General features: G+C 68.5%; 222 protein-coding genes, 1 tRNA gene and 1 riboswitch (2 of these 224 cut by a window edge). Of the genes, 90 read left to right on the top strand and 133 right to left on the bottom strand.

The genetic code is table 11. The features are described from left to right. Positions 1-636: the 3' portion of an SDR family oxidoreductase gene (locus IU452_RS24905; protein WP_324192803.1), read on the top strand. The gene continues 105 nt to the left of window position 1, outside the view; only the last 636 of its 741 coding nucleotides appear in the window; its start codon lies off the left edge, out of view; it ends in the stop codon at positions 634-636. Here the strand turns inward: IU452_RS24905 and IU452_RS24900 are convergent. From IU452_RS24900 to IU452_RS24890, 3 genes are all read right to left on the bottom strand, one after another. Then, on the bottom strand, positions 615-1,475 hold the full coding sequence (locus IU452_RS24900) for an alpha/beta fold hydrolase (protein ID WP_195111560.1): 861 nt from the start codon (positions 1,473-1,475) through the stop codon (positions 615-617). The genes IU452_RS24905 and IU452_RS24900 overlap by 22 nt on opposite strands. Next, positions 1,472-1,903 (bottom strand): helix-turn-helix domain-containing protein, encoded by a 432-nt coding sequence (locus IU452_RS24895; RefSeq protein WP_195111559.1) that lies wholly within the window; start codon positions 1,901-1,903, stop codon positions 1,472-1,474. The genes IU452_RS24900 and IU452_RS24895 overlap by 4 nt, the downstream gene beginning before the upstream one ends. Before the next feature lie 64 nt (positions 1,904-1,967). After that, positions 1,968-2,747, bottom strand: coding sequence for an enoyl-CoA hydratase-related protein (locus IU452_RS24890; RefSeq protein ID WP_195111558.1), 780 nt, complete (start codon positions 2,745-2,747; stop codon positions 1,968-1,970). Between the two features lie 101 nt (positions 2,748-2,848). Between IU452_RS24890 and IU452_RS24885 the strand changes: the two genes are divergently transcribed. Then, complete coding sequence (locus IU452_RS24885) at positions 2,849-3,982, top strand: hypothetical protein (protein WP_195111557.1); 1,134 nt, start codon at positions 2,849-2,851, stop codon at positions 3,980-3,982. 6 nt (positions 3,983-3,988) lie between these two features. Here IU452_RS24885 and IU452_RS24880 read toward each other — a convergent pair whose 3' ends face one another. Continuing rightward, entirely contained in the window at positions 3,989-4,594 is a 606-nt protein-coding gene (locus IU452_RS24880; RefSeq protein WP_195111556.1) for a hypothetical protein, read from the bottom strand. Between the two features lie 137 nt (positions 4,595-4,731). On the opposite strand from IU452_RS24880, the gene IU452_RS24875 reads away from it, so the two are divergent. Continuing rightward, entirely contained in the window at positions 4,732-5,703 is a 972-nt protein-coding gene (locus IU452_RS24875; RefSeq protein ID WP_228818670.1) for an LLM class flavin-dependent oxidoreductase, read from the top strand. Between the two features lie 3 nt (positions 5,704-5,706). Here the strand turns inward: IU452_RS24875 and IU452_RS24870 are convergent, their stop codons facing one another. From IU452_RS24870 to IU452_RS24860, 3 genes are all read right to left on the bottom strand, one after another. Further along, entirely contained in the window at positions 5,707-7,140 is a 1,434-nt protein-coding gene (locus IU452_RS24870; RefSeq protein ID WP_195111555.1) for an NCS2 family permease, read from the bottom strand. A 416-nt stretch (positions 7,141-7,556) separates the two neighbouring features. Then, positions 7,557-7,904, bottom strand: a complete 348-nt coding sequence (locus tag IU452_RS24865) for a hypothetical protein (RefSeq protein ID WP_195111554.1) — start codon at positions 7,902-7,904, stop codon at positions 7,557-7,559. Then, positions 7,885-9,240, bottom strand: coding sequence for an 8-oxoguanine deaminase (locus IU452_RS24860; RefSeq protein ID WP_195111553.1), 1,356 nt, complete (start codon positions 9,238-9,240; stop codon positions 7,885-7,887). The genes IU452_RS24865 and IU452_RS24860 overlap by 20 nt, the downstream gene beginning before the upstream one ends. A gap of 256 nt (positions 9,241-9,496) precedes the next feature. Here IU452_RS24860 and IU452_RS24855 point away from each other — a divergent pair, with 256 nt between their 5' ends. Both IU452_RS24855 and IU452_RS24850 read left to right on the top strand, forming a co-directional pair. Further along, positions 9,497-10,996, top strand: coding sequence for a PucR family transcriptional regulator (locus IU452_RS24855; RefSeq protein WP_195111552.1), 1,500 nt, complete (start codon positions 9,497-9,499; stop codon positions 10,994-10,996). 75 nt (positions 10,997-11,071) lie between these two features. Continuing rightward, the gene (locus IU452_RS24850; protein ID WP_228818669.1) at positions 11,072-12,334 is read left to right on the top strand and encodes a glycosyltransferase 87 family protein; all 1,263 of its coding nucleotides are present in this window, start codon (positions 11,072-11,074) and stop codon (positions 12,332-12,334) included. A gap of 9 nt (positions 12,335-12,343) precedes the next feature. Here IU452_RS24850 and msrA read toward each other — a convergent pair whose 3' ends face one another. Next, the gene (gene msrA / locus IU452_RS24845) at positions 12,344-12,811 is read right to left on the bottom strand and encodes a peptide-methionine (S)-S-oxide reductase MsrA (RefSeq protein ID WP_228818745.1); all 468 of its coding nucleotides are present in this window, start codon (positions 12,809-12,811) and stop codon (positions 12,344-12,346) included. Positions 12,812-13,295: 484 nt separating this feature from the next. Between msrA and IU452_RS24840 the strand changes: the two genes are divergently transcribed. Genes IU452_RS24840 through IU452_RS24830 form a run of 3 tightly spaced genes read left to right on the top strand, consistent with a single transcriptional unit; the run spans position 13,296 to position 14,326 of the window. Then, positions 13,296-13,793, top strand: a complete 498-nt coding sequence (locus tag IU452_RS24840; protein WP_195111550.1) for a hypothetical protein — start codon at positions 13,296-13,298, stop codon at positions 13,791-13,793. A 59-nt stretch (positions 13,794-13,852) separates the two neighbouring features. After that, a complete protein-coding gene (locus tag IU452_RS24835; protein ID WP_195111549.1) occupies positions 13,853-14,158 on the top strand; it encodes a DUF3467 domain-containing protein in 306 nt (101 codons plus the stop codon). 9 nt (positions 14,159-14,167) lie between these two features. Next, entirely contained in the window at positions 14,168-14,326 is a 159-nt protein-coding gene (locus IU452_RS24830) for a hypothetical protein (protein WP_195111548.1), read from the top strand. Here IU452_RS24830 and add read toward each other — a convergent pair whose 3' ends face one another. Next, positions 14,327-15,343 (bottom strand): adenosine deaminase, encoded by a 1,017-nt coding sequence (gene add / locus IU452_RS24825; protein ID WP_195111547.1) that lies wholly within the window; start codon positions 15,341-15,343, stop codon positions 14,327-14,329. 149 nt (positions 15,344-15,492) lie between these two features. On the opposite strand from add, the gene IU452_RS24820 reads away from it, so the two are divergent. Then, positions 15,493-15,948 carry a GNAT family N-acetyltransferase gene (locus IU452_RS24820; protein WP_195111546.1) on the top strand — a complete coding sequence of 152 codons (456 nt, stop codon included), beginning with the start codon at positions 15,493-15,495 and terminating at the stop codon, positions 15,946-15,948. Between the two features lie 43 nt (positions 15,949-15,991). Here IU452_RS24820 and IU452_RS24815 read toward each other — a convergent pair whose 3' ends face one another. Next, the gene (locus IU452_RS24815) at positions 15,992-16,603 is read right to left on the bottom strand and encodes a hypothetical protein (protein ID WP_195111545.1); all 612 of its coding nucleotides are present in this window, start codon (positions 16,601-16,603) and stop codon (positions 15,992-15,994) included. Further along, complete coding sequence (locus tag IU452_RS24810) at positions 16,590-17,201, bottom strand: TetR/AcrR family transcriptional regulator (RefSeq protein WP_195111544.1); 612 nt, start codon at positions 17,199-17,201, stop codon at positions 16,590-16,592. Before IU452_RS24810 ends, IU452_RS24815 begins: the two co-directional genes overlap by 14 nt. A gap of 100 nt (positions 17,202-17,301) precedes the next feature. Here IU452_RS24810 and IU452_RS24805 point away from each other — a divergent pair, with 100 nt between their 5' ends. The 5 genes from IU452_RS24805 (at position 17,302) to IU452_RS24785 (ending at position 23,669) form a co-directional block, all read left to right on the top strand. After that, a complete protein-coding gene (locus IU452_RS24805; protein WP_195111543.1) occupies positions 17,302-18,591 on the top strand; it encodes a PucR family transcriptional regulator in 1,290 nt (429 codons plus the stop codon). 155 nt (positions 18,592-18,746) lie between these two features. Next, positions 18,747-20,195 carry a dihydrolipoyl dehydrogenase gene (lpdA, locus tag IU452_RS24800; protein ID WP_195111542.1) on the top strand — a complete coding sequence of 483 codons (1,449 nt, stop codon included), beginning with the start codon at positions 18,747-18,749 and terminating at the stop codon, positions 20,193-20,195. 11 nt (positions 20,196-20,206) lie between these two features. Further along, entirely contained in the window at positions 20,207-21,364 is a 1,158-nt protein-coding gene (gene pdhA, locus IU452_RS24795) for a pyruvate dehydrogenase (acetyl-transferring) E1 component subunit alpha (RefSeq protein WP_195111541.1), read from the top strand. Between the two features lie 23 nt (positions 21,365-21,387). Next, positions 21,388-22,371 carry an alpha-ketoacid dehydrogenase subunit beta gene (locus IU452_RS24790; protein ID WP_228818668.1) on the top strand — a complete coding sequence of 328 codons (984 nt, stop codon included), beginning with the start codon at positions 21,388-21,390 and terminating at the stop codon, positions 22,369-22,371. 14 nt (positions 22,372-22,385) lie between these two features. Beyond that, positions 22,386-23,669, top strand: coding sequence for a dihydrolipoamide acetyltransferase family protein (locus tag IU452_RS24785; protein ID WP_195111539.1), 1,284 nt, complete (start codon positions 22,386-22,388; stop codon positions 23,667-23,669). 92 nt (positions 23,670-23,761) lie between these two features. Here IU452_RS24785 and IU452_RS24780 read toward each other — a convergent pair whose 3' ends face one another. Continuing rightward, on the bottom strand, positions 23,762-24,223 hold the full coding sequence (locus IU452_RS24780; protein WP_195111538.1) for an SRPBCC family protein: 462 nt from the start codon (positions 24,221-24,223) through the stop codon (positions 23,762-23,764). 89 nt (positions 24,224-24,312) lie between these two features. Then, positions 24,313-24,443: riboswitch (FMN riboswitch) on the top strand. 60 nt (positions 24,444-24,503) lie between these two features. On the opposite strand from IU452_RS24780, the gene pnuC reads away from it, so the two are divergent. Further along, a complete protein-coding gene (pnuC, locus tag IU452_RS24775) occupies positions 24,504-25,136 on the top strand; it encodes a nicotinamide riboside transporter PnuC (RefSeq protein ID WP_195111537.1) in 633 nt (210 codons plus the stop codon). Between the two features lie 61 nt (positions 25,137-25,197). On the opposite strand, the gene car is transcribed toward pnuC, so the two are convergent. Next, positions 25,198-28,698 (bottom strand): carboxylic acid reductase, encoded by a 3,501-nt coding sequence (gene car / locus IU452_RS24770; protein WP_195111536.1) that lies wholly within the window; start codon positions 28,696-28,698, stop codon positions 25,198-25,200. Positions 28,699-29,242: 544 nt separating this feature from the next. Between car and IU452_RS24765 the strand changes: the two genes are divergently transcribed. Further along, positions 29,243-30,643, top strand: a complete 1,401-nt coding sequence (locus IU452_RS24765) for a metallophosphoesterase (RefSeq protein WP_195111535.1) — start codon at positions 29,243-29,245, stop codon at positions 30,641-30,643. 194 nt (positions 30,644-30,837) lie between these two features. Here IU452_RS24765 and IU452_RS24760 read toward each other — a convergent pair whose 3' ends face one another. Both IU452_RS24760 and IU452_RS24755 read right to left on the bottom strand, forming a co-directional pair. Beyond that, positions 30,838-31,377, bottom strand: a complete 540-nt coding sequence (locus IU452_RS24760; protein WP_195111534.1) for a hypothetical protein — start codon at positions 31,375-31,377, stop codon at positions 30,838-30,840. A gap of 81 nt (positions 31,378-31,458) precedes the next feature. Continuing rightward, a complete protein-coding gene (locus IU452_RS24755; protein ID WP_324192802.1) occupies positions 31,459-33,648 on the bottom strand; it encodes a GH92 family glycosyl hydrolase in 2,190 nt (729 codons plus the stop codon). A 266-nt stretch (positions 33,649-33,914) separates the two neighbouring features. On the opposite strand from IU452_RS24755, the gene IU452_RS24750 reads away from it, so the two are divergent. Then, the gene (locus tag IU452_RS24750; RefSeq protein ID WP_195111532.1) at positions 33,915-34,451 is read left to right on the top strand and encodes a GNAT family N-acetyltransferase; all 537 of its coding nucleotides are present in this window, start codon (positions 33,915-33,917) and stop codon (positions 34,449-34,451) included. 211 nt (positions 34,452-34,662) lie between these two features. Then, positions 34,663-36,078 carry a M14 family zinc carboxypeptidase gene (locus tag IU452_RS24745; protein ID WP_228818667.1) on the top strand — a complete coding sequence of 472 codons (1,416 nt, stop codon included), beginning with the start codon at positions 34,663-34,665 and terminating at the stop codon, positions 36,076-36,078. Between the two features lie 124 nt (positions 36,079-36,202). Here IU452_RS24745 and IU452_RS24740 read toward each other — a convergent pair whose 3' ends face one another. From IU452_RS24740 to IU452_RS24725, 4 genes are all read right to left on the bottom strand, one after another. Beyond that, positions 36,203-36,856, bottom strand: coding sequence for a hypothetical protein (locus IU452_RS24740; protein ID WP_195111531.1), 654 nt, complete (start codon positions 36,854-36,856; stop codon positions 36,203-36,205). A 30-nt stretch (positions 36,857-36,886) separates the two neighbouring features. After that, complete coding sequence (locus tag IU452_RS24735) at positions 36,887-37,096, bottom strand: S26 family signal peptidase (RefSeq protein ID WP_195111744.1); 210 nt, start codon at positions 37,094-37,096, stop codon at positions 36,887-36,889. Then, positions 36,999-37,298 (bottom strand): S24 family peptidase, encoded by a 300-nt coding sequence (locus IU452_RS39610; RefSeq protein ID WP_416382368.1) that lies wholly within the window; start codon positions 37,296-37,298, stop codon positions 36,999-37,001. Before IU452_RS39610 ends, IU452_RS24735 begins: the two co-directional genes overlap by 98 nt. Before the next feature lie 184 nt (positions 37,299-37,482). Then, a tRNA-Asn gene (locus IU452_RS24725) sits at positions 37,483-37,558 on the bottom strand. Between the two features lie 85 nt (positions 37,559-37,643). Between IU452_RS24725 and IU452_RS24720 the strand changes: the two genes are divergently transcribed. Next, a complete protein-coding gene (locus tag IU452_RS24720) occupies positions 37,644-38,072 on the top strand; it encodes an acyl-CoA thioesterase (protein ID WP_267467638.1) in 429 nt (142 codons plus the stop codon). A gap of 7 nt (positions 38,073-38,079) precedes the next feature. Here IU452_RS24720 and IU452_RS24715 read toward each other — a convergent pair whose 3' ends face one another. After that, complete coding sequence (locus tag IU452_RS24715) at positions 38,080-38,982, bottom strand: SMP-30/gluconolactonase/LRE family protein (protein ID WP_195111528.1); 903 nt, start codon at positions 38,980-38,982, stop codon at positions 38,080-38,082. Positions 38,983-39,007: 25 nt separating this feature from the next. Then, the gene (locus IU452_RS24710; RefSeq protein WP_195111527.1) at positions 39,008-41,089 is read right to left on the bottom strand and encodes a CocE/NonD family hydrolase; all 2,082 of its coding nucleotides are present in this window, start codon (positions 41,087-41,089) and stop codon (positions 39,008-39,010) included. A gap of 279 nt (positions 41,090-41,368) precedes the next feature. Between IU452_RS24710 and IU452_RS24705 the strand changes: the two genes are divergently transcribed. Beyond that, positions 41,369-41,614, top strand: coding sequence for a hypothetical protein (locus IU452_RS24705; protein ID WP_195111526.1), 246 nt, complete (start codon positions 41,369-41,371; stop codon positions 41,612-41,614). Between the two features lie 6 nt (positions 41,615-41,620). Here the strand turns inward: IU452_RS24705 and dnaG are convergent, their stop codons facing one another. From dnaG to IU452_RS24680, 5 genes are all read right to left on the bottom strand, one after another. Beyond that, positions 41,621-43,531, bottom strand: a complete 1,911-nt coding sequence (gene dnaG, locus IU452_RS24700; protein ID WP_195111525.1) for a DNA primase — start codon at positions 43,529-43,531, stop codon at positions 41,621-41,623. Between the two features lie 19 nt (positions 43,532-43,550). Then, positions 43,551-45,611 (bottom strand): hypothetical protein, encoded by a 2,061-nt coding sequence (locus tag IU452_RS24695; protein ID WP_324192801.1) that lies wholly within the window; start codon positions 45,609-45,611, stop codon positions 43,551-43,553. Between the two features lie 141 nt (positions 45,612-45,752). Further along, positions 45,753-47,012: a deoxyguanosinetriphosphate triphosphohydrolase gene (locus tag IU452_RS24690; protein WP_195111524.1), complete on the bottom strand. Its 1,260-nt coding sequence runs from the start codon at positions 47,010-47,012 to the stop codon at positions 45,753-45,755. 15 nt (positions 47,013-47,027) lie between these two features. Then, on the bottom strand, positions 47,028-47,708 hold the full coding sequence (locus tag IU452_RS24685; protein WP_195111724.1) for a YdcF family protein: 681 nt from the start codon (positions 47,706-47,708) through the stop codon (positions 47,028-47,030). A gap of 152 nt (positions 47,709-47,860) precedes the next feature. After that, positions 47,861-48,556 carry an MBL fold metallo-hydrolase gene (locus tag IU452_RS24680; RefSeq protein WP_195111523.1) on the bottom strand — a complete coding sequence of 232 codons (696 nt, stop codon included), beginning with the start codon at positions 48,554-48,556 and terminating at the stop codon, positions 47,861-47,863. Positions 48,557-48,621: 65 nt separating this feature from the next. Here IU452_RS24680 and IU452_RS24675 point away from each other — a divergent pair, with 65 nt between their 5' ends. Next, the gene (locus IU452_RS24675; protein ID WP_195111522.1) at positions 48,622-50,616 is read left to right on the top strand and encodes a TPM domain-containing protein; all 1,995 of its coding nucleotides are present in this window, start codon (positions 48,622-48,624) and stop codon (positions 50,614-50,616) included. 6 nt (positions 50,617-50,622) lie between these two features. On the opposite strand, the gene IU452_RS24670 is transcribed toward IU452_RS24675, so the two are convergent. The 5 genes from IU452_RS24670 to IU452_RS24645 all read right to left on the bottom strand — a co-directional run bounded on the left by IU452_RS24670 (position 50,623) and on the right by IU452_RS24645 (position 54,879). Then, a complete protein-coding gene (locus IU452_RS24670) occupies positions 50,623-51,816 on the bottom strand; it encodes a zinc-dependent alcohol dehydrogenase (RefSeq protein ID WP_195111521.1) in 1,194 nt (397 codons plus the stop codon). Between the two features lie 71 nt (positions 51,817-51,887). Further along, positions 51,888-52,307: a VOC family protein gene (locus IU452_RS24665; RefSeq protein WP_195111520.1), complete on the bottom strand. Its 420-nt coding sequence runs from the start codon at positions 52,305-52,307 to the stop codon at positions 51,888-51,890. 102 nt (positions 52,308-52,409) lie between these two features. Further along, positions 52,410-52,799, bottom strand: a complete 390-nt coding sequence (locus IU452_RS24655) for a hypothetical protein (protein WP_195111519.1) — start codon at positions 52,797-52,799, stop codon at positions 52,410-52,412. A gap of 97 nt (positions 52,800-52,896) precedes the next feature. Then, positions 52,897-53,817, bottom strand: coding sequence for an NADP-dependent oxidoreductase (locus IU452_RS24650; RefSeq protein ID WP_195111518.1), 921 nt, complete (start codon positions 53,815-53,817; stop codon positions 52,897-52,899). A gap of 96 nt (positions 53,818-53,913) precedes the next feature. Beyond that, positions 53,914-54,879: an MBL fold metallo-hydrolase gene (locus tag IU452_RS24645; RefSeq protein WP_195111517.1), complete on the bottom strand. Its 966-nt coding sequence runs from the start codon at positions 54,877-54,879 to the stop codon at positions 53,914-53,916. Between the two features lie 127 nt (positions 54,880-55,006). Here IU452_RS24645 and IU452_RS24640 point away from each other — a divergent pair, with 127 nt between their 5' ends. Beyond that, entirely contained in the window at positions 55,007-55,957 is a 951-nt protein-coding gene (locus IU452_RS24640) for a LysR family transcriptional regulator (RefSeq protein WP_195111516.1), read from the top strand. On the opposite strand, the gene IU452_RS24635 is transcribed toward IU452_RS24640, so the two are convergent. Continuing rightward, positions 55,912-56,811 (bottom strand): serine hydrolase, encoded by a 900-nt coding sequence (locus IU452_RS24635; protein WP_195111515.1) that lies wholly within the window; start codon positions 56,809-56,811, stop codon positions 55,912-55,914. The two genes, IU452_RS24640 and IU452_RS24635, sit on opposite strands and share 46 nt — an antisense overlap. A gap of 172 nt (positions 56,812-56,983) precedes the next feature. Then, the gene (locus IU452_RS24630; protein ID WP_195111514.1) at positions 56,984-58,375 is read right to left on the bottom strand and encodes a glycine--tRNA ligase; all 1,392 of its coding nucleotides are present in this window, start codon (positions 58,373-58,375) and stop codon (positions 56,984-56,986) included. A 237-nt stretch (positions 58,376-58,612) separates the two neighbouring features. On the opposite strand from IU452_RS24630, the gene IU452_RS24625 reads away from it, so the two are divergent. Together IU452_RS24625 and IU452_RS24620 are read left to right on the top strand one after the other, a co-directional pair. Next, positions 58,613-59,008, top strand: coding sequence for an ArsR/SmtB family transcription factor (locus IU452_RS24625; RefSeq protein ID WP_228818665.1), 396 nt, complete (start codon positions 58,613-58,615; stop codon positions 59,006-59,008). A gap of 3 nt (positions 59,009-59,011) precedes the next feature. Continuing rightward, positions 59,012-59,461, top strand: a complete 450-nt coding sequence (locus IU452_RS24620; RefSeq protein WP_195111513.1) for a Fur family transcriptional regulator — start codon at positions 59,012-59,014, stop codon at positions 59,459-59,461. Here the strand turns inward: IU452_RS24620 and IU452_RS24615 are convergent. Continuing rightward, entirely contained in the window at positions 59,458-59,829 is a 372-nt protein-coding gene (locus IU452_RS24615) for a winged helix-turn-helix transcriptional regulator (RefSeq protein WP_195111512.1), read from the bottom strand. The two genes, IU452_RS24620 and IU452_RS24615, sit on opposite strands and share 4 nt — an antisense overlap. 120 nt (positions 59,830-59,949) lie before the next feature. Here IU452_RS24615 and IU452_RS24610 point away from each other — a divergent pair, with 120 nt between their 5' ends. Both IU452_RS24610 and IU452_RS24605 read left to right on the top strand, forming a co-directional pair. Beyond that, positions 59,950-60,879 (top strand): SMP-30/gluconolactonase/LRE family protein, encoded by a 930-nt coding sequence (locus IU452_RS24610; RefSeq protein ID WP_195111511.1) that lies wholly within the window; start codon positions 59,950-59,952, stop codon positions 60,877-60,879. A gap of 7 nt (positions 60,880-60,886) precedes the next feature. Further along, on the top strand, positions 60,887-61,651 hold the full coding sequence (locus IU452_RS24605; RefSeq protein WP_195111510.1) for a glucose 1-dehydrogenase: 765 nt from the start codon (positions 60,887-60,889) through the stop codon (positions 61,649-61,651). A 209-nt stretch (positions 61,652-61,860) separates the two neighbouring features. On the opposite strand, the gene IU452_RS24600 is transcribed toward IU452_RS24605, so the two are convergent. Then, complete coding sequence (locus IU452_RS24600; protein ID WP_195111509.1) at positions 61,861-62,814, bottom strand: hypothetical protein; 954 nt, start codon at positions 62,812-62,814, stop codon at positions 61,861-61,863. A 102-nt stretch (positions 62,815-62,916) separates the two neighbouring features. On the opposite strand from IU452_RS24600, the gene IU452_RS24595 reads away from it, so the two are divergent. Further along, positions 62,917-63,516 (top strand): TetR/AcrR family transcriptional regulator, encoded by a 600-nt coding sequence (locus IU452_RS24595; protein WP_195111508.1) that lies wholly within the window; start codon positions 62,917-62,919, stop codon positions 63,514-63,516. Between the two features lies 1 nt (position 63,517). Here IU452_RS24595 and IU452_RS24590 read toward each other — a convergent pair whose 3' ends face one another. The 5 genes from IU452_RS24590 to IU452_RS24570 form a co-directional block, all read right to left on the bottom strand. After that, complete coding sequence (locus tag IU452_RS24590) at positions 63,518-63,922, bottom strand: hypothetical protein (RefSeq protein ID WP_195111507.1); 405 nt, start codon at positions 63,920-63,922, stop codon at positions 63,518-63,520. Next, the gene (locus tag IU452_RS24585; protein WP_416382360.1) at positions 63,919-64,716 is read right to left on the bottom strand and encodes an isoprenyl transferase; all 798 of its coding nucleotides are present in this window, start codon (positions 64,714-64,716) and stop codon (positions 63,919-63,921) included. Before IU452_RS24585 ends, IU452_RS24590 begins: the two co-directional genes overlap by 4 nt. Positions 64,717-64,805: 89 nt before the next feature. Continuing rightward, a complete protein-coding gene (locus IU452_RS24580) occupies positions 64,806-65,531 on the bottom strand; it encodes an arginase family protein (protein ID WP_267467637.1) in 726 nt (241 codons plus the stop codon). 130 nt (positions 65,532-65,661) lie between these two features. After that, a complete protein-coding gene (gene recO, locus IU452_RS24575; protein WP_195111506.1) occupies positions 65,662-66,435 on the bottom strand; it encodes a DNA repair protein RecO in 774 nt (257 codons plus the stop codon). 39 nt (positions 66,436-66,474) lie between these two features. After that, positions 66,475-66,888, bottom strand: coding sequence for a hypothetical protein (locus IU452_RS24570; protein WP_195111505.1), 414 nt, complete (start codon positions 66,886-66,888; stop codon positions 66,475-66,477). Positions 66,889-67,055: 167 nt separating this feature from the next. On the opposite strand from IU452_RS24570, the gene IU452_RS24565 reads away from it, so the two are divergent. Together IU452_RS24565 and IU452_RS24560 are read left to right on the top strand one after the other, a co-directional pair. Further along, on the top strand, positions 67,056-68,477 hold the full coding sequence (locus tag IU452_RS24565) for an amidase (RefSeq protein ID WP_195111504.1): 1,422 nt from the start codon (positions 67,056-67,058) through the stop codon (positions 68,475-68,477). 118 nt (positions 68,478-68,595) lie between these two features. Next, the gene (locus IU452_RS24560) at positions 68,596-69,060 is read left to right on the top strand and encodes a GNAT family N-acetyltransferase (protein ID WP_195111503.1); all 465 of its coding nucleotides are present in this window, start codon (positions 68,596-68,598) and stop codon (positions 69,058-69,060) included. 4 nt (positions 69,061-69,064) lie between these two features. Here IU452_RS24560 and IU452_RS24555 read toward each other — a convergent pair whose 3' ends face one another. The 7 genes from IU452_RS24555 to IU452_RS24525 all read right to left on the bottom strand — a co-directional run bounded on the left by IU452_RS24555 (position 69,065) and on the right by IU452_RS24525 (position 76,291). After that, positions 69,065-70,636 carry an NCS1 family nucleobase:cation symporter-1 gene (locus IU452_RS24555; protein ID WP_195111502.1) on the bottom strand — a complete coding sequence of 524 codons (1,572 nt, stop codon included), beginning with the start codon at positions 70,634-70,636 and terminating at the stop codon, positions 69,065-69,067. Between the two features lie 196 nt (positions 70,637-70,832). Then, positions 70,833-71,744 (bottom strand): GTPase Era, encoded by a 912-nt coding sequence (gene era, locus IU452_RS24550; RefSeq protein ID WP_195111501.1) that lies wholly within the window; start codon positions 71,742-71,744, stop codon positions 70,833-70,835. Then, positions 71,741-72,100 carry a cytidine deaminase gene (locus tag IU452_RS24545; protein ID WP_195111500.1) on the bottom strand — a complete coding sequence of 120 codons (360 nt, stop codon included), beginning with the start codon at positions 72,098-72,100 and terminating at the stop codon, positions 71,741-71,743. The genes era and IU452_RS24545 overlap by 4 nt, the downstream gene beginning before the upstream one ends. Beyond that, positions 72,093-73,433, bottom strand: a complete 1,341-nt coding sequence (locus tag IU452_RS24540; protein WP_195111499.1) for a hemolysin family protein — start codon at positions 73,431-73,433, stop codon at positions 72,093-72,095. The genes IU452_RS24545 and IU452_RS24540 overlap by 8 nt, the downstream gene beginning before the upstream one ends. Further along, a complete protein-coding gene (ybeY, locus tag IU452_RS24535; protein WP_195111498.1) occupies positions 73,430-73,984 on the bottom strand; it encodes an rRNA maturation RNase YbeY in 555 nt (184 codons plus the stop codon). The genes IU452_RS24540 and ybeY overlap by 4 nt, the downstream gene beginning before the upstream one ends. 203 nt (positions 73,985-74,187) lie before the next feature. Continuing rightward, positions 74,188-75,252 carry a PhoH family protein gene (locus IU452_RS24530; RefSeq protein ID WP_195111721.1) on the bottom strand — a complete coding sequence of 355 codons (1,065 nt, stop codon included), beginning with the start codon at positions 75,250-75,252 and terminating at the stop codon, positions 74,188-74,190. A 151-nt stretch (positions 75,253-75,403) separates the two neighbouring features. Then, complete coding sequence (locus IU452_RS24525; RefSeq protein ID WP_195111497.1) at positions 75,404-76,291, bottom strand: LysR family transcriptional regulator; 888 nt, start codon at positions 76,289-76,291, stop codon at positions 75,404-75,406. 102 nt (positions 76,292-76,393) lie between these two features. On the opposite strand from IU452_RS24525, the gene IU452_RS24520 reads away from it, so the two are divergent. Further along, positions 76,394-77,614, top strand: a complete 1,221-nt coding sequence (locus IU452_RS24520; RefSeq protein ID WP_195111496.1) for an MFS transporter — start codon at positions 76,394-76,396, stop codon at positions 77,612-77,614. On the opposite strand, the gene IU452_RS24515 is transcribed toward IU452_RS24520, so the two are convergent. Together IU452_RS24515 and IU452_RS39285 are read right to left on the bottom strand one after the other, a co-directional pair. Beyond that, positions 77,598-78,545: an enoyl-CoA hydratase/isomerase family protein gene (locus IU452_RS24515; RefSeq protein ID WP_195111495.1), complete on the bottom strand. Its 948-nt coding sequence runs from the start codon at positions 78,543-78,545 to the stop codon at positions 77,598-77,600. The two genes, IU452_RS24520 and IU452_RS24515, sit on opposite strands and share 17 nt — an antisense overlap. After that, positions 78,545-79,723, bottom strand: a complete 1,179-nt coding sequence (locus IU452_RS39285) for a M28 family peptidase (protein ID WP_195111494.1) — start codon at positions 79,721-79,723, stop codon at positions 78,545-78,547. Before IU452_RS39285 ends, IU452_RS24515 begins: the two co-directional genes overlap by 1 nt. 107 nt (positions 79,724-79,830) lie before the next feature. On the opposite strand from IU452_RS39285, the gene IU452_RS24505 reads away from it, so the two are divergent. Next, positions 79,831-80,547 (top strand): helix-turn-helix domain-containing protein, encoded by a 717-nt coding sequence (locus IU452_RS24505; protein ID WP_195111493.1) that lies wholly within the window; start codon positions 79,831-79,833, stop codon positions 80,545-80,547. 5 nt (positions 80,548-80,552) lie between these two features. On the opposite strand, the gene IU452_RS24500 is transcribed toward IU452_RS24505, so the two are convergent. Next, a complete protein-coding gene (locus IU452_RS24500; protein WP_195111492.1) occupies positions 80,553-81,200 on the bottom strand; it encodes an LppP/LprE family lipoprotein in 648 nt (215 codons plus the stop codon). Between the two features lie 217 nt (positions 81,201-81,417). Here IU452_RS24500 and mraY point away from each other — a divergent pair, with 217 nt between their 5' ends. Both mraY and IU452_RS24490 read left to right on the top strand, forming a co-directional pair. Then, positions 81,418-82,491, top strand: coding sequence for a phospho-N-acetylmuramoyl-pentapeptide-transferase (mraY, locus tag IU452_RS24495; RefSeq protein ID WP_195111491.1), 1,074 nt, complete (start codon positions 81,418-81,420; stop codon positions 82,489-82,491). 102 nt (positions 82,492-82,593) lie between these two features. After that, complete coding sequence (locus IU452_RS24490; RefSeq protein ID WP_195111490.1) at positions 82,594-82,761, top strand: hypothetical protein; 168 nt, start codon at positions 82,594-82,596, stop codon at positions 82,759-82,761. A 17-nt stretch (positions 82,762-82,778) separates the two neighbouring features. Here IU452_RS24490 and IU452_RS24485 read toward each other — a convergent pair whose 3' ends face one another. Continuing rightward, complete coding sequence (locus IU452_RS24485; RefSeq protein ID WP_228818663.1) at positions 82,779-83,783, bottom strand: PQQ-dependent sugar dehydrogenase; 1,005 nt, start codon at positions 83,781-83,783, stop codon at positions 82,779-82,781. On the opposite strand from IU452_RS24485, the gene IU452_RS38375 reads away from it, so the two are divergent. Continuing rightward, positions 83,782-83,961 (top strand): hypothetical protein, encoded by a 180-nt coding sequence (locus IU452_RS38375; protein ID WP_228818662.1) that lies wholly within the window; start codon positions 83,782-83,784, stop codon positions 83,959-83,961. The two genes, IU452_RS24485 and IU452_RS38375, sit on opposite strands and share 2 nt — an antisense overlap. Before the next feature lie 130 nt (positions 83,962-84,091). On the opposite strand, the gene IU452_RS24480 is transcribed toward IU452_RS38375, so the two are convergent. Continuing rightward, the gene (locus IU452_RS24480; protein ID WP_228818661.1) at positions 84,092-85,642 is read right to left on the bottom strand and encodes a DEAD/DEAH box helicase; all 1,551 of its coding nucleotides are present in this window, start codon (positions 85,640-85,642) and stop codon (positions 84,092-84,094) included. Between the two features lie 247 nt (positions 85,643-85,889). Continuing rightward, a complete protein-coding gene (locus IU452_RS24475; protein ID WP_324192800.1) occupies positions 85,890-86,327 on the bottom strand; it encodes an NYN domain-containing protein in 438 nt (145 codons plus the stop codon). 115 nt (positions 86,328-86,442) lie between these two features. Here IU452_RS24475 and IU452_RS24470 point away from each other — a divergent pair, with 115 nt between their 5' ends. Next, positions 86,443-86,736 (top strand): hypothetical protein, encoded by a 294-nt coding sequence (locus tag IU452_RS24470; protein WP_228818660.1) that lies wholly within the window; start codon positions 86,443-86,445, stop codon positions 86,734-86,736. A 9-nt stretch (positions 86,737-86,745) separates the two neighbouring features. Here the strand turns inward: IU452_RS24470 and IU452_RS24465 are convergent, their stop codons facing one another. Both IU452_RS24465 and IU452_RS24460 read right to left on the bottom strand, forming a co-directional pair. Then, positions 86,746-88,272, bottom strand: a complete 1,527-nt coding sequence (locus IU452_RS24465) for a bifunctional phosphatase PAP2/diacylglycerol kinase family protein (protein ID WP_195111488.1) — start codon at positions 88,270-88,272, stop codon at positions 86,746-86,748. 65 nt (positions 88,273-88,337) lie between these two features. Continuing rightward, positions 88,338-90,020, bottom strand: a complete 1,683-nt coding sequence (locus IU452_RS24460) for an ABC-F family ATP-binding cassette domain-containing protein (RefSeq protein WP_195111487.1) — start codon at positions 90,018-90,020, stop codon at positions 88,338-88,340. 142 nt (positions 90,021-90,162) lie between these two features. On the opposite strand from IU452_RS24460, the gene IU452_RS24455 reads away from it, so the two are divergent. The 3 genes from IU452_RS24455 to IU452_RS24445 are packed head-to-tail and all read left to right on the top strand — an operon-like array spanning position 90,163 to position 92,162. After that, the gene (locus IU452_RS24455) at positions 90,163-91,290 is read left to right on the top strand and encodes an AAA family ATPase (protein WP_195111486.1); all 1,128 of its coding nucleotides are present in this window, start codon (positions 90,163-90,165) and stop codon (positions 91,288-91,290) included. Between the two features lie 21 nt (positions 91,291-91,311). Continuing rightward, on the top strand, positions 91,312-91,674 hold the full coding sequence (locus IU452_RS24450; RefSeq protein WP_195111485.1) for a metalloregulator ArsR/SmtB family transcription factor: 363 nt from the start codon (positions 91,312-91,314) through the stop codon (positions 91,672-91,674). Then, positions 91,671-92,162 carry an SRPBCC family protein gene (locus IU452_RS24445; RefSeq protein ID WP_195111484.1) on the top strand — a complete coding sequence of 164 codons (492 nt, stop codon included), beginning with the start codon at positions 91,671-91,673 and terminating at the stop codon, positions 92,160-92,162. Before IU452_RS24450 ends, IU452_RS24445 begins: the two co-directional genes overlap by 4 nt. Before the next feature lie 19 nt (positions 92,163-92,181). Here IU452_RS24445 and IU452_RS24440 read toward each other — a convergent pair whose 3' ends face one another. Continuing rightward, positions 92,182-93,834: an LCP family protein gene (locus IU452_RS24440; RefSeq protein ID WP_195111483.1), complete on the bottom strand. Its 1,653-nt coding sequence runs from the start codon at positions 93,832-93,834 to the stop codon at positions 92,182-92,184. Between the two features lie 147 nt (positions 93,835-93,981). Between IU452_RS24440 and IU452_RS24435 the strand changes: the two genes are divergently transcribed. Together IU452_RS24435 and IU452_RS24430 are read left to right on the top strand one after the other, a co-directional pair. Further along, positions 93,982-94,587: a TetR/AcrR family transcriptional regulator gene (locus tag IU452_RS24435; RefSeq protein WP_195111482.1), complete on the top strand. Its 606-nt coding sequence runs from the start codon at positions 93,982-93,984 to the stop codon at positions 94,585-94,587. Next, entirely contained in the window at positions 94,584-95,276 is a 693-nt protein-coding gene (locus IU452_RS24430) for a hypothetical protein (protein ID WP_195111481.1), read from the top strand. The genes IU452_RS24435 and IU452_RS24430 overlap by 4 nt, the downstream gene beginning before the upstream one ends. Before the next feature lie 4 nt (positions 95,277-95,280). Here the strand turns inward: IU452_RS24430 and IU452_RS24425 are convergent, their stop codons facing one another. From IU452_RS24425 to hemW, 5 genes are all read right to left on the bottom strand, one after another. Beyond that, a complete protein-coding gene (locus tag IU452_RS24425) occupies positions 95,281-96,021 on the bottom strand; it encodes a 16S rRNA (uracil(1498)-N(3))-methyltransferase (protein ID WP_195111480.1) in 741 nt (246 codons plus the stop codon). Positions 96,022-96,027: 6 nt separating this feature from the next. After that, complete coding sequence (dnaJ, locus tag IU452_RS24420; protein WP_195111479.1) at positions 96,028-97,176, bottom strand: molecular chaperone DnaJ; 1,149 nt, start codon at positions 97,174-97,176, stop codon at positions 96,028-96,030. A 71-nt stretch (positions 97,177-97,247) separates the two neighbouring features. Further along, positions 97,248-98,282 carry a heat-inducible transcriptional repressor HrcA gene (gene hrcA, locus IU452_RS24415; protein ID WP_195111478.1) on the bottom strand — a complete coding sequence of 345 codons (1,035 nt, stop codon included), beginning with the start codon at positions 98,280-98,282 and terminating at the stop codon, positions 97,248-97,250. A 205-nt stretch (positions 98,283-98,487) separates the two neighbouring features. Then, complete coding sequence (locus IU452_RS24410; RefSeq protein ID WP_195111477.1) at positions 98,488-98,694, bottom strand: hypothetical protein; 207 nt, start codon at positions 98,692-98,694, stop codon at positions 98,488-98,490. Between the two features lie 204 nt (positions 98,695-98,898). Beyond that, entirely contained in the window at positions 98,899-100,128 is a 1,230-nt protein-coding gene (hemW, locus tag IU452_RS24405; RefSeq protein WP_195111476.1) for a radical SAM family heme chaperone HemW, read from the bottom strand. Between the two features lie 161 nt (positions 100,129-100,289). Here hemW and IU452_RS39605 point away from each other — a divergent pair, with 161 nt between their 5' ends. The 6 genes from IU452_RS39605 to IU452_RS24380 all read left to right on the top strand — a co-directional run bounded on the left by IU452_RS39605 (position 100,290) and on the right by IU452_RS24380 (position 106,030). Continuing rightward, positions 100,290-100,382, top strand: coding sequence for an Ms4527A family Cys-rich leader peptide (locus IU452_RS39605; RefSeq protein ID WP_373281383.1), 93 nt, complete (start codon positions 100,290-100,292; stop codon positions 100,380-100,382). A gap of 132 nt (positions 100,383-100,514) precedes the next feature. Then, positions 100,515-102,305, top strand: a complete 1,791-nt coding sequence (locus tag IU452_RS24400; protein ID WP_195111475.1) for a nitrite/sulfite reductase — start codon at positions 100,515-100,517, stop codon at positions 102,303-102,305. Positions 102,306-102,320: 15 nt separating this feature from the next. Then, positions 102,321-103,037: a phosphoadenylyl-sulfate reductase gene (locus IU452_RS24395; protein WP_195111474.1), complete on the top strand. Its 717-nt coding sequence runs from the start codon at positions 102,321-102,323 to the stop codon at positions 103,035-103,037. Further along, positions 103,034-103,975 (top strand): sulfate adenylyltransferase subunit CysD, encoded by a 942-nt coding sequence (gene cysD / locus IU452_RS24390; RefSeq protein WP_195111473.1) that lies wholly within the window; start codon positions 103,034-103,036, stop codon positions 103,973-103,975. The genes IU452_RS24395 and cysD overlap by 4 nt, the downstream gene beginning before the upstream one ends. Then, the gene (locus IU452_RS24385) at positions 103,975-105,276 is read left to right on the top strand and encodes a sulfate adenylyltransferase subunit 1 (protein WP_195111472.1); all 1,302 of its coding nucleotides are present in this window, start codon (positions 103,975-103,977) and stop codon (positions 105,274-105,276) included. The genes cysD and IU452_RS24385 overlap by 1 nt, the downstream gene beginning before the upstream one ends. A gap of 1 nt (position 105,277) precedes the next feature. Continuing rightward, positions 105,278-106,030, top strand: a complete 753-nt coding sequence (locus IU452_RS24380) for a sirohydrochlorin chelatase (protein ID WP_195111471.1) — start codon at positions 105,278-105,280, stop codon at positions 106,028-106,030. A gap of 3 nt (positions 106,031-106,033) precedes the next feature. Here the strand turns inward: IU452_RS24380 and IU452_RS24375 are convergent, their stop codons facing one another. The 3 genes from IU452_RS24375 to IU452_RS24365 form a co-directional block, all read right to left on the bottom strand. Beyond that, positions 106,034-106,519, bottom strand: a complete 486-nt coding sequence (locus IU452_RS24375) for an SRPBCC family protein (RefSeq protein ID WP_195111470.1) — start codon at positions 106,517-106,519, stop codon at positions 106,034-106,036. 68 nt (positions 106,520-106,587) lie between these two features. After that, positions 106,588-107,385 carry an HAD family hydrolase gene (locus IU452_RS24370; RefSeq protein ID WP_324192798.1) on the bottom strand — a complete coding sequence of 266 codons (798 nt, stop codon included), beginning with the start codon at positions 107,383-107,385 and terminating at the stop codon, positions 106,588-106,590. A 36-nt stretch (positions 107,386-107,421) separates the two neighbouring features. After that, positions 107,422-108,123, bottom strand: a complete 702-nt coding sequence (locus IU452_RS24365; protein WP_195111469.1) for a TIGR00266 family protein — start codon at positions 108,121-108,123, stop codon at positions 107,422-107,424. A 145-nt stretch (positions 108,124-108,268) separates the two neighbouring features. Between IU452_RS24365 and IU452_RS24360 the strand changes: the two genes are divergently transcribed. Continuing rightward, entirely contained in the window at positions 108,269-109,030 is a 762-nt protein-coding gene (locus IU452_RS24360; protein WP_195111468.1) for an SDR family NAD(P)-dependent oxidoreductase, read from the top strand. A 43-nt stretch (positions 109,031-109,073) separates the two neighbouring features. On the opposite strand, the gene IU452_RS24355 is transcribed toward IU452_RS24360, so the two are convergent. After that, positions 109,074-110,009 carry a helix-turn-helix transcriptional regulator gene (locus IU452_RS24355; RefSeq protein WP_195111467.1) on the bottom strand — a complete coding sequence of 312 codons (936 nt, stop codon included), beginning with the start codon at positions 110,007-110,009 and terminating at the stop codon, positions 109,074-109,076. Between the two features lie 87 nt (positions 110,010-110,096). Between IU452_RS24355 and IU452_RS24350 the strand changes: the two genes are divergently transcribed. Further along, positions 110,097-110,498, top strand: a complete 402-nt coding sequence (locus IU452_RS24350; RefSeq protein ID WP_195111466.1) for a VOC family protein — start codon at positions 110,097-110,099, stop codon at positions 110,496-110,498. A 24-nt stretch (positions 110,499-110,522) separates the two neighbouring features. Here the strand turns inward: IU452_RS24350 and IU452_RS24345 are convergent, their stop codons facing one another. From IU452_RS24345 to IU452_RS39275, 9 genes are all read right to left on the bottom strand, one after another. Beyond that, complete coding sequence (locus IU452_RS24345) at positions 110,523-112,499, bottom strand: Hsp70 family protein (RefSeq protein ID WP_195111465.1); 1,977 nt, start codon at positions 112,497-112,499, stop codon at positions 110,523-110,525. Between the two features lie 461 nt (positions 112,500-112,960). After that, a complete protein-coding gene (locus tag IU452_RS24340) occupies positions 112,961-114,526 on the bottom strand; it encodes an FAD-dependent oxidoreductase (protein ID WP_195111464.1) in 1,566 nt (521 codons plus the stop codon). 13 nt (positions 114,527-114,539) lie between these two features. After that, a complete protein-coding gene (locus tag IU452_RS24335; RefSeq protein ID WP_195111716.1) occupies positions 114,540-115,544 on the bottom strand; it encodes an AurF N-oxygenase family protein in 1,005 nt (334 codons plus the stop codon). Positions 115,545-115,745: 201 nt separating this feature from the next. Beyond that, entirely contained in the window at positions 115,746-116,885 is a 1,140-nt protein-coding gene (locus IU452_RS24330; RefSeq protein WP_195111463.1) for an Hsp70 family protein, read from the bottom strand. Positions 116,886-117,267: 382 nt separating this feature from the next. Continuing rightward, positions 117,268-118,263, bottom strand: coding sequence for a sulfate/molybdate ABC transporter ATP-binding protein (locus IU452_RS24325; RefSeq protein ID WP_195111462.1), 996 nt, complete (start codon positions 118,261-118,263; stop codon positions 117,268-117,270). Beyond that, positions 118,260-119,069, bottom strand: coding sequence for a sulfate ABC transporter permease subunit CysW (gene cysW, locus IU452_RS24320; RefSeq protein WP_195111461.1), 810 nt, complete (start codon positions 119,067-119,069; stop codon positions 118,260-118,262). The genes IU452_RS24325 and cysW overlap by 4 nt, the downstream gene beginning before the upstream one ends. After that, positions 119,066-119,908 carry a sulfate ABC transporter permease subunit CysT gene (gene cysT / locus IU452_RS24315; RefSeq protein ID WP_195111460.1) on the bottom strand — a complete coding sequence of 281 codons (843 nt, stop codon included), beginning with the start codon at positions 119,906-119,908 and terminating at the stop codon, positions 119,066-119,068. Before cysT ends, cysW begins: the two co-directional genes overlap by 4 nt. Positions 119,909-119,930: 22 nt before the next feature. Continuing rightward, complete coding sequence (locus IU452_RS24310) at positions 119,931-120,974, bottom strand: sulfate ABC transporter substrate-binding protein (RefSeq protein WP_195111459.1); 1,044 nt, start codon at positions 120,972-120,974, stop codon at positions 119,931-119,933. 198 nt (positions 120,975-121,172) lie between these two features. Further along, positions 121,173-121,262 (bottom strand): Ms4533A family Cys-rich leader peptide, encoded by a 90-nt coding sequence (locus IU452_RS39275; RefSeq protein ID WP_324192512.1) that lies wholly within the window; start codon positions 121,260-121,262, stop codon positions 121,173-121,175. Positions 121,263-121,324: 62 nt separating this feature from the next. Here IU452_RS39275 and IU452_RS24305 point away from each other — a divergent pair, with 62 nt between their 5' ends. Continuing rightward, entirely contained in the window at positions 121,325-122,362 is a 1,038-nt protein-coding gene (locus IU452_RS24305) for a M48 family metallopeptidase (protein WP_195111715.1), read from the top strand. 17 nt (positions 122,363-122,379) lie between these two features. On the opposite strand, the gene IU452_RS24300 is transcribed toward IU452_RS24305, so the two are convergent. Both IU452_RS24300 and IU452_RS24295 read right to left on the bottom strand, forming a co-directional pair. Then, a complete protein-coding gene (locus IU452_RS24300; RefSeq protein ID WP_195111458.1) occupies positions 122,380-122,643 on the bottom strand; it encodes a hypothetical protein in 264 nt (87 codons plus the stop codon). Positions 122,644-122,806: 163 nt separating this feature from the next. Then, entirely contained in the window at positions 122,807-123,040 is a 234-nt protein-coding gene (locus IU452_RS24295; protein ID WP_195111457.1) for a hypothetical protein, read from the bottom strand. Between the two features lie 95 nt (positions 123,041-123,135). Here IU452_RS24295 and IU452_RS24290 point away from each other — a divergent pair, with 95 nt between their 5' ends. After that, positions 123,136-125,175 carry a glycoside hydrolase family 15 protein gene (locus tag IU452_RS24290; protein WP_195111456.1) on the top strand — a complete coding sequence of 680 codons (2,040 nt, stop codon included), beginning with the start codon at positions 123,136-123,138 and terminating at the stop codon, positions 125,173-125,175. 17 nt (positions 125,176-125,192) lie between these two features. Here IU452_RS24290 and IU452_RS24285 read toward each other — a convergent pair whose 3' ends face one another. From IU452_RS24285 to lepA, 4 genes are all read right to left on the bottom strand, one after another. Further along, the gene (locus IU452_RS24285; RefSeq protein ID WP_195111455.1) at positions 125,193-125,444 is read right to left on the bottom strand and encodes a hypothetical protein; all 252 of its coding nucleotides are present in this window, start codon (positions 125,442-125,444) and stop codon (positions 125,193-125,195) included. A 140-nt stretch (positions 125,445-125,584) separates the two neighbouring features. Then, on the bottom strand, positions 125,585-127,378 hold the full coding sequence (locus IU452_RS24280) for a hypothetical protein (RefSeq protein ID WP_195111454.1): 1,794 nt from the start codon (positions 127,376-127,378) through the stop codon (positions 125,585-125,587). Next, complete coding sequence (locus IU452_RS24275; RefSeq protein WP_195111453.1) at positions 127,375-129,984, bottom strand: hypothetical protein; 2,610 nt, start codon at positions 129,982-129,984, stop codon at positions 127,375-127,377. The genes IU452_RS24280 and IU452_RS24275 overlap by 4 nt, the downstream gene beginning before the upstream one ends. A 239-nt stretch (positions 129,985-130,223) precedes the next feature. Then, positions 130,224-132,071: a translation elongation factor 4 gene (gene lepA / locus IU452_RS24270; protein ID WP_195111452.1), complete on the bottom strand. Its 1,848-nt coding sequence runs from the start codon at positions 132,069-132,071 to the stop codon at positions 130,224-130,226. Positions 132,072-132,294: 223 nt separating this feature from the next. On the opposite strand from lepA, the gene IU452_RS24265 reads away from it, so the two are divergent. The 3 genes from IU452_RS24265 to IU452_RS24255 all read left to right on the top strand — a co-directional run bounded on the left by IU452_RS24265 (position 132,295) and on the right by IU452_RS24255 (position 134,494). After that, positions 132,295-132,837 carry a type II toxin-antitoxin system PemK/MazF family toxin gene (locus IU452_RS24265; RefSeq protein ID WP_195111451.1) on the top strand — a complete coding sequence of 181 codons (543 nt, stop codon included), beginning with the start codon at positions 132,295-132,297 and terminating at the stop codon, positions 132,835-132,837. A 240-nt stretch (positions 132,838-133,077) separates the two neighbouring features. Continuing rightward, the gene (gene rpsT, locus IU452_RS24260) at positions 133,078-133,341 is read left to right on the top strand and encodes a 30S ribosomal protein S20 (protein WP_195111450.1); all 264 of its coding nucleotides are present in this window, start codon (positions 133,078-133,080) and stop codon (positions 133,339-133,341) included. 124 nt (positions 133,342-133,465) lie between these two features. After that, positions 133,466-134,494, top strand: coding sequence for a phosphatidylinositol-specific phospholipase C (locus IU452_RS24255; RefSeq protein WP_195111449.1), 1,029 nt, complete (start codon positions 133,466-133,468; stop codon positions 134,492-134,494). A gap of 258 nt (positions 134,495-134,752) precedes the next feature. Here IU452_RS24255 and holA read toward each other — a convergent pair whose 3' ends face one another. The 11 genes from holA to nadD all read right to left on the bottom strand — a co-directional run bounded on the left by holA (position 134,753) and on the right by nadD (position 144,689). Further along, entirely contained in the window at positions 134,753-135,727 is a 975-nt protein-coding gene (gene holA / locus IU452_RS24250; protein ID WP_324192797.1) for a DNA polymerase III subunit delta, read from the bottom strand. A 400-nt stretch (positions 135,728-136,127) separates the two neighbouring features. Continuing rightward, positions 136,128-137,798 (bottom strand): ComEC/Rec2 family competence protein, encoded by a 1,671-nt coding sequence (locus IU452_RS24245; protein WP_324192796.1) that lies wholly within the window; start codon positions 137,796-137,798, stop codon positions 136,128-136,130. A gap of 281 nt (positions 137,799-138,079) precedes the next feature. Beyond that, positions 138,080-138,262: a hypothetical protein gene (locus tag IU452_RS24240; protein WP_195111446.1), complete on the bottom strand. Its 183-nt coding sequence runs from the start codon at positions 138,260-138,262 to the stop codon at positions 138,080-138,082. Next, positions 138,259-139,233: a ComEA family DNA-binding protein gene (locus IU452_RS24235; RefSeq protein WP_195111445.1), complete on the bottom strand. Its 975-nt coding sequence runs from the start codon at positions 139,231-139,233 to the stop codon at positions 138,259-138,261. The genes IU452_RS24240 and IU452_RS24235 overlap by 4 nt, the downstream gene beginning before the upstream one ends. A 169-nt stretch (positions 139,234-139,402) precedes the next feature. Continuing rightward, the gene (locus IU452_RS24230) at positions 139,403-139,729 is read right to left on the bottom strand and encodes a maleylpyruvate isomerase N-terminal domain-containing protein (protein WP_195111444.1); all 327 of its coding nucleotides are present in this window, start codon (positions 139,727-139,729) and stop codon (positions 139,403-139,405) included. 237 nt (positions 139,730-139,966) lie between these two features. After that, positions 139,967-140,473, bottom strand: a complete 507-nt coding sequence (locus tag IU452_RS24225) for a DUF4383 domain-containing protein (RefSeq protein WP_195111443.1) — start codon at positions 140,471-140,473, stop codon at positions 139,967-139,969. 96 nt (positions 140,474-140,569) lie between these two features. Beyond that, positions 140,570-141,412, bottom strand: coding sequence for a DegV family protein (locus tag IU452_RS24220; protein WP_195111442.1), 843 nt, complete (start codon positions 141,410-141,412; stop codon positions 140,570-140,572). A 20-nt stretch (positions 141,413-141,432) separates the two neighbouring features. Continuing rightward, complete coding sequence (gene octT, locus IU452_RS24215; RefSeq protein ID WP_416382367.1) at positions 141,433-142,278, bottom strand: diglucosylglycerate octanoyltransferase; 846 nt, start codon at positions 142,276-142,278, stop codon at positions 141,433-141,435. A gap of 721 nt (positions 142,279-142,999) precedes the next feature. Further along, positions 143,000-143,659: a histidine phosphatase family protein gene (locus IU452_RS24210; RefSeq protein WP_195111441.1), complete on the bottom strand. Its 660-nt coding sequence runs from the start codon at positions 143,657-143,659 to the stop codon at positions 143,000-143,002. Further along, the gene (gene rsfS / locus IU452_RS24205) at positions 143,656-144,051 is read right to left on the bottom strand and encodes a ribosome silencing factor (protein WP_195111440.1); all 396 of its coding nucleotides are present in this window, start codon (positions 144,049-144,051) and stop codon (positions 143,656-143,658) included. Before rsfS ends, IU452_RS24210 begins: the two co-directional genes overlap by 4 nt. Beyond that, positions 144,048-144,689, bottom strand: a complete 642-nt coding sequence (gene nadD / locus IU452_RS24200) for a nicotinate-nucleotide adenylyltransferase (protein WP_195111439.1) — start codon at positions 144,687-144,689, stop codon at positions 144,048-144,050. Before nadD ends, rsfS begins: the two co-directional genes overlap by 4 nt. A 220-nt stretch (positions 144,690-144,909) precedes the next feature. Between nadD and IU452_RS24195 the strand changes: the two genes are divergently transcribed. Further along, on the top strand, positions 144,910-146,451 hold the full coding sequence (locus IU452_RS24195) for an alkaline phosphatase D family protein (protein WP_195111438.1): 1,542 nt from the start codon (positions 144,910-144,912) through the stop codon (positions 146,449-146,451). A gap of 180 nt (positions 146,452-146,631) precedes the next feature. On the opposite strand, the gene IU452_RS24190 is transcribed toward IU452_RS24195, so the two are convergent. From IU452_RS24190 to IU452_RS24170, 5 genes are all read right to left on the bottom strand, one after another. Next, the gene (locus tag IU452_RS24190; protein ID WP_195111437.1) at positions 146,632-147,252 is read right to left on the bottom strand and encodes a hypothetical protein; all 621 of its coding nucleotides are present in this window, start codon (positions 147,250-147,252) and stop codon (positions 146,632-146,634) included. A 51-nt stretch (positions 147,253-147,303) separates the two neighbouring features. Next, the gene (locus IU452_RS24185; RefSeq protein ID WP_195111713.1) at positions 147,304-147,627 is read right to left on the bottom strand and encodes an MmcQ/YjbR family DNA-binding protein; all 324 of its coding nucleotides are present in this window, start codon (positions 147,625-147,627) and stop codon (positions 147,304-147,306) included. A gap of 19 nt (positions 147,628-147,646) precedes the next feature. Beyond that, on the bottom strand, positions 147,647-149,131 hold the full coding sequence (locus IU452_RS24180) for a vWA domain-containing protein (protein ID WP_195111436.1): 1,485 nt from the start codon (positions 149,129-149,131) through the stop codon (positions 147,647-147,649). 3 nt (positions 149,132-149,134) lie between these two features. Further along, complete coding sequence (locus IU452_RS24175; protein ID WP_195111712.1) at positions 149,135-150,013, bottom strand: AAA family ATPase; 879 nt, start codon at positions 150,011-150,013, stop codon at positions 149,135-149,137. A 70-nt stretch (positions 150,014-150,083) separates the two neighbouring features. Further along, positions 150,084-151,352 carry a glutamate-5-semialdehyde dehydrogenase gene (locus IU452_RS24170; protein WP_195111435.1) on the bottom strand — a complete coding sequence of 423 codons (1,269 nt, stop codon included), beginning with the start codon at positions 151,350-151,352 and terminating at the stop codon, positions 150,084-150,086. Between the two features lie 37 nt (positions 151,353-151,389). Between IU452_RS24170 and IU452_RS24165 the strand changes: the two genes are divergently transcribed. The 3 genes from IU452_RS24165 to IU452_RS24155 all read left to right on the top strand — a co-directional run bounded on the left by IU452_RS24165 (position 151,390) and on the right by IU452_RS24155 (position 153,786). Beyond that, a complete protein-coding gene (locus IU452_RS24165) occupies positions 151,390-151,743 on the top strand; it encodes a metalloregulator ArsR/SmtB family transcription factor (protein ID WP_324192795.1) in 354 nt (117 codons plus the stop codon). Positions 151,744-151,752: 9 nt separating this feature from the next. Next, positions 151,753-152,745 (top strand): threonine/serine dehydratase, encoded by a 993-nt coding sequence (locus IU452_RS24160; RefSeq protein ID WP_195111433.1) that lies wholly within the window; start codon positions 151,753-151,755, stop codon positions 152,743-152,745. Between the two features lie 180 nt (positions 152,746-152,925). After that, positions 152,926-153,786: a ribokinase gene (locus tag IU452_RS24155; RefSeq protein ID WP_195111711.1), complete on the top strand. Its 861-nt coding sequence runs from the start codon at positions 152,926-152,928 to the stop codon at positions 153,784-153,786. A 9-nt stretch (positions 153,787-153,795) separates the two neighbouring features. Here the strand turns inward: IU452_RS24155 and IU452_RS24150 are convergent, their stop codons facing one another. Next, positions 153,796-154,599: an NAD(P)H-binding protein gene (locus tag IU452_RS24150; protein WP_195111432.1), complete on the bottom strand. Its 804-nt coding sequence runs from the start codon at positions 154,597-154,599 to the stop codon at positions 153,796-153,798. A gap of 107 nt (positions 154,600-154,706) precedes the next feature. Next, on the bottom strand, positions 154,707-155,273 hold the full coding sequence (locus tag IU452_RS24145) for a TetR/AcrR family transcriptional regulator (protein WP_195111431.1): 567 nt from the start codon (positions 155,271-155,273) through the stop codon (positions 154,707-154,709). A gap of 131 nt (positions 155,274-155,404) precedes the next feature. Here IU452_RS24145 and IU452_RS24140 point away from each other — a divergent pair, with 131 nt between their 5' ends. The 3 genes from IU452_RS24140 to IU452_RS24130 all read left to right on the top strand — a co-directional run bounded on the left by IU452_RS24140 (position 155,405) and on the right by IU452_RS24130 (position 158,917). Then, positions 155,405-157,180, top strand: a complete 1,776-nt coding sequence (locus IU452_RS24140; RefSeq protein WP_195111430.1) for a nitroreductase family deazaflavin-dependent oxidoreductase — start codon at positions 155,405-155,407, stop codon at positions 157,178-157,180. A 283-nt stretch (positions 157,181-157,463) separates the two neighbouring features. After that, the gene (locus IU452_RS24135) at positions 157,464-158,282 is read left to right on the top strand and encodes an IclR family transcriptional regulator (RefSeq protein WP_195111429.1); all 819 of its coding nucleotides are present in this window, start codon (positions 157,464-157,466) and stop codon (positions 158,280-158,282) included. Positions 158,283-158,320: 38 nt separating this feature from the next. Further along, on the top strand, positions 158,321-158,917 hold the full coding sequence (locus IU452_RS24130; protein WP_195111428.1) for a helix-turn-helix transcriptional regulator: 597 nt from the start codon (positions 158,321-158,323) through the stop codon (positions 158,915-158,917). Here IU452_RS24130 and IU452_RS24125 read toward each other — a convergent pair. From IU452_RS24125 to IU452_RS24115, 3 genes are read right to left on the bottom strand one after another with little or no spacing between them, the layout of a single operon-like run. Next, complete coding sequence (locus IU452_RS24125; protein WP_195111427.1) at positions 158,914-159,567, bottom strand: class I SAM-dependent methyltransferase; 654 nt, start codon at positions 159,565-159,567, stop codon at positions 158,914-158,916. The two genes, IU452_RS24130 and IU452_RS24125, sit on opposite strands and share 4 nt — an antisense overlap. A 33-nt stretch (positions 159,568-159,600) precedes the next feature. After that, positions 159,601-159,981, bottom strand: coding sequence for an MmcQ/YjbR family DNA-binding protein (locus tag IU452_RS24120; protein WP_195111710.1), 381 nt, complete (start codon positions 159,979-159,981; stop codon positions 159,601-159,603). A 49-nt stretch (positions 159,982-160,030) separates the two neighbouring features. After that, positions 160,031-160,942: an LLM class F420-dependent oxidoreductase gene (locus IU452_RS24115; RefSeq protein WP_195111426.1), complete on the bottom strand. Its 912-nt coding sequence runs from the start codon at positions 160,940-160,942 to the stop codon at positions 160,031-160,033. 153 nt (positions 160,943-161,095) lie between these two features. Between IU452_RS24115 and IU452_RS24110 the strand changes: the two genes are divergently transcribed. From IU452_RS24110 to IU452_RS24095, 4 genes are all read left to right on the top strand, one after another. Continuing rightward, complete coding sequence (locus IU452_RS24110; protein ID WP_195111425.1) at positions 161,096-163,369, top strand: ATP-binding protein; 2,274 nt, start codon at positions 161,096-161,098, stop codon at positions 163,367-163,369. Between the two features lie 326 nt (positions 163,370-163,695). Beyond that, complete coding sequence (locus IU452_RS39270; RefSeq protein WP_195111424.1) at positions 163,696-164,949, top strand: amidase domain-containing protein; 1,254 nt, start codon at positions 163,696-163,698, stop codon at positions 164,947-164,949. Next, on the top strand, positions 164,943-165,341 hold the full coding sequence (locus tag IU452_RS24100) for a hypothetical protein (RefSeq protein WP_195111423.1): 399 nt from the start codon (positions 164,943-164,945) through the stop codon (positions 165,339-165,341). Before IU452_RS39270 ends, IU452_RS24100 begins: the two co-directional genes overlap by 7 nt. Positions 165,342-165,354: 13 nt before the next feature. Further along, positions 165,355-165,678 (top strand): hypothetical protein, encoded by a 324-nt coding sequence (locus tag IU452_RS24095; protein ID WP_195111422.1) that lies wholly within the window; start codon positions 165,355-165,357, stop codon positions 165,676-165,678. Positions 165,679-165,789: 111 nt separating this feature from the next. Here IU452_RS24095 and IU452_RS24090 read toward each other — a convergent pair whose 3' ends face one another. Genes IU452_RS24090 through IU452_RS24075 form a run of 4 tightly spaced genes read right to left on the bottom strand, consistent with a single transcriptional unit; the run spans position 165,790 to position 169,887 of the window. Then, positions 165,790-166,311: a DinB family protein gene (locus IU452_RS24090; protein WP_195111421.1), complete on the bottom strand. Its 522-nt coding sequence runs from the start codon at positions 166,309-166,311 to the stop codon at positions 165,790-165,792. Positions 166,312-166,351: 40 nt separating this feature from the next. Beyond that, positions 166,352-167,752 (bottom strand): xylulokinase, encoded by a 1,401-nt coding sequence (gene xylB, locus IU452_RS24085; protein WP_228818708.1) that lies wholly within the window; start codon positions 167,750-167,752, stop codon positions 166,352-166,354. Continuing rightward, the gene (locus tag IU452_RS24080) at positions 167,749-168,759 is read right to left on the bottom strand and encodes a zinc-dependent alcohol dehydrogenase family protein (RefSeq protein WP_195111419.1); all 1,011 of its coding nucleotides are present in this window, start codon (positions 168,757-168,759) and stop codon (positions 167,749-167,751) included. Before IU452_RS24080 ends, xylB begins: the two co-directional genes overlap by 4 nt. A gap of 39 nt (positions 168,760-168,798) precedes the next feature. Next, the gene (locus IU452_RS24075) at positions 168,799-169,887 is read right to left on the bottom strand and encodes a glycoside hydrolase family 172 protein (protein ID WP_228818658.1); all 1,089 of its coding nucleotides are present in this window, start codon (positions 169,885-169,887) and stop codon (positions 168,799-168,801) included. 9 nt (positions 169,888-169,896) lie between these two features. On the opposite strand from IU452_RS24075, the gene IU452_RS38365 reads away from it, so the two are divergent. Both IU452_RS38365 and IU452_RS24070 read left to right on the top strand, forming a co-directional pair. Further along, complete coding sequence (locus IU452_RS38365; RefSeq protein ID WP_324192794.1) at positions 169,897-170,628, top strand: nucleotidyltransferase domain-containing protein; 732 nt, start codon at positions 169,897-169,899, stop codon at positions 170,626-170,628. Between the two features lie 10 nt (positions 170,629-170,638). Next, positions 170,639-171,397, top strand: a complete 759-nt coding sequence (locus IU452_RS24070; RefSeq protein WP_324192793.1) for a maleylpyruvate isomerase family mycothiol-dependent enzyme — start codon at positions 170,639-170,641, stop codon at positions 171,395-171,397. A gap of 24 nt (positions 171,398-171,421) precedes the next feature. On the opposite strand, the gene IU452_RS24065 is transcribed toward IU452_RS24070, so the two are convergent. Continuing rightward, complete coding sequence (locus tag IU452_RS24065) at positions 171,422-172,414, bottom strand: GlxA family transcriptional regulator (protein ID WP_195111417.1); 993 nt, start codon at positions 172,412-172,414, stop codon at positions 171,422-171,424. Positions 172,415-172,485: 71 nt separating this feature from the next. Here IU452_RS24065 and IU452_RS24060 point away from each other — a divergent pair, with 71 nt between their 5' ends. Continuing rightward, positions 172,486-173,883, top strand: a complete 1,398-nt coding sequence (locus IU452_RS24060) for an MFS transporter (RefSeq protein WP_195111416.1) — start codon at positions 172,486-172,488, stop codon at positions 173,881-173,883. Between the two features lie 8 nt (positions 173,884-173,891). Here the strand turns inward: IU452_RS24060 and IU452_RS24055 are convergent, their stop codons facing one another. From IU452_RS24055 to IU452_RS24045, 3 genes are all read right to left on the bottom strand, one after another. Beyond that, positions 173,892-174,359 (bottom strand): thioredoxin family protein, encoded by a 468-nt coding sequence (locus IU452_RS24055; protein WP_195111415.1) that lies wholly within the window; start codon positions 174,357-174,359, stop codon positions 173,892-173,894. A gap of 65 nt (positions 174,360-174,424) precedes the next feature. Further along, positions 174,425-175,906 carry an FGGY-family carbohydrate kinase gene (locus tag IU452_RS24050; protein WP_195111414.1) on the bottom strand — a complete coding sequence of 494 codons (1,482 nt, stop codon included), beginning with the start codon at positions 175,904-175,906 and terminating at the stop codon, positions 174,425-174,427. A gap of 76 nt (positions 175,907-175,982) precedes the next feature. Continuing rightward, positions 175,983-176,819: a glycosyl hydrolase family 32 gene (locus IU452_RS24045; RefSeq protein ID WP_195111413.1), complete on the bottom strand. Its 837-nt coding sequence runs from the start codon at positions 176,817-176,819 to the stop codon at positions 175,983-175,985. Positions 176,820-176,916: 97 nt separating this feature from the next. On the opposite strand from IU452_RS24045, the gene IU452_RS24040 reads away from it, so the two are divergent. After that, positions 176,917-177,093: a hypothetical protein gene (locus IU452_RS24040; RefSeq protein ID WP_195111412.1), complete on the top strand. Its 177-nt coding sequence runs from the start codon at positions 176,917-176,919 to the stop codon at positions 177,091-177,093. Between the two features lie 55 nt (positions 177,094-177,148). Here the strand turns inward: IU452_RS24040 and IU452_RS24035 are convergent, their stop codons facing one another. Beyond that, complete coding sequence (locus IU452_RS24035) at positions 177,149-178,324, bottom strand: MFS transporter (RefSeq protein WP_324192792.1); 1,176 nt, start codon at positions 178,322-178,324, stop codon at positions 177,149-177,151. A gap of 183 nt (positions 178,325-178,507) precedes the next feature. Here IU452_RS24035 and IU452_RS24030 point away from each other — a divergent pair, with 183 nt between their 5' ends. Then, a complete protein-coding gene (locus IU452_RS24030; RefSeq protein ID WP_195111707.1) occupies positions 178,508-179,698 on the top strand; it encodes an RtcB family protein in 1,191 nt (396 codons plus the stop codon). Positions 179,699-179,701: 3 nt separating this feature from the next. Here the strand turns inward: IU452_RS24030 and IU452_RS24025 are convergent, their stop codons facing one another. Continuing rightward, on the bottom strand, positions 179,702-180,184 hold the full coding sequence (locus IU452_RS24025; RefSeq protein ID WP_195111411.1) for a hypothetical protein: 483 nt from the start codon (positions 180,182-180,184) through the stop codon (positions 179,702-179,704). Positions 180,185-180,325: 141 nt separating this feature from the next. Between IU452_RS24025 and IU452_RS24020 the strand changes: the two genes are divergently transcribed. The 5 genes from IU452_RS24020 (at position 180,326) to IU452_RS24000 (ending at position 186,633) form a co-directional block, all read left to right on the top strand. Beyond that, the gene (locus IU452_RS24020; protein ID WP_228818657.1) at positions 180,326-181,225 is read left to right on the top strand and encodes an alpha/beta fold hydrolase; all 900 of its coding nucleotides are present in this window, start codon (positions 180,326-180,328) and stop codon (positions 181,223-181,225) included. Positions 181,226-181,502: 277 nt separating this feature from the next. Next, positions 181,503-183,599: a RecQ family ATP-dependent DNA helicase gene (locus tag IU452_RS24015; RefSeq protein WP_195111410.1), complete on the top strand. Its 2,097-nt coding sequence runs from the start codon at positions 181,503-181,505 to the stop codon at positions 183,597-183,599. Positions 183,600-183,647: 48 nt separating this feature from the next. Then, positions 183,648-184,610, top strand: a complete 963-nt coding sequence (gene ligD, locus IU452_RS24010; RefSeq protein ID WP_195111409.1) for a non-homologous end-joining DNA ligase — start codon at positions 183,648-183,650, stop codon at positions 184,608-184,610. 20 nt (positions 184,611-184,630) lie between these two features. After that, a complete protein-coding gene (locus IU452_RS24005; protein ID WP_195111705.1) occupies positions 184,631-185,560 on the top strand; it encodes a D-isomer specific 2-hydroxyacid dehydrogenase family protein in 930 nt (309 codons plus the stop codon). Next, positions 185,560-186,633: a methyltransferase gene (locus IU452_RS24000; RefSeq protein ID WP_195111408.1), complete on the top strand. Its 1,074-nt coding sequence runs from the start codon at positions 185,560-185,562 to the stop codon at positions 186,631-186,633. Before IU452_RS24005 ends, IU452_RS24000 begins: the two co-directional genes overlap by 1 nt. Positions 186,634-186,637: 4 nt before the next feature. Here IU452_RS24000 and IU452_RS23995 read toward each other — a convergent pair whose 3' ends face one another. Next, a complete protein-coding gene (locus tag IU452_RS23995; protein ID WP_195111407.1) occupies positions 186,638-187,162 on the bottom strand; it encodes a pyridoxamine 5'-phosphate oxidase family protein in 525 nt (174 codons plus the stop codon). A 174-nt stretch (positions 187,163-187,336) separates the two neighbouring features. On the opposite strand from IU452_RS23995, the gene IU452_RS23990 reads away from it, so the two are divergent. The 3 genes from IU452_RS23990 to IU452_RS23980 all read left to right on the top strand — a co-directional run bounded on the left by IU452_RS23990 (position 187,337) and on the right by IU452_RS23980 (position 188,604). After that, positions 187,337-187,744: a GAF domain-containing protein gene (locus IU452_RS23990; protein WP_195111406.1), complete on the top strand. Its 408-nt coding sequence runs from the start codon at positions 187,337-187,339 to the stop codon at positions 187,742-187,744. Continuing rightward, entirely contained in the window at positions 187,696-188,112 is a 417-nt protein-coding gene (locus IU452_RS39000) for an ANTAR domain-containing protein (RefSeq protein ID WP_195111405.1), read from the top strand. Before IU452_RS23990 ends, IU452_RS39000 begins: the two co-directional genes overlap by 49 nt. A 114-nt stretch (positions 188,113-188,226) precedes the next feature. After that, the gene (locus IU452_RS23980; RefSeq protein WP_195111404.1) at positions 188,227-188,604 is read left to right on the top strand and encodes a hypothetical protein; all 378 of its coding nucleotides are present in this window, start codon (positions 188,227-188,229) and stop codon (positions 188,602-188,604) included. A gap of 12 nt (positions 188,605-188,616) precedes the next feature. Here IU452_RS23980 and IU452_RS23975 read toward each other — a convergent pair whose 3' ends face one another. After that, positions 188,617-189,114: a DUF4254 domain-containing protein gene (locus tag IU452_RS23975; RefSeq protein ID WP_228818656.1), complete on the bottom strand. Its 498-nt coding sequence runs from the start codon at positions 189,112-189,114 to the stop codon at positions 188,617-188,619. A gap of 303 nt (positions 189,115-189,417) precedes the next feature. Between IU452_RS23975 and IU452_RS23970 the strand changes: the two genes are divergently transcribed. The 3 genes from IU452_RS23970 (at position 189,418) to IU452_RS23960 (ending at position 191,808) form a co-directional block, all read left to right on the top strand. Next, positions 189,418-190,122, top strand: a complete 705-nt coding sequence (locus IU452_RS23970; RefSeq protein WP_195111403.1) for an ESX secretion-associated protein EspG — start codon at positions 189,418-189,420, stop codon at positions 190,120-190,122. A gap of 94 nt (positions 190,123-190,216) precedes the next feature. Further along, positions 190,217-190,591, top strand: coding sequence for a hypothetical protein (locus tag IU452_RS23965; RefSeq protein WP_195111402.1), 375 nt, complete (start codon positions 190,217-190,219; stop codon positions 190,589-190,591). Then, on the top strand, positions 190,588-191,808 hold the full coding sequence (locus tag IU452_RS23960; RefSeq protein WP_195111401.1) for a hypothetical protein: 1,221 nt from the start codon (positions 190,588-190,590) through the stop codon (positions 191,806-191,808). Before IU452_RS23965 ends, IU452_RS23960 begins: the two co-directional genes overlap by 4 nt. A gap of 437 nt (positions 191,809-192,245) precedes the next feature. Here IU452_RS23960 and proB read toward each other — a convergent pair whose 3' ends face one another. The 10 genes from proB to IU452_RS23910 all read right to left on the bottom strand — a co-directional run bounded on the left by proB (position 192,246) and on the right by IU452_RS23910 (position 206,185). Next, complete coding sequence (gene proB / locus IU452_RS23955; RefSeq protein WP_195111400.1) at positions 192,246-193,373, bottom strand: glutamate 5-kinase; 1,128 nt, start codon at positions 193,371-193,373, stop codon at positions 192,246-192,248. A 217-nt stretch (positions 193,374-193,590) separates the two neighbouring features. After that, the gene (gene obgE, locus IU452_RS23950) at positions 193,591-195,051 is read right to left on the bottom strand and encodes a GTPase ObgE (RefSeq protein WP_195111399.1); all 1,461 of its coding nucleotides are present in this window, start codon (positions 195,049-195,051) and stop codon (positions 193,591-193,593) included. 116 nt (positions 195,052-195,167) lie between these two features. Next, entirely contained in the window at positions 195,168-195,434 is a 267-nt protein-coding gene (gene rpmA / locus IU452_RS23945) for a 50S ribosomal protein L27 (RefSeq protein WP_195111398.1), read from the bottom strand. Positions 195,435-195,478: 44 nt separating this feature from the next. Then, positions 195,479-195,790, bottom strand: a complete 312-nt coding sequence (rplU, locus tag IU452_RS23940; protein WP_195111397.1) for a 50S ribosomal protein L21 — start codon at positions 195,788-195,790, stop codon at positions 195,479-195,481. A 321-nt stretch (positions 195,791-196,111) separates the two neighbouring features. Further along, the gene (locus IU452_RS23935; RefSeq protein ID WP_195111396.1) at positions 196,112-199,492 is read right to left on the bottom strand and encodes a translation initiation factor IF-2 N-terminal domain-containing protein; all 3,381 of its coding nucleotides are present in this window, start codon (positions 199,490-199,492) and stop codon (positions 196,112-196,114) included. A gap of 401 nt (positions 199,493-199,893) precedes the next feature. Continuing rightward, positions 199,894-200,310 (bottom strand): nucleoside-diphosphate kinase, encoded by a 417-nt coding sequence (ndk, locus tag IU452_RS23930; RefSeq protein ID WP_195111395.1) that lies wholly within the window; start codon positions 200,308-200,310, stop codon positions 199,894-199,896. A gap of 48 nt (positions 200,311-200,358) precedes the next feature. Then, positions 200,359-200,700, bottom strand: a complete 342-nt coding sequence (locus IU452_RS23925) for a DUF4233 domain-containing protein (RefSeq protein WP_195111703.1) — start codon at positions 200,698-200,700, stop codon at positions 200,359-200,361. A gap of 56 nt (positions 200,701-200,756) precedes the next feature. Continuing rightward, positions 200,757-202,130, bottom strand: a complete 1,374-nt coding sequence (gene folC, locus IU452_RS23920) for a bifunctional tetrahydrofolate synthase/dihydrofolate synthase (protein ID WP_195111702.1) — start codon at positions 202,128-202,130, stop codon at positions 200,757-200,759. 71 nt (positions 202,131-202,201) lie between these two features. Then, positions 202,202-204,997, bottom strand: a complete 2,796-nt coding sequence (locus IU452_RS23915; RefSeq protein WP_195111394.1) for a valine--tRNA ligase — start codon at positions 204,995-204,997, stop codon at positions 202,202-202,204. Between the two features lie 258 nt (positions 204,998-205,255). Then, positions 205,256-206,185 carry an NAD(P)/FAD-dependent oxidoreductase gene (locus IU452_RS23910; RefSeq protein ID WP_195111393.1) on the bottom strand — a complete coding sequence of 310 codons (930 nt, stop codon included), beginning with the start codon at positions 206,183-206,185 and terminating at the stop codon, positions 205,256-205,258. Between the two features lie 77 nt (positions 206,186-206,262). Here IU452_RS23910 and IU452_RS23905 point away from each other — a divergent pair, with 77 nt between their 5' ends. After that, positions 206,263-206,847: a helix-turn-helix domain-containing protein gene (locus tag IU452_RS23905; protein WP_195111392.1), complete on the top strand. Its 585-nt coding sequence runs from the start codon at positions 206,263-206,265 to the stop codon at positions 206,845-206,847. 138 nt (positions 206,848-206,985) lie between these two features. After that, complete coding sequence (locus IU452_RS23900; protein ID WP_195111391.1) at positions 206,986-207,360, top strand: hypothetical protein; 375 nt, start codon at positions 206,986-206,988, stop codon at positions 207,358-207,360. A 3-nt stretch (positions 207,361-207,363) separates the two neighbouring features. Here the strand turns inward: IU452_RS23900 and IU452_RS23895 are convergent, their stop codons facing one another. Together IU452_RS23895 and IU452_RS23890 are read right to left on the bottom strand one after the other, a co-directional pair. Then, entirely contained in the window at positions 207,364-208,305 is a 942-nt protein-coding gene (locus IU452_RS23895; RefSeq protein WP_324192791.1) for a YegS/Rv2252/BmrU family lipid kinase, read from the bottom strand. Next, positions 208,302-209,945, bottom strand: coding sequence for an FAD-binding oxidoreductase (locus IU452_RS23890; protein ID WP_416382359.1), 1,644 nt, complete (start codon positions 209,943-209,945; stop codon positions 208,302-208,304). Before IU452_RS23890 ends, IU452_RS23895 begins: the two co-directional genes overlap by 4 nt. Positions 209,946-210,004: 59 nt before the next feature. Between IU452_RS23890 and IU452_RS23885 the strand changes: the two genes are divergently transcribed. Both IU452_RS23885 and IU452_RS23880 read left to right on the top strand, forming a co-directional pair. Next, positions 210,005-210,619, top strand: a complete 615-nt coding sequence (locus IU452_RS23885; RefSeq protein ID WP_195111699.1) for a TetR/AcrR family transcriptional regulator — start codon at positions 210,005-210,007, stop codon at positions 210,617-210,619. Between the two features lie 145 nt (positions 210,620-210,764). Beyond that, positions 210,765-212,315: a glycerol-3-phosphate dehydrogenase/oxidase gene (locus IU452_RS23880; protein WP_195111390.1), complete on the top strand. Its 1,551-nt coding sequence runs from the start codon at positions 210,765-210,767 to the stop codon at positions 212,313-212,315. A gap of 8 nt (positions 212,316-212,323) precedes the next feature. Here IU452_RS23880 and IU452_RS23875 read toward each other — a convergent pair whose 3' ends face one another. Then, positions 212,324-213,121: a VOC family protein gene (locus IU452_RS23875; protein WP_195111389.1), complete on the bottom strand. Its 798-nt coding sequence runs from the start codon at positions 213,119-213,121 to the stop codon at positions 212,324-212,326. 120 nt (positions 213,122-213,241) lie between these two features. Between IU452_RS23875 and IU452_RS23870 the strand changes: the two genes are divergently transcribed. Then, positions 213,242-215,491 carry a molybdopterin-dependent oxidoreductase gene (locus tag IU452_RS23870; RefSeq protein ID WP_195111388.1) on the top strand — a complete coding sequence of 750 codons (2,250 nt, stop codon included), beginning with the start codon at positions 213,242-213,244 and terminating at the stop codon, positions 215,489-215,491. After that, positions 215,488-215,988 carry a winged helix-turn-helix transcriptional regulator gene (locus IU452_RS23865; RefSeq protein ID WP_195111387.1) on the top strand — a complete coding sequence of 167 codons (501 nt, stop codon included), beginning with the start codon at positions 215,488-215,490 and terminating at the stop codon, positions 215,986-215,988. Before IU452_RS23870 ends, IU452_RS23865 begins: the two co-directional genes overlap by 4 nt. A gap of 55 nt (positions 215,989-216,043) precedes the next feature. Here the strand turns inward: IU452_RS23865 and IU452_RS23860 are convergent, their stop codons facing one another. Then, on the bottom strand, positions 216,044-216,484 hold the full coding sequence (locus tag IU452_RS23860; protein WP_195111386.1) for a MarR family winged helix-turn-helix transcriptional regulator: 441 nt from the start codon (positions 216,482-216,484) through the stop codon (positions 216,044-216,046). 99 nt (positions 216,485-216,583) lie between these two features. Here IU452_RS23860 and IU452_RS23855 point away from each other — a divergent pair, with 99 nt between their 5' ends. After that, positions 216,584-218,020: an MFS transporter gene (locus IU452_RS23855; protein WP_324192790.1), complete on the top strand. Its 1,437-nt coding sequence runs from the start codon at positions 216,584-216,586 to the stop codon at positions 218,018-218,020. A gap of 89 nt (positions 218,021-218,109) precedes the next feature. Here IU452_RS23855 and IU452_RS23850 read toward each other — a convergent pair whose 3' ends face one another. Continuing rightward, positions 218,110-218,508, bottom strand: a complete 399-nt coding sequence (locus tag IU452_RS23850; RefSeq protein ID WP_195111385.1) for a hypothetical protein — start codon at positions 218,506-218,508, stop codon at positions 218,110-218,112. A gap of 137 nt (positions 218,509-218,645) precedes the next feature. Between IU452_RS23850 and IU452_RS23845 the strand changes: the two genes are divergently transcribed. The 3 genes from IU452_RS23845 (at position 218,646) to IU452_RS23835 (ending at position 222,491) form a co-directional block, all read left to right on the top strand. Continuing rightward, entirely contained in the window at positions 218,646-220,940 is a 2,295-nt protein-coding gene (locus tag IU452_RS23845) for an FdhF/YdeP family oxidoreductase (protein WP_195111384.1), read from the top strand. Positions 220,941-221,013: 73 nt separating this feature from the next. Continuing rightward, positions 221,014-221,862, top strand: coding sequence for a formate dehydrogenase accessory sulfurtransferase FdhD (fdhD, locus tag IU452_RS23840; RefSeq protein WP_195111383.1), 849 nt, complete (start codon positions 221,014-221,016; stop codon positions 221,860-221,862). 95 nt (positions 221,863-221,957) lie between these two features. After that, complete coding sequence (locus tag IU452_RS23835; RefSeq protein ID WP_195111382.1) at positions 221,958-222,491, top strand: hypothetical protein; 534 nt, start codon at positions 221,958-221,960, stop codon at positions 222,489-222,491. A 134-nt stretch (positions 222,492-222,625) separates the two neighbouring features. Here IU452_RS23835 and IU452_RS23830 read toward each other — a convergent pair whose 3' ends face one another. The 5 genes from IU452_RS23830 to tig form a co-directional block, all read right to left on the bottom strand. Next, positions 222,626-223,084: a MarR family winged helix-turn-helix transcriptional regulator gene (locus IU452_RS23830; protein WP_195111381.1), complete on the bottom strand. Its 459-nt coding sequence runs from the start codon at positions 223,082-223,084 to the stop codon at positions 222,626-222,628. Between the two features lie 128 nt (positions 223,085-223,212). Further along, positions 223,213-223,806 carry a TIGR03086 family metal-binding protein gene (locus tag IU452_RS23825; protein WP_195111380.1) on the bottom strand — a complete coding sequence of 198 codons (594 nt, stop codon included), beginning with the start codon at positions 223,804-223,806 and terminating at the stop codon, positions 223,213-223,215. 331 nt (positions 223,807-224,137) lie between these two features. Next, positions 224,138-225,421 (bottom strand): ATP-dependent Clp protease ATP-binding subunit ClpX, encoded by a 1,284-nt coding sequence (clpX, locus tag IU452_RS23820; RefSeq protein ID WP_195111379.1) that lies wholly within the window; start codon positions 225,419-225,421, stop codon positions 224,138-224,140. 291 nt (positions 225,422-225,712) lie between these two features. After that, complete coding sequence (locus IU452_RS23815; RefSeq protein WP_195111378.1) at positions 225,713-226,348, bottom strand: ATP-dependent Clp protease proteolytic subunit; 636 nt, start codon at positions 226,346-226,348, stop codon at positions 225,713-225,715. Positions 226,349-226,546: 198 nt separating this feature from the next. Continuing rightward, positions 226,547-227,661, bottom strand: partial view of a trigger factor gene (tig, locus tag IU452_RS23810; RefSeq protein WP_416382358.1) — the 3' portion only. Its footprint extends 259 nt past the window's final position; only the last 1,115 of its 1,374 coding nucleotides appear in the window; its start codon lies beyond the right edge, outside the window; it ends in the stop codon at positions 226,547-226,549.

Genomic DNA, 227,661 nt, shown 5'->3' with positions numbered 1-227,661 from the left:
CGCGAGAAGCGCAGGCGGGCACAGGATCTCGCCGATACCATCACCGCCGCCGGTGGGAGCGCATCGATCGCCGGGGCCGACCTGTCCGACGAGGCGGCGGCGCGGGCGCTGATCGAGAACATCGCCGCGGAGTTCGGCCGCCTCGATGTGCTCGTGCTCAATGCGTCGGGCGGGCTGGAACACGGCGCACCCGCGGGCTACGCCATGGCCATCAACCGCGACGCCCAGCTGCGGCTGGTGCGATCGGCGTTGCCGCACATGCCTTCCGGGGGCCGGATCGTCTTCGTCACCAGTCATCAGGCCCATTTCCACGGCAGGAAGCCGGTGCCCGCCGTCTACGAACCGATCGCCGCCAGCAAGCGCGCCGGTGAGGACGCGCTGCGGGAGCTGATACCCGAATTCGCCGGTCGCGGCCTCGGTTTCACCGTGGTGTCGGGCGACATGATCGACGGCACCATCATCGTGCGGCTGCTCGAGCGCCGCGATCCGGATGCCGTGGCCGCCCGCACCGAACACGGCCCGCTGCCGACGGTGGAGGAATTCGCGACCGCGGTCGCCGATGCCACCACCGCCGACGCCGAGCCCGGCCACACCGTCTATATCGGCGGCGCCGACTACTTGGCCGTCACGGAGTAACCGCGAGACAGGAACTCCAGCAGGGTGTCGGTCTGCCCGAGAATGGCATGCCCGACCTCCGGCAGGAACCGCACCGTCGCCTCCGGCACGCATTCGCCGATCCGGCGGGCGGTTTCGGCGGAGTCGAACATGACATCGCGTCCACCCACGATGACCAGCACCGGCATGCTCAGGCCGCGCAGCTGCTCATCGGTGAACAGGGGCAGGCGTTCGGTGCGCGGCCGGAAGTGGACGAAGGTGGAGACCACGTCGTCGAGCAACGGTTCGGTCTGCGGCGTGTCCAGTCCCGTCACGATCCGTGCCGACCGACGCAGCCCGCGGCGGCCCAGCAGCCGCAGGGGTGCCAGTTTCAGCATCCAGCCGTACCGCTGACGGCCGACCCCGCCCGGGCACGCCAGGGCCAGCCTGTTCACCCGATCGGGCCGGCGGATCGCGTAGTCCAATGCGGTCCAACCGCCGAGCGACATCCCGGCCATCGCCGTGCGCGTAATCCCCAGTCCGGCAAGCACATCGTCGAGCCACAGCGCCACGGCCTCGGAATTCAACGCCGGGCGCGACGGGGCGCTGAGGCCCGGCTCGCCGACCAGATCGACGGCATAGGTGCGGAAACGCTGTGCCAGAGCGGCGATATCGCCGCGCCAGGTCGTCGTATTCGCGCCGGAACCGTGCAGCAGCACCAGCGGCGGCGCGTCCGCCGGACCGGAGACCAGCACGAAGGTCTCCCCCTCGCGCGTCGGCACCCGTAGCTGTTCGGCGGGAACGGGCCACTCGCGCAACAGCTCCCGGTATCTGCCGAGGACTTCCTGCTCACCGGCCTCGGATTTGTAGATCGCACTCACGACGTGAGCACTCCTTCCATGTAATCGAACAGCCGGGCGGTGTCCGCCAGGCCACCCACGACGATGACCTTCATCCGGGCCCGCTGTTCGTCGTAGATCGTCTGGACCCGCAGTGGCTGGTCGTCCGGATCTCGGTTGGCCGCCGCGCTCATCACGAGAGTGCTGAGCCGGGAAGCCGTGTGCGGGTCGACGGCATCGATCTCGACGATGCTCGAGGCCTCGCTGTGCCGTTGCCGCGCGACCGTCTCCCGCATCGGCGCGGGCACCGGTCGCCCGGTGAACGCCTCCAGATCCGCATGGGCGATCCGGTACTGCTTGCCGATGCGCACCGCCGGGAGCCGCCCGTCGCGCACGTAGCCGCGCACGGTGCGCACATGTAGGCCCAGCCGCTCGGCGACCTCCTCCACCGAGTACAGACGATCTGTCACAGAAGTACTCTAAACTTCCCTATCAAAGGGCGCAATAGGTAATTTTAGGGAAGGATGGGGAGGATTAGTCGGGCCATACCGGCTGCCTCTTCTCCAGGAACGCCGCCATTCCCTCGCGGGCGCCGGGCAGCTGGGAGGCGGCGGCCATGACCTCCAGGGCGATCGCATAGGCATCGGATTCGGGGCGATCGAGCTGGGCGTAGAGGGTGCGTTTGCCCAGGGCCTTCCCGGCGCGGCTGCCACGCGTGGCACGGGCCAGCAGCTCGGTGACGGCCGCATCCAGGTCGGCCTCGGGCACCGCGCGGTTGATCAGTCCCCACTCGGCGGCGGTGCGGGCATCGATGGGGTCACCGGTCAGTGCCATCTCCATCAGCCGCTTGCGCCCGATGGCACGGGCCACCGGCACCGCCGGGGTGTGACAGAACCACCCGCTCTTACCGCCGGGCAGCGCGAATCCGGCCGACTCGGCGGCCACGGCCAGGTCGCAGGAGGCCACCAGCTGGCATCCGGCCGCGGTGGCCAAGCCGTGCACCCGCGCGATCACGACCTGGGGCACCGATTCCACGGTCGACATCAGCTCGGTGCACAACGTCAGCAGTTCACGCACTCCGAGCAGGTCGCGGGCGGCGACGTCGGCGAAGTCGTGCCCGGCGGAGAACACCGGCCCGGCCGCCGCGAGCACAATGCCGGTGGCGTCGGTCTCGCCCGCGGCCCGGAATGCCGCCAGCAACTCGGCCAGATGGTCACCCGAGAGCGCATTGCGCCGATCGGGCCGGTTCATGGTGATGCGAATGGTGTCGCCGTCCCGGGCGACGAGCAGATGCTGATATTCCAAGGCGGTCATAGTGTCACGGTAGATCCGAACAACACCCCCTGCCCGGAGGTGCGGGCGAACAGTCCTGAATTCCGCACGCGCGGGCGGGTTCCCGATGCGATCATGGGCGGGTGGATCGGGAGACCGCCGATCGGATCGTCGCGGCCGAGGACGAGACGGCCGCCGCGCGCTTGCGTGCCTACGCGGCGGACTGGTCGCGCGAGGCGGCGCGGCGAGCCGGATATCTGCGGCACCTGCCCGCATTCGACCCGTCGTCGGCGACCGGTGCCGCCCAGGCGTGTGAGGCGTTCACGCCCGTCTTGCGGTGGGAGTACGAGACCGGTTTCCAGTTCGCGGAAATCACCCGCGGCTGCCACGACTCGATCCGGCGCGCATGGGTGTACTCCGGCTATCCGCCCGATCCCGGCGAGACGGGCTGGTCGACCGTCACTCGGCTCGAGGAGCTGGCGTATCGTCTGGAAGAGATGTCCTGCGCCACAACGGTTCTGCAGGTGCCTACCAGAGTGCACCCGCCTCGGCATGCCCACCTGCGCAGGGGTGTGAACGCCCGCGTGCTGGAGGAGCAGCTCGCCGCACACCGCACGCACGCGGAGCAGCTGGCCGCGTCGATGCGCTCAGCGGCGCCGTCGCTGCCCGCCATCCGGCTGTGGGCGGGCGAAGTGCGCGATCTGCTCGAAGGCCTGGAATTACCGGCCGACCGAAGGCCTTTGCTCGCCATACAATTTCAGGACATCGTCAAGGGTATCGACGCGGCCGAGGGTCCGCTCGTCGCCGATCCCGCGGCCCTGCTCCGGGCATACCTGGCGCTGGGGCAGCACTATCTCTCGGAAGTGGGCGAGAACATGAGCGACTACGCGGAGGCGTCCGGACAGTCCGCCCGGGGCGGGATCACCATCTCCATCAGCGGCGGCACGGTCTACAACCCGCAGTTCGCCGAGACCATCACCAATATCGACTCCAATATCGTCACCATCGCCCAGCACGGCGACAGCGATATCGCCAAGGCGCTGCAGAATATCGGCAGCGCGGTGCTGGGCGATCCGGGCCTGGACGACGAGCGCCGGCAGGAACTGCTCGACAATGTCGAGTATCTGGCGCAGAACGCGCAGCAACCGCCGGAGAAACGCAACCGCGGCATGATCAAATCCGCTCTCGCCGCATTGAACACCGCAGCAACCGCCGGAACGGAACTCGGCAAGGCGGTGACCACCTGGGGTGAGGTGCTCAACGGGATTCTGACATAGCGAGATTCACCGCGGCACGCTCCGGTACACCGTGGGCAATTCGCCGTACCCTCCCGAGTCCGCGACGATCGAGCGGAACTCCTCCGCCGAGACGACGGTATCGACCGGAGTATGGGCGGACACGGGATCCGGCCAGAAACATCCTGCGCACCAATGGCAGTAGTAGGCGTACTGCCACGTCTCGGCGGCGGCCTCGCGCGACCTCCGGTACGCCGATATTGCCGCAGACCACCGTCCCGCCGCCTGACTACGCCGGTAGTACCGCGAGACGGGGATACCGAGCGGCATCGCCAACAGCAGGAAGAAATACATCCATCCGGTCAGCCAGTCATCGTCGGGGTCGATCCTCATTCGGTCGAGGCCGTATTGCACTACCACCAGAAATGCGAGCACGGCGACCATGCCGATGATCGCCCATTCCACCATCACGCGCCCCAGCGCCCTCGGGACGTGCCGCGGCTCGGTCTGCAGAGCGCTCGGCGCACCCGGCGGCGACGGCGGCTGCGGTAGTTCGGTCGCGGTGGCCACCAGTACGGCGTAGGGCACCATTCGCCATTCCATGCCCGCGTCCGACGGCGCGAAATGCGCACCGACGGTAGGGATGTCCTGCACGAATGCCGTGCTACCACAGCGCGGGCACGAAACGGACATCATCGGTCCATGATCGCGCCCCGCCGCGGCGCACACCCTCGTTTTCGGCGATGCGCTCATACCCTGAAGGGAATTGTTCCGCCGCCGGATCGCGGCGAATGTTGGTCGCTGTGGACGACATTCGTTATGGACTATTGCTTCCCACCGGTATCGCGCAGTTGGCGCACGCGGACCCACCCCGCAGGCTGATCGAGACGGTGGTGCGGGCCGAACGCCTCGGATTCGATTCCGTCTGGGTGGGTGATTCGCTGCTGCGGGCACGGATCGAGCCGTTGACCCTGCTGGCCGCGGCGGCGGCGGTCACCGAGCGCATCAGTCTGGGTACCGCGGTCCTGATGCCCGCCTATCGCAATCCGGTGCAGACCGCGCTGACGCTGACGTCCATGGATCTGCTGTCGGGCGGGCGGGTGATCCTCGGGGTGGGCGCGGGATTCCCGAGGATCAGCGAGCCGGAGTTCGAGCTGTCCGGGATCCGATTCAAGACCCGGTTCTCCCATCTCGACGACACCGTGCGGCTGTGGCGGCACCTGTGGTCGGGTAATCGCGAGCCGTTCCACGGCAAGGTGCTGCACTACGAATGGCTGCCGGAGGTGCCGCGACCATACCGAGCCGGTGGGCCGCCGATCTGGCTGGGCGGCATCACGCCGTCGGCGCTGGAGCGCGCCGGGCGACTCTACGACGGCTGGCTGCCCTACCCACCCGATGTCGACGACTACGCCGCCGGGCTCGCCGCGATCGGCACGGCGAGCACCGCGGCCGGGCGACCCGGCGACGCCGTGACACCGGCGCTTTTCGCCACGGTCTTCGTCGACGACGATCCCGAGCGGGGTCGCGCCGCGCTGCGGCACTACTGCGAGACCGTCTACCGGATGCCGTTCGAGGAGGTCGAGAAGATCCAGCTCATGCTCAACGGATCGCCCGAACATATTGCCGCGCAGTTGGATCGCTACGCCCGGGCGGGTGCACGGCATCTGCTGATCCGCATTGCCGCCACCGAACCGGGGGTCTTCGCCGAACAGCTCGAATGCGTCACGGCGTTGCTCCCGACTTCGGTGGCGGCTCGGGCGTGAGCGTCACCTCTGGAACAGCAGTTCGATACCCGAGATGCCGAAGTAGCAGACGAACACCGCGCTCACCACCCAGACCAGCCAATGGATTTCACGGAATTTGCCGCGCGCGGCCTTGATCACCGTGTAGGCGATCAGGCCCGCACCCACGCCGTTGGTGATGGAGTAGGTGAACGGCATCGCCACGATGGTCAGGAACGCAGGCACCGCCACCTCGAGATCGCTCCAGTCGATCTTGCGGGCCTGCGTCATCATCAGCGCGCCGACCAGTACCAGCGCCGGAGCCGCCGCCTGGATCGGCACCACACCCGCGATCGGGGTGAAAAATACCGCCAGGCAGAACAATCCGCCGGTCACCACGCTGGTCAACCCGGTACGGGCGCCCTCACCGACACCCGTCGCCGATTCGACGTACACCGTGGCTCCCGCACCGCCGCTGGCGCCGCCGATGACCTGGGCGACGCCGTCCATCGTCAGCACCCGCCCGAGGCCCGGCATATTGCCCTGCTTGTCGAGCAGTCCGGCCTCGTCGCAGACCCCGAAAACCGTTCCCATGGCGTCGAAGAAGCCGGTCAGCACGAGCGTGAACAGCACGACCCCGGCGGTCAGGGCACCGGCGCGGGCGAATCCGCCGACCGGGTCGAGATTCAGCATCAGGCCGAAATCCGGTGCGGCGAACAGCTTCTCGGGCATCTCGGGAACCACCGTCCCCCATGCCTTCGGATCGATCGTCGCGACCGCGTTGATGACGATCGCCAGCGCGGTCGAGATCGCGATGCTGATCAGGATCGCCCCGGGGATCTTGCGGATGTACAGGGCCAGCATCAGCAGCAGACCGAATGCGAACACCACGACCGGCCAGCCCTGCAGATGCCCGTCGGGGCCGAGCCCGACCGGCGGCCCGGTCGGCGAACCGTGCCCGACCACCCCGGACGACACCAGGCCGATCATCGCGATGAACATGCCGATCCCGACGCCGATGGCGTTCTTCAACGCCAGCGGGATGGCGTTGATGATCATCGTCCGCAGGCCGGTGGCGGCCAGGATCACGATGATCACGCCCATCAGCGCCACCAGGCCCATGGTCTGCGGCCAGGTCATATGCGGTGCGGCCTGGTAGGCCACCACCGGCACCACCCCGAGCCCGGCGGCCAGCGCCAGCGGTACGTTGCCGACCAGGCCCATGAGAACGGTGGACAGTCCCGCGGAAAATGCGGTGGCCGTGGTGAGTTGCGCGATGCTGAGATGATTGCCGTCGACATCGGTGGCCCCGCCCAGGATCAGCGGAACCAACAGGATGACATAGGCCATCGCAACGAAAGTGGTGATACCACCCCGTATTTCGCGAGAAACGGTGCTGCGGCGTTCACCGATCCGGAAGATCCGGTCGAGAGCGGACCTACCGGTCGCGGGGGTGGTACGGGTCTGTACTTGGGTCATCGGCGTGCCCTCCTCGGGGCATACCCGACCTGCGGTCCGTGCCGTCAACGGACCTGGGGTTCGGTATTGCGGTTGTGGTCCCTCGCTTCGCTCGGGAAATGAGGAAGAGAGCTCGGGAAATGAGGAAGGGAGCTCGGGGAAATCAAGAGGAAGCGCGGGGGATGAAGAGGATTCGGGATGACGATTCCTTCAATTCCCGAGCCACTTCCTTGGCTCCAGGGACATCTCCTTGGTTCCAGAGACATCTCCTTGGTTCCCGAGACGTTTCCTTGATTCCCGAGTGTTTCCTCGGTTCCCGAGTGTTTCCTTGATTCCCGAGTGTTTCCTCGGTTCCCGAGTGTTTCCTCGGTTCCCGAGTGTTTCCTCGGTTCCCGAGCGTTTCCTTCATTCCCCGAGCGAAGCGAGGGGCCCGTTGATCAACAGCTCGAAATGACTTCCTCCGGACGGATCGGTACCCGGGTGAGGGTGCCGGTTCCGCCGGTGGCCCGGCAGGCGTTTCGAATCGCCGCGATGGTGGCCGGGGTGGCGGAGAGCGTGGGTGGCTCTCCGGTGCCGCACGGCCCGTCGGGGGCGTGCGGGTCGAGATGGTTCGTGAACGAGGGGTTGTGCACCTTTCCGTCGGTTATCCGAATTTCCTCCATGACCGGCAGGCCCGGGCACTCGTCGACGGTCCCCTCATCGAGCCCGTCGACGAGCGCCGCGGCGTGGCCGACCCCGACCTCAGCGGGGAGTCGCGGGTCGCTGTCATCGAGTCTCCTGTCCACGCATCAGCCGTCGCCGGGCGCGGGCACCGGCGACGGCGATCTGGTCCTGGGCGACGGTGCGCAATTCGTCGTTCTCCACCACCGTGCGGCCGCCGACCAGCAGCCGCGCCAACGGCGGGGTGGGCCCGAACACCAAGGCGCACACCGGATCAGTGATCGCGGCGCGGAAGCCGTCGATGCGCCACACGGCGATATCGGCCAGCTTGCCGGGTTCGAGGCTGCCGATTTCGTTCTGGCGGCCCAGGTTTCGCGCGCCGCCCAGGGTGCCGATCTCCAGGGCCTGGCGGGCGGTGAGGGCGGTGGGTCCGTGCACCGCGCGCTGCAACAGCAGGGCCTGGCGCATCTCCCCCGCCAACGAGGTCAGTTCGCTCGAGGCCGCGCCGTCCACGCCGAGGCCGACGGGCGCACCGGCGGCCAGCAGGTCGACCACGCGGGCGATACCCGCGCCCAGGCGGGCATTGGAGGTGGGGCAGTGCGCGGTTCCGGTGCCGGTGTCGGCGAAGCGCTGAATATCCTTGTCGTGCAGGTGAACCGCGTGGGCGAACCAGACGTCGTCACCGAGCCAGCCGATCTTCTCCATGTATTCGACCGGGGTGCAACCCATCTGCTCGCGACAGTGCTCCTCCTCGTCGAGGGTTTCGGCGAGGTGGGTGTGCAGCCGTACACCCTTGTCGCGTGCCAAGGCCGCCGATTCCCGCATGAGGGTTTCGGTCACCGAGAACGGTGAACAGGGCGCGACGGCCACCCGCAGCATCGAATCGAACGACGGGTCGTGATACCGGTCGATGGTTTCGACGGTGCCCGCAAGGATGTCGTCGGTCTTCTCCACCAGCTCGTCGGGCGGCAGCCCACCGTCGGATCGGCCGCGGTCCATCGATCCGCGGCACGGGTGGAACCGCAGCCCCACCTCGGCGGCGGCACGGACCTCGGCGTCGAACAGATCGCCGCGGCCCTGCGGGAAGATGTAGTGGTGGTCGCTGGCGGTGGTGCAGCCGGTCAACGCCAGCCAGCCCAGCCCGGCCGCGGCGGCGCCGTAGACCACCTCGGCGTCCATCCGCGCCCAGGTCCGGTACAGGCCGGTCAGCCATTCGAACAGGGTCGAATCCTGATACAGGCCCTGGCTCGCCCACTGGTACAGGTGGTGATGGGTGTTGATCAGGCCCGGGGTGACGAGGCAGCCGGAGGCGTCGATGCGTTCGGCGCCTCCGATTTCCGGCGCGGGGCCCGCGCCGACGGCTGAAATGCGCCCGTTCTCGAGAACGAGATGGCCGGAGGCGGTCTCGTCGCCGACTACGGGCGCGAGGTATCCGTTCTCGATGACGACCCTACGGACCATCTCACCTCCATCGGCGTAAAACGTGTTCCACGAGTACACCCGCCGACCCGTCGTCGCGGCCACGGACCGGAGCTCCGAACTGTGGGCTGGTTCACACCGATGTGTTTGTGCTTATCTCCAAAAGCCGTGACGGCGGTGTAACCGGGGCCGTGCGAGGTGACGGGCGTGTTACCCGCCGCCGTGGTCATCGACACAGTGCCCGGTATCCGGGTGATCCGGGGACAGTCGCGACGACGGGCTGTTAGCGTCGGAAATCATGCGTCTTCGTTCCCTGCTCACCATGGCGGATCTGGGTTTGGAGCTCGTCACGGGGGAAGAGGAGCTCGATCGTTTCGTGCGCTGGGTGGTCACCCAGGATCTGCCGGATCCCAGCCGCTATCTGTCCGGCGGGGAGCTGGTGCTCACCGGCATGCAGTGGCATTCGACGCCCGAGGACAGCGAGATCTTCGTCGGCGCGCTCGCCCGGGCCCGGGTGGCGGCGCTGGCCACCGGCGACGCCCGCTACGGCGCGCCGCCGGAGGATGTGATCGAGGCGTGCAAGCGCTATCGCGTCCCGCTGTTCCGGGTGCACGAGCACGTCGCCTTCGCGACCGTCACCGAGCGCATCACCCGCATGCTGTCGACCGGCCGGGCGGCGGATCTGACCGCGATCCTGGACCGGCACCGCCAACTGGTGTCCGGGACCGGGCTCGGGTCGGTGCTGGAGCTGCTCGACCGCGATCTGGGGCTGCGCTGCTGGGTGATGTCGTCGGTGGGTCGGGTGGTAGCCGGGCCGCCACAGGAACCGCCCGCACGGGCCGTGACCGCCTTCCTCGAGGCCCGGCGGTTGCCGTGCGTGATCACCTCCGAGGACCGGCCCTATTCGCTGTTCGCGGTCGACGAGGACGGCACCTCCCGGGTCGCCGACTGGCTGCTGGTGTTCGAGAGCGACTGCACCGACTGGCCCGAGGAGCGGCGCGCGCTGACCGGTGAGCTGGCCGCGGTGGTATCGCTGGAACGGGCCCGCCAGGACGATCGCCAGAGCGCCGAGGGACGACTGGCCGAGGAGCTCATCCAGTTGATCGTCTCCGATGCCAAACCGGCGGAGATCATTTCGCGCCTGGAGCTGACCGGCCTCGGTGCCGCCGACAGCTATGTCGCGGTCGCCGCTGCGGCCGCGGACGGTTTGCGGCCCAGGGAATTACGCGCGTTGTTGCGCGAAACCCTGTACGGCCGAAGACCGGCCGCCGGAGTCGTCGACGGCGAGGCCATCGCATTGATTCCCACCGATCGGTCGGTGCTCGACGTCATCCATGCCGCCCTGGACACCCTCGCGCCGGGACTGGGCGCGACCCAGTTGTCGATCGGCGTCAGCGGCGTGGTGGACGGCGAGGGGCTGCGCGGCGCGGTCGAGGAGGCCCGCTATGCCCGGCGCATGGCCGCCGGTCGTGGCGGCCCCGCCAGCGTCGTCGGCCACGACGAGCTGGCCACCCACATGCTGCTGCTGGCCAGCGTCCCCGACGAGGTCCGCCGCATGTTCCGCCTGCGCCTGCTGGACCCGCTGACCAGCTACGACCAGGACAACGGCGCCGATCTGGTGCACACCCTGGAGACCTTCCTGCAGACCTCCGGCTCCTGGGCCCGCAGCGCCGAACTCCTGCATGTCCATGTGAACACCCTGCGCTACCGCATCGCCCGGATCGAGGAACTGACCGGCCGCGACCTGTCCCGGCTGGAGGACCGCGTGGACTTCTTCCTCGCCCTCGCCCTGCGCTGACCCTCTCCCCCGCCCGCGCGAGCCACTACCGTGGGGCGGGTCAGCGGAGGCTCGAGGTTGTTGAGGTGAGCGGGTTTGTCATTGACGGTCGAGGACACGGCTGTTGTTCCATCGGCTGCGCGGAGTCTGCCGGAACGCCGGACGATCGGGCCGATCGTGTTCTGGACGGTCGCCGTGCTGGGCGCGGTCGCCGGCGGGCATTACGCCGATCAAGTCCTCCGCATGCCGGAGCTCTTCATGCATCTGAAGGACCTCGGTGTGTATCAGATCGCCGGGGACCGTGTGGCCCACGGCATTTCCGTCTACGACACACCCTTGCTGGGCAACACGCGTGGCGTGTGGGAGTTCGTCTACACGCCCTTCGCCGCACTGTTGTTCGTGCCGCTGGCGAAGATTCACGGTGAGCTGTTCACCGTGGTCGGGGCGTTCGGCAACTTCGCCCTGCTGACCGCGTCGGCCTGGGTGGCGTTGTCGATGCTCGGCTACCGGCGGGACCTGCGGCTGGCAGTCTTCAGCCTGCCGGTCGCCGGGCTGCTGCTGTGGTGCGAGCCGATCCGCGAGACGATGGCATTCGGACAGATCAATATCGCGCTGCTGCTGATCGTGCTGGCGGATATGGCGCTACCCGACTCCTCGCGGTGGAAGGGCGTGCTCACCGGAATCGCGGCCGGGATCAAGCTGACGCCCGCCTTCTTCGTCGTCTATCTGGTCGTCACCCGCCGATACCGGGCCGCGGCGACGGCGGTCGGCGCGTTCGCCGCGACGGTGCTCGCCGGATTCGCTGTGCTGCCGAAGGATTCGGCCACCTTCTGGAGCGGAGCCTTCGCCGACCCCACCCGCGTCGGAGTTCCGGAGAACCCGCAGAACGAGTCGCTGCGGGGCATGGTCGCCAGAACCATCGGCGTCGCAGGTGCACACCAATTGCTCTGGCTGGCAGGCGCTGTCGTCCTCACCGGATGCTGCCTGGTGCTGGCCCGCCGACTGTCGCTGACCGGCCGCGAGCTCCCGGCCGTCGTCCTGTGCGGCCTGACCACCACCGTGGTGTCCCCCTATAGCTGGATCCACCACTGGGTTTGGCTCGCACCGCTGCTGATCTACCTGGCCCACTTGGCGATTCACCGCCGCACGATAGGCACGGCCGCCGGGCTGCTGGTGGCACTCGCCGTGGCGTCCGGCGGCGTGCTGAGCCTGTTCGGCTCCCCCACCAGCAGCATCATCGGCTACCCGTCGTGGGGCCACCTGGGCCCCCTCTACCACAACGCCTACATCTGGCTCACCATCGCGCTTTTCGCGGCGGCCGCGGTGGCCGGGCGGCGGGCGGCAGTCTGCCGGTGGTAGCCGTTCGGCCTATTGCGTGGTGGCCTGTCGCTTCGGCAGTTTCCAGCCGGGGCGCGGGTAGTGGCAGGTGTAGCCCTCGGGGTAGCGCTGCAGGTAGTCCTGGTGTTCGGGTTCGGCCTCCCAGAACTCGCTCGCCGGGGTCACCTCGGTGACCACCGCGCCGGGCCACAGGCCCGAGGCGTCGACGTCGGCGATGGTGTCCAGGGCGACGCGCTTCTGGTCCTCGTCGAGGTAGAAGATCGCCGAGCGGTAGCTCGTGCCGATGTCGTTGCCCTGGCGATCCTTGGTCGTGGGATCGTGGATCTGGAAGAAGAATTCCAGCAGGGCACGGTAGTCCGTCCGGTCCGGGTCGTAGACGATCTCCACGGCCTCCGCGTGGCCGGGGTGGTTGCGGTAGGTCGGGTGGTCGTTGTGGCCACCGGTGTAGCCGACCCGCGTCGACAGCACGCCGGGCTGCTTACGAATCAGATCCTGCATCCCCCAGAAGCATCCTCCGGCCAGAATCGCCCTTCGCGTCTCGGTCACGCCTGCTCCTTCACGCAGAGAGTTCGGTTACTGCCCGTACAACCCGCGGCACTCCTGGAAAAGTTCCCCCGGGCGGAGCCGTCACCCTTCCGTCACCGGGCACGGTAGGCGGCATGACAGGCGGCGCCGGAATATTTCCGGTGAAGAGCACAGGGTGCAATGTGATTTACATCGCAACGGCGGATATCCGTGCATTCGCTGCCGGAACCGAATGCGATCCGACAGCCGCCGAGGCGGGGCTGCGACGGTCTGCCGATCATGTGCTGAGCGCGCGAAGTCCAAGTGCACCAGAGGTTTTGGGGGCTGGACCCCTATTGAAATGTTTCCATCATGTTCCCGATGCGTTGCCATCGGTTGAACCGCGGGGCGACGATTTATTCGTCCCACTCCACCGATGCAGGGGACGTCCGACCCTAACGGATGCACGGGAGTTGTGATGGCACAGGAAGCCACCGAAATCAAGCGCGAGGACGTTCCGACCTTACGGGATATCGATGCACTAGAGATGCGTGTCAACGAGGCACGCCAGGAAGCACAGAGCGCGCGTCAATACGCCCAGCAGGCACAGAACCTCGCTCGGCAGGCGCAGCAACAGGCGCGTCAGGTCCAGCACCAGGCGCACATGGCCCAGAGCGAGGCCAGCCAGGCCAATCAGCAGGCTCAGCAGGCTCGTCAGCAGGCCATTCAGGCGCAGAACCAAGCCCAGCAGGCCCAGAACGAGGCCGACCGGGCGCAGAACCAGGCGCAGCAGGCCCAGGGCGAAGCCGGCCACTCGCAGCAGCGGGCGCACTCGGCTCAGGATCAGGCCGATCAGGCCAGCCAGCTGGCACAGCAGGCCGAGGACCAGGCCACGCGCGCCCAGGATCGGTCCATGCAATGGGAGATGCAGTTGCATCAGCTACGGCAGCAGACGCGCCAAATGCAGTCTCGCTGAGGGCGAAACGAAAGGGTCACCTCCGCGGTGGCCCTTTCGGGCGTCGGTGGAAGGTTCCGATGAGCGATGTGACTCCGCCCGTGAATGTCGAGGTGATCGTGCCCGAGGCATTGAGCGCCGGGGTATACGCGAACGGATTCACCTGCTGGTACAACCGCACGGATTTCACCCTCGATTTCATCGTGCACCTGCCGACCGAACCGGGCGTGGACGACAACGGGCTGCCGGTGACACGCCAGCCGGTTCAGGTGGTCTCCCGGGTGAAATTCCCGCCGGCCATGATCTTTCGCCTGATGCAGACCCTGAACGACAGCATGAGCAACTACGAGCACCAATTCGGCGCGATCGTCCACTTGGGTGAATAGGAGTATCCGATGCTCATTTCCAGCGAGATCACCATGGTAGAGGCCCCCGACGACCGAACCATCGTGATCGACCCCGCCATCCGCTACCGTCCCGAACGAATCAAGGGCCGCCGCTACCACATCACGACCTCGGCGCCGAGGTCCGGAAACGGCTTGCGCCGCAGCTGATTACCGGTTTCTTTCGAGGTAGGCGTCGATCTCGCGCAGGTAGGCATCCTGGCGGGCAGGGGTGATCCAGGATGCGCGGAACGAGTTGCGGGCCAATTCGGCCAGCCGGTCACGGTCGAGGCCGGACCGCTCGGCCAGGGCTACGTAGTTCTCGGCGGCGTACGCACCGAAGTAGGCGGGGTCGTCGCTGTTGACGGTGACGGTGACGCCGCGGTCCAGCAGGCCCACGATCTCGGCGGCCTTCATCTGTTCGGTGACAAAGGAATTCGAGACCGGACAGCAGGTCAAGCCGATGCCTTTACCCGCGACCAGGTCGACCAGGCGGTCGTCCTCGACGATATTGGTGCCGTGGTCGAGGCGGTCGACGCCGATCTCCTCCACCGCCTGGCGGATGTGTTCGATGGAGTCGGGCTGGTCGATGTCACAGTGCATCGTCAGCAGAAAGCCCTCGCGGCGGGCGCGTTCGAAGACGGCGGCGAATTTGCGGGGCGGGTTGCCGCGTTCATCGGAGTCCAGGCCGACGCCGAGAATCCAATCCCGGTAGGGCAGCGCCTCGAGCAGGGTCGCCATCGCGTAGTCGGCGGACCGGTCGCGCAGGAAACACATGATCAGCTCGGCGGAGACGCCGAATTCACGGCGGGCGCGCACGATCGCCGAACGGTATCCGCTCACCACCGACGCGAACGGCACGCCGCGCGAGGTGTGGGCCTGCGGATCGAAGAACATCTCGGCGTGCCGGACGCCGTCGCTGTGGGCGCGGCGCAGGTATTCGTAGGCCAGATCGTGGAAGTCCACCGCATGCTGCAGCACATGCATGGCCGGGTAGTAGACCTGCAGGAACGAGGTCAGATCGTGGAATCGGTAGGTTCGGGTCACCTCGTCGACGGTCTGCTCGGCCAGCTGGATTCCGTTGCGGCGGGCGAGGCGGAACTTCAATTCCGGCTCGAGCGTGCCTTCCAGATGCAGATGCAACTCGGCCTTCGGCAACCCGCGCACGTACGCGGCGAGATCGGACATGAGGTCATCATCCCCCAGCCGCCCGGCGATGCCATCGGTTATCGTGGCGGCATGCCAGGTTGACGTTAGAGACTGTGGGCCACGCCGTGGCCTCGTGCTCCGCCTTCCTCCGTTCCAGCACAGTCGGCAGTCGAACGGAAGGGAAGGCAATGGAGATCAGACGAATTCGCGACAGCGAGGGTGAGATCGTCGGCGGTCTGTGGGACCGCATGTGCCGCGAGACCGAAGACGGGGGACCACTCACCGCATGGGGACGCCGGAACCTGTCGCGAATGCTCGCCATGTCGGCGTGGCACCGTGACGCGTTCTGCCTGGTGGCGGCGGACGGTGACCGGATCATCGGGTTCGTCAACGGACGGATCAGCATTGGGGATGGGCTGCTGCCCGGGCTGCTCGGGGAGATCGATTCCCTCTATGTGCTGCCCGAGGAGCGAGACAAAGGTAACAGCAAGGCGCTCGCCGACGCCGCGGTCGCATGGCTGCAGGAGCGAGGCGCCACCACGATACGGTATCTGTCCTGCGTCGACGCCGTCGACGACCACAGGTTCTGGCAGGGACTGGGCTTCGAGCCCGACATGATGTGCCTGTCGCTGTATCGGGAATAGCAGCCGAGGCCCGGAAAGCTCCCGCTTTCCGGGCCCTGGCCCCTCAGCTCCCGGCCGCGGGGCGGTAGGGCTCTTCCCGGACCGCGCCGAGTACCAGCTTGGCCGCCAATATCGATGGGAGCCAGGCGAATCCCTGCGGGTTGTCCATCGACGCGGCGAGCACCGGCGCCACCGCGACGGTCGCCATTGCGGCCGGACGGCGCAGATACAGCGGTGTGTGGCCCACGATCAGCACCGACGCCAGCGTGATCGCGTACCACAGCAGGCCCCAGGCGAGCCCCGGTCCCGGAAACAGCAGCGCGATGACGATCGGGTGGATGTGGACGGCGGTGAACAACGGGTGGTTGCGGACCAGGGCGGCGGTAGGGCGTCGCACCGCAATGTGATCCGCGTTCTGGAACCGCTTCGCGGAGTTGAGCGCGTTGGCGACGACCCCGCCGACCAGATCGGCGGCGAGGATCGCGGCGACCGAGTAGCGCCACCACGACCAGTCGAAACCCGCCGCCATCGCATGGCCTACCACGAGCGCCGTGCCGATCAGACCGATCACGGTAGGCAGTATCTTCTCCGCGCGGGTCGCGCCGTCGCCGAAGAGGGCGTCGAGGCCGGTGCCGGGAACGGCCCAGTCGATGTGCACCGTGTCAGTGCGATTCATCTGCCCTCCTTGCCGAGTCGGTACCGGTCAGCTGCCGCAGGGCGGTGACGGCGGCGGTGATGTCGTCCGCCGGTATCGACGGATCGATCAGCCGGTGCAGGACCAGGCCGTCGATTGCGGCGACCAGCAGCGTGGCTTTCCCCGAAAAGTGTTGTCCCCGTGCCGGATTCTGGCGGCTCAGCCACTGTTCGACACGGGCGCGGCCATCGGCCAGCGCCGCACCGACGAGTGCGCCGATCATCGGATCCTCGTAGGCCGCACTGACCACCGCGGCCGTCACCCGGGCCGCGCGATCATCGCCCTGCACCTCGACCAGGCGCCGCGCGAGCCCGTCGAACAGGGCGCCCGGATCGTCGACCGTGACGAGGTCGTCGAACATGGCCGTAATCGACTCCCGCACAATGCGTTCGGCTACGGCCGAGCGCAGTCCGGCGGACCCCTTGAAGTAGTAGTGCACCAGCCCGGGATTGGCCTCGGCGCGCGCCGCGACCGCCCGATGGGTGAGCCCGGCCCACCCCTGCTCCGCCAGCACCGCGATGCCCGCGTCGATCAGCTCGGCCCGGCGGCGTTCCCCTCGCGCCGCCCGCGAATTCGTCATATCCCGCCCTCGGACAATTCTTAGTCAAACGCCTAACTTAGGCATATGCCTAAGATAGCAGTCGTCGCCCGCCCCGGCAATGCCGGTACGGTAGGTTCCCATGGCGTCGCCACATTCCGTTCTGTCGACGCCCGGCACCCGCAAACTGGCCGAGGCATGCCGGGCGGGCATCCCGGCACTGACCAGGCGGTTGATCTCGGCCATCTTCACCGACAACCCGGAGTGGACCGACTACACCTCGGTACCGCGGGCCGACCTGCGCGACGGGTGCCGGCGATATCTGACGCGGATCCTGGATCTGCTGGGTGGGGAGACCAGCGATCCGGAGCACGACGATGTCGCGGCCTCGATCGGGCGGCATCGCGCCGAACAGGGGGTGCCACTGGAGGCCATGCTGCGCACCTTCCGGCTCGGCGGCGGCATCGTCTGGGAGGCGCTGCTGGACAAGGCCGACGATGCCGGGCCGCAGGAGATCCGGGAGGCGGGAACGGCCATGTGGACGGTGATCGACGGGCTGTCCTCGGCGCTGGTCACCGCCTACCGCAATACCGAACTGGAACAGGTGCGCCGCGACGAGCGCCGCCGCCACGCGCTGATCGAGGATCTGCTGGCCGGGCGGGCCCACGACGCGACCTTCGCCGCTCGCGCGGCCCGGGAGTTGAATCTTCCTGCCCAAGGGGCATATCTGGTGGTGGCCGCGCGCGGCGACGGGCGGCCGCTGCACGCGGGAACCGAAACGGCCTTGGCGGCGTTGGGAATTCGCTCGGTGTGGCACGACCGGGTGGACACCACGATCGGCCTGGTGTCGCTGGATCCCGGCCAAAAGCATGCCGGGACGGGGGATAACAGGAAGCATGCCGGGACGGGGGATAAGCAGAAACCCTCCGGGATGACGGATAAGGCGGTGCTGCAACAGCTTCGGCCCCTGGTGCGCGGGAGGGCCGGGGCCTCGCCCGCCGTTCCCGGTCTGGCCGAGGTCGATTCCGCGCACGCCCTCGCCCTGATCGCGTTGGAGACATTGCCCGGTGACGCAACGGGTTTGGTGTCGCTGGACGAGCGTTACCCGGAGGCTCTGCTGGTCCGCTCCCCCGACCTCACCGACCTGCTGCTGACCCACACCCTCGGCCCGGTCCTCGAACTTCCCGGTAAGGAGCGCGACATTTTGCTCCGCACCTTGGCCGCCTGGCTGGCCGAGAACTGTTCGGCCGCCAACGCCGCCCCCCGCCTGCACTGCCACCGCAACACGGTCATCAATCGCCTGCACCGCATTTCGACCCTGCTCGACCGCCCCCTCGAGGGCCAGCGCTCCTACATGGAACTGTCCCTGGCTCTGTCGGCGCTGTCCCTCGTGGATTCCGGCCGAAAGCACGCCGGAATCGCGCGCGGTTAGACAACCCCACTGGGCGCAGCGCCCAATCAGGCGTCCACATTCCTGGGCTTTGGGGTCATTGTTTGTGCACTGGGTGGCGGCGAGACTCGATGGTGATGACCCACGCCACAACCGGGGCGGGGGTCTTTCATCGTTCGAGACGAGGAGCACCACGAGTGCCGGAATTCGATCTTTTGGTGGTCGGCGGCGGACCAGGCGGGTATGTGGCCGCCATCCGGGCGGCCCAGCGCGGGCTGTCGGTGGGGCTGGTGGAGAAGGAGCGGCCCGGTGGGGTGTGCCTGAACTGGGGCTGCATTCCCACCAAGGCCATGCTCCGTTCCGCGGAGGTCTTCCAGACCGTGTCGGCCGCAGCCGATTTCGGTGTCCACGCCGACAATGTCCGCTTCGACTTCGCCGCCGTGCGCCAGCGCAAGGACGGCATCGTCAAGGAACTGACCGACGGTGTCGTGGGGCTGTTGAAGGCCAACGGGGTCACGGTGATCGAGGGCCACGCCCGCTTCACGGGCCCGACCACCGTCGAGGTGTGCGAGGTCGGCCCGTCCCCGATCGGCCCCGACGGCCCGCGCTACGCCGCCGCTCCCACGGCCGCGATCCGGCAGGTCAGCGCCCGCGACGTCATCATCGCGACGGGTTCGGTGCCCGCGCGGCTGCCGACTCCGGGCGCGGAGCTGCCGGGCGTGATCACCTCCGACGGGGCGTTCGGGCTGACCGAGGTGCCGAAGCGGATCGTCGTCATCGGCGGTAGCGCCGTCGGCGCCGAATGGGCGAGCCTGTTCGCCACCTTCGGCAGCGAGGTGACCGTCGTCGAGATGCAGGAGCGTCTGGTCCCGCTGGAGGACAAGGACATCGGCGTAGCACTCGGCCGCTCCTTCACCAAGCGCGGCATCACCGTGCTCACCGGCTCGACGGTCACGGCCATCGCCGAGGGCGGCCCGTTGCGCGTCACCGTCGACGGCCCGAAACCGCGCGAGATCGACGCCGACGTGGTGCTGGTCGGGGTGGGCCGCCGCCCGAATACCGCCGACCTCGGCCTGGACGCCGCCGGAATCGGCACGGACACACGGGGCTTCATCCCCGTCGATGATCGGCTGCGCACCGGCGTCGAGCACGTCTACGCCATCGGCGACGTCACCGGCCGTGCCCTGCTCGCCCACGTCGCCTCCCATCAGGGCCTCACCGCGGCCGATGTGATCGCCGGACACCGCGCCCACATCGATTACACGGTCATCCCCGCGGCCACCTTCACCCATCCCGAAATCGCCAGTGTCGGACTCACCGAGGAGCAGGCGCGCGCCGCGGGCCACGAGGTGATCACCGCCAAATTCCCGTTCGCGGCGCTGGGCCGGGCCAAAACCTTCGGCGATACCGAGGGCTTCGTGAAAATCGTTGCCGGGCACAAACATCAGGAGGTGCTCGGCGTGCACATCATCGGCCCGTCGGCCAGCGACCTGATCACCGAAGGCGCCCTGGCGATCTCGCTGGAGGCGACGTTGGACGAACTCGCCGACACCATCCACGCCCACCCCACCCTCGGCGAAATCGGCATGGAGACGGCGCTGGCCGGGCTCGGGCTGCCGGTACACATCGCCCCGCGCAAGCGTTGAGGAGTCCCACGATGACCACGACCACCGCACCGCGCAAGACCGCCAAGTCCACCGGCAGGTCCAAGCCCAAGGCCGACAACCGATTCGCCGCCGAGGATCCGGCGGCCCTGCGCGGCCTGTTCCGCGACATGCTGTTCGTCCGCCGCTTCGAGGAGCGCACCGCACAGAGCTACCAGCAGGCCAGGATCGGCGGCTACTGCCACCTCAACCTCGGCGAGGAGGCGACCGTGGTGGGCCTGGCCGCGGCCATGCGCCCCACCGACTACCTGTTCACCAACTACCGCGAACACGGCTACGCCCTGGCCAAGGGCATCGAGCCCGGCCGCGTTATGGCCGAGCTGTACGGGCGCTCCACCGGTACCTCGAGGGGCTGGGGCGGTTCGATGCACATGTACGACACCGCCACCCGGCTGTTGGGCGGCTATGCCATTGTGGGCGGCCAGATTCCGCTCGCCGTGGGCGCCGCCCTGGCCGTCGACTATCGCGGCGGCGACGACGTGGTGGTGTGCCAGATGGGCGAGGGCACCACGAATATCGGCGCCTTCCACGAATCGCTGAACATCGCGGCGCTGTGGCGGCTGCCGGTGGTGTTCGTGGTGATCAACAATCAGCTCGGCATGGGCACCACCGTCGAACGCTCCTCGGCCGAACCCGACCTGTACAAGCGGGCGGCCGCCTACCGGATGCGCGGCGAGCGGGTGGACGGCACCGATGTGTTGGCCGTCCGCGATGCCGCGCGCGAGCTGCTGGAAGGTGCTCGGCGCGAAGGGAAACCGGCGCTGCTGGAGGCGGTGAGCTACCGGCTCAAGGGCCATTCGGTGGTGGATCCGGCGAAATACCGCAGTAGCGACGATGTTTCGACCGCCCGCGACCACGATCCGATCGCCCGGTTCCAGGCCGAACTGGTCGCCGCCGGTGTGCTGTCGGACAAGGACGTGGCCGACCTCGAGGCCGAGGTGCGCGACGGTGTCGCCGCCGCGGTGGAATTCGCCGAAACCAGCCCGCATCCGGAACCGTCGAGCCTGTTCGACTACACCTACGCCACCCCGGTCGCCGGTGACTCCCGCCGCCTGCCCGCCGACCCGCTCTTCCCTGTGCCCGATGCGGCGTCCGCGGGTCCCTCCGTGGTTACGCAGGCTGCCGCCTCCGGGCCCGTCGCTCCCGCCTGAGAAGGACAACGACCGTGCCTGTAATGACCTACCGTGAGGCGCTGCGCGAAACCCTGCGCGAGGAGATGCGCCGCGACGACGATGTCTTCCTGATCGGGGAGGAGATCGGCGTCTTCGAAGGCTCCTACAAGATCACCGCCGGGCTGCTGGCCGAATTCGGCGAGAAGCGGGTGCGCGACACCCCGATCGCCGAGGAGGGTTTCGTCGGCGCGGCCATCGGCGCCGCGATGCTCGGGCTGCGCCCGGTCGTGGAGATCATGACGATCAACTTTTCGCTGCTGGCGCTGGATCAGATCGTCAACCACGCCGCCAAGATCTACGGCATGTTCGGCGGCCAGACCAGCGTGCCGATGGTGATCCGCACGCCGGGGGGCGGCGGCCAGCAGCTGGGGGCGACCCATTCGCAGAACATCGAGCTGTACTACGCGTTCGTGCCGGGCCTGAAGGTGGTCGCGCCGAGCACCCCGGCCGATGCCCGCGCGCTGCTGAAGGCGGCGATCGAGGACGACGATCCGGTGCTGTTCCTGGAGAACCTGGCCCTCTACAACACCAAAGGCGAAGTGCCCGAGGATCTCCCGCCCGCCGAGATCGGTAAGGCGGCGATCCTCCGGGAGGGCACCGACATCACGCTCATCGGCTATTCGCGGATGGCGACAGTGGCCGCCCAGGTCGCGGAAAGGCTTGCCGAAGACGGCATTTCGGCGGAGGTGATCGACCTGCGCAGCCTGCGGCCGCTGGATCGCGACACCGTCGTCGCATCGGTACGCAAGACCGGATGCGCCGTAGTGGGAGAGGACGACTGGCTCACCTACGGCATCGGCGCGGAAGTGGCCGCCTCCATCTCCGACGGCGCCTTCGACTATCTGGACGCGCCGGTGCGACGGGTGGCGATGGCCGAGGTGCCGCTGCCCTACGCCAAGCCGCTGGAGCGGATCGCGCTGCCTTCCGCCGATTCCCTGTACACCGCCGCGGTGGAAACGCTTGCGGCCGTTGGCCGCCGGCCCTGAGAGGACCCTTCGCCATGCCCGAAATCACCATGCCTCGCCTCTCCGACACCATGGAGGAGGGTGTCGTCGTCTCCTGGCTCAAGCAGGTGGGCGATCCGGTCAGCCGCGGCGAGGTGCTCGCCGAGATCGAGACCGACAAGGCGCTCATGGAGCTCGAGGCCTACGACGACGGCGTCCTCGAACGGATTGTCGCTGCGGCGGGTGCGCGGGTGCCGATCGGTGAGACGATCGCCGTCGTCGGCGACGGAAGCGGGACATCGTCCGCCCCAAGCCCTTCCGGCGAGACCGAGAAAGCGAACAACGACGCCGAGGCAGCGCAGACCAGCGTCCCCGAGGTCACTTCTGCTGCCACCACGGCTGTCGATGAGGGCACGTCGCCCGCCCGGCGCCCGAAGTCATCTCCGCTGGCTCGCAAGATCGCCGACGAGTTGGGCGTGGACCTCGCGACGGTGACGGGTACCGGCCCGGGTGGCCGGATCACGCGCCAGGATGTCGAATCCGCCCATCGGGCAATCGAACCCACCGGTACGGGCGGACACAGTTCCGCCACGACCGATCCGACGTCCGCTGCCCAGCCGGTCGTCACCGCAGTGCCCGCGGTCGACGCCGACTACGACGAGATACCGCTGAGCACCATCCAGCGCGTGTCGGCCAAGCGACTCACCGAGAGTAAGCAGCAGGCCCCCCACATCTATCTGACCAGCGCGATCGATGTGACCGACCTGCTGGCCTTCCGGGTGCAGATCAACGAGACCCTGCAGGCGGCGGGCAAGGCCAAGGTCAGTGTCAACGATCTGCTCGTGAAGGCGGTGGCGGCCACGCTGCGCACCGATCCCGCCGTGAACGTCTCCTTCGCCGACGACAAATTGCTGCGGCACAACGGCATTCACCTCGGTGTCGCCGTCGCCACCCCCGCCGGCCTGCTGGTGCCGGTGATCCGCGACGCCGACCGCAAGAGCGTCTCCGAGATCGCCGCCGAGAGCCGCGACAAGGCCGAGCGCGCCCGCGACCGCAAGCTGCGCGCCGACGAGATGACCGGTGGCACCTTCACCATCTCCAACCTGGGCATGTTCGGCATCGAACAGTTCACCGCGGTCATCAATCCACCCGAGTCGGCCATTCTCGCCGTCGGCGCCGCCCAGGACGAGCTGCGCCTGGCCGACGACACGGCGGTGTCGCGAAAGATCCTGCGCGTCACCCTCTCCGCCGATCACCGGGCCATCGACGGCGCGGTCGCAGCCAAGTTCCTCCAGCAACTGAAGGCTCTGCTCGAGCACCCCTTGCGCATCGTGACCTGACCACGATTCTGACGACGGGGATGTGAGATGGGCCCTCCACGACGGTTGGGCGTTGTGATCGTGCCGTTGGGCGCGAACGAGAGTCGGACCGGTCAGGAGCGCTCGGCGATTTCGGCCAGGCGGTCGAGGGAGGCGCGGAGTTTGTCCGGAGTGGTGGAACGGGCGCGGGGAAGGCGTTTTTCGTCGGTGAGCTGGGACCAGTCGTAGGTGTGGGTGACGCGGGTGCGGCTCGGGTCGATCGGCTCGAGCTCCCAGCGCCACAGGTGGCCGGGCGGTGTGCTGCCCGGCTCGGCGGGGCGCCAGGCGATGCGGCGGCCCTCGTCGAACTCGACCACGTGGTTCTCGCGCACCTGGCCGTCCTTGGTAAGCGTCATCGTGAACACGTCGCCGACGCCTTTCACCCGCTGTCCCTGCGGCGCCTCGGCCAGATTGTCGTTGCCGTCCCAGCGCGGCTGCTGGGAAGGGTCGGCGATCAATTCGAAGATCTTCGCCGCCGCGGCGGCGATATCGCGGGTGGCCGAGACGATGTGAGCGTCGGTGGTGTTGTCGGTCATGATCCGATCGAAACATGGTCCGGCCGCGCGCACCAGCGGGTCGGCAGCCGCGGGAATACGCACCAGGGCCCGCTGGTTGCCCGTAGCGAACGCGTGCTCCGGGGTCGGTGTAAGTCCGAACCGGCGGTGACAGTCCGCGAGCCGGTCGCAGCCAGCGGCCGGTCGATCCGGTGGAATTCCGGGACCGACGGTGAAAGTCCGGATGGGAGGCAGTACGCGGCCACGGCCGCCCGTGGCTATGTCCTGGCTTTCCCGGAGCCTGATATCGAGGAGGTCCGGGATGGTCGGTGGTGGTGTCGAGTGGTTCGGCGAGCACATCCTGTGGACCGATCTGGTCGGCAACCTGCTGTCACTGGCCGTCGTCTGGCTGGCGATGCGCAAAACGGTGTGGACCTGGCCCGTGCAGCTCGTCGGCGCCCTGCTGTTGCTGGCCGCCTCGCTGGAGGCCCACGTTCCCGGTAATGCGCTCAAGCAGGTGCTGTTCTGCGTGCTCGCGGCCTACGGCTGGGTCTCCTGGACCCGCGGTCCCCGCGACGACCACGGCCTGCTGGTGCGGCCGGCGACCGCCCGCGAGCGCCTGTTCCTGCTCGCCGCGATCGTCCTGGGGACCGTCGCGGTGGCCGAGCTGTTCCTGCATCTGCCCTGGTTACATATCGCCTGGTCACCGTGGGTCAATGCCTATATCTTCGTCGGCAGCGCGGCCGCGACGTTCGCACAGAGCCGCGCCCTGGTCGACTTCTGGATCATCTGGATGCTGGTCGACCTGGCCGGGGTACCGCTGGCTCTGAAGTCCGGGCTGTACGTATCCGGCACGGTCTACGGCGTGTTCTTCCTGCTGGTGTTGCTCGGCTTCGTCCGCTGGCGCCGCGAATACCGCAACCGCCTCGCGGCCCCGGCCACGGTCGCGGCCTGACCGTCGGCAACGGACAACGACGCCCCGGTCGTGGACCGGGGCGCCGTCGAATTTCGCAGTCCTACAGCAGTTGCCGCAGTTTCAGGTCGCTGACGTACTTCTCGATGAGCGACTTGGTCAGGTGCGGGATGTCCCGGTCGGGGCCGATCTGGGCAGCCTGCACGGCCGCCTGGAACTTCTTCGCGGGCAGCACCGCACCCCGAATCGGTTCCGCCGGTTGCCGATAGGCGTGCAGCAGCGGCAGGACCGAATGCTGACGCTGCCGTTCCGGCAGAGCCCGCAGCGCCGTCTCGAAGCGCCCCAGCCACTCGGCATAGTCGTCGATCCGCTCGAGCGGATGACCCGCCTCGACGAGCCAATCGACGAATTCGTCCAGGCCGATGCCGTCGTCGTGCGGATTCAGCACGTCGTAAGTCTCGAATCCCGACGTGACCTGGGCACCGAGGGTGGTGATGGCCTCGGCGGTGAAATCGGCGGGCAGGCCGTCGTAGTGGCCGCGCTGCCGCTGCCCCGCCTCGTCGAGCCGATAGAACGACTTCGGCACGATCCCGGTGGCGAGCACGCTGAACAGCCAGCGGGTGAACATATCCGGCAGGTTGAACTGACCCGCATACCGCGAGTGCGCCAGAATCATGTCCGACCGGAACACCGCCGTCGGCAGGCCGCACAGGTCGTGCGCCTCCCGCAGCAGCACCTCACCGGCCCACTTGCTGTTGCCGTACCCATTGGCGTAGCTGTCCTTCAGCGAACGCACCGCACTGATCTCGCGGATGTCGCCGTCCTCGCTGAACACCGCCGGGTCGATCTGATCGGCCACGCCGACCGTCGACAGATAGGTGACCGGCTTGAGCTGCGTGGTGAGGGCCAGCCGGATGATCTCGGCGGTGCCGACCACGTTGGGGCCGAACATCTGTCCGTAGGGCAGCACGTGATTGACCAGGGCGGCCGGATGCACGATCAGATCCACCGTATCGGCCAGCCGACGCCAATCCTGTTCGTCCAGGCCCAGATCCGGATCACCGATATCGCCGGCCAGCACCTCGAGGGTGCCCTCGGCCAGCTGCCTGTAGTGGGTCAGCAGGTCGGGATCGCCGCTGTCGAACGCGTCGTCGAGGCGCGCGCGGGCCGCGGCGGCGTCGCTGCCGCGCACGATGCAGACGAGCGTGCCGCCCGAATCATGCAGCCGCTGCAGCCATTCCAGGCACAGGAACCTCCCCAGGTACCCGTTGGCACCGGTCAGCAGCACCGTGCGCGGGGTCTCGGGGGCGTGCGGCAGCGTCGTGGCGGCGGCCAGCGTCTTGGCGTCGATGAACTTGCCGAGCGTCAGATCCGCGGCGCGAATCTCGCTGCCGGTCCCGTGCACCGAGGTGGCGGTGGGACGCCGGCTTCCCGAACTGCGTTCGCTCTCGATGTAATTCGCCAGCCCGCGCAGATCGTTGGCGGCACTGACGATGACACCGACCGGCACCTCGACGCCGTAGAGGTCCTGCAGCAGTCCCGAATACGTCAGCGCCGACAGCGAATCGCCACCCAGATCGGTGAAATGCGCGTCGGGAGACAGGTCGGAGTCCGCACAGCCGAGCAGGGCGCGCGCCGACCGCTGCACGACCTCGAGCACCGGCAGCGAGCCGACCTCGCGGCGCAGCGCGGACATCTCGTTCGCCTGCTCCTGCGCCAGCTCGGCGTACAACTGCTCTAGCCGTTCGGCGTAGCGGGCCTTGAGCTTGGGCCGCAACAGTTTTCCGATGCCCGACAGCAGTCCGTTGTCGATGCTGAACGGCTCGGTCTCGAGCAGGAAGTCGCGCGGAATCTCGTAGGAGTTCAGCTCGGCTTCCTTGGCGACGCGCTGCAGCGACTCACTGATCGCGGCCTTGAGTCCGGGCACGTCCGGGTACGCGGCCACCGCGTCCGGGGTCGGCACGATCACCGCCAGCAGATACGACCGTTCGCTGCTGCCATAGACGAAGATCTGCCGGACCAGCGGACTGGTCGAGTACACCGCCTCCAGCTTGGCCACCGCGACGAATTCGCCCTGCGACAGCTTCAGCACATTGTTGCGGCGATCCACATACACCAGATGGTCGGGACCGATCTCGGCCATGACGTCGCCGGTGCGGTAGTAGCCGTCCGCGTCGAAGATCTCCGCATTCAGCTCGGGACGCTTGAAATAGCCCGGGATCAGCGTCTCGGCCTTGACCAGCAATTCACCGCGGGGATACGGCTTGTCGGTGCCGAAGTAGCCCAGATCCGGCACGTCGATCAGCTTGTAGTCGAGCACCGGCGGGCGCTGGACCAGCCCGTCCTGCAGGATGCCGCCGCCGGTCTCGGTCGCGCCGTAGCCGTCGACCAGCTCACCCTGGAGCACCGATTCCATGAACGTGCGCATCTCCGCCGACAGCGGCGCGCTGCCCACCAGCGCGTAGAGGAAGCGGCCGCCCAGCCAGTGCTCCCGCAGTTCCGCGGCCACCTCGGACTCGACCAGTTCGGGGTCGCCGCCGGCGGCCACCCGCCGGTCCACCTGGTGGCGGTAGCGCTGGAACACCATGTCGCAGACGCGGGGCACGAGGAACAGCAGTGTCGGGCGCACCGACTCGATGTCGTCGAACAAGGTCGACATGTCGCTGCTCGCGGCGAAGTACATGGTGCCGCCGCGGGCCAGGCAGCTGACCAGCATCCCGCGCCCGGCGATGTGGCTCATCGGCAGATAGCTCAGGGCTATCGAGGGGACAGGGATCTCGCCGAAGGCGTGCCACATCCGCCGCACCAGCCACTCCGGGTACATGGCGCCCTTGGGGGTGCCGGTGCTGCCGGAGGTGTAGATGAGCAGGGCCAAGCCCTGGTCGTCGCCCGTGGTGTGCAGCGGTGCCTCGGGCAGGGTCTCCCCGCGAGCGATCACCTCGTCGAGGGTCTCGACCCGAATGGGGGTGTCGGCCAGGCGGCGGCGGGCGGACTCGACCGCGGCCCGGTGGTCGTCGTCCTGCTCGTAGTAGTCGAAGACGATCAGCGACCGCACGGAGTCGGCGCTCAGCACCAGCTCGACGGCCCGATCCAGCTGTTCGACGTCGGAGGCGAACACCCGTGGCTCGGTCTCGGTGACGATCGGGGTCAACTGGGCCAGCGCGGCACTGGCCTGCAGCGGGACCGCGACGGTGCCCAGGTAGGTGCAGGCCAGGTCGACCACGGTGTAGTCGACACTGGTGAAGCCCAGGATCGCGACGAAATCCCCCGCGCGGGTGGGCTGATCGGGATCGTGGTGCCACGCCGCGGCGACCGCGCCCACACGCCGCCACAGCTCGCCGTAGGTGACGGTGTCGAATCGGGGCAGCAGCCGCGATCGGCGACGGCCGGACTCGTCTGTCACGAACTCGACCGCACGCTGACCGACCGCCGGGCGGTCCGCATAGCCCTCCATGACCGTGGCTATGGCCTGGGCCACCCGCAGGTCCTCCTGCGCCATGGCGGCAGTGACCGCAGCGATCGGCTCGGCATTGCGGACCTGTTCGTCGTGAGCTACCAGATCGCCGATCTTGCGCTCCAGTTCCGCTTGCCGTTCCTCATCCATCCCCGACCTCCTAGCTTCACACCTGGTTCTCGGTGGTTCGATACGCGCACGTGGACGTGCATCCGCCGGATTAATTTACTTACGCTAAGTATCTCCACTGTTCACCCTGCTCGGCCCCACTGTCAAGGGCCTGCACCGCCCCTCGGGACATCCGCCGAGATCATCCGCGTGTGTCTGATTTATCACTGCGGGGATTGTGGGGCTTTTGTCCGATTTATTGCCCCCAGAAAAGGCGACGCGCCCGTTTTCGAAATGGGTGAACAATGGCTCTCCGGACGCTGCGGAGCAGTTCTAGGTGGAAGTACCGGGCCTCTCGCGGCCATTCCCGCGAGGAGCTCACCGAGGCGATGCGAACGATCGACGAGCGCATCCTCACCCGCCCGGGATCGGCCGCACCCGCGCCAGGCAGGTGACCCGGGCGGCGTTCGCACCCTGCTCACCTGGAGCTTCGAACTATTCAGCGCGGCGCGCCGTAATGTCATATGCGCGCACCTGCGTGTTCAACACGCGCCCGTACCGTGCGGGTGACGGGATGGAGGTTCCCATGCTGAATGCGCGGCTGCGGACCGTGTGGCTGGCGAACGTGGCGACGGGAGCGGCGGCGGTCGCCGTGGGAACGCCCCTGCGGGTGCGGCCGGAAGTTGTGGTTCACGATGTGAACCCGGTGCGGGCACAGCGCGATTCGATCGTGGCCTCGGACCTGGAAGTGGTCACCGTGACCGACACCTCGGTGATCCTCACCTGGACCACCCGCGCCCGCGACCGGGCCGGGCGACTGCGCCCCGTACCCGCCGACACCGAGGTGCGAATCGCCCCGGCCGACGCACGCACCGCGGCCCGGCCGCACTACCTCGATACCCGGCCCACGCCCTACCACTACGCCGAGATCGACGGCCTGGAGCCGGGCCGCACCTACCGCTTCGCCGCGTACTCCGACGGCCGCCGCGCCGTACCCGCCCGTACCCGGGTGACCCGCCGCGCCGGAACCCCCGAAACCACGGGCGTTTTCACCACCCTCACCCCGCCGCCGGGCCGGTTGCTGCGGACCGTCGCCCTCGCCAACGACCTCCACTACGGCGAGCACACCAGCGGTCTGCTGCTGACCGGGCTCCCCACCGGACTGCGCCACGACACCCAGGACCATCCGGAGGTCATGCTCGACGCATTGGTGACCGATCTGCGCCGTCCCGATCGCGGCGCCGATCACCTGGTCGTCGCGGGCGATCTCACCGACAGCGGCACCCTCGACCAGGCCCGGGGGGTGCGCTCGCGGCTGGACGCCTGGGGAACGCTCGGACGCGACTATTTCGTCTGCCGCGGTAACCACGACGCCCCGCGGCTCCACGATCATTGGGGCGCGGTGTTCCACCCTCGCCAGCAACTCACCGAGGACGAGGTGGGTGGGCTGCGCATCATCGGGCTCGACACCACCCGCCTGCGCGGATCCGGCGGCACGATCGTGGACCCGCAGCTGGCGCATCTGCGCGAGCGCTTGGCGGCCGATCCGGACCGTCCGACCCTGGTCTTCGGACATCATCCGGTGACATCGTCGGCGGCGGTCAGCAATCCGGGCGGGCCCGGCTTCGTGCTGGACCGCTCCACCGCCGCGCGCCTGCACGGCCTCTACCGCGCCGCGCCGGGCGTATTCCTGCACCACAGCGGACATACTCACCGCAACCGCCTGGGCCGTCCCGATGCCGGGATCGCTGTGGAGTTTCTGGAGGTGGCCGCGGTGAAGGAGTATCCGGGCGGCTATATGCTGCTGCGCATTTACGAGGGTGGCTATCTGGTCAACTTCTACAAGACCCGCACCGATTCCGCCCGCCGCTGGAGCACCCGCACCCGCCGCCAGTACTTCGGCCTGCACCCCGATCATTCGCTGGGCACCTGCGCCGACCGCAATCACGTGATGCTGCGCGACTTCTCCGGGCTCACCGCCGCCTGATTGCCCGCGGTCCGCCGCTCCGGATGGGAGCTGTCGGGGATTGCAGCCCCCATCCGGCCAGTACAGCGATGGCGGTCACGTGGGCAGCGCGGCCGCCCTGCAAGTCCCGAGCGAATCGGGACCTGCTCAGCGTATGCCAGCAGGTAACTGGAGCAAGTGGTTTCGGAGAAATTCACGAATTCGTGACCCGCGGCTCAGCTGCCGAGTGTCTGGCACAGATCCTCGTAGGGGCCCGCCAGGGCGAGGAGTTCGCGAGAGGTCTGGCCGTCGTGAGAGGTGATCCGGACCGACATGAATCCGCGCGAGATGTACCAGTGGTTTCGGGCCTGCGCGGGCTGGTCGGTCGCGTAAATACCCGCGGCCCAATCCCGCCCGCTCAGTACGTAATCGGCGGGGTCCAGGGTCGGGTACAGCAGTGTGCCGTCGCCGGAGACGTCGCGTTCCACCGTCTTTCCCGTATCGACATTGGTGGCGCGCAGCACCAGCGCGCCGGTTTCGGTACCGTGCACCGGGCGCCCTTGCGGGTCGTGCCACACCCGCCGGGTCAGATCGCTGACCGGAAACTCCACGTGCACACCGAAAGCGCAGACATCGCCCGGTCGATAGTCGAACGGTTTCGATTCCGGATGGGTGACGACCCATTCGCCGGTCGGCTCGGCACCGGCCGGGACGACCCCGGCGGTGCAGACGGCGGCGGCAATTGCCGCCGCGGACAGGATGACTCGCCCACGCATCGCGCACCCCTTCCTGCGGTGCGATTCATTCTGCCCGAAATAGACACTGCGCGAGTCTGTTTCGGTGTCGAGTGACCGCGATCAGGACGGGGATGCGTCGGTGAACGAGGGCGGAGCGTCGGCGGGGTCGGTTCCCCAGACGGTATCGGGAGTGCCCGACAGCGCGAAATCCACTGTGCCGCCGGTTGTTACGAAGGATTCTGGCAGCCACGTCTTGGTCCAGGGCTCGCCGTTCACCCGCAATGCCGTGACATAGGGGGTATTCGGTGCGGCCTCCGGCGCGTTGACGGTGATGGTCTGCCCGCCCGGCCGGGTGATCGTGGCGCTGGTGAAGATCGGGCTGTTCAGGACCAGTTCGGCGCGCCCGGGGTACATCGGGTACATGCCGAGCGCGGCCCACACGTACCAGGACGACATCTGGCCGAGGTCGTCGTTGCCGGTCAGATGCTCCGGGGCCGCCTTGAACAGCTCGCGCCGGACCCGGTCGACGAGGGCCTGGGTCTTGTGGGGAGCGCCGGTGTACAGGTAGATCCACGGGGTCTGCAGCGTCGGCTCGTTGCTCAGAAATGCGTGCGGCGAACGGGTTCCGGCGTTGAGTTTGGTGAAAAACCTGTCCAGGCGGTCGTTCACGGCGTCGGGACCACCGAGTGCGGCGATCAGCTCCCGATAGTTGTACGGCACCATCCACGTGTATTGGGCCCCGTTGCCTTCGACGTAACCGTCCGGATCGCCCGGGTCGAAGCATGCGGCGAAGGAACCGTCGGCGCGGCGGGGTTGCAGATATCGGGTGGCCGGATTGAACAGGTTGCGCCAGTACTGCGCGCGTTTCAGGAAGGCGTCGCAGGTGGAGGGCACCTCGAGCCGCGCGGCGAACTGGGCGATGGCGAAGTCGGCGCTGGTGTACTCCAGGGTGTCGGCGGCGCGGTCGGGCACATAACCCAGGCGCAGGTAGTCGGCCAGGCCCGGTCGCTCCTCGTAGTTCTGCCGGTTGCGGCCGGGCATGGTGGCACCCTCGACCATCAGCGACAGCGCCTCGTCGGCATCGAAATCCGTTGCGCCGAAGGCGTATACGGATGCCACGATGATGTGGTACGGGTCGCCGTTCATCACGCCGGTGTAATCGTTGGCCACCGTCCACCGGTCCCAGGCTCCCCCTTCGCGCGCGAAAATCACCATGCTGCGGGCGATATCGGAGGTCTCCTTCGGCGCCAGCAACGCCAGCAACTGCACCTCCGAGCGGTAGACGTCCCAGCCGGAGAAGTTCGTGTAGATCGGGTGCGCCGGGTCGGTGACGTGGATCTGCTTGTCGAATCCGGCGTAACGGCCGTCGACGTCGGAGAACACATTCGGTTGCAGCAGTGCGTGATACAGCGCGGTGTAGAAGTTGCGCCGCTGGTCGTTCGTGCCGCCGGTGACCTGGATCTGGTTCAGCCGCGCATTCCACGCCGCCCGCGCCTCCGCGGCCACCTGCTCGAAGCTCTTGGACTCGTTCTCCGCCGCCAGATTCGCCTTGGCACCGTCCACGGATACGAACGACAACCCCACTCGGACGGTGACCGTGCTCGACTCGCTGGTATCGAAGGTGACATACCCGCCGCTACGGGGGCCGGAGGAGGTGGTTCCACCCGGCGTCAGCGTATCGCCGTGCCAGATGCCGGTGGCCTGGAAGGGCCGATCGAACCGGGCATGGAAGTAGACGGTGTAGGTGCTGTCCGTACTGCAGAACTTGCCGCTGGTAGCGGACCCTTCGACGAAATCCTGCCCGATCGTCACGTGTGCGGCCTCGACCCCCATGATCGAGCCGGAGGTGTTGATCAGCAATGTCGCCGGGCGTCCGGCCGGATAGGTGAACCGCCCCGTCCCGGTGCGCTGAGTGACGGTCAACTCGACCCGCACCCCGGTGTCCAGGAGCACGCCGTACCGGCCGGGAGAGGCCTCCTCGTTCGTGTGCGAGAAGGTCGCCACATATTTCGCGGGAGCCCGCGCGGGCGACACGGTGACCTCACCGGCCACCGGCATGAACGGAAGGTCCTGATAGGTATCGCATCCCGCCCCCGACAGATGCGTGAGACTGAACCCCTTGATCCGGTTGTCGTCGTAGAAATACCCCCCGTGCTGCAGCGTCACCGTATCCGGACTCCACTGCACCATGCCGAACGGCACATCCGCCCCCGGAAAGGTATTCCCCGCCCCACCCCCGGTCCCCATATCCACGTCCCCCGGCCGCGTCCCGAAAAATGGATTCACCCACTGCACAAGATCCTCGGCCACCCCTTCATTATCCGCCCCACCGGGCGCGCCCGGTCCGGTTCGCACCATTCGAAACAATCTCCTGGCACGATCGTTGCGCTGCCGTTGCAGGATTCGACCTCCTGCCGCAGGCCCTCCTCGGCGCGGGGCGTGGCCGAGTGCCGAGGCCCTGCCCGCGCGCCGGATGATCGTGCACGGCTGGGCGGAGGCATGTAATCGCGCGCGCCGCAAGGACGTCGGCGATAAATCCCGATGCGGTCCGCCCGGGTCTGTGAAAGGTTTGCCGCATGCCTCTGTACAGGGTCGACGCCACTCCGGCCGTTCGCATCGTGCATCTGAACGGTCCGACGTTCCAGGCGCTCGCCCAGGGTGATCTGGCAACGGCGAACGCCGTCAGCCCGATCCAACTGCCCGAGACCTTCGCCGCCGCGGAGTGGCGCACGCTGTGGCAACGGCGCAGCCGGCAGGTCGAGGAGGATCCGGCCAGCGCGGAATGGGTCACCGGCGCCATTTGCGATGAGCGACAACATCTTGTGGTCGGCAGAGCCGGTTACCACGGACCGCCCGACTCCGCGGGAATGGTGGAGATCGGCTATGCCGTCGACGCGGCGTACAGACGACGCGGCTACGCCCGTGCAGCCTTGGAGTCCCTGCTGGAGCGCGCCGTCCACGAGCCGCGCGTGCGCACGGTCCGAGTCAGCATCAGTCCCGCCAACCTGCCCTCCTATCGGCTGGCATCGCAGTACGGCTTCGTCGAGGTCGGCGAGCAATGGGACGAGGAGGATGGCCGGGAGATCATTTACGAGGTAGCAGCCGAACCGTAGGCGACGGAGGACTCGCGCTGATCGATTTGTCCTTCAAGATCTGCCGGTCCACCGAGGTGATCCATCAATTCTGCAATACCCCTAAGTCAGGTAAACGGCAGGTGAACGGTTCGCAAACAATTGATGGCTGGAAAATTTGATCACATTTCCCTGACCGTACGATAAACAGTGCTACTACATCTGCAAGTGGCGCGAGTGAAAAGGGAAGTCCATGAGCAGTTTTCGCACGCTTATTGCATCTATTTCCGCGGTGGTTATCGGTGGTTTTTCCACGCTTGCTTTCAATCCGATAATGGCGCACGCCCAGGACGATGGCCCCTACTACTGGGACGTTCCGGTGCCGTCGCAGGCCCAGGTGGACATCATCGCCGCCGCGGGGATCGAGATGGTTCCCGCAGGTCCGGGCGTGGTGACGATTGCGGTCGACGAGGCGGTTGCCCAGGAGCTGAGGGATAAGGGGCTGGAGCCCAGGAAGAAAGCGCCGGTATACAAGGCGTTACCAGAGGAGCGGCGGGCCCCCGGCGATACGTACTACGGCGGTTATCACACCGCAGCGGCCATGCTCGGCCATGCCCGCGATGTCGCCACCAAGTATCCCGGCATCGCCCGGGTGCACGATATCGGCAAAACCTGGCTGGCCGAAAAGGGCTCCGGCGGCCACACCATGAACGTCATCTGCTTGACCGGAATGGATCCATCGAAGAAGGCGACCGACGAGGAAAAAGCGGCGGCGAAATTGGTGGCCCAGCCGGCCGGCTGCGCGATGTCGCCCTCGTCGACCAAGCCTCGCTTTCTGCTGACCGCGCAGATCCACGCCCGCGAGCTGGCGACCGGTGAACTGGCGTGGAAATGGATCGACTACCTCGCCCAGGGCTATGGCACCGACAGCACGGCAACCTCGATCCTCGACACCACCGAGGTCTGGGTCGTGCCGGTCACCAACCCGGACGGTGTCGACGTGACGGCCAGCGGCGGGAACAGGCCCAAAATGCAACGCAAGAACGTCAATAACAGCATGACACCGTCGTCCTGCGCCGTCGTCGACGCATCGGGCCGAGGCCCCGGGGTGGATCTGAACCGCAACTTCCCCGTCCGCTGGGGCGGAGACTCGAGAAACCCCTGTGCTCAGACCTACCAGGGCCCACGGGCAGGCTCCGAACCGGAAACCCAGGCAGTACAAAAGCTGTACGCGAACCTGTTCACCAATCAACGCCCCAGCGGAGGCGGTGACGTCCCGGACACCGCGACCGGGATAGTGATCGACCTGCACGCTTTCGGCAATTACGGGATCATTCCGAGCAACGCCACCCCGAGGAACGCGACCCAGCTGAGAGCCTTGGCCACGAAGATCGTCCCCGGCTTCAAAGTCGGCACCTCCGAACAAACCGTCGGATACTCGACTTGGGGAACAACCAACGACCAGTCCCACGGAGCCCTCGGCCTAGCATCCCTCACCATCGAAATCGGCCCGAACAACACATCGGAGTGCGGCGGCTTCATGCCCCGCTACTCCTGCGTGAACAACACCTTCTGGCCCCAGATCAAGAGAGCCTTCACCACCGCAGCCCAATCCGCCGGCGCCCCGTACAAACAAGGATCTCCATCCGACGTCGCCGCACCACGCTGAACCACGTAGCCAACTCGTGAATGAGCGCGACACCGGCCCGGTCCACATCGACCGGGCCGGTGCCAAGCCGCACACCAAAAGTGTTGCCACTCACGCTCTTCCATGACCTCAGCCCCATCGGGGGTTAAGCCGAGGCTGGGGGCGATGTGCGTGGGGTTGAATCTCTGGCGCCACTGCCCTCAGCCATATCGAAGTTGTGCTCACCATAGATTTGGTTCGCGGGCCCAGGATTCGAGGCTCTGTACTTCGGTGGTAGCCAAGCACCCACTGCCGCCGGCACGGGGCCGCTCGTGACACCGAGATCGGCCCTCGCACAGTCATAGAACTCATTCCGCCGATGACCCATGGCCTCGAAGAGCCGCAGATACTCCTGGTGATCAACGCCCTCCCCCAGGACGCCGAGACTGAAGTGCCAGGCGGCCTTGTGCCACCGGCGAGCAGCTTCGATAGCTTCCGGAGACCCCAGCAGGAGTACCGCCTCCCACTTGACGGTCCGATCGGCGTCGGCGTCGGCCAAAGCTTCGAGGCCCCCGCCACGGTCGACCGGTTGCATACCTGCCGGATAGCCCTTGGCCGCCGCGATCCGCAATAACACGTCTACAAACTTCTTCAATGCGTTCGCGTACTCGCTGTAAGCCGCCAGACGCTTATCATCCCAGCGTGTATCGAGGCTCCGTCGCCATTTCGTGCGCTCGATCGACGTAGTCACCGTGAACGTCGCACCCGCACCGAGAACGACTCCCGCAAGCGTGAAGAGCTGTTGAACCACTGGGCTCATAGTTGGGATTCTGCCTGCAGCACAACAAGATCAGGCACCATACGGGCCGACATGGCTCGGCAGGGTGTGTATTACCGCGCCCAACACCCGCTCGATCGGAAAATAGCCGACATGCCGGGAACCAAAGCTGGCGTTCAGGTTGTCACCCAGCAGAAAGAGGCTGCGCGGTGGTACCCGCTCCCCCTTCCGTCCTGAGACGGGCGGGCGCAGGATCACCGGGGAGTGCGGCGATTCGCTCAATGAACCACCTCCGGCCGCATACCGAGCTGGTTTGCCGCACCGGTAGTCCGGTCCACCCTCCTTCGACGCTCGGTCTCTCCACCACGCTCACCTGGCCTATGACCAGGGATCGGTGGCGGTGTACGAGCACCCGGTCACCATCGCGAAAGGCCGGCTTCATACTCGTCCCCCGCACGGTCACAGCGACCAGCCTCCGCCGCATCAGCGCAGAGAGGAGCACAGTGCCGTCACGGTGGCGAATCCATGCGCCCTCGCCGCCATCAGAGGTCGCGATGCCACCGCCCGGACCGGCAACTGGCCCGCACATCTCACGGTCGCCCAACGCACGAGACGGCAACCAGGTACGATGCCCTGGCTACCGCTTGTTTCGAGGTGTTGGAAGAAGTTGGCTCCCCCATCTGGACTCGAACCAGAAACCTGCCGATTAACAGTCGGCTGCTCTGCCAATTGAGCTATAGGGGATTGCTTCGGTGCCGTTTCCGGCGGCCGAGGAGAAACTTTAGCGTATCTGGGGGCGGGGGCCCAAATCGGGGGTCTACCTGGGGGGATGGTGGGGAGGAGGGTGGTGGGGTGGGGGTGGGGATACGATCATGTGGTGGGGTTCACGCATCGGGTTCGGGTTCGGTATGGGGATTGCGATATGCAGGGGGTGGTGTTCAATGCGAACTACTTCGCGTTTGTGGATGACACGGTGGATGTGTGGCTGCAGGACGCGCTCGGGGAGGACTATCTGAGTGGGTTCGACTACTCGGTGAAGAAGGCGGGGATGGAGTGGGTGGGGCCGGCGCGGCGGGGGGATGTGATCGAGTTGACGCCCGAGGTGACGCGGTGGGGGCGGACCTCGTTCGATGTGGGGGTGCGGCTGGAGGTCGGGGATCGGGCGATCGGGCGGGCCGAATTGACGTTGATCAGCATCGACCATGACACCTATCGGCCGACGCCGGTGCCCGAGGACGTGCGTAGAGCTTTGAGCTGACCCGGGGTCACGCGGGGCGCAGGCGCGTGATGGTGCCCGGGTAGCCGACCACGTAGAGGGAGTCGGGATCCCATCCGGGGCCCGAACCGAAGGCGACGTCCGTGCTGAGCGGCAGGTTGTCGGCGATCGTGCACCACTGCCGGGTGCCCGGGTCGACACGAATCACCTTGCCCCTGAGGCTGTATGCCACATAGAGGTGGCCGTCGGGACCGACGGTGATGCCGTCGGCGGCGTTGAGCGGGCCGAGCCCGGGTAGCTCGATCACCTCCGGTGCGTCGGGGTGGGCGAGATCGATCGCGCTGATCGTCGTGACCGGATTGAATGTGCTCGTCACGTAGAGCCGCCGTCGAGCCGGGTCGTAGGCGATGCCGTTGGTGGAGGTCACGGTCGGGGCGAGGGTTCCGGCTGCGGAACCGTTGTGCACCAGCGTTATCCGGGTATCGGCACCCAAATCGCTGGTGACCGCGAAATCCCCACCGGGCAGTGCAGCAACACCGTCGGGCATCGACAGGCCCTGCGCGACGGGCGACACCGCGCCGGTCGACAGATCGACGGCCTGCAGGGAACCCGGCCGTCCGGAAGCCTTGGCCTGCAGGCTGAGCCCCGTCGTGAAGTACGCGAGATCTCCCGAGACGGCCAGTCCCCCAGGCCCGTCCACATCGGCGACGACGGTGCTGCGGCCTCCGTCGGGCAGCAGACGACGGATGCCGCCTCCGGATCCGGTGGCCGCCTGTTCGGACAGCAGCATGCCGCCGCGTCCGTCGAAGGCCACGCTTTCGAGCATGCCGTAGCCCGCGGCGACCGGCGACGCGGACCACGCCCCGCACTCCGGCGCGGCCGCGGCCGAATCGGCGAACGGGACGAGTGCGCACACCGACGCCACGACGACTGCAACGGCTCGGGCTTTCATTCCGGACCCCCTGTCGCAGAACCGGTTACGGATGCAATGCCGACGCGGGCGCGAGCGGCACCGTCAGACTGCTCGGATGCTCGGCGTCGTGCAGGATGTCGACGCTGGATCCCAGCAACTTCGGGATCTCCGGCAGCGGCGCCAAGGTGGACGGGAAATTACCGGTGGTCACTCGCACGCGCAAGCGGTGGCCCGCCTCGAGCCGGTAGTAGGTGGGCCGCAGCCGAATGTGCAGTTCCACCACTTCACCCGGTCGCATGGGGGTGATATCCGCGGAGGACAGGTTGTGTTCGGGCGAGTACACGGTGCCGTCGGCGGTCCGCCAGGTCTTGGCCTCGTCCAGGGTGCGCAGTGTCCCCAGTTGGGCGCCACCGGTGATCTCGGCGGCACTGCCGTCGGGGGCGACGTCGTCCAGATGCACCTGCAGGGCGGCCTCGTCGACGGTGGAGCTGATGTAGGTGTGCAGAGAGCCGGGTCCGGCCACCATGGTCGGCTCGGCGACCGGGTCGCCGGTGTAGGCGATTCCGGACTGCGGGCCGAGCTCGCCCGCCGCACACGGATCGTTCACATGCAACAGATTCAGCGCCAACTGCAGCAGCCCGGCGGTCCACTGCTCGAAATTGTCTCGGTTGCACGGGTTTTGGACCGGTGAGTAGGCGAGGCGATCGGGCCCGCCCGTCGGCTCACCCCCGAGGGTTCCCGCACCGAGGCGGTAGGTGGTGGGCCGCGCCGGTGCGAACGGGTAGGCGGTGGTGTTGGCACCGGCACCGGTCTGGTCGATCAGGTGCAGTGTGTCGGGCGTCTTGTCGACGCCGTTGTCGATTCCCTTGAGCCAGTGGTCGAACCACGCGATCGTCACCGGGTCGGTGTCCATCCGCGCATACGGGCCGGCACCCATTCCCACGTGGTACCAGGGGCCCATCAACAGCTGGAAACGCGGATCGGTGGGCGCATCGGGGTCCATCGGACCGTATTGCGGCCGCCCGGCGGCCAGGTTCTGCAGCTGCGCGTAGTTCTGAAATGCGCCGTCCTGGTAGAGATCCCAGATGCCGTCGACGAAATAGGTGGCAATGCCGTTGTCCACCAGGGTGCGCATGTTCGGCCCGAAATCACGGGCCGACCACCACTGGTCCTTGTGGCCGTAGGTGCCGTTGCCGTAGCCCTCGACCAGTTTCGCCAGCGGCGTGTCCGGCGAGGCCAGCGCCCCCTGCAGATGGTCGATGAGGGCCTGCACGGCGACCTGCGGGGTGAGCGGAAGGTTCAGAATCGGCCCGATCACGCCCATCACCTGGATCATGGGAATGATTGCGGTCAGCAGAATCGGGCTGAACATGCCGTCGTGGCTGGCCACATGCTTGAACACGTCGTTGGGGATGGTGTACATCATCATCGCCTTCAGCGGCGTGTCCGGGCGGCTGTGCTGGGCGGTCAGCATGCCCGACACTCCCGGGAAGGAGTAACCGAACATGCCGACCTTGCCGTTGGAGCCGGGCAGTTTCGCCGCCCAGTCCACCAGCTGATTACCGTCCTGGCCGTCGCGCGGCGAGGCCGGATCCCATTGCCCCGTCGAGGATCCCGTGCCGCGCACATCCGCGATCACCTCGATGTAGCCGCGCCGCACCAGCTCGTCCTGGGTGCTCATGGCTTGTTGGACGATGCGGTCGAGATCGGCCACGTTGTCCGGAAGCTGCACGTGCAGCGCGTCCAGCGCCCCCCGCACCGCACCGGTCACCACCGAGGTGATCACGCCGTTCAGCCCGATATAGGTGGTGTAGTCGACGATGACCGGGAACGGGCCGGGCGCGCGCTGTCCGGTCACCGGGTCGGTGGGATAGCGCACGGTGGCGGTGAGCTGGGTGCCGTCGGCCAGCGGCACCACCTGGCCGACGTCGAGTCCGATCCCGTAGGTCGGCGGTGGAGGGGTGTATCCGGCCGGGATGCCGATCCCCGGCGGAGCGGTCGGCGCCGCCCCGAACAACGGCGCCGCAGCCACATCGGTGGCCGGTACCGCCGTGGCCACGATCAGCCCCATCGCGACCAGCGCGCTAACCACGGTCAGCCCCATCTCGGCCAGGCCGACGAGTCCCCATCTCCTGCCGTGAATCACGTTGTCCTCCAGCCGGTGTCATCGACGTCACCGTGACATCGTGATTCAGCACACAGCACAAACCCCTGCGGCGTCCATTGCCAAACTCATGAATCCGCGAACGGAATTCCGTGCAGGGTGCACAGATCGGACGCTACGATCGCGCGGCGGCCCGGCGACTCTGTCGGACCCTTCTGCCATGGTGGGTGCCGATGCGCACACCGGGACCTGGATCGACAGCCGATTCGGTCGTCGGGCAGGATGTACGGCGCGGACAGTGACTGGGAGGAGCCCAAGGATATGCTGCGGTTGATCATCGGCGTCGCAGCCGGTTACGTGCTCGGGGCGAAGGCCGGGCGAGCCCGCTACGAGCAGATCAGCAAGACCACCCGCGCCATCACCGCCAGCCCGGTCACCCGCAAGCTCGTCCTGGTCGGCCGCCAGAAGCTGTCGGACAGGTTGAGCACCCAGCCGAAGCTGGAACCGATGGAGCCGCTCGACGAGCGCACCACCATCCTGGTGCCGCAGGATCAGCTGCGCCGCTGAGCGGGCCTAGCCGACGGCGAAGTCGTCGGAATTGCCCATCGCCTGGGTGAGCAGGCTCTTGCGGTACTGCTCGAGGGCCACCAGATCGCCGAACAGCGCCATATACGCCTCCGGCTGTTCGGTCGAGGACACCCGCTGCAGTTTGGATTTCAACTCCGCGATCTGCCGGCCCACCCACGCCTCCTGGGTACGGGCGAGCACGCCGGTGATGAAGCGCGGGATGTCGTCGGCGGTTTTCACCGGCAGCGGTTCGGCGGCCAGTTCGGACACCAGCGCGCGCAGCGTCAGATCGTCGGTGTGGTCGGCGACCCGCGTCACCCATTCCGACCCGCCGAGTCCGGCCGCGGTGCCGCCCGCTTCGGCGATCGCGGCGCGCACCGCGATATAGCCGGGGTGGGTGAACGCCTCCGGCTCCAGCGCATCGAACATCGGACCGGCCATCGCGGGGTACTGCAGAGCGGCGGCCAGCACCTGACGCTGCGGCAGCAGCACCGGATCGTTCGGATTGGGCCGGGCGGCGGGGTGTTCGGAAACCGTTGCCGTGGGGGCAGTCTCGCGCATCGGAGCTCCGCCCTTGCGGGCGCCGCGGCGCGCCTCCTCCCCCACCCGGCGCACCACCAGCTGGATATCGTCCCAGCCGACCCAGCCCGCCAGCTTCGTCGCGTACGCCTTGCGCAGGGCGTAGTCCTTGATCTTGGCCACCACCGGCACCGCCCGGCGCAGCGCCTCCACCTGGCCCTCGGGGGTGTCCAGGTTGTGCTCGGCGAGCATGCCGCGGATGACGAACTCGTACAACGGGACCCGCCGCGCCACCAGATCGCGGACGGCGCCGTCACCGCTGCGCTGGCGCAGTTCGCACGGGTCCTGCCCGTCGGGGGCGACGGCGATGAAGGTCTGCCCGGCCAGCTTCTGGTCTCCGGCAAAGGCTTTCAGCGCGGCGGCCTGTCCCGCCTCGTCACCGTCGAAGGTGTAGATGATCTCGCCGCGCCAGAAGTTGTCGTCCATCAGCAGCCGGCGCAGCACCGCCAGATGCTCCTCGCCGAAGGCCGTGCCGCAGGAGGCCACGGCCGTCTTCACACCGGCCAGATGCATGGCCATCACATCGGTGTAGCCCTCCACCACCACGGCCTGATGGCTCTTGGCGATCTCCCGCTTGGCATAGTCGAGGCCGAACAGCACCTGAGACTTCTTGTACAGCACCGTTTCCGGTGTGTTGATGTATTTGGCGGTCATCTGATCGTCGTCGAACAGCCGCCGCGCGCCGAAGCCGATGATGTCACCGCTGAGATTGCGGATCGGCCACAGCAGCCGCCGGTGGAACCGGTCGATGGGACCGTGGCGGCCCGGCTTGGACAGGCCCGCCGCCTCCAGTTCCTTGATGTCGAATCCCTTGCGCAGCAGGTGTTTGGTGAGCGTGTCCCAGCCGGCGGGGGCGAAGCCGCAGCCGAACTGCCGGGCCGCGGCCGCGTCGAAGTTCCGCTCGGTGAGATACTTGCGCGCCGCCTCGGCCTCCGGCTCGTTCAGCTGCGCCATGTAGAACTCGTGCGCGGCGGCGTTGGCGGCGACCAGGCGCGACCGGGTGCCCCGGTCGCGCTGCACCGACGTGCCGCCGCCCTCATAGTTGATCCGGTATCCGATGCGGTCGGCGAGCTGCTCGACCGCCTCGACGAATCCGACGTGCTCGATCTTCTGCAGGAACGCAAACACGTCCCCGCTCTCACCGCATCCGAAGCAGTGGAAGTGGCTGTGGTTGGGCCGGACATGGAACGAGGGCGACTTCTCGTCGTGGAACGGGCACAGGCCCTTCAGGGAGTCGGCCCCGGCGCGCTTGAGCGAGACATATTCTCCGACGACGTCCTCGATGCGTACGCGTTCTCGAATTGCCGCGATATCGCGATCAGGGAGTCGTCCGGCCACGGTGATGGAGTCTAACCGCTCACCGCGTCGGCGGATGGATCGCCAGGTAGACGCTGCTCCACAGCTGCGCCGCATTGGATTCGGTCACATCCCGGGCGCTGGCTCCGAACGGCGCGATGTGGTAGCGGCCGCCCTCGAAGCGCCAGCTCCACAGTTCCGAGCTCTGCATCGACCGCGCCGCGTCGATCGCCTGCCACAGGGTGCGCTGGGCTTGCTGCAGCCGCTCGCGCACCGGTTGCGGCAGATCGGCGCGCTCGAGTTGGCGCTGCAGACCGCGGGCGAAGCCGGCCTGCATCCAGGACCACACCACGGTCCCGTGATAGTCGTGGGTGGTGAACTGCGCTTGCCGTTGCGGGTCCGCGAAGACCGGAGTGGCGACCACCAGCCCCGCCCCGGTCATGAGGCCGAGCGGGAACGGGCGGATCATCGTGGTGACCTCGGTATCGAGTACCTCGGGCGGCGGGGTGCCGAACAGCAGGTCGAAGGCGTTGTCGGAATGGAGGATGGGGACGGGCCCGCCCTCGGCGCTCAGCGCGACCGCGGGGAACGCGACGGGGCCCGAGCCCAGCGCCGCCACCGCGTCCGCGGCCGGAACACCGACCTGTTGGGAGTAGGTGTCGATCGCCGTCCGCGCCTGCGCGTTGTCGACGGTCACCGTGAACAGCCGAGGTGCCTCGGCACGCCAGATCTTGGCGTCGGCGGCGGCCCGGGACAGGTCCATCCGATCGTCGTCGTTCAGGTACGGGTCGATCAGGCGGCTGTCGAGCAGTCGTGCCGTCGCCTCCAGGGCGGCGGGCACCAGGATGGCATTGACGTCGTAGGGGTAGCGGCCGCCGCCGAGGCCGGTGTTGCTGTCGCGCCAATTCCCCGCGTCGCGGCCAGGCTTCAGGCCGATCAGATTCTCATAGCGTGAATCCTGGGCGAACGCCTTGGCGGAGGCGGCGACCAGGCGCAGATTGCGGACCAGGGCCTGACCGACCGTGTCCTTGGTGGCGCCCGACGAGGCGGCGTCGGCACGCAGGTAGTCGGCGGCGCGGGGCGCTCCGGCGGGGTCGTCGAGCAGGTAGGCGGCGGCGACCGGAGCCAGCAGATAGTTCTGATCGATCATGTTGTAGTCGAAGATCGGCGCGTCGCTGAGCGTGCCGTCCTGCTGTTTGTGGGTGAGGATGGCGAACTCGGAGATGGATTCCTCGTGCGCGACCGTCCCGTCGGGAGCCAGCCGCGACAGCACCGAGCGCACCCCCGACTCGATCGCCTCGGGCGCCAGGACCGGCATCAGCATCATGACCGAGAGCAGGGTGTCGCGGCCGAAGTAGGTGTCGAAGCGCCAGGAACCGGCGAGGAATTTCTCCCGGTAGCTGAGGAAGGTGAGGGTGTTCTTCGCGTTCTCGTTGTTCTCCTCCGAGCCGTTGAGCAGGTCGGCGCCGGACAGCGGCGTCAGCGGAGTCTCCCCGGTCAGAGCCGTCACGCGGAGGGCGATTCGCCCATCGGTCCCCGCGTTGATCGCCCCTCCCGTCCCCACCGATCCGGCGATGACATCGAGGCCGAGTCGGTAGCCGGGCGCGCCGTCGAGACGGTCCCGGGCCCAGGTCACCGTCTGTCCCGACAGGGTGGGCTGTACCACGACCTCGGGCGGTACGGGTTTCCCGTCCTCGCCATAGGTGCGCAGCACCCGGACGTTGGACAGCACCGTCTGCTTCGGCGTCAGCGCGGCGGCGGAGGTCGACACCTCGAACTCGATCCCGTGCAGCGTCCGGCCGCGAGAATCCTTGTCCGACTTCGCCTTCGGCGCGGCGTCGAGGGACCACTGCGCGGCGACGGCCAGCGGCTCGAACCACAGCCCGGTGCCGCTGTTGCCGGCGGGAAATGCCACCAGGATGCGCGGGTCGGTGCCCGAACGCAGAACCAGATGTGCGGCGCTCCGACCGTCGCGCAGGAAGTAATTGAGATTCGGGCCTTCGGTCACCTGATAATGGAACGACTGGTCGTCCGGCGATCGCGAGCAGCCGGAGACGATTGCCAGCATCAGCGCAAAAACCAGCGCCACGACACTCTGACCGAGGAAACGCCCGCGCCGCACGATCGGCCCCCTCTTTCGTGATCCGACAACCGGAAACACCACATCGCGGCCTAGATGCTCGCTGAACACCGCCCCTGCGCCGCAACACAGTTCACTCTACGGCCGGGCACCGACATGTTCGGCCGATTCGGCGGCGGCCGCTCATCCGATCGCGGCGGCGACTCGCTCGAGGCGGCTTTCGGTGTAGGAGGCGATCTGATCGACGATCACCCGCACCCGGGCGGTGTCGTCGGCGGCCTCCTCCCACCAGGGCAGCATCACCGGATCCAGGGCGTGCGGAGCGCGGTCCAGCAGATGGTCGGCGACGAGCAGAATGCGGGCACGCTGGTCGGCCTGGCGTTCGAGGTGCTCCGGATCCGACATCACCCACCGCAATGCCACCGTCTTCAACACCGCGACCTCGGCGGCGACGATGCGGGGGACCTCGAGATCCGCGCGGTAGCGGCACAATCGACGACCACCCCACGCCTGCCGGGTGGCCTCGACCGCCGCGGTGGCGAAGCGGCCGACGAGATCGCTGGTGAGCCGCTTCAACGCGACCGAGGCGCGCAGTGTGCCGTCGTAGTCCGCGGCTGCGGCGATGACGGGCAGACCGGACAGTCGTTCGGCCGCGGAGACGAGGTCGTCGAGGGTCAGCCCGGGATGCTGGGCGTGCCCGAGCCTGGCCAGGGCCTCCTGTTCGCTGGGATCGGCCAGCGCGCGCAGGTCGATGCGCCCCGCGATCACTCCGTCCTCGACGTCGTGCACCGAATAGGCCACATCGTCGGACCAGTCCATGATCTGCGATTCCAGGCACTGCCGCCGCTCCGGCGCGCCCTTGCGCACCCACTCCAGCCGCTGCAGATCCACGTCGTAGGCGCCGAATTTGGTGCCGGAAGCGGTTCTGTCCCAGGGGTATTTGACGGTGGCGTCCAGCGCGGCCCGAGTCAGGTTGAGGCCGAAGCTCTGCCCCGCGGCATCGAAAACCTTGGGCTCGAGCCGGGTCAGGATGCGCAGATTCTGCGCGTTGCCCTCGAAACCGCCGTGTGCTTCGGCGAATTGGTCCAGGGCACGCTCACCGTTGTGACCGTAGGGCGGATGCCCGATGTCGTGGGCCAGCCCGGCCAGGTCCACCAGATCCGGATCGCAGCCCAGCCCCTCGGCAATGCTGCGCCCGATCTGGGCGACCTCCAGCGAATGGGTGAGCCGGGTGCGCGGAGTGTCACCGTCGCGCGGGCCCATCACCTGGGTCTTGTCGGCCAGCCGTCGCAGCGCCGCCGAATGCAGCACGCGGGCCCGGTCGCGGGCGAAGTCGCTGCGGCGGGCGGGACTGGGTGACCAGTTCAGGCCCGCCGTCGCCGAGGTCTCGGCGACCATGCGTTCCCGGTCCTGGTCGGTGTAGGCGTCCCCGGCGCCGCTCATGTCACTCCTCGAAAGTCACTGCTCCGCGGTGTATTTGAAATCGGCAGAGAAATGGGTGAGCTGATACCACAGCAGCGCACCGGTTTCGCGGGCGATGCCGTGCGCCTGTGATTCCCGCGTGTAGACGGCCGGGCCGGTGCGCGCCGGCGCGGTCCACGCCCGCAGCCCTTCGTCGCGGGCCATGGTCCGGGTGCGCAGCGAATGCCAGGGATCGCTGACCAGCACCGCCGAGGACAGCTCACGGGCACGCATGGCGGTGGCCACCGCCTCGATGCTCTGCAGGGTGTCCGAGCCGGTTTCCACGGCCAGGATATGATCCGCCGGGACACCGCGGTTCTGCAAATAGTTCTTGCCCGAGGCGGCCTCGGTGTAGTTGTCCCCGACCTGTTTGCCCCCGACGGTGATCACCATCGGCGCAACCCCTTTGGAGTACAGCTTGTAAGCCTGGGCGAGTCGGGCCTCGAACACCGATGACGGGGTGCCGTCGTACTGTGCCGCCCCCAGCACCACGATGGCGTCGGCGGGCGAATAGTCGTTGATGCGCGCCACCTGCCACACCCGCACCGCGGTCCCCACAACCAGCACCACACCCATCAGCAGCGTGCCAGCGATCACCCGGCGAACCCAGCGCAGCAGAAAAGCACTGCTGCGCCGGGTACCGGAAGACGTCATCCGCCGGGTACCGGGAGTCCTCATGGGCTGGGTATCGGCGGACAGCCAGCGCGGCCGCGGGGCGGGTCCGGCCGGATTGCCAGGGGGATGGGTCTGGGCGGACGGCATTCCACGAGTCTGCCAGCGCTCTGTCACGCCGAGATTGCGGAGCGGGGAGCGCGGGCTTCGGCGCGTAGTCACCAACCGCGCCGCCGCCATTCCGCCAGCTGCGGGCGTTCCTTGCCGAGGGTGGTGTCGTCGCCGTGGCCCGGATAGACCGCGGTGTGGTCGTCGTAGCGATCGAACAGCTTCCCTGTGACATCGCCGTAGAGGGAGTCGAAGTCGGCCGGGGACGTGGTGCGTCCCACACCGCCGGGAAACAAGGAATCGCCGGTGAACAGGTGGGTGTGCCCGGCACCGTCGGTGAGGGCCAGCGCCACCGAGCCCGGCGTGTGGCCGCGCAGGTGGATCACCTCGAAGGCGAGGTCGCCGATGCGGATCGTGTCGCCGTCTGCCAGCACTCGATCCGGCGGCACCGGCAGCGGATCGGCGTCGAGGGTGTGCGCCGCGGTCGGGATGCCGGTCTCGGCGACCACCTGTTCCAGGGCCTGCCAGTGGTCGAAATGCTGGTGGGTGGTGAGGATGAGCCGCACCTGCGCGGGCGCTTCCTGGGCGAGCAGCGCCAGGATCCGCTCCGCTTCGTTGGCGGCGTCGATCAGCAGCGCATCCCCGGTCGCGGTGTCCTGCACCAGGTAGGTGTTGTTGTCCATCGGTCCGACCGACATCTTCACGATGCGTGCACCGGGCACGTCGCGCTGCTGCGGATTCGATTCCGGCGAGACATGACCCGTGTAGGGACGATCGATCGTGATCACGGTCTCGATGGTAGTCATCGGCACCGACACGGGCCGGGCTTCGAAGTCCTGCCCGGCCGCCGCCGCGGCGATAGATTCTCGGTATGCCGCCACCGCTGTCGCCGGTTCGTCGCATCGCCTCGCTGTCTTGCGCGCTGGCCGTCCTCGTGACAGTGCTGGCCGGAGCGGTACTGGTGCGACCGGCCACCGCGGCGGCCGAGGAGCCGTTCCGGCTGGCCGACTATGTGACCGATACCGCACAGGCGCTCGACGGCGGTCGGCGAGACAGCGTCCGTGCGGCGGTGAACGAGTTGTACACCGCGCACCGGGAGCGGCTGTGGATCGTGTACGTCCACGATTTCGCCGATCTCGACCCGCAGACCTGGGGCGAGCGCACGGCCGCGGCGTCCGGGTTCGGGGACCGTGATCTGCTGCTGGCGGTCGCGGTGACCGACCGCGCGTACGCGGTCAGCGGGGCATTGCCACCGTCGGTCGACGACGCGGAACTGGATGCGCTGCTGCGCGATCGGGTCGAGCCACGGCTGCGGGACGCCCAGTGGGCCGCCGCCGGAGTCGCCGCCGCACAGGGCCTGTCGGCGGCCATGAGCGGTTCGGCAGGTCCGAGCCTGTGGCCGCTGCTGGCCGTCGCCGCACTCGCGGTGGCGGCGGTGGGACTGATCCTGCTGTACGGGCGCTTTCGCCGCCGCGCCCGCGATCGGGCGGCACTGAGTGCGGCACGCCGCGTCGATCCCACCGATACCGCGGCGCTGGCCGCGGTGCCCCCGGATCTGCTCGATACCCGCGCCCGGGAGATCCTCGTCGACCTCGACGACGCCATCCGCACCAGCGCCGAGGAACTGCGGCTGGCCACCGACGAATTCGGCGCCACCACCACGGCCCCGTTCACGGCCGCCCTGGACGCGGCGAAACAGGCTCTCGCCCAGGCGTTCTCGATCCGGCAGCGGCTCGACGACGACATCCCCGAAACCCCCGACGAGCGACGCGATCTGCTGGTCGAGCTGATCTCGCGGTGCGGACGCGCCGATCGCGAACTCGACGCCAAGGTCGCCGAATTCGATGCCATGCGCGATCTGCTCATCAATGCCCCCGAGCGGCTGGACGCCCTGACCCGCGATGTGGTCGACCTCACCGCCCGGGTTCCGGCCTCGGAAGCCGCCCTGGCACAACTGGTTCGCGATCATCCCGCCTCGGTGCTCGCGCCGGTGCGCGACAACGTGTCCATGGCCCGCGAGCGCATCGCCTACGCCGAACGCGCGATCGACGAGGGCCGGGCGGCGGTGGCACGCCCGGTGGGACAGCAGGGTTCGGCGGTGGCCGCGATCCGCTCCGCCGAATCGGCGGTCGCGGCCGGGCGTGCCCTGCTCGACGCCGTCGACACCGCCGCCACCGATATCGCCGAGGCGCGCACCGGATTGCCCGGGGCGATCGAGGAATTGCGCCGCGACCTGGACACGGCCGCAACGCTGTCCGAGCCGGGCGGTGCGCCACTGCAGCAGGCCGTGGCCGCCGCCCGCACCGCCCTGGCCGCCGCGACGGAGTCCGGTGAGACCGATCCGCTGGGCACCTTCCAGCAGGCCGTGGCCGCCGATGCCGAGCTGGATCGCGCGATCGCCGAGGCCACCGATCGCAAGCTGGCCGCCGACCAGCTGCGGCGGCGTCTCGAGCAGGCACTCACCGCCGCCACCGGCCAACTGCACGCGGCCGCCGACTACATCGCCACCCGGCGTGGCGGCGTCGATGCGCCACCGCGCACCCGGCTCGCCGAGGCACAGCGCCATCTCGAGCGCGCCCAGCAGCTGACCGGCACCGATCCGGAGCAGGCGCTCCAACATGCCCGCCGAGCCGCCGACCTCGCCACCCGCGCCCTGCACGCGGCGCAGGCGAGCGTGCGGGAATGGCAGGCGCGGCAGCCGGTTTCAAGCTCGTCGCAAGCGGGAGCCGTGCTCGGCGGCATTCTCATCGACGGCCTGCTGCGCGGGGCCGGCGCCGAATACCGCCGCGCCTCCGGCGGGTGGGGTCCGGGCTCGTTCGGCGGTTCCGACAGTTCGCGGCGGATCAGCCGCGGCGGGCGGTTCTGACCGGCCTCACGTCCGCACGGTGGGGTCGAGCACCACCTTCACCGCCCCATCGGACTTGTGCTGGAACATCTCGTACGCCCTCGGTGCGGCTTCGAGCGGAAGGCGGTGGGTGGCAAAGGTTTCCACACCCAGCGGGTCGTCGTCGCCGAGTAGCGGCATGATGTCGTCCACCCAGCGCTTCACATTGGCCTGCCCCATCCTCAGCTGAATCTGCTTGTCGAACAGCATGCGCATCGGCATCGGGTCGACCATGCCGCCGTAGACGCCCGACAGCGAGATCGTCCCGCCGCGGCGCACGATATCGATGGCGCTGTGCAGCGCCGCGAGCCGGTCGATACCGGCGGTGTCGATCAGCTTGCGCGCCACGGCATCCGGAAGCAACGACGCGGACATCTGCGCGATGGATGCCAGCGGTGACCCATGCGCTTCCATGCCCACCGCATCGATCACCGCGTCGGTGCCGCGACCGTCGGTCATCTCGCGCACGATATCGCCGACGGGCCGATCGATGGTGTCGAGGTCGATGACCTCCATATTGCGCCCCGACACCCGCCGAAGCCGTTCGGGCACCCGGTCGACGCCGATCACCCGATGACCGCGGTGCTTGGCGATGCGGCACGCCATATCACCGATCGGGCCGAGACCGAGAACGGTGACCGACCCGCCCTCGGGTACGGCGGCGTACTCCACGGCCTGCCACGCCGTGGGCAGGACGTCCGACAAATACAGGTACCGGGTGTCCTCCGGGCCGTGCGGCACCTTGATGTGGGTGAAGTCGGCGTGCGGCACTCGAAGATATTCCGCCTGCCCGCCGGGCACCTGGCCGTACAGTTTGGAGTAGCCGAACAGCGCTGCGCCGCTGCCGTATTCGCGGACCTGCGTGGTCTCACACTGACTGGGCAGGCCGGTGCGGCACATATAACAGCCGCCGCAGCTGATGTTGAACGGCACCACGACCCGGTCGCCCGGTGCCACCTCGGTCACCGCCGAACCGGTCTCCTCGACGATGCCGATCGGCTCGTGCCCCAGCACGTCACCGGCGCTCATATAGGCGCCGAGCACCTCGTACAGGTGCAGATCCGACCCGCAGATCGCCGAGGAGGTGACCCGCACGATCGCATCGGTGGGTGCCTCGATCTTCGGATCCGGCACGGTGTCCACGCTGACCTTGCGCCGGCCCTGCCATGTGACTGCCCGCATATGCGCTCCTCAGAGAGAGTCGATATGCCTGCGCACTACCCGCGAGCGTGATCGGAAAACCCGCGGTGGGATCAGCCCGCGGGCGGCACCGGTTCGCCGGAACGGGTGGCCAGCCACTGCTGGATCTCGATCAGGTTCTCCTCCGGATCGCGCAGATAGGCGCAGCGAATGCGGTCGCCGAAAGCGAGCGGACCGCAAGCGATCTCGGCGCCACGCTCGCGCACCGCGGCGAGATAGTCGTCCAGGTCGTCGACCCGCAGCGAGACCAGCGCGGTATCGGTGCGCCCGAGCCCGGTGCGCAGCACACCGCCGAGAGCGGCATCCAGGTCGGTGCGGTCGTGCAGACACAGACTGCTACCCATCTCCGGCTCGAATGCCACATACGGCGGACCAGGGTTCTCGACCTGCGGCCGCAAACCGATCACGTCGCGGTAGAAGGCAAGAGTGCGAGCGAAGTCGGACACGATCAACCGAATCTGCGTAAGGTGCACTCCTTCGAACCTACAACCACCCCAACCGCTCGGCGAAGCGGATCGCCTCACCCCGGGTGCGGGTACCGGTCTTGCCGATCGCGGCGGACAGAGCGAGCGTGTTCACCTCGACCGGTACGGCGTGCCGGGGTCGTCCTGCCTACGCATCCAGCCCGCCGGTGCGGGCTCCGGGGAGGTGAGGTGGCGCAACCAGATTCGGCGTGCCCGGCGTCGTACTGCCGGGATCAGCAGGAGCGGCATGATCAGGACGGCGCCGAGGGCCAGCAGCCAGATGCGGGCGTGGTCGGCGGCTTCGACGAGGATGTTCAGCGCCACAATCAGCGCGCACGGCAGGGCCAATGCGCCGAACAGGGCTACCGCGAGCCAGTCCGCGGCGCGCACCGCGGTGACGGTGGCCGCGCCGAACAGCACCAATCCGGCCAGGGCCGCGAGCGCCACCCAGAAGTCGAGCAACCGATCGCGCACCGCCCGCGCGCAATCTGCCCAGCCCACCGCAACTCCCTCGCCGTCCCCACCGCTACCGGATCGACCGTGCGGCAGCGTCTTTCGTCGAGCTCACCCTACTGCGTGCGCGGGCGGAGCGCAGCGGTCAGGGGTGCAGAACGATCTTGCCGTGGGTGTGTCCGCGCTCCAGCTCCCGGAAGGCGTCGCGGACCCGAGCGAGAGGGTAGGTCGCGGCGATGGGAACCTCGAGTGTGCCCGCGGCGGCGAGGTCGGCCAGCTCGGCGACCACGTCGATGGTGTCGGCGGCCATACTGCCCTCACCCTTGACGCCGTACTTCTCGATGGCGGCCCAGTCGATGATGGTGTCGATGCGGTCGGGTTTCACGCCGAGTTCGAGGGCCAACTCGACGTATCCGGAGCCGTGGGTATCGATGAAGGCGTCGATGCCGCCGGGCGCGGCCCGGCGCAGGCGTTCGGCGAGCCCGTCCCCGTAGGCCACCGGAATCACTCCCTTCGACCGCAGCCATTCGTGGTTGCCGGGACCCGCGATGCCGATCACGGTGGCGCCCCGGGCCCGAAGTAGTTGCACGGCAATCGAACCCACCCCACCGGCGGCACCCGACACCGCCACCGTGTCCCCGGCCTCGGCGCCGACCGCCCGCACGGTGGCGAAGGCGGTGGTGCCCGAGACGAACAGCGCACCCGCGACCTCCCAGGACAGCCCGGCGGGTTTGGGCGCGACCTGATCGGCGGGCACCACGACGCGCGTGGCGTGGCTGCCGCGCGAGTTGGTGAAGCCGAGCACCTCGTCCCCCACTTCGACGCCGCCCACGCCCTCCCCCACCGCAACGATCCGGCCCGCGAAATCGCTGCCCTGCCCGGACGGGAAGGTCGCCGGGAACTGCTCGTGCAGCATCCCCACCCGGATCTTCGTCTCTCCCGGATTGATACCGGCGGCGACGACGGCCACTACCACCTCGTCCTTTCCGGGCACCGGATCGGGCGCCTCGACCACCTTCAGCACGTCGATGTCGCCGTACCGGTCGAACCGAACAGCCTGCGCCATGGTGCACCTCTTCCGTTTGGGACTTTCTCGAACCCGAACAGCAACACCAACACCATTATTTCCCCGGCACCCTGACCCCCTTTATTTGCCGGGCTCTTACGGGGAAAGCATCTCCAGGTGGTTCAGCACGACGAAGCGGCTGTCCGGGCTCGCCGCCGCGACCGCCTTGCGCAGGGGATCCAGCCCGCCGGTGTCGCGCGCCGGTTCCCCCAGCGGGTAATCGAAGTCGTCCCAATGCGTGGGCAGCACATAGCGGGGATTGCCCAGGGTGCGCAGCAATCGGGGCACGTACTCGCGGACCTTCGCGCCGCCCACCGGCAGCAGCAGCACATCCGGCCGCAGCCCGGCCAGTTCCGATTCCACGTAGTTCGAGCCGCCCAAGTTCAGCACACTGATGCCGCCGAGGGTCACCTGATAGGCCAGGGTGCCACCCTCCACCAGATCGCTGATCACCTGCGGCCGAGGCAGTTTCACCGCACCGTAGCCGGGCCGCGTTCCGGGAAATGGGATCTGGGCGCGCGGGCCGAGCGCCGAGTGCAGCGACCGCAGCACGCGAATGCCGTAACCGTCGAAACTCAGATCCTCACCGCCGGTCACCAAGGCGAGTTGTTCCTCGGGAGCGCCGAGTGCGGCCATCAGGTTCAGATGGGTTTCGGTGCCGAAGACCGTGGCGCCGGTGCGCTGGGCAATGTATGGGACGTCGGTGAGATGGTCGTAGTGGCCGTGCGTGACGAGGATGTGGTCGGCGCGCAGGCGGCCGGAGTCGAGGTAGGTGTCGATCAGCCTGGTGTCCACCGAGATCGGGGTCTGCGGATCGGCACCCTCCTTGGTGTAGGTGCCGGTGCGGAAGCGGGTGATCCACGGGTCGATCAGCACCGTCTTGCCGCCGGCGGCGATCTCCCAGCCGTTGTTGCCCCACCAGCGCACCGTCACCGCGGATGAACCGGCTGGAGCCGTGGCGGCCGGGGCCGGACCGTGCTGCTCGGCGGTGCATCCGGCCGCCAGCACCGCGGCGGCCGCAGCGCCCGCTCCCAACAAACCTCGCCTGCTCAATCTGCTCATGCCGTGTCCTTTCCACTGCCGCCGCCGGGCCCTGCCCGACGCACACCGGCACGACACCAGACCGCCCGCGCCTCTGTCCAAGATCAATCGCTCGGCGAGCCCATATCGAAGCCGATATCGTCGCAGCGTGGACCCCTTGCGCAAGCTGCGGTACTTCGTGGCCGTGGCCGAAGAATTACATTTCGGACGCGCCGCCGAACGGCTCGGCATCGCCCAGCCGCCGCTCAGTCAGCGCATCCGCGAACTCGAAACCGACCTCGGCGCACGGCTGTTCGACCGCGGCCGCACCGTGACGCTCACCGAGGCCGGGCAGATCCTGCTCGCCGAGTCGCGGGACCTGCTGGCCCGCTGGGACCGGGTCACGACCCTGGTCGGCAAGGCGCATCGCGGCGAGATGGACGCACTGCGGGTCGGGGTGCCGCCGGAACTGGCCGGGCGCGTGCTGGCGGGCATTCTCACCGCCTTCGAACGCCGCCATCCGGACCTGCGGCTGGATCTGCAGGAACTGACCACCGCCGAACAGCTGCGGCTGCTCGCCGACCGGCAGATCGACGCCGGGCTGCTACAGCATCCGGTGGACGTGATCGGGCTGGAACTGGGTCCCGCCATCGACACCCCGCTCGGTGTCGTGCTGCAGCGAGATTCCCCGCTGGCGGCCAAATCCGAACTGGCACTGGGCGATCTGTCCGGTCACGGGCTCGTGATGCCGCCGCGCGCGGCCGCGCCCGGACTCTACGATGCCACGCTGCGCACCTGCTGGGAGCACGGTTTCCGGCCGAATCGGGTCGTGCATGCGCGCAATCCGGAATTCGTTCTCGGGCTTGTGCTTTCGGGCCACGGGGTGGCCTTCGACCAGGGCATGGTGGCGCAGAAGGAACCGCGGGTGGTGTGGCGGCCGCTGAGCGGCGGCCCGCTCAGCAGGCGGTTGTCTCTGGCGTGGCCGACCGCCGCCCCGCATCCGGCGGCGCGCCGAGTCGCCGAGTTGATGGTGACGGTGCTGCGCGCCGACGGGGTGTCGACGCTGGCACCGGCTCAGGACGAGGCACGGCCGTGGAATGTGCTGATCGGGCGGCGGTGATCGATGGACTCGATCGCCGTGCGGGCCGCCGCGCCGATGGCCCGGTCGATGTGCGGCAGGCGATGGTCGAGCACGTCGGCGCGGGTGAAAACGGCTACGGCATACCGCATCCCATCGGGGTACTCGACCACGCCGATTTCGTTGCGCACGCCCGGCAGCGTGCCGGTCTTACCCCACAGCAGGATGTCGGAGGCGAAGGCGGTGCCGAGCCGGTGCTGGTTGAGCTGGGAGCCCATCAGCTCCCGCAGCCAAGCGCACGCCTCGGGCGGCCCCGCCCGATCGAGCGCGATGAGTTCGAGTAGCCGGGTCATCTCCCGAGGGGTGCTGGCGGAGGTCCGGGCCGGGTCCAGGATCCGCAGGGCGAAGACCTCGGGGGCGGACATGGTCGGATAACGACGGGCGAACTCCGCGGCATCGGCGACGCCCATATCCTCTGCCATCGACGCGAGCAGATCGCGCAGCGCACCGATGATGCGCGTGCGGGCCAGGCCCAATTCGCGGACCAGCGAGCACACGTTGTCCAATCCGACCCGGTCGAACAGCAGGTCGGCGGCGGTGTTGTCGCTGATCGACAGGGCAAGGTAGGCCGCATCGCGCAGGCTGTATTCGACGTCGTCGCGACAGCCGGAGGTGCCGGGGCCGCCCAAGCGGTAGGCCGCGGTCGCGCGGACCCGGTCGGTGGGATCCAGCTGTCCGGCTTCGATCTGCCGGGCCAGCTCGAGTACCAGCGGCACCTTGACCACCGACGACAGGACGACGAGTTCGTCCGGGCGCCAGCCCGTTTCGGCACCACAGTCGATACAGCGGGCGTGCAGCCAGCCTTGCACGCCCGCCTGTTCGAAAATCTCTTTCATATAGATCGTCCCCGGTCGTGCAGCCGCCCCGGCTTGGCCGGGGAATGTGGGGGCGCCGTTCGACAACGAGTCGGGTGACCTCGGTCATCCCGGCATGTGTTCGGCCGGAATCCCGCCGATGGATCCCGGCCGAGAGCATGTCGGGATCACGGACGAGCAGGACGGGAGAGGTTCAGGCCCCGATCAGTCGCTGGGCCAGGTAGCCCTCCACCTGGTCCAGCGAAATGCGTTCCTGCGTCATGGAATCGCGCTCGCGGACGGTGACCGCCTGGTCCTCGAGGGTGTCGAAGTCGACGGTGACGCAGAACGGGGTGCCGATCTCGTCCTGACGGCGGTAGCGGCGGCCGATGGCACCCGCGTCGTCGAAATCGACGTTCCAGTTCTTGCGCAGTTGGGCGGCAAGGTCTTTCGCCTTGGGCGACAGATCGGCGTTGCGCGACAACGGCAGCACGGCCACCTTCACCGGCGCCAGGCGGCGGTCCAGGCGCAGCACCGTGCGCTTTTCCATGACGCCCTTGGCATTCGGCGCCTCGTCCTCGGTGTAGGCGTCGATCAGGAACGCCATCAGCGAGCGGGTCAGACCGGCCGCGGGTTCGATCACGTACGGGACGTAACGCTCGTTGGTGTTCTGGTCGAAGAAGCTCAGCTCGGTGCCCGAATGCTCCGAGTGGGTCTTCAGGTCGAAATCGGTGCGGTTGGCGACGCCCTCCAGCTCACCCCATTCGCTGCCCTGGAAGTGGAAGCGGTACTCGATGTCGACGGTGCGGGTCGAGTAGTGCGAGAGCTTTTCCTTCGGATGCTCGTAGAGCCGCAGGTTCTCCGGATCGATGCCCAGGTCGGTGTACCAGGCCAGGCGGGTGTCGATCCAGTACTGATGCCACTGCTCGTCCTCGCCGGGCTTGACGAAGAACTCCATCTCCATCTGCTCGAACTCACGAGTGCGGAAGATGAAGTTGCCCGGGGTGATCTCGTTGCGGAAGCTCTTGCCGATCTGGGCGATGCCGAACGGCGGCTTCTTGCGCGCGGTGGTCATCACGTTGGCGAAGTTGACGAAGATGCCCTGCGCGGTCTCGGGCCGCAGATAGTGCAGACCCTCCTCGGATTCGATCGGGCCGAGGTAGGTCTTGAGCATCATGTTGAAGTCGCGCGGCTCGGTCCACTGGCCGACCGTGCCGCAGTCGGGACAGCCGATGACCTCCATCGAGACCGTGTCCGGGTCGTCGATCTTGTGCTTGTCGGCGTAGGCTTCCTGCAGGTGATCCTGCCGGTGGCGCTTGTGACAGTTCAGGCATTCGACCAGCGGGTCGTTGAACACGCTGACGTGACCGGAGGCGACCCACACCTGCCGCGGGAGGATGATCGCGGAGTCCAGGCCGACCACGTCGTCGCGGCTGGTGACCATGGCCCGCCACCACTGCTTCTTGATGTTCTCCTTGAGCTCCACGCCCAGCGGACCGTAGTCCCACGCCGACCGGGTGCCTCCGTAGATCTCGCCACTGGGGTACACCAGTCCCCGGCGCTTGGCGAGGTTGGCGACGGTGTCGACCTTCGACTTGGGTGCCACTGCTGAAGCTCTCCCTCTGGATGATGGGTTGATCGGCGATTCGACCCAGGGTATAGGCACCATCGGCCCGCAGTCCAAGCAGTATCGGCACAGCGAGCGGCCCTATGACATCCACCATAATTCGGCCGCCGACGCCACTAGGATTCCCACCACGCCACGACACGCGAGCACCGACAATTGACATGCGCACCTGTGCATATCAATAATGGCATCGGTTTCCAATAAGGAGTTGGTTCGATGACCGCCGACAGCGGTGTTCCCGCGCGTCGCAGCCGCGTCGCCGTGGAGGCACCCACCCCGATCCCGCACGATCCCTACCCGTATCGCGCCCCGACCGCACCCGCGGTGCCGCCGCGTGCGATTCTGGACAATGCGGGCGAATTGCTGCGCGCCCTGGCGGCGCCGGTGCGGATCGCCATCGTGCTGCAGCTACGCGAGTCCCCCCGCTGCGTGCACGAGTTGGTCGATACCCTGGGGGTCACGCAGCCGCTGGTGAGCCAGCACCTGCGGATCCTGAAGTCGGCGGGGGTGGTGCGCGGGGAGCGCACCGGCCGCGAGGTGATCTACGAGTTGGTCGACGATCACCTGGCGCGCATCGTCGTCGACGCCGTCGCACATGCCGAGGAAGGGTGATTCGTGCCGGACAAGACGGGCACATCCGAGAAGACGGTCGGTATTCGCAGCACTCGCCAGCGCAGCGCGATCGCCGCGCTGCTCGGTGATATCGAGGAGTTCCGCTCCGCACAGGAATTGCACGACGAGTTGCGCCGCCGCGGCGAGGGCATCGGCCTGACCACGGTCTACCGCACGCTGCAGTCTCTCGCCGAGGCGGGCAAGGTCGACGTACTGCGCACCGACACCGGCGAATCGGTCTATCGCCAATGCTCGAAGGGACATCACCACCACCTGGTCTGCCGCCACTGCGGCCGCACCGTCGAGGTCGAGGGCCCCACCGTCGAGGCCTGGGCCGAATCCGTCGCCGCCCAGCACGGTTTCATCAATATCAGCCACACCATGGAGGTCTTCGGCACCTGCCGCGACTGCGCCACCAGGCGCGACGGCAAGGCCCACCCCTCCGGCGCCTAGCCCTCGTTCCGGCGGTCGAAGCGGGCGCGGGCTTGCTCGACCTCGTCGATGTGTGCCTGCATCCACAGCAGCATCGGCTTGGCAACCTCCACCCATGACCTGCCCAGGTCGGTGAGCCCGTATTCCACCTGCGGCGGCACCGTGGGATGGACGGTGCGCGAAACAACTCCGTCGCGTTCGAGGCCGCGCAGGGTGACTGCGAGCATGTGCTTGCTGATCCCGTCGACGGCCCGTTGCAGTTCGGCGAAACGGTGGGGTCGCGTTTCGAGTTGGCCGACGACCAGCGCTCGCCATTTGCCACCGAGGTCGTCGATCAGGTCGCGGATCACTGTCGGGGGCAGCGTCTCGTCGTCGGATGCGCTGGTCACAAGCGGTCAGCTTTCGGTTACCACGGCAGCTCGAACTGCCTTCTTGTCAGGTCCGTCGGCTCGGTCGATTCTGAGATTACAGCAAGTAATCAGCAAACGATTCGACGATGGAGGTGCGCCATGCCTGTATTGGGAACGCCGACGTCGGCCGGTGCCGACGTCGTGGAATCGACGGCCGAACCGTGCTCGTTCCGCGGGGAGCATTCGGAGGGGCCTTTCTGGCACGACGGCCGACTGGGCTGGGTTGATTCCGCGGTCGGACAGCTGTGGACGTCCTCGGTCGACGGCGCGACGTTCACCGACCCGGCCTCCTACGATGTCGGCCGCTGGCTCGGATCGGCCGTGCCCAAGGCCGATGGCGGCTATCTCCTGGCGGCGGGTGTCCAGTTCATGGAGCTGGACCCCGACGGGACGGTGACCCCGCTCAGTGAGGAACTGGGAGATCCCTCCGTCGTGATGATGGACGACGGAAAATGCGACCCGGCGGGCCGTTTCTGGGCGGGCTCGATGGCCAAGGACCACAAGAATCCGGTGTGCTCCCTGTATGTCTACGACGGCAAGGTTCGCACGGCCGTGGAGGGGGTCACGGTGTCCAATGGCCTGGCCTGGACCGCGGATCAACGGACGATGTACTACATCGACACCCCGACGCGACGGGTCGACGCGTTCGACTACGACGTCGACAGCGGCTCCATCTCCCATCGTCGGACGATCGCCACGATCGACGGTCGCGCGGAATCGGGTCCCTATGTTCCCGACGGGATGTCCATCGACGACGAGGGCTTTCTCTGGGTGGCGATCTACCGCGCCGGAGCCGTGTACCGCTACGCACCCGATGGGCACCTGGCGGCGATCGTGCACGTGCCGACGCCGAATGTCACCAGTTGCTGCTTCGGCGGTCCGGACAACAGCACCCTGTTCATCACCACCTCCCGGCTCGAGATGAATCCCCGGCAACGCGCCGCGGACCCGCACGCGGGCCGGATCTTCCGGGTCGATGCCGGAGTCTCCGCTCCACCCGTCATGACCTACTACGCCGAGAGGAAGTGACTTCGTAATGACGGATGCGCTTCTCGCTGGAAAAGTCGCCCTGATCACCGGTGCCGCATCGGGTATCGGCGCGGCGGCGGCACGGGTGTTCGCGGCGCACGGTGCCCGGCTGGTCCTGGCCGATCTCAACGAGGGCGACGGCAAGGCACTTGCCGCGGCAATCGAAAACGACGGCGGGGAAGCCCTGTTCGTGCGCACCGATGTGAGCGACGACGACGATGTCGCCGCAATGGTGCGGGCGGCGGTGGACCGGTTCGGCCGCCTGGATTGCGCGTTCAACAACGCCGGCATCGAAGGACAACCGGCGCTTGCCCACGAGGTCACCAGGGAGAACTGGGACAAGATGATCGCCGTCAATCTGACGGGCGTGTGGCTGTGCATGAAATATGAACTCGCACAGATGCTCTCACAGGGCGGCGGCACCATCGTCAATAACGCATCGGTCGCCGGGCTACGCGGCTCCGCCCGGCAGACCTGCTACGTCGCGGCCAAGCACGGCGTCGTCGGGATCACGAAAACGGCGGCGGTCGACTACGGCCGACACGGTATTCGCGTCAACGTCATCTGTCCGGGAACGATCCATTCACCGATGCTCGACGCCGGCATCCGGAAAGGGATCATCCACGACGCCGAAAACCTCGCTCGCATCCCCCTCGCGCGCCACGGCGATCCCCCCGAAATCGCCGAAACGGCCGCCTGGCTCCTCTCCGACAACGCAGGCTACGTCACCGGACAGGCGATCCCGGTCGACGGCGGGTGGTCGACCGACTAGCCGCACCCCTTGTTCACACGCGCACCCCCTCCAGCGCCCGGACGGGGTGCGTGTGCCAACACGGGGTGCGACTGCACCGGACCACTGTCGAGCGGACCCGCCCGCCGCAGGGCCCGCCCCGGGTGACGCTACGAGCAGCCGCACCCCTTGTTCACACGCGCACCCCCTGCAGGGCCCGGAGGGGGTGCGTGTGCGAATAAAGGGTGCGGCTACGCGGGGACGGGGGCGGTGGGGGCGGGTTGGGGGCGGAGGGCGGCGATGGTGAGGAGGGCCAGGGCCGCTGCCGACCAGGTGAGGAGGACCGTGAGGGGGGTGGTGATGGCGTGGTTGTCGAAGAAGGCGGTGGAGCGGAGGAGGGTGGCGGCGGCGCCGGGCGGGAGGAGTTGGCCGAGGGCGCCCCAGGGCTCGGGGAGCAGTTCGGGAGCGGAGGTTGCGGCGGAGAAGGGGTTGCCGATCAGCAGCATGAGCAGGGCGGCGAGACCGATTCCGGCGCGGCCGAGGACGGCGGAGAGGCCGACGACGGTTCCGGCCACCGCGAAGGAGACCAGGCCCGCGATGGCGGCTTGGACGAGGTAGGCGCCGGGCAGAAGTTCCAACCAGCCCTGGACGATCGCCATGCTCAGCAGACCCGCCGCCACCGCGAAGGTGACCAGGCCGAGCGCGCGGCCACCGACGGTCGGCACCAGCAGGCTGAGCAGCACACCGGCGGCCAGGCCTGCCATCACCAGCGGTAGCACCATCGCGCCGAAACCTGCCCCGCGCGGATCGTGCCGATCGGCGGGCACCACGTCCTGCACCGGCGCGGGCGCGGCGCCCGCCATCTGCTGCGCGGCCTGCGTGAGCAGTTGAGCCACCACCGGACTCGCGGCCGAGGCGATCAGCATCTGCGGCTGACCGCCGCCGGTGACGATGGCCCCGTAGGCGTCGCGGTGCTCGAGGGCGGTGCGCGCGGCCCCCTCGTCGGCGACGGTGATGATTTCGAAGGCGTCCGGATCGTGCTGGGTCATCTTCTCGGCGACCATGCCCGCCTGCGGCCCGGCGACGGCGATCGGTAGGTCGCGGGGCTCCAGATTGGCCGCGGGCCAAGCGAAGGCGATCAGCATGACGGCTTGCAACACGGCGGCGGCGAGACCCACGGCGAGGGCACGCGACGTGGTGTTCATGACGGGCTCCCCAGTAAATCGGAGGTTCGTTCTTTTATGGGGCTCACCGTCTCACCACCCGATGAACTTGTCAAGAACGAACATTCGTTTTACTTTGGAACGGTGCCCCGTGTCAGCGAAGAACATCTGGAACGCCGTCGGCGGCAGATCCTCGATGCCGCGCAGGAATGCTTCGCCCGCAAGGGCTTCCACGCCACATCGATGCAGGACGTGTTCACCGCGTCGGGCCTGTCGGCGGGTGCGGTGTACCGCTACTTCAAGAGCAAGGACGACCTGATCGCCGCCCTCGCGGCCGACGCGACGGTCCTGCTGCGCGGTGTGATGGACGAGGTCATGAACCGGGAGCCGCTGCCGACGCCGGGCGAGGTGGTCCGCGCGCTCACCACGGAGATCGTCCGGATCAGCGAGCAGAGCAACCGGGTCCGCCTGGCGCCGCAGGCCTGGGCCCTGGCCGCCGCCGATCCGGCGGAGCATCAGTACGTGAGCACCGCGATCCGCACCCTACGCGATCGCTGGCAGAACTATGCCGAGCGGATGCGCGAGGTCGGCTGGCTGGCGGCCGATGCCGATACCGACGCCGTCGCCAAGGCACTACTGGGCATCATGCCCGGCTTCGTTTTACAGCACCTGCTGCTGAGCGACACCGACCCCGAGACCGTCGCACGGGGAGTGGACCTGCTCCTCCCCGGTTTCCGGCACTAGGTCAGGGCACCAAACCTTTTCGGGCGCGGCCCGCTCCGGAGAGCACCAGCAGCAGCATGGTGGTCAGGGCGTCGTCGTCCAATCCCGCGGCGGGGAAGGTGTAGCGGAGGATGACATCGGCGAGTTTTTCGTGGCCGATGACGGTGAGCGAACCGAACTGCAGGGCGTTGTTGCGGTCGGCGACCCGCTTGTGCAGCTGCGGTTTGAGGGGCCGGTCCCAGGCCAGCACGCAGGTGAGGGTGAGCACGTCCAGTCCGGGAGCCAGATTCACTCCGCGCAGCGAACACAGCGCACCCTCGAACTCGAACCCCAGCCCGCCGCCCTCGACCCGGACGTCGATATCGCAGCGGGCCAGGCAGGCACCGGCCCGCGCCTGCAGTTCCTCGGCGGCGGTCGGGGCGCTCACTTGACCCCACCGAAGCGACGATCGCGTTTGGCGTACTCCACGCAAGCCTCCCAGAGGTTGCGCCTGTCGAAATCGGGGAACAGCGTGTGCTGGAACACGAACTCGGCGTAGGCCGACTGCCAGATCAGGAAATTGGAGCTGCGCAATTCACCCGACGGGCGCAGGAACAGATCCACATCGGGCATATCCGGTTCGTCGAGGTAGCGGGCGAAGGTGGACTCGTTGATCTTCTCCGGATCCAACTCCCCCGCGGCCACCCGACGGCCGATTTCGCGTGCGGCATCGGCGATTTCGGCACGACCGCCATAGTTGACGCACATGGTCAGGGTCATCACCTTGTTGTCCCTGGTGAGTTCCTCGGCAATCTCCAATTCCTTGATCACGCTGCGCCACAACCGCGGTCGCCGCCCGGCCCAGCGCACCCGCACCCCCATCTCGTGCATCTCGTCGCGGCGTCGACGGATCACATCGCGGTTGAAGCCCATGAGGAAGCGCACCTCGTCGGGGCTGCGCCGCCAATTCTCGGTCGAAAAGGCATAGGCCGACAGCCATTTCACACCGATCTCGATACAGCCCTCGACGGTGTCCATCAGCACCGCCTCGCCGCGCTCGTGCCCGGCGGTGCGGGGCAGGCCGCGCTCCTGGGCCCAGCGGCCGTTGCCGTCCATCACCAGCGCGACATGCTTGGGCACGAACTCCGGCGGCAGGGCCGGCGGCTTGGCGCCCGACGGATGCGGCGTCGGCGGACGGACGGTGCGGGTGGCCTGAGCGGTGGAGGTGCGGTTACCGATCACGCCCCCAATCCTGCATCACGCGGCCGGGCGCGCGACCACGACCACCGGGTAGGCGCGAACTCTCCACGAATTCGCCACATCCGGACCGCTCAGACCAGCTCCATCAGCGGGCGCACGCGCTCGGCGGCACCGCTGCCGTCGTGCCAGATGCAGGCGAAACCGACCGCCGCCACCCGGCCGGTGTCCAGGACACGTTGCACCGCGGCGGCGACGCGCGACTGATCCGGGCCTCCCGGTGCCGGGAACACCAGCCCCGGCAGGTCGGCGATCACATCGAAGTCCACATGCAGGTAGAGCGGCCCGTCCGGCAGCTCGCCGAGATCGTCGACGGTCCGCTGCCGGATTGCGGCGGTGCGCAGGTACTGCGCCTCGGGCGGATCCAGGTCGCGACCGTCGACCAGGACGGCCCGCTCCTCGACAATGTCACGCAGCCCGATCCGGTCGGCGACCAGGTGCCGCCCATAGCCGACCAGCATGCGCAACGGGAACCCACCCAGATACCCGGAGCCCGACGTCTCGAGCGTCTGCACATCACCGTGCGCATCGAACCACACCAGCGCCGGATCCAGCCCCGCCCGCTGCAGCCCGGCCACGGTCCCCAACGAGGTCGTGCAGTCCCCCGAAATCACCGTCACCTGCTGACCCGCCCGCACCCCCTCGGCCACCCGCTCGGCCACCTCGTCGTACAGCAGAGCCATCCGCCCCCAGACATCCCCACCCTCCGGAAACTCTTGCGTCACAACGACATCCGCCGATACTGGCACATCCATCCCCGGCCGGTATTCGTCCAGGTGATAGGGCACGAGAACTCGCATATCGCCGAGCGTAATTCACCACCCCACCCCCGTCAGGCGAGTTTCACGCGCCCCGGCCGACCTCCCGCGGACTCCAGAACGAAAACCAGCCTGCACCAGCGCGGTTCGATCGCACCGCACCGAGGTACGGTCAGCCGACGCGGGTCTCGGTCGCGTCGGCTGTCGCGTGGGGGCGGGAGCGTTCGATCAGGGGCAGGGTGCGCAGTTGGCGTTCCAGGTGCCATTGCAGGTGGGCGGCGGTCAGGCCGCTGGCCTGGCGGCGGACGGGATCCGGAACGGCGTCGAGGCCGGTCCAGTCGCCGCGGTAGAGGGCGCTCATCAGGTCCAGCACGCCCAGTGCGGGGGTGGCCGAACCCGGCGGGCGGCAGTGCACGCACACCGCTCCCCCGGCGGCGACGTGGAAGGCGCGATGCGGGCCCGGGGTGGCGCAGCGGGCGCATTCGTCGAGGGCCGGTGCCCATCCCGCGAACCCCATGGCGCGCAACAGGAATGCGTCCAGGATCAGTTCGTGCGGGCGGCGATGGGCGGCGATGGCACGCAGGGCGCCGGCGGTGAGGGTGTGCAGCCGGGGCGCGGGAGCGCGCTCCTCACCGGCCAGCCGTTCGGCGGTCTCCAGCACCGCGCAGGCGGTGGTGTAGCGGCCGTAGTCGGCGACGATATCGGCGGCGAAGGCCTCCACGGTGTGCACCTGGGTGACGACGTCGAGGTTGCGCCCCGGATACAGCTGGACGTCCACATAGGCGAACGGTTCCAGCCGCGCCCCGAATTTCGACCGGGTGCGCCGCACGCCCTTGGCCACCGCCCGCACCAGCCCGTGCTGGCGCGTGAGCAGTGTGACGATGCGATCGGCCTCGCCCAGCTTGTGCTGGCGCAGCACTATCGCATGATCACGGTACAGACGCACGGCCCTATCCTCGCATGCCCCGCCGACAGCACGGGGAGCTCAGACCCGCTCGTCTCGGTTCTCGCTGTAGAGCTGCTCGATCCGCGGCGCGTGGATGGTGCGCAACAGCAGGGTGGTCCAGCCGGACCGGCTGCGATCGATGGCGAAGTTGTCGGCCTCGAGCAGCATGCGTTCGGGCCCCTGCAGTTCCATCGTCACCGCGGGATGTCCCAGGGGAACGTCGACCAGTGCCTCGCGGTTGCCCCAGACGATCAACCGCCGCTTACTCATCGCCACCGTGCCCGCCGCGATGTTCTCCCAGCTCGAAGAGGCGTAGTGCAGCGGTGTCCGATAACTGCGCCGCGCCATCGAGCCGCTGACGGGACCGAACACCACGATTCCGTCCGACTCCAGCGCCGAACGTAGTTGCAACGGCAACTCTTTCGAGCCGAACGCCCGGGACATCCACTTCACGCGAATGGATCGTAGGCGCGTCACGCCGCCCGTGGGTGGGGCGGTCCTGCGGAAATACGGTCCATTGACATCACAATTTGAAAACGGTGCAAGTCAGCCCGCCGCATGTGGACGATCGACCAGATCAAGGTTACCGTTCGAGCAGGAGTATCGAGACGGAGATCACAATGACGACGGCGTCCACTCGCGACCTCGGGCTGGCCGAACTGGCGGCCGCACTCACGCACGGCACCACGACGTCGGTGGCGGCGACCACGGCCGCGCTCAACCGGATCGAGGCCGCGCAGCCCACCCTCAACGCCTTCCGCCTGGTGCGCCGCGAACGTGCCCTGGCCGAGGCCGCCGAGGCCGATCGACGGCTGGCCGCCGGTGTGCGCCTGCCGCTGCTCGGGGTGCCGATCGCCGTCAAAGACGACACCGATATCGCCGGTGAGCCAACCGCTTTCGGCTGCGGCGGGGAATTCCCCGCCAAGACCGAGGATGCCGAGTCGGTGCGCCGGCTGCGGGCCGCGGGCGCGGTGATCGTCGGCAAGACCAATACCTGCGAGATCGGCCAGTGGCCGTTCACCGACGCCGCCGCCTTCGGCTACACCCGCAATCCGTGGAGTCGCGACCACACCCCTGGCGGCTCCTCGGGCGGGTCGGCGGCCGCGGTCGCCGCCGGACTGGTTCCGGCGGCCCTCGGTTCCGACGGTGCCGGGTCGGTGCGCATCCCCGCCTCCTGGACGAATCTGGTCGGCATCAAACCGCAGCGCGGTCGCATCTCCACCTGGCCGCTGCCGGAGTCGTTCAACGGTCTCACGGTCAATGGGCCCCTGGCCCGTACGGTCGCCGACGCCGCACTGCTGCTCGACACGGCCGCCGGGCCGCATCCCGGTGACCGGCACACTCCGCCCGCGGTCACCGTGTCCGACGCCGTCGGCCGCGATCCGGGTCGGCTGAAAATTGCGCTGTCGCTGCGCATCCCGTTCACCGCTACCAAGACGGCCCTGGATCGCGAGATCGCCGCGCGGGTGCACGGCCTCGCCGGTACGCTGCGTCGGCTCGGGCACGAGGTGACCGTCGCCGATCTGCATTACGGCCTGCTGATCGGCGCCTCCTTCCTGCCGCGCTCGATGGCCGGGATCCGCTCCGAATTGGCGAAACTGTCCGGCGCCCAGGTGGATCCGCGCACCCGCTTCAATGCGGCCCTGGGTCTGTTCCTCGGCGGCCCGGCCCTGTTCGCCGCCCGCGCCGCGGAACCCTTGCTGCACAACCGGATCGGCGGTTTCTTCCACGACTACGACATGGTCCTCGCCCCGACCACCGCGACCCCACCCCCACCGGTCGAGGCCATGAAGGGCCTGGGCGTCTCCGCCACCGACGCCCTGATCACCGCCGCCTGCCCCTACACCTGGCCGTGGAACGTCCTCGGCTGGCCCAGCGTGAACGTCCCCGCCGGTTTCACCGCCACCGGCCTGCCCGTCGGCGCCCAACTGATGGGCCCCGCCAACTCCGAACCCCTGCTGGTTTCGGTTGCCGCCCAACTGGAATCGGAACTGCACTGGGAACGCCACCGCCCACAGCCCTGGTGGGAACACCGCGCCTGATTTCCCTCTCCTCTCGTCGTTCCCCTCTCGTCGTTCCGGCATAGCGGGATACAAGGCGAGGCAGTGTGCCCACCGAAAATCGCTGTCGCAACCGGCGGCTCGGTGATCAAGATGGGGTATGGCTGAGGAAGCGCAGATCGTGGTTGGGCCGGTGCTCGAAACGGCGGTGAGCGACGAACGGGTCGCCTTCGTCGAAAAGCGGCTCGAGGAGTTCAACGAGGCGCGCAACCCGGTGCTCCGGCGTATGCATCGACTCCCCGACGGCGGTGACGAACCGGTGCAGGTGTACGCCGTCGCCGACGGTGAGGTCGTGGGCGGGGTCGTCGGCGTCATCTGGGCGGAATGGCTGCACATCGACCTGCTGTGGGTGCACGAGGCCCAGCGCGGCAACGGCCTGGGCGCCCGGCTGATGGCCGCGGCCGAACGCATTGCCCGCGAGCGCGGATGCGGCCACGCTCGGACCGAGACCTGGGACTTCCAGGCGCCGCGGTTCTATCGCGCCCAGGGCTACCGCGTCGTCGGAGAGGTCCGCGACTACCCGCCAGGGGCGATCGAATATCTGCTCATCAAGGACCTGGCGTGAATCCTCACCGCGCGGGACGCCGATCCGGGATCAACCGAGTCAACGCCAGATAGATCACCAGCGCCGAGACCAATCCGACCGCCCAGCCGTAGTCGGCCAGGGGTGAAAGAGCCGGGATGATGCCGTCGGCGGGGAACGGGCCCTGTTTGACGCCGTCCTTGACGGTCGAGTACGAGCCGCCGATGGCCAGGACGCCGCCGATCAGCAGGGCCAGCACGGCCCGCCAGTTCCAGCCGCCGGTGTACCAATAGGTTCCGGAGCGGCGGTAGAGGTCGGCCACGGCCAGGCGGGTGCGCCGGGCGATCCAATAGTCGGCGACCAGCACGCCCGCGACGGTGCCCAGCAGGCCACCGACGGTGTTGAGCCAGGTGAAGATGTAGGTGTGCGGGTCGGCGATCAGCTTCCACGGCATGATCACCACGCCGACCACGCAGGTGATCATGGCGCCGCCGCGGAATCCGACGAATTTCGGCACCAGATTCGAGATGTCGTAGGCGGGGCTGACGATATTGGCGGCGACATTCACCGACAACGTCGCCACCAGCACGATCAGCAGCGCGAACAGGGTGCCCGCGACGCTGTCCAGCTTCGCCGCGACCTGCACCGGCTCCCAGATCGGCACCCCGTACACCGCCTGAGTGCCCGAGGTCACCAGCACCGCCAGCACCGCGAACAGCGTCATGGTGGTCGGCAAACCCAGCGCCTGGCCCCACGCCTGAGCCCGCTGGCTGCCGCCGAAGCGGGTGAAGTCGGGAATGTTGAGCGACAGCGTCGACCAGAACCCGATCATGCCCATCAGCGACGGGAAGAACACCTTCCAGAAATCGCCGCTCCAGCCGAGTTTCGACGGCTCGTTCACCAGCGGCCCGAATCCTCCGGCCTGCATCATGATCCAGATCAGCAGCGCCACCGCACCGACGATCACCAACGGCGCCGCCCAATTCTCGAAGCGCCGCAACGTCTCCATGCCGCGCACGATGATCGCCACTTCGAGCACCCAGAACAGCGCGAACGACAACCACTGCGTCCACGGGTACCCGCCGAACTCGGCGGCGTGCGACCAGCCGTCGCCGAACAGCTTGCCCGCCAACACGAATATGGCCTCACCGCCGATCCAGGATTGGATGCCGAACCAGGCGCAGGCCACCGCCGCGCGAATCATCGCGGGCAGATTCGCCCCGCGCACACCGAAACTCGCGCGCGCGAACACCGGGAACGGTATGCCGTACTTGGTTCCGGCGTGCCCGGTGAGCAGCATCGGCACCAGCACGAGCACATTGGCCAGCGCGATGGTTCCCACCGCCTGCACCCAGTTCATGCCGAGTGCGATCAGCCCGGACGCCAGCGTCCAGGAGGCGACGTTGTGGGCCATGCCCACCCACAGCGCCATGAAGTTGTAGGTGGTCCAGCGCCGCCGGGCGACCGGCACCGGGCGCAGATCGTCGTTGGCGAGGGCGGGGTCGTCGAGAACCACGCCATCGGCCAGTTCGACCCGGCCGTCGGGAAGTTGAATCTGTTCCGCCGCTTGTGGTTCGGGTATTTCGGCGGGTTCCGGCCGCGCGGTGTCGATACTCATACTGCGCCCTCGATCGTCGGGATGGTGGCCCGACGCTACCGTCCCGGATGAACTGTGCTGTCACGGAAATGGGGCCGTCGTGTTACGGCACCGGTTCCGCGGTCATGCGATCGAGCTTGACGCATTGTTGTGAGGAGCGCCACAGGCAAACTGTCAGGAATTGCCGGCAAACCAGAACGTCCCGTCAGCCGGGATCTCAGAAGCCCAGTTTGCCCAGCTGTTTGGGATCGCGCTGCCAGTCCTTGGCGACCTTGACGTGCAGATGCAGGTAGATGCGGGTGCCGAGGATATGTTCGATCTGTTTGCGGGCCGCCGTGCCGACCTCCTTGAGGCGGGCCCCGCCCTTGCCGATGATGATCGCCTTCTGGCTGGGGCGTTCCACATAGAGCAGGGCGTGCACATCGAGCATGCCCTCCTGCTCCTCGCGCGGCAGCACCTCCTCGATCACCACGGCCAGCGAATGCGGCAGCTCGTCGCGCACGCCCTCGAGTGCGGCCTCGCGGATCAGCTCGGCCATCAGGGTTTCCTCGGGCTCGTCGGTCAGCTCGCCGTCGGGGTAGAAGGCCGGGCCCTCGGGCATCTTCGAGGCGATGACGTCGATGAGCACCTCGACCTGCTCGCCCTTGACCGCCGACACCGGCACCACCTCGGCCTCGGGGCCCAGCAGCTGCGACACCGCCACCAGTTGCTGGGCGACCTGATCGCGGCCCACCTTGTCGATCTTGGTGACGACGCCGATCAGGGTGGTCTTCGGCGCCATCTGCTTGACCTGCTGCACGATCCACCGATCACCGGGGCCGATCTTCTCGTCGGCCGGGATGCAGATCGCGATGACGTCGACCTCGGAATAGGTGTCGCGCACCAAGTCGTTGAGCCGCTGGCCGAGCAGGGTGCGGGGCCGGTGCAGCCCGGGGGTGTCGACCAGGATCAGCTGGGTGTGCTCGCGATGCACGATGCCGCGGATGGTGTGGCGGGTGGTCTGCGGCCGCGAGGAGGTGATGGCGATCTTCTGCCCGACCATCGCATTGGTGAGCATCGACTTGCCGGTATTGGGCCGACCGACGAAACAGACGAAGCCGGAACGGAATTCACGGTCTTGACCACTCATCCGCGCACCTCGCCCTCGACGGTGTCGTACACCGCGCCGCTGCGGTCGGCGAAGATGATCCGCGCCGGCGGCGAAACCTCGTGGACGGCAGCGACTCCGGCGTCGCGCAGCTGGGCGCCGACCACCACCGCCGCCTCGAAGCCTTCGGCGCCGCTGGAGATCGCGGCCGACACCGCGGCCTGCAATGCCGTGAGCCGCAACGACTTCAGGTGCACCTCGCCGGCGGCATAGGTGCGGCCGTCGGTGTCGCGCACGGCCGCACCGCTACCACCGCCGGTGCGTCCCAGCGCGCCGCGGGCCAGTACCAGCAGCTTGTTGTCCTCCGCGTCCAGGCCTGCGCCGTCGCGTTCACTCATCGCCATCTCCATCCTCGTGACCCGGTGTCCGGCCGGGTTCGGCCCCGTTTCGTTCGGGATCGGCCTTGTCGCTGGGCTTGTCGGGCGCCCGTTTCACCACCACCGTGTGCACCCGGACCCGCCCGCGCGCATCGGCGCCGCCTTCACCGCGCAGCTGCAGTCCGTGCACGACGGCCTTCGAACCGGGCAGCGGCACCCTGCCCAGCGCGTGGGCGAGCAGGCCGCCGACGGTGTCGACATCCTCCTCGTCGATGTCCATGCCGAACAGCTCGCCCAGATCTTCCACCGAGAGTCGCGCCGACACCCGGTATTTGCCGTTGCCGAGCTCCTCGACCGGGGCGATCTCGTCGGTGTCGTATTCGTCGGCGATCTCGCCCACGATCTCCTCGAGCACATCCTCGATCGTCACCAGCCCGGCGATGCCGCCGTATTCGTCGACCAGCAGCGCCATATGGTTGCGGCGGCGCTGCATCTCGTCCAGCAGCGCGTCCAGCGGTTTGGAGTCCGGGACGAATACCGCCGGGCGCATCACCTCGCGCACCCGCACCTTCTTGCCGCGATCCGAGTACGGCACAAGGTCTTTCAGATAGACCACGCCGAGAATGTCGTCGACGTTCTCGCCGACCACCGGGATACGGGAGTGCCCGGACCGCACCGCCAGCGACATCGCTTGGGCCGCAGTCTTATCCGCCTCGATCCAGACCATCTCGGTGCGCGGCACCATCACCGCGCGGGCGGTGGTGTCGCCGAGTTCGAACACCGACTGGATCATGCGACGCTCCTCGGAGTCCACCACGCCGCTCTGCTGGGCCATGTCCACGACCTCGCGCAGTTCGATCTCGGAGGCGAACGGGCCGTTGCGGAAGCCCTTACCGGGGGTGATCGCATTTCCGAGGACGATCAGCAATCGGCTCACCGGGCCCAGCAGCGCGCCGATGGCCTGCAGCGGCAGTCCGGCGGCCAAGGCGATCGAATAGGCGTGCTGGCGGCCCAGGGTGCGCGGGCCTACCCCGATCACCATGTAGTCGACCACCACCATGGCCACCGCGGTGACCAGCAGCGCCCAACCGGCACCCAAATGCTCGTCGAGCGCGGCGGCCAGCAGCACGGTGGCGGTGATCTCGCAGGTCAGGCGCAGCAGCACCATCAAGTTCACGTAGCGGGGCCGGTCTACGACCAGGCGGGCCAGCCGCCGCGCCCCCGCACGATCGGCGCGCACCAGATCCTCGACGCGGGCGGGTGAGATGGTGACCAGCGCCGCGTCGATGGCCGCGAAGATGCCGCCCACCGGCACCAGCAAAATCGCCAGTAGCAGCAGAATCAAAGAATTCACGCCGGGCCCAAAGGATCACCGGGCGCGGTGAATCCGGTCTTACCCAGCAGGCGGCGATCGCGTTCGGCGAGTTCGGCACGACGCTGCGCCTCGCGCAGGCTCTCGTACCACTCGCCGAGCAGCCGGTTCTGCAGGCCGAACATCTCCTTCTCCTCCTCCGGCTCGGCATGGTCGTAGCCGAGCAGGTGAAGGACGCCGTGCACGGTGAGCAGCGCCAGTTCGTGATCGAGCGAATGTCCGGCCTTGGTGGCCTGCGCGGCGGCGAACTCCGGGCAGAGCACGATGTCGCCGAGCATGGATGGGCCCGGTTCGGCGCTGTCGGGACGCCCACCCGGCTCGAGCTCGTCCATCGGGAACGACATCACATCGGTCGGCCCCGGCAGCTCCATCCACCGCATGTGCAGATCGGCCATGGTGTCGAGATCGACCAGCACCATCGACAGCTCGGCCGCCGGATGCACATCCATCTGAGCGATCACGAACCGCGCGACACTGACAAGCTCTTCCTCGGATACATCCATACCCGACTCGTTGGCGATCTCGATACTCACGGCCCTCAGCTTATGTCACCTGTGGATCCCTGCTGCGCATCGCGCTGCGCTGCACAGCAGGGAACAAGAACGGGCGCGCTGCGCAGCAGCCAACAAGAACGGGCGCGCCGCGAAACATGGACCGGCGCGGCCCACCTTGCTTCCCCGCAGCGCCGGGGCATCTGTTTCCCTGCTGCGCAGCGCGGAGCGATGCGCAGCAGGGGTCAGCGGCGGCCCGCTCGGCTTGCTGCGCGGCGTTGGGCGCGGTTGCCTGGGTAGTGGGCCGTGGTGACCTCGGGGCGGATTTCGGCCTCGTAGCGGTCGTAGGCGTCGACGATGTCCGAGACCAGGCGGTGGCGGACTACGTCGCTGGAGGTGAGTTCGGCGAAGTGGATGTCGTCGACCTCGGAGAGGATGTCGCTGACGACGCGCAGGCCGGACTGCGTGCCGCCGGGCAGATCGATCTGGGTGATGTCGCCGGTGACCACGATCTTGGAGCCGAAGCCCAGGCGGGTCAGGAACATCTTCATCTGCTCGGGCGTCGTGTTCTGCGCCTCGTCCAGGATGATGAACGAGTCGTTGAGACTGCGGCCACGCATGTACGCCAGCGGGGCCACCTCGATCACGCCGGACTGCATGAGCTTCGGGATCGCCTCGGGATCCATCATGTCGTGCAGCGCATCGTAGAGCGGGCGCAGGTAGGGGTCGATCTTCTCGTTCAGCGTGCCCGGCAGGAAACCGAGCCGCTCCCCCGCCTCCACCGCGGGCCGGGTCAGGATGATCCTGGTCACCTGCTTGCTCTGGAGGGCCTGGACCGCCTTCGCCACCGCCAGATACGTCTTACCGGTACCGGCCGGGCCGATGCCGAACACGATGGTGTGGGCATCGATCGCGTCGACGTAGCGCTTCTGGTTGAGGGTCTTGGGACGGATCGTCTTGCCCCGCCGCGACAGAATGTCCAGGCTGAGCACCTCGGCCGGGGAATCGGAGGATCCCTCGGTCAGCATGGATACCGTGTGCCGCACCGCCTCGGGACTAACCATGCGGTTGCGGCCGGTGAGCGCCACGAGCTGCTCGACCACCCGCTCGGCCAGCGCCACATCGTGCGCCTTGCCGGTCAGCGTGACCGAATTGCCGCGGACATGGATGTCGGCATCCAGCAGTCGCTCGAGTTCGCGCAGGTTCTCGTCGGCGGAACCGAGGAAGCCGAAGACGGATTCGGGGGCGAGTTCGATGCTGGAACGCACGGTCCGCGCGGCTGGGCCCGAACCGTTGCCGCCGGCTCCGATGCCGGCCGTAGGAGTAGTCGGATCGCCGAATTCACCTGGAGTTCGCAATAGTGGCTATGGCCTGCTTTCCGGTCTCGAACGTCTGTTATGTGTGATGCAAGTTTAGCGCCGACCACCGACACCGCCCAGTGAATAACCCGCAACCAGCAGGTCAGCGCTGGGCCCGGTCGAAGGCGAAATCGCGGAATCGGCGCACGGCCTCCGACGGCGCGGCCGTCGCCGACCAGATCAGCCCCACCGCGCGTGTCGCACCCGGATCGGCCAGCGGGATCAGCACCGGGCCGGGCTGCGGACCGCGGACCGGCGCCTCCTCGAGCGGCAGCACCGCGACCCCTAATCCGGCCGCCACCAGGCCCGCCACGGTGACCAGATCGCTGGACTCCAGGCCGGTGCGCGGGCGGAAATCGGCGGCGGCACACAGATCGTCGAGGATGCGCCGCATGCCGAAGCTGCGGTGCATGGCGATGAATTCGGCGTCGGCGGCCTCGGCCAGCCGCACCTGCCGACGCCCGGCCAGGCGATGATCGGCGGGCACCGCGAGCGCCAGCTTCTGCCGCAGCAGGGTGCGCCACCCCAGGCCGGTGGCCGCGGGCCGCGGCGAGACCAGGCCCAGGTCGGCGTCGCCGTCGAGCACGCGCGCGGTGACCACCTCGGCGGCGTCCTGGGTGAGCGTGAACGTGATTCGCCCGGAGCCGCGCCGGAACCCGGCGATCAACTCGGGCACCAGGCGCGCCCCGAACGAGTGCTGAAACGACAGCCGCACGACTCCCTTGGCGGGATTGGCCAGATCGGCCAGTTCCCGGCCGGCGGCGTCGAGTTCGGCCTGGGCGCGGCGGGCGTGTTCGTAATACACCCGGCCGAAGTCGTTGAGAACCAACCGTTTTCCGTGCCGGTCGAACAGCGGCACCCCGATGCGGCGTTCCAGCCGGGCCAGCATGCGCGACAGTGTCGGCTGGGACATGTGCAGGCGGTCGGCCGCGCCGCCGACGTGCTGGAGTTCGGCGAGGGTGAGAAACCAGTGCAGATCGTCACTCGGCATGGACGGGCTCCCTGGCCTGAACTGGGCAAATTCAAGAACTGCATTAAGCTACCCATTATTATGCATTTCCTTTCGGAAGTGCCGCATGCCCATGCTGAGAACATGATCGCCGCGACCGCTACCACCTCCGACACCGCAGTCCGCGAGCGCCGGATCACGCTGGCACTGTTCGCCGCGGGTCTGACCACGTTCGCCTCGCTGTACAGCGCCCAGGCGCTGCTGCCGAGCCTGTCGGCGGCCTTCGCCGCAACCCCGGCGCATGCCGCGCTGGCGGTGTCGCTGACCACCGGCCTGCTGGCGGCGGCGATCGTGCCGGTGAGCGTGCTGTCGGGCCGGTTCGGGCGGACCCGGGTCATGGTCGTGTCGGCGGTGGCGGCCACCGCGATCGGGCTGCTGCTGCCGTTCAGCCCGAGCCTCGAGGTGCTGTTGCTCGGCCGGGCGCTGCAGGGCGTGGCGTTGGCCGGGGTTCCGGCGGTGGCGATGGCGTATCTGGCCGAGGAGATCGGCGCGGGCGGCCTGGGGGCGACGATGGGCGTCTACGTCGCCGGGACCACTGTGGGAGGCCTTGCGGGACGGCTCATTCCCGCGTTCACGCTGGAGGTGGCGTCGTGGCGGTGGAGCGCCGCCGTGGTCGCGGCGGCCGCGGCGCTGTGCGCGATCTGGTTCGTGCGGTGGCTGCCTCCGTCGCACCGATTCGTCGCCCAGCCGCTCGATATCGCAACGCTGGCACGGGATCTGGTCGGCCATCTGCGACACCGAACACTGCTGGCGTTGTTCGGACTGGCCTTCGTCCTGATGGGCGGTTTCGTGTCGGTGTACAACTTCCTCGGCTATCGGCTCATCCACGACCCGTTCGGATTGTCCGCGGCCACTGTCGGTTTGGTCTTCGTGATGTATCTGGGCGGGACGGCGTCGTCCACGATCGCCGGTCGGCTCTCGGACCGACTCGGCCGCACCCGTGTGCTGATCGTCTCGATCCTCACCATGGGCATCGGGCTCGCACTCACCGTCCCGGACCGGCTGCCGATCCTGCTCATCGGCGTACTGCTGTGCACCACAGGGTTTTTCGGCGCCCACTCGGTGGCCAGCGGATGGGTCGGCGCCGCCGCCACGCACAACCGCGCCGCCGCCTCGTCGCTCTACCTGTTCTTCTACTATCTGGGCAGCTCCCTCGTCGGCGCCGCCGCGGGCCTGGCTTACGGCAGCCACGGCTGGGCCGGGTTGGCAGGCTACGTCGGCGCCCTCCTCCTCGTCGCGGCCGTGCTGGCGGGCTATCTCACCTACCGGGCCCGCACCATGGCCGTCCCTACTCCTGCGGCGTAGGCGGGAGGGAACCGTCGAGCAGGGCGGAAAAGCCTTGGCGCACAACCTCGTCTGTGATCGAGTCGGGTGCGGCGAGCCAGTCGCGGTAGGCGCGCAGGCGCTGCTCGGTGTGGGCGGAGGTCATGGTGGTGAGCAGGCTGGCCGCCTCCATGCGGGCGGCGGTGGCGAACGGGCGGGAGCCCGCGTCGTAGACCATGCGCTTGATCTCTCGGGTGATCTGAGGTGAGCGGGTGGCCAGGCGCTGCGCGATGGCCATTGTCTCGGGTAGCAATTCGGGCGCTGGGACGGCGCGGTGGATCAGGCCGAGGTCGGCGGCTTCGGTGGCGCCGAGCCAGCGTCCGTCGAGCAGCAGGTCGAGGGCGCGGCCCGGGCCGACGAGCCGGACCAGGCGCTGTGTGCCACCGGCCGCGGCGAGCAGGCCCAGTCCGGACTCGGGCAGGCCGATCTGCTGATGGCCGGCCATCAGCCGAATGTCGCAGGCGAGGGCGAAGATACAGCCCATGCCGAGCGCGAGGCCATTGATGGCAGTGACGACGACCTTGTCCATCCGGTTCATCCGGCGCAGGGCGGCGTAGGTCCGCATCATCACCAGCACCCCGCGGGCAGGAGTGCGCCGCAACTTTCGGTCCACGGACCGCACTCGGCCCAGCATGGCGTCTGCCACAACAAGTTTGGCCGCCGCGTAGGGCACCGGGAAGGGCGTACGTTGGGCCCCGTGCAGCAGCTCCGGCACATCGAAATGGGTCAGGTAGTGGTCACCGGAACCGGTGAATACCACCGCACGTGTCGTGCGGTCACGCCGCAGCCGCCGAGTCAGATCGTCGAGTTCGATACTCATCTGCTCGTCGAAGAAGTGCCGCGGCGGATTGTCGAACCACACCATCAGCACCTGACCGTGCTGTTCGGTGCGAAACCGGCGGTAGTCGGCCATCAGAGTCCTCCTCTGTCCCAGGCTCGGGCGAGCCCCTCGGTCAATTCGATCGCGTCGGTGACGGTGTTCCAGCCGATCGAATCGGCGGTATCGGCGCGCAGATGGAGGTGACGGATCCAGCCGCGGTCGTAGGACAGCAGCGAGATCGCCCGCATACCGGCCTGTTTGGCGATGCTGGTATCGCAGACGTTGGGAAAGGTCACCGCCGGAAGCGCGATGCCCGACCGGGTAGCGATGCGCTGGGCCGCGGCCACGTCGCGCTCGGCCATCCAGCCGGTCAGACCTTCCCTGCGGGCGACGACCAGGTGGCCACCGCTGCCCAGCGAGTCGAGTCCGATCGCCAGCGTGTGCGCGGGATCGAACCGGTCCCGGTGCCGCCGCAGCCATGCGCGCATACCGGCATTTCCCGCTTCCTCCCCGCCGGGAAGCAGGATGACCACCTCGGTCTCGGCCAGCGGGTCGGCATGCAGCCGCCGAGCGAGTTCGACGGCCGCCGCGACGCCGGTGGCGTTGTCGTTGGCACCCGGCGTGGTCGGGCTGCGCAGCGATTGGATCATGACCAGCGCCAGCGCGGCCGACGCGAGCCCGGACGCTCGGCGCGGCACGGCGCCCGGCAGTGCGGCCGCCACGATCGCCGCGAGTGCGGGCAGGTGACTCGGCACCGCACGGCCGGTGCGACGTGATCGGAACCGGTTCAGCGCAATGGTTTTCGGATGCCACACCAGGCCGTTGTGTGCGGCATCGTGGTGCGCGATCAGCAGTAAGGCGCGCCGCGGTACTCCGTGCGCCGGAATCCGAGCCGAGACCGATGCGCCACGACCCGCCGGAAGCAGCCGCCGCAGCCACTGATTGCGCCCGCTGACCTCCGATTCGTAGGAGACGGCCACGGCCACGGCCGCCAACCGCGCCAGCGGCCCCGGCAGCAGCCCGATGATCGCGGCCGCGGCGAGATGGCCGAGGTGCATAGGCACCCAGGAGGATTGGCCGCGGAACTCGGTGATGTCGACCTGCCGCGCCCCCGCCTCGGCCAATCGGGCCGCCAACAGCTCGGCGGACCGGCGCTCACCGGGGGACGTGGTGCGCCGATCCAGCCGAGCCAACGCCTCGACCAGGTCGGCCATCCCCTCCGGCGGCCGACCCGTATCGGTCTGGGCAAGATACAACGCTTCGTCTGTCACCGGACACCCTTCTCGCTGCGGCCCGATCCCCCGGGTCGATTGCGATTAGCCTGGCAAGAGTGCAGGGTGTCGCGCTTTCAGAATCATGCGGTCCGCCCGCGCCGGCGATGTGGATTCGGCCGGGCCATGCGGGTTACGTGGGACCGGCGCTGTCGATCGATCCGCACTCCACCTCGATCGGCTGCCTGGCGGTCGGACTGGACGGGCCCTTCGACTTCGCCGCCGACAGTCTGGGAACGGTGCGGGTGCGCAGCGGCTACTCCCCCGCCCGGATCGTCCACCACCTCCCGGCGTGCGAGGGACGCATGCTGTATATGCTCGTCGACCCGCTCGCGGGTCAGCGCTGCATGGCCGAGATGCGCCGCAGCATAGGGCCTTTCGGCTTCGAACACCGAAACGAGGACGAATTGGTTGCCGCGGGCATCGACCTCGATATCGATCGAATCATCGAGCAGGCGAGTATCCCCGCCCCCAGCACCATCGATCCACGAATCGCGAAGGTGGCGAGGATCGTTCGCGACGATCCGGCGGCGGAGCTGAGTGCCGAGGAAGCGGCGGCCCTGGTCGGGGTCTCCACCTCCCATCTGCTGCGCACGTTCTCCGAGCAGACCGGCACCACCTTCCGCCGATACCGCCAGTGGGCCCGCATGCTCTCGGTCGCACGCGGTTTCACCGACGGCCACGACCTCACCCGCTGCGCCGTGGACGCCGGTTTCGCCTCGCTGTCGCACTTCAGCGAGAACTTTCACCGCATGTTCGGCCTGTCGGCTACCGCCCTGCTCGCCACGGGCGTTCGATTCGATTTCGCCGATCACGGCCGGTGACAGGCCTATCGGGCGACCTCCGGCGGGATCGGGCGATCCGGGGTGACGGTCCGGCCGTCGGCGCCGAGGGCGAAGGTGATCACGACCGGGCCTCCGGATGGGCAGCAGTTGGCGTCGTCGCCGGTCAGCCACCGGTATCGCACCTGCACGCTGCGGTCGGCGGAACCGACCACCGACGTGTAGGCGGTCGCCTTCGCCGTCGCGGTGCCGAGGTAGCCGGAATGGTTGAAGAACAACACGTGCCACGGTGAACTGGCCGTGCCTCCCGGGGTCGCCGCCAGCACCCACAGCAGCTGCGGACACGAACCGAGAGGTTCCGAACTCGCCTGGTCCGGGATGTACGGTTCACCGCCCGGTGCGGGTCCGAGCGACATGAGCGCGGCGTGCACCACACCCGAGTTGATATCCACACACAGACCGTGCCCACTGGTCACCGGCACATCCTGGGGCGGGGCCGACGTCATCGCGGCCGAGGTCCGCGGCGGCGCCTGCGTGATCGGCGACACCGTATCCATCCGCACCGAGGTGTCCTGCGCGACAGGTGGCCCCGCCGGTGCGGTCGTCCCGGTCGGCTGCGTCGTGCCGCCCTGACACGCCGCGACCGGCACGGTCACCGCGAGCGCCGTCAGGACAGCGCCGATGGTTCTTCTCATATGCATTCCTCCCGGAGCGTTTCCTCTACCCGGAAGGTCGGGTTCGCGGCGATGCCGTTACGCCCCAGCTTGCCATGCCCCGAGTCCCGTGGGCAGCCGCATACTCCCCGTCGCGCCGGGGTGCACGCCTGATCTTGGTTAGCATCTCCGGGATGCATACATGTGCCCGACCGCCCGCACGGCGGTCGGCGCCGGTTCGGCCCTACCCGGGGGATGGATGAAACACATCATGTTCGCGGCGCTGATCGCGCTGGCCGTGTCGATCACCGTGACGCCGTTGTTGATCCGGCTGTTCACGACAAAACAGCTCGGACAGGAGATCAGGCCCGACGGACCGGCCAGCCATCAGGCCAAACGCGGCACGCCCACCATGGGCGGGATCGCCATCCTGATCGGGCTCTGGGCCGGATATCTCGGCGCACACCTGATCGGGATCGGCGACCTCGCCGGGCCGTCCGCCTCGGGACTGCTGGTCCTCGGTCTGGCCACCGCGCTCGGCGTCGTCGGATTCCTCGACGACTACATCAAATTACGTAATCGACGCAATCTGGGGCTGACCGCGACCGGCAAGTACGTCGGTCAGCTCAGTGCGGCAATCATTTTCGGCGTGCTGGCACTGCAATTCCCGGACCGGCACGAACTGACTCCGGCCAGCAGGCATCTGTCCTACGTCCGCGATATCACCACGGTCTCGCTGTGGACGGTCGCCTTCCTGCTGCTCGTGTGCTTTCTGGTGGTGGCGTGGTCCAATGCGGTGAACATCACCGACGGTCTGGACGGCCTGGCCGCGGGGTCGATGGGTTTCGCGCTCGGCGCCTACGTGATCGTCACCGTGTGGCAGTACGTCAATGCGTGCTCGACCGCGCCTGCGACCGGCTGCTACCAGGTCCGCGATCCGCTGGATCTGTCGCTGGTCTGTGCCGCGGGCGCCGCGGCATGCGTCGGCTTTCTGTGGTGGAACGCCGCGCCCGCGAAGATCATCATGGGCGATACGGGCTCGCTCGCACTGGGCGGCCTCCTCGCCGGGCTCTCGATCACCACCCACACGATTCTGCTGATGGCCGTGGTCGGTGCGCTGTACTTCGCCGAGATCCTGTCGGTTCTGTTGCAGATCATCGTGTTTCGCACCACGCGCTCCCGGCTGTTCAAAATGGCCCCCTTCCATCACCATTTCGAGTTGGGCAAGTGGCCCGAAACCACCGTCACCATCCGCTTCTGGCTGCTCGCCGGGGTCGCCGCGGCCTTCGGTCTCTCGCTGTTCTACGGCGAGTACCTCGCGGTCGTCGGCTGATAACAATCCAGCTACTTCATGGTGAGCGGGTGCTGATTCCGTCGGCCGAACGGGAATCCCCTCCGCACAGGATTTTCCGCGTGAAGACCCGAGGAGACCGACATGGACAAGCTGGTATGCAGCGATTGCTGGCGCCGTGACAACCTCACCTTCGCGCAACGACTGGACCCCGCCTTCGTCACCCCCGGTCCGGTCCATCGATGCGCGATGCACCGGAACCTTCGAGACGAACTCCTCGAGCGGCCCGGGCCCGCCTCCCAGGCCGCTTAGGTGTATCCGGCACCCGCTCAGCGGGCCGGGAAGCGGATGATCCGGTCGTCTCCGGGGCGGACGTCGCCGCGGCCGTCGGTGTTGGATGTCGTGAGCCACAGCGCGCCGTCCGACGCCACGGCCACGGTGCGGAGTCGGCCGTATCGGTCACGCAGCTGCGCCTGGGGAGTGCCCAGGGTGCCGTCGTCGCGCAGGGGTATCGTCCACAGCCGCTCGCCCCGTAAGGCCGCGGCGTACAACGTGTTTGCCGTGATCGCGAGGCCGGAGGGGGATGCCTCGGCGGTCGACCAGGTGATCAGCGGATTGGTGTAGCGGCCGCCCTGGGTGTCGCCCTTGCCTTCGACGGCGGGCCAGCCGTAGTTACGGCCCGCTTCGATCCGGTTGATCTCGTCGAATCTGTTCTGACCGAATTCTGTGGCGTAGAGGCGTCCCGCCGAATCCCACGCCAGGCCTTGCACATTGCGGTGGCCGAGGGTGTAGACAGGCGAATTCGGGGTGGGGTTGCCCGGGGCCGGGCGGCCGTCAGGGGTCAATCGGAGAATCTTGCCGTTGGGGCTCGCCGGATCCTGAGCCCGTTGTGACTGCCCCGCGTCGCCGGTACCGACGTACAGCATGCCGTCGGGCCCGAAGGCGATTCGCCCGCCGTTGTGGATGTTCGCCTTCGCGAGTCCCTGGAAGATCACCTCCGGTCGCCCGTCGAGTCGGAAGCGCACGATGCGGTTGTCGCCCGAGGCGGTGAAATAGGCGTAGACGTAACGGTCCTCGGCGTACTTCGGCGACACTGCCAGGCCCAGCAGCCCGCCCTCACCGCGGGCCACTACACCGGGCACCTGATACACCCGCTGGGGTGGAGATCCCGCAGCGATGCGCAGGATCGTGCCGGTGTCGCGCTGCGCGACCAGCGCTGCACCATCCGGGAGGAATGCCAGACCCCATGGCACATCGATATCGGTCGCAATCTCTTCGGGGGACTCGAGATCCGGCGGTCCGGACGTATTGCCCTGTGCCGCTAGGGAAATCATGATCGATTCGGACGGGTTCGACTCAGTGCTGCAGGCCGATGCCGTGCATAACAGGGAGGCCGCGGCGATCGACAACAGTGCTGTGGCAATTTTTGTGTTCCGCATGGAATCAATTGTTTACGAAATGCGTTGCCACTTCCCCGCTTTGGTATGCGTAAGCCACATTGACTCCACCTAATCCCCTATTGCCCAGCCTGTTTCGCGTTCCCGAGGCCGGTGGTGGATACTCGCCGAGGGCGTAGTCGGCCGAAACCACGTCACCCTCCGCGGCGCGGAGGGTGACGTGGGATTCGGGTGGTCCGGTGGGATCAGCCGCGTCGGCGCGAACCGCCGCCGGAGCGCGAGAACCCGGACAGGCCGCCGGTGCTTCCCGCCGGTGCCGCGCCGCGGCCGGAGCCACGGGTTGCTCTGCGGGCGGTCGACTTGCCTCCGCTGGCCGCGTGTTGACGAGTCGTCGCGCTGTTGTCGGCCTTCTTCGTCCGGGCACCGGAATGCGAATGGCCCTGTGGGGCGCCATTTTTCCGGCCGCCGTTTGTCGCGGCGCCATTCGTCCGGCGACCGGCCTCGGCTGTCGCGCCACCGGAGCGACCGTTCCTGGGCGCGGCACTCGCACTCTTCCCGGTGCCGCGGCGCGGCTTCGCCGGCGCCTGCTTCGGTGCGGCCGGAGCGGAGGCGACAGGCGGGGCGATCTCGCCGACCAGGTCGGTGACCAGCTTCGACTCCGCGGTGACCTGGTGCGGGCGCACGGTGATCGTGGCCTTGCGCATCAGGGCCGCCATATCCTTGCGCTGCTCGGGCAGCACGATGGTGACCACGTCGCCGGTGCTGCCCGCGCGGGCGGTACGGCCCGAACGGTGCAGGTAGGACTTGTGTTCGGCGGGCGGGTCCACATGCACGACCAGTTCGACGCCGTCGACGTGCACACCGCGGGCGGCAACGTCGGTGGCCACCAATACTTTCGCCGCACCGGACGCGAAGACGGCCAGGTTGCGATCCCGTGCTCCCTGCGCGAGGTTGCCGTGCAGGTCGACCGCGGGAATACCGGCCGAGGTCAGATTCTTGGCCAGCCTGCGCGCCTGATGTTTGGTGCGCATGAACAGGATTCGGCGCCCGGTGCCGGAGGCGAGCTTGTACACCAGGTCCGTCTTGACCGCCGGACCGGCGACCTCGAAGACATGGTGTGTCATCGCGGCGACCGGCGAATTGGCCGAATCCACCGAATGCAGCACCGCATCGGGCAGGAAGCGCTTGACCAGCTTGTCGACGCCGTTGTCCAGCGTCGCCGAGAACAGCAGCCGCTGGCCGTGCGCCGGTGTCGCCGCGAGAATGCGGGTCACGCCGGGCAGGAAGCCGAGGTCGGCCATGTGGTCGGCCTCATCGATCACGGTGATCTCGACGGCGTCGAGGGCGATCAGCCGTTGGCGCATCAGATCTTCCAGCCGTCCCGGGCAGGCGACGACGATGTCGACACCGGCCTTCAACGCCTGCACCTGACGATGCTGCGAGACACCACCGAAAATGGTGGTGACCTTCATCGAGTACGACGCGGCCAGCGGTTCGAGCGCGGTCGCGATCTGGGTGGCGAGCTCTCTGGTCGGTGCCAGGATCAGCCCGAGCGGGCGATTCGGCCGGCGCTGACCTGCGCAATCGCCGGCCAGCCGGGATACCACCGGAATGGAGAACGCCAGGGTTTTGCCGCTACCGGTCTTACCGCGGCCCAGAACGTTGCGTCCGGCCAGGGTGTCGGGCAGGGTGTCCGCCTGGATCGGGAACGGTGCGTCGATGCCGGCCCGCTGCAGGGCTCGGATCAGCGGTTCGCGCACGCCGAGCGCAGCGAAGGACGCGGTGGGGGAATTCATGGAAATAGCAGGGCCTTTCAGGCAGGGTGCCCGCGTCGCACAGCGAAACATGATCCGCGGCCGGGGCACACAGTGGCGAGATTGCCAATGGGCAAAATCGATCGCCGCAAGGAAAGCTGGGTGCCACACAGCTGGGCGCTGGTGCGTAGTGATAGCAATCTACGACGCTGGGCGTATCTATCCACACCCAGGCTATACAGTAGCTCGAGCATTGCGGGAATACGACCCGATGTAGCGACCGTCACCGTCAGGAGGTGGGCGGGACGCGCTCCCAGAGCCAGCGCGGGCCGACGGTCTGTGCCCCGAGCGCTTCGACCCGCTGCCGGAGTTCGCGATCTGCCGTCACGACGGTGACGGCTCCGGTACCGGTCCTCGCCATGGCCGATGTCACCACCGCGACGATCGCATCGTCCCCCGATCCCTCCGCCGTCACCACCTGCAGACCCTCGAACTCCGCATCCGCCTCGTCCCCGACGGCACGGCGCGCCGCACCCTCGAGCACGACGACGATTCCGCCCACCTCCGGCAGTCGTTGCCTCAGCACGACCAGCCCCCTCAGCAACCGCCTCGCCGCCCCCACACGATCCCGCCACCACCCATCGGGCCGGGAGCCCACCACGTTCGCCGCATCCACCACCAACAGCCACCCATTACCGTCCGCCACACCCTCAGTCTTCCTTCCCACCGGTACGCTCCTGCGAACAACACGGCCCCGACCCCCCGATTACGCTGGCACCGCGATCGAAATCGGCTCGCGGGCAGGCACATTACCCGCACCCCCGCGAGCGGTGTGGCAGTCGTTGACCGAGCCCCGCCGACCGGACGCTCGGCCCTGGCTCGAGCTGCTGCCCGATGAGGTCGACCCTGTCGTTCTGCGAGCGGACGAACCCGGCACCGTCGTGTGGCCGTCGCTGTGGCCCAGCAGACCCGATGACCAGGTGCACTTCGACCTGACGAGCGAAGGCGGTGGCACCCGGCTGAGGTTCATGTTGCTCACTCCTGGCCCACTCCCCGATCAGAGCAAAACCGGGCATCTTCGCCGACGCCTCAACCGGCTGCTCTTCGGGGATCTCCGCTACTCGTACGGTCAGTGATCCGATCGGTCAGCGGCGGTGGTGGGGGCGGGCTCGGTCGGACCAGCGCGGGTTGTTCTCGTTGCGGCGGTAGACCGGGATTCGGCCCGCCACCTTGAAGTGCAGCCGGGTGGCCTGGCCGTCCACCTCGCCGTCGGTCGCCAGCGCCTGCGGGGTGGCCAGGCGCACGTCCAGTTCGGATACCAGGCGCTCGTGGTAGACCTTGCTGCGGCCGATCGCACCCAGCAGCAGCGCCAGCACCGCCCGGGTGCGGGAGAACCGGATGTCGGCGCGCAGCCAGCGGACATCGAGCAGCTGCGCATCCAACTGTCGGCGGTATGCCGGAACGGCGCCGTGCGGGTGGTACGGGCCGTTGCCCACGAACAGGAACCACACCTCGTGCCAGCGCCCGTCCAGATGGATCCGGATCGGCTCGGCGCGGCGCAGGGTGACCACGAGGGCGGCGGCGAAGGCGGGCCATTTACCCCATCGCCCTTGCCATTTCTCGCGCAACCGCACCAGTTCGATGTAGGCGCCCAGGCTGGCGGTATTGATCAGATAGCGGGTACCCTCCGGCCCGGCGCCGTCGAATTCCACGCAGGCCACGTCGACCGCCACCGCTTCCCCGGCGTCGGTGGCATCCACGACCTCGCGCAGGTCGTACACCCCGACATCGCGGGCGAAGTGGTTCAGGGTGCCGGTGGGGATGACGACCAGCGGCAGCCCGTGCCGCAGTGCCACCGTGGCGATCGCGGCCACCGTGCCGTCGCCGCCCGCGACGCCCACCGCTTCGACCCGCTCGGTGCGCAGTGCCAGCGCATGCTCCATCTGCTGGGCGCATTCCAGGCCCGGAATCCCGCGCAGCACCGTGGCCGCGGGCAGCGCCTCGGCGACATCGTCGGTCGGGTCGTAGCCGGGCAGGCCGGACAGCGGGTTGACCAGTGCCACCAAACCCTTGCCGTCGACCATGCTGGGCACCTCGCGAACCACCGTGGCGTGTGCCTCGTCCGATTCGCGCACCGGCCACCAGCGGCGGCTGGCGTACGCCACTCCGGCCCCGACGACCGCACCGGCGATCACGTCGGAGGGCCAGTGCACCCCGGTATGCACACGCGAGTAGGCGACGGTGGCCGCCAACGGGGCCACCGCCTTGGCACTGCGTGGACTCTCCAACGCCACCGCGGTCAGAAATGCGGCGGCCGAGGCGCTGTGCCCGGACGGGAACGACGACGACGTCGGGCGGTCGTCCAACCGCCGCCCCAGCGGCAGCAGTTCGGCCGCGGGCCGGCGGCGGCCGATCACGCCTTTGAGCAGGTGGGCGGTGAGGCTGGCACCGGCAATGGAGGCCGTGGCACGCACCGCCGCCCGTCGATCCGCACCCCTGCGGCCGGCGAGCAGTGCCGCGACGACCAACCAGAGCACGCCGTAATCGGCCGTGCGGGTCAACCGCTGAACTCCCCGATCCACACCGGTGACCGGCAACCGAGCCACCGCAGCGTTGACGCCTCGATCGAACCGACCGACCTCGTGAAACCACTGCCGAAACCACCCGCTCACCAGTTCGACAGTACCGGAGGCGCACCGGAGGGGCGGCTCCGCGTTCGCTTGGCTATCAGGCGGTTTCAGCGTGCCCGCTGCACCCGCCTCTCATCCCACACCGGCCTGTCGCTCTCGTAGACGAGACCGTCGGACCCGAAGACGAGAAAGCGATCGAAACCCCGGGCGAACCAGCGATCGTGGGTGACCGCGACGACCGTACCCGCGAACTCGGCGATGGCCCGTTCCAGCGCGTCGGCCGAATGCAGGTCCAGGTTGTCGGTGGGCTCGTCGAGCAAAAGCATGGTGACGCCGGACAATTCGAGCAGCAGGATCTGCAGCCGGGCCTGCTGGCCGCCCGACAGATCGTCGTACCGCTGCTCGGCGGCCCGGGCAAGGCCGTACCGATCGAGCACCCGGCTCGCATCCTCCCGGCCCATCCCGTCACGATGCTCGTTGCCCAGATGCAGAATCTCGAGCAGGGTCCGGCCCGACAGATCCGGTCGCGCGTGGGTCTGCGCGAAATAGCCTGGGCGGACTCGGGAGCCGAGTGCGGCGATACCGGTGTGCGGCACCGGCGCGAGGGCCAGGTCCTGGACCGGACGATGGTCGATATCCGGATCCGTGCCGCCCGCGGCGAGCAGCCGCAGGAAATGCGATTTGCCGGATCCGTTGGCGCCCAGGACCGCCACGCGGTCGCCGTACCAGATCTCGGCGTCGAACGGGCGCATCAATCCGGTCAGTTCGAGCCGCGTGCACACCAGCGCCCGGCGGCCGGTCCGCCCGCCGGCCAGGCGTACGGATACGTTCTGCCGCAAGGGAACCGCCTCGGGCGGCCCGGCCGCCTCGAATTTGGCCAGCCGCGTCTGCGCGGCGTGATAGCGGGCCGCGACGCCGTCGTTGTACTTGGCCTTCTCCCGCAGGCGCAACACCAGCGCACGCAGCTTGGCATGGTCCTCGTCCCAGCGCCTGCGCAGTTCGGCCAGCCGCGCGTTGCGGTCCTCGCGGGCCCGGTGGTAGTTCGCGAAGCCATCGCCGTGGATCCACGATGTCGCGCCGCTGACGCCGGGTTCGAGCGTGACGATCCGGGTGGCGGCGTTCGCGATCAGTTCCCGGTCGTGGCTCACGAACAACACCGACTTGTCCGAGTCGGCGATCTTTCGTTCCAGCCACTGCTTACCCGGCACGTCCAGATAGTTGTCGGGCTCGTCGAGCAGCAGCACCTCGTCCGGGCCCGCGAACAACGCCTCGAGGATCAGGCGCTTCTGCTCGCCGCCGCTGAGTGTCCGCACCGCCCGCCACTTGGCCCGATCGAATGCGACGCCGAGGGCGGCCGTGGTCACGCTGTCCCAGAACGCTTCGATCTCGTACCCGCCCACATCGACCCAATCGGTGAGCGCGTGCGCATACGCCAGCTGGGTCGACTCCTCGTCGCGGTCGATCAAGGCGTTCTCGGCGGCGTCGAGTGCCCGCGCGGCCACGCGGACGGTGTCGGGTGCGACCGACAGCAGCAGGTCGCGGACGGTCGATTCGTCGTCGATCTGCCCGATGAACTGCCGCATGACCCCCAGCGTCCCCGACCGGGTCACCGCCCCGCCGTCCGCGGCGAGATCACCGGCGACGATCCTGATCAGCGTCGTCTTGCCGGTGCCGTTCGGACCGATCAGCGCGGCCTTGACCCCCTCGCCGATCCGGAAACTCACCCCGTCGAGCAGCTGGCGCCCGTCCGGGAGAAAGAAGTCCAGGTCGGCGACGTCGATGTGCCCCATAGCAGTTCAGGCAACCCCACCACCGGTCGCCACCGCAACCGAGTTTCCGCCGCCGACCGGTCATGCGACAAATCGGTTGAGCGATCGCGCCGAAGCGTCGACGATGGCCGGGGTCCGGACGAGCGATGCAGAGGGGAATTCGGTGCGGTCGATATCGGTGCTGTGGTTGACCGGTGCGCCCGGCGTCGGGAAGTCGACGGTGGGCTGGGAGCTGCACACCTGGGCAAGGGCGGAGGACCTGCCGGTCGCCTATGTCGATATCGATCAACTGGGTCTGCTCGCACCCCCGCCGACGGGCGACCCCGACTGTCACCGGCTCAAGGCCGCCAATCTCGTCGAGGTGGTCCGCACATTCCGCCGCCACGGTGCGCATCACGTCATCGTGTCCGGCGTGGTCGATCCGGACCGGGGCATCGAGCCGTATGTCGAGGACGCGGCGGATCTCGAGTTCACCCTGGTTCGGCTGCGCTGCACCCGAGAGGAACTGCGCCGCCGCTACCTCGACCGCGGCTCGACCGGCGAACGGCTCGATGAGCTGATGTCCGTCGCGGATGCGTACGACCGCAATGCCGTGGGCGAACCGTTCGACACCACGACGATGCCGCCGGGCGAGGTCGTGCGGAAATTGTCCGACCGGATACGTCCTGCGTTGCAGGCGAACTCGCCGACCACTGTTCCCCTGCCCGCCCCGCGGGACGCAGACGTTCCGGGCCGAGAACAGATGACGGTGCTGCTGCTGGCCGGGCCGACCGCGGTAGGCAAGTCGACCGTGGGCTGGGAAGTCCTGAAAACCCTGTGGGAGCGGGGACTCCCCGCCGCGTACGTCGATGTGGAGCAGCTCGGTTTCTGTCACCCGGACGCCGCGCCGAAGGCCAAGGCGGACAACCTCCTTCAGGTCTGGCGCGGCTACCGGCGCGCAGGTGCCTGCGCTCTGATCGTCGTCGCCCGGGGCGAGCCGCTTCGATATCGGCAAGCGCTCGCCGACGAGCTGGTCATCACCGTGCACTTGGAGGCATCGCCGAGCGAGCTGGCGAAGCGGATCGCCCAGCGTGCCCGCGGCGAGGGACCTCGCCTGGCGGGTGACTCGCTGATCGGGACCTCGGATCGGCAGCGGGCTCGCACGATCGAGCGCTCCGTTGCGGAGGCGACCGCCCTGCGCCGACACCGTGGTGCCGCCCTGGTCATCGATACCGACCGGGAGACGAGCTCGGCGGTGGCGGCCAAGCTGGCCGATGTGTTCCGGAAGGGCGAAACCCCACCGGAAGCGTAACCAGTGCGTTACACTTTTCTCGTGGACGAGGTGGCTGCGGCAATCGCCGATCCGGTCCGGCGGGAAATCCTGACGATGCTGCGGAGCGATCCGCTGACCGCCGGAGAGATCGCGAGTCGATTTTCCATCAGCCGACCGGCGATCAGCCGGCATCTTCGCGTGCTGCGCGAGAGCGGGCTGGTCCACGACCGGCTCATCGGCCGGTGCCGTTACTACTCCCTCGATATCGAGCCGCTGCGCGAAATCGCCGGCTGGATCGCGCAATTCGATCGGGCCGACGCCTGGGAGCACCACCTCGACGCACTCGAGACAGAGGTCTACCGAACCCGCCGCGAACGTCGCGCCGGATCCGCGGACCTCATCCACAAGGAGGACAGCGCATGACCACCACACCCACCGGACGCCTCATCCGGACCGATACCGGCCGAGACCTCGTGCTGACGCGCACCTTTCGAGCACCGATCGACGACGTCTGGGCCAGCGTCACCGAATCCGACCGCACCGCACGATGGTTCGGCCCCTGGGAGGGCGAGGGTGGCCCGGGCCGAGACATCAAGGTGCAGTTGGTCTTCGAAGAGAACAAGCCGTGGTGCGATGCGCATATCGACGCCTGCGAGCCCCCACGCCATCTCGCCCTGACCACCCGGGACGACTACGGCACCTGGCGTTTGGAACTGCGTCTGTCGGAGACCGCGGGCGTGACCGAACTGCGCCTGATCCACCATCTCGAGCCCGACGCCGACATCTCGTCGGTGGGCCCGGGGTGGGAGTACTACCTCGACATGCTCACCGCCGCCCGCGACGACCGCCCCCACCCCGATTTCGACGACTACTACCCGGCGATGAAGCAGTACTACAGCGATCTCGCCTAGGACATCGCGGCGGTAGCCGTCATTTGACGCAGGGGATGCCGTTGGCGTCCATGCTCGACAAGTCCGTGGGGGCCGGGGCTTTCGCGCCGGGGGCGGTGGCCGGGACCGGTGTCGGTGGGGTCGTCGCGGTGGGTGGGGTGGTTGTCGTCGCGGTCGGGGTGGGGTCGGGGGTGGACAGCTGGGCGATCGGGCCGGAATCGGCGGCGGCGGTGCCGATGGTGAGCTCGATCGTCTGCTCGTCCAGGCCCGTCGATGGTGTTGCGGTGAGGCCGAATTGCTCGGCGAGGGCGAGGGCGGCGGTCTCCGCACCGGGGCCGTAGGCGATCGTGCTGTCGGTGTCGACCGCGCCGGTGCCGAGGTATCCGGCGGTGAAGCCGCGTGCGGTCAATGCCTGGGCGACCTGGGCGGCCAAACCCTGTCGGCCCGAACTGTTCACGACGTTCAGCACGACCCCGGAGGAGCCGGGGACGGTCGTCGGCGCCGGGGTGGTGGTCGTTGTCGGCCGGGAGCCGGGCGGGGACAGCAACTCGCGGACGATGGTGCGGATCTTGTTCACGTCGACGATATTGATGTCCTCGCCGATCGAATCGGTGCCGAATTCCTCGACCGGCAGCGTATACAGCGACAGGCCGCCGTTCACCAGCACGGATGCCTGCTGGGCGAACTGCATCGGATCGAGTTTGCTGTCGATGGCGATATTCTGCTTGGCCACGTCGAGCAGCCCGCGCAGATTGCCCGGGCTGGTGAGCACGCCGGTCTCCTGCAGCTTGCGCGCCAGCGACACGATGAACGCCTGCTGGCGGCGGGTGCGGTCGAGATCGGTGAAATTGAGATCGGGATTGGGATCGCGGCGCTGCCGCACGAAGGCCATCGCCTGTGCGGCATCGATCTGCTGGACGCCCTTGCGGAAGTTGGCGCCGGAGAAGCTGTCGGAGGTGTCCTCGTTCAGGCAGACGGTGATCGGCTGCACCACCTGTGCGATCTGGAAGAACGCGACGAGGGTGACCTCGACGAAATGATCGATCGGCACATTGCCGAGAAACCTTTGCACCGTGGCCATTTCGGCCTTGCGTCCCGCTTCGCGGGACTGCCGCTCGAGTTCCAGCGGATCGGTGACGGTCGCCGAGAGCCGATCCTTGGCCCGCTGATAAGCAAATCCGTACGCCTGCTTGATCTTTCCCTTGCACGGCGCCGACTCGCAGGATGCCGCATCCAGCGTCACGTAGTCGTCGCGCGGAATAGAGATCGCCGTGGCACGCGAGCCGTCTCCCGGAATATGAACCAGGATCAGCACATTCGCGTTGTAGCCGCCGACGCTCTCATCCCCTGCATGCAGCGCATCGTACATATCCTGCGGCAGCGGCTTCCCGTGCTGATCGAGCCTGCTGTCCAGCCCCATGATGAGGATGTTCTGATCGTCGCCGAGGGACCTCGGCCCGTCGGGCAGCGCATCGGAGGTGGTCACCCCGCCCAACGCCGCGTTGTAGGTCCGCCACGCCGCCCCGGTGACCACCACGACGAAGATCGCCAACACGGCCATCACCGCCCGCCCCGCAGCCAGCAGCCCGCTGCGTGCCCGCGAGCGAGGCCGCGCGTGCCGCCCCCGCGACCGCGGTGGCACCGGCAGCCGGTCGGTCTCCGCCTCGGACAGGCGGTCCCGCCCATGCCTCATAACCACTGAATATATGTCCCCAAATAGTGACCTGGACCACTTTCAAATTCCCCGGCCGGTCGGAGCACGGTAGCGCCGCGTCGGCCCTCGGTCAGGACCTTCGATCATTCTTTAACTGATCAGTTAATTAATGATAGGCTCGAGTGCATGGCTCGAACCGTGGATCCACAGCGTGCCGCCGAGCGGCGGGGGGCGATCGTGCGTGCGGCGGAGAGGCTGTTCGCCGCGCAGGGGTACGAGCGCACCTCGGTTGCGCAGGTTGCGCAGGCGGCGGGGCTCACCTCGGGGAGTGTTTTCTACTACTACCGCGACAAGGCGGCGTTGTTCCGGGCGATCTTCGAGCAGTCGATTCCCGAGCACACCGAGCTGATGGCGCGGCATGTGGACCGGATCGACTGTCTGGCAGCGATTCTCGACATCGTCGAGGCGATGGCGGCGGACGCGCTGGATCCCGGCGCATCGGGATTGTTGGTCGAACTGCTGCGCCGAATCGACCAGGATGAGGAACTGACAGCGGTGCTCGCCGAGGACACCCGCCTGACCACCGGCGCACTGACCACACTGCTGCGCCGCGGTATCGCACAGGGCGAATTCGATCCCGGATTTCCACCCGAGGAAACGGCGCGCTGGATCGTCTCGGTGATCGATGCGGCATTCCTGAACGCCGATCCGGAACGACCACAGGACCCGCGACCGCTGGTGCGTGCCACGGTGTCGCGGCTGCTGCAACCGACTCGAACGGAGCACCGATGACGGCTACCTCTGCACCGACCACCCTGCGGCTGTCGTCGCTGTGGACCTGGGTATTCACGACCGGAGGGGTCGCCGCGGGCGTCGGGCTCGGATTCGCGTTACCCGCGGTCGGCCGCTGGGCGCTGGGCATGCTCGGTGAGCTGCCCGCCCCGGTACGGATCGCGATGGCCGTGCCGCCCGCGTGGCTGGTTCCGATCGGGGCGATCCTCGGCCTGCTGGGCGGGCTCTGGCTGGTCGAGCAGGCACGGACCGAATCCCTGGCCCTCACGGTCGCCGACGATCACGTCGAGTTGTCCCAGCAGGGCCGCGACCGATTCGTCACCCGGGACCGGGTCGCAGCCGTCTACCGCGAGGACGACGACCTGGTGCTCACCGATCCAAACGGTATGCGGCTCGCCCGATTCGACGCTCGCGATCTGTCCGGCCGTGCCGTCGCCACGGCCTTCCGCGTCCACGGCTATCCCTGGGTCGAGGAGAACGACCCGCACGCAACGGAATTCATCCGCTGGGTCGACGGGCTGCCCGGTGTCGACGACAAGGTCCACCGCCTGCTCCGGGCCCGCCGGCGCGCGCTGGCCGACGACAATCGCCAGGAAGCCGACGCACTCGACGAGAAGTTGGTGGACCACGACGTGGACGTGCGTGATCGCAAGGGAGAACAGCACATTCGCGTCATGCGAGCGGGCTGAGGCGCTACCAGCGTGGCGTGAGGGCGCCCAGCGCCCCCAGGGCCACCGCCGCGGCCGTCGAGGTGCGCAGGACCGTGGGGCCGAGCAGGACGATCTCGGCCCCGGCGTCGGCCAGGGCGGTCAGCTCGTGGTCGTCCAGGCCGCCCTCGGGGCCGACGATCAGCACGATTTCCGACACCCCGGCGAACGGCAGATCGACGAAGCGGGACGTACCGGACTCGTGCAGGGCCGCGACAACGCCCTTGTCGGCCTTCACTTTCCGGACCAGATCCAGCACGTCGGACGTGCGATGGAGGTCGGCCACCTCGGGGATGTAGGGGCGGCGGGACTGGCGGGCGGCGGCGCGGGCGGCGCTGCGCCACTTGTCGACGCCCTTGCGGGCCTTGCCCTCCCAGTTGGCCACACAGCGCGACGCCTGCCAGGGGACGATGGCGTCCACGCCCGCCTCCGTCATCAGTTCGACCGCCAATTCCGAGCGGTCGGACTTCGGGAGCGCCTGCACGACAGTCACCAACGGGGCCGCGGGCTGGGCGAGGACCCGCCGCAGAACCTTCAGTTCGAGCCGGCCCTTCTGGGTCGCAACGACTTCCGATTCGGCGAGCAGACCGGCACCATCCGACAGGGTGATCGGCTCACCGACCCGGATGCGCCGGACGGTCGCCGCGTGCCGGCCCTCGGGGCCGTCCAGCACCGCGATACCGCCGGGCTCCGGAATGTCGTCCAGATAGAAAACCGTGGCGGCCAACGGAACTCAGCGTCCGCTGAACGAGGCCCGCAGCCGCGCGAACAGCCCACTGTTGTGCTCGGACTGGGCCGAGAGCACCTCGGTGCGCTCGTTGCCGCGCGTCGACTTGTACTTGCGCAGCAGCTCGGCCTGCTTGGCGTCGAGCTTGGTGGGGACCACGATGTCCAGGTGCGCGATCAGGTCGCCGCGCGCGCTGGAACGCAGCTTGGGCATGCCGTGGGCGCGCAGCACCGACACCTCGCCCGGCTGGGTGCCCGGCGGGATGGTCAGCTCGGTCGGGCCGTCGAGGATCGTGTCGATGACCACCGTGGTGCCCAGGGCGGCATCCACCATCGGCACCCGGATCGTGCAGTGCAGATCGTCGCCGTCGCGGACGAACGTGTCGTGCGGCTGCTCGACGATCTCCACGTACAGGTCACCGGCCGGGCCGCCGCCGGGGCCGACCTCGCCCTGGGCGGCCAGCCGCACCCGCATGCCGTTGGCCACACCCGCCGGGATCGGCGCGGCGATCTCGCGGCGCGCCCGCACCCGGCCGTCGCCGCCGCATTTGCGGCAGGGGTCCGGGATGGTCTCCCCGGCGCCGCGGCAGGTCGGGCACGGCCGCGACGTCATCACCTGGCCGAGGAACGACCGCTGGACCGTCTGAATCTCGCCCGCACCACCGCAGGTCTCGCATCGCACCGGCTTGGAATTGCCGTTGGTGCCCGAACCCTGGCACAGGTCGCACAGCACGGCGGTGTCCACGGTCAGGTGCTTGGTCACCCCCACCGCGCATTCGGCCAGCGACAACCGGGTGCGCAGCAGCGAATCCGCGCCCGGCTGCACCCGCCCGCGCGGCTTGCGCGGGCCCGCGGAACTCATCCCGCCGAAGAACGCCTCGAACACATCGCCCAGACCGCCGAAACCGGCACCGGCGAAACCACCGGCACCGCCGACGGTCTCCAGCGGGTCGCCGCCCATGTCGACGATGCGCCGCTTCTCCGGATCGCTGAGCACCTCGTAGGCCGCGGACACCTCGCGGAACTTCTCCTGCGCGTCCGGGTCGGGGTTGACGTCGGGGTGCAATTCCCGCGCCATCCGACGGTAGGCGCGCTTGATCTCCTGGTCGGTCGCGTTGCGGCCGACGCCGAGGATTCCGTAGTAGTCCCGTGCCACTTGTGTCTCTTCTAGTCCTGTTCCGAAGGTGTATCGCATCTGTCCTGCTCCACAGCCGAACCTGCCGCGATCTATCGTTCGGCGAGCACCTCGCCGATATAACGGGCGACCGCGGCCACCGAAGCGATGGTCCCGGGGTAGTCCATCCGGGTCGGACCCAGCACACCCATGGCGCCGAGCACGGCGCCCGGCACACCGTACCCGGTCGACACCACCGAGGTGCCGCGCATCTGCTCGACCTGGGTCTCCTCACCGATCTGCACCGTCACCATGCCCGGCTGCTGCGCGGCCGCGAGCAGCTTGAGCACGATCACCTGCTCCTCGAGGGCCTCGAGCACCGCGCGCAGCGAGCCCGGGAAGCCGCCGAAGTCGTTGGCATTGCGGGTGAGATTGGCGGTTCCGCCCAGGACCAGCCGCTCCTCTGGGTGTTCGACCAGCGTTTCCACCAGCACCGTCGCCACCCGCACCAGCACGTCGCGCAGCCGGGCCGGGGCGCGCTCGGGCAGTTCGGCGATCGCGGCCGAGGCGGCGGCCAGGCGTTTGCCGTCCATGGCCTTGCCCAGCATGCCGCGCAGTGCCGCCAGATCCTCGTCGTCGATCACCGTGCCCAGGTCGACCAGGCGCTGATCGACGCGGCCGGTGTCGGTGATCACGACCAGCAGCAACCGCGCCGGGTTGAGCGCGACGACCTCGATGTGCCGCACGGTCGATGCCGACACCGTCGGGTATTGGACCATCGCGACCTGGCGGGTCAGCTGGGCCAGCAGCCGCACCCCGCGCCGCAGTACATCGTCGAGGTCGACGCCGCTCTCCAGGAACTGCATGATCGCCCGGCGCTCGGCCGTCGACAGCGGCTTCACCTCGGCGATGTTGTCGACGAACTGGCGGTAGCCCTTGTCGGTGGGAATGCGGCCGGAGCTGGTGTGCGGCTGGGTGATATAGCCCTCGGCCTCCAACACCGCCATATCGTTGCGCACGGTCGCGCTGGATACGCCCAGGTTGTGGCGTTCGACCAGGGTCTTCGATCCGATCGGTTCCTTGGTCGCGATGTAATCCGCGACGATCGCACGCAGGACCTCGAGTCGCCGCTGTTCGGTACTCGACATCGGTCCCACCTCCTCGCTCGCCATCGGGTCCGCCCGGGGCGCGCGACCGCCTCAGGAGCAGACGCGATCACGCGGATCCCCGGTTCATCCGAAGTCCAGTTTAAATCGCGGATCGCGAATAGTTAGCACACGCGCTCGAGCAGTGCTAATCGTCGCAGGACCCGCGACTCGGTGTCGAACCGGTGTGGTGGTGACCGCTGTGGCGTCAGTCGGTGCCCGCGAGCCGCCCCGCCCGGGCATCCAGGCCCAGCATGGTCAGCAGCCGCACGCAATCCTCGGCGTCGGTGGAATGGCTGGCGACCGCCCGCGCGGCCAAGGCGCCCAACCGGGCGGATTCGGCCTTTTCGGCGGCTCTGGCCTCGGCGAAATCGCTCTGGTCGTGGACAAGGGTGACGCGACGTGCCTGTGGCATGGGACTCCTCGGGTTCGTTTCGAACCCTACGCCATCCCGGCCGAAAGCAGGCCGGGAACAGGAGGGAGACAGGCCGGGAACAGGAGGGAGACAGGCCGGGAACAGGAGGGAGACAGGCCGGGAACAAGAGGGAGAGACAGGCCGGGAACAAGAGGCAGACAGTCCGGGAACAGAGGACGCGGACAGCCGGAACAGGCGGGTGGGCTAGTCCGGGGCGGTGAGGAGGGTGCGGACGACTGCGTCGGCGAGGAGGCGGCCTCGGGGGGTGAGGATGAGGTGGTCGTCGGTAAGGGTGGCGAGGCCGTCGGTGATGATTCGGTTGGCGGCGCGGCGTTCGGCCTGGGTGAGGGCGGTCAGGGGGAGGCCGGTGCGGAGGCGGGCGGTGAGCATGATGCGCTCGGTGTGACTTTCGTCGGGGGTGAGGGCTTCCCAGCCGGCGGTGGGGAGGCCGCCCCGGGCGACGCGGTCGGCGTAGCGGGCCGGGTGCTTGATGTTCCACCAGCGAACTCCGCCGAGATGACTGTGGGCGCCGGGGCCCGCGCCGAGCCAGTCACCGCCGTCCCAGTAACCGAGGTTGTGGCGGCAGCGCGCGGCCTCGCTTGCCGCCCAGTTGGATACCTCGTACCAGGTGAGACCGGCCGCGGTGAGGCGGGCGTCGATGCGCTCGTAGCGGGCGGCGAGGACGTCGTCGTCGGGGGCGGGCAGTTCGCCGCGGCGCACCTTGCGGGCCAGGGCCGTGCCGTCCTCGACGATCAGCGAGTACGCCGACACATGATCGACGCCCGCGGCCAGCACCGCATCCAGGCTGGCGTCGAGATCGGCATCGGTCTCCCCCGGCGTTCCGTAGATCAGATCCAGGTTGACGTGCTCGAATCCGGCCGCGCGGGCCTCCCGGGCGGCGGCGACCGCGCGACCGGGCGTGTGGGTGCGGTCGAGCACCCTCAGCACATGCTCGGCGGCCGACTGCATCCCCAGCGACACCCGCGTGTACCCGGCCGCGCGGATCCGATCGAAGAACCGCGGCGAGGTGGATTCCGGATTGGATTCGGTGGTGACCTCCGCATCGGCGGCCAGGGTGAAATGCGCCCGGACCGCGTCCAGCACCTCCGCCAGCCCCTCCCCGCCGAGCAGCGACGGCGTCCCGCCACCCACGAAGACGCTCGACACCTCCGGCTGCGGACTCGGCAAGGCGCCGAAGAGCTCCGCCGCCGTGGCGAGTTCACCCCGCAGCGCGGTCATCCAGGACTGCGGCGAGGCCGAGGTGCCCAACTCCCCCGCCGTATAGGTGTTGAAATCGCAGTATCCACAGCGAGTCGCACAGAACGGCACGTGCACGTAGATGCCGAACGGCCCCCCACCGAAATCGCGCAACACAGGCGCGTCCGCCTCGACCGATGTCGGCGGGCGGAGAGCTTCGGAAGCAGCGGTCGGCATCACCGTTCCAGTCTGACCGCCCCCACGGTGTGCGGTATGCCCGGGTCGATCTATGACCGATCTCACAAATCCGATCACCCGTCCAGGGAATTTCCCGAGATTCAGCGGAAAATATGGGCGGATGGTCGGAACGACCCCGCTGACATGGCACAATAAGGCTCATGACCGGACTTGGAGTGCGATTGGTGGCGCGTCGTCACGTCGACTTCAAGCGTGTCTGCAGCGCGAGCTGTCTGCCGGATTGCCTCCGGTAGCTCGGCCCCTGTCCCCCGGTTCCCGGCGTCCCAGTCCTGACGCCGATGTCCCCGGCCGCTGAATTGCCGAAGGCGTGAGCCAGCCCCTCCCGCCTGCCGTAAGGCCTGATCACCACCCGCAGGAGCGACCCCATGACGTCGAGCACCGACGCCGGTCACACCACCCCCGAATCCGCTCGTCCACCGCGGCCCGCCTCGGAACGTCGTGTCCGCCCCGACCGTCCGCGACGGACCGAAGCCCCGGCCGGTCCGCGCGAGCGCACCGGCAAGCCGGTCCGCCGCAAATCCGAGGGGCAGTGGGCGCTCGGCTACCGGGAACCGCTCAACCCGAACGAGCAGAGCAAGAAGGACGACAACCCGCTCAACGTCCGCGCCCGTATCGAGAACATCTACTCCAAGGGCGGTTTCGACTCCATCGATAAGGCCGATCTGCGCGGCCGGTTCCGCTGGTGGGGCCTCTACACCCAGCGCGAGCAGGGCTACGACGGCACCTGGACCGGCGACGAGAACATCGACATCCTCGAGGCCCGCTACTTCATGATGCGGGTGCGCTGCGACGCCGGTGCGTTGAACCTGGCCCAGCTGCGCACGATCGCCGGGATCTCCACCGAGTTCGCCCGCGACACCGCCGATCTGTCCGACCGCGAGAACGTCCAGTACCACTGGATCGAGATCGAGAACGTCCCGGAGATCTGGCGGCGGCTCGAAGAGGTCGGCCTGAAGACCACCGAGGCGTGCGGCGACTGCCCGCGCGTGGTCCTCGGCTCGCCGCTGGCCGGGGAGTCGGTCAACGAGGTGATCGACCCCACTCCGGCGATCGATGAGATCGTGCGCCGCTACATCGGCGACAAGCGCTACTCGAATCTGCCCCGCAAGTTCAAGACCGCGATCTCCGGCCAGCAGGATGTGGCGCACGAGATCAACGATGTGGCCTTCATCGGCGTCGTCCATCCCGAGCACGGCCCGGGCCTGGATGTGTGGGTGGGCGGGGGCCTGTCCACCAATCCGATGCTGGCGCAGCGCCTCGGCGCCTGGGTGCCGCTCGACGAGGTGCCCGATGTGTGGGAGGCCATCGTCGCGCTCTACCGCGACTACGGCTACCGGCGGCTGCGCACCAAGGCGCGGATCAAGTTCCTGGTCAAGGACTGGGGTATCGAAAAATTCCGCGAAGTTCTCGAAACCGAGTACCTGAAGCGCAAGCTGATCGACGGCCCCGCTCCGGACAAGCCCACGCAGATCGTCGACCACGTCGGCGTGCAGAAGCTGCGCAACGGGCACAACGCGGTCGGCTTCTCCCCCATCGCCGGTCGCGTCTCGGGCACCATCCTCTCTCAGGTCGCCGATGCGGCCGAGCGGGCCGGTTCCGACCGCGTGCGGTTCACCCCCTACCAGAAGCTGGTCGTGCTCGACGTGCCCGACGACAAGGTCGAGCAACTGATCGACGAGCTGGAACCGCTGGGCCTGCAGGCCCGCCCGTCGCTGTGGCGCCGGAATCTGGTGGCGTGCAGCGGAATCGAGTTCTGCAAGCTGTCGTTCGTGGAGACCCGCAAGCGTTCCCAGGCGCTCGCGCCCGAACTCGAGCAGCGGCTGGCCGATATCAACTCTCAGCTGGACGTGCCCATCACCATCAATATCAACGGCTGCCCCAACTCCTGCGCCCGCGCCCAGATCGCCGATATCGGGTTCAAGGGACAGCTGGTCGACGACGGTGACGGGAATCATGTGGAGGGCTTCCAGGTTCACCTGGGTGGCAGCCTCGGGCTCGACAGTGCGTTCGGTCGAAAACTGCGCCAGCACAAGGTGACCAGCGCCGAGCTCGGCGATTACATCGAGCGCGTGGTGCGCAACTTCGTCAAGAACCGCAACGAGGGCGAGCGGTTCGCGCAGTGGGCTGTCCGCGCCGACGAGGCCGACCTTCGGTAACGGGAGACATCAGCTATGGCAACCACAGTGGAAAAACTATCCGAGGACCGGCTCCGCCGGATCGCCGAAGACGGTGCGGCACAACTGGGTCCGGAGGCGTCGGCGACCGAGCTGCTGCGGTGGACCGAGGACACCTTCGGTTCCGGCTACATCGTCGCCTCGAATATGCAGGACGGCGTGCTGGTGCATCTGGCGGCGCAGGTCCATCCCGGTGTGGATGTGCTGTTCCTCGACACCGGCTACCACTTCGCCGAAACCATCGGCACCCGGGATGCGGTCGAGGCCGTCTACGGGGTGAACGTCGTCAATGTGACCCCGGAACACACTGTGGCCGAACAGGATGCGCTGCTGGGCAAGGATCTGTTCGCACGCGAACCCAACGAGTGCTGCCGCCTGCGCAAGGTGGTCCCGTTGCGGCGCACGCTGTCCGGCTACAACGCCTGGGTCACCGGCATCCGGCGGGTGGAGGCCCCGACCCGCGCCAACGCTCCCCTGATCTCCTTCGACGAGGGCTTCGGGCTGGTCAAGATCAACCCGATCGCCGCCTGGTCCGACGACGAGATGGCCGCCTATATCGAACGGCACGGCATTCTCGTCAATCCCCTTGTGGAGGAGGGATATCCGTCCATCGGTTGCGCTCCGTGCACACGGAAGCCGGAACCGGGAGCCGATCCGCGAAGCGGCCGTTGGGCCGGCCTCGCCAAGACCGAATGCGGGTTGCACGCCTCATGAATCCAACAGTCACCGATACTGCATTCGATGTTCTCGCTTCGCTCGAGAAATTCGATACTCTGGCCGCGCTGGAGTCGGAGTCGATCCATATCTTCCGCGAGGTCGCGGGGGAGTTCGAGCGGCCGGTGATTTTGTTTTCCGGCGGCAAGGACTCCACCGTGCTGTTGCATCTGGCGCTCAAGGCGTTCTGGCCCGCGCCGCTGCCGTTCGCGCTGCTGCACGTCGACACCGGGCACAATCTGCCGGAGGTGCTGGAGTTCCGCGACAAGGTGGTCGACAAGTACGGGCTGCGCCTGCATGTCGCCAGCGTCGAGGAGTATCTGGCCGACGGGCGCCTGCAGGAGCGGCCCGACGGTATCCGCAATCCGCTGCAGACGGTGCCGCTGCTGGACGCCATCGCCGACAATCGCTTCGACGCGGTCTTCGGTGGTGGCCGCCGCGACGAGGAACGTTCGCGGGCCAAGGAGCGGATCTTCTCGCTGCGCGATGCGTTCGGGCGCTGGGATCCCAAGCGGCAGCGGCCGGAGCTGTGGAACCTGTACAACGGGCGGCACGCGCCGGGTGAGCACGTGCGGGTGTTCCCGCTGAGCAACTGGACCGAACTCGACATCTGGCGCTACATCGCGCGGGAGAACGTCGAGCTGGCGACCATCTACTACGCGCACGAGCGGCCGGTGTACCAGCACGACGGCATGTGGATGACGCCGGGCGTATGGGGTGGCCCGGCCGAGGGCGAGGAGCTGGTGATCAGGTCGGTGCGCTACCGCACCGTCGGCGACGGATCCTCCACGGGGGCAATCCTTTCCACCGCCGCCACCAATGCCGACATCCTCGCCGAGGTCGCCGCGTCGCGGCTGACCGAGCGCGGCGCGACCCGAGGCGACGACCGGGTCTCGGAGGCCGCGATGGAAGATCGCAAGCGAGAGGGTTATTTCTGATGTCCGACCTACTCAGACTGGCCACCGCCGGCAGTGTCGACGACGGCAAGTCCACACTGGTCGGACGCCTGCTCTACGACACCAAATCGGTGCTGGCCGACCAGATCGACGCCGTGACGCGCGCCTCGGTCGACAAAGGCCTTGCCACGCCGGACCTTTCGCTGCTCGTCGACGGCCTGCGGGCCGAGCGGGAGCAGGGCATCACCATCGACGTGGCCTACCGCTACTTCGCCACGCCCACACGGTCTTTCGTGCTCGCCGACACTCCCGGGCATGTGCAGTACACCCGCAATACGGTGTCGGGCGCGTCCACCGCGCAGCTGGTGATCCTGCTCGTCGACGCCCGCAAGGGTGTGATCGAGCAGACCCGCCGCCATGCCGCGGTCATGGCGCTGCTGGGTGTGCCGAAACTCGTGCTCGCGGTGAACAAGATCGACCTGGTGGACGACGCGGCCGGGGTATTCGACAAGATCTCGGCCGAATTCGCGGAGCTGACGACCACACTCGGCTGGGCCGCCGAGGATGTGGTGGCGATTCCGGTGTCGGCGCTGCACGGGGACAATATCGCCTCCCGGTCGGACAACACCCCGTTCTACGACGGGCCTTCGCTCATCGAGCACCTGGAGGCGGTGCCGGTGGATGCCGACAGTTCGGGGCGGCATTCCATCGGGCTGCGATTCCCGGTGCAGTACGTGATCCGGCCGCGCACCGCCGAATATCCGGACTACCGCGGGTACGCCGGCCAGGTCGCCGCGGGGGTGGTGTCCAAGGGTGACGAGGTGGTGGTGCTGCCCTCCGGTATCCGCACCACCGTCGAGCGGATCGACACCGCCGACGGTGAGCTGCCGTCGGCGCAGCCCGGCCGCAGCGTCACGCTGATCCTGGCCGACGATGTCGACATCTCTCGCGGCGACATCATCGCCGCATCCGCGGACGCGCCCGAGCCGGTCGACTCGTTCGACGCCACCGTGTGCTGGCTGGGCGACAAGCCGCTGCGCCCCGGCGCGCGACTGCTGCTCAAGCACGGCACCCGCACCACCCAGGCGATCGTCGGCGCTCTCATCGAACGCTTCGACGAGCAGAAGCTGGCCGCCGACCCGTCCCCGGAGTCGCTGGCGCTCAACGATATCGGCCGCATCTCGGTCCGCGTCGCTGACCCGATCGCCGCGGACGACTACCGCACCAACCGCCATACCGGCAGCTTCCTGCTCATCGACCCGGCGGGCGGCAACACCCTGGCCGCGGGCCTGGTCGGCGACGTCCTGACCGCCGTCGAGGTCGGCAGCGAAGCCGGAGCGTGAGATGAATTCGGGCGCCGCTCCCGCCTTGATCGCGGTCGCGCACGGCAGCCGCGACCCGCGCTCGGCGGCGACGGTTTCGGCGGTGGTCACCGATCTCGCCGCGCGTCACCCCGGTCTCGATACCCGGTTGGCGTTCCTGGATCTGAGCACGCCGTCGGTGGACCGGGTGGTGGATGCCGTTGCCGCGCAAGGGCATAGCGAAGCCGTGGTGGTGCCGCTGCTGTTGGGCAGCGCCTATCACGCCCGGGTCGACCTGCCGGGACTGCTGGCGACGGCACAGGCGCGGCACCCGCGTCTGCGGCTGACACAGGCCGATGTGCTGGGCGCCGACACGCGTCTGATCGCCGCCCTCCGCGAGCGCGTCCTGGAGACGGGCGCGGATCCGGACGACACCGGGCTGGGCATCGCCGTCGCCGCCGTCGGTTCCTCCTCCGCCGAAGCCAACCGCCGGACCCAGCGCGTGGGCCGCCTGCTCACCACCGGCACCCGCTGGCGCACCTCGGTCTGCTTTGCCACCACCGAACCCTCACTCCCCCAGGCCGTTTCGCGCCTCCAGGCTCGCGGCTGCACCCGCATCGTGGTCGCACCTTGGTTCCTGGCCCCGGGCCTGCTCACCGACCGCCTCATGGCTGCCGCGCCTCACCTGGTACACGCCGAGCCGATCGGCACTCACCCGCTGCTGGCCGAAGTGATCCACCACCGCTACACCGCGGCCGCCACGGTCGGGATGCACCGCGACAGCCACGCCGCCTGATGGTCATGTGTTGGCGAAGTGGCGACGGGCGTCACGGGCAAAGCTGTCGAACATCAACCGGCTCAGCGGTGTGCCCAGACGCATGATCGCGGTGAGCTCCGGCCGGGGCTGGAAGGCGAAGGTCCAGGTGAACCGGGAGCCGGTCGGGGTGGGCTCGATCAGACAGTCCTCGGCGAATCGGCGAAACAGCGGCAGGGTCGCGGCCTCGGTGGTGAACGAGTACCGTCGGCCCTCCTCCCAGCGGAAGAATCGTTCCCGCATGGTGAGCCGGCCGCCGAACAGCCGGGCGACGCGGGTGGCCTGCGGCCCGAGCGGCGAGGTCCAGGAGATATCGGACAGCAGCCGACATCCCTGCAGTGGCCGCGCCGCGGTCAGCCATCCCCACACGTCCTCGGCCGTGGTGGGCAGATCGATATCGTAGGGAAACCGAAACGGCGCGGTCTCGAAGAACTTCTCGTCGCACGACTGCAGTGCAAACCAGCGCGTCACCGTGACTCCTTGGCATCGATCCGCCGTCGCACCCAACTGTAGGGCTTTGCCCGGCTCGATGCCGTCGTTCACACTTCGAACCAGCGCTCCAGGACCCGGGCGACACCGTCGTCGTCGACGTCGGCGGTGATTTCGTCGGCCAGTTCGAGCACGGGGGCCACGGCATTGCCCATGGCTACGGAATGGCCTGCCCAGGTGAGCATTTCGCGGTCGTTGTAGCCGTCGCCGATGGCGAGGGTGGCCTCGCGGGGGATGCCGAGTTGCTGGCGCAGACGTTCCAGGGCCCAGCCTTTGGAGACGCCTTGTTTGCAGGCGACCAGGAAGGGCTCGTGCTCGCCGTGCACCCAGCCTGCGCCCGGCAGGTTCAGCTCGCCGAGTAGTTCGATCATGTCGGCGAGGGTGCCGCCGGGCCACCAGCCGTTCAATCGGGTGGTCGGTTCCAGACTCAGTTCCCGGTCCTCGACGAAGCGGAATTCGCCGAGGCGGAAGCTGCCCGGGTAGTAGCCGGTGGTCCAGGTGCCGACGCCGACCTTCTCCACCGACAGCACCATATCCGGGAACATCTCGCGCAGCACCGCGACCGCGGGTTCCGGATCGAAGGTGTGCGCCGCCAACGGCTCCCAACTCGAAATGTCGGCGTGTACAGCGCCATTGGAGCACAGCGCCTGCCCCTCGCACAGACCCAGTTCCTCCACCACCAGCCGGGTCGCCAACAGTGTGCGGCCGGTGGTGATCACCACGTGCGCCCCGGCCGCGGCGGCCGCCCGCACCGCGTCGCGGACCCGCGGGCTGATGGGCTCCCCGGTCCGCAGGATGGTGCCGTCCACATCCAGCGCTATCAGCTCGGGCCTGCGTGCTCTGTCCACTGGCCCATTCTTACCGATGGTGCAAGTCCTCTTGCACTACTGCTCGTTGCGCTGGGGCAATGGCAGGTACGGGGTGATGGCCTGGGCGAGATTGCTCATCGTCAGCGATTGCAGCCACACCCGGCCCGGCCCGGTGAGCGCGGCCAGGAACAATCCGTCGGCGCCGAACAGGATGTTGCGGATGCCGCGAATGATGGTGATGTCGAAGTCGACACTCCCCTCGAACATTCCGACGTGGCCGGGATGGACCCGCAACGTCTCACCGGGCGCCAGGTCGTACGTCACGACCTCGCCGGACAGCTCGACCCACGCGTGCCCGTTGCCGCCGATCCGCTGCAGGGTGAAGCCCGTCCCGCCGAAGATGCCCGCGCCCAGCCGGCGCTGAAAGCTCAGAGAGACCCGGACATCGCTGGTGCCGCAGAGGAACCCGTCTCGGTGGACCAGATATTCCGCGCCCGACTGGACCGTGATCGGCACGATCTGGCCCGGTAGCTTGGCCGCGAAGGCGACCAGGCCCGGATGGCGCGCGGCCGAGTACTCGGTCATGAACCAGCCCTCACCGGCGAAGGCCCGTTTCATCGCCCCGAACATGCCGCCGGACATGACCCGCGAGGAGGTCCGCAGCTGGATCGACCCGGTCATCCACGACAGGCGTCCCGCCTCGGCGACCAGGCCCTCGCCCGGATCGAGCCCGACCTCGAGCACCGGCATGACGGTTCCGACGATTCTGGCTTCCATCAATCCAGTGTGCGCGCGGGACGGCGAACGGCAATAGATGACACGTCAATTAGACGTCCGGATTCCGCCAGCACCGGGCTCGCGGCGGCGGTTGACTCGATGTCGCGGCGAAAAGACCGCTACGACAAGGGAAATGGAGAACACGATGGGTGGCCGGTTCGAGTCCAAGGTGGTGCTGATTACAGGGGCCAGTTCCGGGGTGGGCGCGGCGGTGGCACGGCGGGTGGCCGCCGAAGGCGCCGCGGTGGTGCTCGGGGCGCGCGGGAAGCAGGCGGGCGACCGGGTGGCCGAGGAGATCCGCGCGGCGGGCGGACGGGCGGTCTTCGTTCCGACCGACGTCACCGTCGACGACGAGGTGGCTCGCCTGACCCGGGCCGCCGTGGCGGAGTTCGGGCGACTGGATGCCGCGTTCAACAATGCCGGAGGTGTCAATGCGTTCGGGCCGATCCAGGACATCGACGAGGCGGGCTGGCGGGCCGATCTGGAGGTGAACCTCAGCGCCGTGTATTACGGTCTGCGCCATCAGGTTCCGGCGATCGTGGCCTCCGGCGGCGGCGCGATCCTGAACAATGCCTCCAATCTCGGTGTGGTGGGCATGGGTTCGGTGGCGCCGTATGTGGCGGCCAAGCACGGGGTGATCGGGCTGACGCGGGCGGTGGCGCTGGAGGCGGCCGGTCAGGGAGTGCGGGTGAATGCGGTGGTGTCGGGCGCGGTGGACACCCCCGCGTTCCGGAGCTCCATGGGCGCGACTCCCGAAGGCGAGGCGAGCATTGCGGCGCTGCATCCGCTGGGCCGCATCGCGCGGCCGGACGAGATCGCGGCGCTGTGCGCGTATCTACTCAGCGACGAGGCGAGCTTCGTCACCGGCGCGGCGGTCGCGATCGACGGTGGCTTCACCGCCCAGTAGTCGCCGAAGCCCTACGGCCGCACGCCGTTTCGGTGTGCGGCCGTCAGTGTCCGTACAGCGCGGTCAATTCGGCGGCGATCGCCCGCATCTCGTCTCGAACCTCCTGGGGCTCGACGACTTCCACCGCCGAACCCCAGCCCGCCAACTGCTCGGCGATGGAACGCGGCATGTGGGCGGTGATCCGCAGCCGGGTTCGGCCGTCCGGCGCCGGGCCTTCGACGGTGCCGTGGCGGCCGAGCCGGTCGGCCAGGATCGGGGCGATGCGTGGGTCGGCGAGGACCGTGGCCGAGACGCGGGCACGGCGCTGCTCCATGTCCTCGACCACCTCGCTCCATTCCTGCGCCAGGTCGAAATCGGTTGGGCGGTCGGCGCTCTCGGCGGTGATCTCGGCCTCGGCAATGCGATCGACCCGGTAGGTGCGCCGCCCGCGGTCGGTACCGGCGATCAGGTACCACACGGCATCCTTGTCGACCAGTCCCCAGGGATCGACCACCCAGGTCGTGCTCGTGGACCCGTACCGCAGTGCGATCTTTCGGCGGCCGACCACCGCCTGCTGGAGCCGGGCGACCAGCGGCGGCACCGCGTCCTTCCGCTCGCCCCACCCGGCAGGATCGATGACCACCGCCTCGGCCGCCGCCTGCGCATCGGCTCGGAAGGTCTCCGGTAGCGCGCGCATCAGTTTGCGCAGCGCCGAGCGGACACCGGGCGCGCTGGTGGCGGCCGGTCCGAGCAGCAGGAACAGGGCCTGCGCCTCGGCCACGGTGAGGCCGCTCAAGTTGGTGCGGGCCCCGCCCACCAGCGACCAGCCGCCGCCCCGGCCCGGCTGCGGATAGACCGGGATTCCGGCCGCCGACAGTGCCTCGAGGTCACGGCGGGCGGTGGCGACCGATATCTCCAGTTCGGCGGCGACCTCGGCCGCCGTCACTCGCCCGCGGTTCTGCATCAGCAGCAGGGTGGCCACCAGTCGATCGGCTCGCATAGCGAAATTCTGCCCGTAAAAGTGCTCAATTGGTGAGCACTTTCGATCCGAGGATGGAGGAACAGCACAACAACGAAGGAGACCGAGATGCTGCGAGGAATGACGACCGTGTCCTACTACGCCGACGATCTGGACGCGGCCGGGCGCTGGTACACCGAGGTGCTGGGCGTGCCGCCCTATTTCGAGGTGCCGGGCGGCTACCTCGAGTTCCGCATCGGCGACTACCAGCACGAGTTGGGCCTGGTCGCCCGCGAATACGCGCCCGAGCCGCAGCCCGAGCAGCCCGGCGGACAGATCCTGTACTGGCACGTGGACGATCTGCCCGCGGCATTGGACCGGCTCATCGCCTTGGGCGCCAAGGAATATCAGCCGATCATCGAGCGCGGCGAAGGATTCGTCACCGCCGCCGTGGTCGACCCGTTCGGCAACATCCTCGGCATCATGTACAACCAGCACTACCTGGACATGCTCGGCGCCCGACACGACTGAACGTGATCTCAGGCCCCCTGTTGCTCAGAGGCGTGAGCCGCCCAACCCGCCACCGGAGGCGCCTCCACTCGAGGACGAGGTGCCGGAAGAGGTACTGCCTCCGGAGAACGCCCCACCGGACGTGGTCCCGCCGCCGGAAAGCGAACCGCCGGAGGTCGTCCCACCCGACATGCCTCCACCGGAGAACGACCCGCCCGTGGTTCCACCGGAGGGCAACCCGCCGCCGGAGAACGTGCCGCTCGAGGTGGTTCCGCCGCCCGACAGCGAACCACCGGACAGGGAACCCGGCGAGGTGGGTCCTCCGGTCGAGGTGGAGACATCCATCGATCCACCGGAACCGGAAGTGCCGGACGGTGTCTCGGTACCGCCGATCGCGCCTCTGGTGGGAATGTTCGTCGACGGGTCCGTGGTGGTCGAGTCGAAGGGCGCTGCCGGTGCGGGCATCGGCGGGTTGGGCGGGGCCTCTACCGGGTTCGCGATCGTTCCCTGATTCGGAACCGGAGTTCCGGTGGGCGCCGATGTGGCCGTACCGGCACTCACTGCGATCGGGCCCATGATCGGCGGGGGCGGCGCCGCGATGGGTTCGGCGATATCCGCGAGGTCGGGGAGGCTGATCGACGGAATCGGTCCGGGCCTGGGCGGTTCGGTCGGGGTGTTCGCCTGTCCGCCCCGCGGCGCAGCGCGGAAGGGCAATGGGTTGATGAATTGGGCGGGGTCGGCATAGGTGGGCCCGGAACCGGGACGGACGGTATCGCACCGATTTCCGGAAGCGTACGAGCGGATCGGACTCCCTGTACCGACGGCGGATACGGTCGAAAACGACTGCGCGAGTGTGTGATGCGAGCGTAACGAGGAAGACGACGAGATCAGCGCGTCCGCGCCGCCCGGTACGCCGTAGGCGATCTCCCGCAGGTTGCGGTTGTGGTTGCGGGCGGCATTGGCCGGGTCGGCCAGGGCGGGAGCGAATTGCATTCCCGTGTCGTCGGATCGGACCGGGCCATTGCTCAGCATCGTCGCGGCCGACATCGCCAGCGCGGAAACAACAGCCGCGCTGGACAATACGGCCGCACCGCGCGCATAACGCGTCGAATTTCCGCCCGACTCCGCCAGCCGCGCCGAGGCGATCGCGGCGCCGATGGCCACGGTGTGCGCCGGATCCGGCCCTATCACCAGCGGACGGCCGAGTTCGGCCAGCACCTGCGCCACCTCGGCCGGGCGCGCCGCGCCGCCGACCACCAGCACGCGATCCACCTCGCGCAGCGTCAACCCCGCCGCGTGCACGCAATTGCGAACCACCCGAAGGGAATTGCGGACATTCCAGACGCGCAGCCGCTTGGTGTCGCAGGCGGGCACCACCTTCGACACCGGAGACGGTGCGCTCGGCGCCAGCGCTCGCGCGTAGCGCGCCAGAATGGTTCCCAGTGGCCGCCCGCCGTAGTCGTGCGAGCGCACCGCCGCGCCGAGGACACCGCGCTCGTTCCGGTCGGCCTCGGTGCGCACGATCGCTACGTCGAGGCAGCTCCCGCCCAGGTCGTACACCAGGGTGAGCCCGTTGTCGGAGACGCCGTGCTCGGCGTCGAGCCATTCGACCGCCGCCACCGGCTCCGGCATCAGCAGCACATCGGCGGCGCCGGACCAGTCCAGGGCGTGCCGCAACGCCGCCAGCTGGCGGGCGGTATAGCACGCGGGATAGGTGGCGACCGGTCCGGCCGCGGGCTCGTTGGCGGCGATCAGGCAGCTGACCACCGCGGCGACCAGGTCGGTGGGCGACCAGATGCGGCCGCCGAGCACGACCGGCTCCGAATCCCTGGTGAGGTCGGCGAAATCGGTGACCACCGGGGCGAATCGGGGCAGGCCACCCATTCGGGGGCCGCCCGCGCTGTCGAAGGTGACGGCCGTGCGCCGCACCCGCACCGCGGGCCGATCGCGGTCGCCGTCCGTGGCCGCCCACACGGAGTTCACTGTGCCGATGCTCATGCCGAAGCCAACAGTCATTGCCATCCCGTCAACGCACCGTGACCACGGCCTCACGCCAGACGCACCATGTGGTCGCGGTCGTTTACCAAACAGCGAACTCAGGTTAGCTGGCACCCGTCGATCACGAATACCGAATCCGGAGAAAAGGTTTCATACCCACTGGTATGCGTCGCAAAAGCGCTGATAGACGGGCATACCGGTTGAGACGAGGTCAGCAAATTCTTACTCAGCCGTCCAATTCCGACTGAAACTGGCTACCACGCAGTAAATTTAGGTGAAAACCGACCGGTGCGCTGCGTTGGCCCGTAGTTGATCTCGGCACGACCGAATCCATCCCCCAGTTCCCCGATGGCTAGACGGTTGCTAATCCTTGAAGGACAGGCAATTACGGCACATCGCCCACCACGGACGGACCGGATGGTTCGCGAAAACCGGCGCTCCGCCGGGGAAGTCGCCGCGTGGGGCACCAGCGTTACCTGACAGGGTCAGGCGCGGGCCAGAAGCCTGCGCTTCCACCACGGTCGGGCCGCGGCACCGCCCCGGACGGCCGTTGGCCGACGGTCGGTGACCAGGCGGTCGAAATCGGCTGCGTCTCGGGCGGGTTCCGGGAGGCGGCCGGCGTTGAAGTCGTCGACCAGCTGCTGCACGGTCTGCTGGGCGCAGGATTTGTTGGTGCCGATGAATCCGGTCGGGCCGCGCTTGATCCAGCCGGTGACGTACGTTCCGGGCGCGTCGGGCACTCGTCCGTCGACATTCGGAATCACTGCGGCCTTCTCGTCGAACGGCAGGCCGGGCAGCGCCACACCGCGGTAGCCGACCGAGGCCAGTACCAGTCCGGCATCCAGGGTTTCGGTCGCGGCGGTCGCGACCGCGCGCACGGTGCCGTCGGCGTCGGTGACGAGGTCGTTGCGCACCAACTCGACTCCGCTGACCCGATCGGTGCCCACCAGCGCGGTCGGCGAGGACAGGTAGCGGAATACGATGCGCTTACGCGCCCCCGACGGCCGGTCGGCCAGGCCACGCAGCAGCTTCAGCTTCTGCTCCACCTTCTGCGGCATGCCCGAAACAGGTTCCGGGACTTCGCCTTCGACGACGATGTCCACATCGGCACCGAGCAGACCCACGAATTCCGGTACGGTGAAGGCCGATTCGGCCGGGCCGCGGCGGCCGAGGATCACCACCTCGTCGACCTTGCTGTGCCGCAGGGCCGCCAGCGCCACCGGCGACACCTCGGTACCTGCCAGCAGCTCCGGATCGGTGGTGAGGATGCGGGCCACGTCGAGCGCCACATTGCCGTTGCCGACGATGACCGCGCGCCGATGCGTCAGATCGAACTCGCGCCGCGCGTGGTCGGGATGGCCGTTGTACCAGGCCACGAACTCGGTGGCGGAGGCGCTGCCGGGCAGCCCCTCCCCCGGGATCCCGAGTTTGCGATCGGCCGACGCGCCCACCGCGTAGATCACGGCATGGAAGTGTTCGAGCAGATCCGCATGCGAAATATGGTCGCCCACCGCCACATTCAGATACGAGCCGAAGCCGGGCTGGGCGGAGATCACGTCGAACAGCCGGCTCACCTGACGGGTCCGGGTGTGATCCGGCGCGACGCCGTGGCGGGCCAGCCCGTAGGGCACCGGCAGCCGGTCCAGCACGGTCACCGTGACATCACGCTGGGTGAGCAGTTCGTCGGCGGCATACATCGCCGACGGGCCCGAGCCCACGATCGCCACTCGCAGCGGTCCACGCTCGGGCGAAACTACCGGCGCCGGAATGGGTTTCGCCAACGTCGGCCGTGGCCGGGACTGCCGGTAGAAATCGGCGTTGATCTCGATGAACGGCTTCTGGTCCGCGGTCAGCTTCTTCGTCGACGTGATGGCGTCCACCGGGCAGGCGGTGGCGCAGGCGCCGCAGTCCACGCACGCCTGCGGGTCGACGTACAGCATCTCCGCCGTCAGGAAGTCCGGTTCATCGGGCGTGGGATGGATGCAGTTGACCGGGCAGGCGTACACGCACGAGGCGTCGCTGCAACACGACTGGGTGACGACGTAGGGCATCGATATCCGCCGCTCACCCCGCCCGCGCGGCGCGCAGCGGCTCCGAACGGTACCGGGTGGTGTGGCCGTCGATCCGCAGCAGCTTCCACACGCCCTTGGCGACCGGGTTCATCAGACCGATCTCCTTGGCCAGCGTGCGCACGTCACCGAAGAAGTCGCTGAACTCCCGCTTGGCTTCCTTGGTGCCGTAGAACAGCTCCTTGCGGACGTGGTCCGGGATGTCGAATTCCTTCCAGAACGACCGCGGCGGGGTGTAGATCGCGCGGCCCAGAATGAACATGACGATCGGCATCGCGATCGACAGCACGAACCTGTTGGCCGCATTCGCCTCGGGCACATGGTTTTTGAGGAACTCGTGCGCGAAGGAGATGTGCCGCGCCTCCTCGGCCACGTGGATGGACATCACGCCGCGCATGATCGGGTGCACCTCTTCGCCCGAGCGCAGAATCGCCTTCTGGATGTGGTCGATCGGCTCCTCGCCGGCGAGCACGGCCATGAAGAACAGGTTCGGGAACAGCGCGGCGACCGGCGCGCCGAGATACTTGAACTTGCTGACCAGCGGGCCCATTCCGGGCACGTCGAGACCGATCCGGTTGACCATCTCCTGGAACATCAGGGTGTGGTTGTGCTCCTCGATCATCTCGTGGGAGCAGTACCGGAACTCGGGGGAACCGTTGGGCAGCCCGAAGTTGTGGGTGACCATGCCGCTGATGAGGATGGACTCGAACTGCAGACCGACCTTGGCGACGTTGGCCTGGCGGTACTTGCCGATGGCGATCTTGCGCTCCAGGGGCAGCGCCTGGTACCAGGGGTGGCGGCCGAGCGCGTCACCGGAGACGGGCAGGACCCAGCGTTCCTCGCCGGCGTCCGCGGCGAAATCCGGGTTGTCCCAGTCGATGTCCTCGAACGGATCGAAGTGCTTGTTGACCGAGCCCTCGGACAGCAGCATCAGCTTCTGGGCGTACTCCTGTGCCTGGGCGACCACGGGGTCGACGTCGGGTGTCGCGGCAACGGACATCGTCGTCACAGCCTCTCCATCTCGCACTAGTAACTGTGTCCCATGGTTACACCAACATCGAGTTACGTCAACCGTGCGGAGATCATCGGTGAGGGCCGCATTCAGGCGTGCGACAGGCCTCAGTGCACAGACGTACACCGTTACCGGGGGTACCGGCGAGTACATCGGGTGGCTGTGTGTCGGAAGTAACAGCCCGGCCGATCAGTGCACCGGTTGCACGATGCAGTAGCCGTTCGCATCGATGGCCGCGGTGCGGGGGTCGTCGCTGGCCACGGCGGTGGCCGCGAACAAGGCCCCGGCCGCCGCGACAGCGGTCGTCACCGCCGCGCGGGTGAGGCGGCGGCGCAACCGAGCACCGCCTATCCAGACGACGCGGCGGTGGGCCACCGCGGCGGGGACGACGGCCGACCGGCAGGCCAGGATGGCGGCGCCCTCGGCGATCGTGCGCTCGGGATCCGGGGCCACGATCACCGGCCGGGCGAGGGCATCGGAGAGCAGGCCCGCGACCTCGGGCGGGCGGGCGGCGCCGCCGACGACCAGCACGCAGTCGACGTCGGCCATGGTGACATCGGCAACGCGCAGGCATTCGTAGACGACGTCGAGGGATTTGCGCACGTGTGCCGTGCGTAGTTCGGTGATGGCGGCATCGGAGAGCACGCCGACCAGGGTCGGATTGTCCGAGGCGCTCCAGTGGGCGCGGCGCGCCATCAGGGCACCGAAGGCGCGGCCGCCGAAATCGGTGGAGCGCAACGGTTCTCCGACGACCGGATGCTGCGGGCAACCGGCGCCGACGCGGACCAGGGTCACGTTCAGACCCGAGCCGCCCAGGTCGTACACCAGCGCCAAGCCCGGCATGAGCGGCCCGCGCGCGGACTCCAGCCAGGCGGTGGCCGCGATCGGTTCGGCGATCAGGCGGGCCTGGCGCAACCCCACCGTGTCCAGGGCGTCGCGCAGGTCGCTCACCCGATCGGCCGGATATCCGACCGGATGGGTGACGGTGATGCTCACGCCGGGGTCCGGGCGGTCGCCGAGCACCTGCCGGATGACACTGTCCGCCACCGTCGCCACCAGATCGGCGGCCGATAGCGCGCGGTGGCCGACCCGGGCGGACGGCGCGGCGCGCTGGGTGAGATCGGCGAATTCGGTGATGGCCCGGCCGTGTCGAGGGATGCGCCCGACACGCGCGGTGCCGGTGCTGTCGAAGGTGAGGGTGGTCCGCCAGGTGGTCGGCGGGCCACCCGCCCGTTGCCGATTCCCCCCGCCGTGCCGTCCCCCGCCTGCGGTCGATACGGCGCAGACCGTGTTGACCGTGCCGATACTCACTCCGAGCCCAACCGTCATCACTCTCACCCTCGATCGACGAGCCGTTTACCGAACCGTGACCCGACCCGCCTCAAGGCAATCACTGTGCTGAGAACTTGCCAAGCAGAGGACACGAGGTTGTCCGCCGAGCGCCTGTGCCCTTCTGTCCCGTTTGCCCTGCACCGGCCGCCGGGGGCGACCGGCGCAGGGAATGAAGGCTGACAACGATCCGAGGAACGAAGGCGCGCGGCGGCTCGAGGAACGAAAGTGACCGACTCAACGAACACGCGCGGCGGCCCGGGACGGAAGGCCACCCGCTGTGGGTATGCCTCGCAAGCATTCCCGAGGCGGGCGGGCCTCCTCATTTCCCCGCGCCGGCCGCCCCCAGGCGGCCGGTGCGGGGATCCAAGGTGAGCCGAAATCAGGTGACGGGGAGTTCGGGGATTCGGGTGGCGCGGGCGTAGACCGTTTCGCCGTCTCGGAGGTGGAGGGCTTCGGCGTCGCCGCGGGTTACCTGGGCGGTGAACAGGTCGCCGGTGGCGGCGTTGCGGAGTTCGAGGCGGACCTCGAAGCCGAGGTGGACGATGCGTTCGACGGTGGCGCGGGTGACGCCCGCCGATTCGGCGGTGCCCTCGTGTTCGGCCAGGGCCATGCTGGGGTCGCGGCCGATGCGGATGTCGTGCGGACGGACCAGATGGCCGTTGAGTTTGGCGACCGCGCCCAGGAAGGACATGACGAAATCGTTGGCGGGACGGTCGTACACGTCTTCGGGGCTGCCCACCTGCTCGATGCGGCCCCTGTTCATCACCGCGATCCGGTCGGCGACGTCGAGGGCCTCCTCCTGGTCGTGCGTGACCAGCACCGTGGTGACGTGCACCTCCTCGTGCAGTCGCCGCAACCAGGTGCGCAGATCCTGGCGGACCTTGGCGTCCAGCGCGCCGAACGGCTCGTCGAGCAGCAGCACCTGTGGATCGACGGCCAGGGCGCGGGCCAGTGCCATGCGCTGGCGCTGTCCACCCGACAGCTGCGCGGGATAGCGATGCTGGAAGCCGTCCAGTCCGACGATGCCGAGCAATTCGTCTACGCGCGAGGCGATTTCGCGCTTGGGACGCTTGCGGATCTTCAACCCGAACGCCACATTGTCGCGCACGGTCATATGTTTGAACGCGGCGTAATGCTGGAAGACGAACCCGATATCGCGTTTCTGCGGCGGCACCCGTGTGACATCGCGCCCGGCGATCGTCACCACACCGGAGTCCAGCGATTCCAGCCCGGCGATCGACCGCAGCAGCGTCGACTTCCCGGACCCCGAAGGTCCCAGCAGCGCGGTCAATTCGCCCGACGGGATGTCCAGGCTGACATCGTCGAGGGCGGCGAACGAGCCGTAGCGTTTGTTCGCGTTGGTCACAGTGATCATTTGGCAGTGCCCCGCTTGCGTTCGAGGAGGGTCATCAGAATCAGGGTGACGAGCGCGATGCCCATCAGCAGGGTCGCCGCACAGTAGGCGCCGAAGGTGTTGTGGTCGTTGATGTATCGGCCGTGCACCAGCAGCGTCAGCGTCTGCGAGATGCCCGGCAGCGCCGAGGACACCATGATCACCGCGCCGAATTCACCCAGCGCACGCGCCACGGTGAGCACGATGCCGTAGGTCAGGCCCCAGCGGATGGCGGGCAGGGTGATGCGCCAGAACGTCTGCCATTTGGTGGCGCCGAGGGTGGCCGCGGCCTGCTCCTGATCGTCGCCGATCTCGTGCAGCACCGGGCTCACCTCGCTGACCACGAACGGCAGCGTCACGAAGATGGTGGCGATCACCATGCCGGGCAGCCCGAAAATCACCTTGAAGCCGAGGTTTTCGATGCCACCGAACCAGCCGTTCACACCCCACAGCATGATCAGCGAAACACCCACCACCACAGGCGATACCGCGAATGGCAGATCCACCACGCCCTGAATCAGGGTGCGTCCCGGGAAGTTCCCGCGCACCAGCGCGATCGCGGTGATCACGCCGAACACCACGTTCACCGGCACCACGATGGCGACGATGAGGATCGACAGATTGAACGCCGAAATCGCCGCCGGGGTGCTGATGTAGTCCACGAAGGTTCCCAGGCCGCGTTCGAAACTGCGCCACAGGATGATCACCAGCGGCGTCACCAGCAGCACGAGCAGATACGCCAGCGCGACCACGCGCAGTGAAATCCGGGTCGGGACGGATAATTTCATCGCGACATCTGCTCCTTCCGCGCGGTGCGGTCGGCGAAGATCCGCAGCACCACCAGTGTGATGAACGAAATCACCAGTAGCGCAACGGAAACGGCCGCCGCATTCACCGGCCGGTCCACCTCGATCTGCTGCTGGATGTACTGCGAGGCCATCTGCGTCCGGCCGGGAATATTGCCGCCGATCAGCACCACCGAACCGTATTCGCCGATGGCGCGGGCGAAGGCCAGTCCGCCGCCGGAGATGATGGCCGGGGCCAGCGTGGGCAGCACGATGCGCCGGAAGGTGGTCCAGTTGTCCGCCCCCAGCGAGGCCGCGGCCTGCTCCACCTCCTTGTCCGCCTCGATCAGCACCGGCTGCACCGAGCGCACCACGAACGGCAGCGTCACGAATGCCAGCGCCACCACCAGGCCCGGCTGGGAGGCGTTGAGGTGCACGTCGATCGGGCTCTCCGGGCCGTAGAGCGACAGCAGCACGATGCTGGCCACGATCGTCGGCAGCGCGAACGGCAGATCGATGAGCGCGTTCACAACGCCCTTACCCGGAAAGTCGTCGCGCACCAGCACCCAGGCGACCAGGGTGCCCATGACGACGTTGATCAGCGCCACCACCACCGAGACGAATACCGTCACCCGCAGTGAGTCCAGCGCGGCGGGTGCGGTGACCGCATCCCAGAAGCCCGACCAGCCCTCGTCGAAGGAGTGGAAGGTCAGGGCGGCCAGTGGCAACAGCACGATCACGCTGAGCCACAGCACCGCGATGGCGATGCCGAGCGGGCCGACCGAGCCGGTCACGCGCAGCCAGGATCGCCCGTTTCGTTGTCCGATACTGGTGTCGGTCACAGTTATCGAGCTTCCCGTGTGCTTACTTGGTGGCCTTGTCGTAGATCACCGCGACACTGCCCGTGTTCGGGGTGAACAGATCCTTGTCGACCTGCTTCCAACCGCCCAGGTCGGCGATGGTCCACAGCTTCTGCGGCTGCGGGAAGTCCTTGGTGAACTCGGCGGCGACCTGCGGATCGACCGGGCGGAATCCGGCCCGCGCGAAGGCCTTCTGGCCGGCCGGGGTGTACAGGAAGTCCTTGAACCGCACGGCCTTGTCCAGGTGCTCGGCGTTCTTCAGCACCGCCACCGGGTTCTCGATCTTGAAGGTGGTCGGCGGGACCACGTGCTCGATCGGATCGCCGCCTCGCTCGGAGAAGATGGCCTCGTTCTCGTAGCTGAGCAGCACATCACCGGTGCCCTGCAGGAAGGTGTCGGTGGCCTCGCGCCCGGACTTCGGCTGCACCTTGACGTGATCGGAGGAGATCAGCTTGCTCAAGTAGTCCAGGCCCGCCTGCGGGTTCTTGCCGCCCTCGCTCTCGGCGGCGTAGGGCGCGAGCAGATTCCATTTGGCCGCCCCGGAGCTGAACGGATTGGGCGTGACCACCTCGACGCCGGGCTTCAACAGATCGTCCCAGTCGTGGATGCCCTTCGGATTGCCCTTGCGCACCGCCAGCACCACCACCGAGCCGAACGGAATTCCCTTGTTGGCGTCGGCATTCCAGTTCGGGTCGATCTGGCCGGAATCGACGAGCCGGGTGATGTCGGGTTCGACGGAGAAGTTCACCACATCGGCCCGCGCGCCGTCCTTGACCTTGCGCGACTGGTCGCCGGACGGGCCGTAGGAGGCCTGGACGCCGACGCCCTTACCGCCCTCGGTCTTGGTGAACTCGGGAATGACCTTGTCGAAACCGGGCTTGGCGACGGAGTAGGCGAACAGGGTCAGCGAGCTGCCGCTGCCACCGCCGTCGCCGTCCACGCTGTCGCTGGCTCCGCCGCTGCAGGCGGTCAGGGTCACTGCCGCGAGTGCGGTGAGCGCGACGGCCGCGATACGGCGGCGCGAGAAGAGCCAGGAACTGCGAGACATCGGGGTGAACCTTTCCTGCTGCCCGCCGGTACCGGAAACGGTGCATCGGCGGAAGTCTGTGGTAGCCGGTAGACCTGTCACGAAATATCTGCGGCAATGGCGCGACTGCGGCGAAAAGCCGCCGGGAACGGGCTCGTCTGCGAAAAGGAATGCGCGCCAAGTCTAGAGAACAGACGCGCAGGCAGGCCCGGTCTGCTGTCAGCGACAGTGGATGTCGGCGACCACGAGGCAGCCGACTGCGATCAACGCCAATTCATGGCGGACCTGCGGCACAACACTCGACGACACGGGCAGACTGTAGCAGAGCGCGAGGAAACCTCGCGAATCACCCAAACGGAAATGGGGGAATCCTGATGACCAGTCCGGACCGTATTCGGCGGACATTTCCCGGAATCAGCACCAGGGCCTGGGAGCATCCGGCCGACCGGACGGCGTTGGTGGCGCTGCGCTCGTTCACCGGGTTCGACACCGTGCTGCGCACCCTGTCCGGACTGCTGCGCGAGCGCCAGCATCGGCTGCTGTATCTGGCGACCGCGGTCCGGGTGGACGAGCGGCAGTTCTCGACCCTGCACGATCTGCGTGCCGATGCGGTGCGCATCCTGGACGCGCCGGTCACGCCGGAGCTGTACGTGGTGCAGGACCCGTCGGCCAACGCGTTGACGATCGGGATGGACGTGCCGTTCATCGTGGTCACCACCGGGCTGATCGATCTGCTCGATGTCGAGGAAATGCGGTTCGTGATCGGGCACGAACTCGGCCACGCCCTGTCCGGGCACGCGGTCTACCGCACGATGCTCATGCATCTGCTGCGGTTGGCCTCGAATATCGGCTGGGTGCCGGTCGGCGGGTGGGCGCTGCGGGCGATCGTGGCGGCACTGATGGAGTGGAGCCGCAAATCCGAGCTGTCCGGGGATCGGGCCGGGCTGCTGTGCGGGCAGGACGTGGACGCCTCGGTGCGGGTGCATATGAAGCTGGCCGGGGGCGCGATGGTCGCGGAGATGAACCACGCGGCGTTCCTGCAGCAGGCCGACGACTACGACCGCACCGGCGATCTGCGCGACGGCGTGCTGAAACTGCTGAATCTGGAGCTGCAGTCGCATCCGTTCTCGGTGCTGCGCGCGGCCGAACTGCGGCGCTGGATCGCCGGCGGCGACTACGATCGCATCCTCGACGGCCGCTATCCGCTGCGGGAGCAGGACAGGCATGCGCGGATCGGCGACGAGATCAGGGAGGCGGCGCGGGCCTACCGGGAGAGTTTCGACCAGTCCGACGATCCCCTGATCCGCACGGTGCGCAACCTCGGCCGCGACGTCGGGGCCGCGGTGAGCACCGTGGGTCAGGAAGTGGGTGAAACGGTGTCGAAGATCGGTAAGCGGCTGGGGTTGTAGGCGTGGTTCGGGGAGGCTCAGTCCTCCTCGACCTCCGGCGGGCTCTCGAGCAGGTCGAGGATCCACTCCTCGGAGGCGGTCTCCTCGCCGTCCTCGACAGATTCCTCGACCCGCAGCCGGTTGTGCAGTCGCACCCCCAGGCCGAGCAGCTGGGCCGCCTTCACCATCTCGATCGCCTCCTCGGGAGAGGCGTAGTGGGTGGCGATCAGGCGGGGACCCTCTTCGAGTTCGTCGGCCTCCAGCATCTGCTCGAGTTCCGCGAAATCCTCATCGGTTGGCATGCCGAGCACAGTACCCCAACCCGCTTCCACACGAACACCTTTGGGCAATCTTCCAGCGAACACGCGCCGACGCGCGATTCGTCCCGTCAGCGGGTGAGGAGCCAGGCCACGACGATCAGGACCAGCAGGGCGATCAGGGCCAACTGGACCCGGGAGCGGGGCATCAGGCGGCTTCCTTGTGTAGCGGTGGGGGTGCGGGGGCGGACTGCACCTCCCGGACCGCCGCGCGGTCGCGGCCGAGCAGGCGGAGGACCACGCGCAGGCCGCGGTCGAGCAGGTAGGCGAGGGCGAAACTCACCGGGATCATCCCTACCAGAACCACGGCGAACTGCGGAACGAACGGCAGGCCGGCCACCCACAGTTCGAAGCCGTCCCACCAGCCAGCAATGCGTTGCACGCACCCAGCCTAGTGGCTGCCGGGCCCGCCGGACCGGCCCGGTCGCTTTCCCGGCCCTGTGGACGCGATCGTGACGCGGGCCGATGATGGGTTTCATGGCGTCCTTCGATGAACCGATCAGCGACGAACCCGCCGACCCCGGCTCCGAATACTTCGCCGTCCGGCGACACGCCCTGAGCGAGCTGCCCGATGAGCAGCTCACCGGTGGATTCGTCGCGGCCGGGCTGGGAACGACCCACAAATCGGTCTATCCGCCTATCGACGACTACGCCTTCCTGTCCGACTGCGAAGCCAACTGCCTCATCGCCCGCAACGGCGCGGTGGAATGGATGTGTCTGCCCCGGCCGGACTCGGCCAGCGTGTTCGGGGCCATGCTCGACCGCAGCGCCGGACATTTCCGGGTCGGCCCGTACGGGGTGAACGTGCCGGCGGCGCGGCGCTACCTGCCCGGCGGCATGATCGTGGAGACGACCTGGCAGACCGATACCGGCTGGCTGATCGTGCGCGACGCGCTGGTGCTGGGGCCGTGGCACAACAACGACAAGCGCAGCCGCACCTTCCGGCGCACCCCGATGGACTGGGATGCCGAGCACATCCTGCTGCGCACGGTGAAATGCGTGAACGGCGTGGTGGAGCTGGAGGTCAGCTGCGAACCGGCCTTCGACTATCACCGCGCCCCGGCACGCTGGGAATACACCGGTGAGGTCTACGAGCAGGCCACCGCCAGCTGCGAGAGCAATACCTTGGAGTGCACGAGCCTGACCCTCACCACCGATCTGCGGCTGGGTCTGGAGGGCCGCGAGGCGCGGGCCCGCACCCGGATGTCCGAGGGCGACGAGGCGTTCGTGGCGCTGTCGTGGTCGGCGCTGCCGCCGCCGCGCACCTTCGACGAGGCCGCCCAGAAGTTGTGGCAGACCACCGAGTGCTGGCGGCAGTGGATCACGCTCGGCAAGTTCCCCGACCATCCGTGGCGGGGCTATCTGCAGCGCAGCGCGCTCACGCTGAAGGGTCTCACCTACGCGCCGACCGGGGCGCTGCTGGCGGCGGCCACCACCTCACTACCGGAAACCCCTGGCGGGGAACGCAATTGGGATTATCGCTACTCGTGGGTGCGCGACTCCAGCTTCGCGCTGTGGGGTCTGTACACCCTCGGGATGAACCGGGAGGCCGATGATTTCTTCGCCTTCCTGCACGACGTGGCCACCGACGGCGACGGTGATCCGCTGCCGCTGCAGGTGCTCTACGGGATCGGCGGTGAGCGCGCGATCACCGAATCGGAGCTGCCCCACCTGCACGGGTACGACGGCGCCCGGCCGGTCCGCATCGGCAACGGCGCCTACGACCAGCAGCAGCACGATGTGTGGGGCGTGCTGCTGGATTCGGTGTACCTGCACGTGAAATCGCGCCAGCAGGTGCCGGAAACGTTGTGGCCCATGCTGGAACGGGCGGTGCAGGGCGCGAACGAGAACTGGCGCGAGCCCGACCGCGGCATCTGGGAGGTGCGCGGCGAGCCACGGCATTTCACCTCGTCGAAGATGTTCTGCTGGGTCGCGCTGGACCGGGGCGCGAAACTGGCCGAGATGCACGGCGAGTACGACTACGCCAAGAAGTGGTACGAGATCGCCGACGAGATCCGCTCCGACATCCTCGAAAACGGCGTCAACGCCGACGGCGTGTTCACCCAGACCTACGGCGGCGACACCCTCGACGCGTCACTGCTGTTGATACCGCTGGTGCGGTTCCTGCCCGCCGACGATCCGCGGGTGCGCAAGACGGTGCTGGCCATCGCGGACGATCTCACCGATCAGGGACTGGTGCTGCGCTACCGCACCGAGACCACCGACGACGGATTGTCCGGCGAGGAAGGCACTTTCACCATCTGCTCGTTCTGGCTGGTGTCGGCGCTGGTCGAAATCGGTGAGGTGACGCGGGCGCGGCGCCTGTGCGAGCGGCTCCTGGGCTATGCCAGCCCGCTCGAGCTCTACGCCGAGGAACTCGACCCCCGCACCGGCCGCCACCTGGGCAACTTCCCCCAAGCCTTCACCCACCTGGCCCTGATCAACGCCCTCACCCACGTCATCCGCGCCGAACAGTCGGTCACCGCAGGCGATTTCCACCCCGCCCACCGGGCCTGAAACCCGCGACCGAGAAATCAGCGGTTGGGCGTGCAGACGATGGTGTCGAAGTTGGCCTCGCCCCGCCATTCCGGGCGGGCCCGCATGCGAGCCTGGTTGACCCCTCGCTTGGCTTCGACGGTGACCGGGTTCAGGGTCTGACCGTCCCAGCTCTTGGCGGTACAGGTGTAGGTCGGCGCGCTCGCCTGCGCCGCCGGGGCAGCCAGCACGACGGCGGCCGAGGACAACAACAGGCCAACAGGCAACCCGGCCAAGATTTTCCTACGCAAAACAGCTCCATCCGAAACAACAACTACGATCCCCGCGCAACTTACCGGACCAACCACCGCGCGGCAGTGAATCCCGGCCAAAAGCAGGCCGGGATGACGAGGGGCGGCAGGCCGGGATGACGGACGGGAACGCTTGGGGGTCAGGCTGTGTCTGCGCGTTCGCGGAGGTCGCGGAGTTGGACGAGGGTGGACTCTATTTCGGTGAGGCGGCGGTTGCGGCCCTCCGGGGAGTGGACGGCGGCGGCCGCCTCGGCGGCGTGCAGGGATTCGTCGGCCGAGCGGAGGGTCTGGTTGGCCAGGTTGGTGAAGTGGTCACGCAGGGTGCGCTGCACCGTGCGCAGGCGGTTGCGGGATTCCTTGCTCACCTGGAAGATCACGTCGTCCATCAGGCGCGCGACCGCCACCTTGCCCTCGGCCTGCCGCTTCTCCCGGCGCAGCTTGCGGTCCTCCCACAGCGCGTGCACACCCAGCAGCACGGCCGCGGTCCCCGAATACCAGTTCACCGGCGGCATGCCCGCCACGCTGGCCAGCAGCACACCGACCATGAGCAGGCCGCCGTAGGAGCCCCGCATCACGTTCAGAACCGGTTGCACGATACCGATTTTCGCGCTCGGCAGCGGTTCCAGAGACGCCACCGGCTCGAGCACCTCGCCGGGATTCTCCAGCCGCAGATCCGGCAGCGGCACATCCCGGTCGGTGCCGAACTTGTTGGCCACCTGCTCGGCCAGCTCCACCGAGCGGTAGTGGGCGATGACGAAGTTCTCCTCCACCGCCTCGCAGATACGCGCGTCCAGATCGGCGCCGAAATCGGCCCAGCCGCGGGCCGGGTCCTGCTTGCCGATCTCGGCCTCGGCGTCGCGAATCAGGCTGCGCAGCCGATGGCGCAGATCGTGTTCGATATCGGCCATCAGCTCCGAGCAGCCGTCGGCGAGGGTGACCTGCCAGGTGGCCGAGCGCTGCCGCAGATCGTCGGCCTCGGCGCGCAGCAGCCGCAGCCGCTCGGTGATCTCGCCGTAGCGCTTCGGATCGCGCAGGGTTTCGGCCTCGGTGCGCAACGCCAGCGTCAGATGGTCGGTGATCATGCGGATATCGCGCAGCGCCGCCTCGCGAGCGACCGCGTCGGCGCGCCCCAGCACATAGTCGCGCAGATGGTCGATCAGTTGCGGCACACCGGATTCCAGGTCGCGGCGGTGGTCACGGCCCGCCCGCAGATGCAGGTCGGCCGAGATCGGCGCCACGGCGAAGCCGAGTCCGGCGGCGTCGAGCAGTTCGCGGTTGCGCTGCTGCACCTGCGCCCAGTGCGGATACCGGTCGATCTTGTTGAGCACGCAGATCACCGTCGGGCACACCTGCTGAATGCGCTGCAGCAGCGCGATCTGCTCGGGCGTGTACTCGGCCCCGGCCTCGGCCACGTACAGCACGGCGTCGGCGGCGGCGATCAACGACCACGTGGTGGGGGTGTCGGCGCCCGCGCCGGGGGCGTCCATGACCACGAAGCCCTCGGCCAGCAGTGGGCTCGGCTCGGTGAATTCGGCGCGGATCACGCCGTCGGCCGCCAGGGCCGGTCCCGGGTTCAGCGGGTCGACCGGCTGCCGCTCGGTGCGGCCCCCGACGGTGGTGCGCACCAGGGTGGCTGTCGGCGCGGGCCCGTATTCGGCGATGACCGGCACGCTGATCGAGCTGTCGGTCGCGCTCACCGCGGCACCGACCAAACCGTTGACCAGCGTGCTCATCCCGTGCTTGGGCTCGCCGACGACGACCAGGCGCACCCGCGGATCGGCGACCCGCGCCCGCGACATGCTCAGGCGGGCGGTCAGATCGGCACGACCGGCGGCGCGGGTCTGCCCGAGCAGCTCGTCGAGCAGCCCGAGCAGTGGCGCCATCGCGTCCGGATGCTTGGCCGTGGCGGACTCCAGTGCAGCCGACCCCGTCACAGCGTGATGTGGAGATCGGCGACCGGATGCAGCACCGGGTGATGCAGCTCGGCGTAGGTCGAGTCCGGCATCAGCTGGCCCGACAGCGCACCGCCGGAGGCCACGGTGAGGGCAGAGTGGTCGGTACTGGTCCACGACGGTTCGTAGGAGGTATCGACCACGTGCGCGACCGGCTTCACCGGCACGGTCGTCGGCGCGGGCGCCACGGTGTGCGGCGGGGTCACCACGGTGTGCGGCTCCGTCGGCACGGAGTGAGTGGGCACGGTGCCCGAATTTCCCGGATGCACCGTCGCGGGTGCGCTCACGCTCGGCGCGGTCGGCTGGTCCACCGTGGTCGGCGTCTGGCCGTGGCCGGTGGGTGCGGTCGGCTGCTGGGTGGAGATGTCACCCGTGGGCTGCGTACCCGTCGACCCACCGGAGTGATCGGAACCCTCGCTGGGGACGGTCGGCGTGACCGTGACCTCGTCGGACGGATCGGTGGTACCTGTCGAGGGTCTGGTGCCGTCGGGTGTGGTCGTGCCGCCGGTACCGGTGGTCGGGTCGGTGGCCGACCCACCGCCGTGGGGCGAGGTGGGATCGGTGTCGCGAGGCGTGGTGGTACCGCCGTGCGTCGTCGAGTTGCCGCCGTGGGTGGTTGTCACACCGCCGGTGTGGGTCGTCGAATCGCTCGGATGCGTCGGGGTGGCCGAGGGCGTGGGCGCGACGCTGACGTGCGGGGTGACGCTCGTCCTGTCGGCGTCGCTCACCGGCTTGGCGATCGGTGACGCGCCGGCTGTGGGGTGGTCGGTGGTCGACTTGCCCGACCCCGTGTGCCCGCCGACGGTTTTGCTGCTGCCCGAGTCCGCCGAAGCCGCCGGAACGGTCACCAGCGGACCCTGATGGCTGGGCAGTGCGGCGGCGATCGGGTGCGAGACCGCATCGGGCTGCGCATTGGTCTGCAGCGGGGTCGCGGCGACCGGCTGCACCATCGCGGGCGCCGGAGCAGCGGCGGCGACGACCGGGGCCGGGGCGGCCGTGATCGGCTGAGCCACAGCCACATTCGACACCGGCGCGGAGACCGCGACCGGAGCGGCGGGGGCCGGGGCAGAAGCGACGACAGGCGCCGGGCCGACCGGACCCGCGGCGACCGGAGCGGGCGCGCCGAGCGCCGGACCGACCTGCGGTCCCGCCACCGTCGCGCCGGTGCTCACGGCCGTCGGCGCGCTCGCCGCCGGAGAACCGGCGACGTGACCCGCCGGGGAGCCGGGATGTCCCGCCACCGTGCCCGGGGCCTGACCCGCCGGAACACCATGGCCGACAGCGGAATTGGGGCCGTGAGCCGTGGCAGGGCCGCCCGGGAGGCCTGCAGGCGCAGACCCATCCGCTTGACCGACAGCCGCATGGGGAGACTGCCCCGCGGCAGAGCCGGTGGCATGACCCGCGGCCGGCCCTGAGAGATGGCCTGCCGGAGAGCCGTGCGCGTGGCCTGCCGGGGAACCGTGGGCGTGCGCCGCCGAACCGGGGCCGTGGCCCATGGAGCCGACGGTGTGGGCCGAGTGGATATCGCCAGGGGCGGCCGAGGCGGTCCCCGCGGCCGGGGAGCTCAGGGGACCGCCGAGCCCGCCAGGAGATTGCTGACCGAGACCGGCGACCAGGTCGGGCACACCATTCGACTCACCGGTGGGAATGTGGTTCACACCCTGGCCGAGCCACTGGGTGTAGTTGTCCAACTGCTGGCCCACGTCGCCGACCGCGAAGTCGACCTTGGCCTCGGTCGTCACCCAGACTCCGTCCAGGCCGATGTGCGCGTCGACCTTCAGCTCGGTACCGAGGAAGACGCCGGGGTTGTGGCCGACGCCGTCGAACAGGTGGTCACCCTGCGCACCGCTGTCGGGCAGGCCGAACCCTCCCGAACCCAGCCCGTTCATACCGGGCAGGTTCAGGCCGTTCGTGCCGGGCAGGCCGAGGCCGTCGTTGATCGGGGCGCTGGCGGGATGGGCCCCCAGGCCGGGCAGGCCGAATCCGTTCGAGTCGCCGGCCGAGCCGTGGGCGGGGTGGGTCTGCAGCCCCGGCAGGCCGAATCCGGAGGAGCCGTGCTCGCTGCCGGGCAGCCCGAAGGGGGCGTCGGTGCCGGTCGAACTGTCCAGCGATGGCAGGCCCAGGCCGGGCGCACCTTCGCCGGTGCCCGGTGCGTAGCCCTCGGTTCCGGAGGACGGGATGTGCATGCCGGGCGCACCACCGGACATGGTGCCGTTGAGCTCGGGCAGACCGAATCCCCCGTGCTGGGGCGCATTCGGATCGGCATGCGGCAGCGGCGCGCCGATCGGGCTGGCCGTTCCCGGCTTGCCGAGGACGGGCGGCACGGAATCCGGCGACGGATCCGGGTAGGTGACGACCGGGCTGGGCGCATCGGGCTGCGGGTCCTTGATCGCCCAGCCCGCGATGCGGCTGTCGTGCGACTCGTTGGCCGGCGCCGGGCTGCCGTTGGAGGCGATCAGGGCGCCACCGGTGACATATGCGCCTGCCCGAGCCACCCGCGCCACCCCGGTCGCGACGCGATACGCGGTGTCCCCCGCGTGATCGCCCGGATCCGAATCGCCAGCGTCGAAGGGCAGGTCACGCGTCATACAAGCTCCGCTCTCAGGTGCTCGGTATCCGAACCGAACGGGTCTTACCGGAAGAGATCAGTTAACACAATATGTTCCGGAAAACCCGCCTGTCACATCATCCAGGTGAGGAGTTGCCCGGAGCACTACACGCTGTACAACCATGACAGGACCCGAAACGTTACGGAAGACCCAAGATCGACTGGCATAGCGAACCGGTCACCTGCACAGATTGCTCAGAATCGCGGCAAACCGGGCGACTACTTCTTGTCCTTGGCCTTATCTCCCGCCGCCTCGGTCGACAGCGCCGCGACGAAGGCCTCCTGCGGGACGTCGACCCGCCCGATGGTCTTCATCCGCTTCTTCCCCTCCTTCTGCTTCTCCAGCAGCTTGCGCTTACGGGAGATGTCGCCGCCGTAGCACTTGGCGAGCACGTCCTTGCGGATGGCGCGGATGTTCTCGCGGGCGATGACCTTGGAGCCGATGGCGGCCTGGATGGGCACCTCGAACTGCTGGCGCGGGATCAGCTCGCGCAGCTTCTCAGTCATCCGGCGGCCGTAGGCCTGGGCGGCGTCCTTGTGCACGATCGCCGAGAACGCGTCGACGGCCTCGCCCTGCAGCAGGATGTCCACCTTGACCAGATCGGCCTCCTGCTCACCGGCCTCCTCGTAGTCGAGGCTGGCGTAGCCGCGGGTGCGCGACTTCAGCGAGTCGAAGAAGTCGAAGATGATCTCGGCCATCGGCAGTGTGTAGCGCAGCTCGACGCGGGTCTCCGACAGGTAGTCCATGCCGCCGAGCTCGCCGCGCCGCGACTGGCACAGCTCCATGATCGAGCCGATGAATTCGCTGGGCGAGATGATCGTGCACTTGACGATCGGCTCGAAGACCTGGCGGACCTTGCCCTCCGGCCAGTACGAGGGGTTGGTGACGACATGTTCGGTGCCGTCCTCCATCACCACCCGGTAGACCACGTTGGGCGCGGTGGAGATCAGGTCCAGACCGAATTCGCGCTGCAGGCGCTCGCGGGTGATCTCCATGTGCAGCAGGCCCAGGAAGCCGCAGCGGAAGCCGAAGCCCAGCGCGACCGAGGTCTCCGGCTCGTAGGTCAGCGCGGCGTCGTTGAGCTGCAGCTTGTCCAGGGCGTCGCGCAGATCCGGATAGTCGGAGCCGTCGACCGGGTACAGGCCCGAATACACCATCGGATGCGGTTCGCGGTAGCCGGTGAGGGGTTCGGCCGCGCCGTCGCGGGCGGTGGTGACGGTGTCACCGACCTTGGACTGCCGCACGTCCTTCACGCCGGTGATGAGATAGCCCACCTCGCCGACGCCCAGGCCCTGGGTGGGTTTGGGCTCCGGGGAGACGATGCCGATCTCCAGCAGCTCGTGGGTGGCGCCGGTGGACATCATGCGGATCTTCTGGCGCGGGGTGAGCTTGCCGTCCACGACGCGGACATAGGTGACCACGCCGCGGTAGGTGTCGTAGACCGAGTCGAAGATCATCGCGCGGGCGGGCGCATCGGCCTGGCCCTGCGGCGGCGGCACCTGCTCGATCACCACATCGAGCAGCTCGGGCACGCCGACGCCGGTCTTGCCCGACACCCGCAGCACGTCCTCGGGCTCGCAGCCCACGATGTGGGCGAGCTCGGCCGCGTAGCGGTCCGGATCGGCGGCGGGCAGGTCGATCTTGTTGAGCACCGGGATGATCGTCAGATCCTTGTCCAACGCCAGATAGAGGTTGGCCAGGGTCTGCGCCTCGATGCCCTGCGCGGCGTCGACCAGCAGGATCGCGCCCTCGCAGGCCTCCAGTGCCCGCGACACCTCGTAGGTGAAGTCGACGTGGCCGGGCGTATCGATCAGATGCAGGACGTAGTCGGTGCCGTCGACGGTCCACGGCAGCCGCACGTTCTGGGCCTTGATGGTGATGCCGCGTTCCCGCTCGATATCCATCCGGTCCAGATACTGCGCGCGCATCTGCCGCTCCTCGACCACCCCGGTGAGTTGCAGCATGCGGTCGGCCAGGGTCGACTTCCCGTGGTCGATATGCGCGATGATGCAGAAGTTCCGGATCCGAGACGGATCGGTGAACGTCGTATCCGCGAAGCTGGGCACTCCACTCCCTCATAAGGTGTTCGATGGGCTGCGGTCCATCGTCCCATGAACTTCGGACACAGCCGTCCACCGGTCCGCGCGGGGTAGGGGCGCCCGGTCGGCGGCGTGATCGAGATCACGCGTGCAGTGCGAGGTGCGGCGAAGCGGATCAGCAAATCCCCCGCTCCCCCAGCCGAATTCCGCAGGGGTGAGAAGGCGTCCCGGCGCCGTTATGCTCCGAATCATGGCCAGCACGTGGAGCTCTCTGGGCAAGCAGTTGGGGGCCATTGCCAAGGAGCAGGGGCCGCGCATCGTCCGTCAGCAGGCGCCGAAACTGGTCGAGCGGGCGCTGGGACGGCGCAAGCCGTCATCGATCGCGGTGCGACCGGCCGCCTCGGTGCCGGTGCCGACGCGCGAGCGGGCCCGCCAGGTCGTGTACTGCCCGCACCTGGACGGGCGCGCCGACCCCGGTGAGATCGTCTGGACCTGGGTGCCGTTCGAAGAGGACCCGGCCAACGGCAAGGACCGCCCGGTACTGGTGGTCGGCCGCGACCGCAAGACCCTGCTGGGACTGATGCTCTCCTCCAATCCGGCCCGCGCCCACCACCCCGACTGGGTCGGAATCGGCCCCGGTCCTTGGGATTACGAGGGCCGCCCGAGCTGGGTCCGCCTCGACCGCGTACTGGACGTCCCCGAGGCGGGCATCCGCCGCGAGGGCGCCATCCTCCCGCGCCGAACCTTCGACCTGGTCGCACACCGCCTGTGCGCCGAGTACCACTGGTACTGATTTGCCCCTCCGATGCCCCCTTGATCCACCCCCGTTGATGCCTCCTTGATCCACCCACGTTGATGCCCCCTTGATCCCCCCGTTGATGCCCTCCGCAGGATGGGCTCGACCGGGGCGATTTCGCCCCCGGCCGGGGCAGCTGGTAACCTCGATCGTCGGCGCCGCGCTACCCCTCTCGTAGTGCGCCCAGAGACTTTCCAGCACGACACCAACTGACGACAGGAATCAGAGGAAACAGGCGTGGCCAACATCAAGTCCCAGATGAAGCGGATCCGCACCAACGAGGCGGCGCGTCAGCGCAACCAGTCGGTCAAGTCCGCGCTGCGCACCGCCATCAAGAAGACCCGCGAGGCCATCGCGGCCGGTGACGCCGAGCAGGCCACCGTGACCCTGCGCGAGGCCAGCCGCAAGCTCGACAAGGCCGCCTCGAAGGGCGTCATCCACGCCAACCAGGCCGCCAACAAGAAGTCGGCGCTGGCCAAGCAGGTCTCCGCGCTCAGCTGAGTTTCCGCGGTAGCGATACCGCGCACAGGTGCAACGCCGCCGTGGCAGAGGATGACCACGGCGGCTTTTGTCGTGTCCGCCAAACGGATTCGCCGCGCGAGGCGACCTCGGATACCGTATCCGGGTGTTGCGCAGACTGATGATCGTTCTCGCGGCGGGGGCGGCACTGACCGGATGCGGCGTATCCGCCTCTCCCCCACCCGATCCCACGCCTTCGGAGGCCGCCGTCGCCGCGGGTCTGCCGGGTGCCGCCCCGTCCGAGGCGTTCGGAAACCTCGATGCCGCAAGCAATCCCGACTGGATGAGCGCGCTGCCCGACGACACCGCGCTGAGCCGCCTCTCGATTCCGGGTACCCATGACACGCTGTCGGTGCACGGCGGCAAGGCCGGGCCCGCGGTGGAGACGCAGCAGAGTTTTCCCGGGGATTGCCCGGATCCACACTGCGTGACCCGCCAGAGTCTGCGCGTGCAGCTCGACGCCGGGATCCGCGCCCTCGACATCCGGCTGCGCCGGGACAAGGACGGCGCGCTGGCCGTCCACCACGGCCGGTACTTCCAATACGCGAGCCTGGACGACGTCCTGACCGAGGTGTCGGATTTCCTGTCCCGGCACGAGCGCGAGACGGTGCTGCTGCGGCTGAAGAACGAATGCACCAATACCGGCGCGGCCTTCGCTTGCGCGGATGAGGGTCTGGTGGCTCCCGGTCTGGCCGACTACGACCGCATTCTCGGCACCCACGACCGGGTCTGGCGGCCCTCGGCCACCGGGCGGGCCGACATCCCGCCCCTGCGCGAGGTGCGCGGCAAGATCGTCGTGATTCAGTTCAAGGACATCGACCACGGCGATGAGCGCGGCCTACCCCTCGACGAACAGGACCTCTGGGACAACCCCGGGATGGCGGCCAAGTGGGCGGCGATCAGCGCCCACCTCGACCGAGCCGCCACCGCCGACCCGCGGACCCTGTCCGTCGACTACCTCTCCGCCACCGGCGTCCCCGACCCCACCAAGTTCCCGGACCGCTACGCCCGCTTCGAAAACCAGCACACCCTGGACTATTTGCGCGCCAGGCCCGGCACAACCACCGGCGTCGTGATGATGGACTTCCCGGGGCCCGGTTTGGTCAGCGAGATCATCCGGCACAACATGTCCTAGCGGTGGCCCATCGTCATTCCGGCGTGCTTTTGGCCGGAACTGGTGAGATCTAGGCCAAAAGCACGCCGGGGTGACTGGCTGGTGTCGGTTCGCCGGACCGGCGAAAGGGCGCCGCTGGTGAGGTTGCGGATATCTGTCGGCTATCGACTGGTCAGTTCATTAGGAGAGGGTTTTCAGCGGCGGCTGCGGACACGGTCGAATAGCCGCGCTTTCGTTCCTCGTGCCCGTATTTGTTTTGCCACCATGATCGGGGGCAGGTCAACGGCGGGCGTCGTGTAGGTCGAGAATTCGGGACAGGGCGTGTTCGAGGGCGTATTCGGCGTCGGCCGCGCCGCCTTTGACGTCTGCATTGAGGGCGGCGACGACCTGCAGGGCGGTGCCGATGGTGGCCGAGGTCCAGCCGCGGGCCTGGGACTGGGCCTTCTTCACCTTCCACGGCGGCATACCGAGCTGGGACGCGAGTTTGAACGGATCGCCGCGGCCGGCCGAGCCGACGCGGGCAATGGTGTGCACCGAGTCGGCGAGCGCGTCGGCGAGCAGGACCGCGGGCACACCGCGGTCGGTGGCCCAGCGCAGCGCCTCCATCGCACCGGGACGGTCGCCGGAGACGGCCAATTCGGCCACGTCGAAACCGGTGACCTCGGCCTTACCCGAGTAGTAGCGGCGTACCGCGGCCACATCGACCCGGCCGCCGGTGTCGGCAGCCAGCTGCGAGCAGGCGGCGGCCAGTTCCCGCAGATCCGAGCCGACGGCCTCCAGGACGGTCTGGACGACCTCCGCGGGTACGCGGATACCGGCGGCACGGAACTCGTTGCGCACGAACTCGATCCGCTCCGCGGCCTTGGTGACTTTGGCGCAGTCGTGCACGACCGCACCCGCCTTCTGCAGGACCGGAGCCAGCGCCTTGGCGCGCCCACCACCGGAGTGCAGGATGACCAGCACCACGCCCTCGGGCGGGTCGGTGGCGGCGGTGGTGATGACGGCGACGGCATCCTTACCGGCCTCGGCCGCCGATTCGAGGATGATCACCCTATCCTCGGCGAACAGCGACGGGCTCAAGAGTTCGGCCAGTTCGGCGGTACTGGCGTCGCCGGCACGCAGCCGGTCGACCGGGAGCGCCTCCGGGTCGGTCGCGCCCGCGCGGGCCTGCGCGACGATCGAGGCGACCGCGCGATCGATGAGCAGCTCTTCCTCGCCGAGCACGAGATGAACGGGTGCGGGTCGGTCGGTCACGGCGTCGATCCTACGGGGCGGGGCCGACATCGCCGGTTTCCCGTCGGGGCGACGCGGGTATGGATTCTGTGGGACGGTGTGCGTCGGCGGCAGTCCGAATCGGAAACTGTGCGCTGTTTGTTACGGCCGGTACCGCATGATGTTTGTCTCACCATTACCGGTCGATTGCCGAATACGCCGAGGCTGCCCCTGGTATTCGGGTCTTCCGAAATCTCCTGTGACACATGCTGAATCGACTTCGATCGCATATTCCCATTTGAATGATTCGGTACAGGTCGATGTCATTCGGAAAGAGCATGAAATCCGTTAACCTCCCGCTACCCGGCGATTTTTCGTAATCGGAAAAGCTTGTAGCGCAGACGAAATCCTCTGATAAAACGAAGTCCGGCGGAATCTTGGATCACCGCCGAACATGTTGAATTACTGTGGAAGAGGATGGATCTCCATGAAGAAGCTGGGTACGTTCGTGCTGGTCGGCGCCGCCGCCGGCAGCATTATGGTGGCGGGCGCCGGCCTGGCCTCCGCCGATATCACGCTGGTGCCGGAGAACAGCGTCAGCGCCGAGCAGATCGTCGCGCCCGGTGAGCCCGACCCGACCGGCACCGGTTCCGCGCAGGCGATCAATGCCGTGATCAAGGCGCTGTCGTCGATCAGCTCCGGCAAGCCCGCTCCGGCGAACTGATCCGCGGGTCCGGCGCGCAATGCCGATTGCCGCGTCGTGACACGGCCGGTCCCCGCATCGCGCGGACCGGCCTCCACCGCCAGTGGAAACCGGGCGGGCGACAGCGGCGACGACGGCCGTCACGATCGCCGCGGCGGCCAGCCCGGGCCCGAGCCCGTCGGGGATCGACAGCGAGATATCCAGGGCCGCACCCTTTTCGGCGACCTGCAGCAGCCACCAGAGTAGGGGTCCGGTCAGCCACAGCACCGCCTCGGCGCCCGGCATCCAGACACACGACAGGACCGCCCCGATCACACCGAGCACGGTGATCGGGGCGATGACCGGTTCCACCAGCACATTCGCCAGGATTGCGTGCGGGGCGAGGTGGCCGGTCAGGCCGACAATGATCGGGGTGGTGACCAGGAAAGCCGCGGCGGCGATCGAGAATGCCTCGGCCGGAACGCGATGCCAACCATGCTGCTGCAACCACTGTGACCAACCCGGTGCCAGCAGAATCAATCCGGCGGTCGCCAGCACCGACAGGGCGAATCCGGCATCGACGGCCAATCTCGGCCAGTACCCGATGAGGCCGATGACCGCGGCGCACAGTGCGGGCAGCGCTTGTTTACGCCGCCCGGTCACCAACCCGCACACTGCGATCGCCCCCATCGCCGCGGCACGCAACACGGATGGCGACGGTCGCGCGATGATCACGAACGCCAGCAGCGCCAGCGCCGCGAGCGCCGCACTCCAGCGCAGGTCGACGGCGAGCATGCGCGCCGAAACCAGTACCGCGGCAAGCACGATCGATAGATTCATCCCCGAGACGGCCACCAAATGCGTCATCGCGACCTCGGTGAAGTCGTCTCGCACATGGTCGGGCAGCCGTGACACGTCACCGTCGACCAGGCCCGGCAGGAGCCCGGCCGAATCCGGCGGCAGGGCGGCGGCAGCGGCCTCGGCGAGGTGGGTGCGCAGCGAACCGGCAGCCCGCTGCCACCAGGGTGGCTGCTCGGCCGCGGTGGGTGGTCCCGTCGCACGCAGCACAGCGACCGTCAGATCCGGCCGCCACGGCGACTCCACCCGGGCCCGGAATTCGACTACCTGCCCGGGCAACAGCGCCGACCACCCGTTCTCCGGCGCTATCACCACCACCGCGCCACCCACCCGCATCGATGCCTCCCCGCGCCGATACTCGCGCAGATTCGCCCGCACCATCAGCTGCCGCCCACCGAACGACTTGGGCCGCAGGAGCTTCGGATCGTCCCCGACCACCACGCCGACGGTGAGATAACTCCCGGCCGCAACCGCCCGCAGGGGATGCGTAGCCACCCGGTACTCCTGCCAGGCCGCCGCCACCGCAAACCCGGCACCCGCCAGCACGGCCCCGAGTACCGCCGCAGCAACCACCCGCCTACTCCCCCTCGACGCCCCCTTCCCGCGAACCACCCACAGCCCCACTGCGACCGCCACCACAACAAGCACCACCGCCAACCCGACCCCGGCCCGCCGCCCAGCCACAACCCCAAGAACCGTTGCACCCCAACACACCACAGCCGTCGGCACCAACCGCACATCCAACGCCTGCGGCTCGACCACCGCCCCGCGCCCGCCATCCCCCGGCCCTGATCGATCCTCCTGCGATGCCCCCGACACGCCCCATGCTCCACCGGACCCAAAAGCATTGGCGCTCATACCGTCACCAGATTGCGGAGACGTTGCAGGCGCACGAGATCGACACTGATGGCCCGACTGCCGCAGACAACATGGCCGTACATGACGACCCGCCCGTCCCGCCGTGGCGACGGGGTCTGGCGGAGAATCTTCGGCTCGCGCCCGAGGCGTTCGGACGCGGAGAGCTCGGTCGCGCTCATACCGTTACCAGGTTGCGGATGCGGTTGAGGCGCGTGGGGCCTATGCCGGGGATTTCGGCTAGTTGATCGATGGTGGTGAAGCGGCCGTGGTCGGTGCGCCAGGTGATGATGGCGCGGGCGGTGGCGGGGCCGACGCCGGGGAGGGAGTCGAGGTCGGATTCGGTTGCGGTGTTGAGGTCGATCTTCGGGGGTGGGGTTGCGGGGTCGGTGGGGTGGGCGGTGCCCGCCGCGGGGCGCTGGGCGCCGGGAAGGACGATGCTGCCGAGCCGGGGTGGGCCCGAATGCGGGCTCGCGGCTCCGATGACGATCTGGTCGCCGTCGGCGAGGCGCTGGGCGAGGTTGAGGCTTGCCAGGTCGGCGTCTTCCTTGGTGACCGCGAGCGAGACGGCGTCGGCGACGCGGGAACCGGGCGGCAGGTGCAGGAGGCCGGGATGTTCGACGAGGCCGACCACGCTCACGATCAGTTCCGGGGGCCGAGCGCCTTGGGGGCCAAGGCTTGTCGCGGCACCGTCGCCCGGTTTCGGGCCGGGCGTGGGAGACCCGACGGGAGCGCTCTCGGTCACGGACGGCGAGACGGTACCGGCGGCATCGGCCCGTGCAGCCGGCAGCGGCGGAACAGGGTGCGGCGTGGGCTTGTCCTGCTGGGCGGCGGCAGCAGCCACCACCACCGCGGCCAAGCCGATCGCCGCGAGCACGACCACCCCGCGCCGCCCGGGATCCAGACGAGTCCCTCGAAACCGCTCCGGCACCAAACGCTCGTGCCACACCGAGACGCTGCCCACCGGTTCGCTCAGCCACTGCGGCGTCCGCGGCCCCTCACCCCACTCCCCATCGCCCGGCCTCTCCCGACCGTCGTCCTCGAACTCGAATTCCTCGGCATCCCACCGCCCACCGCGCGCCGCTCGCCCACCGCGCGGCCCACCCTCGAGCGCTCCCAACCGCTCCCGCACCCGCTGCTCATCTCGCGCCATGCCGCCACAGTAGGAACCCATCTCCCCGTATCCCCCACGCGCACCAGGCATTTCGACAACCCTGTGGACAGCTCCCTCTCTGTGGACAAACCACCCCGGCTTTCGCCGACTCCCCCATATCCCCTTGGATCAGCCGATGCAATCGCGCTCTACCCGATCCTCACCAAGATCACAAAACCCGGTCTCGGCCGACCACGGCCAGCTCGATCATGAGTGCAGGGCTGCACTGTCGCATGGCACGGACGAACTCGCCGTTGAGGCGGGCGAGATAGACCGGCAAGGTTTCGTCCTCGTGGAACACCGCGCCGCCGTAATCGTCCCGACTGCCGGTAATTCGCCGCAGATAGTCGTTGAGGATGTGCGCGGTCACGTCGTGGACGTCCCAGCCGGGACAGATGGTCGGCCTCGCCCAGTCGGCCGCGGCCAGCGTCCGCAGGAGCTCGTGGAGCGCCTGCCGTTCGAGCGGAAACAGTGACCGAGTGTCGAGGGGGGTCACGGTGTTCAGTGAATCGCTCGTGCTCGCGTCGGCGCCAGCGATTTTCCGGCACTCACACGAACCCCGTGCGCTCCAGGGAGCGTCGCTAGACGGCCCGGCATGCGGCGCTAGCAGCGGTGGGACGACGCGTCGCCCGGCTGCACCGGCGATGCCGGGTGCAGCCGGGCGACGTGATACTGGTGGTGCTAGCGGTGTGGGTCGAGCGGGGCTAGCTGGGTGGACGGGCGACTAGCGGCGCTAGGCGTGGCCTGCGGCTTCGGGGCGGCCGCGCTGGGGAGAGCCGGACAGCATGGAGGGGCGGTCTGACGATCCGGGGAGCAGGAGACCCAGGATGACCATCGCGGCGCCGAGGCCGAAGTGCAGCCAGTTGTCGGCGTTGTTCACCGGGAGGAAGTTGGCGTTGCTGTCCTCGTCGACGACCAGGCCGTAGACCCACAGGGCCAGGTAGATCACGCCGCCGCCGATGAGGAACGTGCGAGCGGTGGATTGAGCCCGGGCCATCAACAGGCCCGCGACGCCGAAGACCAGGTGCACGATGTTGTGCAGGACCGATACGTTGAACAAGCCGAACAGCTTCGCATCCGAGTGGTGCCCCGCCCACGACATGTCGTCGTAGTCGGTGGTGATCCCGGGGATGAATCCGAGTATTCCGACCAGCAGGAACAGTGCGCCCACCACGAGCGCGGCAGTACGGACGAGCGAGCTGCCGGTGACGTCGCCCCGGGCATATCCGGCTGTGGCCATCTCACCTTCTCCTCTCGTATCCACGGTGCCCCCATTTGCTGCGGAAATAGCCAGCAACTATCAGGCTAAACGGTCGTGGCAGCAGTTGGAGTGGGTTCAGCCGCAACCGCCCGGCACGACGAGTACACCCACGGCCCCGTGACCCAGATGCACGCCCAGGGTCGGGCCGAATTCGGTGGTGACCAGTTCGCGGATGCCGGGGATGAGATCGGTGAGCTGACCGGCGATGGTGGCGGCGGCCTCGGGGGCGCCGAGATGCTGAACGGCAAGGGCAGCGCCGTCGTCCCCGGCCGCGTCGACGGCGGCGGCGACGAGTTTGGTGTAGGCCTTGGAGCGGGTGCGGGCCTTCTCGCGCAGTTCCAGACGGCCGTCGACCATCTGCAGAATCGGCTTGGTCACCAGTTCGGTGCCGAAGAATGCGGCGGCGGAGCTGAGCCGGCCGCCGCGGCGCAACTGTTCGGTGCGGTTGACCACGATGAAGGCGCGTCCGCGGCCGGAGGCGGCCACCGCGGTGTCGTAGACGACGTCGAGCGGGGCGCCGGTCGCGGCTCGCCGCGCGGCCGCCAATGCCGGCAGGCCGGTCCCGAGCCCGGCGCTGAGCGAATCCACCAACCGCACCCGGTCGGCGGCATCCATATCGCGGATCGCCTGCCTGCCCGCCTCCCAGGTGGCCGACAGCTGCCGGGAAATGTGCACGGCCACCACACCGCCGCCGCCACCGAGTTCCAGCGCCCGCTCGTAGGCCGCACGCAGCTCACCCGGCGAGGCGGCCGACGTGGTCACCGTCGACGAGGCATAGTCGATCTCGAAGGTGTCGACGCCCTCCCGCAGCGCGCGATCGTCCACCAGGACATGCAGCGGCACCACAACGATGCCCAACTGCTCGACCAACTCGGCGGGCAGGCTCGCGGAGGAATCGGTCACCACCACGACGGCCATGCGCTACCGCACCCTCCCACTCATGCACCGTCCTCGGTGCCGCACACTTCCGACAGCACCTTCACCATCGCCCGGGCGACCGCGGTGTGGCCCTCCCAGCCCCAGTGGATACCGTCCGGGTTGGCCTCGCCGGAGAAGACGTTGTCGCGCACCGCCTCGCCCAGATCCACGAGCGGCACGGCGGTTTTCGCGGACCACTCGCGCAGCGCCCGCACCGCGGGCTCGCGGCCGGTGTGCACCCGCCCGTAGGCGTCGCAGTTGTGCACCGACGGCAGCACGGACACCACCGGCAGGTCGGGACGCAACTGCGCCAACGCATTTCGCGACTGCTCCAGATAATCGACACTGACGCGCGGCGGCAGCGCCACCGGGCGGCCGAGCCTCGACAGCCGCGGTTGCAGCCACTGATATCCCGAGCGCACCCGCCGACGGACGGAGGGTGGCCGGATATAGCGAATCAACTCGCGCAGGGCGGTCGGAAGCGGTGACGGCAGGGTGTCCATACCGCCGGTCGCGAACACCACCGCACCGGCTCGCGGGACCGCGGCCCACACCCGGGGATCGCCGATCAGCGCCCAGTAGGCGTCGCGGCAGGTCCAGCCGATCCGCGCCACCAGTTCGACATCCCAATCCAATTCCGCGCCGACCAGATTCGGCCAGATTCGCGGATCGTCGGCCGGGAGGCCGCCTTTCGGCCCGAAGTAGGCCAAGGAGTCGGCGATGACCAGCAGCACCGGCTTGGCGCCCTCCCCGGGCTCGCCCGGTTCGCTCCTGCCCGGGACGGCCGACGAAGTATCACCGCCGACACCGGCCAATGGCCCGCTGCCCCGGGCGGGAGCCGGAGTGTCGACCGAAACATCGTCCATGCCAAGGGGATCCGGCGCTGGTGCCGCCTGATCGGCGACAACGGCATTCGACCCGAGGAGCGCCGGGGCGTCCGGCGATTCAGTCGTTGCGTCGCCGTGTTCGATCACGGCCGCCTCGGCGGGCCCGTCTACTGCTCCCAGGGCCTCACAATCGGTGGCCGTGCTGTCGTCGGCACGTCCTGGCGGACCTGTCGCACCCTCGTTGCCTGTGTCCTCACCGCTGTCGGCATCGGTGCTCGCCGCCTGGTGGGGCGTGGCAGGTTCGGGGGCGGGGCCGCCGAACAGAATGTCGGGGACGTGGCGCACCGGGCCCTCCGAGGCCTTGCGCAGCAATTCGTCCGACACCCTCCCGCGCTCATCCGTCTCGTCGTCCCGGTCGGACCTTCCCTGCCGCGCAGGCGATTCCGGCGCGGGCCCGCCGAACAGAGCGTCCGGTAGGTGCCGCACCGGCTCCTCGGATGCCTTGCGCAGCAATTCGTCGGATATCTGCCGCTCCCGGCCGAGAGCATGCCGGGACGACGAGTGGTCCTCATGCCCGGAGGGCGAGGGCTCCTCAGGCCCGGAGGACGAGAGCTCCTCAGGCCCGGAGGACGAGGGGTCCTCATGCCGGGATGGCGAGGGGTCCTCGAGCCCGGAGGGCGGGGGGTCCTCAGGTCCGGAGGACGAGAGGCTCTCGTGCCCGGAGGGCGAAAAGTCCTCGGGCTCGGGAGAGGAGGGTTTGTCAGAGGACATCAGGTGCTACCTTCGCCGCCGCGTTCCACACGTCCAGCCGCCAGCCGGGCTGTTCGATGCTCGGACCGTGACTGCTCAGCTGCACCCAGCTGGTGTTGGCCAACCCACCCAGCACCGGCCAGTTCTTTTCCGGCAGCTCCAGCAACGCCGCGGTCAGCGCTGCGATCAGCCCGCCGTGCGCGACCAGGATGATGGTACGGCCGGGCCAGTCGGTGCGCTCGGCGAACAGCTCGCGCACCACGGGCAGGGCGCGGGCGCCGACCTCGAGTTTGCTCTCCCCGCCGGGCGGGGTGAAGGTGGGGTCCAGCCGCCACGCCTGCCGGGCGCCCGGATACTGCGCGTCGACCTCGAGATGGGTCAGGCCCTCCCAGATGCCGAGGCTGGTCTCGCGCAGCCGCGGATCCCGCACGACCTGCAGGGAGGTGTGGTCGGCCAGCTCGACCGCCGTGTCGTAGGCCCGGCGCAGATCCGAGGAGACGATCGCGATGGCGTCGTGCGAAACCAGTTCGCGGGCAGCGCCCTTGGCCTGTCGACGACCCACCTCGCTGAGGTCGGTGTCGATCTGGCCCTGCATGCGGTCGGCGGCATTCCATTCGGTCTGACCGTGCCGCAGCAGAATCAACCGGCGTACGCCGGCGTGTTTGCTCACTCGGTATCTCCGGAGGCGTTCGGGCGCGGATCCCCCAGTCCGTCCACGGGAACCTGCGGGCAGTCCTTCCACAGCCGCTCCAGCGCATAGAAATTGCGCTCGTCGTTGTGCTGGATATGCACCACGACCTCGACGTAGTCCAGCAGCACCCAGCGCCCCTCGCGGGTGCCCTCGCGTCGCACCGGCTTGTGCCCGGTCAGCCGCAGCTTCTCCTCGACGTTGTCGACGATCGCGCTGACCTGCCGCTCGTTCGGCGCCGAGGCGATCACGAAGCAGTCGGTGATCACCAGCTGTTCGGAGACGTCGAGCACCACCACGTCGGATGCCAGCTTCTCGTCGGCCGCGCGCGCGGCGGTCTGTGCGATCTCGACCGCTTCGGCGGATGCAGTCATCCAGCTACCTTCCCGTTCCCGTTCGGCACATACAGGTGCCGTTTCGATATGTACTGCACGACCCCGTCCGGCACGAGGTACCACACCGGCCGGCCCTCGGCGGCGCGGCGGCGGCATTCGCTCGACGAGATCGCCAGGGCCGGGATCTCGATGACCGTCAGCGCATCGGCGGGGCTGTCGCGCAGATGCTCCTCGAGGTGGTCGATGTTCAATTCGTAGCCCGGACGGCTCACGCCGACGAATTTCGCCAGCTCGAACAGTTCCGACCAATCCTGCCATGTCAGGATGCTGGCCAGCGCGTCCGCTCCGGTGATGAAGTACAGATCCGCGTCGGAGAACTGTTGCTGCAGGTCACGCAGGGTGTCGACGGTGTAGGTCTCCTTGTCGCGGTCGATGTCGACGCGGCTGACCGAGAATCGCGGATTGGATGCGGTGGCGATCACGGTCATGAGATAGCGATCCTCGGCGGGGCTGACCTTCTTACGGGACTTCTGCCACGGCTGCCCGGTCGGGACGAAGATCACCTCGTCGAGATCGAACCGATTGGCGACCTCGCTGGCGGCCACCAGGTGCCCGTGATGAATCGGATCGAAGGTGCCGCCCATCACGCCCAATTTGCGCCGACCTGTCTCTTGCACAAATGCCGAGCTTACTGGTCGCCGTGTCCAGAACCCCGCCCACCTCGGGGCTCCGAACTGCCCGGATTGCGTCCCCGGCCGAAAGCGCGCCGGGTGTCGTAATAGCCCCGCTACGGCAAGTTCGTCTTATGGCTCGTCGCCCGTTCATCGAAATATTCATGGCTCGTCACCCGGACGTAGTCGGATAGCTTGGGTCACAATGCAATCGAGGAGGATCGTTATGCCCGGCAGTCTCTCCCGTCGCAGTGTCCTGGCCGGCGGCTTGGCCGCGGTCGGCGCCATGTCCGGTGTGCTCGACATCCAGCCGTCGAGGGCACAATCCAACGGTCTACCCGACCCGTTCACGCTCGGCGTGGCGTCCGGGGAACCGTCTGCGGACGGTGTCGTGCTGTGGACCCGGCTGGCACCGGAACCGCTGGCCGAGGACGGCATGGGCGGTATGCCGAATCGGGTGGTACAGGTGGAGTGGGAGGTCGCCGACGACGACCGGTTCCGCTCGGTCGTGCAGCGCGGAACCGCCGACGCCGCACCGGAATTGGGCCACAGCGTGCATGTCGAGCTCGCCGGGCTGCGGCCGGGTGCGCAATACTTCTACCGGTTCCGGGCCGAGGGACACCTCTCCCCGACCGGCCGGACCCACACGGCGCCGGCCCCGGGCAGCATGGGCGAGCTGACCATGTGTTTCGTGTCGTGCGCGCATTACGAGCACGGCTTCTACACCGCTTACCGCAGGCTCGCCGAGGACGAACCGGATCTGGTCCTGCATCTGGGCGACTACATCTACGAGAACGCGGGGTCCGACGGCAAGCCGCGCAGGCACGTCGGCCCGGAAATCGAGACGCTGGCGAACTACCGGCAGCGGCTTGCCCAATACAAGACCGACCCGGATCTGCAGGCGGCGCATGCGATCGCACCGTGGGCACCGGTCTTCGACGATCACGAGCTCGACAACAACTGGGCGAATATGACGCCCGAGCGCCCGCAACCGAATTTCGCCGCCCGGCGGACGGCCTCGTTCCAGGCATACTACGAGAACATGCCGCTGCGCCGGGCCTCGATCCCGCGCGGTCTGGATATCCAGCTGTATCGGCGCATCCAGTGGGGTGATCTGGCCACCTTCCACATGCTCGACACCCGGCAGTACCGCGACGACCAGGCCTGCGGCGACGGTATCAAGGACTGCCCGGAACGGCGCGCCGCACAGCGCACCCTCACCGGCTCCGATCAGGAGCGCTGGCTGCTGGACGGATTCCGCGACTCGCGGGCCCGCTGGGATGTGCTGGGTCAGCAGGTCTTCTTCGCCCAGTTGGACATTCGGCCCGGGCCGGGCGAGCTGAACAACATGGACGCCTGGGACGGGTACGCGGCCAACCGGGATCGCGTCGTGGCCGGATGGGTCGACGCCAAGGTGCGCAACCCCGTCGTGCTGACAGGAGACGTGCACTCGGCATGGGCGGCCGACATCAAACAGCGCTGGGAGGATCCGGGTTCGCCCGTCGTCGGCGCCGAACTGGTGGCGACCTCGATCGCCAGCGGCGGCGACGGGTCGGAGACCCGCAGCGAGACCGAGGCGATCCGCCACGAGAACCCGCACATCCGCTTCTTCAACAACCGCCGCGGCTACGTGCGCACCCATATCACCCCCGAGCGGATCCGCGCCGACTTCCGCGCGGTCCCCTACGTCACCAGACCCGATGCACCAGTGGAGAACAAGGCCAGTTTCATCGTCGAGGACCGCAAGCCAGGCCTCCAGCCCGCTTGACAACGGTCCCGCGCTGCCCGAACAAGACAGCAATCGCTGCCCGGCCCCGACCATGAAGCGAACGCGTGCCGGAAACGTCAGGCACACGCGCCGCAGCATGAGACCAGAACGGCAGAACCACGAGCCGGATCGGCAGCACTTGGTTCCCCGCCGCGCAGCGCGGAGCGATGCGCGGCGGGGTTAGCGGCGGCGGGGGAAGAGGGCGCGGCGGCGGGCGGCGGTGCGGGCGGCCGCGGCAGAGGCCAGGAGGTCGGCGTGGAGTTCGCGGAAGGTGGGGTCGTCGGCTATCAGGCGGGCGCCGAGGGTGAATTCGCGGGCGGCGGCGCGGTGGCGGTGCAATGCGGTCAGAGAGGTGCCGAATTGTTCGTGGAGGACCGCGATTTCGGAGGCGGGGTAGGGGATCCCGGGATGCGACAGTGCCTGGCGGAACAGGGCCGCCGCCGTGCGGTGGTCGCCGACGCGGAAATGGATGCGGGCCGCGAGCAGCGTGTGGTGGGCCGCGTCGGTGGCCGACAGGCCCTGCCAGCTACGGGCGGCGGCGAGGGCGGCCGCGGCGAGATCGTGGTCGCGGCCGGGTTGACCGGCCACCGCGGTGACGATCAGCGACGACAGCCTGGCCAACTGGTCGGCGGGCAGCGCCGCCGCACCGATCGTCAGAGCACGTCGCAACAGGGCCTCGGCGCGGACCGGGTCGGTGGTGAGCCGGGCCGTGGCGAGTTCGGTCAGGGCGAGGGCCTGCGCGCAGGGGTCGGTGGGATCGGCGGGGAAGACGTCGTCGGCGTCCCGGGGTCGGCTCGGCACGCGGGCATGGTCGCCCGCCCCGCTTGGGGTTCGCTTAACGCCGGCTTGTGATCATGCCGTGGGGCGCTTGGATTTCGGGAGTTTCGACACGATCGCGTCGTAGGAGATATCGATGAGCTCGCGCAACTCGTCCTGCGGAACGGCGCCGCCGAGCCGGATCGTGTTCCAGCCGTATCGCCCGATGTAGGCCGAGGCCGACACCTCGTCCGGATATACGTGCACCAGTTCGTCGGCCTCCTCACGGTTGCGGCCGCACTTCAGCGTCACCGTGTCCGCACCCACGAATGCGAAGATCTTGTCGCCGACCTTGGCGACCACATCACCCTCCCACGGTTCGTCCTGCCAGGCACCGGGCTTGGACAGGCAGTACGGCATCAGGTCCACGCGGTCTCCTTCACACCGGGAGCAGGCGGCTCACGACCGCGGTCAGCTGGCGCGCCGAGCGGCATTCGTGCATCTCGATGAACTCGGCATAGCGGCGGGCGGCCGAATCGCCTGTCCCCCACATCTTTTCCGCTTCCGGATTGAGCCAGTACGCATGTTTGGCGACGCCGACCAGCTCCCGCAGCGTGTCCAGGGCGGGGTCGCGATAGTTGGTGCGGCCGTCGCCGAGAATCAGCAGCGACGTGCGGCTGGTGACGGCATCGGGCCAGTTCTCGGCAAAACCCGACAGTGCCGCACCGTAATCCGAATGCCCCTCGATGCCGACCACCTCGGTCTCGGTGAAGATCCGCCGCGTCACCTGATCCAGCGGCGTCACCTGGTCGAAGAGGTGGGTGACCTCGTCGACCCGGTCGACGAAGGCGAAGATCCGCACCCGGGAGAACTGTTCGCGCAGCGAATTCACCAGCAGCATGGTGAAACTGGAGAATCCGGCCACCGAGCCGGAGATATCGCACAGCAGCACGAGATCCGGACGGCCCGGCCGAGGTTTGCGCGCGGCCAATTTGATCGGCACACCGCCGGTGGACATGGATTTGCGCAGCGTCCGGCGCAGATCGATCGCGCCGCGGCGGGCACGGCGGCGGCGAGCGGCCAAGCGGGAGGCCAGCACCCGCGCCAAGCGCTGACTGCTGCGGCGCAGCTCGGCCAGCTCGTTCTCGGAGATGCGCAGGAAGTCGGCATCCTCGGCCTGGCGCTGCACGCCGTAGGTGGCCACCCGCTCGCGCCCGATGCGTTCGGCCACCCGGCGGCGCGTCTCGGCCTCGACGGTGCCGCGGAAATCCCGGATCCGCTGTCGTGCCGCACGCCGGGCGACTTCGGTGTCGAACTCCGAATTGTCCTGCCCCGCGGTCAATCCCGCGATGATCTTGCTGACCAGCAGCTCCGGCTGCAGATCCTTGAGCGTCTGATACGCCGAGAACGAGGGCCCGTTGGCGGACTGATACTGCCCCATCTGCTCGACCATCTGCGCCGCCAGCTCCTGCAGCTGCCGCGAGCGCTCCCCGGAGGGATCGGCAAGCATCAACTCCGCCAGCATCTTTCGCAGCTCGATGATGTCGACCTCACCGTCCGGCTTGCGCGGGATGTCGACATCCTGGGCGCCGATCCGTTCACCGAGGGCCGCCGGGAACCACAGGTCGAACAATCCGTCGAAGGTGGCGCGCTGAGACGTGCGGCGCAGCAACGCACATGCCAAGCCCTCGCGCAGCATCTCGCGATCCATCAGGTCCAGCACGGTGAGAACCTGTCCGGCGTCGACGGTTTCGGACGGCCCCACCGGTATCCCCCTGGCGCGCAATGCTTCCACGAAACCCACGAGGTGTCCGGGCAACCCGTGCGGAGCCAGTTCCGGCTCGTCCGAACGGTCCTTGGCCGCGCCCGGTGCGGCGCGCAGCGCCCCGGAGACGATCGCGCGAGTCGGGCTGCGCTTGCTCATGGGTCAGGCCAGTTTCAACTCGGACAGGGCGCGCTGGTGATCGCTCTGATGCTTGAGCACCACGCCGAGGGTGGCCCGCACCGTCTTGTCGTCGAGATCCTTCAGGCCCAGCGCCAGCAGCGTGCGGCCCCAGTCGATCGATTCGGCCACCGACGGCAACTTCTTCAGCTGCATACCGCGCAGCACGTGCACCACCCGCACCAGTTGCGCCGCCACCGCGGGCTTCAGCTCCGGCACCCGGCTGGCCAGGATCCGGCGTTCCAGCTCCTCGTCGGGGAAGTCGATGTGCAGGTACAGGCAGCGCCGCTTGAGCGCCTCGGACAGTTCGCGGGTCGCGTTGGAGGTGAGCACCACGAAGGGGCGGCGGGTGGCGGCGATCGTGCCCAATTCCGGCACGGTGACGGCGAAGTCGCTGAGCACCTCCAGCATGAGGCCCTCGATCTCGACGTCGGCCTTGTCGGCCTCATCGATGAGCAGCACGGTCGGGTCGGTGCGCCGGATCGCGGTCAGCAGCGGACGCGACAGCAGAAACTCCTCGCTGAAGACGTCGGCTTTGGTTTCCTCCCAGCCGTTTTCGCTCGAGGCCTGAATGCGCAGGATCTGTTTGGCGTGATTCCACTCGTACAGCGCCCGCGCCTCGTCGATACCTTCGTAGCACTGCAATCGCACCAGTTCCGCGCCCGCGACCTGGGACACGGCGCGGGCCAGTTCGGTCTTGCCGACACCGGCCGGGCCCTCGATCAGCAGCGGCTTGGCGAGCCGATCGGCCAGGAACACCGAGGTCGCGGTCGACTTGTCGGCCAGGTACCCCGTGGTGGCCAGCCGGGAGATCACATCGTCCACCGACGCGAAGATCGGCTCGTGCGTCGCGGTCTGCACTATTGGGATCCTCCTCGGGCCCGGCACATGCGGTATGCACCGTAAAAACGTCTGAGGTCGACGGTACAGCAGGCTACGCCGGTCGAGTCTGGCCGTCGCCCCAGACGATCCACTTGCTCGACGTCAGCTCCGGCAGGCCCATCGGGCCGCGGGCGTGCAGTTTCTGAGTGGAGATGCCGATCTCCGCGCCGAAACCGAACTGCTCGCCGTCGGTGAAGGCAGTCGACGCGTTGACCATGACCGCGGCGGCGTCCACCCGGCTGGTGAACTCGCGGGCGGCCTTCAGATCGGCGGTGACGATGGCCTCGGTGTGCCCGGTGCCCCACTGGGTGATGTGCTCGACGGCGGCGTCGAGATCGTCGACCACCTTCAGCGCGATGTCGAGCGACAGGTATTCGTCGGCCCAGTCCTGATCGGTGGCCGGAACCAGGCCCGGCAGATCGCCGTGAATGGTCACCCCGGCCTTCTCCAGCGCCCCGATCAGCCGCGGCACCGCCACCTCGGCGATGGCCTGGTCGATCAGCACCGTCTCGGCGGTGTTGCACACGCTCGGGCGGCGGGTCTTGGCGTTGATGAGGATCGACTCCGCCATATCCAGATCGGCGTCGGCGTGGACGTAGACGTGGCAGTTGCCGGTGCCGGTCTCGATGGTCGGCACCTGTGCGTCGCGCACGACGGCGTTGATCAGCCCGGCGCCGCCGCGCGGGATCACCACGTCCACCAGGCCGCGCGCCTGGATCAGGTGGGTCACGCTCGAGCGGTCCTCGCTCGGCAGCAGTTGCACCGCGTCCTGCGGAAGTCCCTGGGCGGCAAGGGCTTCGCGCAGCACAGCGACCAGGGCGGCGTTGGATCGGGCCGCCGACGACGAGCCGCGCAGCAGGGCGGCGTTCCCGGACTTCAGCGCCAGGCCGAACGCGTCCACGGTGACATTCGGGCGGGCCTCGTACACCATGCCGACCACGCCGAGCGGGACACGGACCTGGCGGATCTCGAGCCCGTTCGGCAGCGTCGAGCCGCGCACCACCACTCCGACCGGATCCGGAAGCCCCCCGACCTGCCGCAGCCCCGAGGCGATGCCGTCGATGCGGGCCTCGGTCAGGCGCAGGCGGTCGAGCAGGGAATCCGCGGTGCCGGCGGCGCGGGCGATCTCGATGTCCTCGGCGTTGGCGGTGAGCACGCGGCCTTCGGCGGCCAGCAGCGCGTCCGCGGCGGCATGCAGGGCGGCGTCCTTCTGCGCGGTGGTGAGTCGAGCGAGCGTCCGCGACGCCACCCGGGCCCGGCGCGCCGCGTCGTGCACCACCGTGCGGACGTCGTCCAGTTCGGTGGCAGTGGGAGCAGTCATGCCGAACAGCCTACTGACCGGCGGAGGAGGTCAACCAGTGAGATACCGGACCCTGGACAGGGAATTAGGAAATTTCCATAATGGCTTGGTGCTCGACGTGGATCTGGTGAAAGCGCTCGCCAACGACAAACGGCTGCGGGTGCTGGAGTGGTTGCGCGATCCGGAGGCACACTTCCCCCCGCAGACCGACGGCGACCTGGTCCGCGACGGGGTGTGTTCGCTGTTCATCGCCGAAAAGCTCGGGGTCAGCCAGCCGACGTGCGCCGAACATCTCAAGGTCCTCAGTCGGGCCGGGTTGATTCGAGGCACCAAGATCAAGCAGTGGGTGTTCTATCGCCGCGACGAGGCCCGGATCGCCCGTGCCAAGGCGGCGCTCAGTGGAGAGTGGTGACGGACAGTAGTGACAGCGACCGACATACAGCCGATCTCGTCGGACGAGATCCGCAAGACCTTCGAGGTGATCGCCCCGTACCTGCGGCGCACACCCGTCGTCCGAGTCCCGCTCGCGGACCTCGGCGGACCGGACGGCGAGGTCTCGCTGAAGTTGGAGCAGTTGCAGCGCGCGGGCTCGTTCAAGGCCCGCGGAGCCTTCGCCAACCTGCTGATGCGAGACGTCCCCGCCGCCGGGGTGGTCGCGGCCTCGGGCGGCAATCACGGCCTCGCGGTCGCCGATGCCGCACAGCGACTGGGCATTCCGGCGAAGATCTTCGTCCCGGTCATCTCGCCGCCCGCGAAGGTCGCCGGGATCCGTTCGCGCGGTGCGGATCTCGTGGTCGCCGGTGACCGGTATGCCGATGCGCTCGCGGGTGCCCAGCGCTGGGCGGCCGAGACCGGCGCCCTCGACGTGCACGCCTTCGACCAACGCGAAACCCTGCTCGGCCAAGGCACTCTCGCACTCGAACTGGCCGAGCAGACCGCGGTCGACACCGTGCTGGTGCCGGTCGGCGGAGGCGGCCTGATCGGCGGCATCGCCGCCTACTTCGCCGGTTCGGTGCGGGTGGTCGGCGTGGAACCCAGCGGAGCACCGACATTGACCGCCGCCCTGGCGGCCGGGCACCCCACCGACGCCCCCACCGGCAGCATCGCCGCCGACTCCCTGGCCCCCAAACGGGTCGGCACCCTGGTCTATCCCCTGGCCCGCGACCACGTCGACCGCGTGGTGCTGGTCGAGGACGACGACATCCGCCGCGCCCAGCAGGCCCTGTGGCGGACCGCCCGCCTCATCGCCGAGCCGGCCGCGGCAACGGCCCTCTCCGCCCTGGTCTCCGGCGCCTACCGGCCCGCTCCGAACGAACGCGTCGCGGTCGTCATCAGCGGCGCGAACACCACCCTCGACACCTTCCCCACCGACACGGGCGCCGATGCCGCCCAACCGGTTCCGGCCGTCCGATAGGTTCGGTGGCACCGGCTGGAGGACACGGTGCCGCACACCATCGACACGGTCGTGCTGGACTGCTCGGACGCTCACGAACTGGCGCGTTCTGCCTATTTCTCGAGTAAACCGCAGCGGGGTGCGGACGATTCGGTGGTGGCGGTGCTCGGGCGGTCGGCGAGTTCGGGATACGGTTCGTGTATGGCGCGAATCGTGGTGGTGGGCAGTATCAGCATGGATCTGGTGGCGACGACGACGCGGCGGCCGGAACCGGGCGAGACGGTGCTGGGCACCGGGTTCGCCATGGTGCCGGGCGGGAAGGGATCGAATCAGGCGATCGCCGCGCGGCGGGCCGGTGCCGAGGTCGAGTTCGTGGGCGCGGTGGGCACCGACGTCTTCGCCGCGGACGTGCGCAAGGTGCTGGACGAGGCCGGGGTGGGGACCGCGCAGCTGCGGTCGGTGGACGGGCCGAGCGGGATCACCGTCATCGTCGTGGACTCCTCCGGTGAGAACAGCATCATCGTCGTCGGTGGAGCCAATGCCCGGATGACGTCGTTGTCGGATGCGGATCTCGCGGCCGTGGCAGCGGCCGATATGGTGTTGTGCCAGTTGGAGATTCCGATTCCCACCGTTGCGGCCGCGACCCGGCATGCCCGCGCCCACGGCACCACCGTGCTGTTGAATCCCTCTCCCGCGCAGGAGGTTCCGCGCCAACTGTGGGAGAACGTCGACATCGCGGTCGTGAACCAGGGCGAGGCCGCGCAGCTGGGTTCGGTCCTCGACGCCGTCCCCCACGTGGTGACCACCCGTGGGGGAAGCGGCGCCGTATACCGAGGGCCCGAGGGCGAACTCAGCCACCCCGGCGTCGGCGTCGACGTCGTCGACACCACCGGGGCGGGGGACACCTTCACCGGCGCGCTGGCCGCGCACTGGCACGAGGGCCCGCTTACCGCGCTCGCCTGGGCCTGCACGGCGGGCGCGCTGGCGACGACGAAACTCGGTGCCAGCGCGAGCATTCCGGAACGAGCCGAGATCGAACGGCTGCTGTCGCGGCAGCCCTGAACCCGCGATTCAGCGGAATTCGTCGGCGTTGGCGGCCGCCCATTCGGCGAAGGTGGTGGCCGGACGGCCGGTGAGATCGGCGACCGTGGTGGTCGCGCGTTGCGGATGCTCCGCCATGGCGGCCAGCCCGTCGACATACCATGCCGCGAACTCGCCCATCTGCGGCTCGAGCAGCGCGATCGCCTCCTCGCGCGGCACGGTCACGAACGACAGCTCACACCCCAGAGCCACACCCAGCTGCCGGACCCGCTCGACCCGGGTGAGCGTTTCCGGGCCGGTCAGGGTGTAGGTGACGCCGGCATGGCCGTCCTGGGTCAGCACAGCGGCGGCCACGCGGGCGATATCGTCCATGGCGATGGGAGCGTTCGCCGCGTCCGGATAGGGTTCGCGCACCTCGCCGGTGCTCCGGATCTGCTCGGCCCACATCGTCGTGTTCTCCACGAACTCGCCCGTATACAGATGGGTCCAGTCCACCCCCGACTTCTCCACCGCCTTCGCGATCGGCTGCCAGTCGGTGCTCTCGTCGCCGGACAGATCCACGATGTGGCGCACCCCGGCCGCCCGCGCCAGCTCCACCACCTCGCCGACAGTCTCCAGAACCGGGGCCAGATACATCCGATCCACCCCTTCGAAGGCCGCGGGTAGCGTCTCCACCCGACGCAGATAGCCCCGCACCACCTCCACACCGTCGGGGAGGGCGGCGCGTTCCGGCTTGTTCGACAAGGCACGAATATCGTCGGCGCCCAAGGCGATCAGGTGATCAACGACCTTACGACCGATATTTCCGGTGGCTCCGGTAACCAGAATCTTCATGCCGCCAAGCTACTCCGAAAACCCGCTCACGCGCATATGGCAAATTCGAAAAACATTGTGCCCCAATATTGTTGACAGATCCGGGGCGATGCTATCCGGAGCGCCGGTCAGGCCGCCCGGGTATGTTGAGCCACCAGCGCCGACATCTGCGCACCGACCCGCTCCAGCGGCGCGACCGACCGGGTCGCCAGCGACATCACGACCGCACCCTCGAGCGCGGCAATGATCGTGGTGGCCAGCGCCACCGCGACCTCGGGCTCCACCCGTTCGGCCCGCAGGCGCTCGGCGAGGATCTGCTCCCAGTCGGAGAACGCCTCCCCCGCGGCATCGGCGGCGGCGGGCGACTCCGACCGTCCCAGCGCCGCGGCCACGACCGGGCACCCGGCGGTGAACTCGCTGGAAACCAGTACCTCGCGCCACAACCCCGGGAAGGCGGCGACACAGGAGGCCAGATCGGCCCCGGCCGCGACCGTCCGCATGAGGGCGCCGAAGGCCTGCCCGGCCACCCGGGTCGCCTCGGCGACCAGCTCGGATTTGCCGCCGGGAAAGTTCAGGTACACCGAGCGCCGCGAGATGCCGGAATGCTCGAGCAGTTGGGCGATGCCCGTCCCCGCCACGCCGTTGCGGCGCATCAGTTCCACGGCACTGTCGATGAGCCGATCGCGGGCTCCCATATCCGACCCCTTCCTGCACGGTGTCCGTGAGCTCAGCTTACCCTTGATGTATACCGATCGGTGTACTACCCTCGCACTAAACTGATCGGTCTACCACGCGGGTTCGGCCCCGCACGGAGGGAAGTACGACGATGGCGACCCTGCACGATCCCCTACCTCTCCCCTGCGGGCAAGTGCTGCCGAACCGGATCATGAAGTCGGCGCTCAGCGAGGGGCTGGGAACCAGCGAGCACGCCCCGGACGACCGGCTGGTGCGGCTGTTCCGGCGCTGGGGCACCGGCGGCTTCGGACTCGTCGTCACCGGCAATGTGATGATCGACCGCACCCAACTCGGTGAGCCGGGCAACGTGGCCATCGAGGACGATCGCGATCTGGACGCGCTGACGAGCTGGGCCAAGGCGGGCAAGGACGGCGGCACCCCGGTGTGGGTGCAGCTGAATCACCCTGGGCGGCAATCCAATCCGATAGCCAGCAGGCGTCGCCCCGTCGCACCCTCGGCCATTGCGCTGGGCATCCCTGGCATGCCGACACCGCGGGCGCTGACCGAGGACGAGATCCTCGACATCATCGGCCGATTCGCCACCGCCGCACAGGTGGTCGAGGCCGCCGGATTCGACGGCGTCCAGATCCACGGCGCCCACGGCTATCTGGTATCGCAGTTCCTGTCGCCGCTGGCGAATCGCCGCACCGACGGCTGGGGCGGCGATCCGCAGCGGCGAGCACGGTTCGTGCTCGAGGTGGCGCGGGCCATCCGGGCGGCGGTCAGCCCCGGTTTCGCCGTGGGGATCAAACTGAACTCCGCCGACTTCCAGCGCGGCGGCTTCACCGAGGACGAGTCGCGGGCCGTGGTCGAGCGGCTGGCGGCCGAGCAATTGGATCTCATCGAAATCAGCGGCGGCAGTTACGAATCCCCGGCGATGATGGGCCGCTCCTCCCGCTCGGCGAGCACCCGGGCCCGCGAGGCCTACTTCCTGGAGTACGCCGAGACGGTGCGCCGTTCCGCCGCGGCGGTGCCGCTGGCGGTGACCGGCGGGTTCCGGTCGCGCACGGCGATGGCGGCGGCGATCGAGTCGGGCGCCTGCGATGTCGTGGGCGTGGGCCGACCGGCGGCCGTAATCCCTACCGCCGCAGCGGATCTGCTCACCGACGGTACCGATGCGCTGCGCCCGCCGGTCATTTCGCTGGGTCTGCGCGGACGGCTGGCCGGTGTTCGCAGCCTGAAGGCCTTCGACGGCGCCTTGGATCTGCAATGGCACACCGATCAGCTGCATCGGCTCGGCTCCGGCCTGGATCCGGATCCGGCGCGCTCACCGTGGCGGACGGCGGTGACGATGATGCGGCGCAACGGCCTGGATGCGTTCCGGCCCCAACGCTCCCCGGCAAAGAGCGTGCCGGGGAGCGAGGGGACAGGCGTGCCGGGGAGCGAGGGGACAGGCGTACCGGGGGCGGACGGGACACCCGCACCTGCAAGGAAGGCACGCAAATTCGTCGTGGAGCGCGCGGTGGGCCGCTACGTCGCCAATCCCACCGTTCGCGCGCTCGACCGCCTCGGCGTTCGCACCGCCTTCGCCACCGAGCTCGAGACCGTGGGCCGCAAGTCCGGACTGCCGCGCCGGGTGCCGGTGTCGGCGCTGTTCGATGCGGAGGGCGCCTGGATCATCTGCCAGCACGGCCTGCGCTCCGGCTGGGGCAACAATGTGCGGGCGAATCCGGAAGTGCGGCTGCGCCAAGGGGATCGGTGGCGCACCGGAACCGCGGAGCTACGCCTCGACGACGATGTGGTCGCCCGCGCCCGCAGCTTCGCGCCGCACCCGGCCCTGGCCGCACTGACCGCCGCCGGGTTCGCCGCCCTGCAGACCAACCCGGTCTCGGTGCGAGTGACGTTCAACGACAACCCGGAAGACTGAATCGCGGAAACCGAGGGCCCGACCGTGCCACGCACCGGTCGGGCCCTCGGCTGTTTCGAGTAGACATATAGCCGAGTGTCATGACAACAGGTCAGCGCCGCACCGGTCAAGACAGGGGTTCGGTGAGCGGAAACAGATCGGTACTACCTACGTATTTCCACGGATTCGCGCCGCACCCGTTGGCGCGCACTGTGACTGGTGACACAAACAAAAGGAACGCTCGTGCCTAGCGCATGCCTGGTCGGCATACTTCTAGGCTGCATATGAGCCAACGGAGGTACCTATGACCGTCACCGTGCTGCCCTCCGCGGAACGCACCACCACCGCCGGTCGCCACGCGACGGACCGCTCGAACCCGGTCTCGATGATCGAGCGGATGACGCTGATCCTCGATGCGTTCGACGCCTCCACCCCGACGCTGACCCTGCTGGAGCTGGTCGATCGGACCGGCCTGCCGCGCTCGACCGTGCACCGCATCCTGGATCAGATGATCCGGCTGCGCTGGCTGGCGCACACCTCCGGCGGCTACCGGCTGGGCATGCGGACCCTGGAGCTGGGCGGGCTCACCGCCGATCACAACGAGACCCGTGACGCGGTCGGCCCGCTGCTGCACGAATTGGCCCAGCGCACCGGCCTGGTCGGGCATCTGGCGGTGCTCGACGGCCGCGACGTGGTGTATCTGGACAAGGCCGGCGGCCGGTTCCGGGCGGCGCTGCCCACCCGCCTGGGCGGCCGGATGCCCGCGCACGCAACGGCTCTGGGCAAGGCGATGCTCGCCGCGCTGGAGCCCACCATCGCCGAGGCCGCCTTCCGCACGCGACTGCCCCGCCTGACCCCGCGCACCATCTGCGAACCCGACGCCCTGGCGCGCGAACTCGCCCAGATACGGCTGCGTCAAGGCGTGGCGATCGATCGGGAGGAAGCGGTCGCCGGAATCGCCTGTGTCGCAGCCCCCGTGCGGGCCCGGGGCACGGGACCGGCGGCACTGTCGCTGTCCGGGCGTGCCGACGGCATGAACTTCGATCGGCTCAGCCGGGTGGTCCTGGAGGTCGCGCACGAGGCCGGGCGGACGCTGTTCCCGCGGCGCACGCGCCGGCGCTGACTCCGGCCCGACAGATGCCGGGACGCGACATTCCGCCGATGACCTCCGGGGCCGTCCTGCCGACCACCGCCTGGGCCGTGCTCGGCATGCTCTCCCACGCCGAGGAGCTGTCCGGATACGACCTGAAGAAGTGGGCGGACCGCAGCCTGCAGTTGTTCTACTGGAGCCCGTCGTTCAGCCAGATCTACGCCGAGCTCAAACGGCTGGAGCAGCACGGCTATGTGACCTCGCGCATCGTGCTGCCCGTCGACGGTGTGCGCGGCAAGCGGATGTATGTGATCACCGCGGCGGGCCGAGATGCCGTAGCGCAGTGGGTGAATCGCTCCGCCGTGGAGGCGCCGGTGCTCAAACACAGTGTGCTGCTGCGGGTCTGGCTCGGGCATCTGGCCGATCCGGATCGACTCCGTGAGATGCTCACCGCCCATATCGATCACATGGACTCGATGCGCCGCCGCGCCGAGGCCGACGCCGGGAAGGCCGGCAGGTGTTCGCGGGCATTTCCCGGCGCCGTGCTGCGCTGGTGCGTGCGGCACTACGAGGCCGAGCGCGAATTCGCCCGGGAACTGCTGGCCGACCTCGAGGAGCTGACCGGGACCACCCGCGCACCCACCGCGGCGGCCCCGGATTCGGCCTAGACGCGGCGGATGCGAGCCAGCCAGGCGGGGACATCCACGGTGCCGTCGACCCCGGCCTGCAGTTCCTCCTCCACCAATCCGGCCACCCGGCCCTTGTACCGGGAGGGCTGCAGATCCTCCACCTGCCAACCAGCCCCGAAGGATTCGCGGATCAGGGTGTCGCTGATGCGGGGACCGGGGCCCGGCTCGCGATCGGACAGAGCCAGCAGGTGCACCACGCCGCCCGGCTTGCACAGCGCGTGCAGGCTGCGCACATAGGCCGCCCGCGGCTCGGGATCCTCGCGGAATACGTGGAACAGCGCACTGTCGACAATGGTGTCGAAGACACCGAAGGCGGCGGCGTACTGCGGATCGTCGCCGATGCGGATCATGTCGGCCACCTCGAAGCGGGCGGTGGGCACGCCCTTGGCCGAGGCATTGCGCCGGGCGTACTCGACGGCGCTGGGTGACAGGTCGACACCGAGCACGTCGTAACCCCGCTGCGTCAGCAGGATGGTGTGCTCACCGGCACCGCAGCCGGGGTCCAGCACCCGCCCGCCGATCATCCCGTCGCGTTCGAGCGCGACGATGGCCTGCTGCGGCTCACCGATCACCCACGGCGCGGTGTCGTTGTCGTAGACGGTGTTCCAGAACTCTGCGGTCTCGGTCATGAGATGATCATGCTTCCTCAACCGCACTCGAGGTCAAGCCCCCTGTCGGTCGGCATTCTCCGACAGCCAGCGCCGCGCCCGCGTGGGTGAGGCCCGCGACAGCCAGGCGTCCTGCACCACCTCGCGCAGTTCGTCCAGGCCGAGTTCGCCGATCCGCGCGCCGCGCACCAGGACCGACAGGTGGCCGTCGAAATGCGCGGTGGTGAAGAACGGCGAATCCGGATCCTGCACCAGGGCCAGCTTGTCCGACTCCGACGGCACCCAGAAGATGATCACATCGGGATAGCGCTCCCCCGTCACCGGATCGACGGCGTCCCGGCTCGGCGTGCGGAAGTAGACGAAGGATTTGCGCCCGACCTGATAGACCGGATTGCCCTGGGAGCCGTACTCGACCGTGACGTGCGGCATGGCCATCGCCAGCTCGTGCACATCCTCCACCCGTGCTCGCCGCGCCACGGCTATCTCAATCCGCCAGGCCCGCAAGCAGTTTGCGAGTACGCGCCGCGGAATCGCCGCCGGTGAACATGGCGGCGACGAATTCCGTTGCGCCCGAGGCGAAGACCTCGTGAATGCGGGCTGCGACCTGGTCCTCGGTGCCGATGATCGCCAGATCGGCGGGACCGGTGGCGCCTTCGCGGTCCATCATGGCGCGATAGGAAGGCAGCGAATCGTAAGCCTCGAAGACCTTGGCGGCCCGTTCGCGAGCGCGGTCGACGTCGTCGGTCACGCACACCGGCAGCTCGCACACGATGCGCGGGGCGGGGCGGCCCGCCTCGGCCGCGGCGGCGTTGATGATCGGCGCGATGTGCGTGCGGATGGTGGCCGGGCCGGTCATCCACAGCGTCGTGCCCGCCGTGCGGCGGCCCGCCAGCTTCAGCATCTGCTCGCCCATCGCGGCCAGCAGGACCGGAACCGTGCCCTCGTTGGGGACGGTCAGGTTCAGGTTGGCGCTGAGGGTCTCCCCGGAATAGGACACCGGTTCCCCGTCCAGCAGCGGCAACAGCACCGACAGGTACTCCTTCATGTGCCGCGCGGGACGGGAGAAGTCGTAGCCGAACATGTTCTCGATGACGACCTTGTGCGACAGTCCCACGCCCAGCGTCAACCGGTCGCGACCGACGGCCAGCGCGGTGGTGCGGGCCTGCTGGGCGAGTGCGCCCGGATGCCGCGGATAGCTGGGCACGACGGCGGTGCCCAGGTCGATGCCCGGCACGCGGCTGCCGATCACCGCGAGGGCGGTCAGCGCGTCGATATCGAAGATGTGCGGCAGCCAGGCAGACCTGAGGCCTTCGTCGGCGGCCTGCTGCAGGTCGTCGGTCAGCCGGAGCAGCGCGTCCGCTCCGGTGGGTTGTTCGAGCACGATGCCGATATGCACGGCGAGGCCTCCTCGAGGGGTGGTGCGGAATCCGACTGCCTGTTCAACTGTTCGCCCATCCAGCCTATGCCCCGGCTCGGACGCCTCGACCCGGGATCCTCGGCATCGCCGATGCGGTCCGCGCGACAGGCCGTGACGCTAGTGTTACCGACCATGACGCGGCGTGTCACCGGTAATCTTCCCGCCGAGGTCACCAGCTTCGTCGGCCGCCGCGACGAACTGGCCACCGCGAAACGACTGCTGACCTCGACCCGGGTGCTGACGCTGCTCGGCCCGGGCGGGGTGGGGAAGACCCGGCTCTCGCGGCAACTGGGCGAGCTGATGGCCCGCACCTTTCCCGACGGCGTCTGGCTGGTGGAATTGGCCGATCTGCGGGATCCGGAACTGGTGACGCTGAGCGTGGCCGAGGCGCTGCATCTGCGCGACGACACCACGGCGCCGTTGCGGCGGCTCACCGAATTCCTCGCCGCCAAACGGCTTCTGATCATCCTGGACAACTGCGAACATCTGATCGACGCGACCGCGGCCCTGGTCGAGCGCATCGTGGCCGCCACGCCCGGGGTGCGGGTGCTGGCGACCAGCCGGGAGGTGCTCGGCATTCCCGGCGAGCAGGTGCTGCCGGTGCCACCGCTGCCCGCCGCCGATCCGGACAGTGATGCGCTGCGGCTGCTGATCGAGCGCGCCACCGCCGCCAATCCCGGTTTCACCTGCACGCCCGCCACTCGGCACACGCTGGCGGCGATCTGCCGGCGGCTCGACGGGATTCCGCTGGCTCTGGAGTTGGCGGCCCTGCGTTTCCGGGTCTTCACACCCGAGCAGATCCTGGATCGGCTCGACGACACGATGAATCTGCTGCGCGCCGGACCGCGCACGGCGCCGCATCGGCAGCAGACCATCGAGGGCGCCATCCGATGGAGCTACGAGCTGTGCACGCCCGTCGAACAGCTGCTGTGGCAACAGCTTTCGGTGTTCGCGGGCGGGTGCGACATCGATGCCGCCGAGGCGGTGTGCGAGCTGCCGCCCGGCGGCCAGAGCGTGGTCGACGCCCTGGCGGGACTGGTCGACAAGTCGGTGCTGACGCTGCGGTACGAGGGCGCGGCGGCCAGATATTCGATGCTGGAACCGATTCGGCAGTTCGGCCACGACCGGCTGGTCGAACGCGGTGGCGATACCGCGGTGCAGGCCCGGCATCGCGATCACTACCGGGCGCTGGCCCTGCGCGGGCAGCAGGCCTACCGCACGGGCGACGATGTCGCCTGGTTCCGGGAACTGACCAGTGAGCACGCGAATCTGCGGTCGGCACTGCAATTTTCGCTCACCGACTCGCCGCTGCTGGCGTTGGAGACGGCCACCGCGATGCGGCCGTTCTGGGAGCACTACCGATTTCTGTCCGAAGGCTACCGGTGGCTCACCGATGCGCTGAGCGGCTATCCGGAGCCGACGCCGGTGCGGGCGCGCGGGCTGTCGTCGGCCGCCACGCTGGCCGCCCTGCTCTCCGATCGCGAGACGGCGGGCCGGTTGATGGCCGAATCCCTGCAGCTGGCAACCGAACTGCGCGCCGACGACATTTTGGCCGAGGTGCGGCTGGGCACGGCACTGATCGCGTTCGCCGACGGCGACACCGCCGGGGCGCTGGCCCGATGCGAGGAGGCCGCCTCTCGTGCCCACGACAGCGGCAGCGATTCGGTCGAGATGGACAGTCTCGCATTCGCCTTCATCTGTGCGCTCGTTTCGGAAGACGAGCGGACGACCGAGATCGCCCACCGGTTCCTGGGCCTGACCACTCACCACGGCGTGCATCTGCTGGGCGGTCTGGCACTGTGGGCGGTCGGCATCGACCACTGGCGCCGTGGCGATCAGGATGCGGCCGCGCACTTCCTGGCCCGGGCGGTCGAGACGCTGGCCCTGTTCGACCGCTGCGTCTGGCTGGCCTCGGCCTTCGAGGGCATGGCTTGGTCGGATGCCGCCCGCGGCCGGTTCGAGCGCGCGGCCCGGCTCATGGGCGCCGCCCAAACCCTGCAGCGCAGCACCGTGCGCCTGGCGCACGCCATCGTCGGCGTGGTCGGCGAGAAGGTGCGCGACCACGTCCGAAACATGCTGGGCGACCAGGCTTTCCGAGCCGCCTACGACAGCGGCGCGGCGCTACCGCTCCCGGCCGCGATCGACTACGCCCTCGACCGCGACGGCCCACAACCGACACCGGTACCCACCACCGCACCAGCGGACGACACCGCCCTGGACGTCCTCACCCCGCGCGAGAAGGACGTCGCCCGACTGGTCGCCGCGGGCTACAGCAACAAACGCATCGCCACCGACCTGGTGATCTCGGTCCGCACCGCAGAAACCCACGTCGAACACATCCTCACCAAACTAGGCTTCACCTCCCGCACCCAGATCGCCGGCTGGGCCCGCGACCACGGGCTCTAGACCACCCGCAGCCCCGGCTCCCCCGATCCCTCGACATGGCACCGCTCGCTCCCATCAATGCGCAGCGGGCGCGCGACACCTGGTGTTCCCGAGATCGACCGCAAAAACTGCCGTATGCATGTGGAGCAAGATCACTCGAAACCTGGGATTGTGCGTGGCGGACGACATGAGTTCGGATCTGCATTCGCTCGCAGCAGGTCCGATCGGCTAGCATCTGGATGTTTACATGACGGATTGAGAGGATCGGGTGGGGCGGTGTCGCGCGTCAACGGCACGGTATCGGAATCGAGGGTGTGCCCGTTCCGAGGAGCAGGAACGATATCTCAGTGAATCTCGATCAGCTTCGAAATGCAGATCCGGGGAAATGGCAAGCGGCGGCTGATGATTTGCTGACGGCGGCGAAGGACTGTGAAGAAGCTGTCGCCGAGATCCACGCCAATGGCACCCAGCCATTGAAGGAATCGTGGCCGGACTATCTCGGCGACATCGTCCGTGACCGGGTTACCGGGGTTGCCGACAAACTGGAGGAGATTGCCGTCCTGCTCCGGGGAGCGGTGACAGCGCTGGACACGCTCGAGCATGCCGCCCGCATCGCGCAATCACAAGCCAGCTCTGCGATCTCGGCCGCCATCGTCGATGGCCTCGAACTCCATGATGATTTGGTCGTCGTTCCGCCGGACCACCACGATCCCGGCGCCGCCGTAGCCACCCGGGACAGATACAACGCGCTGATCAAAGACGCCGTCGACGCCGCAACGAAGGCAGATGAGGAAGTCGCGGGCGCACTGCGCAAACTGAACATCAGTGTCGACAACAGTTCGCTGGACGAAGCACGCAAGCAGCAGTCCGCCGCCGTTCAAGATGCGCTCGATGCTATTCGTGAAACCCTGCCACAAGGACAGTCACCGGAAGTCGTCCAGAAATGGTGGAACTCGCTGCCGGTCGATCGCCGAGAAGATCTGATGAAGGCTGTGCCAGTGGAGTTGCACGACCTGAACGGAATCCCGGACAGCGTCAAGAAAGAACTCGAAGGAACCAACGGCTACAACGCCGTCACGGCCGTCCGGTACGCGCGTGAGCATTGGAACGACAGCTCGATCGACATCTTCGACAACAACTGCGCAAACTTCGTGTCGCACACCCTGTCCGACGCGGGGCTAGATCCAAAGGGCGGCATCACAACCCAATCCGATGCCTGGGGGCGCAGCCGTGGCGCTGGGATCGACTTCGACCCGCCCGGCCCAGGATCCATTCAAGGCCTCACCCACACCGATACCTGGTTTAATGCGGAAAAGCAGAAGAGCTTCTTCTTGAACAATGGTGCCCAGGATGTGGGGGTCGGAGGTGCGAAACCGGGCGACATCATCTACTTCGAGCACACGCAGAAAGTTGGTGAATACAACCCGGGTGAAGCACACCACGCTGCGGTTGTCACGGCGGTCCTGCCGAACGGTGATGTCCTGTATTCGCAGCACACCACCAGCGGCAGGGATTTGAGTCTCGCAGATCGTATCGGCTTCGCCAATCAGGACGGCGGCACACAGAACATCCGCGTCATTCGCCCGAAGGAGACATGGTGAACAACCGCTCGCCTCTGTTCGCTGGGACTACGGCGGCTGTATCCTTGGCCGTCGGCATTGTCGCGCTTGTTGTCGCCGACGGGCTGCTCGACGACCGGAAGCAGCAGCTCCTCGACAGTCGATGCAAGAGGACCGTCGAAGTCCCGGCCGCGGCCACGGTGCTCGACTACACCGGCGCTGCACTGTTGATCGTGTCGACTCTGTCTCTCGCGGTGCTGGCGATCATGCTGATCAGCAGACCAGGGCGGCTCAAAGCCGTATGGATCACGATTGCGGGGATAGCCTGTCTGGGTGTCGGCCTCTACGCGGCGCTCGTGACCGTAGGCACGGTAGCACCAGGTTCCTACGAACCGAACTCTCCGCAGTACGATCCCTGCCCGTCTCGCATCTGAAAGGCGTCAGCACATGGGTGAAATCTGCATCGAACCCGAAGGTGCAAAACAGGCAGGCGCTGCGATCTCCACCAACAGCAGCGAAGCCAAGACCAGGCTGGAAGCGCGATTCGACGAAATATACCCGGCGGCGCAGGCCAACGCAGGCTGGAGAACCGGACAGGCGCTCGTCGACTTCGCCGACGCCCGCAAGAACGACATCCTGTCCAGCCTGCAGGAACTCGACAGCATAGGCCAGAAGATCGTAGAGACTGTCACAGCAAAAGTTGCTGTGGACGAACACTATTCCGACAGTCTCAGCCGCATCGGAAAGGCCGTCGACTCCATGTCGGAATAGTCTCGCTGTGATCTGGAGAATCAGACGCCAGGTCTCCGGGACAATTCAGGCGAGACCCATCCGCGACTGAGATCGACTGTTGGGCGCGCGGCCACGGGCTCTAGGAGCTGCTCATTCGCCGACGGTGCCGTCGATTCGTTCGCGTAGGAGGTCGGCGTGGCCGTTGTGGCGGGCGTACTCCTCGATCAGGTGTAGGTAGACCCAGCGGAGGGTGTGGGTTCTGCCGGTGCGTGGGTTGACGAAGGTGTGGTCGAGTGGAAGGTCTGCTACCAGTTTGTCGCAGGTTTCCAGTTCGGTGCGGTACAGGGCGAGGTCGCGTTCGGGGTCGGCGTCGGCGACGTCGTCGAAGTCGCCGTTGAGGTTGGTGTCGGTGAAATGGATGGGTGCGATGGGCTCGCCGAGGACACGCCGCCGGAACCAGACGCGTTCCACGTCGGTGAGGTGCCGCACCAAACCCAGCAGTGACATCGCCGACGGTTCGGTGCTGCGGCGTTTGAGCCGATCGGCGTCGAGGCCCTGGCATTTGAACAACAGCGTCTGCCGGTGGAAGTCGAGAAACGATTGCAGCATCGAACGCTCGTCGCCGACGTCGATCGGCTCGGGGCGGTCCACCTCTGGAGCGGTCCACGTCATGCAGCGACTGTAGGCGAGATCATGACCGGTATCAGCCGAATTACAGATCGTGCACGCGTCTGCGGAGGTCGCCGTAACGGGACCGGATCTGCCGACCGGAATCCCCTGGCGGCGGGGGGATTTCACGGACCGACGGTACCGGCCAGGACGGCGGCTCCGGTGTCTCCGTCAGCACCCAGGCAGCCTGACGCGCCGCTCCGAGTGCCACGTACTCGCCGGGCTCGGGCACCGAGATCGCGAGATCGAAGATCTGGGCGGCGATGTCGGCGACCAAGGGGTTCGCCGCCGCACCGCCGACCAGCAGCACGCGCCGCGGCTCGACGCCGGTGGCGCGCAGGCAATCCAGGGCATCGGCGAGACTGCACAGCATCCCTTCGATTCCGGCGCGCGCGAGATGACTCGGATGCATGCTGTCCGGAGTCAGGCCGTGCAGGGTTCCGGTGGCGTCGGGCAGATTCGGGGTGCGTTCGCCGGTCAGATACGGCAGCATCGTCAGCCCTCGGGCCCCGGGAACCGACTGACGGGCAAGGGTTTCCATGTCGGCCAGCGGAACCGACAGCAGGGCGGCCATCGCCTCCAGCACACGGGCCGCATTGAGGGTGCACACCAGCGGCAGGTAAGCACCCGTGGCATCGGCGAATCCGTTGACGGCACCGGTGCTGTCGGTGCTGGGCCGCCGGCTGCGGGTGAAGACGGTCCCGCTGGTTCCCAGCGACACCACCACATCCCCGTCGGCGAGACCCAAACCCAATGCGGCGGCGGCATTGTCACCGGTGCCGGGGGCCACCAGCACCCGGTCGGGCGTCTGCCCGGCCGCCTCGGCCGGACCGAGCACGCGCGGCAGCTGTGGCCACCGCCCCCGGAAGGCCAGGGCCACAAGGTCTTCGCGGTAGCGCCCGTCGAACGGCGACCAATAGCCCGTTCCCGACGCATCGCCCCGATCGGTGGTGGGCTCGATATCGACCGTGCCGCCGCGCAATCGCCAGGTGAGATAGTCGTGCGGCAGCAGCACCCGCGCGACCCGATCGGCAAGTGCGGGTTCGTGATCGGCCACCCACCGCAGCTTCGCCACCGTGTGCGCGGCCAACGGAACACTGCCCACGGCCTCGGCCCACGCCCGGGGCCCACCGAATTCGGCGACCAGATCGGCCGCCGCGGCAGCCGAACGGGTGTCGTTCCACAGCAGGGCATCACGCACCGGCACACCGTCGGCATCCAGCGCCACCAGACCGTGCTGCTGGGCTGCCACCGACACGGCCGCGACCCCGTCGAACAGGCCGTCACCGGCGACGGTCAGCGCGTCCCACCACGCCTCGGCGGGCACCTCCGTACCGTCCGGATGCGGAATCCGCCCCTGCCGCAGCACCTTTCCGCTGTCGCTGTCGCAGACCACCACCTTGCACGACTGGGTGGAGCTGTCGACACCGGCGACCAGCATCAGGGCCGCTCCGCCGCCGAGGGCCGGATCTGGATCTTGCGGCCCGTCCCCGACCGGAACGTCCGCAGCGCCTCATCGAATTCGGTGAGCGGGAAATCGTGGGTGATCATGGTCTCGGCGTCGATCACGCCCTCGCCCATCAGGTCGACGGCGCGGCCGAAACTGTGCAGCACCGCCATGGATCCGACGATGGTGATCTCGTCGTTGTAGATCCGGAACGGCGAGATCGAGGCCCGCGCCGCGCCGGCCGCGACGCCGAACTGCTGGAATGTGCCGCCGCGCCGGACGCGGCCGAGCCCGTCCTCGATGGCGGGCACGGAGCCGGTGCAGTCGATCACGATCTCCCAGCCCTCCGGACGATCCAGATCGTCGGCGGATACGGCCGCCGCATCGGCGCCCAGGGTGCGCGCCACCTCCAATCGGGCGATGTTGACGTCGACCATCGACACCGAGGCCGCCCCGGCCGCGGTGGCCAGCTGCAGCATCAGCAGGCCCATGGTGCCCGCGCCGTAGATCAGATAGTGCGACCCCAGCTGCCTCGGCAGCACGTCGAAACCGTGCACCGCACACGACAGCGGCTCCACCAGCGCGCCGTGCGCGGCCGTGATGTGACCGGGCAGCGCGTAGCAATTGGCCGCGGGCACCTTCACGTATTCGGCCATGGCGCCGTCGACCGTGTCGCCGATCGCGGCCCAGTTCTCGCACAGATTGCCGCGGCCGATCGCGCAGTAGTGGCAGCGCCCGCAGAACAGCGACGGATCGACGGCGACCCTGTCCCCGACCCGCACCCCCGCGGCATCGGCGCCCACGGCCACCACCTCACCGGCGAACTCGTGACCGGGCACGATCGGATACGGGGTGGGCGGGAATTCGCCGTCGACGATGTGGACGTCGGTACCGCAGATGCCGACCGCACCGACCTGCACCACCACCTCGCCGGGGCCGGGCGTCGGGTCGGGCACCGACTCGACCGAGAACCGTCCGGGTTTGTCGATCACCAGGGCACGCATATCTCCACCTTCCACCCCATCTGCTCGTACACGGCGCAATCACACGGATGCGGTGTGCCGACGTGCGACAACCGACCTGTGCTGATACCACAGTGCAGTGGTAGCGATATCCGCGTTTTCCAGCGGTAAATAGAGACCGTCGTCACCCCAGCCCAGCGCCTGAATGGTGACACGCAGGCTGCGGTGGAAGCAGATCGGGTCGCGCACATGCCAGCGGTACAGCCCGAACCGCTGCCAGGGCTGGTAGATCTGATCCGGCGGCAACGCCTGGATGAAGCCGAGATACGGCGTGGAGTAGGTGCGGTATAAGCCGCCGAGGTCGAAGTTCCACGCACCGCCGACATAATCCTCGGTCCCGGTGCCGCAGATGGTGGGGAATTCGGTGTCGCCGTCGAAATAGAACTTCACCTCACCCTCACCCCACCAGCGCGGAGCATTCGGCGAGATGGCCAGATAGGTGCCGACGTAGCGGCCCGGTCCCGGCACCTCGTCGAGGATGGTGTGGATCGCCGGGCGACCCAGCGGGTTGCGCCGATGCCAGCGGGCGTGCAGATATCCGGCCTCGCGCGGCACGTCCTGTTCCAGATAGGTGATCTGGTAGTACACCGGCACCATGCGACCGCTGCCGTTGGTCAGCGTGATGCGGGCGTGCCCCCGAAACGGCATCGGCCAGTAACTGTTCAGCCCACCGGCCGGGTTGACCACCACCATCTCGGAATTCACCAGCGCCAGCACGTCCCACGCATTGCAGAAGAACGAGCCCAGCGGCACATCGATGGCCGGATCGGCGTCGGAATCCCAATACAGCCGCAAGGTGATCTGCTGCAGGGCGGTGCGGTCGGTGGTCAGCCAGATGTGGCGGATGATGCCGGGTCCGGAAATGTCCGCGAGCGTGGCCGTCTGCCCCGCCTGCAGGTGGATCGAGGGCGACACCTTCCAGCCGACACCCAGCTTCCTGGCCGCCTCCGCCCCGGTCCCCGTGGTGGCACGCCCTCCCTGGCCCGGAGCCCCGGTGGGGTTCTCCGCACTGATCGAACGGGTTCGCGCCTGATCGAGACGCCATATCTCGTGCACCATTTGGATTTTGGCACGTTCACCGGCCGGTTCGGATCCGAATCGCCATGACATGATGAAGATGTGACTGCCGAAGGGCACGCCCTCGCCGAACAGCTGGTGCGCGAGATGTTCCCGCACGCCAGGGCGGCATGGCTGGGCGGCAGCACGGTCACCGGAACGGCAACGGCGACCTCGGATCTGGACATCACCGTGCTGATGACCGACCCGCCCGCGCCCTATCGGGAATCGCTGCACTACAACGGGTGGCCGGTGGAGCTGTTCGTGCAGACCGAGGCGTCGCTGGAGCATTTCTGCGCCACGGAACTGCGCGAGCGCAAACCCAGCACACTGCGACTGCTCGGCCGGTCGGTGATCCTGCTGGACACCGACGGCAGCGCCGCCCTGTGGCGGGACCGTGCGCGGCGGCAACTCGACGAGGGACCTCCCCCGCTGAGCAATCGCGAGCTGCGCAGCGCGCGCTACGGCATCACCGATCTGCTCGATGATCTGATCGGTGCCACCGATGCCGACGAGCGGCTGATGATCGCCGGAGTGCTGTGGCAGAGCACCGCCGATCTGCTGCTCACCGGGAATCGGCGGTGGACCGGCAGCGGTAAGTACCGGCATCGGGAACTGGCCGCCTTCGACCGCGACCACGGCACCGACCATGCGCGCGAGCTCGCCCACGCGGTGCGCTCGGTCGCGGCCGGTACCGTGCAGCCTATGGTCGATACGGTCACCCGCGCGCTGGATCTGTTCGGGGGCAGGCTTTTCGAGGGATACCGGCTGGAAGGACCGCGCCGAGCGCATTAGCGTCGAGGCCGTGACTTCTCTCGATACCAAGGTGCTGCGCGAGGCGCTGCTCGACGAGACGGATCGGCTGGCCGACCTCTACGCCGCCGAGGATCCGACGACCCCGATTCCGACCTGTCCGGACTGGACGCTGGCCAACCTGATTGCCCACGTCGGCGGTGGACACCGCTGGGCCGCAGCGATGATCGTCAACCGGTCGACCGAGAACCTCGATTTCGCACAGGTTCCCGAGATCCGCCGCCCCCGCGACGTCGGTGAGGCGGTGGCCTGGTTGCGCGACAGCGCGCGGGTGGTCATCGACGCCGTCGACGCCACCGGACCGGAAGTGCCGATATGGACACCGTTTTCGGCCCTGCGCCCGGCCGAATGGTGGGTGCGCCGACGCCTGCACGAGGCCACCGGGCACCGCGCCGACGCCCTGCTGGCGCTCGGTCGCGAGGTGAGCCTGGATCCCGCCCTCGCGGCCGATGGACTGTCGGAGCTGCTGGGCCTGATCGCCATGGGTTCGCCGCGGTTCCGGAACCCGCTCGACGGCGCGGCCGACCTGGCGCTGCACGCCACCGATGACGGCGATATCTGGCGAATCCGCAAGTCCGGCACCAGCATCGAGTGGGACGACGATTCGGCACCGGCGGCAGCGACGGTCGCCGCGACCGCCGTCGACCTCTACCTGCTGCTGTTGCGCCGCATCCCCGCCGACAGTCCACGGTTGGCGGTCTCCGGTGACCGCTCCGTCCTCACCACCTGGCTCGAACGCACCATGTTCTGAACACTGACTGCACCGCAGCGGTATTCACCCGGTGACCACCTCGTGGCGACCCGACCGATGCGACCGGCGGTACTCGCTCGGCGAAATACCCACCTCCCGACCGAAGTGCGCGCGCAGATTGGCCGCGCTGCCCAGACCGCAGCGGTCGGCGACCGCATCGACCGGAAGATCGGTGACCTCCAACAGTTCTCGCGCGCGGATGATGCGCTGGGTGAGCAGCCAGCGCAGCGGCGTGGCCCCCAGCTCGGCATGAAAGCGGCGGGCCAGCGTGCGTTCGCTCATACCCGCCTGCCTGGCGAGATCGCCGACGGTCAGCGGCGTTTCGAGCCGGCCCAGTGCCCACTGCAGCGTGGCGGCCAGCCCCGGGTCGGCGGCGTCGACCGGCACCGGTGACTCCACGTACTGGGCCTGTCCGCCCGCGCGATGCGGCGGCACGACCAGACCGCGGGCCGCGGCATTGGCGGCGCAGGAGCCGAGATCCTTGCGGATCAGGTGAATACACAGATCCACCCCCGCCATGGTTCCGGCGCTGGTGAGAATCCGCCCGTCGTCGATGTAGAGCACGCTCGGGTCGACATCCATGTCCGGATACCGATCCAGCAGGGCGCGGACATGTTTCCAGTGCGTGGTCATGCGGCGGCCCGTCAGCAGTCCGGCGGCGGCCAGCACGAAGGCGCCCGAGCACAGCGCCGCGATGCGCGCACCCGCCTCGTAGGCCGCGCGCACCGCCTCGACCAGATCGGCGGGCGGATCCTGCCGCACATCGGGAGTCGCGGGCACGACGACGGTGTCGGCGGCGATCAGATCGTCGTAGTCGTAGTCGGTGAGCGTGACGAACGGATCCCGCAGGGTGGCGTGGCGGATGCCGCGCGGGCCGCACAACCGAAGGTCGTACCAGGTCGAGGCGTCGACACCCAGCGGCGGTTCGGCGAACACCTGATACGGGATGGCCACTTCGAAGATGGGTTGCCCCGGCGTGACGGCGACGGCGAGTGTGCCCGGATGACGATCGCTCATGTCAGAAATCTAGCGCACATTGGCAAAACAGACACTCGCACCGCTGATCTTGTGTCTGAATAGTTGCACCCATGACCATTACCGCCAAAATCGGTCCACCACAGTCCGTCACGGCAACGCAATCATCGCACCGCTGGCGGGTGCTGGCAGTCGCCGCGGTCGCCCAGTACCTGGCGATCCTGGACCTGTTCGCGGTCACCGCGGCCTTCCCCACCTTGCAGACCGCATTCGGCGCGGCCTCGGCGGGCGCGGTCTCCTGGGTGCTCAACGCCTACACGATCGTGATGGCCGCGCTGCTGGTACCCGCGGGCCGATTCGCCGACGACACCGGCCGCAAACGCGGTTTCCTGGTCGGTATCGCGCTGTTCGGCCTGGCCTCGCTCGCCTGCGGCGCGGCACCGAATCTCATCGTCCTGATCGCCGCGCGGGTGGTGCAGGCCGCCGCGGCGGCCCTGCTGGTGCCGACCGGGCTGGGGCTGGTGCTGCCGTCGTTCGACAAGCGCGAACACGCCACGGTCATGGGCATCTGGACCGCGATCGCCGCCGCGGGCGCGGGCACCGGCCCGGTGATCGGCGGACTGCTCCTGCAGGTCGGGTGGCGGTGGATCTTCTTTCTGAACATCCCGTTCACGGTGGCGGCGGTGATCTTCGGCATGCGGGTGCTCCCGGACATCCGCCGGCACGGCGAACGCACCCTCGATTTATTCGGTGCCGCACTGATTCTCGCCGCCACCGCGGCGCTGACCACCGTGTTCGTCCAATCCACGGAATGGGGCTGGATCTCGCCCGCCACACTGGGCACGCTGCTGGCGGCGGCGGTGCTCGCGACGCTGTTCGCCTGGCACGCCCGCCGCCACCCCGACCCGGTGGTGAGCCCGGCGGTGTTGCGGCACAGCCTGTTTCGGACCGCCACACTCGGAGTGTTCGGCTACTACCTGGCTTTCGCGGCGTTGCTGCTCGAGGCGCCGCTGTTCCTCACCCAGCAGTGGCACTATTCGCAGGTGTGGGCGAGCGTGGCCATCGCCCCGATCGGGATCAGCTGCCTGCTGTCGTCGCCGTTGTCGGGCCGCCTCGTCGGGCGGATCGGCGCGCGTGCCTCGGCCGCTCTCGGGGGCGTGACCATCGCCGCGGCCGCCGCCTGGTGGATCCTGCTGGCCGAGGTGACCACCTCATACGTCGTGATGTTCCTGCCCGGCGCGATTCTCGCGGGTGTGAGCACGACGCTGCTGCAGCCGCCGCTGTTCGGTTCCGCGGCCCTGCTGCCCGCCGAACAGTTGTCGCTGGGCTCGGGGATGCTGATGATGTCGCGGCAGACCAGTTCGGCCCTGGGCGTGGCGGTGGTGACCGCGATCCTGGCCCGCAGCGCCGCACCCGGGTTGTTCGACTACCGCCTCGGCTGGGCCTACGCGGTCGGCACCGGCGTGCTCGCGGCGGTCGCCGGATCGAGGTACCGAGCTACGAGCCGATAACCCTGCCGTCAGTACGCCCGCAGGCCCGGCCAGCCGTAACGCGCCGGGCCGCCGGCGGGTCCGGCGGTGGGTGTCGCGGCGGCCGAGCGCTGCGCGCTCACCGCCTCGGCGTAGCCGGGCATGCGCTCGGCCAATTCGCGCCGCACCGCATCCATGTCCATCCACATGATCTGCTGCACCACGTCTTCCAGCTGCGCCGAGGTCTGGAAGCCCGGATTCGAGTACACCAGCAGCCCCTCGCGGTACGCCTGCAGCGTCGGCAGGCTGCTGACCTGCGCGGCGGCGGTCAGCGCCGGTTCGGCCTCGGTATCGACGGTGGCGTACACGATGTCCGGATGCAGATTCGACGACTCCTGGTAGATCGGCGCGAACTTCGTGCACCACCCACACCAGGACGCCCAGAAATCCACCAGCACGATCTGACCGCCGGATACGACCCGATCGAAGGTGTGCTGCGTCAGGGCCTGTGTGGGCATGCGATCCTCCCGTGCCGCTCGAGCTGGCCTGTCGGCCCGGATTCTCCCACGAACCGGACCGGAAATCAGCCCCCACCTGCCCGGCGCTCCTCGTCGGCGAGGAAATGCGCTGTGGCCGTGGTGTTTTCGTAGAGCTGCCGGTAATGACGGTAGTACCGGTCGTAGTCGGCGGTGCGGGCGGGGTCGGGATCGACGGTGGCGACCACCGGATTCCAGGCCGAGGTGTCCACGCCGTCCGCCTCGGCCGCCAACAGGGCATCGCCGAGACAGGCGCCGATGGTGTCGGCCGGAAGCTGCTGCGGCAGACCGGTGATATCGGAGACGATCCGCGTCCACAGGCCGCCCTTCGTGCCGCCCCCGACCGCGACCAGCCGCCGGGCCAGGCCACCGGCCGCGGCCATCGCCTCCAGGTTGTGCCGCACCCCGTAGCCGATGCCCTCCAGCGCCGCCCGATACAGCTCGGCCCGGCCGTGCCCGAGGGTCAGGCCCGCGACGAGGCCGCGGGCGTCCGGGTCGAACAACGGCGTGCGCTCACCGGCGAAGTACGGCACCAGGATCAACCCGCGGCTGCCCGCCGGAACCTCGCCCGCCTCGCGCACCAGATCGGTGAATTCGCCGCCGACCAAGCGGCGCAGCCAGTCGGTCACCGCGCCGGAGGTGGCCATCCCCGCGGCCAGAGTGTAGGTACCGGGCCAGGTTCCGCATGTTCCCCACAGCCCGGCGTGCGGGCGCGGATCGGTGAGCACCTGGACCAGGAACATGGTGGTCCCGTACATGACCATGGTGTCGCCGGGCGCGCGCACGCCCACGCTGGCCGCCTCGGCCCAGGCGTCGATGGTTCCGGTGGTCACCGGCAGCCCGACCGGCAGGCCCGTCGCCTCGGCCGCCTCGCGGGTCACCTGCCCGACGATCTCGGTGGGCCAGGCCAACTCGGGCAGCGGCAGTCCGGGTGCGACGGCCTCGGCCCAGTCGGCGGCCCAACCCCGCCGGTGCAGGTCGTACATCGGCACGCACTGGCTGGCCGACTGGTGGTCGAGCACGTAGCGGCCGGTGAGCCGATACACCAGAAAGGAGCTGGCCATCAACAGCATTCGGGTGCGGGCGTAGACATGCCGTTCGTGCCGGGCGAGCCAGCGCAGCTTCGGCCCGACTGCCTGGCTGGTCAACGGCGAGCCCGCCCGCGCGAGCACGGCGTCGGCGCCCAACTCGGCGTTCAACTCCGCGATCTCGGCGGTGGCGCGGGTGTCGACGCCGTAGAGGATGGCCGCGCGCAGCGGGGTGCCCGCCGCGTCCGCAGGCAGCAGGCAGGGGCCGATGCCGCTGACGGCCAGCCCGCGCAGCGCGCCACGGTCCGCGCACGACCGGAGCAGCTCACCGGTGAGGCCGGTGAAATCGGACCACCACACCGCCTCCGCGTCGTGCTCGACCCAGCCCGGGCGTGGGGTCGAGACGCCGTGCGCCCGTTCGGCTCTGGCGATCACCGTGCCCTTCTCGTCGACCAGCACGCCCTTGGAACCTGAGGTCCCGATATCGATTCCGAGAAACATCAGTCACCCGCCACTCGTCGAACCAGTCGTGCCGATTCCACCAGAATCGCAGTCGGCACCTCGACACCGGTACGAATCACCGAAAGAGCAAGGGGGCGATCCAGACCCCGCCCTGCCCCCACCCGGCATGGGTGACCCACAGCGTGCCGTCGTCGTCGATCACCTCGGCGGCGTGGGAGCGGATATGGCCGACCTTGTCCTCCGGGCGGAAATGCAGAGGGTTGTCGCTGCGGAACACCTCGGTGCCGACGTACTCGGGGCGGGGGCCGATGAACAGATACCAGAACCCGTTGTGGCGCAGGACGAACGGGGATTCGGTGTTGCCCGCCTCGGTCCCGGTGGACGGATCGGCGAAGGCCACGGCCCGATCACACCAGTGCACCAGATCGATGCTGGTGCGGAAGGCGACCACGTGATTGCCGCCCTCGGGCTCGCTGGTCGCGGTGTAGTACATGACCCACTGGTCATCGACCTTCCGCACCATCGGATCTCGGGCGTCGTAGCCGTCGCGGAACAGGGGCCCGTCCGGGTGCCGAGTCCAGGTGAACATGTCGGTCGAGACGGCGAGATTCATTGCGGTGCGGGTACGGTCGGCACCGCCGCCGTCGTAGTACATGAGATACCGGTCACCGTCGACGATCACGTACGGAGCCCACAGGTGGGTTTCCCCGTAGTCGCGGTCGACCCTGAGCGCCGACGGCTGTTTGGTCCATGGGCCGAGCAGGTGATCGGCTGTGGCGTGGGCGAATTCGGTCTCGTCCCACGGGTTCGCCGGTTCGGGGTGGGTGATTCCGAACAGATGCCAGCGGCCACCCGCGTCCCGGACGATGGTGTGGTCGTTGATGTACCAGGGCTGTGGCTCCCCCACGCTCGGGTCGTAGATGCGGCAGAACGTTCCCGCGGTGACCTCCATACTGCTACGTTGCCGTCCCCGCCCGGCCACGGCACCTCGACACGCCGGGTTTGGCGAGATCGCCGCATGAATGGTCCCGATCGGGTATCCCGGCGTTATGGGTCGGCATCCGCAGCGCACACCGTTCTACGGCGTCCTGATGATCATCGCCGCCATGCTCACGGGGCTGTGGCTGCACGACCAGTCGAGCCTGCCGCTGCGTGTCGTCGGCTACCTCGCCGTCGCGGTCGTCGCCCTGGTCGGCTTCGTCATGACCTTCCGGGACTACTCCTGACCCGTCTCTCATGAGAGTAGGCACAGACAGGATCTCGTGCACGAGGACTTGGTCCTCACCCGTTAGCGCAGGTGGCTACGGCCGCGGCCGTGACCGATGCCAGCACCCCCGCGCACACCATCACCGCCCCGGTCGACGCGGCATCGACGACCACCCCGCCCAACAGCGCACCGCACGCCAGCGTTGCCTGGAACGAGGAGGTGAACAGCACTGTCGCGGCTTCCGGGGCGTGCGGGGCCGAGCGTGCGAACCAGGCCTGCGAGCAGGCCGGGATGGTGCCGTAGGCAAGCCCCCATACGATCAGCAGCGCGATTGCGCCGACGGGCCAGCGGCCCAGCAGGGGCAGCAGCAGTGTGGCGGCGGCGATCAGGACCGCGCTGACGGCGAAGGTGCCGCGCAGGCTCCGGGCGAGCGTCCGGCTGGTGGCCAGGGTCCCGACGATTCCCGCGGCCCCGTAGATCAGCAGGAAACCACCGAGCGACGCACCGACACCGGTGACATCACGCAGGAACGGCGCCACGTAGGTGTAGGCACCGAAGTGCGCGATCACCGCGAGGGCGGTGACCATCAGTCCGGTGCGGGCGCCACGGCTGCGTAGCACATCGAAAAGCACTGCCGCACTGGTTACTTGCAGTGTCGGCAGGGGAGGCAGTGCGCGCAGCAGCGCCGCCGCCACCATCAGCGACAGCGCGGCCAGCACGGCGAACGACACCCGCCAGCCGACGGTCTGCCCCAACTGAGTGCCGAGCGGAACACCGAGCACCGATCCGATCGGCACGCCCGCGAAGATGATCGCGGTGGCGGTCGGCACCGCGGCGGGGCGCACCAGCCGCGGTGAGAGCCCGGCCCCGATCGACCAGTAGCCGCCGATCACCAGGCCGACCAGCGCACGCCCCACCAGCACCAGCCAGTACGCGGGTGCGGCGGCGATGAGCAGATTGGCCACCGCCAGCAGCGACATGAACAGGGCCAGCATGGCGCGGCGATCGAAACGGGCGGTGGCCACGGTCGCCAGCGGTGCGCACACCATGGCCGCCAGCCCCGGCAGGGTCAACAGCAGTCCGCCGGTCCCGGCCGAGACCGCGAAGTCCGCGGCGATCGGGTTCAGCAGCCCGACCGGCAGAATCTCGCTGGTGACGATGGTGAAAATGCCGAGCGACAGGCATACCACGCCGGAGCGGTGCGACGCCGAATCAGGGTGCGGCCGTGGGGGTTCGAGGAGGGTGGACACATTTTCCTTCCGATGGTCGGGTTCGGTGGCGCGCCGCCCTCCAGTAGATCGACCGCCCGTGGCCGGATCCGGCGGATTTCGGCCGACATAGCCGCAGGCACCGCATCGGCGCTTATTCACGTGCGCGCGGGCCGCGCGGTTCCTACCGTGGAGATCGAGACGTATCGAGAAGGGACCGAGACCATGTTTCCCGTCGAGCTGCGCGGCACCCGGGCGCAGACGCTGATGTGGGCCCACGAGCACGAGGTCGAACCGGCCGCGCTGCGCCAGCTGCGCAATATCGCACAGCTGACGTGGGTGCACGGCGTCCGCGTGATGCCGGACGTGCACCTCGGCAAGGGGGCCACGGTCGGCTCGGTCATCGCCATGCGCGACGCTGTCGCGCCCGCCGCCGTCGGGGTGGACATCGGCTGCGGGATGGAGGCGGTCCGGACGTCGCTGACCGCCGCCGATCTGCCCGACGATCTGCATTCGCTGCGGACGCGGATCGAAGCGGCGGTGCCGGTGGGCTTTGCGGCGCACGAGAATCCGGTGAATGTCACCAGGCTGCGGACTCCGGTCGCGGGCTGGGATCGGTTCTGGCGCGAGTTCGACTCTCTGGATCCGGCGGTGCGGTCGCGGGAAGCCAAGGCGCACAAGCAGATGGGCACGCTCGGCGGGGGCAATCACTTTGCCGAAGTGTGCCTGGACGCCGCCGATCGCGTCTGGATTCTGCTGCACTCCGGCAGCCGGAACATCGGTAAGGAGCTGGCCGAGCGGCACATGTCCGTCGCCCGGAAGCTACCCCACAACCGCGATCTTCCCGACCGCGATCTTGCCGTATTCCTGTCCGGCACACCGGAAATGGACGCCTACCGGCATGATCTGACCTGGGCGCAGGAGTATGCGGCCCGCAATCGCGCCGTCATGCTCGCCCTGATCTGCCGGGCCGTGCGGGACGAATTCACCATGCTGACCGTGCATTTCGACGATCCGATCTCCTGTCACCACAACTATGTGGCCGAGGAGATCATCGACGGTGTGCCCATGCTGGTGACCCGCAAGGGTGCGGTCCGCGCGGGCACGGGTGAGCTGGCGCTGATTCCCGGTTCCATGGGCACCCGCTCGTATGTGGTGCGCGGCAAGGGGAATCCGGCCTCATTCCAGTCCGCCTCGCACGGGGCGGGGCGGCGGATGAGCCGTAATGCCGCCAAAAGGCAGTTCTCGGTGGCGGATTTGATCGCCCAGACCGAGGGGGTCGAATCCCGCAAGGACGCCGGGGTGATCGACGAGATCCCCGCGGCCTACAAGGACATCGACGAGGTCATCGCCGCCCAGCAGGATCTGGTGGAGGTGGTCACCACACTGCGGCAGGTGCTGTGCGTGAAGGGGTGAGGGTCAGCGTCTGCGCAGGACACCCACCAGGCCCGCGCCGAGCAGCATGAATCCGGAGATGAGGGCGAAACCGTAAGTGACCCAGGCGTGTACGGCCACCTGCATCTCGCTGTTCAGGAACGGGAGGTTGTTGATCAGCCGGAACGTGTCGTCGGGGAAAAGGATGTGCAGGATGCCCGGGAAGATTCCCCACACCAGGCTGGCCACAATGGTGCTGGCCGGGGAGAAGGCGGCCAGCCCGGCCACCAGCAGCAGAATCAGCGAACCGCCGATGATCTCCAGGGCCGACGTCCAGCGGTCGGTGACGGCGCCGACGATGACCCAGTACCGGATGTCGGCTCCGCCCTTGGCCGCGAAGGCGATTCCGATCGGCGTCAGCACCAGTCCGAACAGCACGCCCGCCACGGTTCCGGAACCCACCCCGCGGCTCTGGAACTGAGCGCCGGGCGGCGACCATCCCGCTGGTGATTCGAACTTCTTCGGCATCGCCCGTCCTCCTGCCGTTCCGCGAGGCATCCTCGCTGTTGCCTCACTCATTGTCCTGCCACGGTCGGAGAAATGTCCGACCGGAGACGGAAATCGTTCACGTGACGCGGCTCGGGCGTTATCGGCTGGTTAGCATCGGGTATGGGTACGACCGCATCGACCATGGCACCACCGGTCATCCCCGGGGTCCGCAGAACTCATATCACCGTGCGCGGTGTGCGATTCCATGTGACCGAGGCCGGACCCGTCGACGGGCGTCCCGTCGTGGTACTGCACGGCTGGCCGCAACACCATTACACCTATCGGCATCTGCTCGCCGATCCGCCTGCGGGGCTGCGGATCATCGCCCCGGATCTGCCCGGCTACGGGTGGTCGGGACCGCCGCCGCACCGCTGGGTGAAGGACGAGATCGCCGGTGACGTACTGGCGCTGCTGGATTCGCTCGGACTCGGGCGCGTGCTGCTGGTCGGCCACGACTGGGGCGGCTACGTCGGATTCCTCATGGTGCTGCGCGAGCCGCAGCGCTTCGACGGTTTCCTGCCGCTCAACATCGCCCATCCCTGGCAGACACCGCGCACCTTCGCGCCGCATGCCTGGCGCTTTCTGCTGTATCAACCGCTGGTAGCGGGCCCGGGTGTGCCGCTGCAGCGCCACACCCGCTTCCTCGAGCGAGTCTTCCGGCTGGGAGTCACCGACCACACCGAATTCACCCCCGAGGTCATCCGTACCTACACCGACCGCTTCCGCGACCCGTCCGTCGCCCGCGCCGCCACCGACACCTACCGCACCTTCCTACTGCGCGAGATCCCCCGCCTACCGCGCAGCCGCCGCCCCCGCGCCACAGTCCCGATCCGCGCCCTGTTCGGCACCGACGACGGCGCCATCCACTACGCCCTCGCCTCCCCCGAAACCGCCGACGCCGACGACTACACCGTCGAATACGTCCCCAACTGCGGCCACTTCCTCCCCGAGGAACGCCCCACCCTCCTCCGCCACCACCTCCTGGCCCTAGCCACCCAAACCCCCCGCCGCACCGCCTAACCCCTGCTGCCCGGCCTGGCGGCCGGGCAGCAGGGAATCAGGAGGGCCCGCGGGGAGTCAGAGAAAGTCCGTCGCGCCTTCTTGGTTGCCAGTCGGGAGGCTCTCCTCGTTCCCTGGTCGAGAGGCTCTCCTCGTTCCCCGGTCGAGAGGCTCTCCTCGTTCCCCGGTCGAGAGGCTCTCCTCGTTCCCCGGTCGAGAGGCTTTTCTCGTTCCCTGCCGACCGGCCGTCAGGCCGGGCGGCAGGGGTGGTGTCGGTGGGGTCGGGCACGATGGGGGCGTGACTGGGAGCGAGCTGCGGGGATCTGCTGAGGCGCTGCTGCGGGAGTTGGCGGGGGTGGGGGCTCGGCTGCGGGAGGATCAGTGGACGGCTATCGAGGCGTTGGTGGTGCAGCGGCGGCGGGCTCTGGTGGTGCAGCGGACCGGGTGGGGGAAGTCGGCGGTGTATTTCATCTCCGCGAAGTTGCTGCGGGCGCAGGGGCGTGGGCCGACGGTGATCGTGTCGCCGCTGTTGGCGTTGATGCGGAATCAGGTTGCGGCCGCGCAGCGGGCGGGTGTCGTGGCGGCGACCATCAACTCGGGCAATGTCACCGAATGGGACGAGATCCACGCCCGGGTCGCGGGCGGGGAGATCGACGTGTTGCTGGTCAGCCCGGAACGGTTGAACAATCCGGACTTCCGCGATTCGGTGCTGCCGAAACTGGCCGCCGACGCCGGTCTCGTGGTGATCGACGAGGCGCACTGCGTCTCGGACTGGGGCCACGACTTCCGCCCCGACTACCGCCGCATCCGCACCCTCATCGCCGATCTGGGCAGCGACGTGCCGGTGCTGGCGACCACCGCGACCGCCAACGATCGGGTGGTCACGGATGTGGCCGGTCAGATCGGCCTCGGCACCGGCCGTCTCGCTGCCGACACGCTGGTGTTGCGCGGCACCTTGGACCGCGAGTCGCTGCACCTGTCGGTGGTCCGCATCGACGATGCCGTGCAGCGCACCGCGTGGCTGAGCCGCTACCTGCACCGGCTGCCCGGCTCCGGAATCATCTACACCCTCACCGTCGCCGCCGCCCACGATCTGGCCGATGTGCTCTCCGCCCACGGACACCGGGTCGCCGCCTACACCGGGCAGACCGACCCGGCCGAACGCGAGGCGCTGGAAACGGCCCTGCTGGACAACGACGTCAAGGCCCTGGTCGCCACGTCGGCACTCGGCATGGGATTCGACAAACCGGATCTGGGATTCGTCGTGCACGTGGGCGCACCCTCCTCCCCCATCGCCTACTACCAGCAGGTGGGCCGAGCGGGACGGGCCACCGACCGCGCCGAGGTGGTGCTGCTGCCCGGCCCGGAGGATCGCCGCATCTGGAGCTACTTCGCGTCGGTGGCCTTCCCCCGCGAACCCGTGGTCCACTCGGTGCTCGACGCGCTCGACCGGGAGCGGCCGCTGTCGACCGCCGCGCTGGAACCGCTCGTGGAGCTCAATCGCTCCCGGCTGGAGATGGTGCTGAAGGTGCTCGACGTCGACGGCGCGGTGCGGCGGGTGCGCGGGGGCTGGCTGGCCACCGGCGAGCCGTGGACCTATGACACCGAGCGCTACGAACGCCTGTCGGCGGCACGCGAGGCCGAACAGCAGGCGATGCTCGACTACCAGTCGACCACCGAATGCCGGATGAACTTCCTGCGCCGCCAGCTCGACGATCCCGGCCTGACCGGCTCCGGCTGCGGCCGGTGCGACAACTGCACCGGCACCCGCACCGACACCACCGTCGACGCGCAGGAGTTGGCCGCCATCCGCACCCGCCTGGACCGCCCCGGCCTCGACCTGCCCCCACGCAAACAGTGGCCGACCGGCATGGCGAAATTGGGAATTCCGGTGTCCGGCAAGATCACCGACGGCCCCGAGACCGGCCGCGTGCTGGGCCGACTGAGCGATCTCGGCTGGGGTCAGCGCCTGCGAGCCCTTCTCGACGGTCCCGACGGCCCGGTCCCCGACCCGGTCTTCGACGCCTGCGTCGCGGTGTTGCGCGAATGGGACTGGAACCAACGCCCCACCGCGGTGATGGCCCTGGAGTCACCCACCCATCCCCACTTGACCGCCGACCTGGCCGCCCGACTGGCCCGCATCGGCCGCCTGCGCGACCTGGGAATCCTGTATGCCCGCCCGGACCGCCCACCGGTCTCGGCGGCCAATTCCGCGCACCGCGTCGCGGCCCTGTTCGATTACTGGCAGACGCCCGACCTGCCCGATATCGACGGCCCGGTGCTGCTCGTCGACGCCCGCACCGACACCGGCTGGACCCTGACCCTGGCCGCCCGCACCCTCCGCCTCGCGGGCGCACCGGCCGTCCTGCCGTTCGCCCTGGCCACGCCTACCTGACCGGCGACCGCATAGATCGGGCATGATCGAGTCGCTATCGTCGGACGGGTGGCCAGCAAGTCTGCGACACCAGCCGTCGAACTGACGGTCGGTGAGCGCACCGTGCGCATCTCGAATCCGGATCGGGTGTACTTCCCCGAGACCGGGGCGTCCAAGCTCGACCTGGTGCAGTACTACCTCGGCGTGGGCGACGGAATCGTCAACGCGCTGCGGGACAGACCCTGCATGCTGCACCGGTTCCCGAAGGGCCTGCCGGGCGGCAAGGTGCATCAGAAGCGGCTACCGGCCGGTGCTCCGGATTGGATCCCGACCGTGCGGGTGTACTTCCCTCGCTACGGCCGCCACGCCGATGAACTGTGCGTGAGCGAACTGGCCGACGTGATCTGGGCGGTGCAGATGTCGACGGTGGAGTTCCATCCGTGGAACTCTCGGCGCTTCGACACCGAGAAACCCGACGAGTGGCGCATCGATCTGGATCCGATGCCCGACTGCCCCTGGTCGCGGGTGCAGCGCGTGGCGGGCGTGGTGCACGAGATCCTCGACGAGATCGGCGCGGTCGGCTGGCCGAAAACCTCCGGCGGCAAGGGTTTACACGTTTATGTGCGGATCGCCCCCGACCACGGCTTCCAGGAGGTGCGCCGGGCCGCGCTGGCCTTCGCCCGCGAGGTCGAACGCCGCGCCCCCGACGATGTGACCACCACCTGGTGGCGCCGCGACCGCGACCCGCACCTGCTGTTCGTCGACTACAACCAGAATGCGCGCGACCACACCATCGCCGCCGCCTATTCGGTGCGCGGCAACTCCACCGCCACGGTCTCCACCCCGGTGCGCTGGGACGAGATCCCCGATATCGACCCGCGCGATTTCACCATCGCCACCGTGCCCGCCCGCTTCGACGAGATGGGCGATCTGCACGCGGGCATCGACGATGCGGTGTTCGATATTCGATCGCTGCTGGAATGGGCCGACCGCGACAAGGTGGAGGTCGATCTGGACGAGGTCGACGAGTGAGCGACGAAGGAGAACTGGATATGACGCCGATGCCGGTCGCCGTGGGGCCGCACCGCTCCCCGCTGCTGGAGAAGGCGATCGCCGACGGCGGCGCAACCCTGGCCGAGATCGACTCCGCCCGCGCCCTGGTCTGGGACGGCGACCCGCCCGGATTCCCGGAGCGGCTGCCCGCGAATATCGAATGGGTGCAACTGTTCTCCGCGGGAGTGGAGAAGTGGTTCGACACCGACGTGTTCGAGCGTCACCCGGGTGTCGTATTCACCTCCGCCGCCGGAGCATTCGCCAAGAGCGTCGCCGAGCACGCCCTGGCACTGCTGCTGGCCGGTGTGCGCTACCTGCCCGAACAGCTGCGGGCCCGCACCTGGCGGCAGTCCGAATTCTTCCCGCACATCGGCACCCTGCGCGGGGCCACCGTGACCATCGTCGGGGCGGGCGGCATCGGTCGTGAGCTCATCGACCTGCTGCACCCGCTGGGCGCACACGTCATCGCGGTGAATCGGTCCGGCACACCGGTTTCGGCGCCCGGTGTGGTGGAAACCGTTCCGGCACAGCAATTACCGGAAATCTTGTCACGGACCGACCATGTGGTGGTGGCCGCACCGGCCACGCCCGAAACCCGGCATCTGGTCGGCAAGAACGAACTGGCACAGCTGAAACCGACCTCCTGGGTCATCAATATCGCACGCGGCAGCCTGATCGACACCGATGCCCTGGTCACCGCACTGCGTGAGGGCACCATCGGTGGCGCCGGTCTCGACGTCACCGATCCCGAGCCGCTCCCCGACGGCCACCCACTCTGGGAGCTGCCGAATGCGATTGTGACACCGCATGATTCGAACCCGCCCCAGCTGCGCACCGTCGCCTTCGCCGACCATGTGCGGGACAATGTGGCCCGCTTCGTCACCGGCCGCGACCTGATCGCCCGCATCGACGTCACCGCGGGATACTGATGCTGCCGCCATCGCCGCTGGTCCGCGTCGTGGAGCTGGTGCGCTACGGCCTCGCCGAGGCCTATCGCCGCCTGGTACCCGGACGCCTCGCGCTGATGGAGATGCTGGTGGCGGGCTGGCTGACCCAGGCCATCCACGCGGCCGCGGTCCTCGGCCTGGCCGATGCGCTCGACGAGCGGCCGCTCACCCTGACCGAGCTGGCCCGCGCGGTCGACGCCGACGAGGATGCCCTGCGCCGATTGCTGCAGTTGCTGATCGGCCACGGCGTCTTCGCCCGCCGGCGCGACGGCACCTACACTCTCACCCCGGCCGCCCGGGCGCTGCGTCGCGACACCCCGGACTCGCTGCGCAATGTCGCCCTGTTCTTCGGCTCGGCACCCCATCGAGACCACTGGTCGGGGATCGTCGACGCGGTGCGCACCGGCAGACCGGTGGGGGCGCAGCCGGACGGCACGGTCTTCGAATCCCTACGCGCGGACCGGGAATTCGGCGAACTGTTCGATCTGGCGATGACCGGCATCGGCGCGCTGTCCACCGAGGCCCTGCTGGGCGCGTACGACTTCACCCGATTCCCCACCATCGTGGACGTGGGCGGCGGCCACGGCGCCCTGCTGACCGAAATCCTTTCTCGCGCACCGCGTTCGCGCGGGATTCTCGCCGAACTGCCCGAGGTCACCGCCGCCGCCGACGCCCGGTTCGCCGCCGCGGGACTCGCGCAGCGCGCCACCGCGGAACCCGGCTCGTTCTTCGATTCCGTTCCCCGCGGCGGCGACGCCTACCTGCTCAAACACGTCGTGCACGACTGGCCCGACGACAGCGCCGTGCGGCTGCTGCGCAGCGTGCACGCGGCCATGACGCCGGACGCGCGGCTCCTGGTGGTGGAAATCGTTCTCCCCCACAACGATCGACCGCACCCGGGCAAGTACATCGATCTGGAGATGCTGGTCAACAGCGGCGGCCGCGAACGCACCGAGGCCGAGTACCGCGCCCTGCTCGACGCCGCCGGATTCACCGTCACCCGGGTGATCCCCACCGCCGCACCGGAATCCATCATCGAGGCACGCCCGGCCTGATCGGCTATCCCACCTGGCCGCCCTCGTCCGGATCGACGAATTCGATGCCGGTGACGATATCGGGGTGGATGCGGACGATGTGATCGCGCGGCCCCGGCAGCCAGGGCCGCAGCAGGTCGCGGTAGTGGGCGATCTCGGCGCGGTCGGTGATCGGCTCGGCGGTCCCGGTCACGATCACACACCAGCCGCGGTGGGTCTGCTCGTCGATGATGTCGGCCTCGTAGGCGACCACCTGCCGATCCGGGGCCAAGGTGGCGCCCCGGTGCGCGTGGATGATGATGGTCTCCTCGTCGAGGAGATGATTGACCGGACGGATGGTCGGCAGGGCGTAGCGGGAGTAGACGATGCGGCCGACGTGCACCTGCCCGAGCAGATGCAGCGATTCGGCGAGGGAGAGATCCCGCGATACCTGCTGGACCGGGTCCGCCGCGGCGCGCCGGGCCCGTTCTCGGTCGAGATCGTGAGTGGCGGAGGTGGACGAACTCGGCGGTCGCGTGAACCGTGAGTATTCGTCCGCTCGGCTGGTCATTACGCTGTGTGCCCCGCTCGTCGTCAACCGCTTGGCATCGGTTCACCATCACGTTCCCCGAATCGCAACCGACCAAACCAAACGGTGCTAGAAAGATTGAGTATCTCGGTGGGCGACATCGGCGCTGGGGGTATGCATGAGACGCCAGACACGGGCGACGACAATCGGCCGCTGATGCCGGACGAGCCCCATCAGCTCGACGAATTCGCGATCGGACTCTCGGAGCTGACCGCGCTGCTGCTGTCGACCTCCGATGTGGAGGGGTCGCTGCACGAGATCGCCGACATCACCTCCAAGATGCTGCCCGACAGCCCGATGGTGGCGGTGACGCTGCGGCGCGACGGCGACGAGATCACCGTCGCCTCCACCGGCCCGCACGCGACGGTGATCGACGAATTGCAGCGCACTCAGGGTCTGGGGCCGTGTCTCGAGGCGCTGCACACCGCGACCACGGTGGCGATCACGGATATGGCGACCGAGCGGCGCTGGGGTTCGTATCCGGCCAAGATGCTCACGCACGGGGGATTCGCTCGGTGCACTCCCAGCCGTTGCTGGTGGACGGCGCGGCCGTCGGCACACTGAACCTGTATTCACCGAATCCGTACAACTTCGGCCCCTCGGCCCTGCGGGCCATCGCACTCACCTGCGTGCACACCGCTCTACTGCTGGGCGCCGCGATCAACAGCGCACGGCAAGCCGAACTGACCGCCCAGCTGCAGTCGGCGCTCGCCTCGCGCTCGATCATCGATCAGGCCTTGGGTATCACGATGGCGCAGCGCCGCTGCGACCGCGACGCCGCCTTCCGGATGCTGCGCGCGACCTCCCAGCGGGAGAACGTCAAACTCGCCACCGTCGCCGCGCGGATCATTCGCGCGGTGACCGGAAGCGATCCGACTCCACCGCATTTCAATCTCCCCACACGCCCCAAGAAGTTGCGGAGAAATTCTTGATCGCTCGGTGACTCCGCCGGGACCCGCTGGGTTTACACTGCTCATGTATTCGCATCCTCCCGAGTCCAGTAGAGCGGCTGCGATCTCCTTTTTCGATGCCGGAGGGTCACATCCATGTCCGCCGCTACACATCCTGGGAATCAGGCCGCCGCCGTGGTCACCGAGCTGGTACCGTCGACACCCGTCCACCGCGCCTTCGATTCGACCATCGAGCCGACCGGCGTGCCGGGATCTCTTCCGGAGTCCAACGACCGCCTCGTGCGGCATCTGTTCGATATCGGACTCCAATTGCATTCCGTTCGAGCGGTATTCGAACGCGACAGCTCCACCGCCGAGGAGATTCGCGCGGCCAGTGACTCCGTCTTGACGGTGCTCGACGATCTCGACACCCTCATCCGCGACGCGGGGCTGGCCATGCTCGATCTGGCCATGCAGCGGGAACCGGTCCGCAGCAACGGCGCCACCCGCGTCCGGCGGCGTCGCCGCGGGTAGCCGACGATCGGGTCAGCCCAGGGCCCAGCGCCGCGTCGCGGGCAGGATGCCGAACGTCCGCTCCACCAGATCGCTCCACCCGTCGGCCAGCGAGGCCAGCAGGAACCAGGCCGCGTGGACCCGCTCGTCGGTCACGTCGTCGACGCTGCGCAGCAGGTGGGTGGCGCGGACCTGGGCGGCGGCCATCCCGTCCACGATCGCACCCAGCGATTCCGGCCGAGGCCGGCGCGCGGTGTGCGCACCCACCCAGTCGTCGATGCGGGCGACCAGTTCGCTTCGACGGCAATCGATCTCGGCCGCGCGCAGGGGGTGCTCGCGGCGCACCAAGTGCAGTTCCGCCAAGTCACGCGCCCAGCGGGTGATCGGATGGTCCTCGGGCTGATCGCCGATATGCCCGCAGAACGCCGCCAGTAGTTCGTGCCAGTCGGGTGGAGTGGGTCGGGCGGCGCGGCTGACGGAGGATCCGGCGGGTGGCGCATGGATCCCACCATCCGGTTGCGGTACGTACATCTCGGTGTACCTCCAAGGCGGCGATCGGGCGCACCCGGCGCCGCACGCGGACGGCCGGACCGCGAGCCCGGTGCGGCAAGGGCGGACCGCACCGGATCCGGCGCGCCGCAATCTGCGAAGGGGACATCTCCTGCGGCGCCGGGTGCAGTTCCAGGATGCGCGCTTCGCGCGGCCCTCCCACTGCCCTTTCGGTGGCCTTCCGATGACCAACCGCAAGGGATTTCGCCTCGCCTGGCCGACCGCCCGGTACCCCGCTACGCTACGTTGCAGGCTCGTGACGATCGGTGAAGGGTGTTTGTCGGCGTGAGTTGGTCTTTCACACCGGACGAGTTCGCGCACGTTTGGCGAGAGACCGATCTGGATCGCCATCCCTTTCCGATCCGGATTCTGGAAAGCCCGCGCACCGAGGACGAGGCCGCGGCCCTGCGCCGTGATCTGCAGGGGCGCATGCCTTCCGGCGCCGATCCGGATCTGTCGGCCTGCCTGCGCATCCTGGCGAAGCCGCATACCCGCGTCGTGGCCATCGGCGGTGGGCATAGTCCCGGCAGCGAGATTCGCGTGCTGGGCGCCGCGGTCTACGACCATGCGGTGCTGGCGGTGCAGGAGCCGGGGCGCTCGCCCGATTTCGGTGGGCGCGTCAGCATTTCGATCGGGCACAGCACCAAGCTGGGTGCACGCATCGCCGCCCTGCTGCCCGATGCACCGCCCGGTCACGAACCCGCCCGGTCCGCCCCGGCGCAGGCCGTGCGCGACGAGGAGACGGTGATGGCCACCTCGCCGCTGGCTCCGCGCATTCGGCGGCTGCTGTTGAAACCGCATACCGCCGAGGGACATATTCGGATCGAGGCGCGGCTGGACCGCGACGACCGGCCCGCGCCGGTGTACTACACGTGGATCGATGTCGCCGGTGACGGCCGCTACCTGATCCGGGCGGGCGAGCAGGTGCACGTGGTCCCGGCCTCGGCGCAGCAGATCGGCGTCCACCTGCAGAAACGCATTCCGCACTGAGTGGCGTTCCGGGGTCGGGCGCGCTCGATGTGCTGACCGGATACCGGCCGACCGATTAGGCTGAGTCACGACCGACCGGATCTCAGGGGTACGCATGACGATCGAGACCAGCCAGGCCGACATCGCCCGGTTCCTGCAGGCGGCTCAGAGCGGAACCGTGCGCTTCGATCCGGCCGCGGCGCGCCGATGTGCGGAACTCTACGAGCAGCAGGCCGATCGGCTTCGCTACCTGCAGCAGCGCCTGGAATCGGTATCGGAACTGCACGGGTTCGGCGGGTTCTTCTCCGCCGAGCAGCTGCAGGCCGGGTTCGGGCGCAAGGCCCGCGACGCGGCGGAGCTGCTCGACCGGTACATCGCCGCCTCCTATCGGATGAAGGAAGCCTTCCTGATCAGCGCCGGACTGTACGAGGAGGCCGACGCCGCGCACACCGCCGCCCTGCGGGCGATCTCGTCGAGGCCCCCGCGATGACCACCGAATTCCGGTACGGGCCGCGGCCGCGCCGCACCGATCCCGAATACATCAGCGCCATGGAACATTTCGAGTCCATGACGCACGAGCAGATCCATGCCGGGACCCAGCGGATCGATGCCGGTGAGATCCTGCAGGCCTCGCTGGTGTGGCTGGAGGGGGCCGGCACGCTGACCGCCTCGATGCCGCTGACGCGCGGCAATGCCGATCGGGTGATGAATTCGGTCGGCTGGGAGGGCGCCGCCGCCGAGGCCGCCTACGCCTGCACCCGCAGCTTCGCCGAATCGATGGACGAATTGGCCGCCGTCATGGGCGAGGTCGGCGCCCGCCTGGGCGCGGTGGCTGCCGCGGCCGAGGCGGTGAAGCTGGCCGTCGTACCTCCCGGCGACTCCGGCCCCATCGGCGCCATCGCCCGCGCCCTGGAGGCGGCCCGCATCATCGACGCCCACCTGGCGGCCGAAGCCATGCGCCAGGAAGCGGTCCTGGCCATGAACATGATCTACAAACCGGCCTACTCCGCCGCAGGTTCCGGCGTCCCTTCCCTACCCGAACCCCCTCAGCTACCCGGCGCCCCCGACACCGCGCCCGAGTCCGAGCACCCGAAACCACCTGTTCCCCAAGCTCCGCCACAGCCAGGCCCACCCCCGGAGCAGCCCCAGCCGCCCTCCACACCCGAATCACCTACTCCCCCAACGCCTCCCAGCACCCCGCCCCCGGCACCGGAGGCTCCGCCGTCGACAACGCCACCCCCGGGGGCGCCACATCCGACGCCAACCCCGACCCCGGAGACACCACAGCCGCCGGAGACACCACAGTCAACAACGCCCACTCCGACCCCCGGGCCCCCGCAATCGACGACACCAGCACCCGCCCCGACACCCCCGCACACCCCCGAACCCTCTTCTCCCCCAACGGTTCCCCCCACAACCTCCCCTGGCTCACCCACCCCTACCCCGGCGCCGACCACACCTCCGCCAACCCCCGAGCCGCCGCCCACCACACCACCCCCGAGCACGCCCACACCCGAAACCCCCTCTCCCACAGCACCTTCACCCACACCGAGCGCACCACCACCTACACCGACCCCAGAACCCCCACCCCCAGAGGGCCCACCGCTCACCGACGAGGGCGGCCAACCCGGCGTAACCGGCCCAATCCCAGAGGAATCCCCCACCCCCACCCCCGACCAGCCAGGCGTCATCCCACCCACCCGCTGAAAACCCTGCTCCCCCAGAAGAACAAAACAACTCGGCGATGCCCCAATCTGCCACCAAGTCCGCCCCCTGGTGGAGACCTTCGTTCCCCGGCACCCGCAGAGCCATTCCGCCCCTCCGGCCCGGCGAAGCCACCCGGTCCCACACCCGCGAAGCCACTTCGCTCCCCCGACCCCGGCGAACCACCTCCGATCCCCACACCCCCAGAGCCATTCCGCCCCTCCGGCCCGGCGAAGCCACCACGGTCCCCACACCCGCGAAGCCATTCCGCTCCCCCGACCCCGGCGAACCACCTCCGATCCCCACACCCCCAGAGCCACTTCGCCCCTCCGGCCCGGCGAAGCCACTACGGTCCCCACACCCGCGAAGCCACTTCGCTCCCCCGACCCCGGCGAACCACCTCCGTTCCCCGTACCGGCGCGCCAGCGCCGGTACGGGGATTACACCTTCACCAAATCGTCGGCGTGGATGACCGGGCGCTGCATGTTTTCGGGGAGGTCGGTGGTGGAGCGGCCCATCATGGTTTGGAGTTCGGTGCTGTCGTATTCGACTACGCCGCGGGCGACCGTGCGGCCGTCGGGGGCGATCAGGTCGACGACGTCGCCGCCGTAGAAGCGGCCGCGGACGTCGGTGATGCCGGCGGCCAGCAAGGAGCGGCGGCGGTCGGCGACGGCCTGGACGGCGCCCTCGTCGAGCGTGATCGCGCCGCGGCTGTCGGCGGCGTGGCGGACCCAGAATTTGCGGGCCGACAGGCGGACCGGGCGGGCGGCGAAGGCGGTGCCGACGGTCGCGCCGGACAGGGCCGCGGCGGCCTCGGAGGCGGCGGCGAGCAGGACCGGCACGCCCGCGTCGGCGGCCAGCCGGGCCGCGGACAGTTTGGAGGCCATGCCGCCGGTGCCGAGGGCCCCGCCGCTGCCGGCGATCACGCCGTCCAGGTCGGCGCTGCTGCGCACCTCGGGGATAAAGTTTGCGGGCCCCTTGCGAGGGTCGCCGTCGTAGAGGCCGTCCACATCCGACAGCAGCACCAGCGCATCCGCGCCGACCAGGTGGGCGACGAGGGCGGCGAGCCGATCGTTGTCGCCGAAGCGGATCTCCTCGGTGGCGATGGTGTCGTTCTCGTTGACGATGGCCACCGCGTGCAGCGCGCGCAGCCGGTCGAGGGTGCGCTGCGCATTGCGGTGATGTTCGCGACGGGAGAAGTCGTCGGCACTGAGCAGAATCTGCCCGACCACCCGCCCGTACCGCGCGAACGACGTCCCCCAGGCATGCGCCAGCGCCAGCTGCCCGACACTCGCCGCGGCCTGCTTGGTCGCCAAATCCTTGGGCCGAGAAGTCAATCCGAGCGGCGCGACCCCCGCGGCGATGGCCCCCGACGACACCACCACCACATCCGACCCGGCCCGCATCCGAGCCTCCACCGCATCGGCAAGCCGATCCAGCCGCGAGGTATCCAATCCCCCTTCGAGACTGGTCAACGCCGACGACCCGATCTTCACCACCACACTGCGCGCCCCCGCCACGGCCCGCCGCGCGTCACTGACCTCCCGCCCCAACTCAACTCGCGTCATACCGAACCCCCACTCACCCGAACAGTCTGCATCCCAACCATTCTCACCCCACCGCGCCCAAATCCCGCACAGCCACAATCGTGTGCACCAGCTTGCAGGGGACGAGCGCAACCGCACCCTTTCTTCGCAGGCGAACCCGTTTCAGGGTGCTGGAGAGGGTGCGGGTGTAAAGACGGGGTGCGGCTGGTGGGGGTGCCGGCGGGGAGGGTGCGGGGGGTCACTCGTGGTCCTCGTCCTCCGAGACCAGGCCGCGGCGGACGCGGGACGCGTGTTTGCGTTCGGCGGCCGAGATGCGGTCGGTCTGGCCGAGGCGGGGGTCGGTGCCGCGGCCGGTCATGACGACGTCGATGCCTGCGGAGATCTGGGGTTCCCAGTCGAAGGTGACGTCGCCGATGGTGACCGGTGCGCCGGGCTCGGCGCCCAGGCGCATCAGTTCCTCCTCGACGCCCAGGCGGGCCAGGCGGTCGGCCAGATAGCCGACGGCCTCGTCGTTGTCGAACTGGGTCTGGCGCACCCAGCGCTCGGGCCGGGTGCCGTGCACGATGAAGCCGCCCTCCACCTCCGGATCGGGCACGACGCTGAAACCGCTGTCGTCCACCGCGATGGGCCGGATCACCGGGCGCTTCGGCGCCGCCTTCGGATGGGTCTCGCGGTACTCGCGAACCATCTCCGCGAGCGCAAAGGTCAACGCCCGCAAGCCTTCCCGACTCACCGCCGAAATCTTGAAGACGGGCCACCCGCGCGCGGCGAAGTCGGGGGTCACCATATCGGCGAGCTCGTCGGCATCGGGGATATCGGTCTTGTTGAGGATCACCACGCGCGGGCGGTCGGCCAGCTCGCCGAGCCCCGTGTCCGCCTTCAGCGCCGGCTGGTAGGCCGCCAGCTCCGCCTCGAGGGCATCCACATCCGACACCGGATCACGGCCGGGTTCCAGGGTCGCGCAGTCGACCACGTGCGCGAGCACCGCACACCGCTCCAGATGCCGCAGAAAGTCCAGGCCCAGGCCGCGTCCCTCGCTCGCGCCGGGAATCAGCCCGGGCACATCGGCGACGGTGAAGGTGGTGTCACCGCTGGACACGACCCCCAGATTCGGCACCAGTGTGGTGAACGGATAGTCGGCGATCTTCGGCTTGGCGGCCGAGAGCACCGATACCAGCGACGATTTCCCGGCCGAGGGGAATCCGACCAGGCCCACATCGGCGACCGACTTCAGCTCGAGGACGAGGTCGCGCTCCTCGCCGTCCTCACCGAGCAGCGCGAAACCGGGCGCCTTGCGCGCCTTGGACACCAGCGCCGCATTGCCGAGCCCGCCCCGGCCACCGCGCGCGGCCACAAAGCGGGTCCCGCCGCCGACCATATCGGCGAGCACCTTGCCGTCGGCGCTCATCACCACGGTCCCGTCCGGCACCTTCAGCAGCAGTTCGCCGCCGTTCTTGCCGTCGCGGTTGCCGCCCTCACCGGGCCTGCCGTTACCGGCCTTGGCGTGCGGATGGAAGTGGAAGTCCAGCAGGGTGTGCACGTTGGGATCGACCTCGAGGATCACATCCCCGCCATTGCCACCGTTACCGCCGTCGGGCCCACCGAGCGGCTTGTACTTTTCGCGATGCACCGATGCACACCCGTGGCCGCCCTTGCCCGCGCGGACATGCAGCACGACGCGGTCGATGAACTTGGACATGTTCTCGATCATCCTCCTTCTCGAATCGTCGGCTGCTTCTGGAGACAGCGAAACGGGCCAGGGTGTCTGCCACCCTGACCCGCTTCGAAGTATGTGTGGAAAGGCTCCGGCGCGGCTCAGGCCTGCGCCGGCTCCGGAACCACGATGTTGACGGTCTTGCGGCCGCGCTTGGTGCCGAACTCGACCGCGCCCGCCGCGAGGGCGAACAGGGTGTCGTCGCCGCCACGGCCGACGTTCACGCCCGGGTGGAAGTGGGTGCCGCGCTGACGAACCAGGATCTCGCCGGCCTGGACGGACTGACCGCCGAAGCGCTTGACGCCGAGCCGCTTGGAATTCGAATCGCGACCGTTACGGGAGCTGGATGCACCCTTCTTATGTGCCATAGCTGTCGATACTCCTCGTACTGGGGGCGGGACCCCGTAGCGGCTTACTTGATGCCGGTGACCTTCAGGACCGTCAGCTTCTGACGGTGGCCCTGACGCTTGTGGTAGCCGGTCTTGTTCTTGAACTTGTGGATGCGGATCTTCGGGCCCTTGGTCTGATCGACCACCTCGGCGGACACCGAGACCTTGGCCAGCGCGTCCTTGTCGGTGGTCAGCTTGGCGCCGTCGACAACCAGCACCGGCTGCAGCGACACGGCCGTGCCCGGCTCACCCTCGATCTTCTCGACCTTCACCAGGTCACCGACCGCGACCTTGTACTGCTTTCCGCCGGTCTTGACGATCGCGTACGTTGCCATCGGTCGGCTGCCCTCTTTCCTCTACTAGTGCTCGGCACTTTGCTTCGCGCGGCCGGCCTGCCGGTTCGCACCGGAAACCGCCGCAAGTGGTCTGATAATCACCGCCGCCTCAGCGCCTGGTGGCTCTGGGTGGAACCGGGCCTCGTCTTCATGGACGACCAGGCCGCGCAGCAGAATGCTGTCACCGGGCAGCGACTGTCCAAGATTACAGGACAGTCACCCTCGCAACCAAACCGGGGTGACCCCCCTCATGGTTCCGGTCAAAAGTACGCCGGAACCATGAGGGAATCGACGTCGGAACCGGAACCATGAACGTGGGGCTCAGTCGGTTTGCTCGGGAGCCCCGGCGGCCCGCCCGGCCGCACGGCGGCGCGGGCGGTTGCGCGGGGGCAGTTCGGGCGGGGTGACATCGTCGAGGGTGAAGCTCGGCTTCTGCTCCTGATCGGTGTTGGACAGGACGAACACCGCACCCTTGCTGTCGCCGGTCGGGGCCGCCGCGGTCCGCGCGACCCGGCGACGCCCGCGCCGGTGACCGTCGGTCGCCGATTCCGTGCTCGCCGCCGCTTCGTCGGCCGCCGCGACCGGCTCTGCGGCCGTCTCGCGGACATCCTCGGTCTCGGCCGGACTGCCGGTGTCTTCGGCAGTCTCGGCGGGAGCGGTCTCCGCGGCAGGAGCGGTCTCGGCGGAAGCGGCCTCGACGGCCTCCTTCGTCTCGGACTCCGTATCGGGCACGCGGTCCACGTCGGCCCGGTCCGCTGTGACGTCCTCGCTCACCGCGACATCGCCGGTGTCCGCGGCGTCGGCCGCACCGGCCGCGACGCTCTCGGCCCGCGCCTCCCGGCGCATCGCCCGGCGCGCGGCGCGTCCCGCACGGCCGCCTCGACCGCTCGTCGCCTCGGCGCGCCCGGCCCGGTCGTCCGACACGATCTCGACATCGTCGGCGATCTGCGCCTCGACGGCCTCCGCCACCTCGGACTCCGCCAGGTCCGTGGGCACCACGTCCTCGGCCTGATGCGCGGCCATGGCCAGCGCCACCGGATGGGCCCGCTTGACCGCCGCCTCCTCCTCGGGATGGGCCTCGACCGGTACGGGCGCCGGGGTGCTCACCGCCTTGTCCTTGCGGCGACGCCGACCCTCGCGACGGCCCACGCCCTCCTCGGTGGGCGCGGTCTCGACCGGGTAGTTGTGCACGACGATGCCGCGCCCGTGGCAGTGCTCGCAGGTCGTGGAGAACGCCTCGACCAGGCCGGTGCCCAGCTTCTTACGGGTCAGCTGCACCAGCCCGAGGGAGGTCACCTCGGACACCTGATGCCGGGTGCGGTCGCGGCCCAGGCATTCGGTGAGGCGGCGTAGCACCAGATCGCGGTTGGACTCCAGCACCATATCGATGAAGTCGACGACGATCATGCCGCCGATATCGCGCAGCCGCAGCTGGCGCACGATCTCCTCGGCCGCCTCCAGGTTGTTGCGGGTGACCGTCTCCTCCAGATTGCTGCCGCCCGCGCCGGTGAACTTGCCGGTGTTGACGTCGATGACGGTCATCGCCTCGGTGCGGTCGATGACCAGCGTGCCGCCCGAGGGCAGCCACACCTTGCGGTCGAGAGCCTTGGCCAGCTGCTCGTCGATGCGGAAGCTGCCGAAGACGTCGACGCCGCCGTTGTCGTAGCGCTCGATGCGGGCCAGCAGATCCGGGGCAACCGTGCGGATGTAGTTCTCGACGGTCGTCCAGGCCCGGTCGCCCTCGATGACCAGCTTGGAGAAGTCCTCGTTGAACAGGTCGCGGATGACCTTGACCAGCAGGTCGGGCTCCTCGTAGAGGGTCTTCGGCGTATTCGACCCGTTCTTGGACTGCTCCTCGATGGTCTTCCAGGTCGCCTGCAGCCGCTCCACGTCGCGGGCCAGCTCGGTCTCGCTGACCCCCTCGGAGGCGGTGCGGATGATGACGCCCGCGTCCTGCGGCACGATATCGCGCAGGATCTCCTTGAGGCGCTTGCGCTCGGTATCGGGCAGCTTGCGGCTGATGCCGGTGGACGTGCCGCCCGGCACGTAGACCAGGAAGCGACCGGCCAGGCTGATCTGAGTGGTCAGCCGGGCACCCTTGTGCCCGACCGGATCCTTGCTGACCTGCACCAGCACGGTATCGCCGGGCTTGAGCGCCTGCTCGATCTTGCGTTCCTTGCCGCCGAGCCCCGCGGCCTCCCAGTTCACCTCGCCCGCGTAGAGCACGCCGTTGCGGCCGCGGCCGATGTCGACGAACGCCGCCTCCATGCTGGGCAGCACGTTCTGCACCTTGCCGAGGTAGACGTTGCCGACCATGGAGGCCTGGCCGGTGCTGGTGACGAAGTGTTCGACCAGGATGTTGTCCTCGAGCACCGCGACCTGGATGGTGGCGGCCGGGTGCTCGGCGAAGGTCTTCTCGCGGACCACCATGACGCGGTCCACCGATTCCCGGCGGGCCAGGAATTCCGATTCGGTCAGGATGGGCGGGCGGCGGCGGCCGGCCTCGCGACCGTCGCGGCGGCGCTGGCGCTTGGCCTCTAGACGCGTCGAACCGCTGATGCCCTGCACCTCGTCGACGGCGCGGCGCTTGTTGCGCGGCTCCCGCTCGTGCACGACGGTGTTCGGCGGATCGTCGTCCGACGGTTCGTTCTCGGCGTCCTCACCGGCCTTGCGGCGACGACGGCGACGGCGACGACGGCTCGAACCCTCCGGAACCGCGGCGTTGTCGGAATCCTCGGCGCCCTCGTCGGTGGAATCGCCGTTGTCCGCCGATTCGGCATCGCCGTTCTCGGCCGACTCGTCGGCGTGCTCGGAATCGGAGTCGCCCTCGGACTCGGTGTCGTCCTGGTCGCTGTGCTGCTCGCCGCGGCCACGTCCCCGGCCCCGGCGACCGCGCCGGCGACGACGCGAGCGACCGCTCTCCTCGCCGCGGTCCTCGGCGGACTGCTCCTGCTCGTCCTCCCACTCGGCGTCGGGCTCGGCCTCTTCGGCCGTCTCCTCGGCGGCCTCCCGGGCCGCTTTGGCCTGGCGTTCCTGGGCTTCGCGTTCCTGGGCTCGGCGCTCCTCGGCCTCCCGCTCCTGCTTGCGCTGGCGACGCAACTCCTCGGCCCGCGAGGCATCCGGCGGCAGGAACAGCGGCGCCGCGACCACGGCGGCGGGTTCGAAGACGACGGGCTCGGGGGCCTGGGTTTCGGCCTGGAACGGGCTGGTGAACAGCGACTGCGGACGCGGCGGCGCGGACGGCGGCGGCTCCGGCGGCCCACCGGCCTCGGGATGGGCCGTTCCGACCATGGCCGGAACGGGGGCCGCGGTCTGCTGCGAGGACTCGGCCTCGGCGTCGGTAGCGGACTCCTCCGCGGCCGGTTCGGCGACGGCCGTCACCTCGGTGGCCTCGGCGACCTCGGTTTTTGCGGGCTCCTGGGTTTCGGAGGTGGCGCCTTCGGTGTCGGCGGGAACGAGCGCGTCACGCACGGATTCCGCGACGGTGCGGTCCAGGCTCGATTGCGGGCTGCGTGCCTCGGCCCCCAGTTCGGTCAGATGGGCCAGTATTCGTTTGCTGGTGGTCCCCAGCAGCTTCGCCAGCGCGTGGACCCGGATACGTTCCGGCAACTGCGCCGCCTCCCCTGCCCCTATCGCCTCGTTCGAAGCGTGATCACCATTGTTGTTGTCCTGCGACGTATCCAGCGGCTCTTGATCGGCCACGAAATCTCCTCGGGCCCCCGGGCGCGTCCCTCGGAGAGTGACGCGGCCGTCGCGGGGGCGCTGTCAGTTCGCCCCACGCCCTCAGGGGGCGCGAGGTCATATGGTCTCGCCCCGCGTGCCCGGTTATCACCATGTTGTTCGTCGTTCGGGGTAACTGGTCACGCGGCGCCTGGCTGTTGGCTTCAACACCAGGGCTCGAGCGCTCATCCAGCGTGCCGCCGGCCAGCCGAGTCTTGGGAACCGTCCGGGGCAGCGATGATCGGCGTCGAACCGCGGTGCCATCGGTTGCGGTCGCCACCTGCCGCAAACGGCGGGCGTCGATCACATCCAAGCCCAGTATCCCATACCGCGAGCCGGGTGTTCGCCATCGGCGTACGACCGCGGTAGTGCCGGGGAGACCGCTACTGCGCGATTTCGGGGAACCAGAGGGAGACTTCGCGCTTGGCGGATTCGGGCGAGTCGGAGCCGTGGACGAGGTTGAACTGGGTTTCCAGGGCGTAGTCTCCGCGGATGCTGCCGGGCACGGCCTTCTCCACGGGGTCGGTGCCGCCGGCGATCTGGCGGAAGGCGGTGACGGCCCGCGGGCCCTCGAGGACGGCCGCGACCACCGGGCCGGAGGTGATGAACTCGATCAGCGAGCCGTAGAACGGCTTCTCGGCATGTTCGGCGTAGTGGGCGGCGGCCAGCTCCGGAGACACCCGCTTCAGCTCCAGTGCCACGAACTTCAGGCCCTTGCGCTCGATGCGGGTGATGATCTCACCAACCAGGCCCCGGGCCACGCCGTCCGGCTTGATGAGTACCAACGTCTGCTCAGTCACGGGCGTCACTCTAACCGGCACCGGTGCAGGAAAACGAACCGATGGCTGTCAGGAGTCGCCGGACAGGCGCTGGCTGGGCAGCAGACCCTGATCCATCCGGCGTTTGACGTCGGACCGCAGCACCAGGATGAACGCCCAGACCACGGCGAATACCACCCCGATCACGGCGATGGACAGGTGGATGAATCCGCCCAGCAGCACCAGCACCTGCAACCCCAGGTTGAACGGTATGGCCCACGGCCGCCGCTGCATCCCGGAGCCGAGGATCATCAGCACCGCCAGCCCCACCAGATACGCGACCGACCACCAGCTCAGACCCCCGCCGACCGCGTCCACGACCGGCAGTGCCAGCAACACCGTGATGGCCTCGAGGATCAGCGACCCGGCCATGACGCCGCGCAAACCCTTCCACGGGTCGGTGGCCGGGGGCGGCACCTTTTTTTCGCTCACGCCGGATCCTTTCCGAACAGGGAACGGGCCGCCCCCGCGGTGACGACGGAGCCGGTGACGATGATTCCCGCCCCGGATACGGGCTCGCCGGTGTCCCCGGCCTCCTCGGCGATGGCGATGGCGGTTTCCACCGCGTCCGCGAGGGCGGGGGCGGTGACGACGCGTTCGTCGCCGAAGCGCTGCACGGCCAGGTCGGCCAGATCGTCGACGTCCATGGCGCGCGGAGATCCGTTGGTGGTGACGACGATCTCGTCGAGGACCGGCTCGAGGGCCTCGAGGATGCCCGCGGCGTCCTTGTCGGACAGCACCGCGACCACGCCGACCAGCTTGCGGAAATCGAATTCGTCGCTCAGCGTCGCCGCCAGCGCCTGCGCACCGGCCGGGTTGTGGGCGGCGTCGAGGAAGATGGTCGGGGCGCTGCGCATGCGCTCCATCCGGCCGGGGCTGATCGTGGCGGCGAAGCCCGCGCGGATGGTGTCCACATCGAGCTGCTTCTGCGCCCCCGCGCCGAAGAACGCCTCCACCGCGGCCAGCGCGAGCGCGGCATTGTGCGCCTGATGCTCGCCGTGCAGCGGCAGGAAGATCTCGTCGTACACACCGCCCAGGCCCTGGATCTCGAGCACCTGGCCGCCGACCGCGACCCGCCGCGACAGCAGCCGGAACTCCGCACCCGCACGGGCCACGGCGGCATCGGTCTCCACCGCGCGCCGCAGCAGCACCTCCATCGCCTCGGGAGCCTGCTCGGCGATGACGGCGACCGTCTCGCGCGGCACGAGCGCGTCCTCGGGGGCCTTCTTGATGATGCCCGCCTTCTCCCCCGCGATCGAGGTCAGATCCGGGCCGAGAAAGTCCATGTGGTCCAGGCCGATCGGGGTGATCACCGCGACCTGGCCGTCGACCACATTGGTGGCATCCCAGGTGCCGCCCAGTCCGGTCTCCACCACGGCGACGTCGACCGGCGCCTCCGCGAATGCCGCATAGGCCATCGCGGTGAGCACCTCGAACTTGCTCATCCGCGGACCGCCCGCGGCCTGCGACTGCTGATCGATCATCTCGATATAGGGCTGCAGTTCGCGGTAGATCTCCACGTAGCGGCCGGGGCTGATGGGCGCGTTGTCGATGGCGATGCGCTCGGTGGCCAGCTGCAGGTGCGGGCTGGTGATGCGGCCGGTGCGCCGGTGCAGCGCGGTCAGCAGGGCATCGATCATGCGCGTGACCGACGTCTTGCCGTTGGTGCCCGCGACCTGGATGGCCGGATAGCCGTGCTGCGGCGAACCCAGCAGGTCCATGAGCGCCGCGATCCGGGTCAGCGACGGTTCGATCTTGGTCTCCGGCCAGCGCTGGTCGAGTTCGGCCTCCACCAGCGCCATTTCGGCCAGCTCCACCGGCGACGGCCCGGAGTGCAGGCGCTCGGATCCGCCGTGCTGCCGCTCCTCGCCGGTCACTTGGCCGCCGCCAGACGCGCGATCTCCTCCAAGCGGGCGCCGATGCGGTCGACTTCGGATTCGGCGACCTCCTTGCGGGTGCGGATCTTGGCGACCACGTCGTCGGGGGCCTTCGCCAGGAAGGCCTCGTTGCCGAGTTTGGCGGTGGTGCCCGCCAATTCCTTCTGCGCGGCCGCCAGATCCTTCTCCAGGCGGCGGCGTTCGGCGTCGAGGTCGACCGCGCCGGAGGTGTCGAGTTCGACGGTGACGGTGGAGTCGGACAGGCGCACCTCCACCGAGGCGGTGGCCGAGAAGTCCGCGCCGGGTTCGGTGAGCCGCGCCAGGCTGGCGATCTCGGCGTGCAGGCCGGACAGGTCGGCGGTGTCGATACCGATCAGCTTGGCCGCGACCTTCTGCTTGTCGGTCAGGCCCTGATCGCTGCGGAAGCGGCGGATCTCGGTGATGAGCCGCTGCGCGTCGGCGATGCGCCGGGCCGCCGTCGCGTCGGCGGGCACACCACCGGCCTGCGGCCACTGCGCGATCACGATCGACTCACCGCCGGTCAGCGCCCGCCACAGCGTCTCGGTGACGAACGGGATCACCGGATGCAGCAGACGCAGCACCGAATCCAGCACGGTCCCGAGCACCACGCGGGTGCGCTCGGCGCGCTGCTCGGACTCGGCGAACTGCACCTTCGCCAACTCCAGATACCAGTCGCACAGCTCGTCCCAGGCGAAGTGGTACAGCGCCTCGCACGCCTTGCTGAACTCGTAGCGGTCGAAGGCCGCGTCCACCTCCGCACGCACCTCGTCGAGGCGGCCGAGGATCCAGCGGTCGGCGTCGGTGAGAGACGTGCGATCGAGTGGGAGTCCCAATCCCCCTTCCCCGGCATGTCCCAATCCCCCTTCCCCGGCATGTCCCAATCCCCCTTCCCCGGCATGTCCCGATTCCCCTTCCCCGGCATGCTTTTCGCCGGGGACAGCGCCGTTCATCAGGGCGAACTTGGTGGCGTTGAACAGCTTGGTGATGAAGTTGCGCGAGGCCTGCACGTGTGCCGGACCCACCGACAGGTCACTGCCCGGCTGCGCACCGCGCGCGAGGGTGAATCGCGTTGCGTCCGCGCCGTATTCCTCGATCCAATCCAGCGGGTCGATACCGATGCCCTTGGATTTGGAGTACTTGCGGCCGAATTCGTCCCGGATGAGCCCGTGCAGGAAGACGTCCTTGAACGGAACCTGCCGCTGCCCGGCCGGTTTCCCGGCGGTGATGGCCGGGTCGTCGGAGACGAACATGCCGAACATCATCATCCGGGCCACCCAGAAGAACAGGATGTCGTAGCCGGTGACGAGCACGCTGGTCGGATAGAACTTCGCCAGTTCCGGGGTGGCCTCGGGCCAGCCCATGGTCGAGAAGGGCCACAGCCCCGAGGAGAACCAGGTGTCGAGCACGTCCGGGTCCTGCACGTAGCCCTCGGGCGCCTGCTCGTCCGGTCCGACACAGACGATTTCGCCGTCGGGGCCGTACCAGATCGGGATGCGGTGACCCCACCACAGCTGCCGGGAGATACACCAGTCGTGCATGTTGTCGACCCAGCCGAACCAGCGCGGCTCCTGGCTGGCGGGGTGGATCACGGTGTCGCCGTGGCGAACAGCGTCACCGGCGGCCTTGGCCAGCGACTCCACCTTCACCCACCACTGCATCGACAGGCGAGGCTCGATCGGCTCGCCGCTGCGCTCGGAGTGGCCGACGCTGTGGACGTAGGGATGCTTGCGCGCGACGACACGGCCCTCTTCGGTGAGCCGCTCGCGCACCTTCAACCGCGCCTCGAAGCGGTCCATGCCGTCGAATTCGGTTCCCGTGCCGGTGATTCGGCCGCTCTCGTCCATGATCGTCGGCATCGGCAGATTGTGCCGCAGGCCGATCTCGAAGTCGTTCGGATCGTGCGCCGGGGTGATCTTCACGGCGCCGGAACCGAATTCCGGGTCGACGTAGTCGTCGGCGATGATCGGAATCTGCCGGCCGGTGATCGGGTGGTAGAGCGTGGTGCCGATCAGATCCTTGTAGCGGTCGTCGTCGGGGTGCACCGCGACGGCGGTGTCACCGAGCATCGTCTCCACGCGGGTGGTGGCCACGATGACGTGCGGCTCGTCGTCGCTGAGCGAACCGTAGCGCAGCGAGACGAGTTCGCCCTCGACATCCTTGTAGTCGACCTCGAGGTCGGAGATGCCGGTCTTCAGCACCGGCGACCAGTTCACCAGTCGCTCGGCGCGGTAGATCAGCCCGGCGTCGTAGAGCCGCTTGAAGATGGTCTGCACCGCGCGCGAGAGGCCCTCGTCCATGGTGAACCGGTCCCGGCTCCAGTCCACGCTGTCGCCGAGGCGGCGCATCTGACCCTGGATGGCGCCGCCGGATTCGCGCTTCCAGTCCCAGACCTTGTCGATGAACAGCTCGCGGCCGAAGTCCTCTTTGGTCTTGCCGTCGACGGAGAGCTGCTTCTCCACGATGTTCTGGGTGGCGATGCCGGCGTGGTCCATGCCGGGCAGCCACAGCACCTCGTAGCCCTGCATGCGCTTGCGGCGAGCGAGCGCGTCCATCAGGGTGTGGTCGAAGGCGTGGCCCATGTGCAGGTTGCCGGTGACGTTCGGCGGCGGTAGCACGATCGAGTAGGCGGGCCTGTCGCTGGCGGCGTCGGCGGTGAAGTAACCAGCGGCTACCCAGCGTTCGTACAGGTCGGCCTCCACATCGCTGGGATTCCAGCTCTTGGGGAGGGCATCGGCACGATTACGCGAGTTGTCAGAGGCTGTGCTGGTCACCGTGCGATTCTAAGGACAAGGGGCCGAATAGCCGAAGAGCGGGGTTTTCGGCGGATGAGGGACACCGAAAACCCCGCTCACGTTCTTCAGATTACCGCCGATCGGGCCGGGTCTGGGGAATCCATATGCAATTCTCAGGTTTTGCCCGAATCCGTTGTGTTGGTGCAGGTTTGCTCTTCAACGAAGCTGAGAACTCTGACACAGTCGCGGGTCCGGGATGTGTGCGAGAGCACAATCGGCGCGCCGACACGCGCGGCCTCAGGCCAGGGCGGAGTCCTCCTCGACCAGATCGGCGTTGATCGCGATCGCCGTGGCCGCGGCCGCACCCGCGGCGGTGATCACCTGCATGCGCGCATCCGCGACATTGCCCGCCGCCCACACCCCCGGCACCGAGGTGCGCCCCGCCGGATCGGTGACGACCCACCCGCCGGCGTCGATCTCGCAGCCGAGCGCGGAGAGCACCGAGTTGTCGGGCACGAAGGTGGGCCCGACGAACACCACCGAGCGCGGCACGGCACGGCCGTCGGCGAGCTCCACACCGCGCAGCCGGTCGCCGGTGATCGCTAGATTCGTCACCTTGCCGTCGATGATCTCGACCCCGCGCGCGGTGATGCGGCGGCGCTCCTCGTCGGTGAGCTGCAGGGTGTGCGGGAAGAAGATCACGTCGTCGGACCACTGCGGCAGCAGCAGCGCCAGATGCACCGCCCGCGCCAGCGCCCCGGGTTCGGTGCCGCCGATCAGGCCGATCGGCTGATCGGACACCTCGTGACCGTGGCAGTACGGGCAGTGCAGCACATCGCGTCCCCACCTCTCGCGCACACCGGGGATGTCGGGCAGTTCGTCGCGCAGGCCCGCGGCCACCAGGATCCGGCGCGCCCGCAGCATCTTTCCGCTGCCCAGCCGGAGGGTGAAACCCAAACCACATCCGGCGTATTCGGCGCCGGTCACGCGGTCGTCGATCAGTTCGACCCCGTAGCCGGCGACCTCGCGGCGGCCGGTGGCGAGCAGTTCCGACGGCGGCATGCCGTCGCGGGACAGGAAGCCGTGCATGTGTTCGGCGGGTGCGTTGCGCGGCTCGCCCGCGTCGACCACGGCCACCCACCGCCGGGAGCGGCCGAGCAGCAGCGCCGCCGACAGACCGGCCGCTCCGCCGCCCACGATCACCACGTCATACATCGTTTCACTCATGGCCGCGACGGTGCCGCAGCCCCGGCATTGACGGCAAGGCGTTTTGCCGATTCCGGGAATTCGGGAAATATCGGAGCGTGACCAGCGACCCGACCCTCACCACCGCCCTCGCCGACATCGGGCCGCGGCTCAAGCGGTTGCGCCAGGACCGCGGCGTCACGCTGGCCGTGCTCGCGGCGAAAACCGGAATCTCCAAGAGCACGCTGTCGCGCCTCGAGTCCGGGCAGCGCCGCCCCAGCCTGGAGCTGCTGCTGCCGATCGCGCATGCGCACGAGGTGACGCTGGACGAACTGGTGGCGATGCCGCGCACGGCCGACCCGCGGGTGCAGGCCCCGGCCCGCCGGGTGAACGGGCGAACGGTCCTGCCGCTCACCCGGCGGCCCAGCCCGCTGCACGCGTACAAGATGGTGATCCCCGCCGACCAGACCTGGCCGGAGGTGCGGGTGCACGAGGGGCACGAATGGCTGTATGTGCTGTCGGGGCGGCTGCGGTTGGTGCTGGGCGAGCACGATCTCGAACTCGGGCCGGGCGAGGCCGCCGAATTCGACACCCGCCAGCCGCACTGGTTCGGCAGCACCGGGGCCGGGCCGGTGGAGATCCTGAGCATCTTCGGCGGACAGGGCGAGCGGATCCATCTGCGCGCGCGGCCGAAGAGCCGCTGACCTCTTCGTGTGGCGCATCTCACTGCGATGCGTTCGTGAGCCGGGACTCATCCCCTTGCCTCCCCGGGCCGGGTGGAGTCTGCTGGCTATTACATAGCAATCACCGCGCTGTTCGACCGGCGGAGAAAGCGAGTTCTCATGCGTGTTCGAACCCTCCTCATCACCGCTGCCACGGCCGTGTCGGGCGCGGCCGTGGCCCTTGCCCTCGGTGCCGGTACCGCCGAAGCGGCCACACCCATCGCCTACCCGCAGGTCGGCGCGCTGGGCGTCGAACTGAATCACGGGGAGACCCAGGCGCTGGCGGACGGGCCGGTGCCCGCCCTCATCGACCATTACATTCCCGGCCGCAATGTGAGCGTCGGGATGCGGCCCGACTCCCAGCTGCCGCAGCGCGACAACCAGATCTTCGCCTCCATGCGCGATATCGTCGGCGAGGCCGCGGATAAGCCCGACGGGAACGTGGATCTGATCCTGGCCCGCGGTCCGCTGCTGGTGGTCATTCAGAACTGGTAACCGTCAGGGCACCAGGACCTGCTGCGCGCCGGGAAGCGCCCGGAAGGTGGCGGGCAGAGCCCCGGCGGGCTCACCGTCGACCGTCACGGGTGCGTTCGGGGCGGCCAAAGTGATTGTGGCCGCACGGTATTGCCTCAATGCGGGGTGTTCCACCCGCTTACCGGCCGAGAGCGCGGGCAGCAGCCGGATCATCTCCAGCCGCGAGATGGCCCCGACGACAGTCAGATCCAGCAGGCCGTCGTCGACGACGGCATCCGGGCAGACGAGCATGCCGCCGCCGTAACTGCGGGTATTGCCCACGGCCACCATCACGGCCTCGGTCTCCACCACCGTCGGCTCGGATTCCCCTGGCACACCGCGCAATTCGATCCGATACGGCACGGCCAGTCCCCCGGCTAGTTCGACCAGCGCGGCCAAGGTATACCGCAGCGGCCCCTTGGGCCGAGGCATCCTGTTGGCCCGCAAGGTCACCCGCGCATCGAATCCGGTTCCCGCAATAGTGGCGAACCTGATCGGGCTGCCCTCCCCCTCGACCGCACCGAGGTCGATGGTGCGCGTACGCCCATTCACGATGACGTCGGCCGCCGCCACCGGATCGTCGCCTGGCACACCGAGTTCCCGGGCCAGGTCGTTACCGGTGCCGCCGGGAATCATGCCCAGCGGGATCCCGCTGCCCGCGATGGCCTGCAGCGTCACGCAGACCAGGCCGTCGCCACCCGCGCACACCACCGCATCGGGTCTGTCGCCCGTATCGCCTGCCAGCGAATCACGAACCAGGCGAACGGATTCCTCCGCGGACGTGCCACGCACCTCGGTCACCCGCACGCCCCGCTCGGCGAAGCGTGCCCGGGCCGCCACCCCGGCGGTCAGCCCCCGGCCGAGCCCGGACAGCGGGTTGGTCACCATCAGCACGGACCGGATCTCGTCCGATGCGGCCCCGTTCACGGAATCAGCTTTCCGGGGTTGAGGATTCCCGCCGGATCCACGGCCTGCTTGACCGCGCGCAGCACCTGCACACCGAGGTCGCCGATCTCGTCGGTCAGCCACGGGCGGTGGTCCTCCCCGACTGCATGGTGGTGGGTGATGGTGCCGCCCGCCGCGACGATCGCATCCCCGGCGGCCTGTTTGGCCCGCAGCCACTGCGCGATCGGGTCGTCGGCCTGTTTGGCGACGACGGTGAAATACAGTGAGGCGCCGGTTGTATAGGTGTGCGAGATGTGGCACATCACCAACGCCGGAGTTCCCTGTGCGGTCAGCGAATCCGTCAGCGCGGCAGTCACTTTCGCCTTCAGCTCGGACAGGTTGGACCAGCTGGTGGCGGTTTCCAGGGTTTCGCAGAGGATTCCGACGTCCAGCAGGGCGTCGCGCAGGTAGGGCGCCGAGAAGCGCCCGTGTTCCCACTCCCGGGCGGGCTTGTCCCCGAGCGCGGTCCCACCCGCGGCCGCCAGCAGGGCATTCGCCTCGGCGCTGCGGGCCTCGACGTGGGCGGCTGTGCCCTCGAAGGTGGTGACGGCCAGACAGCCCGTCACCGACGCGCCCCCGATATCACCGGCCCGGGCCAGGTTGAGTCCGGTCTCGGCCTCGTCGGACAGCCGCAGCACAGTGGGCGCCGCACCGGCCTGGACCACGCTGCGCAGCGCGGCCGCGCCGGTGGCGAAGTCCGGGAACGACCACGCCTGGTAGGCAACGGTTTCCGGGACAGGATGGACCCGCAGCGTCACCTCGGTGATCACGCCGAGGGCGCCCTCCGAACCGGCGAACAGTTCCCGCAGATCCGGACCGGCGGCCGAGGCGGGGGCGCGGCCCAGGTCGAGGGTGCCGCTCGGAGTGGCGATCCGCAGCCGCGCAATCATGTCGTCGAAGCGCCCATACCCGGCCGAGGCCTGGCCGGAGGAGCGGGTCGCGGCGAAGCCGCCGATGCTGGCGAATTCGAAGCTCTGCGGGAAATGACCGATCGAAAGGCCGTGCGCGGCAAGCAGTTTCTCGGCCTGCGGACCGGTGAGCCCGGCGCCCAGGGTGGCGGTGCCGCTCACCGGATCGACAGCGGAGACGGCGTCGAGCCGCCGCAGGTCCAGCGCGATCACGGCGGGAAAGCGACCGCGGGCCGGGTCCACGCCGCCGACCACGCTGGTGCCGCCGCCGAACGGCACCACGGCGATGCCGTGCTCGGCGCAGTGGGTCAGCACGGCCAGCACCTGGTCGTGATCGGCGGGAAAGACGACGGCATCGGGCGCATCCTGTGGTCCCTCGACGCGACGGCGCAGCAGATCCGGGGTGCTCTTGCCACCCGCATGAAGCAGCCGGTCACGGTGGTCGACGGAAACCTGGTCCGCGCCGACCACCGCGGACAGCCCCGCGAGCTGCTCCGCGGTGAGCGCGGATGCGCGGAGCGGCACGCCGCCCTCATCACGACGAGCCACCGGCTCACCGGACACTCCGAACACCTGCGCCAGCAGCGTTCGGATCTTTTCCGGCAGCGGCGCATGTCCGGACGGAATGCCCCAGGCGTCCCACACCATACTCGGGCGCGCGGGCAACTCGCCCGGCATTCCAGCGGATGGGGTGGACTGTCGTGTGTCGACCATGCGTTACAGTGTGACATAGAATGTCAAGCAGTAACGACCCGACCGGTGGTGAGACGACAATGCCCGCGATCGATGCGCACAGCGCCGACGACGCCGACGAGATGTCGGCGACGGATCAGGCGATCCTGGATGCCGCACGCGCGTGCGTGGCGGAGTTCGGGGTGCGCCGCACCACGCTCACCGAGGTGGCCCGCCGCGCCGGGGTCAGCCGCCCCACGGTGTACCGCCGCTGGTCCGATACCGGAGCGCTGATCGCCGAATTGCTGGTGCGGGAGCTGCGCAGCATCGTCGGACGCACGGTTCCGACCGGCGGTCCCGCCCGCGCCCGGTTGGTGGACGGCGTGGTCGCGGGTGCGGCGACGGTTCGTTCGAATCCGTTGTTCACCAAGATCTTCCGCACCGATACCGACCTGATGCTCACCTACGTATTCGGTCGGCTCGGCCGCAATCAGCGCGAGCTGATCCTACTGTTCGCCGCCCTGATCCGCGAGGGCCAGCGCGACGGCTCGATCCGCCCCGGCGACCCGGACCAACTGGCAACCATGCTGCTACTCATCGCCCAATCCGCGGTGCAGTCCGCCGCCATGGTCGGCCACATTCTCGACGAGCCCCGGCTCGACACCGAACTGGCCCGCGCCATAGACGGCTACCTCCACCCCGGCACCCCGTCATGACCCGCCCAGCCGCACCCCGTATTGGCACACGCACCCCGTGCAGGCCCTGCAAGGGGTGCGTTTGCAGGCAAGGGGTGCGGCTGGGTTGGCGCGCGGGGGCGCGGGAGTGGGGGCTTGTGATGGAACTTGTGATGGGAGCGGTGGTATGACGGGTGTGGGTGGGAATATTGGAGATTCGGCGCTGAATGCGGATCGGCGCAGGCGGGAGTTGCTGGCGGTCGGGGATGGGGGGACGGTCGATGTGCTGGTGGTCGGGGGCGGGATCACCGGGGCGGGGGTGGCATTGGATGCGGCGGCGCGGGGGCTGCGGACGGTGCTGGTGGAGAAGCACGACCTGGCGTTCGGGACCAGTCGGTGGAGTTCCAAGCTGGTGCACGGGGGATTGCGGTATCTGGCCAGCGGTGGCGTGGGTATCGCGCACGAGAGCGCCGTGGAGCGAGATGTCTTGCTGACCAGGACCGCACCGCATCTGACGCGTGCGATCCCGCAGGTGGTGCCGCTGTTGCCGAATGTGGGTGTCGCGCAACGCCTGCTGGTGCGGGCGGGGTTCGTGGCCGGTGACGTGCTGCGCCGGAGCGCGGGGACATCCGCGGCGGTGCTGCCTCGGTCGCGGCGGGTGGCTGCGGCAGAGGCACTGCGGCTGGCTCCGACGCTGCGGCGCAACGGTTTACGAGGTGGATTGCTGGCGTGGGACGGGCAACTGGTCGACGATGCGCGCCTCGTGGTCGCGATTGCCCGGACGGCAGCGGCACACGGCGCGGCGGTACTGACCAGGGTCGAGGCACAGCAGGTGACGGGCGACTCGGCGGTCCTGCGTGACACACTCACCGGCGAAACCCTCACCGTCCGTGCGCGTTCGGTGATCAACGCCACCGGGGTATGGGCCGATCAGGTCGATGCGAGCATCCAGTTGCGCCCCAGCCGGGGCACCCACCTGGTGTTCGACGCGGAGGCCTTCGGCGGCCTGTCCGCCTCGCTGACCGTGCCGATTCCCGGCAGCACGAGCCGATTCGTCTTCGCCTTCCCCGCCGCGCACGGCCGCGTCTATCTGGGCCTGACCGACGAGGACGCCCCCGGCCCGGTGCCGGACGAGCCCGAGCCGAGCGACACCGAGATCGACTTCCTCCTCGACACGGTCAATACCGTCCTGCGAGAACCGCTGCGCCGCAGCGATATCCGCGGCAAGTACGCGGGCCTGCGCCCACTGCTGCGCACCGCCGACGACAGCACGGCCGACATCTCCCGCGAACATGCGGTGCTGCACTCCCCCGGCGGCCCGATCACCATCGTCGGCGGCAAGCTCACCACCTACCGCCGGATGGCCGAGGACGCCGTCGATGCCGCGATCGCCCGGGCCGATCTGACCGCGGGCCCTTGCCGCACCAAGCGAATCCCCTTGGTAGGAGCCGTATCCGGCGCCGCCCGCGATCGGATCCAGGCCCCGCCGCTGCTGGTGGAACGCTACGGCAGCGAGGCCTCGGCAGTACTGGAGCCGGCCGAACAGAATCCGGCCCTGTCCGAGCCGGTCGCACCCGGCATGGACGTCCTGCGCGCCGAATTCGCCTACGCCATCTCCCACGAGGGCGCCCTCGACGCGGCCGACCTGCTCGACCGCCGCACCCGCATCGGCCTGGTCGCCGACGACCGGGCCGCGGCCCTGCCCGCGGCCGAGGCGGCCTTCGCGGAGACGCGGTAGTCGGTCAATTAAGGAACCTGGTTCCCGCCCAACCGGAATCGCACGCCACCCGGGTCCGCCACGGCGGCGACTCGGCCGTAGGGCGTGTTCTCCGGTTCGTATTCGACCGAACCGCCCAGCGCCACCACGGTTTTCACCGCGGCGTCGACATCCTCGACGCCGAAGTACACCTGCCACCCGCCGGGCGATCCCGCGGGGAGGTAGGCCGAGGCGTCCATGACTCCGCCGAGCATCGGGCTGGTGGAATGGATCGTCGTGTAGCGGAATTCGGGGGTGTCGGCGACGGTGAACGGGTCCTGCCAGCCGAAGACCTCCCGGTAGAACGTCAGCGCCCGGTCATAGTCCGGAGTGTGCAGTTCGAACCACGACGGATAGCCGACATGGTCGCTCCACTTCCCATCGGAGACCATGCCGAACGCCCCGAACCCGGTGTGCACACCCGGCTGCCAGACCCCCACTCCGGCGCCGCTCGGGTCGGCCAGCACCGCCATGCTGCCCAGCTCTCCCACCGGCATCGCGGGAACGACCACCTGCCCGCCGTGCGCGGCCGCCGCGTCGGCGGTGGCCCGGGCGTCGGTGGCGGCCAGGTAGATCGTCCACTGATCGGGCGCACCGTCGCTGCCGTCGTTGCGCATGCCCCCGGCCACCGCATTGCCGTCCTTGCGGAAGGTGATGTACCCGCCGAACTCCTCGTTGCTCTCGGCGGTCCAGCCGAACAGCTCGCCGTAGAAGGCGATGGCGCGATCGGTGTCGGCGGCGTACAGCTCGACCCAGCAGGGATCACCGGGCTTGAACGTGAAGGTCATGACTACTCCTCGGGAACTCGCGGACCTCTCCTCCCTTCGACGGCGCCACCCCCGGAAATTCATCGGTCCGCCATCCACGAGTAAGTAGCGCTAGTGAACTCACCGGCGTACGCTCCTCCCATGACGCAATGGCGGCCGACGGCGTGCATCCTGTGCGAGTGCAACTGCGGGATCCAGGTGCTGCTGGGCCCGGACGGCAAGACGTTCGAGAAGATCCGCGGCGACAAGCTGCATCCGGCGTCGGCGGGCTACACCTGCAACAAGGCGCTGCGACTCGATCACTACCAGAACGGCCGCACCGGACGGCTCACCACCCCGTTGCGCCGCCGCCCCGACGGCACCTTCGAGGAAATCGACTGGGACACCGCCATTTCCGAGATAGCGGCTCGCCTGCAGGAGATCGGCCACCGCCACGGCGGCGAGTCGATCTTCTATTACGGCGGCGGCGGTCAGGGTAATCATCTCTGCGGGGCCTATGCCGCCGCGACCATGGCCGCCTTCGGCATTCGCTACCGCTCCAGCGCCCTGGCGCAGGAGAAGACCGGCGATTTCTGGGTGGGTGCGCGGATGGCCGGGCATCCGGTGCGCGCGGATGTCGAACATGCCGAGGTCGCCCTGTTCGTCGGCAAGAATCCGTATCAGTCGCACGGTTTCCCGCGGGCGCGCACGGTCCTCAAGGAGATCGCCCGCGACCCGAACCGGTCGATGGTGGTTCTCGATCCGGTACGCACCGAAACCGCCGAATTGGCCGACTTCCACCTGCAACTGCGGCCCGGCACCGACGCATATCTGCTCACCGCCATGGCGGCGATCCTGGTGCGCGACAACCTGATCGACGAGGAGTGGCTGGCCGAACACACCCTGGGCGTCGACGAGGTCCTGGCCGTGCTGCGCGCGGTACCGATCGGCAAGTACTGCGCCATTGCCGATGTCGACCTCGAGCTGGTCACCGCCGCCACCCACCGCATCGGCCGCGCCGCCTCGGTGGCGGCGCTCGAGGACCTCGGCGTGCAGATGAACCGATACTCCACGGTGGTCAGCTATGTGGAGAAGCTGGTGTGGCTGCTCACCGGCAATCTCGGCAAACCCGGCACCCAGTACGCCTTCACCGGCCTGACCAATCTCGGATTCGACCGCGGCCACCCCGCCGGAGCGGGGCCGAAGAGCCCGGTGGTGGGTGCGCCCATCATCAGCGGGCTCGTGCCGTGCAATGTGATCAGCGAGGAGATCCTCACCGACCATCCGGCCCGCTACCGCGCGATGTTCATCGAGAGCGCCAATCCCGCTCACTCCCTTGCCGATTCGGCACGCATGCGGGAGGCCCTCGCGGCGCTGGAACTGGTGGTCGTCGTCGACGTGGCGATGACCGAGACCGCACGCCTGGCCGACTATGTGCTGCCCACGCCGACGCAGTTCGAGAAGTACGAGGCCACCTTCTTCAATTTCGACTTCCCGCGCAACATCTTCCACCTGCGCCACCCCGTACTGCCCGCTCCCGAGGGTGTCCTGCCCGAACCGGAGATCCACGCCCGGCTGGTCGAGGCCGCCGGTGTGCTGACCGAGGAGGACTACGCCCCGTTGCGCGCCGCGCTCGCCCAAGGGCGCGAGGCCTTCGCCATGGCCTTCCTCGGTGTCCTCGCCGACCGGGCCAAGGCCAAACTCGCTCCGGTGCTGCTGTATCGCACGCTCGGCCCCACCCTGCCCGACGGCGCGGACGCGGCGGCCCTGCTGTGGGCGGCGGCCTACAACTGCGCCCGCAAATTCCCCGACAGCGTCGAACGCGCCGGGTACGGAACGGGGTTGGCGGCCGGAGAGCGGCTGTTCGAGGCGATCCTCACCGGTGCACACGGCGTGGTGATCACCGAGGACGAGTACGAGGCGACCTGGGACAGGCTGCGCGACAACAAGGTCCAGTTGAACATCCCGGAACTGCTACAGGCCGTGGCCACCCTGCCCGAACCCGACGCCGACTCCGGGGAGTTTCCGTTCGTCCTGGCCGCCGGCGAGCGCCGCGCCTTCACCGCCAATACGATCATCCGGGATCCGCACTGGCGCAAGCGCGACGACGGCGGAGCATTGCGCATCAGCCTCGACGACGCCCGGCGCCTGGGCCTGTCCGCCGGCGACCGCGTCCGCCTGACCACCCGGCGCGGGAGCACCGAGGTGCCGGTTGAACCCACCGACCGCATGCGCGCCGGGCATCTGTCCCTGCCGAACGGGCTGGGGCTGACGGTCGTCGATCCCGACGGCACCACCGTGACCACCGGTGTGGCACCCAACGAGCTGACCGCCTACGACGCCCGCGACGAGTGGGTCGGCACCCCGTGGCACAAGTACGTGCCCGCCCGCATCGATACGGTGACAGCATGAAGCGCACGACATTCGCGAACTGGCCCTGTTCGGTGGCCCGCACCGTCGACCTCATCGGCGACTGGTGGACACCGCTGGTGCTGCGCGAAGCGTGCTACGGCACCACGCGATTCGACGATTTCGAAAAGGTGCTCGGGCTCAGCCGCAACGTCCTCACCCAGCGCCTCAACCGCCTGGTCGAGGAGGACATGCTCACGCGCGTGCGGTACCAGGACCGCCCGCCCCGCTACGAATACCGGCTGACCGACAAGGGCCGCGACTTCTTCCCGGTCCTGGCCGCGATCATGAGCTGGGGTGATCGCTGGCTCACCGCCGAATCCGGTGCCCCGGTCGTGCTGCACCACACCGCCTGCGAGCACGACACCCACGCCGAGGTGGTGTGCGCCCACTGCCGCGAACCCCTGCGCCACAGCGAGATGTCCGCTCATCTGGGTCCGGGCTTCCCCGATCACCTCCGCGAAAGCGCCCTGGCCACAGGGCGATTCACGACGGACTGATCCGGCCGAAAACATGCCGGAATGATGGACTGATTCCGCGTGCTTGTCGCTGGGCTCAGTCCTCCCGAGCCTCCAGCTTCGGCACCAAACGCTCCAGCATGCCCTCGAGCAACCCCTCCTCCTCCGAGGTCAGCTCGGCCAGCGCCTTGTAGGTGCGGACCTGAGCGGCACGGATCTGCGCGGCGAGTTCGCGGCCCTTGTCGGTGGCGGCGAGATATTTCACCCGGCGGTCCGCCGGGTTGACCGCGCGCCGCAGCAGCCCGCGCGTCTCCATGCGATCGGCCACACCCGTCAAGTTGGACGGATCACAGGCCAGCTGGCCCGCCAATACCCGCATGGGCAGCTCACCCGGCGGCTCGTTCAACGCCAGGAGCAGCTTGGCCTGTGTCAGCGTCAGCCCGTGCTCCTCGGCCGCGGACAGGAAATCGTGCATGTACGCGGTCACGAATCGGGCGATCAACAATGCCAGCGTGCTCTGCGTTGTGGCCGGGCTCATAGCGGCGATCCTACCTCCACGATTGACAGCCGCGAACTTTGAAGCATTAGATGCTTGAATACTTCAAACTTATTTGCGTTCAAGTATCCGGAGGTGTGCGTGAAGGAACGGAAAGGTTCGCTGCTGACCGGCGTCCTGGCGTTCGCGGCGATGATCGTGACGGTCATGCAGACCCAGGCGGTCCCGATCCTGGGCCTGATCGCCACCAAACTGCAGGTGTCCACGACGTCGGTGAGCTGGGTGACCACCGCGACGCTGCTGGCCGCGGCGGTGTGCACCCCGCTGCTGGGACGCATCGGCGACCTGTACGGCAAGAAGCCCACGCTGCTGGCCGTGCTGGTGGTCGCCGCGATCGGCTCGGCCGTCTCGGCGCTGGCGACCTCGCTGGGCGTGCTCCTGGTCGGCCGGACGCTGCAGGGTGTGGCCACCGCGATCTTCCCGCTCGCGCTGGCCATGCTGCGCGAGGAGATCCCGCACGAGCGCCTGCACCACTCGATGGCGATCGTGAGCGGCACGCTGGGCTTCGGCGGCGGCCTGGGCCTGGTGGCCACCGGCCTGCTGACCAAGGGCAGCGACCCGAACTACCACATCGTGTTCTGGTTCACCGCGGTCTTGTCGGTGGTGGCGCTGATCGCGGCCGCGGTCGCGGTCCCGGCCACCGGTAAGCGGCATCCGGGCAGCGTCGATCTGCCCGGCGCGATCACCCTGGGCGCGTTCCTGGTGCTGCTGCTCCTGCCGATCTCGCAGGGCCACGAGTGGGGCTGGACCTCGGCGGCCACGCTGGGCTGCTTCGCCGCCTCGGTCGTGTTCGCCGTGCTCTGGGTGCTCACCGAGCGCAAGGTGTCGGCTCCGCTGGTCGATCTGCAGATGTTCACCCACCGCCCGGTGCTGTTCACCAACCTGTCCGGCATGTTCGTCGGCTTCGCGATGTTCCTGCTGTTCATGGGCATCTCGTATCTGGCTCAGATGCCCAAGCATGTGGCCGGCTACGGCTTCGAGGCCTCGATCCTGCGGGCCTCGGTCGAATACCTGCTGCCCACGGCGCTGGCGTCGATGGTGGCCGCCCCGATCGGCGGCATCCTCGTCGGCCGGTTCGGCGGCCGTCTGGTGCTGGCGCTGGCCGGCCTGGTCGGCACGATCGGATTCGCCTGGCTGGCGCTGGCCCACGACGCCACCAGCTCGGTGATCTGGGCCGGTGTCATCGTCGGCGCGGCCATCAGCCTGGCGTATGCGGCCATGCCCGCGCTGATCGCCGGTGCGGTGCCGCACCACCAGAGCGGCATCGCCAACGGCATCAACTCCATCTCCCGCACCGTCGGCAGCTCGCTGGGCAGCGCCATCATCACCACCCTGCTGACCGCCAAACTGCTCCCTCACCTGCCGTTGCCGCAGGAGGGCCAGTTCACGGTGGCGTTCTGGGTCGGCGCGGGCGCCTGTGCCGCGACGATTCTGTCCGCGCTGCTGGGCCTGCGCCCCGAGGATCGCGGCTCGGAGGCCGAGGCCGAAGAGGCGGAGCTGATCCCGGCCGCCGTGTAGGGCTCTTCGCGAGCCAGGCTCGGTGGATTGCGCCCGCGAGGTGCGGAATCCGCCGAGCCTTTGCGTATCCAGCAGGTCCGAGCCTGTGCTCAGCCGCCGAAGACGTTGCAGGCGCCCAATATGTCGATACCCCGCCCGACGGACAGTTTCAGGGTGGCCGCCGGGATATCGGGCGACTGGTCCTCCTGGACGGCGGCCAGGATGTGCCGACCCTCGGCGGCCGGAACCCAGTCGATCAGCGCATACGCACCGCCCGGCCGGGACCAGCCGATCAGCCGGCCGTTGTCGAAGAAGGCGACGCGCCCGACCGGTTCGGTGACGAAGGCCTGCAGCGTGTAATGGCAGCCGGTGCCGTAATTGGTGGCCGAGCCGAAGGCCAAGTTGGGCAGCGCACCGAGCCGGGAGACGGCGGCCTCGGCGGGCTGTGGGGCGGCGAGGGCGACGGCCGCCGCGCCGAGCGCACCCGCCAGCCCGATTTTCTTGATCATCTGCATCTGTCGTCCTGGTCCTCGAGTACCGGGGAGCGACCACCCGGCGATCGCATCGATCCTGCCGCGACAACACCGGATCCGGGGCGAGATCCGCCCGATTGCCGGGTTTCCGACGGGAGGAGGACGATAGGGTCATGCACCGCAACGCGCCGACAGGGGATATCGACGAAACGCAGGTGAGCGTCACGCCGCCGAAGGATCGGGCCGCGGGCGTGGAGGCGGTGGCCGTCTCGCTGACCCGCGCGGTCGAGGAGATGGGCGTGATCCGCACCGCGCGGACGCTGGCGCGGGTCAATCAGCGGCACGGCTTCGACTGCCCCGGTTGCGCCTGGCCGGAACCGACCGGACATCGCCGGCCCGCCGAATTCTGTGAGAACGGCGCCAAGGCCGTCGCCGAGGAGGCGACGCTGCGCACGGTCACCCCGGAGTTCTTCGCCCGGCATTCGATCGAGGAGCTGGCCACCAAGTCCGGTTACTGGCTCGGCCAGCAGGGCAGGCTCACCCATCCGATGGTGCTGCGCCCGGGCGACACCCACTACTCCCCCATCGCCTGGGACGACGCCTACCGCCTCGTCGCCGAGACCTTGCGTGGCCTGGACTCGCCCGACGAAGCGGTGTTCTACACCTCCGGCCGCACCGCCAACGAGACGGCCTTCCTCTATCAGCTGCTGGTGCGCAGCTTCGGCACCAACAACCTGCCGGACTGTTCGAATATGTGCCACGAATCCTCCGGCACCGCGCTGACCTCCTCGATCGGCATCGGCAAGGGCTCGGTCTCGATCGACGATTTCGCCGCGGCGGACCTGATCATCGTGGCCGGGCAGAACCCGGGCACCAACCACCCCCGCATGCTGTCCGCGCTCGGCACCGCAAAGGCCAACGGCGCCACGGTGATCGCGGTCAACCCGCTGCCGGAAACCGGTCTGATCGGCTTCCGCGACCCGCAGACGCTGAAGGGCCTGACCACCGGTATCACCATTGCCGACGACTTCCTGCAGATCCGCCTCGGCGGCGATATGGCCCTGTTCCAGGGACTGGCGAAGCTGCTGTTCGAGGCCGAGGACCGCGCACCCGGAACCGTGGTCGATCGGGCATTCGTCGACGCACACACCGCCGGGTTCGCCGAGTACGAAAAGCAGATGCGCTCAGTCGATCTCGCCGTGGTCGAGGAGGCGACCGGTCTGTCCCGCGATCAACTCGAGCGCACCGCACAGCAACTCGCCGATTCCGAAGCGACGATCGTGTGCTGGGCGATGGGCCTGACCCAGCAGCGTCACGGCGTGGCCACCATCGAGGAGATCACCAATCTGCTGCTGATGCGCGGCATGATCGGCAAACCGGGTGCCGGGGTGTGCCCGGTGCGCGGGCACTCCAACGTCCAGGGCGACCGGACCATGGGCATCTGGGAGAAGATGCCCGAAACCTTCCTGGCCGCCTTGGATTCCGAGTTCGGTATCGCCAGCCCCCGCGCGCACGGCTTCGACACCGTGGATGCCATCCGTGCCCTGCGCGACGGCCGGGCGAAGGTGTTCTTCGGCATGGGCGGCAATTTCGTCTCCGCCACCCCCGACACCGAGGTCACCGAGGCGGCGCTGCGCAATTGCGCGCTGACCGTGCAGGTGTCGACCAAACTGAACCGCAGCCACGTGGTGCACGGCCGCACCGCGCTGATCCTGCCCACCCTGGGCCGCACCGATCTGGACCTGCAGGACGGGGTGAAACAGCAGGTGTCGGTGGAGGATTCGATGTCGATGGTGCATCTGTCCACCGGGCGGCTGGCCCCGGTGAGCGATCAGCTGCGCAGCGAGGTCGCCATCGTGTGCGAGCTGGCCCGGGAGCTGTTCGGCCCAGGCCATCCGGTGCCGTGGGAGACCTTCCGGCGCGACTACGACACCATCCGTGACGCCATCGCCCGGGTCGTGCCCGGCTGCGCCGACTACAACCGGAAGGTGCGCGACCGCAACGGCTTCCAGCTGCCGCATCCGCCGCGCGACGCCCGCGAGTTCCGCACGCCCTCGGGGAGGGCCAATTTCGCCGTGAACGGGCTGCGGTGGCTGCCGGTCCCCGAGGGCCGCCTGATCCTGCAGACGCTGCGCAGCCACGACCAGTACAACACCACCATCTACGGCCTCGACGACCGTTACCGCGGGATCCACAACGGCCGCAAGGTCGTCCTGGTGCATCCGGACGATATCGCGGCATTCGGCTTCGCCGACGGTGACCTGGTCGACCTCGTCTCCGAATGGACCGACGGCACCGAACGCCGCGTCGGCGGTTTCCGCTTGGTCGGCTACCCCACCCCGCGCGGCAACGCCGCGGCCTACTACCCCGAGACCAATCCGCTCGTGCCGCTGGATCATGTGGCCGAACGGTCGAACACACCGGTGTCCAAGGCCGTCACCATCCGGCTGGAGCGGGCGTCGGCGTGAGCGAGCTTGCGAGCGAACCATCAACACAGCGTGCTCTGCTCACGGCGGCACCGAGCGCCAGCGAGGTGACGCCGTGAGCAGAGTGACCGCGCGCCGCAGGACGCTGCGCATCTCCCCGGCCGGGCAGATCCGGCGGCCCGACACCCTCGCCGTGGAGGAGCCCCTCGAGCTGCGCGTCGACGGGCAATCGCTGACCGTCACCATGCGCACCCCAGGCAGCGATATCGATCTCGCGCACGGATTCCTGTTGAGCGAGAACATCATCGGCTCGCGCGAGGACATCGTCTCGGCCCGCTACTGCGCGGGAACCGACGAGAACGGGCAGAACACCTACAACGTGCTCGACATTCGATTGCGCACGCCCGCACCCATTCTTTCGCGCAACTTCCTCACCACCAGCGCCTGCGGCCTGTGTGGCAAGACCGCACTCGACGAGGTCCGCACCCGCACCAGATTTCCGCTCACCGGCGACGGACCGCTGGTCGACGCCGAGGTGCTCGCCGCCCTGCCCGACCGGTTGCGTTCGCGCCAAACCGTTTTCGACGCCACCGGCGGATTGCATGCGGCGGGATTGTTCACCGCCGAGGGCGCGGCGCTGGCGGTCCGCGAGGATGTCGGCCGACACAACGCCGTCGACAAGGTGATCGGCTGGGCCCTGCGCGAAAACCGCGTCCCGGCCCACGATCTCGTCCTCATCGTCAGCGGTCGTGCCTCCTTCGAACTGGTTCAGAAGGCGGTCATGGCCGGTATCCCGATCCTGGGCGCGGTGTCGGCACCCAGCTCCCTGGCCGTCGACCTCGCCGCCGAGTCCGACCTCACCCTCGCCGGTTTCCTGCGCGGCGACACCATGAACGTCTACACCGGCGCACATCGGCTCAGCACCGCCACCAATGGTGTCGGCGGGCGACGACAGCACGGCTGACTCGCCGACGGACACGCCGCCTCCGACCGTGGTCTCTTGTCCGTCCCCCGGGTCCGATTTACCGTGACGGTACGACACGGCGAACGGGAGGGACCATGCGTATCTCGGTGGAGCGGGCGGGCGAGAATCTGCGGGTCCGGATGCGGTTGGACGTCAACCGCCGACGCTGGCTGATCACGCGAATCGCGGTCGGATTCCTGGCCTTCGTGGGTCTGTTCACCGGCCTATGGGCGGTCGTGGCACCGGCGGCCTGGTTCCGCAGTTATCCCGGGCTCGGCCTGAACTGGGTCTCGCCGGACGGGCCCTACAACCACCATCTGGCCGGCGATGTGGGTGCGTTCTTCCTCGCGCTCGGGGTCGTGGCCGCGGCCGCTCTAGTTTACGGGGACAGTCTGCTGGCCCGCGTCGCCGGTCTGGGCTGGCTGGTGTTCGGGGTGCCGCACCTGATCTATCACGTCGCGCACAGGCCCGCCGATATGCCCACGGGCAGTTACACTCTCAGCCTCATCGGGACGATTGTGCTGCCCGTCGTCGGCTTGATCGCCGTGCTCGCCGCACCCCGCGAACGGATCCAACTCCGCGACCCCGCGCCGATGACTTTCCGCCTCCCGCGCCGTCGTAACAGGTGAGACTCCGAGGGCGATGAGCAGACATCGGACGAAGGTTCAACGGCGAACCAGGGAAGGTCAACGACGATCTTCGGCAACGGGCACGATCGGGACATCGATCGTCACCGGTCCGGGTGGGGCGAACTCGCGGAGCGTCACCGTGGGGTGGCGCTCTCGCCGACGATCTCCTCGCGAGGTACCGCGGCGAGGGTGTTCAGGGCGTTGAGGAAACCGCGCCGGTCGGCCGGAGTGAGCCGGCCCAGCAGTCGCTCCTCCATGGCCAGGATGCCTGCCTGCGCGGCGTCGCGCAGGGATTCTCCCGCCGGAGTCAACGCGAGCAGCCGGGCCCGTCGATCGGCCGGGTCGGGCCGGCGCTCGATCAATCCGCGCTCCTGAAGATCGTCGAGCACCGGAATGATCCGGGTCTTGTCCGCACCGATCTCCTCCGCCAGCACCCCCTGTCCCCGGGCCGGGCCACGCCCGAGTGCCACCAGCACCGCATATGCCCACATGGTCAACCCGTGCGCTTCCAACACCGGTCGCTCGGCCGCCATCAGAGCACGGCCGAGCGGCACGATCATCGCCGCCAGATCCGGACGCTGCGAATTCGCCATGCGCACAAACTTACGTCCTCCGGCGACCCCCAGGAGATCCCGGCCGACAGCACGCCGGGAACAAGGGGGACCAAGCACGCAGGAGAATTCACCCCGGCCGAGTTTCGACGAGGGCCCCGGCCGGGGCCTCAGTTGGGCCAGGCCGGGGAGCGGCCGAGGGCGGAGACGATACGGTCCAGTGGGGAGGCGGTGGTCGGCGCCGGGACGGCCGGGGCGAAGGGAGAGTGCGGCTGGCGGCGGATGTCGCCGTCGGGGATGCCCAGGGCCATCTCCAGGGCCGCGGCGGCGAGGTCGTCGGGTAGGCGGTAGTCCAGGCCGAGAGTTCGGGCGACGTCCCAGCCGTGGACCACGTAGTCGATGAAGTGGAAGCCGATGGCCTGCCCGCCGGGGGCGGTGAAGTTCGGGTCGAACTCCGGGAGGGCGAAGTCGCGTTCCAGCGCACCGGGTTCGGCGAAGGCGGCGGTCACCTCCGCCGCCGCATCGGCGTAGTCGGTGACCGGATCGTCGGCGAGTGGGCCCGGTTGCCACAGCGCCGGATCGGCTCCGTTGCCGCGGGCCGCAGCCGCGAAACCGCGATGCTGAACGGTCATGTGTGCCAGGAGGTCCGAGAGTGTCCAGGCCGCGCACGGAGTCGGTCGATCCAGGTCGGCGGGGGTCAGCCGGGACACGATCTCGACGCTGTAGTCCACGGCGCGACGGTTGAGTTCACGAATATCAGCCATACCCAGACAGTATGCTCATGCATATCATCTGTCTACACTTATTATCAGCTCATGCATCCGGATCTTCACCCCTAGCACCGGCAACGACCCCCCAAATGTGGTCACCGCCACACACCAAAGGTAGGACGACCCCGTTTACGACGGCTACGCCCGCGGAATTCGCTCGATGTGCCCCGTCGGCGATGCCGCCGGCGGTCGACTAGGGCGACGAACGGGGGGTCAACGGCGATTCCCACGCGGGAACGACTGGGCACCAGCCGTTCCCGTCCCCTGAACGACGAAAGGCCCGGGAGAACATCGAGTTCTCCCGGGCCCTGCGCGAAGACTGGGGTCAGGCCGACTTCTCGCGGCGCTCGGTGCGCGGCACCGGCTTGCGAGGAACGATCGTGGGGAGCACGTTGTCGTTGACGGTGTCGGCGTTGACGACCACCTTGGCGACATCGTCGCGGCTGGGGATGTCGTACATGACCGGCAGCAGGACTTCTTCCATGATGGCGCGCAGGCCACGGGCGCCGGTGCCGCGCAGAATCGCTTGATCGGCAACCGCTTCCAGGGCATCCTGGGTGAATTCCAGCTCCACGCCGTCCATTTCGAACAGCCGGACGTACTGCTTCACCAGCGCGTTCTTCGGCTCGGACAGGATGCGCACCAGCGAATCCTTGTCCAGGTTGGTGACCGAGGCGACGATCGGCAGACGACCGATGAACTCCGGAATCAGCCCGAACTTGATGAGATCTTCCGGCATCACGTCGGCGAAGTGGTCGGTGGTGTCGATCTCGGCCTTGGACCGCACCTCGGCGCCGAATCCGATGCCGCGCTTACCCACTCGGTCCTGCACGATCTTCTCCAGACCGGCGAAGGCGCCCGCCACGATGAACAACACGTTCGTGGTGTCGATCTGGATGAATTCCTGATGCGGATGTTTGCGCCCACCCTGCGGCGGCACGCTCGCCTGGGTGCCCTCCAGAATCTTCAGCAGCGCCTGCTGCACACCCTCACCCGAGACGTCTCGGGTGATGGACGGATTCTCCGATTTGCGGGCGATCTTGTCGACCTCGTCGATATAGATGATGCCCGTCTCGGCCCGCTTGACGTCGTAATCGGCGGCCTGAATCAGCTTGAGAAGGATGTTCTCCACATCCTCGCCGACATATCCGGCCTCGGTGAGCGCGGTGGCGTCGGCGATGGCGAACGGAACATTCAGCATTTTCGCCAGCGTCTGCGCGAGGTAGGTCTTGCCGCAGCCGGTCGGGCCCAGCATCAGGATGTTGGACTTGGTCAGCTCGACCGGCTCACCTCGGCCGTCGCGGCCCTTGTCGCCCGCCTGGATGCGCTTGTAGTGGTTGTAGACCGCCACCGCCAGCGTCCGCTTCGCGGTGTCCTGCCCGATGACGTACTGCTCGAGGAAATCGCGGATCTCGGCCGGCTTGGGCAGTTCGTCGAGTTTGACCTCGCTGGACTCGGCCAGCTCCTCTTCGATGATCTCGTTGCACAGATCGATGCACTCGTCGCAGATGTACACCCCTGGTCCCGCAATGAGCTTCTTGACCTGCTTCTGACTCTTTCCGCAGAACGAGCACTTGAGCAGATCGCCGCCATCACCGATGCGCGCCATCTCGTGGGTCCCTACTTCCTTGTCCGCGTGCAACCGTCTGTCTCGGAAGCCGACAAGCCGCCTTCGAACTACGCTACCCGCCCCACATCGATCAGTGTCGTGCGCCGATCGGATTTTCGAAGCTTCGGCAGTTTGTTCGTCAGGCCTTCGACCGTGCCGACAACCATGAGCAAAGGTCCCTAGAGTGACCGTACCCGGTAGACGCGAGACAGGTCGACAACTTGGGGCACGTTTCTCTGGGGCCTTCGGCTTCGCCGAGGGACGGAATGCCCCCCGGCGAAGCCGGAGGGCTCACTTCTTCTGAGCGCTCAGCTTCCGGTAATCGAACACGGTATCGATGATCCCGTACTCCTTGGCCTCCTCGGAGGTCAGAATCTTGTCGCGATCGGTGTCCTTGCGGATGGTGTCGGCGTCCTTGCCGGTGTGGCGCGCCAGGGTGACCTCCATCTGGTGGCGCATGCGCTCGATCTCGGCGGCCTGGATCTCCAGGTCGGAGACCTGCCCCTGGATGCCACCCTCCAGCGACGGCTGGTGGATCAGGACGCGGGCGTTGGGCAGGCAGGCACGCTTACCCGGGGTGCCCGCGGCCAGCAGCACCGCCGCGGCCGAGGCGGCCTGGCCCAGGCATACGGTCGCGACGTCGGCGCGCACGTACTGCATGGTGTCGTAAATGGCCATCAGCGCGGTGAACGAGCCGCCGGGCGAGTTGATGTACATGGTGATGTCACGGTCGGGATCCAGCGACTCCAGCACCAGCAGCTGGGCCATGATGTCGTTGGCCGAGGTGTCGTCCACCGTGGCGCCGAGGAAGATGATGCGCTCCTCGAACAGCTTGTTGTAGGGATTCGACTCCTTGACACCGAAGCTCGAGTGCTCGATGAACGACGGCAGAATGTAGCGCGCCTGCGGACTCATCGGGGTTGTCATGACCGGCCCTGCCTGATTGATTGCCACGGATACCTGCCCTCTCTCACCGGCTCGGTGCTCGCCAGCACAGCCATTTCTGATTCGTTGTCACAAACCCTAACGAAGCAGGGCGGCACCGAACTCCCGGTACCGCCCCGCTTCGCTCACAGCGCAATGTCGGCAACCGTCTCGTGACCTTCGCGCTGCCGTTGCATCGGGTTACTCGGCGCTCGCCTCGGCGGGCGCGGCGGCCTGCTCGTCGGTCTTGTCCTCGGGCGAGCCGAACATCTCGGTGGTGTCGACCGCGTTGCCCTCGGTGTCGGTCACCTTGGCCTGGCCCACCACGGTGGCCAGGGCCTTGCCGCGGCGCACGTCGGCGAAGATCGCGCCCAGCTGGCCGACCTGCTGCACCTGCTGGATGAACTGTTCCGGCGACAGGCCGTAGCGCTGCGACTGGAACAGGATCCGCTCGGTGAGCTCGTCCTGGCCGACCTGGGTGTTCTCCTTCTCGGCGACGGCGTCCAGCAGAAGCTGGGTCTTCACCGACTTCTCCGCGGCCTCCTTGGAGTCCTTGTCGAACTCCTCGCGCGAGGAACCCTGCGCCTCGAGGGCCTCGGCGAATTTGGCCTCGTCGTGATCGAAGCCGTGCACCGCATCGTGCAGCACGGCGTCGACCTCGGCCTGCACCGCGCCCTCGGGCAGCGGCACCTCGGTCTTGTCCAGCAGCGCCTCGAGCACCTTGTCGCGGATCTCGCCGGCCTGCTGCACCTTCTTGGCCTGCTCGACGCGCTTGCGCAGATCGTCCTTCAGCTCGTCGATGGTGTCGAATTCGCTGGCCATCTGGGCGAATTCGTCGTCGGCCTCGGGCAGTTCACGCTCCTTGACCGAGTTCACCTTGACGGTGATGACCGCGTCCTTGCCCGCGTACTCACCGGCGACCAGCTTGGAGGTGAACTCCTTGGACTCCTCGGCGGACATGCCGATCAGGGTCTCGTCCAGGCCCTCGATCAGCTGGCCGGAGCCGACCTCGTGCGACAGGCCGGTGGTGGCGGCCTCCTCGACCTCCTGGCCGTCCACGGTGGCCGACAGGTCGATGGAGACGAAGTCGCCGTCCTGCACCGGGCGCTCGACGCTCTTGAGCGTGCCGAAGCGCTGGCGCAGCGATTCCAGCTGCTTGGCGATGTCCTCGTCCTCGATCGAGATGGGATCGACGGTGACCTCGATGCTGTCGTACGCGGGCAGGGTGATCTCGGGACGGACGTCGACCTCGGCGGTGAACGCCAGCTCCTGGCCGTCCTCGATCTTGGTGATCTCGATCTCGGGGCGGCCGATGA

The sequence above is a fragment of the Nocardia transvalensis genome, from assembly GCF_015477765.1.
Taxonomy (GTDB): domain Bacteria; phylum Actinomycetota; class Actinomycetes; order Mycobacteriales; family Mycobacteriaceae; genus Nocardia; species Nocardia transvalensis_A.
Note: the sequence above shows the minus strand (reverse complement) of the source record. Positions and strands in the feature narration are given on the sequence as shown.

What these genes read in the sequence shown, in the direction of transcription:
- IU452_RS24715 (WP_195111528.1), bottom strand. Translation starts at nt 38,982, where the DNA reads ATGAAAGCCCGAGCCGTTGCAGTCGTCGTGGCGTCGGTGTGCGCACTC.
- IU452_RS24525 (WP_195111497.1), bottom strand. Translation starts at nt 76,291, where the DNA reads ATGCCGAGTGACGATCTGCACTGGTTTCTCACCCTCGCCGAACTCCAG.
- IU452_RS24765 (WP_195111535.1), top strand. Translation starts at nt 29,243, where the DNA reads ATGCTGAATGCGCGGCTGCGGACCGTGTGGCTGGCGAACGTGGCGACG.
- IU452_RS24610 (WP_195111511.1), top strand. Translation starts at nt 59,950, where the DNA reads ATGCCTGTATTGGGAACGCCGACGTCGGCCGGTGCCGACGTCGTGGAA.
- IU452_RS24220 (WP_195111442.1), bottom strand. Translation starts at nt 141,412, where the DNA reads ATGGCCGTCGTGGTGGTGACCGATTCCTCCGCGAGCCTGCCCGCCGAG.
- IU452_RS24395 (WP_195111474.1), top strand. Translation starts at nt 102,321, where the DNA reads ATGGCAACCACAGTGGAAAAACTATCCGAGGACCGGCTCCGCCGGATC.
- IU452_RS24060 (WP_195111416.1), top strand. Translation starts at nt 172,486, where the DNA reads ATGACCATTACCGCCAAAATCGGTCCACCACAGTCCGTCACGGCAACG.
- IU452_RS24740 (WP_195111531.1), bottom strand. Translation starts at nt 36,856, where the DNA reads ATGAGCCCAGTGGTTCAACAGCTCTTCACGCTTGCGGGAGTCGTTCTC.
- IU452_RS24130 (WP_195111428.1), top strand. Translation starts at nt 158,321, where the DNA reads ATGACCTCCGGGGCCGTCCTGCCGACCACCGCCTGGGCCGTGCTCGGC.
- mraY (WP_195111491.1), top strand. Translation starts at nt 81,418, where the DNA reads ATGAAACACATCATGTTCGCGGCGCTGATCGCGCTGGCCGTGTCGATC.
- IU452_RS24110 (WP_195111425.1), top strand. Translation starts at nt 161,096, where the DNA reads ATGACGCGGCGTGTCACCGGTAATCTTCCCGCCGAGGTCACCAGCTTC.
- IU452_RS23885 (WP_195111699.1), top strand. Translation starts at nt 210,005, where the DNA reads ATGCCCGCGATCGATGCGCACAGCGCCGACGACGCCGACGAGATGTCG.
- cysW (WP_195111461.1), bottom strand. Translation starts at nt 119,069, where the DNA reads ATGAAATTATCCGTCCCGACCCGGATTTCACTGCGCGTGGTCGCGCTG.
- msrA (WP_228818745.1), bottom strand. Translation starts at nt 12,811, where the DNA reads ATGCAGGATCTGATTCGTAAGCAGCCCGGCGTGCTGTCGACGCGGGTC.
- IU452_RS23995 (WP_195111407.1), bottom strand. Translation starts at nt 187,162, where the DNA reads ATGACCAGCCGAGCGGACGAATACTCACGGTTCACGCGACCGCCGAGT.
- IU452_RS24435 (WP_195111482.1), top strand. Translation starts at nt 93,982, where the DNA reads ATGGCTCGAACCGTGGATCCACAGCGTGCCGCCGAGCGGCGGGGGGCG.
- IU452_RS24170 (WP_195111435.1), bottom strand. Translation starts at nt 151,352, where the DNA reads ATGACTGCTCCCACTGCCACCGAACTGGACGACGTCCGCACGGTGGTG.
- IU452_RS24125 (WP_195111427.1), bottom strand. Translation starts at nt 159,567, where the DNA reads ATGACCGAGACCGCAGAGTTCTGGAACACCGTCTACGACAACGACACC.
- IU452_RS24265 (WP_195111451.1), top strand. Translation starts at nt 132,295, where the DNA reads ATGGCCAGCACGTGGAGCTCTCTGGGCAAGCAGTTGGGGGCCATTGCC.
- IU452_RS24565 (WP_195111504.1), top strand. Translation starts at nt 67,056, where the DNA reads ATGACGACGGCGTCCACTCGCGACCTCGGGCTGGCCGAACTGGCGGCC.
- pdhA (WP_195111541.1), top strand. Translation starts at nt 20,207, where the DNA reads ATGACCACGACCACCGCACCGCGCAAGACCGCCAAGTCCACCGGCAGG.
- IU452_RS24600 (WP_195111509.1), bottom strand. Translation starts at nt 62,814, where the DNA reads ATGAACACCACGTCGCGTGCCCTCGCCGTGGGTCTCGCCGCCGCCGTG.
- IU452_RS24040 (WP_195111412.1), top strand. Translation starts at nt 176,917, where the DNA reads ATGGGTCGGCATCCGCAGCGCACACCGTTCTACGGCGTCCTGATGATC.
- rplU (WP_195111397.1), bottom strand. Translation starts at nt 195,790, where the DNA reads ATGGCAACGTACGCGATCGTCAAGACCGGCGGAAAGCAGTACAAGGTC.
- IU452_RS24365 (WP_195111469.1), bottom strand. Translation starts at nt 108,123, where the DNA reads ATGGAAGCCAGAATCGTCGGAACCGTCATGCCGGTGCTCGAGGTCGGG.
- IU452_RS24675 (WP_195111522.1), top strand. Translation starts at nt 48,622, where the DNA reads ATGCCGCCACCGCTGTCGCCGGTTCGTCGCATCGCCTCGCTGTCTTGC.
- IU452_RS24005 (WP_195111705.1), top strand. Translation starts at nt 184,631, where the DNA reads ATGACGCCGATGCCGGTCGCCGTGGGGCCGCACCGCTCCCCGCTGCTG.
- IU452_RS24025 (WP_195111411.1), bottom strand. Translation starts at nt 180,184, where the DNA reads ATGCCGAAGAAGTTCGAATCACCAGCGGGATGGTCGCCGCCCGGCGCT.
- IU452_RS24835 (WP_195111549.1), top strand. Translation starts at nt 13,853, where the DNA reads ATGAGCGATGTGACTCCGCCCGTGAATGTCGAGGTGATCGTGCCCGAG.
- IU452_RS24460 (WP_195111487.1), bottom strand. Translation starts at nt 90,020, where the DNA reads ATGGGGCACATCGACGTCGCCGACCTGGACTTCTTTCTCCCGGACGGG.
- IU452_RS23890 (WP_416382359.1), bottom strand. Translation starts at nt 209,945, where the DNA reads ATGGTCGACACACGACAGTCCACCCCATCCGCTGGAATGCCGGGCGAG.
- add (WP_195111547.1), bottom strand. Translation starts at nt 15,343, where the DNA reads ATGTCCGATCTCGCCGCGTACGTGCGCGGGTTGCCGAAGGCCGAGTTG.
- IU452_RS39605 (WP_373281383.1), top strand. Translation starts at nt 100,290, where the DNA reads ATGACCGGACTTGGAGTGCGATTGGTGGCGCGTCGTCACGTCGACTTC.
- IU452_RS24385 (WP_195111472.1), top strand. Translation starts at nt 103,975, where the DNA reads ATGTCCGACCTACTCAGACTGGCCACCGCCGGCAGTGTCGACGACGGC.
- IU452_RS24870 (WP_195111555.1), bottom strand. Translation starts at nt 7,140, where the DNA reads ATGACCCAAGTACAGACCCGTACCACCCCCGCGACCGGTAGGTCCGCT.
- cysD (WP_195111473.1), top strand. Translation starts at nt 103,034, where the DNA reads ATGAATCCAACAGTCACCGATACTGCATTCGATGTTCTCGCTTCGCTC.
- IU452_RS24410 (WP_195111477.1), bottom strand. Translation starts at nt 98,694, where the DNA reads ATGCCACAGGCACGTCGCGTCACCCTTGTCCACGACCAGAGCGATTTC.
- IU452_RS24790 (WP_228818668.1), top strand. Translation starts at nt 21,388, where the DNA reads ATGACCTACCGTGAGGCGCTGCGCGAAACCCTGCGCGAGGAGATGCGC.
- IU452_RS24760 (WP_195111534.1), bottom strand. Translation starts at nt 31,377, where the DNA reads ATGCGTGGGCGAGTCATCCTGTCCGCGGCGGCAATTGCCGCCGCCGTC.
- rsfS (WP_195111440.1), bottom strand. Translation starts at nt 144,051, where the DNA reads ATGACTGCATCCGCCGAAGCGGTCGAGATCGCACAGACCGCCGCGCGC.
- IU452_RS23850 (WP_195111385.1), bottom strand. Translation starts at nt 218,508, where the DNA reads ATGATCAAGAAAATCGGGCTGGCGGGTGCGCTCGGCGCGGCGGCCGTC.
- IU452_RS24485 (WP_228818663.1), bottom strand. Translation starts at nt 83,783, where the DNA reads ATGATTTCCCTAGCGGCACAGGGCAATACGTCCGGACCGCCGGATCTC.
- IU452_RS23880 (WP_195111390.1), top strand. Translation starts at nt 210,765, where the DNA reads ATGACGGGTGTGGGTGGGAATATTGGAGATTCGGCGCTGAATGCGGAT.
- obgE (WP_195111399.1), bottom strand. Translation starts at nt 195,051, where the DNA reads ATGTCCAAGTTCATCGACCGCGTCGTGCTGCATGTCCGCGCGGGCAAG.
- IU452_RS23845 (WP_195111384.1), top strand. Translation starts at nt 218,646, where the DNA reads ATGCACCGCAACGCGCCGACAGGGGATATCGACGAAACGCAGGTGAGC.
- car (WP_195111536.1), bottom strand. Translation starts at nt 28,698, where the DNA reads ATGGATGAGGAACGGCAAGCGGAACTGGAGCGCAAGATCGGCGATCTG.
- IU452_RS24225 (WP_195111443.1), bottom strand. Translation starts at nt 140,473, where the DNA reads ATGGCCACAGCCGGATATGCCCGGGGCGACGTCACCGGCAGCTCGCTC.
- IU452_RS24080 (WP_195111419.1), bottom strand. Translation starts at nt 168,759, where the DNA reads ATGCGTGCCCTGGTGATCGACAAACCCGGACGGTTCTCGGTCGAGTCG.
- IU452_RS23870 (WP_195111388.1), top strand. Translation starts at nt 213,242, where the DNA reads ATGACGCAATGGCGGCCGACGGCGTGCATCCTGTGCGAGTGCAACTGC.
- IU452_RS24045 (WP_195111413.1), bottom strand. Translation starts at nt 176,819, where the DNA reads ATGGAGGTCACCGCGGGAACGTTCTGCCGCATCTACGACCCGAGCGTG.
- IU452_RS24560 (WP_195111503.1), top strand. Translation starts at nt 68,596, where the DNA reads ATGGCTGAGGAAGCGCAGATCGTGGTTGGGCCGGTGCTCGAAACGGCG.
- proB (WP_195111400.1), bottom strand. Translation starts at nt 193,373, where the DNA reads ATGACGCGAGTTGAGTTGGGGCGGGAGGTCAGTGACGCGCGGCGGGCC.
- IU452_RS23865 (WP_195111387.1), top strand. Translation starts at nt 215,488, where the DNA reads ATGAAGCGCACGACATTCGCGAACTGGCCCTGTTCGGTGGCCCGCACC.
- IU452_RS24180 (WP_195111436.1), bottom strand. Translation starts at nt 149,131, where the DNA reads ATGAGCAAGCGCAGCCCGACTCGCGCGATCGTCTCCGGGGCGCTGCGC.
- IU452_RS24690 (WP_195111524.1), bottom strand. Translation starts at nt 47,012, where the DNA reads ATGAGCGGCGCCGGGGACGCCTACACCGACCAGGACCGGGAACGCATG.
- IU452_RS24140 (WP_195111430.1), top strand. Translation starts at nt 155,405, where the DNA reads ATGGCGACCCTGCACGATCCCCTACCTCTCCCCTGCGGGCAAGTGCTG.
- IU452_RS24100 (WP_195111423.1), top strand. Translation starts at nt 164,943, where the DNA reads ATGGTGAACAACCGCTCGCCTCTGTTCGCTGGGACTACGGCGGCTGTA.
- IU452_RS24430 (WP_195111481.1), top strand. Translation starts at nt 94,584, where the DNA reads ATGACGGCTACCTCTGCACCGACCACCCTGCGGCTGTCGTCGCTGTGG.
- IU452_RS24645 (WP_195111517.1), bottom strand. Translation starts at nt 54,879, where the DNA reads ATGAGCAGATTGAGCAGGCGAGGTTTGTTGGGAGCGGGCGCTGCGGCC.
- IU452_RS24720 (WP_267467638.1), top strand. Translation starts at nt 37,644, where the DNA reads ATGGTGGGGAGGAGGGTGGTGGGGTGGGGGTGGGGATACGATCATGTG.
- IU452_RS24155 (WP_195111711.1), top strand. Translation starts at nt 152,926, where the DNA reads ATGGCGCGAATCGTGGTGGTGGGCAGTATCAGCATGGATCTGGTGGCG.
- IU452_RS24020 (WP_228818657.1), top strand. Translation starts at nt 180,326, where the DNA reads ATGGGTACGACCGCATCGACCATGGCACCACCGGTCATCCCCGGGGTC.
- IU452_RS23990 (WP_195111406.1), top strand. Translation starts at nt 187,337, where the DNA reads ATGCCGGACGAGCCCCATCAGCTCGACGAATTCGCGATCGGACTCTCG.
- IU452_RS24090 (WP_195111421.1), bottom strand. Translation starts at nt 166,311, where the DNA reads ATGACGTGGACCGCTCCAGAGGTGGACCGCCCCGAGCCGATCGACGTC.
- IU452_RS24345 (WP_195111465.1), bottom strand. Translation starts at nt 112,499, where the DNA reads ATGGCAATGACTGTTGGCTTCGGCATGAGCATCGGCACAGTGAACTCC.
- IU452_RS24145 (WP_195111431.1), bottom strand. Translation starts at nt 155,273, where the DNA reads ATGGGAGCCCGCGATCGGCTCATCGACAGTGCCGTGGAACTGATGCGC.
- IU452_RS24055 (WP_195111415.1), bottom strand. Translation starts at nt 174,359, where the DNA reads ATGCCCACACAGGCCCTGACGCAGCACACCTTCGATCGGGTCGTATCC.
- IU452_RS24380 (WP_195111471.1), top strand. Translation starts at nt 105,278, where the DNA reads ATGAATTCGGGCGCCGCTCCCGCCTTGATCGCGGTCGCGCACGGCAGC.
- IU452_RS24290 (WP_195111456.1), top strand. Translation starts at nt 123,136, where the DNA reads ATGGCGTCCTTCGATGAACCGATCAGCGACGAACCCGCCGACCCCGGC.
- IU452_RS24780 (WP_195111538.1), bottom strand. Translation starts at nt 24,223, where the DNA reads ATGACCGACAACACCACCGACGCTCACATCGTCTCGGCCACCCGCGAT.
- IU452_RS24340 (WP_195111464.1), bottom strand. Translation starts at nt 114,526, where the DNA reads ATGCCCTACGTCGTCACCCAGTCGTGTTGCAGCGACGCCTCGTGCGTG.
- IU452_RS24095 (WP_195111422.1), top strand. Translation starts at nt 165,355, where the DNA reads ATGGGTGAAATCTGCATCGAACCCGAAGGTGCAAAACAGGCAGGCGCT.
- era (WP_195111501.1), bottom strand. Translation starts at nt 71,744, where the DNA reads ATGAGTGGTCAAGACCGTGAATTCCGTTCCGGCTTCGTCTGTTTCGTC.
- IU452_RS24745 (WP_228818667.1), top strand. Translation starts at nt 34,663, where the DNA reads ATGAGCAGTTTTCGCACGCTTATTGCATCTATTTCCGCGGTGGTTATC.
- IU452_RS24440 (WP_195111483.1), bottom strand. Translation starts at nt 93,834, where the DNA reads ATGAGGCATGGGCGGGACCGCCTGTCCGAGGCGGAGACCGACCGGCTG.
- IU452_RS24335 (WP_195111716.1), bottom strand. Translation starts at nt 115,544, where the DNA reads ATGTCCGTTGCCGCGACACCCGACGTCGACCCCGTGGTCGCCCAGGCA.
- IU452_RS24235 (WP_195111445.1), bottom strand. Translation starts at nt 139,233, where the DNA reads ATGGCGCGAGATGAGCAGCGGGTGCGGGAGCGGTTGGGAGCGCTCGAG.
- IU452_RS24635 (WP_195111515.1), bottom strand. Translation starts at nt 56,811, where the DNA reads ATGAAAGAGATTTTCGAACAGGCGGGCGTGCAAGGCTGGCTGCACGCC.
- IU452_RS24830 (WP_195111548.1), top strand. Translation starts at nt 14,168, where the DNA reads ATGCTCATTTCCAGCGAGATCACCATGGTAGAGGCCCCCGACGACCGA.
- IU452_RS24185 (WP_195111713.1), bottom strand. Translation starts at nt 147,627, where the DNA reads ATGCCGTACTGCCTGTCCAAGCCCGGTGCCTGGCAGGACGAACCGTGG.
- IU452_RS24515 (WP_195111495.1), bottom strand. Translation starts at nt 78,545, where the DNA reads ATGGCCGACTACCGCCGGTTTCGCACCGAACAGCACGGTCAGGTGCTG.
- IU452_RS24400 (WP_195111475.1), top strand. Translation starts at nt 100,515, where the DNA reads ATGACGTCGAGCACCGACGCCGGTCACACCACCCCCGAATCCGCTCGT.
- IU452_RS24325 (WP_195111462.1), bottom strand. Translation starts at nt 118,263, where the DNA reads ATGATCACTGTGACCAACGCGAACAAACGCTACGGCTCGTTCGCCGCC.
- IU452_RS24355 (WP_195111467.1), bottom strand. Translation starts at nt 110,009, where the DNA reads ATGCGAGCCGATCGACTGGTGGCCACCCTGCTGCTGATGCAGAACCGC.
- IU452_RS24840 (WP_195111550.1), top strand. Translation starts at nt 13,296, where the DNA reads ATGGCACAGGAAGCCACCGAAATCAAGCGCGAGGACGTTCCGACCTTA.
- IU452_RS24150 (WP_195111432.1), bottom strand. Translation starts at nt 154,599, where the DNA reads ATGAAGATTCTGGTTACCGGAGCCACCGGAAATATCGGTCGTAAGGTC.
- IU452_RS24625 (WP_228818665.1), top strand. Translation starts at nt 58,613, where the DNA reads ATGACCGCCGACAGCGGTGTTCCCGCGCGTCGCAGCCGCGTCGCCGTG.
- IU452_RS24815 (WP_195111545.1), bottom strand. Translation starts at nt 16,603, where the DNA reads ATGAATCGCACTGACACGGTGCACATCGACTGGGCCGTTCCCGGCACC.
- IU452_RS23875 (WP_195111389.1), bottom strand. Translation starts at nt 213,121, where the DNA reads ATGACCTTCACGTTCAAGCCCGGTGATCCCTGCTGGGTCGAGCTGTAC.
- IU452_RS23910 (WP_195111393.1), bottom strand. Translation starts at nt 206,185, where the DNA reads ATGAGTGAAACGATGTATGACGTGGTGATCGTGGGCGGCGGAGCGGCC.
- IU452_RS23965 (WP_195111402.1), top strand. Translation starts at nt 190,217, where the DNA reads ATGACGATCGAGACCAGCCAGGCCGACATCGCCCGGTTCCTGCAGGCG.
- IU452_RS24890 (WP_195111558.1), bottom strand. Translation starts at nt 2,747, where the DNA reads ATGACCGCCTTGGAATATCAGCATCTGCTCGTCGCCCGGGACGGCGAC.
- rpmA (WP_195111398.1), bottom strand. Translation starts at nt 195,434, where the DNA reads ATGGCACATAAGAAGGGTGCATCCAGCTCCCGTAACGGTCGCGATTCG.
- pnuC (WP_195111537.1), top strand. Translation starts at nt 24,504, where the DNA reads ATGGTCGGTGGTGGTGTCGAGTGGTTCGGCGAGCACATCCTGTGGACC.
- IU452_RS23860 (WP_195111386.1), bottom strand. Translation starts at nt 216,484, where the DNA reads ATGAGCCCGGCCACAACGCAGAGCACGCTGGCATTGTTGATCGCCCGA.
- IU452_RS24500 (WP_195111492.1), bottom strand. Translation starts at nt 81,200, where the DNA reads ATGAGAAGAACCATCGGCGCTGTCCTGACGGCGCTCGCGGTGACCGTG.
- IU452_RS24860 (WP_195111553.1), bottom strand. Translation starts at nt 9,240, where the DNA reads ATGGTCCGTAGGGTCGTCATCGAGAACGGATACCTCGCGCCCGTAGTC.
- IU452_RS23835 (WP_195111382.1), top strand. Translation starts at nt 221,958, where the DNA reads ATGCGTATCTCGGTGGAGCGGGCGGGCGAGAATCTGCGGGTCCGGATG.
- IU452_RS24330 (WP_195111463.1), bottom strand. Translation starts at nt 116,885, where the DNA reads ATGACGGTTGGGCTCGGAGTGAGTATCGGCACGGTCAACACGGTCTGC.
- folC (WP_195111702.1), bottom strand. Translation starts at nt 202,130, where the DNA reads ATGGCGCTGGTGGAGGCCGAACTCGACCAGCGCTGGCCGGAGACCAAG.
- IU452_RS24805 (WP_195111543.1), top strand. Translation starts at nt 17,302, where the DNA reads ATGGCGTCGCCACATTCCGTTCTGTCGACGCCCGGCACCCGCAAACTG.
- IU452_RS24195 (WP_195111438.1), top strand. Translation starts at nt 144,910, where the DNA reads ATGCCCGGCAGTCTCTCCCGTCGCAGTGTCCTGGCCGGCGGCTTGGCC.
- IU452_RS24490 (WP_195111490.1), top strand. Translation starts at nt 82,594, where the DNA reads ATGGACAAGCTGGTATGCAGCGATTGCTGGCGCCGTGACAACCTCACC.
- IU452_RS24300 (WP_195111458.1), bottom strand. Translation starts at nt 122,643, where the DNA reads ATGCCAACCGATGAGGATTTCGCGGAACTCGAGCAGATGCTGGAGGCC.
- octT (WP_416382367.1), bottom strand. Translation starts at nt 142,278, where the DNA reads ATGGACGATGTTTCGGTCGACACTCCGGCTCCCGCCCGGGGCAGCGGG.
- IU452_RS24555 (WP_195111502.1), bottom strand. Translation starts at nt 70,636, where the DNA reads ATGAGTATCGACACCGCGCGGCCGGAACCCGCCGAAATACCCGAACCA.
- IU452_RS23925 (WP_195111703.1), bottom strand. Translation starts at nt 200,700, where the DNA reads ATGGCCGGGTCGCTGATCCTCGAGGCCATCACGGTGTTGCTGGCACTG.
- IU452_RS24820 (WP_195111546.1), top strand. Translation starts at nt 15,493, where the DNA reads ATGGAGATCAGACGAATTCGCGACAGCGAGGGTGAGATCGTCGGCGGT.
- hrcA (WP_195111478.1), bottom strand. Translation starts at nt 98,282, where the DNA reads ATGTCGAGTACCGAACAGCGGCGACTCGAGGTCCTGCGTGCGATCGTC.
- IU452_RS23975 (WP_228818656.1), bottom strand. Translation starts at nt 189,114, where the DNA reads ATGTACGTACCGCAACCGGATGGTGGGATCCATGCGCCACCCGCCGGA.
- clpX (WP_195111379.1), bottom strand. Translation starts at nt 225,421, where the DNA reads ATGGCGCGCATCGGTGATGGCGGCGATCTGCTCAAGTGCTCGTTCTGC.
- IU452_RS24875 (WP_228818670.1), top strand. Translation starts at nt 4,732, where the DNA reads ATGTTGGTCGCTGTGGACGACATTCGTTATGGACTATTGCTTCCCACC.
- IU452_RS24135 (WP_195111429.1), top strand. Translation starts at nt 157,464, where the DNA reads ATGACCGTCACCGTGCTGCCCTCCGCGGAACGCACCACCACCGCCGGT.
- IU452_RS23980 (WP_195111404.1), top strand. Translation starts at nt 188,227, where the DNA reads ATGTCCGCCGCTACACATCCTGGGAATCAGGCCGCCGCCGTGGTCACC.
- IU452_RS24545 (WP_195111500.1), bottom strand. Translation starts at nt 72,100, where the DNA reads ATGAGTGAACGCGACGGCGCAGGCCTGGACGCGGAGGACAACAAGCTG.
- IU452_RS24030 (WP_195111707.1), top strand. Translation starts at nt 178,508, where the DNA reads ATGTTTCCCGTCGAGCTGCGCGGCACCCGGGCGCAGACGCTGATGTGG.
- IU452_RS24120 (WP_195111710.1), bottom strand. Translation starts at nt 159,981, where the DNA reads ATGGCCATGCCGCACGTCACGGTCGAGTACGGCTCCCAGGGCAATCCG.
- IU452_RS24680 (WP_195111523.1), bottom strand. Translation starts at nt 48,556, where the DNA reads ATGACTACCATCGAGACCGTGATCACGATCGATCGTCCCTACACGGGT.
- IU452_RS24275 (WP_195111453.1), bottom strand. Translation starts at nt 129,984, where the DNA reads ATGACGCGTGACCTGCCCTTCGACGCTGGCGATTCGGATCCGGGCGAT.
- IU452_RS24810 (WP_195111544.1), bottom strand. Translation starts at nt 17,201, where the DNA reads ATGACGAATTCGCGGGCGGCGCGAGGGGAACGCCGCCGGGCCGAGCTG.
- IU452_RS24350 (WP_195111466.1), top strand. Translation starts at nt 110,097, where the DNA reads ATGCTGCGAGGAATGACGACCGTGTCCTACTACGCCGACGATCTGGAC.
- IU452_RS38375 (WP_228818662.1), top strand. Translation starts at nt 83,782, where the DNA reads ATGATCGATTCGGACGGGTTCGACTCAGTGCTGCAGGCCGATGCCGTG.
- IU452_RS24705 (WP_195111526.1), top strand. Translation starts at nt 41,369, where the DNA reads ATGCTGCGGTTGATCATCGGCGTCGCAGCCGGTTACGTGCTCGGGGCG.
- IU452_RS24855 (WP_195111552.1), top strand. Translation starts at nt 9,497, where the DNA reads ATGCGTCTTCGTTCCCTGCTCACCATGGCGGATCTGGGTTTGGAGCTC.
- IU452_RS24360 (WP_195111468.1), top strand. Translation starts at nt 108,269, where the DNA reads ATGGGTGGCCGGTTCGAGTCCAAGGTGGTGCTGATTACAGGGGCCAGT.
- IU452_RS24310 (WP_195111459.1), bottom strand. Translation starts at nt 120,974, where the DNA reads ATGTCTCGCAGTTCCTGGCTCTTCTCGCGCCGCCGTATCGCGGCCGTC.
- IU452_RS24075 (WP_228818658.1), bottom strand. Translation starts at nt 169,887, where the DNA reads ATGTCATGGCGATTCGGATCCGAACCGGCCGGTGAACGTGCCAAAATC.
- IU452_RS24650 (WP_195111518.1), bottom strand. Translation starts at nt 53,817, where the DNA reads ATGGCGCAGGCTGTTCGGTTCGACCGGTACGGCGACATCGACGTGCTG.
- IU452_RS23830 (WP_195111381.1), bottom strand. Translation starts at nt 223,084, where the DNA reads ATGGCGAATTCGCAGCGTCCGGATCTGGCGGCGATGATCGTGCCGCTC.
- IU452_RS24580 (WP_267467637.1), bottom strand. Translation starts at nt 65,531, where the DNA reads ATGCGAGTTCTCGTGCCCTATCACCTGGACGAATACCGGCCGGGGATG.
- IU452_RS23900 (WP_195111391.1), top strand. Translation starts at nt 206,986, where the DNA reads ATGCGTGTTCGAACCCTCCTCATCACCGCTGCCACGGCCGTGTCGGGC.
- IU452_RS24605 (WP_195111510.1), top strand. Translation starts at nt 60,887, where the DNA reads ATGACGGATGCGCTTCTCGCTGGAAAAGTCGCCCTGATCACCGGTGCC.
- hemW (WP_195111476.1), bottom strand. Translation starts at nt 100,128, where the DNA reads ATGCCGACCGCTGCTTCCGAAGCTCTCCGCCCGCCGACATCGGTCGAG.
- IU452_RS23815 (WP_195111378.1), bottom strand. Translation starts at nt 226,348, where the DNA reads ATGACAACCCCGATGAGTCCGCAGGCGCGCTACATTCTGCCGTCGTTC.
- IU452_RS23825 (WP_195111380.1), bottom strand. Translation starts at nt 223,806, where the DNA reads ATGGCTGATATTCGTGAACTCAACCGTCGCGCCGTGGACTACAGCGTC.
- IU452_RS24050 (WP_195111414.1), bottom strand. Translation starts at nt 175,906, where the DNA reads ATGTTTCTCGGAATCGATATCGGGACCTCAGGTTCCAAGGGCGTGCTG.
- IU452_RS24000 (WP_195111408.1), top strand. Translation starts at nt 185,560, where the DNA reads ATGCTGCCGCCATCGCCGCTGGTCCGCGTCGTGGAGCTGGTGCGCTAC.
- IU452_RS24685 (WP_195111724.1), bottom strand. Translation starts at nt 47,708, where the DNA reads ATGAGGACTCCCGGTACCCGGCGGATGACGTCTTCCGGTACCCGGCGC.
- IU452_RS24670 (WP_195111521.1), bottom strand. Translation starts at nt 51,816, where the DNA reads ATGCGGGCAGTCACATGGCAGGGCCGGCGCAAGGTCAGCGTGGACACC.
- IU452_RS24520 (WP_195111496.1), top strand. Translation starts at nt 76,394, where the DNA reads ATGATCGCCGCGACCGCTACCACCTCCGACACCGCAGTCCGCGAGCGC.
- IU452_RS39610 (WP_416382368.1), bottom strand. Translation starts at nt 37,298, where the DNA reads ATGCGGCGGAGGCTGGTCGCTGTGACCGTGCGGGGGACGAGTATGAAG.
- IU452_RS24750 (WP_195111532.1), top strand. Translation starts at nt 33,915, where the DNA reads ATGCCTCTGTACAGGGTCGACGCCACTCCGGCCGTTCGCATCGTGCAT.
- IU452_RS24480 (WP_228818661.1), bottom strand. Translation starts at nt 85,642, where the DNA reads ATGAATTCCCCCACCGCGTCCTTCGCTGCGCTCGGCGTGCGCGAACCG.
- IU452_RS24445 (WP_195111484.1), top strand. Translation starts at nt 91,671, where the DNA reads ATGACCACCACACCCACCGGACGCCTCATCCGGACCGATACCGGCCGA.
- IU452_RS24785 (WP_195111539.1), top strand. Translation starts at nt 22,386, where the DNA reads ATGCCCGAAATCACCATGCCTCGCCTCTCCGACACCATGGAGGAGGGT.
- IU452_RS24065 (WP_195111417.1), bottom strand. Translation starts at nt 172,414, where the DNA reads ATGAGCGATCGTCATCCGGGCACACTCGCCGTCGCCGTCACGCCGGGG.
- IU452_RS24505 (WP_195111493.1), top strand. Translation starts at nt 79,831, where the DNA reads ATGTGGATTCGGCCGGGCCATGCGGGTTACGTGGGACCGGCGCTGTCG.
- IU452_RS24240 (WP_195111446.1), bottom strand. Translation starts at nt 138,262, where the DNA reads ATGAGCGCGACCGAGCTCTCCGCGTCCGAACGCCTCGGGCGCGAGCCG.
- IU452_RS23960 (WP_195111401.1), top strand. Translation starts at nt 190,588, where the DNA reads ATGACCACCGAATTCCGGTACGGGCCGCGGCCGCGCCGCACCGATCCC.